Origin of the sequence: Faecalibacterium sp. An58, from assembly GCF_002161515.1 — a bacterium.
Taxonomy (GTDB): domain Bacteria; phylum Bacillota; class Clostridia; order Oscillospirales; family Ruminococcaceae; genus Faecalibacterium; species Faecalibacterium avium.
The window spans coordinates 283,112-449,555 of the sequence record NZ_NFHX01000001.1; the positions used below are offsets into that span (position 1 = coordinate 283,112).

204 protein-coding genes, 1 tRNA gene, 2 other RNA genes and 1 pseudogene (1 of these 208 only partly in view) are annotated in these 166,444 nt (G+C 57.7%); 105 read left to right on the forward strand and 103 right to left on the reverse strand.

The window, feature by feature from the left end:
- On the reverse strand, positions 1 to 312 hold the 5' end (the start) of the coding sequence (locus B5G12_RS01375) for an alanine/glycine:cation symporter family protein (RefSeq protein ID WP_087230544.1). The gene continues 1,086 nt to the left of window position 1, outside the view; the window shows 312 of its 1,398 coding nt (coding positions 1–312); it begins with the start codon at positions 310 to 312; its stop codon lies off the left edge, out of view.
- A 171-nt stretch (positions 313 to 483) separates the two neighbouring features.
- The gene (locus tag B5G12_RS01380; RefSeq protein WP_242955889.1) at positions 484 to 1,011 is read right to left on the reverse strand and encodes a PrpR N-terminal domain-containing protein; all 528 of its coding nucleotides are present in this window, start codon (positions 1,009 to 1,011) and stop codon (positions 484 to 486) included.
- A gap of 39 nt (positions 1,012 to 1,050) precedes the next feature.
- Between B5G12_RS01380 and B5G12_RS15195 the strand changes: the two genes are divergently transcribed.
- From B5G12_RS15195 to B5G12_RS01400, 4 genes are all read left to right on the forward strand, one after another.
- Positions 1,051 to 2,178, forward strand: a complete 1,128-nt coding sequence (locus B5G12_RS15195) for a four-carbon acid sugar kinase family protein (RefSeq protein ID WP_522731421.1) — start codon at positions 1,051 to 1,053, stop codon at positions 2,176 to 2,178.
- On the forward strand, positions 2,175 to 3,338 hold the full coding sequence (locus B5G12_RS01390) for a sialidase family protein (RefSeq protein ID WP_087323102.1): 1,164 nt from the start codon (positions 2,175 to 2,177) through the stop codon (positions 3,336 to 3,338). The genes B5G12_RS15195 and B5G12_RS01390 overlap by 4 nt, the downstream gene beginning before the upstream one ends.
- A gap of 84 nt (positions 3,339 to 3,422) precedes the next feature.
- Complete coding sequence (gene pdxA, locus B5G12_RS01395) at positions 3,423 to 4,493, forward strand: 4-hydroxythreonine-4-phosphate dehydrogenase PdxA (protein WP_087323104.1); 1,071 nt, start codon at positions 3,423 to 3,425, stop codon at positions 4,491 to 4,493.
- 437 nt (positions 4,494 to 4,930) lie between these two features.
- Positions 4,931 to 5,239: a hypothetical protein gene (locus B5G12_RS01400; protein WP_242955890.1), complete on the forward strand. Its 309-nt coding sequence runs from the start codon at positions 4,931 to 4,933 to the stop codon at positions 5,237 to 5,239.
- Between the two features lie 607 nt (positions 5,240 to 5,846).
- On the opposite strand, the gene B5G12_RS01405 is transcribed toward B5G12_RS01400, so the two are convergent.
- The 9 genes from B5G12_RS01405 to B5G12_RS01450 all read right to left on the reverse strand — a co-directional run bounded on the left by B5G12_RS01405 (position 5,847) and on the right by B5G12_RS01450 (position 12,943).
- Positions 5,847 to 6,914 (reverse strand): site-specific integrase, encoded by a 1,068-nt coding sequence (locus B5G12_RS01405; protein ID WP_158099663.1) that lies wholly within the window; start codon positions 6,912 to 6,914, stop codon positions 5,847 to 5,849.
- Between the two features lie 234 nt (positions 6,915 to 7,148).
- Complete coding sequence (locus B5G12_RS01410) at positions 7,149 to 8,735, reverse strand: FRG domain-containing protein (RefSeq protein WP_087323110.1); 1,587 nt, start codon at positions 8,733 to 8,735, stop codon at positions 7,149 to 7,151.
- Positions 8,736 to 8,777: 42 nt separating this feature from the next.
- Positions 8,778 to 9,530: a hypothetical protein gene (locus tag B5G12_RS01415; protein WP_087323113.1), complete on the reverse strand. Its 753-nt coding sequence runs from the start codon at positions 9,528 to 9,530 to the stop codon at positions 8,778 to 8,780.
- A gap of 434 nt (positions 9,531 to 9,964) precedes the next feature.
- The gene (locus B5G12_RS01425; protein WP_087323119.1) at positions 9,965 to 10,252 is read right to left on the reverse strand and encodes a hypothetical protein; all 288 of its coding nucleotides are present in this window, start codon (positions 10,250 to 10,252) and stop codon (positions 9,965 to 9,967) included.
- A 17-nt stretch (positions 10,253 to 10,269) separates the two neighbouring features.
- Complete coding sequence (locus B5G12_RS01430) at positions 10,270 to 10,578, reverse strand: DUF898 family protein (RefSeq protein ID WP_087323122.1); 309 nt, start codon at positions 10,576 to 10,578, stop codon at positions 10,270 to 10,272.
- A gap of 18 nt (positions 10,579 to 10,596) precedes the next feature.
- Positions 10,597 to 11,355, reverse strand: a complete 759-nt coding sequence (locus B5G12_RS01435) for an SHOCT domain-containing protein (protein WP_087323536.1) — start codon at positions 11,353 to 11,355, stop codon at positions 10,597 to 10,599.
- Positions 11,356 to 11,397: 42 nt separating this feature from the next.
- Complete coding sequence (locus B5G12_RS01440; RefSeq protein ID WP_087323125.1) at positions 11,398 to 11,820, reverse strand: hypothetical protein; 423 nt, start codon at positions 11,818 to 11,820, stop codon at positions 11,398 to 11,400.
- Position 11,821: 1 nt separating this feature from the next.
- Positions 11,822 to 12,268, reverse strand: a complete 447-nt coding sequence (locus B5G12_RS01445) for a hypothetical protein (protein WP_087323128.1) — start codon at positions 12,266 to 12,268, stop codon at positions 11,822 to 11,824.
- Positions 12,269 to 12,292: 24 nt separating this feature from the next.
- Positions 12,293 to 12,943, reverse strand: a complete 651-nt coding sequence (locus tag B5G12_RS01450) for a LexA family protein (RefSeq protein WP_087323131.1) — start codon at positions 12,941 to 12,943, stop codon at positions 12,293 to 12,295.
- Between the two features lie 150 nt (positions 12,944 to 13,093).
- Between B5G12_RS01450 and B5G12_RS01455 the strand changes: the two genes are divergently transcribed.
- Both B5G12_RS01455 and B5G12_RS14260 read left to right on the forward strand, forming a co-directional pair.
- Positions 13,094 to 13,291, forward strand: a complete 198-nt coding sequence (locus tag B5G12_RS01455; RefSeq protein ID WP_087323134.1) for a helix-turn-helix transcriptional regulator — start codon at positions 13,094 to 13,096, stop codon at positions 13,289 to 13,291.
- A gap of 73 nt (positions 13,292 to 13,364) precedes the next feature.
- On the forward strand, positions 13,365 to 13,556 hold the full coding sequence (locus tag B5G12_RS14260) for a hypothetical protein (protein WP_144064075.1): 192 nt from the start codon (positions 13,365 to 13,367) through the stop codon (positions 13,554 to 13,556).
- Here the strand turns inward: B5G12_RS14260 and B5G12_RS01460 are convergent.
- Positions 13,542 to 13,979, reverse strand: coding sequence for a DUF2513 domain-containing protein (locus B5G12_RS01460; protein ID WP_087323137.1), 438 nt, complete (start codon positions 13,977 to 13,979; stop codon positions 13,542 to 13,544). The genes B5G12_RS14260 and B5G12_RS01460 overlap by 15 nt on opposite strands.
- A 114-nt stretch (positions 13,980 to 14,093) precedes the next feature.
- On the opposite strand from B5G12_RS01460, the gene B5G12_RS01465 reads away from it, so the two are divergent.
- The 50 genes from B5G12_RS01465 to B5G12_RS01695 all read left to right on the forward strand — a co-directional run bounded on the left by B5G12_RS01465 (position 14,094) and on the right by B5G12_RS01695 (position 45,435).
- Positions 14,094 to 14,399: a hypothetical protein gene (locus tag B5G12_RS01465; RefSeq protein ID WP_087323140.1), complete on the forward strand. Its 306-nt coding sequence runs from the start codon at positions 14,094 to 14,096 to the stop codon at positions 14,397 to 14,399.
- Entirely contained in the window at positions 14,396 to 14,542 is a 147-nt protein-coding gene (locus B5G12_RS14570) for a hypothetical protein (protein WP_158099664.1), read from the forward strand. Before B5G12_RS01465 ends, B5G12_RS14570 begins: the two co-directional genes overlap by 4 nt.
- A 522-nt stretch (positions 14,543 to 15,064) precedes the next feature.
- Positions 15,065 to 15,769 carry a hypothetical protein gene (locus B5G12_RS01470; RefSeq protein ID WP_087323144.1) on the forward strand — a complete coding sequence of 235 codons (705 nt, stop codon included), beginning with the start codon at positions 15,065 to 15,067 and terminating at the stop codon, positions 15,767 to 15,769.
- 104 nt (positions 15,770 to 15,873) lie between these two features.
- Positions 15,874 to 16,167, forward strand: a complete 294-nt coding sequence (locus tag B5G12_RS01475) for a hypothetical protein (RefSeq protein WP_087323147.1) — start codon at positions 15,874 to 15,876, stop codon at positions 16,165 to 16,167.
- The gene (locus B5G12_RS01480; RefSeq protein ID WP_087323150.1) at positions 16,130 to 16,450 is read left to right on the forward strand and encodes a helix-turn-helix domain-containing protein; all 321 of its coding nucleotides are present in this window, start codon (positions 16,130 to 16,132) and stop codon (positions 16,448 to 16,450) included. The genes B5G12_RS01475 and B5G12_RS01480 overlap by 38 nt, the downstream gene beginning before the upstream one ends.
- Before the next feature lie 100 nt (positions 16,451 to 16,550).
- Entirely contained in the window at positions 16,551 to 16,820 is a 270-nt protein-coding gene (locus B5G12_RS01485) for a hypothetical protein (protein WP_087323153.1), read from the forward strand.
- A gap of 2 nt (positions 16,821 to 16,822) precedes the next feature.
- The gene (locus tag B5G12_RS01490) at positions 16,823 to 17,212 is read left to right on the forward strand and encodes a DUF551 domain-containing protein (RefSeq protein WP_087323156.1); all 390 of its coding nucleotides are present in this window, start codon (positions 16,823 to 16,825) and stop codon (positions 17,210 to 17,212) included.
- On the forward strand, positions 17,199 to 17,609 hold the full coding sequence (locus B5G12_RS01495) for a hypothetical protein (RefSeq protein WP_087323159.1): 411 nt from the start codon (positions 17,199 to 17,201) through the stop codon (positions 17,607 to 17,609). Before B5G12_RS01490 ends, B5G12_RS01495 begins: the two co-directional genes overlap by 14 nt.
- A complete protein-coding gene (locus B5G12_RS01500) occupies positions 17,590 to 17,925 on the forward strand; it encodes a DUF3846 domain-containing protein (RefSeq protein WP_087323162.1) in 336 nt (111 codons plus the stop codon). The genes B5G12_RS01495 and B5G12_RS01500 overlap by 20 nt, the downstream gene beginning before the upstream one ends.
- A 1-nt stretch (position 17,926) precedes the next feature.
- The gene (locus B5G12_RS01505) at positions 17,927 to 18,208 is read left to right on the forward strand and encodes a hypothetical protein (RefSeq protein ID WP_087323165.1); all 282 of its coding nucleotides are present in this window, start codon (positions 17,927 to 17,929) and stop codon (positions 18,206 to 18,208) included.
- On the forward strand, positions 18,205 to 18,576 hold the full coding sequence (locus B5G12_RS01510) for a hypothetical protein (protein WP_087323168.1): 372 nt from the start codon (positions 18,205 to 18,207) through the stop codon (positions 18,574 to 18,576). The genes B5G12_RS01505 and B5G12_RS01510 overlap by 4 nt, the downstream gene beginning before the upstream one ends.
- Before the next feature lie 86 nt (positions 18,577 to 18,662).
- The gene (locus B5G12_RS01515) at positions 18,663 to 19,394 is read left to right on the forward strand and encodes a DUF6291 domain-containing protein (protein ID WP_087323171.1); all 732 of its coding nucleotides are present in this window, start codon (positions 18,663 to 18,665) and stop codon (positions 19,392 to 19,394) included.
- On the forward strand, positions 19,391 to 20,578 hold the full coding sequence (locus B5G12_RS01520; protein ID WP_087323174.1) for a DnaB-like helicase C-terminal domain-containing protein: 1,188 nt from the start codon (positions 19,391 to 19,393) through the stop codon (positions 20,576 to 20,578). The genes B5G12_RS01515 and B5G12_RS01520 overlap by 4 nt, the downstream gene beginning before the upstream one ends.
- Before the next feature lie 20 nt (positions 20,579 to 20,598).
- The gene (locus tag B5G12_RS01525; RefSeq protein ID WP_087323177.1) at positions 20,599 to 20,799 is read left to right on the forward strand and encodes a hypothetical protein; all 201 of its coding nucleotides are present in this window, start codon (positions 20,599 to 20,601) and stop codon (positions 20,797 to 20,799) included.
- Between the two features lie 18 nt (positions 20,800 to 20,817).
- The gene (locus B5G12_RS14575) at positions 20,818 to 20,973 is read left to right on the forward strand and encodes a hypothetical protein (RefSeq protein ID WP_158099665.1); all 156 of its coding nucleotides are present in this window, start codon (positions 20,818 to 20,820) and stop codon (positions 20,971 to 20,973) included.
- 22 nt (positions 20,974 to 20,995) lie between these two features.
- Positions 20,996 to 21,232 (forward strand): DUF6440 family protein, encoded by a 237-nt coding sequence (locus tag B5G12_RS01530; RefSeq protein ID WP_087323180.1) that lies wholly within the window; start codon positions 20,996 to 20,998, stop codon positions 21,230 to 21,232.
- Positions 21,233 to 21,471: 239 nt separating this feature from the next.
- Positions 21,472 to 21,666 carry a hypothetical protein gene (locus B5G12_RS01535; protein ID WP_087323183.1) on the forward strand — a complete coding sequence of 65 codons (195 nt, stop codon included), beginning with the start codon at positions 21,472 to 21,474 and terminating at the stop codon, positions 21,664 to 21,666.
- A 2-nt stretch (positions 21,667 to 21,668) separates the two neighbouring features.
- Positions 21,669 to 21,968 carry a hypothetical protein gene (locus B5G12_RS01540; protein WP_087323187.1) on the forward strand — a complete coding sequence of 100 codons (300 nt, stop codon included), beginning with the start codon at positions 21,669 to 21,671 and terminating at the stop codon, positions 21,966 to 21,968.
- Positions 21,926 to 22,099, forward strand: a complete 174-nt coding sequence (locus B5G12_RS14580) for a hypothetical protein (protein WP_158099666.1) — start codon at positions 21,926 to 21,928, stop codon at positions 22,097 to 22,099. Before B5G12_RS01540 ends, B5G12_RS14580 begins: the two co-directional genes overlap by 43 nt.
- Complete coding sequence (locus B5G12_RS01545) at positions 22,096 to 22,416, forward strand: hypothetical protein (protein ID WP_087323190.1); 321 nt, start codon at positions 22,096 to 22,098, stop codon at positions 22,414 to 22,416. Before B5G12_RS14580 ends, B5G12_RS01545 begins: the two co-directional genes overlap by 4 nt.
- Before the next feature lie 10 nt (positions 22,417 to 22,426).
- Entirely contained in the window at positions 22,427 to 22,834 is a 408-nt protein-coding gene (locus B5G12_RS01550; protein ID WP_144064076.1) for a hypothetical protein, read from the forward strand.
- Between the two features lie 968 nt (positions 22,835 to 23,802).
- Complete coding sequence (locus B5G12_RS01555; protein WP_087323196.1) at positions 23,803 to 24,390, forward strand: hypothetical protein; 588 nt, start codon at positions 23,803 to 23,805, stop codon at positions 24,388 to 24,390.
- Positions 24,387 to 26,219, forward strand: a complete 1,833-nt coding sequence (locus B5G12_RS01560; RefSeq protein WP_242955891.1) for a phage terminase large subunit family protein — start codon at positions 24,387 to 24,389, stop codon at positions 26,217 to 26,219. The genes B5G12_RS01555 and B5G12_RS01560 overlap by 4 nt, the downstream gene beginning before the upstream one ends.
- Before the next feature lie 15 nt (positions 26,220 to 26,234).
- On the forward strand, positions 26,235 to 26,456 hold the full coding sequence (locus B5G12_RS01565; RefSeq protein WP_164488784.1) for a DUF6148 family protein: 222 nt from the start codon (positions 26,235 to 26,237) through the stop codon (positions 26,454 to 26,456).
- Between the two features lie 6 nt (positions 26,457 to 26,462).
- A complete protein-coding gene (locus B5G12_RS01570) occupies positions 26,463 to 27,962 on the forward strand; it encodes a phage portal protein (RefSeq protein ID WP_087323198.1) in 1,500 nt (499 codons plus the stop codon).
- Positions 27,901 to 28,521, forward strand: a complete 621-nt coding sequence (locus B5G12_RS01575; RefSeq protein ID WP_343286616.1) for an HK97 family phage prohead protease — start codon at positions 27,901 to 27,903, stop codon at positions 28,519 to 28,521. Before B5G12_RS01570 ends, B5G12_RS01575 begins: the two co-directional genes overlap by 62 nt.
- Positions 28,522 to 28,528: 7 nt before the next feature.
- Positions 28,529 to 30,037, forward strand: coding sequence for a phage major capsid protein (locus B5G12_RS01580; protein ID WP_087323205.1), 1,509 nt, complete (start codon positions 28,529 to 28,531; stop codon positions 30,035 to 30,037).
- A 12-nt stretch (positions 30,038 to 30,049) separates the two neighbouring features.
- Positions 30,050 to 30,370 carry a DUF2190 family protein gene (locus B5G12_RS01585; RefSeq protein WP_087323208.1) on the forward strand — a complete coding sequence of 107 codons (321 nt, stop codon included), beginning with the start codon at positions 30,050 to 30,052 and terminating at the stop codon, positions 30,368 to 30,370.
- A gap of 13 nt (positions 30,371 to 30,383) precedes the next feature.
- The gene (locus B5G12_RS01590; protein ID WP_087323210.1) at positions 30,384 to 30,758 is read left to right on the forward strand and encodes a hypothetical protein; all 375 of its coding nucleotides are present in this window, start codon (positions 30,384 to 30,386) and stop codon (positions 30,756 to 30,758) included.
- Positions 30,758 to 31,093: a hypothetical protein gene (locus tag B5G12_RS01595; RefSeq protein ID WP_087323213.1), complete on the forward strand. Its 336-nt coding sequence runs from the start codon at positions 30,758 to 30,760 to the stop codon at positions 31,091 to 31,093. The genes B5G12_RS01590 and B5G12_RS01595 overlap by 1 nt, the downstream gene beginning before the upstream one ends.
- On the forward strand, positions 31,090 to 31,746 hold the full coding sequence (locus tag B5G12_RS01600) for a phage tail protein (protein WP_087323216.1): 657 nt from the start codon (positions 31,090 to 31,092) through the stop codon (positions 31,744 to 31,746). Before B5G12_RS01595 ends, B5G12_RS01600 begins: the two co-directional genes overlap by 4 nt.
- A gap of 4 nt (positions 31,747 to 31,750) precedes the next feature.
- A complete protein-coding gene (locus tag B5G12_RS01605) occupies positions 31,751 to 32,278 on the forward strand; it encodes a hypothetical protein (RefSeq protein WP_087323219.1) in 528 nt (175 codons plus the stop codon).
- Entirely contained in the window at positions 32,275 to 32,526 is a 252-nt protein-coding gene (locus tag B5G12_RS01610; RefSeq protein ID WP_087323222.1) for a hypothetical protein, read from the forward strand. Before B5G12_RS01605 ends, B5G12_RS01610 begins: the two co-directional genes overlap by 4 nt.
- A 9-nt stretch (positions 32,527 to 32,535) precedes the next feature.
- The gene (locus B5G12_RS01615) at positions 32,536 to 34,005 is read left to right on the forward strand and encodes a phage tail sheath family protein (protein ID WP_087323225.1); all 1,470 of its coding nucleotides are present in this window, start codon (positions 32,536 to 32,538) and stop codon (positions 34,003 to 34,005) included.
- A complete protein-coding gene (locus B5G12_RS01620; protein WP_087323228.1) occupies positions 34,002 to 34,523 on the forward strand; it encodes a phage major tail tube protein in 522 nt (173 codons plus the stop codon). The genes B5G12_RS01615 and B5G12_RS01620 overlap by 4 nt, the downstream gene beginning before the upstream one ends.
- A 1-nt stretch (position 34,524) precedes the next feature.
- On the forward strand, positions 34,525 to 34,911 hold the full coding sequence (locus B5G12_RS01625) for a phage tail assembly protein (protein WP_087323231.1): 387 nt from the start codon (positions 34,525 to 34,527) through the stop codon (positions 34,909 to 34,911).
- Between the two features lie 120 nt (positions 34,912 to 35,031).
- Positions 35,032 to 37,266 (forward strand): phage tail tape measure protein, encoded by a 2,235-nt coding sequence (locus B5G12_RS01630; protein ID WP_087323232.1) that lies wholly within the window; start codon positions 35,032 to 35,034, stop codon positions 37,264 to 37,266.
- Complete coding sequence (locus B5G12_RS01635) at positions 37,266 to 37,475, forward strand: tail protein X (RefSeq protein WP_087323235.1); 210 nt, start codon at positions 37,266 to 37,268, stop codon at positions 37,473 to 37,475. Before B5G12_RS01630 ends, B5G12_RS01635 begins: the two co-directional genes overlap by 1 nt.
- Positions 37,472 to 38,476 (forward strand): phage late control D family protein, encoded by a 1,005-nt coding sequence (locus B5G12_RS01640; protein ID WP_087323238.1) that lies wholly within the window; start codon positions 37,472 to 37,474, stop codon positions 38,474 to 38,476. Before B5G12_RS01635 ends, B5G12_RS01640 begins: the two co-directional genes overlap by 4 nt.
- Entirely contained in the window at positions 38,473 to 39,222 is a 750-nt protein-coding gene (locus tag B5G12_RS01645) for a bacteriophage T4 gp5 trimerization domain-containing protein (protein WP_087323241.1), read from the forward strand. Before B5G12_RS01640 ends, B5G12_RS01645 begins: the two co-directional genes overlap by 4 nt.
- 15 nt (positions 39,223 to 39,237) lie before the next feature.
- Positions 39,238 to 39,630: a phage tail protein gene (locus B5G12_RS01650; protein WP_087323244.1), complete on the forward strand. Its 393-nt coding sequence runs from the start codon at positions 39,238 to 39,240 to the stop codon at positions 39,628 to 39,630.
- Positions 39,630 to 39,920: a hypothetical protein gene (locus tag B5G12_RS01655; protein ID WP_087323247.1), complete on the forward strand. Its 291-nt coding sequence runs from the start codon at positions 39,630 to 39,632 to the stop codon at positions 39,918 to 39,920. The genes B5G12_RS01650 and B5G12_RS01655 overlap by 1 nt, the downstream gene beginning before the upstream one ends.
- A complete protein-coding gene (locus B5G12_RS01660) occupies positions 39,913 to 41,070 on the forward strand; it encodes a baseplate J/gp47 family protein (protein ID WP_087323250.1) in 1,158 nt (385 codons plus the stop codon). Before B5G12_RS01655 ends, B5G12_RS01660 begins: the two co-directional genes overlap by 8 nt.
- The gene (locus B5G12_RS01665; RefSeq protein ID WP_087323253.1) at positions 41,063 to 41,653 is read left to right on the forward strand and encodes a phage tail protein I; all 591 of its coding nucleotides are present in this window, start codon (positions 41,063 to 41,065) and stop codon (positions 41,651 to 41,653) included. Before B5G12_RS01660 ends, B5G12_RS01665 begins: the two co-directional genes overlap by 8 nt.
- Positions 41,646 to 43,139 (forward strand): hypothetical protein, encoded by a 1,494-nt coding sequence (locus tag B5G12_RS01670; RefSeq protein ID WP_087323256.1) that lies wholly within the window; start codon positions 41,646 to 41,648, stop codon positions 43,137 to 43,139. The genes B5G12_RS01665 and B5G12_RS01670 overlap by 8 nt, the downstream gene beginning before the upstream one ends.
- Before the next feature lies 1 nt (position 43,140).
- Positions 43,141 to 43,758, forward strand: a complete 618-nt coding sequence (locus B5G12_RS01675) for a DUF4376 domain-containing protein (RefSeq protein WP_087323259.1) — start codon at positions 43,141 to 43,143, stop codon at positions 43,756 to 43,758.
- Positions 43,755 to 44,198, forward strand: coding sequence for a putative ABC transporter permease (locus tag B5G12_RS01680; RefSeq protein WP_522731422.1), 444 nt, complete (start codon positions 43,755 to 43,757; stop codon positions 44,196 to 44,198). Before B5G12_RS01675 ends, B5G12_RS01680 begins: the two co-directional genes overlap by 4 nt.
- Positions 44,195 to 44,818, forward strand: a complete 624-nt coding sequence (locus B5G12_RS01685; protein ID WP_158099667.1) for a GH25 family lysozyme — start codon at positions 44,195 to 44,197, stop codon at positions 44,816 to 44,818. Before B5G12_RS01680 ends, B5G12_RS01685 begins: the two co-directional genes overlap by 4 nt.
- Before the next feature lie 5 nt (positions 44,819 to 44,823).
- The gene (locus B5G12_RS01690; protein WP_144064077.1) at positions 44,824 to 45,168 is read left to right on the forward strand and encodes a hypothetical protein; all 345 of its coding nucleotides are present in this window, start codon (positions 44,824 to 44,826) and stop codon (positions 45,166 to 45,168) included.
- Positions 45,169 to 45,192: 24 nt separating this feature from the next.
- Positions 45,193 to 45,435: a phage holin gene (locus B5G12_RS01695; protein WP_087323268.1), complete on the forward strand. Its 243-nt coding sequence runs from the start codon at positions 45,193 to 45,195 to the stop codon at positions 45,433 to 45,435.
- A gap of 215 nt (positions 45,436 to 45,650) precedes the next feature.
- Here B5G12_RS01695 and B5G12_RS01700 read toward each other — a convergent pair whose 3' ends face one another.
- From B5G12_RS01700 to B5G12_RS01705, 3 genes are all read right to left on the reverse strand, one after another.
- Positions 45,651 to 45,914, reverse strand: coding sequence for a hypothetical protein (locus B5G12_RS01700; protein WP_087323271.1), 264 nt, complete (start codon positions 45,912 to 45,914; stop codon positions 45,651 to 45,653).
- A complete protein-coding gene (locus tag B5G12_RS14745) occupies positions 45,915 to 46,085 on the reverse strand; it encodes a hypothetical protein (protein WP_191425733.1) in 171 nt (56 codons plus the stop codon).
- 225 nt (positions 46,086 to 46,310) lie between these two features.
- Positions 46,311 to 47,393 (reverse strand): Fic family protein, encoded by a 1,083-nt coding sequence (locus tag B5G12_RS01705; protein WP_158099668.1) that lies wholly within the window; start codon positions 47,391 to 47,393, stop codon positions 46,311 to 46,313.
- Positions 47,394 to 48,150: 757 nt separating this feature from the next.
- On the opposite strand from B5G12_RS01705, the gene B5G12_RS01710 reads away from it, so the two are divergent.
- The 26 genes and pseudogenes from B5G12_RS01710 to B5G12_RS01835 all read left to right on the forward strand — a co-directional run bounded on the left by B5G12_RS01710 (position 48,151) and on the right by B5G12_RS01835 (position 80,747).
- Complete coding sequence (locus tag B5G12_RS01710; RefSeq protein WP_087323277.1) at positions 48,151 to 49,029, forward strand: replication initiator protein A; 879 nt, start codon at positions 48,151 to 48,153, stop codon at positions 49,027 to 49,029.
- A 36-nt stretch (positions 49,030 to 49,065) separates the two neighbouring features.
- Positions 49,066 to 49,893, forward strand: coding sequence for a ParA family protein (locus B5G12_RS01715; protein WP_087323281.1), 828 nt, complete (start codon positions 49,066 to 49,068; stop codon positions 49,891 to 49,893).
- Positions 49,850 to 50,767, forward strand: a complete 918-nt coding sequence (locus B5G12_RS01720) for a ParB/RepB/Spo0J family partition protein (protein WP_204245641.1) — start codon at positions 49,850 to 49,852, stop codon at positions 50,765 to 50,767. Before B5G12_RS01715 ends, B5G12_RS01720 begins: the two co-directional genes overlap by 44 nt.
- A gap of 50 nt (positions 50,768 to 50,817) precedes the next feature.
- The gene (locus B5G12_RS01725) at positions 50,818 to 51,276 is read left to right on the forward strand and encodes a hypothetical protein (RefSeq protein WP_087323285.1); all 459 of its coding nucleotides are present in this window, start codon (positions 50,818 to 50,820) and stop codon (positions 51,274 to 51,276) included.
- A gap of 93 nt (positions 51,277 to 51,369) precedes the next feature.
- Positions 51,370 to 51,828, forward strand: a complete 459-nt coding sequence (locus B5G12_RS01730) for a PcfB family protein (protein ID WP_087249228.1) — start codon at positions 51,370 to 51,372, stop codon at positions 51,826 to 51,828.
- A complete protein-coding gene (locus tag B5G12_RS01735; protein ID WP_087323287.1) occupies positions 51,825 to 53,579 on the forward strand; it encodes a VirD4-like conjugal transfer protein, CD1115 family in 1,755 nt (584 codons plus the stop codon). The genes B5G12_RS01730 and B5G12_RS01735 overlap by 4 nt, the downstream gene beginning before the upstream one ends.
- Positions 53,580 to 53,789: 210 nt before the next feature.
- Positions 53,790 to 54,005 (forward strand): Maff2 family mobile element protein, encoded by a 216-nt coding sequence (locus B5G12_RS01740; RefSeq protein WP_087323290.1) that lies wholly within the window; start codon positions 53,790 to 53,792, stop codon positions 54,003 to 54,005.
- Positions 54,006 to 54,291: 286 nt separating this feature from the next.
- Positions 54,292 to 55,158, forward strand: a complete 867-nt coding sequence (locus tag B5G12_RS01745; protein WP_087323293.1) for a VirB6/TrbL-like conjugal transfer protein, CD1112 family — start codon at positions 54,292 to 54,294, stop codon at positions 55,156 to 55,158.
- A gap of 27 nt (positions 55,159 to 55,185) precedes the next feature.
- The gene (locus B5G12_RS01750; protein ID WP_087323296.1) at positions 55,186 to 55,572 is read left to right on the forward strand and encodes a PrgI family protein; all 387 of its coding nucleotides are present in this window, start codon (positions 55,186 to 55,188) and stop codon (positions 55,570 to 55,572) included.
- Positions 55,541 to 57,025: pseudogene (locus B5G12_RS01755) on the forward strand (VirB4-like conjugal transfer ATPase, CD1110 family); the annotation flags it as partial. The gene B5G12_RS01750 and the pseudogene B5G12_RS01755, both read left to right, overlap by 32 nt.
- A 550-nt stretch (positions 57,026 to 57,575) precedes the next feature.
- On the forward strand, positions 57,576 to 59,258 hold the full coding sequence (gene ltrA, locus B5G12_RS01760; protein ID WP_087323544.1) for a group II intron reverse transcriptase/maturase: 1,683 nt from the start codon (positions 57,576 to 57,578) through the stop codon (positions 59,256 to 59,258).
- On the forward strand, positions 59,258 to 60,265 hold the full coding sequence (locus B5G12_RS01765) for a VirB4-like conjugal transfer ATPase, CD1110 family (RefSeq protein WP_522731423.1): 1,008 nt from the start codon (positions 59,258 to 59,260) through the stop codon (positions 60,263 to 60,265). The genes ltrA and B5G12_RS01765 overlap by 1 nt, the downstream gene beginning before the upstream one ends.
- Entirely contained in the window at positions 60,258 to 62,003 is a 1,746-nt protein-coding gene (locus tag B5G12_RS01770; protein WP_087323299.1) for a C40 family peptidase, read from the forward strand. The genes B5G12_RS01765 and B5G12_RS01770 overlap by 8 nt, the downstream gene beginning before the upstream one ends.
- Before the next feature lie 16 nt (positions 62,004 to 62,019).
- Complete coding sequence (locus B5G12_RS01775; RefSeq protein WP_087323304.1) at positions 62,020 to 62,292, forward strand: DUF4315 family protein; 273 nt, start codon at positions 62,020 to 62,022, stop codon at positions 62,290 to 62,292.
- Positions 62,276 to 63,064 (forward strand): DUF4366 domain-containing protein, encoded by a 789-nt coding sequence (locus B5G12_RS01780; RefSeq protein ID WP_087323308.1) that lies wholly within the window; start codon positions 62,276 to 62,278, stop codon positions 63,062 to 63,064. The genes B5G12_RS01775 and B5G12_RS01780 overlap by 17 nt, the downstream gene beginning before the upstream one ends.
- 146 nt (positions 63,065 to 63,210) lie before the next feature.
- A complete protein-coding gene (locus B5G12_RS01785; RefSeq protein WP_087323311.1) occupies positions 63,211 to 63,711 on the forward strand; it encodes an RNA polymerase sigma factor in 501 nt (166 codons plus the stop codon).
- A 10-nt stretch (positions 63,712 to 63,721) separates the two neighbouring features.
- Entirely contained in the window at positions 63,722 to 64,417 is a 696-nt protein-coding gene (locus B5G12_RS01790; RefSeq protein WP_158099669.1) for a zf-HC2 domain-containing protein, read from the forward strand.
- Between the two features lie 69 nt (positions 64,418 to 64,486).
- Entirely contained in the window at positions 64,487 to 66,577 is a 2,091-nt protein-coding gene (locus tag B5G12_RS01795; protein WP_087323317.1) for a DNA topoisomerase 3, read from the forward strand.
- Entirely contained in the window at positions 66,574 to 66,783 is a 210-nt protein-coding gene (locus B5G12_RS01800; RefSeq protein ID WP_087323320.1) for a transposon-transfer assisting family protein, read from the forward strand. The genes B5G12_RS01795 and B5G12_RS01800 overlap by 4 nt, the downstream gene beginning before the upstream one ends.
- Before the next feature lie 9 nt (positions 66,784 to 66,792).
- Positions 66,793 to 67,341: a hypothetical protein gene (locus tag B5G12_RS01805; RefSeq protein WP_087323323.1), complete on the forward strand. Its 549-nt coding sequence runs from the start codon at positions 66,793 to 66,795 to the stop codon at positions 67,339 to 67,341.
- A gap of 78 nt (positions 67,342 to 67,419) precedes the next feature.
- The gene (locus tag B5G12_RS01810; RefSeq protein ID WP_087323546.1) at positions 67,420 to 70,539 is read left to right on the forward strand and encodes a YodL domain-containing protein; all 3,120 of its coding nucleotides are present in this window, start codon (positions 67,420 to 67,422) and stop codon (positions 70,537 to 70,539) included.
- 1 nt (position 70,540) lies between these two features.
- Positions 70,541 to 70,756: a transposon-transfer assisting family protein gene (locus B5G12_RS01815; RefSeq protein ID WP_087323326.1), complete on the forward strand. Its 216-nt coding sequence runs from the start codon at positions 70,541 to 70,543 to the stop codon at positions 70,754 to 70,756.
- A 71-nt stretch (positions 70,757 to 70,827) separates the two neighbouring features.
- The gene (locus tag B5G12_RS01820) at positions 70,828 to 79,161 is read left to right on the forward strand and encodes a helicase-like domain-containing protein (protein WP_087323328.1); all 8,334 of its coding nucleotides are present in this window, start codon (positions 70,828 to 70,830) and stop codon (positions 79,159 to 79,161) included.
- A complete protein-coding gene (locus tag B5G12_RS01825) occupies positions 79,158 to 79,970 on the forward strand; it encodes a DUF3849 domain-containing protein (RefSeq protein ID WP_087323330.1) in 813 nt (270 codons plus the stop codon). The genes B5G12_RS01820 and B5G12_RS01825 overlap by 4 nt, the downstream gene beginning before the upstream one ends.
- Positions 79,967 to 80,311: a plasmid mobilization protein gene (locus tag B5G12_RS01830; RefSeq protein ID WP_087323332.1), complete on the forward strand. Its 345-nt coding sequence runs from the start codon at positions 79,967 to 79,969 to the stop codon at positions 80,309 to 80,311. Before B5G12_RS01825 ends, B5G12_RS01830 begins: the two co-directional genes overlap by 4 nt.
- Positions 80,312 to 80,435: 124 nt before the next feature.
- Positions 80,436 to 80,747 carry a CD1845 family protein gene (locus B5G12_RS01835; RefSeq protein WP_087323336.1) on the forward strand — a complete coding sequence of 104 codons (312 nt, stop codon included), beginning with the start codon at positions 80,436 to 80,438 and terminating at the stop codon, positions 80,745 to 80,747.
- Between the two features lie 32 nt (positions 80,748 to 80,779).
- On the opposite strand, the gene B5G12_RS01840 is transcribed toward B5G12_RS01835, so the two are convergent.
- On the reverse strand, positions 80,780 to 80,944 hold the full coding sequence (locus B5G12_RS01840) for a helix-turn-helix domain-containing protein (RefSeq protein ID WP_242955894.1): 165 nt from the start codon (positions 80,942 to 80,944) through the stop codon (positions 80,780 to 80,782).
- 208 nt (positions 80,945 to 81,152) lie between these two features.
- On the opposite strand from B5G12_RS01840, the gene B5G12_RS01845 reads away from it, so the two are divergent.
- Complete coding sequence (locus B5G12_RS01845; RefSeq protein ID WP_087323341.1) at positions 81,153 to 81,632, forward strand: SLOG family protein; 480 nt, start codon at positions 81,153 to 81,155, stop codon at positions 81,630 to 81,632.
- 120 nt (positions 81,633 to 81,752) lie between these two features.
- Here B5G12_RS01845 and B5G12_RS01850 read toward each other — a convergent pair whose 3' ends face one another.
- Complete coding sequence (locus B5G12_RS01850; RefSeq protein WP_087323343.1) at positions 81,753 to 82,079, reverse strand: helix-turn-helix domain-containing protein; 327 nt, start codon at positions 82,077 to 82,079, stop codon at positions 81,753 to 81,755.
- Positions 82,080 to 82,232: 153 nt separating this feature from the next.
- Between B5G12_RS01850 and B5G12_RS01855 the strand changes: the two genes are divergently transcribed.
- Together B5G12_RS01855 and B5G12_RS01860 are read left to right on the forward strand one after the other, a co-directional pair.
- A complete protein-coding gene (locus B5G12_RS01855; RefSeq protein ID WP_087323345.1) occupies positions 82,233 to 82,679 on the forward strand; it encodes a hypothetical protein in 447 nt (148 codons plus the stop codon).
- Positions 82,680 to 82,706: 27 nt separating this feature from the next.
- On the forward strand, positions 82,707 to 84,122 hold the full coding sequence (locus tag B5G12_RS01860; RefSeq protein ID WP_087323347.1) for a relaxase/mobilization nuclease domain-containing protein: 1,416 nt from the start codon (positions 82,707 to 82,709) through the stop codon (positions 84,120 to 84,122).
- Between the two features lie 239 nt (positions 84,123 to 84,361).
- Here the strand turns inward: B5G12_RS01860 and B5G12_RS01865 are convergent, their stop codons facing one another.
- From B5G12_RS01865 to B5G12_RS01940, 16 genes are all read right to left on the reverse strand, one after another.
- On the reverse strand, positions 84,362 to 84,637 hold the full coding sequence (locus B5G12_RS01865) for a hypothetical protein (protein ID WP_087323349.1): 276 nt from the start codon (positions 84,635 to 84,637) through the stop codon (positions 84,362 to 84,364).
- 90 nt (positions 84,638 to 84,727) lie between these two features.
- The gene (locus B5G12_RS01870; RefSeq protein WP_087323351.1) at positions 84,728 to 84,952 is read right to left on the reverse strand and encodes a hypothetical protein; all 225 of its coding nucleotides are present in this window, start codon (positions 84,950 to 84,952) and stop codon (positions 84,728 to 84,730) included.
- A 53-nt stretch (positions 84,953 to 85,005) separates the two neighbouring features.
- Positions 85,006 to 85,467, reverse strand: a complete 462-nt coding sequence (locus tag B5G12_RS01875) for a hypothetical protein (RefSeq protein ID WP_087323353.1) — start codon at positions 85,465 to 85,467, stop codon at positions 85,006 to 85,008.
- Positions 85,468 to 85,497: 30 nt separating this feature from the next.
- Complete coding sequence (locus B5G12_RS01880) at positions 85,498 to 86,169, reverse strand: DUF4367 domain-containing protein (RefSeq protein ID WP_087323355.1); 672 nt, start codon at positions 86,167 to 86,169, stop codon at positions 85,498 to 85,500.
- Positions 86,163 to 86,684 (reverse strand): RNA polymerase sigma factor, encoded by a 522-nt coding sequence (locus B5G12_RS01885; RefSeq protein ID WP_087323357.1) that lies wholly within the window; start codon positions 86,682 to 86,684, stop codon positions 86,163 to 86,165. Before B5G12_RS01885 ends, B5G12_RS01880 begins: the two co-directional genes overlap by 7 nt.
- Positions 86,685 to 86,729: 45 nt before the next feature.
- Entirely contained in the window at positions 86,730 to 87,245 is a 516-nt protein-coding gene (locus B5G12_RS01890) for a hypothetical protein (protein WP_087323359.1), read from the reverse strand.
- Positions 87,242 to 87,505, reverse strand: coding sequence for a hypothetical protein (locus B5G12_RS01895; RefSeq protein ID WP_087323361.1), 264 nt, complete (start codon positions 87,503 to 87,505; stop codon positions 87,242 to 87,244). The genes B5G12_RS01890 and B5G12_RS01895 overlap by 4 nt, the downstream gene beginning before the upstream one ends.
- A 19-nt stretch (positions 87,506 to 87,524) precedes the next feature.
- Positions 87,525 to 87,842, reverse strand: coding sequence for a hypothetical protein (locus B5G12_RS01900; RefSeq protein ID WP_087323363.1), 318 nt, complete (start codon positions 87,840 to 87,842; stop codon positions 87,525 to 87,527).
- A gap of 68 nt (positions 87,843 to 87,910) precedes the next feature.
- Positions 87,911 to 88,204, reverse strand: coding sequence for a hypothetical protein (locus B5G12_RS01905; protein ID WP_144064079.1), 294 nt, complete (start codon positions 88,202 to 88,204; stop codon positions 87,911 to 87,913).
- A gap of 182 nt (positions 88,205 to 88,386) precedes the next feature.
- Positions 88,387 to 88,644, reverse strand: a complete 258-nt coding sequence (locus B5G12_RS01910; protein ID WP_087323368.1) for a hypothetical protein — start codon at positions 88,642 to 88,644, stop codon at positions 88,387 to 88,389.
- Positions 88,645 to 88,662: 18 nt separating this feature from the next.
- On the reverse strand, positions 88,663 to 88,923 hold the full coding sequence (locus B5G12_RS01915) for a hypothetical protein (RefSeq protein WP_087323370.1): 261 nt from the start codon (positions 88,921 to 88,923) through the stop codon (positions 88,663 to 88,665).
- Between the two features lie 43 nt (positions 88,924 to 88,966).
- The gene (locus tag B5G12_RS01920; RefSeq protein WP_087323372.1) at positions 88,967 to 89,293 is read right to left on the reverse strand and encodes a hypothetical protein; all 327 of its coding nucleotides are present in this window, start codon (positions 89,291 to 89,293) and stop codon (positions 88,967 to 88,969) included.
- 69 nt (positions 89,294 to 89,362) lie between these two features.
- A complete protein-coding gene (locus B5G12_RS01925) occupies positions 89,363 to 89,590 on the reverse strand; it encodes a hypothetical protein (protein ID WP_144064080.1) in 228 nt (75 codons plus the stop codon).
- Positions 89,568 to 89,999: a hypothetical protein gene (locus tag B5G12_RS01930; RefSeq protein ID WP_087323376.1), complete on the reverse strand. Its 432-nt coding sequence runs from the start codon at positions 89,997 to 89,999 to the stop codon at positions 89,568 to 89,570. The genes B5G12_RS01925 and B5G12_RS01930 overlap by 23 nt, the downstream gene beginning before the upstream one ends.
- Positions 90,000 to 90,043: 44 nt before the next feature.
- A complete protein-coding gene (locus tag B5G12_RS01935; RefSeq protein ID WP_087323378.1) occupies positions 90,044 to 90,694 on the reverse strand; it encodes a YcxB family protein in 651 nt (216 codons plus the stop codon).
- Between the two features lie 211 nt (positions 90,695 to 90,905).
- On the reverse strand, positions 90,906 to 91,304 hold the full coding sequence (locus B5G12_RS01940) for a DUF1273 domain-containing protein (protein ID WP_204245642.1): 399 nt from the start codon (positions 91,302 to 91,304) through the stop codon (positions 90,906 to 90,908).
- 224 nt (positions 91,305 to 91,528) lie between these two features.
- On the opposite strand from B5G12_RS01940, the gene B5G12_RS01945 reads away from it, so the two are divergent.
- On the forward strand, positions 91,529 to 91,885 hold the full coding sequence (locus tag B5G12_RS01945) for a helix-turn-helix domain-containing protein (protein ID WP_087323380.1): 357 nt from the start codon (positions 91,529 to 91,531) through the stop codon (positions 91,883 to 91,885).
- A gap of 296 nt (positions 91,886 to 92,181) precedes the next feature.
- Here B5G12_RS01945 and B5G12_RS01950 read toward each other — a convergent pair whose 3' ends face one another.
- Positions 92,182 to 92,364: a hypothetical protein gene (locus tag B5G12_RS01950; RefSeq protein ID WP_242955895.1), complete on the reverse strand. Its 183-nt coding sequence runs from the start codon at positions 92,362 to 92,364 to the stop codon at positions 92,182 to 92,184.
- A 34-nt stretch (positions 92,365 to 92,398) separates the two neighbouring features.
- A complete protein-coding gene (locus tag B5G12_RS01955) occupies positions 92,399 to 92,731 on the reverse strand; it encodes a hypothetical protein (RefSeq protein ID WP_087323382.1) in 333 nt (110 codons plus the stop codon).
- A gap of 245 nt (positions 92,732 to 92,976) precedes the next feature.
- Here B5G12_RS01955 and B5G12_RS01960 point away from each other — a divergent pair, with 245 nt between their 5' ends.
- Positions 92,977 to 93,312, forward strand: a complete 336-nt coding sequence (locus B5G12_RS01960) for a helix-turn-helix domain-containing protein (protein ID WP_087323384.1) — start codon at positions 92,977 to 92,979, stop codon at positions 93,310 to 93,312.
- Positions 93,313 to 93,429: 117 nt separating this feature from the next.
- Entirely contained in the window at positions 93,430 to 93,951 is a 522-nt protein-coding gene (locus tag B5G12_RS01965) for a hypothetical protein (RefSeq protein ID WP_087323386.1), read from the forward strand.
- A gap of 2 nt (positions 93,952 to 93,953) precedes the next feature.
- On the opposite strand, the gene B5G12_RS01970 is transcribed toward B5G12_RS01965, so the two are convergent.
- The 52 genes from B5G12_RS01970 to B5G12_RS02220 all read right to left on the reverse strand — a co-directional run bounded on the left by B5G12_RS01970 (position 93,954) and on the right by B5G12_RS02220 (position 134,123).
- The gene (locus B5G12_RS01970; protein WP_087323388.1) at positions 93,954 to 94,832 is read right to left on the reverse strand and encodes a DUF4261 domain-containing protein; all 879 of its coding nucleotides are present in this window, start codon (positions 94,830 to 94,832) and stop codon (positions 93,954 to 93,956) included.
- 192 nt (positions 94,833 to 95,024) lie between these two features.
- Positions 95,025 to 95,900 (reverse strand): spondin, encoded by an 876-nt coding sequence (locus B5G12_RS01975; RefSeq protein WP_087323548.1) that lies wholly within the window; start codon positions 95,898 to 95,900, stop codon positions 95,025 to 95,027.
- A 47-nt stretch (positions 95,901 to 95,947) separates the two neighbouring features.
- On the reverse strand, positions 95,948 to 96,661 hold the full coding sequence (locus tag B5G12_RS01980; RefSeq protein WP_087323390.1) for a hypothetical protein: 714 nt from the start codon (positions 96,659 to 96,661) through the stop codon (positions 95,948 to 95,950).
- An 11-nt stretch (positions 96,662 to 96,672) separates the two neighbouring features.
- On the reverse strand, positions 96,673 to 97,452 hold the full coding sequence (locus tag B5G12_RS01985) for a hypothetical protein (RefSeq protein ID WP_087323392.1): 780 nt from the start codon (positions 97,450 to 97,452) through the stop codon (positions 96,673 to 96,675).
- A 36-nt stretch (positions 97,453 to 97,488) separates the two neighbouring features.
- Positions 97,489 to 97,662: a protein CrcB-like protein gene (locus B5G12_RS14270; RefSeq protein WP_144064082.1), complete on the reverse strand. Its 174-nt coding sequence runs from the start codon at positions 97,660 to 97,662 to the stop codon at positions 97,489 to 97,491.
- A gap of 29 nt (positions 97,663 to 97,691) precedes the next feature.
- Positions 97,692 to 98,051, reverse strand: a complete 360-nt coding sequence (locus tag B5G12_RS01990) for a hypothetical protein (protein WP_087323395.1) — start codon at positions 98,049 to 98,051, stop codon at positions 97,692 to 97,694.
- An 11-nt stretch (positions 98,052 to 98,062) separates the two neighbouring features.
- Complete coding sequence (locus B5G12_RS01995) at positions 98,063 to 98,584, reverse strand: SF0329 family protein (RefSeq protein ID WP_087323397.1); 522 nt, start codon at positions 98,582 to 98,584, stop codon at positions 98,063 to 98,065.
- Between the two features lie 74 nt (positions 98,585 to 98,658).
- Positions 98,659 to 99,144, reverse strand: a complete 486-nt coding sequence (locus tag B5G12_RS02000; protein ID WP_204245644.1) for a DUF2262 domain-containing protein — start codon at positions 99,142 to 99,144, stop codon at positions 98,659 to 98,661.
- Positions 99,145 to 99,174: 30 nt separating this feature from the next.
- Entirely contained in the window at positions 99,175 to 99,747 is a 573-nt protein-coding gene (locus B5G12_RS02005) for a DUF4304 domain-containing protein (protein WP_087323399.1), read from the reverse strand.
- Between the two features lie 39 nt (positions 99,748 to 99,786).
- Positions 99,787 to 100,536: an SMI1/KNR4 family protein gene (locus B5G12_RS02010; RefSeq protein WP_087323401.1), complete on the reverse strand. Its 750-nt coding sequence runs from the start codon at positions 100,534 to 100,536 to the stop codon at positions 99,787 to 99,789.
- Positions 100,537 to 100,565: 29 nt separating this feature from the next.
- Positions 100,566 to 100,895 carry a DUF4274 domain-containing protein gene (locus tag B5G12_RS02015; RefSeq protein WP_071432732.1) on the reverse strand — a complete coding sequence of 110 codons (330 nt, stop codon included), beginning with the start codon at positions 100,893 to 100,895 and terminating at the stop codon, positions 100,566 to 100,568.
- A gap of 16 nt (positions 100,896 to 100,911) precedes the next feature.
- Complete coding sequence (locus B5G12_RS02020) at positions 100,912 to 102,024, reverse strand: hypothetical protein (protein WP_087323403.1); 1,113 nt, start codon at positions 102,022 to 102,024, stop codon at positions 100,912 to 100,914.
- The gene (locus B5G12_RS02025; protein WP_087323404.1) at positions 102,021 to 102,299 is read right to left on the reverse strand and encodes an Imm32 family immunity protein; all 279 of its coding nucleotides are present in this window, start codon (positions 102,297 to 102,299) and stop codon (positions 102,021 to 102,023) included. Before B5G12_RS02025 ends, B5G12_RS02020 begins: the two co-directional genes overlap by 4 nt.
- A 27-nt stretch (positions 102,300 to 102,326) precedes the next feature.
- A complete protein-coding gene (locus B5G12_RS02030) occupies positions 102,327 to 103,190 on the reverse strand; it encodes a CbrC family protein (RefSeq protein WP_087323406.1) in 864 nt (287 codons plus the stop codon).
- A gap of 15 nt (positions 103,191 to 103,205) precedes the next feature.
- A complete protein-coding gene (locus B5G12_RS02035; protein ID WP_087323408.1) occupies positions 103,206 to 108,833 on the reverse strand; it encodes an immunity protein Imm33 domain-containing protein in 5,628 nt (1,875 codons plus the stop codon).
- A 15-nt stretch (positions 108,834 to 108,848) separates the two neighbouring features.
- On the reverse strand, positions 108,849 to 109,199 hold the full coding sequence (locus B5G12_RS02040; protein ID WP_087323410.1) for a DUF6547 family protein: 351 nt from the start codon (positions 109,197 to 109,199) through the stop codon (positions 108,849 to 108,851).
- 24 nt (positions 109,200 to 109,223) lie between these two features.
- Positions 109,224 to 110,072, reverse strand: a complete 849-nt coding sequence (locus B5G12_RS02045; RefSeq protein ID WP_087323412.1) for a hypothetical protein — start codon at positions 110,070 to 110,072, stop codon at positions 109,224 to 109,226.
- A gap of 13 nt (positions 110,073 to 110,085) precedes the next feature.
- Positions 110,086 to 110,454: a hypothetical protein gene (locus tag B5G12_RS02050; RefSeq protein ID WP_144064083.1), complete on the reverse strand. Its 369-nt coding sequence runs from the start codon at positions 110,452 to 110,454 to the stop codon at positions 110,086 to 110,088.
- A 14-nt stretch (positions 110,455 to 110,468) separates the two neighbouring features.
- On the reverse strand, positions 110,469 to 110,939 hold the full coding sequence (locus B5G12_RS02055) for a hypothetical protein (protein ID WP_087323416.1): 471 nt from the start codon (positions 110,937 to 110,939) through the stop codon (positions 110,469 to 110,471).
- 18 nt (positions 110,940 to 110,957) lie between these two features.
- A complete protein-coding gene (locus tag B5G12_RS02060; protein WP_087323418.1) occupies positions 110,958 to 111,926 on the reverse strand; it encodes a hypothetical protein in 969 nt (322 codons plus the stop codon).
- On the reverse strand, positions 111,923 to 112,588 hold the full coding sequence (locus B5G12_RS02065) for a hypothetical protein (RefSeq protein ID WP_087323420.1): 666 nt from the start codon (positions 112,586 to 112,588) through the stop codon (positions 111,923 to 111,925). Before B5G12_RS02065 ends, B5G12_RS02060 begins: the two co-directional genes overlap by 4 nt.
- 9 nt (positions 112,589 to 112,597) lie before the next feature.
- Positions 112,598 to 113,287: a hypothetical protein gene (locus B5G12_RS02070; protein ID WP_242955896.1), complete on the reverse strand. Its 690-nt coding sequence runs from the start codon at positions 113,285 to 113,287 to the stop codon at positions 112,598 to 112,600.
- A 2-nt stretch (positions 113,288 to 113,289) separates the two neighbouring features.
- Positions 113,290 to 113,601 (reverse strand): DUF6881 domain-containing protein, encoded by a 312-nt coding sequence (locus B5G12_RS02075; RefSeq protein ID WP_087323424.1) that lies wholly within the window; start codon positions 113,599 to 113,601, stop codon positions 113,290 to 113,292.
- 10 nt (positions 113,602 to 113,611) lie between these two features.
- A complete protein-coding gene (locus B5G12_RS02080) occupies positions 113,612 to 113,875 on the reverse strand; it encodes a hypothetical protein (protein ID WP_006059604.1) in 264 nt (87 codons plus the stop codon).
- Complete coding sequence (locus tag B5G12_RS02085; protein ID WP_087323426.1) at positions 113,872 to 114,312, reverse strand: immunity 51 family protein; 441 nt, start codon at positions 114,310 to 114,312, stop codon at positions 113,872 to 113,874. Before B5G12_RS02085 ends, B5G12_RS02080 begins: the two co-directional genes overlap by 4 nt.
- 23 nt (positions 114,313 to 114,335) lie before the next feature.
- Positions 114,336 to 114,794, reverse strand: a complete 459-nt coding sequence (locus B5G12_RS02090) for a C-GCAxxG-C-C family protein (protein ID WP_242955897.1) — start codon at positions 114,792 to 114,794, stop codon at positions 114,336 to 114,338.
- Positions 114,782 to 115,651: a riboflavin biosynthesis intermediates N-glycosidase gene (gene ybiA, locus B5G12_RS02095; RefSeq protein WP_087323430.1), complete on the reverse strand. Its 870-nt coding sequence runs from the start codon at positions 115,649 to 115,651 to the stop codon at positions 114,782 to 114,784. Before ybiA ends, B5G12_RS02090 begins: the two co-directional genes overlap by 13 nt.
- A gap of 25 nt (positions 115,652 to 115,676) precedes the next feature.
- Positions 115,677 to 115,913 carry a hypothetical protein gene (locus tag B5G12_RS02100; protein ID WP_204228822.1) on the reverse strand — a complete coding sequence of 79 codons (237 nt, stop codon included), beginning with the start codon at positions 115,911 to 115,913 and terminating at the stop codon, positions 115,677 to 115,679.
- Between the two features lie 86 nt (positions 115,914 to 115,999).
- Complete coding sequence (locus tag B5G12_RS02105) at positions 116,000 to 116,650, reverse strand: hypothetical protein (protein ID WP_144064084.1); 651 nt, start codon at positions 116,648 to 116,650, stop codon at positions 116,000 to 116,002.
- A 39-nt stretch (positions 116,651 to 116,689) separates the two neighbouring features.
- The gene (locus tag B5G12_RS02110; protein WP_087323434.1) at positions 116,690 to 118,171 is read right to left on the reverse strand and encodes a hypothetical protein; all 1,482 of its coding nucleotides are present in this window, start codon (positions 118,169 to 118,171) and stop codon (positions 116,690 to 116,692) included.
- A 15-nt stretch (positions 118,172 to 118,186) separates the two neighbouring features.
- The gene (locus B5G12_RS02115; protein WP_087323553.1) at positions 118,187 to 118,423 is read right to left on the reverse strand and encodes a hypothetical protein; all 237 of its coding nucleotides are present in this window, start codon (positions 118,421 to 118,423) and stop codon (positions 118,187 to 118,189) included.
- An 8-nt stretch (positions 118,424 to 118,431) separates the two neighbouring features.
- Positions 118,432 to 119,391 carry an NTF2 fold immunity protein gene (locus B5G12_RS02120; protein ID WP_087323437.1) on the reverse strand — a complete coding sequence of 320 codons (960 nt, stop codon included), beginning with the start codon at positions 119,389 to 119,391 and terminating at the stop codon, positions 118,432 to 118,434.
- Positions 119,392 to 119,405: 14 nt separating this feature from the next.
- Positions 119,406 to 120,143, reverse strand: a complete 738-nt coding sequence (locus tag B5G12_RS02125) for a DUF4241 domain-containing protein (protein WP_242955898.1) — start codon at positions 120,141 to 120,143, stop codon at positions 119,406 to 119,408.
- A gap of 216 nt (positions 120,144 to 120,359) precedes the next feature.
- On the reverse strand, positions 120,360 to 120,686 hold the full coding sequence (locus B5G12_RS02130) for a DUF5713 family protein (protein ID WP_087323439.1): 327 nt from the start codon (positions 120,684 to 120,686) through the stop codon (positions 120,360 to 120,362).
- 16 nt (positions 120,687 to 120,702) lie between these two features.
- Positions 120,703 to 121,248 carry a hypothetical protein gene (locus tag B5G12_RS02135; protein WP_087323441.1) on the reverse strand — a complete coding sequence of 182 codons (546 nt, stop codon included), beginning with the start codon at positions 121,246 to 121,248 and terminating at the stop codon, positions 120,703 to 120,705.
- A 17-nt stretch (positions 121,249 to 121,265) separates the two neighbouring features.
- Positions 121,266 to 122,309, reverse strand: a complete 1,044-nt coding sequence (locus B5G12_RS02140; protein ID WP_242955899.1) for a DKNYY domain-containing protein — start codon at positions 122,307 to 122,309, stop codon at positions 121,266 to 121,268.
- Positions 122,275 to 123,123: a YwqG family protein gene (locus tag B5G12_RS02145; RefSeq protein WP_087323443.1), complete on the reverse strand. Its 849-nt coding sequence runs from the start codon at positions 123,121 to 123,123 to the stop codon at positions 122,275 to 122,277. Before B5G12_RS02145 ends, B5G12_RS02140 begins: the two co-directional genes overlap by 35 nt.
- On the reverse strand, positions 123,120 to 123,701 hold the full coding sequence (locus tag B5G12_RS02150; protein ID WP_087323445.1) for an SUKH-3 domain-containing protein: 582 nt from the start codon (positions 123,699 to 123,701) through the stop codon (positions 123,120 to 123,122). Before B5G12_RS02150 ends, B5G12_RS02145 begins: the two co-directional genes overlap by 4 nt.
- 32 nt (positions 123,702 to 123,733) lie before the next feature.
- Complete coding sequence (locus tag B5G12_RS02155) at positions 123,734 to 124,144, reverse strand: hypothetical protein (protein ID WP_242955900.1); 411 nt, start codon at positions 124,142 to 124,144, stop codon at positions 123,734 to 123,736.
- A 16-nt stretch (positions 124,145 to 124,160) separates the two neighbouring features.
- Entirely contained in the window at positions 124,161 to 124,664 is a 504-nt protein-coding gene (locus B5G12_RS02160; protein ID WP_087323449.1) for a DUF2004 domain-containing protein, read from the reverse strand.
- Between the two features lie 13 nt (positions 124,665 to 124,677).
- The gene (locus tag B5G12_RS02165; RefSeq protein WP_087323451.1) at positions 124,678 to 125,517 is read right to left on the reverse strand and encodes a DUF2262 domain-containing protein; all 840 of its coding nucleotides are present in this window, start codon (positions 125,515 to 125,517) and stop codon (positions 124,678 to 124,680) included.
- Between the two features lie 14 nt (positions 125,518 to 125,531).
- On the reverse strand, positions 125,532 to 126,122 hold the full coding sequence (locus B5G12_RS02170; RefSeq protein ID WP_087323453.1) for a hypothetical protein: 591 nt from the start codon (positions 126,120 to 126,122) through the stop codon (positions 125,532 to 125,534).
- 13 nt (positions 126,123 to 126,135) lie between these two features.
- Entirely contained in the window at positions 126,136 to 126,756 is a 621-nt protein-coding gene (locus B5G12_RS02175) for a hypothetical protein (protein ID WP_087323455.1), read from the reverse strand.
- A gap of 48 nt (positions 126,757 to 126,804) precedes the next feature.
- On the reverse strand, positions 126,805 to 126,972 hold the full coding sequence (locus tag B5G12_RS14750) for a hypothetical protein (protein WP_204245645.1): 168 nt from the start codon (positions 126,970 to 126,972) through the stop codon (positions 126,805 to 126,807).
- 12 nt (positions 126,973 to 126,984) lie between these two features.
- Positions 126,985 to 127,572, reverse strand: a complete 588-nt coding sequence (locus tag B5G12_RS02180) for a hypothetical protein (protein ID WP_087323457.1) — start codon at positions 127,570 to 127,572, stop codon at positions 126,985 to 126,987.
- The gene (locus tag B5G12_RS02185; RefSeq protein WP_087323459.1) at positions 127,563 to 127,958 is read right to left on the reverse strand and encodes a hypothetical protein; all 396 of its coding nucleotides are present in this window, start codon (positions 127,956 to 127,958) and stop codon (positions 127,563 to 127,565) included. Before B5G12_RS02185 ends, B5G12_RS02180 begins: the two co-directional genes overlap by 10 nt.
- The gene (locus B5G12_RS02190; protein ID WP_087323461.1) at positions 127,955 to 128,167 is read right to left on the reverse strand and encodes a hypothetical protein; all 213 of its coding nucleotides are present in this window, start codon (positions 128,165 to 128,167) and stop codon (positions 127,955 to 127,957) included. The genes B5G12_RS02185 and B5G12_RS02190 overlap by 4 nt, the downstream gene beginning before the upstream one ends.
- 13 nt (positions 128,168 to 128,180) lie before the next feature.
- Positions 128,181 to 128,414, reverse strand: a complete 234-nt coding sequence (locus tag B5G12_RS02195) for an Imm17 family immunity protein (protein WP_087323463.1) — start codon at positions 128,412 to 128,414, stop codon at positions 128,181 to 128,183.
- Positions 128,415 to 130,430 (reverse strand): immunity protein Imm33 domain-containing protein, encoded by a 2,016-nt coding sequence (locus tag B5G12_RS02200; protein WP_087323465.1) that lies wholly within the window; start codon positions 130,428 to 130,430, stop codon positions 128,415 to 128,417. It lies immediately after the preceding gene.
- A 324-nt stretch (positions 130,431 to 130,754) separates the two neighbouring features.
- Positions 130,755 to 131,597, reverse strand: coding sequence for a DUF2262 domain-containing protein (locus B5G12_RS02210; protein WP_087323467.1), 843 nt, complete (start codon positions 131,595 to 131,597; stop codon positions 130,755 to 130,757).
- Positions 131,598 to 131,607: 10 nt separating this feature from the next.
- Positions 131,608 to 132,990: a DUF6138 family protein gene (locus B5G12_RS02215; protein WP_087323469.1), complete on the reverse strand. Its 1,383-nt coding sequence runs from the start codon at positions 132,988 to 132,990 to the stop codon at positions 131,608 to 131,610.
- Positions 132,991 to 133,004: 14 nt separating this feature from the next.
- The gene (locus B5G12_RS02220; protein ID WP_087323471.1) at positions 133,005 to 134,123 is read right to left on the reverse strand and encodes a hypothetical protein; all 1,119 of its coding nucleotides are present in this window, start codon (positions 134,121 to 134,123) and stop codon (positions 133,005 to 133,007) included.
- 413 nt (positions 134,124 to 134,536) lie between these two features.
- On the opposite strand from B5G12_RS02220, the gene B5G12_RS02225 reads away from it, so the two are divergent.
- The 8 genes from B5G12_RS02225 (at position 134,537) to B5G12_RS02260 (ending at position 140,218) form a co-directional block, all read left to right on the forward strand.
- A complete protein-coding gene (locus tag B5G12_RS02225) occupies positions 134,537 to 134,842 on the forward strand; it encodes a hypothetical protein (RefSeq protein WP_242955901.1) in 306 nt (101 codons plus the stop codon).
- A gap of 693 nt (positions 134,843 to 135,535) precedes the next feature.
- A complete protein-coding gene (locus tag B5G12_RS02230) occupies positions 135,536 to 135,823 on the forward strand; it encodes a helix-turn-helix domain-containing protein (RefSeq protein WP_087323473.1) in 288 nt (95 codons plus the stop codon).
- A gap of 400 nt (positions 135,824 to 136,223) precedes the next feature.
- Complete coding sequence (locus tag B5G12_RS02235) at positions 136,224 to 136,472, forward strand: hypothetical protein (protein WP_204245646.1); 249 nt, start codon at positions 136,224 to 136,226, stop codon at positions 136,470 to 136,472.
- Complete coding sequence (locus tag B5G12_RS02240) at positions 136,450 to 137,355, forward strand: ParB N-terminal domain-containing protein (RefSeq protein WP_144064085.1); 906 nt, start codon at positions 136,450 to 136,452, stop codon at positions 137,353 to 137,355. The genes B5G12_RS02235 and B5G12_RS02240 overlap by 23 nt, the downstream gene beginning before the upstream one ends.
- Entirely contained in the window at positions 137,352 to 138,137 is a 786-nt protein-coding gene (locus B5G12_RS02245) for a DUF6551 family protein (protein WP_087323478.1), read from the forward strand. Before B5G12_RS02240 ends, B5G12_RS02245 begins: the two co-directional genes overlap by 4 nt.
- 90 nt (positions 138,138 to 138,227) lie before the next feature.
- Positions 138,228 to 138,587, forward strand: coding sequence for a type II toxin-antitoxin system PemK/MazF family toxin (locus B5G12_RS02250; RefSeq protein ID WP_087323480.1), 360 nt, complete (start codon positions 138,228 to 138,230; stop codon positions 138,585 to 138,587).
- Positions 138,588 to 138,746: 159 nt separating this feature from the next.
- A complete protein-coding gene (locus B5G12_RS02255; protein ID WP_158099670.1) occupies positions 138,747 to 139,004 on the forward strand; it encodes a helix-turn-helix transcriptional regulator in 258 nt (85 codons plus the stop codon).
- Between the two features lie 125 nt (positions 139,005 to 139,129).
- Positions 139,130 to 140,218, forward strand: coding sequence for a site-specific integrase (locus B5G12_RS02260; protein ID WP_087323483.1), 1,089 nt, complete (start codon positions 139,130 to 139,132; stop codon positions 140,216 to 140,218).
- Positions 140,219 to 140,294: 76 nt separating this feature from the next.
- Here B5G12_RS02260 and ssrA read toward each other — a convergent pair.
- The 6 genes from ssrA to ffs all read right to left on the reverse strand — a co-directional run bounded on the left by ssrA (position 140,295) and on the right by ffs (position 144,304).
- Positions 140,295 to 140,643: a transfer-messenger RNA gene (gene ssrA, locus B5G12_RS02265) on the reverse strand.
- Positions 140,644 to 140,706: 63 nt separating this feature from the next.
- A complete protein-coding gene (gene smpB, locus B5G12_RS02270; RefSeq protein ID WP_087230532.1) occupies positions 140,707 to 141,186 on the reverse strand; it encodes an SsrA-binding protein SmpB in 480 nt (159 codons plus the stop codon).
- Between the two features lie 97 nt (positions 141,187 to 141,283).
- Positions 141,284 to 141,883, reverse strand: a complete 600-nt coding sequence (recR, locus tag B5G12_RS02275) for a recombination mediator RecR (RefSeq protein WP_087230529.1) — start codon at positions 141,881 to 141,883, stop codon at positions 141,284 to 141,286.
- 13 nt (positions 141,884 to 141,896) lie between these two features.
- Positions 141,897 to 142,241, reverse strand: a complete 345-nt coding sequence (locus tag B5G12_RS02280; RefSeq protein ID WP_087230526.1) for a YbaB/EbfC family nucleoid-associated protein — start codon at positions 142,239 to 142,241, stop codon at positions 141,897 to 141,899.
- Between the two features lie 20 nt (positions 142,242 to 142,261).
- Entirely contained in the window at positions 142,262 to 144,127 is a 1,866-nt protein-coding gene (gene dnaX / locus B5G12_RS02285; protein WP_087323486.1) for a DNA polymerase III subunit gamma/tau, read from the reverse strand.
- A 77-nt stretch (positions 144,128 to 144,204) separates the two neighbouring features.
- Positions 144,205 to 144,304: signal recognition particle sRNA small type (gene ffs / locus B5G12_RS02290), an RNA gene on the reverse strand.
- A 135-nt stretch (positions 144,305 to 144,439) separates the two neighbouring features.
- Here ffs and B5G12_RS14275 point away from each other — a divergent pair.
- A complete protein-coding gene (locus B5G12_RS14275) occupies positions 144,440 to 144,691 on the forward strand; it encodes a hypothetical protein (RefSeq protein ID WP_144064086.1) in 252 nt (83 codons plus the stop codon).
- Positions 144,688 to 146,250: a sodium/proline symporter PutP gene (putP, locus tag B5G12_RS02295; protein ID WP_087323488.1), complete on the forward strand. Its 1,563-nt coding sequence runs from the start codon at positions 144,688 to 144,690 to the stop codon at positions 146,248 to 146,250. Before B5G12_RS14275 ends, putP begins: the two co-directional genes overlap by 4 nt.
- A gap of 91 nt (positions 146,251 to 146,341) precedes the next feature.
- Here the strand turns inward: putP and B5G12_RS02300 are convergent, their stop codons facing one another.
- The 9 genes from B5G12_RS02300 to B5G12_RS02340 all read right to left on the reverse strand — a co-directional run bounded on the left by B5G12_RS02300 (position 146,342) and on the right by B5G12_RS02340 (position 154,866).
- Entirely contained in the window at positions 146,342 to 147,178 is an 837-nt protein-coding gene (locus B5G12_RS02300) for a zinc dependent phospholipase C family protein (protein ID WP_087323490.1), read from the reverse strand.
- Between the two features lie 17 nt (positions 147,179 to 147,195).
- Positions 147,196 to 148,470, reverse strand: coding sequence for an MFS transporter (locus B5G12_RS02305; RefSeq protein ID WP_087323492.1), 1,275 nt, complete (start codon positions 148,468 to 148,470; stop codon positions 147,196 to 147,198).
- Between the two features lie 228 nt (positions 148,471 to 148,698).
- On the reverse strand, positions 148,699 to 149,820 hold the full coding sequence (gene prfB, locus B5G12_RS02310; protein WP_087323494.1) for a peptide chain release factor 2: 1,122 nt from the start codon (positions 149,818 to 149,820) through the stop codon (positions 148,699 to 148,701).
- A 58-nt stretch (positions 149,821 to 149,878) separates the two neighbouring features.
- On the reverse strand, positions 149,879 to 150,493 hold the full coding sequence (locus B5G12_RS02315; RefSeq protein WP_087230508.1) for a sugar transferase: 615 nt from the start codon (positions 150,491 to 150,493) through the stop codon (positions 149,879 to 149,881).
- Between the two features lie 100 nt (positions 150,494 to 150,593).
- On the reverse strand, positions 150,594 to 151,574 hold the full coding sequence (locus B5G12_RS02320) for an ATP-binding protein (RefSeq protein WP_087323496.1): 981 nt from the start codon (positions 151,572 to 151,574) through the stop codon (positions 150,594 to 150,596).
- A 5-nt stretch (positions 151,575 to 151,579) separates the two neighbouring features.
- Positions 151,580 to 152,494 (reverse strand): DnaD domain-containing protein, encoded by a 915-nt coding sequence (locus B5G12_RS02325; RefSeq protein WP_087323498.1) that lies wholly within the window; start codon positions 152,492 to 152,494, stop codon positions 151,580 to 151,582.
- Positions 152,491 to 152,838, reverse strand: a complete 348-nt coding sequence (locus B5G12_RS02330) for a hypothetical protein (RefSeq protein WP_087230499.1) — start codon at positions 152,836 to 152,838, stop codon at positions 152,491 to 152,493. Before B5G12_RS02330 ends, B5G12_RS02325 begins: the two co-directional genes overlap by 4 nt.
- A gap of 82 nt (positions 152,839 to 152,920) precedes the next feature.
- Positions 152,921 to 152,996, reverse strand: a tRNA-Gly gene (locus tag B5G12_RS02335).
- A 139-nt stretch (positions 152,997 to 153,135) separates the two neighbouring features.
- Complete coding sequence (locus B5G12_RS02340) at positions 153,136 to 154,866, reverse strand: ammonium transporter (protein WP_087323500.1); 1,731 nt, start codon at positions 154,864 to 154,866, stop codon at positions 153,136 to 153,138.
- Positions 154,867 to 155,290: 424 nt separating this feature from the next.
- On the opposite strand from B5G12_RS02340, the gene B5G12_RS02345 reads away from it, so the two are divergent.
- From B5G12_RS02345 to B5G12_RS02360, 4 genes are all read left to right on the forward strand, one after another.
- Complete coding sequence (locus B5G12_RS02345) at positions 155,291 to 157,552, forward strand: hydratase (protein WP_087323502.1); 2,262 nt, start codon at positions 155,291 to 155,293, stop codon at positions 157,550 to 157,552.
- A gap of 32 nt (positions 157,553 to 157,584) precedes the next feature.
- Positions 157,585 to 158,430: a PHP domain-containing protein gene (locus B5G12_RS02350; RefSeq protein ID WP_087323504.1), complete on the forward strand. Its 846-nt coding sequence runs from the start codon at positions 157,585 to 157,587 to the stop codon at positions 158,428 to 158,430.
- A 35-nt stretch (positions 158,431 to 158,465) separates the two neighbouring features.
- Positions 158,466 to 158,732, forward strand: coding sequence for a TIGR03905 family TSCPD domain-containing protein (locus B5G12_RS02355; protein WP_087230489.1), 267 nt, complete (start codon positions 158,466 to 158,468; stop codon positions 158,730 to 158,732).
- A 223-nt stretch (positions 158,733 to 158,955) separates the two neighbouring features.
- Positions 158,956 to 161,253: an ATP-dependent Clp protease ATP-binding subunit gene (locus B5G12_RS02360; protein ID WP_087323506.1), complete on the forward strand. Its 2,298-nt coding sequence runs from the start codon at positions 158,956 to 158,958 to the stop codon at positions 161,251 to 161,253.
- An 11-nt stretch (positions 161,254 to 161,264) separates the two neighbouring features.
- Here B5G12_RS02360 and abc-f read toward each other — a convergent pair whose 3' ends face one another.
- Positions 161,265 to 162,725 (reverse strand): ribosomal protection-like ABC-F family protein, encoded by a 1,461-nt coding sequence (gene abc-f, locus B5G12_RS02365; RefSeq protein ID WP_087323508.1) that lies wholly within the window; start codon positions 162,723 to 162,725, stop codon positions 161,265 to 161,267.
- 309 nt (positions 162,726 to 163,034) lie between these two features.
- On the opposite strand from abc-f, the gene B5G12_RS02370 reads away from it, so the two are divergent.
- The 3 genes from B5G12_RS02370 (at position 163,035) to groL (ending at position 166,225) form a co-directional block, all read left to right on the forward strand.
- Positions 163,035 to 164,006, forward strand: coding sequence for a diacylglycerol/lipid kinase family protein (locus tag B5G12_RS02370; protein WP_087323510.1), 972 nt, complete (start codon positions 163,035 to 163,037; stop codon positions 164,004 to 164,006).
- 225 nt (positions 164,007 to 164,231) lie between these two features.
- Positions 164,232 to 164,519, forward strand: coding sequence for a co-chaperone GroES (locus B5G12_RS02375; RefSeq protein ID WP_087230478.1), 288 nt, complete (start codon positions 164,232 to 164,234; stop codon positions 164,517 to 164,519).
- Between the two features lie 77 nt (positions 164,520 to 164,596).
- Positions 164,597 to 166,225 (forward strand): chaperonin GroEL, encoded by a 1,629-nt coding sequence (groL, locus tag B5G12_RS02380; protein WP_087323512.1) that lies wholly within the window; start codon positions 164,597 to 164,599, stop codon positions 166,223 to 166,225.
- The last annotated feature ends 219 nt before the right edge of the window (positions 166,226 to 166,444 follow it).

The window sequence follows — 166,444 nt, forward strand, 5'->3', positions numbered from 1 at the left end:
CCCGGCGCCCCCGGCCGAGATGGCCGCGACCACGCCCACCAGATTGCCCATGCCCACCCGGCAGGCGGTGGAGACGATCAGGGCCTGGACGCCCGAGATGCCGTCGTCTCCCTTTTTGTTGTTTTCCAGGGTGACGCGCAGCATCTCGGGGAACAGGCGGAAGGGCAGAAACCGTGTGCGCACCGTAAAATACAGCCCTGCAGGCACCAGGATCAGCACCAGCAAAGACAGTCCCAGGGTGCTGCCTCCCGGCAGGGGGATGCGCACGATGTCCCCCCACAAAAAGTTGTAGATGGTTTGGATGGCGGCCATGATGTTTCCTCACACTTTCTTCCGCGCAGAACCGGCGCGGTCTATTTCGACACTTCACTGTCGTGATTTACAGTGTAGCACAGGGACCATGCTTTTGTAAAGTGAATCGAATGAGGAAAATCGATCGATTTTATCGATGGATGATATAGACAAAAAAGCGGGCAGCCCGGTTCAGTCCTGCGGCGTTTTTTTGGCGGGCTTTGGGTTCAGATAGCGCCACAGGGTGGTGCGGCTGATGCCCAGCTGTCTGGCTGCGGCGGTCTGGTTGCCGCCCACCGCGTCCAGGATGATGGTGTTGCCGCTGCGGCTGCGGGCCACCCCCTCCAGCAGCTGGTTCTGGCGCCGCAGCTGGCGGAAGCGGTCGCTGATCTGGATGGCCTGGGTGAAGGCGTCGTGGAGGCTCTCCACCCCCGAGGTGATGAGAAAGGCGTCGAAGCCCTTCTGCCGGGCCAGGGTGTGGGTGACCATGTCGCTGACCACCATTTTGTAGCCGCCCTCCCGCAGCCGGTCCAAAGCGCGGTTGGTCTCCTCCAGGTTGTGGATGGTGATGATGTCCATGTCCAGCCGCAGCAGGTCGCACAGGGTGTGGGCAGGCTGGGTGATGCTGGGGAAGCCCACGATGGCGTAGAGGTTCGAGTAGTTTTCGGCCATCTTGATGGCGCGCAGCACATCGTAGACCGACAGCTGGATGGATACCACCGGCAGGGCGGGCCTAGGATCCGTTCTGGAGGTGGAACAATGATCACGCTACTGATCGTTGCAGACGACTTTACGGGCGCGCTGGACACCGGCGTCCAGCTGGCCAGCTGCGGCGCACACACCCGGGTGGTGACCGACCCCGCCTTCTCGTTTGGGGGCGCGTCCGAAGCCGAGGTTCTGGTCATCGATGCCGAGACCCGGCATCTGCCCCCGGCCCAGGCTGCCGCCGTCGTGGAAAAAATCGTGCGACAGGCTGTGGCGCAGAAGGTGCCTTACATCTATAAAGAGACCGATTCGGCCCTGCGGGGCAATATAGGGGCCGAGCTGGGAGCCTTGCTGCGGGCCAGCGGGGAACAGGCCCTGCCGTTCCTGCCGGCCTATCCGCAAATCGGCCGGTGCACCAGGGAAGGGGTACACTACATCGACGGACAGCCGGTGGCCCAAAGCGTTTTTGGCATCGACCCCTTTGAGCCGGTGCGCCATTCCCGGGTCGCGGACCTCATCGGCGCCCAGTGCGGCGTCCCGGTCCACTGCGTGGGGGCAGACGCACCGGCCCCGGCGGGGCAGGGGATCTACGTCTATGACGCCGCCTGCCTGGAGGACCTGGAGCGGGCGGGCCGCACCCTGGCCGCGGCGGGCAGGCTCCATATCTCGGCGGGCTGCGCCGGGTTTGGGGCGGTGCTCCCCGGGCTGCTGGGACTGTGCCGGCCCGACGCCCGGCCCCGCCCCAAGCTTGACCCCCGTCTGCTGGTGGTATGCGGCAGCGTCAACCCCATTACGGTGGCCCAGCTGGATGCTGCAGAGCGGGCGGGTTTTGCCCGGCTTCGCCTGACCCCGCGCCAAAAGCTGCAGCCCGGCCCTGGGCACTTTGCTGCTGACCGGCGGGGATACCCTGCTGCAAAGTATGCGCTGCGCCGGCGTCCAGGAGCTGGAGCCGGTGTGCGAGCTGGAAAAAGGGGTGGTGCTGGCGCGGTTCACCTACAACGGCTGTACCCGGCATATCATCACCAAGTCCGGCGGGTTTGGGCAGCAGAGCCTGCTCACCGACCTGGCCGGGCGGCTGGCCGGACAGGCCGGCTGACCACCACAAGGCCCACAGCGGCCGGCGGCTTTGGCGCCGCTCAATGGCTGCACGATCGATTGGATGAAAGGACGATGGAACGATGACCTATCCCAAACTGCCCGGCCTGACCTGGGACGGCACCCTGTATCAAAACGACGAGATGGGCACGGTGGAAGCCCTGCTGCCCACCGGCGGCTACCCCACAGCCCATGCTCCCGCCATGGTGGAGCTGCCCGACGGCAGCCTGCTGTGCTGCTGGTTTGCGGGCAGCTATGAGGGCAGCGCTGATATCCACATCATCTGCTCTCTGCTGCCCAAAGATGCCTCCGCCTGGCTGCCCCCGGTGGACATTTCGGGGGACCCCACCCGCAGCGAACAGAACCCCTCGCTGTTCTACGGCCCCGACGGGGCGGTGTGGGCCATGTATACCGCCCAGCTGGACCGCCAGGAAGGGAAGGACAACATGCAGTACACCGCTGTGGTCCGCTGCCAGAAAAGCTACGACGGCGGCCGCACCTGGGGGCCCTATCAGACGGTGTTCCCCGAGGAGGGCACCTTCTGCCGCCAGCCCATCCAGGTGCTGAGCAATGGACGGTGGATCTTTGCCAACTGGCTGTGCACCAACTCAGCGGACGGGCTGTCGGGGGACCCCACCGCCTTCCGCATCTCGGACGACCAGGGCAAGAGCTGGCGGATGGTGATGATGCCCGGCTCCAACGGCCATGTGCACGCCAACGTGGTGGAGCTGGAACCGGGGCACCTGGTGGCCTTTATGCGCAACCGGGAGGCCTACCGCATCCACCGCAGCGAGTCCTTTGACTGGGGCGAAAGCTGGGGCGAGCCCAAGCCCACCCCGCTGCCCAACAACAATTCCAGCATCAGCGCCATCAAGCTCCGGAGCGGACGGGTCGCCATCGCGTACAATCCCACCTGCACCCCCGATCCCCACCCCGGCAAGGCGGCCTGGCCCGGCCTGCGCTGCCCGGTGGCGGTGGCCCTGAGCGAGGACGGCGGCCTGACCTTCCCCATCATCCGCTGGATGGAGCGGGGCGAGGGCTACATGGGGGATGAGAACCGCACCAACAACAAGCAATATGAATACCCCTACCTCATGCAGGGCAGGGACGGCGCGCTCCATCTGGCCTACGCCGCCCGTACCCGCCAGGGAATCAAATACCTGCGCTTCCGGGAGGAAGACGTGCTGGGCGCCCGGCGGGAGCGGGTGGGGCTGTACAACCCCACCGCCGCTCAGGGCACCAAATGAACCAAAGGAGAACGCGGAAAAGGGCATGTGCTGAGCGCAGAGGCCGGCCCGGCAGTTTCGCAGAAAAAGAGGGAGAGGTAAGATATGACAAGACCCATCATCGGCATCACCATGGGCGACCCTGCGGGCAACGGCCCCGAGATCACCGTCAAGGCCCTGGCCCGGGCCGACCTGTACGACCGGTGCCGCCCCATCGTGGTGGGGGACGCCAAAATGCTGGAGCAGGCCCGGGGCTTTGTGGGCCGGCCCGACATCCGGATCCACCGCTGTGAGAAGGTGAGCGACGCTCTGTTCACCCCCGGCACCATCGACGTGTTCCACCTGGAGCTGATCGCAGATGTGGACAAGTTTGAGCTGGGCAAGGTGAGCCTGGAAGGGGGCAATGCGGCTTTCCAGTGCGTGCGCAAGGTGATCCAGCTGGCCATGGACGGGGAGGTGGACGCCACCTGCACCAACGCCCTGAACAAAGAGGCCATGAACAAGGCTCTGGAGGCCGCCGGGGGCGCAAACTCGGACGGTTACACCCATTTTGACGGCCACACCGAGATCTATGCGACCTACACCCACACCAAAAAATACACCATGATGCTGGCCCACCACGACCTGCGGGTGGTGCATGTGTCCACCCACTGCTCCCTGCGGGAGGCCTGCGACCGGGTCAAAAAGGACCGGGTGCTGGAGGTGATCGAGATTGCCCACCAGGCCTGCAAGGATATGGGGATCGAAACCCCGCGGGTGGCGGTGGCCGGCCTGAATCCCCACTGCGGCGAAAACGGTCTGTTCGGCACCGAGGAGATCCAGGAGATCACCCCCGCCATCCAGGCCGCCAAAGCCGAAGGGATCAACGCCATCGGCCCCATCCCGCCCGACAGCGTTTTCAGCGAGGCGCTGGGCGGCTGGTATGACATTGTGGTCTGTATGTACCACGACCAGGGACACATCCCCCTCAAGACGGTGGGGTTTGTCTACGACCGCGAAAAACAGGCATGGAAGGCTGTGGAAGGGGTCAATGTCACCCTGGGGCTGCCCATCATCCGCACCAGTGTGGACCATGGCACCGGCTTTGCCCTGGCGGGCAAGGGCACCAGCAACGAGCTGAGCCTGGTCAACGCCATCGACTATGGCATCCGTATGGCCAACGGCCGCAAAAACTGATCTGGAACCGCTTTGCTTCGGCCCATCGCGCCGTTGCCTGCAAAGGTCCCGCCTGGACGTCTGCCGCCCGGGCGGGACCTTTTTGCCGCCTATTCCAGAACGGAACGCCAGTGCGGCGCCGGGCCGGAATAGGGGAGAGAAGGTTTGCTTTTTCAAACTGAACTGTTCTGCAATGGAACGGCGGAACGCACCGATCCGACATATGTTGCAGGATGAAACACGGAACGATGTGAAAATTTCGCTCGGTTTTGATTCTGTTCGCCTTTGCAACGGGTTTGGCAGTCCCTCGGGTTGAAGGGAAAGCGCTTTTTTCGATATAATTTAGACACAAGATCGAACCGAACTGTGCAGCTTGCCCAGCGCCTACCGGAACCATTGCGGATAGGCCCTGGGTCGCACAGGCGGTGAAGGTTTGAAAAAAGGAGGCACAATTCCAAATGACAACACCCATGATCATCCCCATTGCCGCGGCCCAGGAGACCGCAGCCGACACCCATGAGGTGACCCTCACCAAACAGAAAGAGATGGTGGCTTACATCTGCTTTGTGGTGGCAGTGGTCGGTATGATCCTGCAGAGCGTCATTGGCGACGCAGGCTATGCCATCACCGGCCTGGCCGTGGCGGGTCTGCTGGTCTTTGGTGTGATGGACTTCAATGAGATCCGCAACGCCATCAGCGCTCCCAAGCCATCGTCATCTCGGGCTGGTGCGGACACTTCCTGCCCATCGACGGTATGCCCGCCATGATCATGGGCGCCGGCAACTACAAGATCGGTGAGTTCTGGAAGTTCACCATTCCCCAGTATTTCATCCGCCTGCTGGCTTTGACCATCGGCGCAGTCCTGATCTTCCCCATGCGCTGAACACCCTGCATCTTCGGCGCCGGACCGAACGGTTCCCGCAGGCCCGCACCCCATACGATTCGCTGGATCGATCCCCCCTTGCCGGGAGCGCCGCCTGATTGGCTGCGCCCCGGCATTTTTGTGCCTGGATGGACCAATTACGAACCATCCTTTATCAGTACAAAGCTAACGATAAGAACAGCGAATACTGATAGAAAACTATCTAGTATATAATTTGTAAGGATTTGTTAGGAAGGATAATGCAAACGCACGATGGAGGAAAAGTCGACGGCATTACAGGTGTGGTCAAAAGTGTGGTCAAAGCAAAAAAACAGCCCAGAAACTTGCGTTTCTAGGCTGTTTTCCTGTGGTGGAGGCGATGGGAGTCGAACCCAGAAAAGGGTGTGGAACACGATAAAAATTGCAGTGTTTTCAAGCAAATTCTGATTTTCATGCCTACTCCGATCCGCAGTTTTTTGCGCCGCTGCAGAAAAAGTGTGTTATAAAGTGTGTTACTCATAGAGGGAGAAAAGCTGGTCCAGGGCGGTGGAGATCTGCCGGGTCTGGCCCTGGATTTCGTGGGCATAGACGCCGTAGGTATCCATGCTGCGGCTGTGGCCCACCAGGGCTTTCAGCTGGCCCTCGGGCAGGTTCTGGGCGATGCTGACAAAGGTGTGCCGCAGCTCATACAGGCTGCAGTAGGGGATGCCGTTGTGGTCGCAGTAGGCCCGCCATCGGTGGCGGATGGTGCTTTCCGAGGCGTCTGCAAAGACCCGCCGGGAGCTGCCGGTGAGGGCCCGCTGGGCTTCCAGCTCCTGGATGGAGACAGACGAGAGGGCAATGGTCCGCAGGGCGTTCTGGTTTTTTCCCCTGGTGATCTGGCCGTGGACGTTCCGGGCGCGGCACAGCCGCAGGACGGTGCCGTGGAGGTCGCCCCACTCCAGGCCCAGCAGCTCGCCGGGGCGCATCCCGGTGAGGACCGCCAGGCGATAGTAGTGGATGAACGGATCCTGGACCGGCTTGCCCCGCAGGACCGTTTCATCGCTGCGCATCAGAATGGACAGGCCGTCGGGCTGCAGGATCCGCCGCTCTTTGTAGCGGGCGCTGCCCGGGATGGACAGATCCTCGGGGTGGTAGGCGGTGTAGCCGCTCTTGCGGGCGAATTTCAGCAGCCCGGTCAGATCGGCATAGAGGTTTTGCAGGGTCTTTTTGCTCAGGCCGGCGGCGCAGGCCAGATCCAGCACGTGCTGCAGGTCCTGATCCGTCAGGGCCTCCAGCTTTTTCCGGCCCAGGTTGGGGCCAATCCAGATACGCCAGCGGCTTTCCATGGGCTTCCAGTTGCTCTCGGAGGTGGTGAGCTGCCGCTGGGCCAGGTATTCCGGCCAGACATCCGCCACCGTTTTGCGCCGGGTCTTGACCCCCTTGTCTAGCCAGTCGTCCGCCTTGGCGTTGGCCTCCCGCTGGCCGGTGCGGCCGGGCCTGAAGCTATAGAAGCTGCGCCGCTTGCCGTCCTTCTGGACATTGATCTGCCAGCGGCCATATTTGTCCGACCAGACCGCCGTGTTGGTGCGTCTGCCCATATACAAAAACCTCCTTTGGGTATGGTTTGACAGGCCCTGCCCAAAAGAGGTATAATCGCAGTGTGACAGCTGTGCGATGATCCTCTTTTGAGGGGAGCCGGTTGCTTTCCCGTCCGCCTGTTCCAGCAGGTGGGCGGGATTTTTTTGTAAAATCTTTTGCCACAGGCCGCTCGGTGTCGTAAAAACGACCGGCAGCAAAAGGTCGGATCTGCAAATCATCGGCGGTGCCGAATATTAAGGAGCGCAAACCACCATCCCATTTTCGTCCACAAAGAGATCAGAAGAAAGGTACTGGAGTGGAGATGAGACAGGTCTGATCCGACAAGCATTCTGACTGTCATCTTGGAATTCATCAAGCGAGATATACAGTTTTTCGCAAGCGATTTTCCAGCTATATTGTTTATTGAGTTTACGAAGTTGCTTTTTCTTAATGTATTCTTCCGGATGATTTACTACTTCATATCCGGCCTGATGGAGAAGCTGTTTTACAATATAGGACCGGTCAGCAGGCAGATTCAGCCCAGCAAAAGTTTCGGGAGAAATGACATGAGCAGAACAAATCTTTTCCATCTGTTTTTCAATTTGTGGGATATCGTTCACAGGATAGACTTTGGCTCCCTGCTCCATCTCTTCAAAAATCCAGCGGCAGAACCCTTCATCGTGTTTAAAACGGACTTTCTCAAACAGAGGATCCTGCAGCATATCGTAGTCCTGTTTTTTTGTCAAAAGCATGTGGCCATACTGGGCGCTGCAGCGCATAAACGGCTGATAACCAATGGGCATGATGATTTCTTCTGCGGAATCAGGTTCAGATAAAGCCCATTTCATGGATGTAATTTCGGTGGGAGAACGATAGAGAATACCATATTGAGGATCTTTTGAGCCGGAGCCGGCAGCAAAATCCTTCTGGGTCAATGGGCGCCACCGGTGATGTTCATATTTGCAGCAAGCAAAGAAAAGCGCCGTCTTCAGATCACTCGTGAGGTCCATCATGGGCGTTGGTACTCCGTAGTGCTGAGCCAAGGCAAGATAATTTACATTACAGACGGGCCAGTGCTTTACTGCATCAAATTGATTTAGAAAATAACAAGCTTCCGAGATTGTAACCCAACGGGCCATCAGTTTGATTCGATCTATGCCGTTATTAAATCGGTAAATGCTCGGCCTGGAAGATCCATAATAAGCGCTTTCCCCACGGTAAAAATAACGGCTTTTAGGCTGTGTCATAGCGGTCCCGATGAGAGGAAATGTTAACAGTTCTCCGGGAATTAAAATGGAGGAAAAAAGGCTTATGACAGAAGCCAGTCGTCCGGGGTCAGAGCGGATAGCTGCCTCGATGGATTGCTGTTCTTCTGCTGTCATGCCGTCCCGCAGGATCAGCCAGTGATAAAGGCTGTCGCTGTTCTGGGATGGAAGAATCCCCAGGAGAGAAGCTGCATGAAGCAGCTCTTGGGGATCTTTATGGGGCATGGACTTCCGGATCTTTTCGCTCAGAGCCAGAAATTCATCTCTGCGGGTATGAAATTGTTCATCTTCAGCAATCATTTGCCGGAGATCGTCGGTCGTAATAAGGGGAATCTCCTCACAGCTTTTGGGCAGGTGGCACTGTCCCTGGTATTCACTGCTGTGATAATATTGCTGGATGCATTGGTTCCAGTCTGCCCGAGCCCCATAAAATGTCTGCAGGATCATTTGAATAGACTGAACATAGTCTCTATAGCGAAACGAGAGATGCGTTTTATCAGCAATGTCAGGAGACAGCAGCTTATGGTGGGCTTGTTCTTGAAATGTTTCCTTTAGAATAAAGAGTCCCCCTTTCATCTGGGATCACGGTAAAATGGTAATGGGTCCATGGTCAGTAAATCAGTGGCACCGCTTGCAGGCATCGAAGCCACGGGCCTCAGCATAGCCCAGATCCACCTTCTGGGGGTCGATCATGCCGCTGCAGCCGGAATAAGAGTGGTACTTGGTGCCGCCATGGGTGGGAATCCAGACCATGATGCCGGTGGGGGTGTAGTTTACATAGGGCAGGCCCCGGCTGGTGAACTCGGCCTCTTTGGCAGCCTGCTGGGCTGCAGCGGCCTCGGCGGCAGCCTGGGCGGCCTTGGCCGCGTCGATCTGCTGCTGATACTGGGGCAGCTCGGATGCCAGGGGGTGGACGGCGTCACCGCCGGCCTGGGCGCTGTACACCAGAGCCTGGCCCTGGGCCAGATCCACCACCGGCAGGCCGTTGGCAGCCAGCAATCCTACATAGACGCCGCAGGCAGTGAACTCAGTGATGGAGCCATCGTCCGGGACGATCTTCTTCAAGGCGTCCACGCTGGAACTGCCCAGCCGGATGTACCAGGTGCCCTTGTCGGTGTTGAAGCCCACATAGTTGTACTGGCCGTCGTTGTAGGCGGCGTTGTAGTCGGGCATGCCGGTGAGGATGATGGCAGCGCCGATGGGCAGCTGGGCAATATCCTGGTACGGCTGGTCCACATAGGTGATCTGGTTGCCGGCAGCATCCGGGAAGGTCAGGGTGTCATATTTGGCAGCGGACGCCGGCAGACACAGCGCCGACACCGCCAGGATGGTGGCCAGGGCCGCCGAGAGAATACGGGATGAAAGGTGCATGAGTGGGACTCCTTTTACTGTGTGATATCCTGGTATTGCCGGTACCAGTCCTGGTATTTTGCATCGTTGGCTGTAAAATGCTTTTCAAAGGCTGCAAAGGTTTTCGGAACGCCTTTGATACCAGCCTGCAGCATCTTTTGATGGAGGAGATTGGTTTGAAGCCACTTCCTGTGGGCGTCTATGATGCTCTGCGGTGTATGGGGAGCAAATCCCAAATTGTATTGGCCTTTTGGGAAAAATTGCAGCATCCCAGGTGCCCGGATTCCATGGGAGGATGGACCGGATTGATAGATGGCATATGCGATGTTTGCTTTTTTGGTGGCAGAATAAATAAACAGCTTGTTCTCTTCCGGCCAGTCGTTCTTTTGGAAGAACGCGTCCAGGAGAGGGCAGCAGATGGGCTCGGAGCCGTCAGGGAAAAGATACGTTTCGGCTCACATGTCCCGGAAATCAAAGAGCATATCCACATACAAAGCAGCCCGCAGGGATGCAATGAATTCCGGCGAATTGTGAAGATCTGAAAAGTCCTCCTGGTTCATGGCGTCCAGAAAACGGGCGTCCTGGTTCCAGACCGCTGCGAAGTCTTTCCAGTCCAGTCCGATGGAACCCGGAGGTTCTTGTGCATAGGCCTGCTGCCGGATTCGGGAGGCAGTTTGGAAGTCTCCTTTAACCGCATAGGGGATGCATTGTTCTGCGAGGGATCTTTTTTCTTTTGCATTCATGGCTTTGGCTTTTGATTTCAGTTTGCAAAATGGGTGTGGGCGGTTTTCCATTTCCGCAAGGCGATCCCCACCCAGAAGCTGTAGATCCCCAGAGTGATGATGCACAGCAGCAGCCAGAGGATCCAGTGGCCGAACAGCTGCAGGGCGGTGCCGTCAAAGGCGAGGCGGTGGCCGTTGACCACCGTGTGGCGGGTCTCCCAGCCGTAGATCATGCAGACGGCCCAGGGATAGCAGATCCCCAGGGTGCAGACGGTCACCACAAAGCCCAGAATCCGCCAGCAGATCAGCTGCAGCAGGCCGCCGTCAAAGTAAGAATTGTTTTCCATCCGTGATTCCTCCAAAACTCACAGCGCCAGCAGCTGCTTTTTCTTGGCGTCAAATTCCTCCTGGGTGATGGCGCCCATGTCCAGCAGCTGTTTCAGCTTGAGGATCTCATCCAGGGAAGAGGGGGCCGGCGCTGCCGGCTGGGCTGCCGGGGCGGCGGTGTTCTGGCTGTCGGCGATCATGGTCAGGACCGTGATGATTTTAGCGGCGCTGTCCTTTGCGTTCCGGTAGATGAAGCCGGACTTTTTGGTTTCGGCCGTCACCAGCGGGATCTCAAAGCCGGGGGTGAAGCTGTTCCGCAGGTGGATGGAGATAGTCATTTTCTGGCAGACATCCTGCTGCTTTTTGCCCAGGCCGCCGCCCACAATGGCACCAACCCCGCCGAACAGCGCCCCGCCCACCACGGCGGACCCCAGGCCGCCTTTGGTGACCGACACCCCGTCCTCCAGCAGCTCGAAGTCGATCAGATCTGCAAAGCGGAACAGATCCGGGTTTTTGGGGCAGGTTACCGGGCAGCACCAGGTCTGGCTTTCGGTGTCCGCAAAGATCCACCCGCTGACGGTGTTGGTCCAGCGCATCGCCTGGTAGCGCCGGGCGTTTTCCTCCCGGGCGTGGATGTGGTCGGTGATCTCCTGAAAGCTCTTGCCGGCCCGGCTGTACAGCGGGCTGCATTTGCCCAGGCATTTGTGGCAGATTACCCCGTCGGGCAGCTTCAGGGCCGTGATGCCTGCTTTTTCACCGCAAAGAGAGCAGACGGTATTTCCTCCGAATAGTCCCATAGTTCAACCTCCTATGATTGGATCAACTTCGATGGATTATCTTCACCCTTCCGCATCGGGTGAAGTATTCAGCTTTTCAATATCCCCCATAAAATGGTAAACGCCAGCGGGCAGAGCTTCATCTATTTCAATGGCTCGATCGATGGATTTGCCTAGGTCCGGGACAGAGGGATCCATAGCATACCCTTGGGTCAGATCAATAATCGGTTCACCAAAGTGCTTTTGAATGTGGACGCCTTCGGCGATCTTACCGGAGGTGTAGCGGATGAACAGAACCAGGCCATTTTTATGGGAAAAGAAATAGGAACGGTTCTTGTCCATTTCGGGGTGCTTCTGAATGAAGTTCTGGACAAAGAGATTGTTTTGGAAGGGATAGTGCTGGGGAAAACGTTCCCAGGTAATAAGATCTTTCTGCGTCATATCGGCCAGTTCCAAAACGAAACTTTCTACCTGCTCTGCAAACATATCAGTCGGCCTCCTTTTTCAAGAGAGCAATAAGTTTACCCAAAATGTTGGAGTAGTCCAGGAAACTATGCACAGGATTTTCCGCTCTCGCTTGTGCGTTGTAATCCTCATGCAGCATATCAAGAAGCTCGAATACCGGTTCCTGTGTGGATTGTACAGAGAATTTTAGCTCGGACAAAAGACCGGAAGCGGCGAACAGCTCCTGCTGAAGCTGTTTGGAATCGTCAGGATGTTTGGCGATTGTTTGGGAGAGCTTCTGTACCTTGGGCAGAAGGTCTCGAGCAAATTGCTTTCTGCTGAATGCATCGGCCTGCTCTTTCAGGGCATCCTGAATGCTGCCAGTTCTCTGCATGGAAACATAGCTGAAATAAAGAGAAAATACACCAATAACAAGAGAAACTCCACCGATGATAAACGATGAAATGGTGACAATGTCCTGCCAGCTCATTGAAAGTCCTTTCCCAAGAGATTTTTACAACAGCCCCCGGCAGAACCCGACGGCCAGGCCCTCGATTTTGATGTCCGCCAGCTGTGTGCCGGAAAAGATCATGGGCGGGCAGACCGCCGAGTTCTCGGCGATCAGCTGGACCATGTCCCCGGATTTGTAGAAGTGTTTGAGGGTGGCCTCCTCGCCGATCCGCACCGCCGCAATCTGGCCGGTCTCCACCTCACACTGTTTGCGGATGCAGACGATGTCCCCGTCACAGATCCGGGGGGCCATGCTGTCCCCGTGGCATTCCAGGGCAAAGTCTGCCCGCCAGGCCGCCGGAACCCCGATATATTGTTTGATGTTCTCCTCGGCGGTGATAGGGGTGCCGCAGGCAATGTTGCCGATCAGGGGCACCTGGGTCATCTCCGGCAGGGGACGGAAGCCCGGCGGGACCTGAACCCCGGACGGGGTGATGGGATGCTTCCGCTCCACGTCGGAACGCCCCATCAGGTAATCCATATCTACGTTGAAGATATCCGCGATGGCTTCACTCGTTTCAAAATCAGGCTCCCTGCTCCCGGTCTCATACATTCCTATGGTGCTGCGGGAGACTTTCAGCATAGCTGCCAGCTGCTCCTGGGTGATGCCGCGTTCAATCCGCAGGCGTTTCATAACAGATGCAAAATTAGACATGGCCCAAACCTCCGTTTGTTCTATTCATAGGATATCACGTTTCGTGATAAAGTCAACATAGAATTGTCACGAAATGTGTTGACACAAATAGGCAGCAGTGCTATACTTTAGGAAAGTCACGAAATGTGACAAAAGAAAGAAGGTGATTTCTTGGATTCAGAGAAGATTGCCCGCATCCTGGTGGACCTGCGGGGCGATAAAAGCCGGGCAGAAGTGGCAGCAGCCCTTAATCTCAGTGTATCAGCCGTGGCTATGTATGAAAATGGGGACAGAATTCCCCGTGATGAAACCAAACTGAAGATCGCGGAGTATTACGGGAAGAGTGTGGAGGAAATTTTTTATACCTAAAAATGTCACGAAAAGTGACAACAAAGCGAGCGCAAAAGGCGAAAGAAAGTGAGCACAGGAGAAAGGAGGAACCGTGAGAATTCTTTTTGAAGTTGCATTGGCGGCAACGGCGATTTTCTGTGGCGTGATGTGGCGGGCAACAGCTTTCGCGCTGAGAGGGCTGCTGCTTCACTACAAAGAAAAAGGATACACGACACCGACCAAACAGGAGATCGATGCGTGTATCGAAAAAGCTGCAAGGATGAAAAACTCAGGACATCTTTAAGAAGGAGTTAAACCCGGCAAGTAGAACACTTTTTGAAACTTCAAGAATGATGTCCATACTTACAGCTCCGATTTTGGAGCAGGCCTGTTTGATCTTCTTCCAGTTCCCTTCATCCCGGATTTCGGCCAAAAATTCATGACCCTTGGGGGTTAGGTCGGCAATCCAGTTTTGATAGGCCGGAAAATGGCCGGGAGCGACAACAAGTTCAGATTCCACGCAATATTTGAGGTTGTAGATGATGTCGTCGCGGTCATACCGGCTTTCAAGTTCCACCTGATAGGATTTGGGCGGAATGGTATCTTCTCCCAAAGCTGCCTGAATGCCTGCATCCGCATAACTGATGAAGAAACACATCTGATGCAGTCCGGTGTTTTCCTCAATACACAACAGGATATCCCGGATGCAATCCATATTGATTCTCATACGCTATACCTCCTTTCCTGAAAGTCTCAGCTGCTGCAACAGCTGGCAATTTCAGTATAAGGACAAATAGATGAGAACGCAAGGCACATACAAATAAACAGAGGAGGCGATTCCATGGGTCCCAAACATACCATCTGGCTTTCTTACAAGACGGCACAAAAGCTGATGCGGAGGGCGTGCCCCCACCTGAAAGCCCAAAAGTCCGAAGGTCTGCTGCCTGGGGTGGACATCTACATCGGCAGGACCGGCCCGGAAGGCCTGATCCTGATCTGCGAGAATGACTGGGCGGACGGCTGCGGCCGGATCAAGCTAACCATCAAGGACGGCACCGGCAGCGGCACCATCACCCAGTATTTCTGCCCCGACACCCTGGCGCGGGATTTTGAGCTGGAGGCCCGGCGGCGGGGTGGGGAGCCATGAACCCCCGTCAGTGCCGGCGGACCTTCCACCTGGACAGGCCCGACTGCCGGGCCTGCGCGGGGTATGACACCAGCTGCCCGGACTACAAGCCGGCACGGCCCGAGAAAGAAATCCCGGAACAAGAGGAGCACTGCGGCCCCTGAGGCCGCTCTAAGGGGTGCCGCAGCAGGCTGCCGGCCGGTTCGAGCCCGGCGCACCCAGCTCAGGTTTGCATGAGATGGCGGAACCTGTGGCGGCCGCGCAAAACGGCAGCGCTCAAACTCCGGCGCCGGCAAGGGCGTGAAAGCCGTCCTCGCCATAGGTTCAAAAGGGGGCTGGTTCCATAATCCAGACCCCGCCCGGCGGCATCCGGGCAGGCCCACCGCGGCCAACGCGGCAGGCGGGGAGATGCACCCCGCCCCCTCTGCCTGGCGCGCCCTGGCAGAGGGCTTGACGTGGGCCGAAAGGCCCGGTGTGCTGCCGGGATTCCCTGTCCGACATCCCGGCAACATGGGTACCAATACCACCCGGATCTGCTCACCGGGTAAGTTTGAGCAGAGGCGGCCCGGCCCAAGGGGCCCCCATCCATCCAGTGCGCGGGGGATGGGGGTTGGATGTGCGGCGGATGGTCCTTTGCGCCGGTTCGATCCCGGCGGGCCGCAAATACGCGAAAGGAGTAGATACAGATGGGATTTTCCCAGGAAATGTCTGAGACCCGCACCTCGGTGGCCCAGCTGGCCTCCTGGTGCCTGACGGTGGCCCTCCACCAGGAGTTCGGCATCGGCGCCGGCCGGCTGGAACGTCTGGCCAAGGCGCTGCGGCGGATCCAGGAGGAAAACGTGGCCGCCGTCCTCAGCCAGGGCACAGAGGCAGCCGCCCGCCAGCGGGAAGGCTGGATCCAGGGCAAGGTAGAGATGGATTTCCCGGTGCCGCTGCTGCGGGCACCCCGCACCCGCCGGGAAAAGCAGCTGCGGATGGCGGGGGACGAGGCCGCGGCCACTGCCTGGCAGATCTACGCCGCCGGGGTCATCCAGGAGCTGCGGTTCGGACCCGATCGCCTGGAACGGCTGCGGCAGGCCGGCCGGGACAACTACCGGCAGTTCAACCAGTGGTCCTCGGAGGACGGCCTGGAGGTGGCCATGGAGCGGCTGCGGCGGTGCGTCCATGCCGCCCTCCAGGAGGAGGTGCGGATCGTGGACGAGCGGTCCTCCCATTACCGGGAGGATGCGGCAGCCATGGAACAGGATCTGCGGGCCGCCCAGGCGATGGCCCACCGGATCCAGGCCTCCAGGGTGCTGGCGGTGCCCGGCATCTCCCACACCGACGCCGAGAAGGGGGAGATCTTCGCCCGCTGCGCCGCCGAGACCGCCAACCTCTGGCGGCACAGATAGGAGGGGCCCATGGACTACCATTCCACCCGGCTGGACTGGCTGCTGGTGCTGGCCGCAGCGTCGGCCATGATTCTCTGTTTTTTCCGGTGAGAGGAGGCATTTCAATGCGAAACAACAAAACAACAGCCCGGCGGGGTCTTTGGCCGGCCCGGGCGGGGCTGCTGGCTCTGCAGACCGGGTACCTGGCCCTGGAGGTGACAGCCTTCTGGATGCTGCTGGGGATCCCCCAATATCCGGCGTTCTGGCTGCTGTATGCAGTGGCAGCCATCGCGGCCAGCGGGCTGGGCCTGGCCCTGCTGCCGGTGATCCGGCGGTATGAGGACTGGCTGGAGAGAGTTGAAGGAAAGGAGGAACCCTGTTATGAAGATGACCATCACGCTGAACGGTGCGCCGGATGACTTCGCGCCGGTGCTGGCGGGTCTGGGCTGCGTGGAGACCACGCCTCCGCCGCCCCCGCTGCCGGATGATCCGGTGACCTGGTTCCGCTCCAAGCTGAAGGCCGCCGGCCTCCACAGTGAGGACGTGGCCGCCGCGGTGGGTCTGGCCCCCTCGGGGCTGTCGGCCCGGGTGCGGGGCCGTACCCCCTGGAGTCTGCCCGAGGCCGCCGGGGCCTGCAGCCTGCTGGGGGCGGACCTGTCGGAGTTCGTCCACTTTTTCGGCAGCCGGAAGGCCGCCCCATGAACCAAAACAAAAAGGCCCCGCCCGATGAACAGGATCGGGCAGAGCCAAAGGTGAGCTAATGCAAGTGCTCACCTCAAAGTATACAGGAGGGAGTCACAAAATGCAAGACGAAAAAAACCGCGCTTCCATCAACGCCAGCTTCGACTTTTCATCCGGCACCTTGTCGGCTGCTATGCTGGGCAGTCATGTTGCTGTTTGCTTTATTCTCGGTCAGCTGGCCCGAAACGTGGCGCTGTCCAAGGCCAAAGTGAAGGGCATCCCCGAGGAGCAGGCGTTGGAAGAAGTCCTCCACATTGTAGCGGAGGAGGCTCACTACTCAAGTGGTTCCGGGATTCGGCTTGACCTTTCCCACGAATACAAGGGGGACTGACCATGACTGAGAACGAGCGCATGACCCACAAGCGGGCCAGCGTCATCAAGACCGGCTACTGGAGCCCGAACAAAAAGGAAGAACTGGTGCAGCGGCTGGCCGCCTATGAGGACACCGGCCTGGAGCCCCAGGAAATCCAGGCACTGGTCGCGGCTTCCCGCCGCTCCGATGACGCGGCGGCCGGCTGGATCAGTGTGGAGGACAAGCTGCCGCCCCTGGGGCAGATGGTCATTGTCTGCCGTGAGTATGACTGGGGTGGAGTCAGGGTGGAGCAGGGCTGCCTGGATCTCAACGGCTTGTGGCGCGTGTATGGCACCCGCACCAAGAAGGTCACCCACTGGATGCCCCTGCCCCAGCCGCCCAGGGAGGTGAGCAGCCGTGACCAAGGTTGAAATCATCGCCCTGGCTGAAAAGTGGGAGGCAGCCGCCCAGCGGGCCGAGGCCCGCTACCAGGACAGCGGGGCAGCCCGCCATCTGCGGGAGAAGGAGCAGGCCGAGGATCTGTCCTCTGCTTTGTGGATGGCCGCTGACGCTGCCGATGACCACGACGCTCTGATCGGGCTGCGGTCGGCCCTGAACGGCCTGGCCGCCAAGGCCCACGCTGCCCTGGATGCCTTGCCGGCGGCGGATCGGGCCGACGACCGGATCATCCTCACCGACCTGGCCCGCAGCATCATCTCGGACGCCCGGGTGTATGGGGTGGACAGTGCGCTGGCGCCGTCAGGAGGCAGGAAACAGGAAAGACAGGGAAGCAAGGAGGACAAGAAAGATGCAGGTCATCAGGATTGACGTGGGCTGTGAGCCCCGGATGACGGAAATAGAAAACACCCTGAAAGCCTTCCAGAAGGCGGTGGGCGGCTACATCGAGACGGTCACGCTGGAGCGGACCGGCCTGGTGGTAATCGTCAACGAGGAGGGCAAGCTGATGGGCCTGCCCATCAACGGGATGCTGCACATTGGCCGCCTGCTCGGTGAGCCCCTGGCGGGGCCGGTCCTGGTGGTGCGGGCCGACCCCGACGGGGAGGACTTCACCGGCGTCCGGGACTGCGACCTGGGCCTGATCCGGGCCTGCTGGGTGCCCTGTGAGGCTCCCGGGAGGTCCTGAGATGAACCCCCGGCGGCTTGTGCGCTGCGAGATCTGCGGCAGCCGCCTGGCAGAGGACCGGGTGGGGAACTGCTGCGGCCCCTGCCACCGGATGATCCGCTGCATGCAGTGCCGGGACAGCCGCGCCAAGCATCCCAGGAGCGATGTGGACCCCTTCGACGCCTACAACGGCCTGGAGCCCGCCGCCAGGCCGCGGGACATCCGATACCGGGCCGCCGCCCTGGGGATGCAGTACGGGGAGTACATGATTTACCTGAAAACACAAGGAGAGAAACAGCCATGAGTAAAAAGAACTACGACAGCATCCTGCGGATGGCCCGGGGAGCCATCGAGGAGCGGGTGGACTACGAGATGGACCGGGTGATGACCAACATCCTGGACCCCAACACCAAAGCCGCCCAGAAGCGGAAAATCACCCTGTCCATCGAGCTAATGCTGGACGAGGAGCGCCAGCAGATCCAGGTATCGGTGACGGCCAAGAGTACCCTGGCACCCACCAACCCGGTGACCACCTCCCTCTACGTGACGGGGGACAAGAACGGGGAACTGACGGTGGTGGAGGCCATCCCCCAGATCCCGGGCCAGCTGCAGATGGACGGGGAGGAACAGGAGCCGCCCAAGCTGCTGAAATTGTCCGGCGCCGTGAGCTGACCGGCCGGAACCTATAATCCCATGCGCTCTGCCCGGTGGGCGGGGCGCTTTGTCAAACCGGCCGCGAGGCCGTGAAAGGAGTTGTCATGCAAAACGAGAGCCGGGAGTCCTTTGTGTTTTACCGGTCGTTTTGGGATGCCATCCGGGAGATGGAGGAGCCGGACCAGCTGGCCATGTTCCGGGCCATCTGCGCCTATGCCCTGGACGGAAAGGCGCCGGCCCTGACCTCTGCCATTCATCGGGCGGTGTTTGCGGCCATCCGGCCCAACATTGATACCAACAACGCCAAACGGGAGGGCGGAAAGCGGGGCGGACGTCCAAAAACCAAAACCGGGAAAACCACCGTTTCCAATCCTGAAACCATAGGTTTTGAAGATAGAAACCTCGCAGAACAAGGTTTTTCACCGAAAAACCAGGAAGAACAGAGGTTTTCAAAAATCGAAAGCAATGAAACTGAAAATGAAAATGAAACTGAAAATGAAGAAGAGTTCAAAGAAAGCAGCAGCCGCACCGACGAGGCCCTGGCAAAGCTGATCCAGGACTACGAGCAGGAGATCGGCGTTTTCCCCCGCAGCGCCCTGGACAAGCTCCAGGCCTACCGGGCCGAGACGGGGGATGAGATGATCCATCTGGCCATTCATGAGGCGGCCCAGCACAACGGCCGCAGCTGGAGCTATCTGGACAGCGTCCTGTCCACCTGGCGGAAAGAATGGGTCAAGACCCCCGGGGACCTGGCGGCCCGCCGGGAGAAGATGCGCAGCCGGCGGCAGCAGCCCCAGCAGCCGGCGCCGGAACCCCGGTATGAGGTGCTGACATGATTGATCTTCCCCGCATGCTGCTGGCGGCCCTGCTGGGCTTCCCTGAGTACATCCCCGAGGCGGCAGGCCGCCTGACCCCGGATGACTTCCCGGAGGGGCTGGGGGATTTATACGCCGCCATAGACGGCACATGGAGCGCCAAGGGCGAGATGGACGTGGTGGACGTCCTCCACCGTTACCCCGACCTGAAAGAGACTGTGGCGGCCTGCATGGACGCCCTGGACGTAGCCCCGGTGAAGGTGACCCGCAGCCGGGTGCGGGAGTGGGTGACGGCCCTGCTGGAGCGCCGGGCCCTGGAGCGGTTCCAGGCCCTGGCGGTGCAGGCGGCGTCCCCCTCCACCAGCTACGAGGACCTGGCGGCCCTCTATGGCCGGATGGGACAGGCCCTGGACACCGACCACCCGGGGGAGGATTTTACCCCCCTGGGCGACCTGATCGACGATTACATCCGCAACCTGGACCAGCAGCCCAACTACATCCCCATCGGCATCGGGCCCATAGACCGGAACCTCCACATCCTGCCGGGGAATTTCATCCTGATCGGCGGCCGGCCCTCGATGGGCAAAACCGCCCTAACACTCCAGATCGCAGTGGAGATGGCCAAGCGAGGACAGCGGGTCTGCTATTTCAGCCTGGAGACCAGTCCCGAGATTTTAGGGCAGCGGATCATTGCAAACCAGCTCTATGCGCCCCTGGAACAGGTCAAAAACAAGGAAGTTCCAGCGGCCGAGCTAGATGGCCTGTCCAGGCTGCGGAAGCTGCCCCTCTACATCCGGTCGGCATCGGGGCGGAACGTGGCCTGGATCCGGGCCCAGGCCCTGCGAATCAAGGCCCAGGTTGTGGTGATCGACTATGTCCAGATTGTTCGTCCCGACCGGCCGGGGAGCCGGTATGAGACGATCACACAAATCTCCATGGATCTCCATGAGCTGGCCCAGACCACTGGAATAGTGGTGATTGGTGTATCCCAGCTGAAGCGAAATGAAGCCCACGCCATGCCCAGCAATGCCGACCTGAGGGATTCAGGCCAGCTGGAACAGGATGCCGACGCCGTCCTGCTGCTGGGCAGCGACGAGAACGGCCGCGACGTCTGCATCCTGTCCAAAAACAAGGAGGGCCGGGTGGGGGAGATCCCCCTGGCCTTCGACAAGGAGCGCCAGCGGTTCCTGGAAGTGGTGCCGTGAGGCGGAAAGGAGGAAAAGCCATGCCGGATGATCGTTATGGCCGCAACCCCAGCGGGCTGCCGGACCCCACCCGGACCCGGGCCGAGGAAAGCCTGGGCCGGGATGAAAAGCGGGTCAGCGACCTGGTCCATGTGCTGCGGTATGTGGCGGACGGGGCCGGGTTTGAGATCCTGGGCCGGGTGGTGCTGCTGGACAAGCGCACCGGCCGGGTGTTCAAGTAGGAGGGGGTGAATAACAGGATGACTTGGCCCTTGTGCATGGTTCTGGCCACAGCTGATACCATGGCAACTTCAGTCCTGGCCTTTTGGCTCGGGTGCAAGATTTTTGAAGTAAGATTCGAGTGGAAAAAGGCGGCAGCCCTGGCCATGCTGATGGTGCTGCTGAAGAGCGCTTGACCGTTGAGGAGGGTGCAAAAACATGAAGATGAAACTCATTGTGGCCGCTGCGGCGCTGGCGATTGCTCTATGCGGATGCAGGCTGGCCGAGGCGGCTGAATCTGAAAACAAAGCTGGCTTCAGGATGATGCTTGTGGATGCGTATGGTGAGATGTGCATCTATCAGGACGCGAATACCGGTGTGCAGTATTTTTACAGCAGACAAGGCGGAATTTGCCCGCTTTTCAACGCCGACGGCTCGCTGTATGTGGGAGGCTGAACGTGGAGCAGAGAAACGTAAAGTTTGCCACGATTGGGGGAAATTGTGCCTTTCTTCTCAGCGAATACGAGCTGTTGGCCTGTAATACTCCGGGCGGCGAGGGAAATGGCAGCTGTTGGTGGAGATCCCCCTGTGATCCGCCGGCCGTGGCGGGTAGATCCGTCCCTCGGACTGCCATCATGGAAGGCAGCAGCTGGCATAAAACAGCAGTGGAAAGAGGCGCAGTTCTGCGGCCGAAAATGAGGCCCGGCAAGGTTTACCTGTACCAGATGTACACCACCTGTTTTGCAGAGTTTGAGACGGTGGAGCAGGCCAAAATGTTCTGTCAGTATGCGGATCAGAGCATCCATGGATGGAACGTGGATCCGGTCATGATCATTGATACCACAGACCCGGAGGCTGTAAAGGGCTGGGAAAACCTTATGGAGGGCTGACCATGATTGAACCTTTTGTGCCAAAATCCCCCATCGCACTGTACTGTAGTTGCAGTGATCTGAGCGCCGCTCAAAAAGAAGAACTCAAAAGCCTTAGGATGGGCGGCAAAATCCTTTTCAAGGGCGTGGAACTGACTGTAATCTTGGTGGATGAATACGATGGCAAAATTTTTGTGCTGTGCGAGCCGATACCCGCAGAAGAGGCCAAAAAGCTGGGCAATTTCCCAAAACCGAAAAGCTGGAAGGAGCAGCTTGAAGAATGGCAGCAGATGAAATCGGGCAGGCTGTGGAAATGGTGGTGACAGCCCTGTTGTGCGCCGCCCTGGCGTGGGCGCTGATCCTGGTCTGCCTGGCCCGTCTGCGGTTAGAGCAGCGGCGGAGGGGCAGGAAAGCCGGCGCCGCCGGCCATGCCCGGAAGGAGAAAACACAGTGACCCAAAAAGAAGTCTATCTGCAGCGAAACCCCGGCGCGGCCACCTACCCCGACGGCACCCCGAAGGGTTCCTGCTGCTGCATCGAGGGGCTGGCCGTCCATTGTCCCATCAAGGGCAAGAGAAGAACGACCCAAAGCCGCCGGGAACAGTGCGCGGAATGCTGGGCCATGCCGGCCATCCCGACGGGCGGGAAGCGCTGCCCCATGGACCGGCTGTTCCGGCCCTGCATCCGGGAGGGCTGCGCCTGGTGGTGCGAAGCCGCCGGGGTCTGCGCCGTCCAGCTGCTGGACAGGCGCCCCGCGAGACAAGAGAAATGAGGTGAACCCCATGGAATACACAGAAAAGGTGGCCTGGCTGCGGCGGTACCGGGAGAGCCTGCGGCAAGAGCAGCTGCTGGGGGAGGAGATCGGCCAGCTGGAATCCCAGGCCCGGCGGGTCACCCGGGCCATCTCGGGGATGCCCGGCGGGGGAGGGGACGGCCAGGCCATTCCCAGGGCGCTGGAGCGGCTGGAAGAAACCCGTCAGAAGCTGGCCGGGCTGTTGGAACAGGACCAGGCCCAGCGGGCCGAGATCGAGGCCGCCATCCAAAAGGAGATTATCCCTCTGCGCCGGGACATCCTCACCCGGCGGTACATCCTGGGCCAGCGGTGGGAGAAGATCGCTGCCGCCCATCACCTGGTGCTGCGGCAGGTGTTCCGGCTGCATCACCAGGCGGTGGACGGGCTGGACCTGTAAAGATGTCATTGAATGTCACATTCCGGGCATGGTATAGTGTACCTGTGAAAGCCGCAGGCGGGGGAGACAATCCCTGCCGGCGGCTTTTTCTTTGGCTGCCATGGGCCGCCAGAGAACACCCCGCGGCCGGAGGCGGGCAAGTTCCCCGGCAGCGGCCCGGCTGAAGGGCAGGGCCCCCACGACTGATCGGGGGCTTTTTTCATGCGGCGCAAGAGCAGATGCCAGTGCAACTCTGGCGCGCCGCACCACAAAACAAAAAAGGCTGCCGCCAGACGGCAGCAGTCGTTCATTTATTTTTTTGATCGGACCCCCAGAGCTCCAAAAGGTAATCACGATTTTGTGACACCCAGTTGTAGATGAGTTTCCGCTCTTTTTTCATCGGTACACACTTCCTTCCTTTCGAGGGCATGAACTACATTTTGATCAAATCAAAGCGATATTCAGCGCCCTTTTTCTTGATATGGATGTGAGGGGGACCATGGTCGAGGCGACTGCCCCAACTGTTCCACACGTTTCCATACATATAAATGGCCAACTAACCAATTTCATAAATTTTCATCTTTTATCCTTTTCTCCCGCCGTCATCGTAAGATTCATCAAGGGGGATTCATCCAGCAGGCGGCGGGTGTGGATGCTCCCTTGAAGTGTCTTTATTATACCGTATATATAGACCTATAAATGGGACTTTAAATGAAAATTGTGACGTAAAAAAGTGAAAACTCGATTGATCTTTCGGGCCGGATTTGTGCACTCTGAAACCGCTGTTGGGGGCGCCCTTTTGGATGGGTCCTTCCCGGCGGACAGGCCGGCGCGGGGCACGGAAGGCCCGATGTGTTTTTGCAAAAAATCCGAAAAAATTCCGGCGTTTCGTTACGGATCCGCGGCCCCGGCCAGAGATTCACCCCCATACATGGGGGTGAAAGGCCCGGAAAAATGCGAAATCGGCCCCGCGAAAGGAGGTGGTGCAGATGGCGGGCAAGGCGAAATCCACGGCGGCCCCGCCCCCTAGGGTGTTGACCCAGGTGCCCGAGTGGGCCAGCACCACCGCCATCGCCCAGCTGATCGGCCGCAGCACCCGCCGGGTGCAGCAGCTGACCCAGGACGGGGTCCTCTCCACCGAGATTCCACCCGGCGGCGGGGCCAGGCGGTACCGCACCGCCCGGACCATCCAGGACTACATGGCATACCAGGAGCAAAAGGCCCGGGAAGATCTGTCCGGCAGCACCCTGGAGGAACTGACGATTAAAAAATTGCAGGCCGAGGTGGAGCTGAAGGAGAGCCAGGGCGCCCTCCACAAGCTGAAAACCGCCATCGCCGAGGGAAAGTATCTGCCGGCGGAGCAGGTCCAGGGGGATCTGGCCGACTTTTTGCGGCGGCTGAAACAGTTTGCCGACCGGATCCCCGCCCGGGCGGCGGGCACCATGTCCGGCTACCTGGACGGGGCAGCGGCCCGGGCCATGAAAAAGGATCTGCAGCAGGAGCTGGACGGCCTGTTCGAGGCCTTTGTGGCGGCGGCTCACATCCAGGACAGCCGGGAGGACGATGACCCGCCGTGAAGCGCCGGCCCAAGGTGGAACCCTACGCCGTCCCCCGGTGGATGGCCCCGGCCCTCCAGGTGCTGCGGCCCAAAAAGCGGCTGCCCGTGTCGGCCTGGGCCGAGGCCAACCGGATTTTGCCCGACACCAACGCGGTGGCGGGCCCCTGGCGGAACGCTTTGACCCCTTACCTGATCGAGATCATGGACGCCTTCTCGGACGACACCACCGAGCAGATCGTCTTTGTCAAGCCCACCCAGGTGGGCGGCACCTCGGCCATGGAAAACGCCCTGGGCAGCGCCATCGACCAGGACCCGGGCCCCGCCATGATGGTGTACCCGTCGGATCAGCTGGCCAAGCGGACGGTGGAGTCCAAGCTGGAGCCCATGTTCAAGAGCTGCCCGGCGCTGGCGGCCAAGTACCGGGCCCACGAGAGCGAGGACCTGGCCCAGCGGTTTGACGGGATGACCGTCTACCTCACCGGTGCCAACAGCCCGGCGGACCTGTCCTCCACCCCCATCCGGTATTTGTTCCTCGACGAGGTGGACAAGTACCCCGGCTCCACGAAAAAGGAATCCGACCCCGTGTCCCTGGCGGTGGAGCGCACCAAGAGCTACCGGCTGAACCGGAAGATCTTCATGGCCAGCACTCCCACCCTGAAAACGGGGCTGATCTGGCGGGCCAAGGAGGCCGCCGAGGCCGAGAAGCACTATTTCGTGCCCTGCCCCCACTGCGGGGCGTACATCGAGCTGAAATTTGCCCAGCTGAAATGGCCCAGCAAGGAAGAAGAGCCGGACATGATCCAGCGGGCCCGGCGGGCTCGGTATGTCTGCCAGGAATGCGGCTGCATCCTCACCGACCGGGACAAGCCCGCCATGCTGCGGGCGGGCCGGTGGCAGTTTGTCCGCAGGGACAGCCAGACCCCTCGCAGCGTGGCCTTCTGGATGAATACCCTGTATTCGCCCTTTACCACCTTCGAGGAGGTGGTCCGGGAGTTTCTGAAGGTCAAGGACGACCCCGAGATGCTCCACAACTTTGTGAACAGCTGGCTGGCCGAGCCCTGGGAGGACACCAAGCTCAAAACCAGCGCCGACCTGGTGCTGGAACGCCAGACCGAGACCCCGGCCTGGCAGCTGCCCCCCTGGACGAAACTTTTGACCGGCGGCATTGACGTCCAGGAAAACTCCATCTACTGGACCATCCGGGCCTGGGGGGACCACATGACCAGCCAGTGCGTGGCCCACGGCCAGGCCCTGTCGGGGGCAGAGCTGGAACAGGTGATGGGCACCGTCTTTCCGCTGCCGTCGGGGGGCTCTCTGATGGTGGATCTGGCCCTGATGGATTCGGGCGACCAGACCGACGCCATCTATGAGTTCTGCCTGCTCCATGCCGACTGGGTGATTCCCAGCAAGGGCTCCTCCAAGGCCCTGCCCGGTTTTTACCGGGTGTCCACCATCGACAAGGCGGGCAGCCGGGCCAACGGGCTGCAGCTGGTCCTGGTGGACACCGGCAAGTACAAGGACATGATCGCCGCCCGGATGCGGCGGCCCAACGGCAGCGGCTCCTGGATGGTGTACAAGGGCTGCGACCTGGAGTATGCCCAGCAGGTGACCTCGGAACACAAGGTCACCGAGCGGTCGAACGGCCGGCAGGTGGAGCGGTGGGTGGTGAAGTCCACCCACGCCGACAACCACTACCTGGACTGCGAGGTCTACGCCGCCTGCGCGGCCGACCTGAAAAACGTCCGCAGCCTGGCATTGCAGGCCCCGGCGGCAGCGCCCAAACCCCGGCCCGCGCCCCAGCCCACCCCCGAGGAGGACTGGATCGGGCAGCATGAAAACTGGATTTGACAGGAGGTGAACGCCGTGGCCGACAACGACAAGCGCCAGCGGCTGGAACAGATCAACAAGGCCATCGAGACCATCCTGGTGGGGGGTCAGTCCTACAAGATCGGCAGCCGGTCTTTAACCCGGGCGGATCTCGGGATGCTGAAATCCATGCGGGAGGACCTGGAAGCCCAGCTGGACACCGACCAGAGCGGCCCCCTGCTGAGCCGCACCTGTGTGGCCTTTTTTGACGGGAGGTGATGCTTTGTGGGCATTTTGGAGGGCCTGATCGCGGCGGTGTCCCCCCGGTGGGCCTATGAGCGGGAGGCCTGGCGCCAGAGTTACCAGGTGCTGCGGCACTACGACGCCGCCGGCCAGGGCCGGATCAGCGGCCACTGGGCGGCCATCAACGAGAGCGCCGAGACCACCGACCGCTACAGCCGGGACATCATCCGGGCCAGAGCCCGGGACCTGGAGCGGAACAGCGATATTTTGCAGTCGGTGATCCTGGCCTACGACCGCAACGTGGTGGGCAAGGGCTACACCCTCCGGGCGGGCACCGGGGACAGCACCCTGGACCGGCGGCTGGAAGATCTCTGGCGGCAGTGGTGCGAGGCGAAAAACTGCGACGTCACCGGGGAGCAGTCCTTCACGGAACTTTTGCGGATGGCCGAGGAGCGGAAAAAGGTGGACGGCGGGATTTTGTTTTTGTTCCGCCATACCGCCGGGGGCCTGGTGCCTTTTAAATTGCAGGCCATCGACGTGGACGAACTGGACTCGGGCCGCACCCAGCCCCGCCGCAAGGGCAACCGGGTGGTGGGGGGCGTGGAGTACAACAGCTGGCGGCGGCCCCAGGGCTACTGGATCCAGCAGTACGACATCGAGGGGTGGCGGCAGCTGGAATCGGTCTACATCGACGCCAAGGACGCCTTTTTCCTGAAGTCCAAGCACCGCCCCAGCCAGCTGCGGGAGATGTCCGACCTGACCCACACCCTGACGAGAATCCGGGACGTCAACGAGTACATCAACGCCGTCTCGGTGAAGGAGCGGATCGCCGCCTGCATGGCGGTGTTCATCCGCAAGGCGCTGCCCTCGGGAGGCTTTGGCCGGTCGGCGGTGCAGACAGGCGACAGCGGCCGCATCGACTACGCCGGCAAAAAGCTGACCCCCGGCATGATCATGGAGCTGAACCCCGGGGACAGCGTGGACGCCGTCAACCCCGGCAGCGCCGCCACCGACGCCGCCTCCTTCCTGCGGACCCAGCAGGCCCTGGTGGGGGCGGGGCAGGGCCTCAGCTATGAGGCCGTCTCCCGGGACATGAAGGGCTCCACCTATTCCAGCGCCCGGCAGAACGCGGTGGAGGATGAATACACCTACGCCGCCGACATCGAGCTGCTCCAGCGGATGATGTCGGAGATTTACGAGCAGTTTGTGATCTCCTGTGTCCTGGCGGGGCTGATTGCCCCGGCGGGGTTCTGGGAGGACAAAAAGAAATACATGGCCCACAGCTGGGCGAAAGCCCCGAAAAAGTGGATCGACCCCGCCAAAGAGGCGGGGGCCGGCCAGACCGCCCTGCAGTCGGGCCAGAAAACCTATCAGGACGTCTGCGCCGAGCGGGGCAAAGACTGGCGGCAGGCCATTGAAGAGACAGCCGAGGTCCTGGCCTATGGCAGGGAACACGGCGTAGACATGGGAGGTGTACTGTTTGGCAGCAAAGCAGCAGCCCTGGCCCCTGACGCGGACCAGGAACAGCCCCAGGAAGAATGACGGCACCCGTTCCATGGGCCAGATCCTGGCCCGGGAAGGGGAGGAGGACAACAGCCGCCGGCGGATCCTCAGCTTTTCCAGCGAGGAGCCGGTGGACCGGTATTTCGGCCCCGAGATCCTGGACCACAGCGGGGACGCGGTGAACCTGCAGCGCCTGAACGAGATCGGCGTCCTGCTCTTCAACCACGACACCGACAAGGTGGTGGGCCGGATTCTCCGGGCCTGGGTGGAAAACGGCCGGGGCATGGCCGAGGTGGAGTTTGACACCGACGCCGCAGCCGAGACGGTGTTCCAGAAGGTCCGGTCCGGCACCCTGAAAACCACCTCGGTCCGCTACCGGGTGGACCGGTGGGAGGTGGTGGAGGCCGGTAAGACCTCCGGCGACGGCCGGTTCACCGGGCCCTGTTCCATTGCCCGCAAGTGGACGCCGGTGGAGGTGTCCATTGTGTCGGTCCCGGCGGACCCCACCGTCGGGGTGGGCCGCTCGGATGGGGAGGAGGCCCTGCCTCTCGACCTGTGGGAGCGGCAGATCCAGATCAACCAGAACAAAATGAGGTGACAACAGCATGAACAAAACCGAAGCACTTGCCCGTCAGCAGGCCCTGGTGAACCAGGCCCGCGCCGAGAGCCGCAGCCTCACCCCCGAGGAACAGGCCGAGTTTGACCGCTGCCAGCAGATCATCGACGCTGCCCCCGCTGACAGCACCACCCCCGGCGCCGCAGAGGGCCAGCGGGGCGCAGACCCCGCCGCCCCTGACCCCATCCAGCAGGCCCTGGCCAACGAGCGCCAGCGGACGGCCGATATCACCAGCCTGTGCCGCCAGGTGGGGATGGACGCCGACCCCTTTATCCGGGACGGCTCGGACATGAACGCCGTCCGGGAAGCCGCCGTGAACTTTATGATCCAGCACCACGGCCCGGTGGGGGCCCGTTTCACTGACCACGACCAGCAGCAGGACTTCCGCCAGGCAGCGTCGGACGCCCTGCTGATGCGCAGCGGCTTTGCGGTCAGCAGCCCCACTGAGGAGGCCTGCCAGATGCAGCGGCTGTCCCTGCGGGACCTGGCCATCGAGTGCCTGGCCCGGGAGGGCGCCGGCACCACCACCGAGCTGCTGCGGATGAGCCGGGACGACCTGTGGGAGCAGCTGCAGCGCCAGTTCCTGAGCCCCACCGCCGCCTTCCCCGCCATCCTGGACAACACCATCCGCAAGAGCATCGTCCAGCGGTACCAGTCCGCCCCCACCACCTTCCAGGTCTGGACCACCGAGGGCACCCTCACCGACTTCAAGCCCTCCAGGGATCACGAGTACCTGCTGGGCGGCGCCGGGGAATTTTTGGAGGTGGCCGAGGGCGGCGAGCTGAAGCACGACACCCTGAAGACCGAGCTGCTGCCCCAGCGCAAGCTGTCCACCTACGGCCGCCAGTTTTCCATGACCCGGGAAGCTTTTGTGAACGACGACATCGGCCTCATCACCGAGATGCCCGGCCAGTACGCCGCGGCGGCCAAGCGCACCATCAACAAGCAGGTCTACCAGATCCTGATGACCAACCCCGCCATCTTTGACGGCGCGGCCCTGTTTGACGCCGCCCACGGCAACCTGATGGAGACCGGCGGCGCCCCTGGCATCGACACCATGCAGGCCATCATGCTGAAGCTGCTGCGCCAGACCGACCCCTTCGGGGAGAGCATCATGGTCCAGCCCCGGTTCGTGATTGTGCCGGTGGGCTATGGCTTCAAGATGTCCCAGATCCTGGAGAGCCCCCAGATCGACGTGGAGGGCATCGGCAGCCACACCGCCAACGCCCTTTACCAGTACCGCAACACCCTGCAGGTGGTGGAGGAGGGCACCATCAACGTCCTGGCCAAGGGCGCAGCCCTGCCCTGGTTCATGGCAGGGGACCCCGCCACCGGCCGCTCCATCCAGGTGGACTACCTCAACGGCATGAAGACCCCCTCCATCCGCCGCAGCCAGCCCGCAGGCCGGCTGGGCTATGTGTGGGACATCTGGATGGACTGGGGCGTCAGCGCAGTGGACTGGCGGGGCATCGCCAAGAACCCCGGGGTCAGCCAGTAAGGAGGTACAGCTATGGCAGCGATTTTTTACCAGATCGGCGATGTGATCGACTACACCGCCGCAGAAGCCCTGTCCTTTGGGGACGTGGTAGACCTGTCCACCCGCATCGGCGTGGCCGGTGCCGACATCGCCAGGGACGCCGCCGGCCCGGTGCAGGTGACCGGCGTCTACCGGATCCCCAAGGCCTCCGGCGCCGTGACGGTGGGCCAGGCCCTCTACTGGGACAAGTCCGCCAAAAACATCACCACCACCGCTGACAGCAACACCCCGGCGGGCTGGGCCGTGGCCCCCGCCGCCAGCGGGGACCCCGACGTCCTGGTCAAGATCGGGTGAGGGGGCAGGCGCCATGAAACAGCTGATTGCCAAGCGCTCCATCCTCTACCAGAACCGGATCTACGGCCCCGGCGAGGCCCTGCCTGCCGCCGATGGCCGGATGGCTGCCGCCTGGCTGCGTGCCGGCAGTGCCGCCTGGCAGGAGGACACGCCCCCCGCCGCTGAGGGTAAGATGCTCACCGGCCACCTGGACCCGGCCCAGCTGGCCGAGATGACCAAGGCGGAACTGACCGACCTGGCAGGGGAGCTGGGCCTGGACCTGTCGGCCGCCAAAACCAAGGCCGACCTGGTGGCCCTGATCGGGGCCGCAGAAGTCCAGGCCCCCGCCGAGGCAGCCCGGGACACCGGCGACGAAACCCAGCAGAACGATGACGAGGGCACCCAGTGATGGGCGCCCTTTCTTTTAAGGACTGCATCGCCGCAGACATCCAGAATGTCTTTTTGAACCAGGAGGAATTTGCCGATATCCACACCGTGGACGGCAGGCCCATGCGGGTGATCCTGGACGATGACGGCCTGCAGCAGCGGGATGCCGCCCGGGGCGGCGTCCACACCGACGGCCTCTACAAGAGCCGGCGGCTGATCTATCTCTCCAAGGCCGACTACGGGGGCCGGCCGGTCCCCGGCAAGGCCCTCAACCTGGACGGCCGCATCTGGTATGTGGTCAGTGCGGATGAGGACGCCGGGATGCTGACCATCGAACTGGAGGCGAACCGCACATGATCCAGATCCAAGTGGACACCCAGGGCCAGATGGTGGCCATCGGCCAGCGGCTGGAACGGCTGGCCTTTGAGGCACCCAATGTGCTGCGCCTCTCTCTGAATGCGGCGGCCCGGCAGGTCCGCAGGCAGCTGACCCGGGATGTGGCCGACACCTACACGGTGGACGCCAGCGTCCTGAAGGACAGCAGCAAGGGGGCACCCCGGCTCCAGACCGCCAAGCCCGGGAAGATGGAGGCGGTGATCCGCTCCAAGGGCCCCATGCTGGACCTGCTGGAGTTCATGGTCCGATCTTCCGACCGGGGCGTCCAGGCCAAGGTCCTGGAATCCGGCGGCCTGAAATTCCTGGAGCGGGGCGGTGCCCCGGCCTTCATCGGGCAGTTCTCCAATGGCCACCGGGCGGTGCTCCAGCGGCAGGTGGGCCAGACCTACACCATGGCCGGGGCCCAAATCCGCATCCAGCGGTACGGCATGCCCACCGACGGAAAGTGGCCCGACCTGACAAGGATCAAAAAGCTGCTGGGCCCGGCGGTGCCCAGCATGATGGCCAATGAAGAGGTCCAGGAACGGGGCAGGGCCCTGCTCTACCAGGTGCTGAACCAGGAGATCGACAAGCGGATCAGCAGGATGCTGAAACAGCAGCAGAAGAAGGGGTGAAGCCATGAACGAACTTTACGGCATGACCGCCGAATTTGCCGCCGACGCCCTGGCCGCTGACCTGGAGGACCTGTTTGCCGGGCAGCTGTTCCAAAGCTCCACCGGCGAAAAGCGGGCCATCCGGGTCCACGTGAACGACCTGCCGGTCCCCACCGGCAACGATGAGGACCGGAGCCAGGACGCCCCCGAACCCTACATGATTGTGCAGATCGGGGAGGGGACCATCCCGGAGGGAGACGCCGCCCAGGAGGTCCAGATCGTCCTGGTGATCGCCCTGTATGACGACCGGCCCGACCGCCAGGGCTACCGGGACCTCCTCCACATCATCCAGGAAATCACCGCCCGGTACTGCAAAAACCCGGTGATCCGCCTTCGGCCCGGCAGCGCCGGCGCCCGGGGCGGCCCCTATACCGTGAAAAAACCCATCCAGTGGGCCATCTGGAACGACTCCAAAGCCCATCCCTATTACCTGGGGGCGGTGGAGTTTAAGCTGGAAATCCCCACCATTTGCCCGGAGGTGCCTTTTACATGACGAAGAAAACCAAAACCGTCGGCTCCCTGGTCTACTGCGGCCCCAACATCAAGGGGCTGGCCATGACCTGGACCGTCTATACCAACGGCCTGCCCGAGAAATTGCAGGCAGCGGCCGAGGCCGACAAGGCCCTGGCCGGCCTGATTGTGCCGCTGGACCAGATGCCGGAGGCCATGAAGCAGATCCGGCTGAAATACGGCAAGATCTACACCTGTTACAAGCGCGTTCTGGACGCGCAGAAAGGGTAAGGTGATCCCATGTACGACCATGGCGTCGGCGTAACCGAACAATCCACCAGTCTCACCACGCCGGTGGAAAGCGCGGCGGGCCTGCAGGTGATTTTCGGCACCGCCCCCATCCATCTGCTGAAGGACCCGGCGGCTGCCGTCAACAAGCCCTTCCTCTGCTACTCCTTCGCAGAGTGCCAGCTGGGGCTGGGCTATTCCGATGATTTCAAGGACTTCACCCTCTGCCAGAGCATGGACGCCAGCTTCCGGGTGTTCAGCGTGGCCCCGGTGATCCTGGTGAACGTCCTGGACCCGGGCAAAGAGAGTCACACCACCGCCAACGAGGAGGCAGACTACCCCGTGGCCGAGGGGGTGGTCCGGTACGACAAGCCTTTTGTGCTGCTGAACACCCTGTCGGTGAAAAACGGCGACACCCCCCTCGCCGAGGGGGAGGACTACCTGGCCGAACACGCCGAGGACGGCTCGGTGACCATCACCCTGCTGGATGAGGCCGCCGAGGCCGAGACGGTGAAGATCGCCAGCACCAGCCTCAACCCCGCCGGGGTGACCAATGCCGACATCGTGGGCGGCGTGGACGCCGAGACCGGCGCCGAGACCGGCATCGAGATGGTCCGCCGGATCTATCCCAAGTTCGGGATGACCGCCGGCATCCTGCTGGCCCCCGGCTGGAGCCAGGACCCGGTGGTGACCGCAGCCCTCCAGGCCAAGACCGAGGGGATCTGCGGGGTGTTCCGGGCCCAGACCTACATCGACATCGGCACAGACAAGAAAAAGGGCGGCGCTGCCGTCTACACCGAGGTCAAGACCGCCAAGGAAAAGCAGGGGGTCACCTCGGCCTTTGCGGCAGCCCTCTGGCCCATGGTGGCGGTGGGCAGCAAGATCTATGCCTTCTCGGCCATGCTGGCCCCCCTGACCGCCACGGTGGACGCCGGCAACGACGATGTGCCCTACGAGAGCCCCTCCAACAAGGATCTGCGGATCACCGGCACCGTCCTCCACGACGGCACCGAGGTGCTGCTGGACCAGCAGCAGGCCAACGACCTGCTGAACGCCAACGGCATCATCACCGCCATCAACGCCAACGGCTGGAAGGCCTGGGGCAACAACACCGCCGCCTATCCCTCCACCACCGATCCCAAGGATCGGTTTTTGGCGGTGCGGCGGTTCTTCAACTGGGACGCCAACAACTTCATCCTGACCTATTTCCAGAAGGTGGACAACCCCGCCAACACCCGGCTGATCCAGTCCATCGTGGACAGCCAGAACATCAAGGGCAACGGCTATGTGGCCCGGGACTATGTGGCGGGGTACCGGTGCGAGTTCCGGGAGGAAGAAAACCCGGTCACCGATCTGCTGAACGGCCACCTGACCACCCACACCTTCCTGGCACCCTACGTCCCGGCGGAGTACATCGAGAACATCAACGAATACGACACCGCCGCCCTGGAGGCGGCCCTCACCGGAGGTGATGCAGCGTGAACAACATCCCCAGCAAAATCCACAGCTATCACCTGTATAACGATGATCTGGGGGGCCGGTTCTTCGGCATGGGCGATGAATGCACCCTGCCCGACTTCGAGGCCCTGACCGAAACCCTCAGCGGCGCCGGCATCCTGGGCGAGCTGGACGACCCGGCCCCCGGCCACTATTCCAACCAGCAGATGGAGATCCCCTTCCGGGTGCTGGACGAGGAGCCGGTAAGCCTGATGGACACCACCAGGGCGGTCAAGCTGACCATGCGGGGGGCTTTGCAGTCCCTGACGTCGGAGGGGGACACCGCCTTCCGGCCCCTGAAGGTGGTGGTACGGGGCAAGTGCGCCACCCTGAAGCTGGGCACCCTCAAGGCCGCCACCGCCATGAGCTCCAGCGTCACCCTGAATATTTCCTACATCAAGATTTCGCTCAACGGCAAGGAGCTGGTGGAGCTGGACAAGCTCAACGGCATTTTCAAGATCGACGGTAAGGACGTCCTGCAGAAAGTGAGGGAGATGACCTGATATGAACGCACACATTGCAGACCCCAATGTCCTGGACGCCCGGAAGCCCGAGGACGCCCCCGCAGCCGACCCCAACACCGAGGACCAGGAGGACCTGATCCTCCGCTTCAAGAAGCCCTATTCCTTCGAGGGGGAGACCTATACCGAGGTGGACCTCAGCGGCCTGGAGGACCTCTCGGCCGCCGACCTGTGCAAGGTGGGCAAGATGGTGAAAAAGATCGACGGGGTGGACCCCATCGCCGAGATGTCCCTGCCCTATGCCATCTTCATGGCGGCCCGGGTCACCGGCAAGCCCCTGGAATTTTTCCAGCAGCTGCCCGCCCGGGAGGCCATCAAGCTGAAAAACCTTGTGGCGGGTTTTCTCTACGGCGGGGATGGGGAGGAATAACCCCGCCGGAAATCCGCAAAGCCTGCGTGGCCCTGTCCCTGCAGCTCCACAGCGGGATTGATTACTTTCTGGAAATGTCCCTGGAGGACCTGAACGATCTGGCAAAGGTGGTGATGGAGTATGTCCAAGAGCAAAGTCATGGAACTGGCCATCAAAATCGCCGGTAAGGTGGACAAATCCCTGGGCACCAGCGTGAAAACCTCCTCCAAGCAGCTGAACACCATCATCCAGACCGCCAACCGGCTGTCCAACGTCACCGCCGCCGGCCTGGCTGCCATGGGCACCGGCGCCGCAGCCGCCACCAAGTACCTGGCGGACCTGGGCGGGGCATGGCAAAAGGCCGAAAACCAGGTGGCTACCTCCACCGGCGCGGCGGGCGCAGAGCTGGAAAAGCTCCGCAGTGTCATGGAGACGGTCTACGCCAACAATTTCGGCGCCGACGTCAACGACGTGGCCGAGGCGGTGGCCCTGGTGGACAAGAACATGGCCGGCCTGAGCAAAAACGGCATGGTCCAGGCCACCCAGGGGGCCATTGCCCTGCGGGACGCCTTCGGCTACGACGTGGCCGAATCCACCCGGGCCGCCGAGGCCATCCGCAAAAACTTTGGCGTCTCGGCAGAAAAGGCCTTTGACCTGATCGCCGCCGGCGCCCAGAAGGGCCTGGACTTTTCCGGCGAACTGATCGACACCATCAACGAGTATTCGGTCCAGTTCTCCAAACTGGGCCTGTCCGCCGACGATATGTTCCAGATCCTCCAGTCGGGTGCCAGCGGCACCGCCTGGAACCTGGACAAGGTGGGCGACGCGGTGAAGGAGTTTTCCATCCGGGCCATCGACGGCAGCGACACCACCATCAGCGCCTTCCAGGCCCTGGGCTACAATGCCGACGAAATGATGGCCACCTTCGCCGCCGGCGGAGAGGGCGCAAACCAGGCCTTTTTCGAGGTGCTGAACAGGCTGCTGGCCATGGACGACCAGGTCCAGCGGGACGCCGTGGGCGTCAAGCTCTTCGGCACCATGTGGGAGGACCTGGGGGCCGGGGCTTTGCAGGCCATGGCCGACGCCTCCTCGGCGGCCTACAGCACCGGCGAGGCCCTGGAACAGATCAACCAGGTCCAGTACAATGACCTGGACAGCGCCCTGGAAGGGGTGCGCCGCCACCTGGAAGTGGCCATGCTGCCCGCTGCCGACGCGGTGTATCAGGCTCTGATGGAACACATGCCCGAGGTAACCGGCGCCTTGGATGAGATGTCCCCCGTGATCCAGGAGATCGCGGGGGATTTCGGCGAGATGGCCACCGGTGCTTTTGCCCAGGCTTTGCCCCAGCTGGCGGCGGGCCTGCGGGACTTTGTGGCCTGGCTGCCAGAGGCCTACGACACCGCCCAGCCCTTCCTGTCCTTTTTGTGGCAGCACAAGGGGACGGTGGCCGCCTTTGCGGTGGGCCTGCGGACTGTGGGCCCGGCGGCGAATACCGTCTCCAAGGGGATGGCAGCTTTCAGCCAGGCAAAGACCTTCTTCGCCCTGCTCCAGGCTTCCGGCAAGCTGGGCCAGTTTGTCACCATCCTGAAAGCTGCCGGCACCGCCCTGGCGGGGCCTTTGGGGGTCATTCTGGCCATCGGCGCCGCTTTGGTGCTGCTGTACCAGCACTGGGGCCAGGTGGACGCTTTGGTCCAGTCCTTCATCGCCATGGTGGGCGAACGCTTCCCGGCGGCGGGGGCTTTCCTCCAGGCTTTCTGGCAGTCCATCCAGGCCGGGGCGGCCAACGCCCAGGCCATTATCCAGAACCTCTTGGATTTTGTGGGCAACGTCTTTGCCGGCAACTGGGGAGCCGCCTGGCAGAATGTGGTCAACATCTTCGGCAACATTTTCGGGATGCTGGGCAACATCGCCAAAGCCCCCGTCAACGGGGTCATCGCTATCATCAACCGGGCCATCGAGGGGATCAACGGCCTGTCGGTGGATATCCCCGACTGGGTGCCGGTGGTGGGGGGCAAAACCCTGGGCTTTTCCATCCCCACCATCCCCCAGCTGGCGGCGGGCGGCATCGCCACCCGGCCCACCCTGGCCCAGATCGGCGAGGGCGGCGAGCCGGAAGCGGTGATGCCTCTGTCCAAGCTGGCCCAGCTGCTGGATCAGTGGCCGAAACCCGGCCCCAATGGCCGGGGCGGCGCCGCCGGGGGCGAGAATATCACCTTTGCCCCGGTGTTCCAGTTCTACGGCGGCACCCCCACCCGGGAGGAAGCCCAGGAGGCCGGCCGGATCAGCTTTGCCGAGTTCAAGCGGCTCTATAAGCAGATGAAAGCCGAGGAGCGCCGGAAGAACTTCCGCACCGACCCGGATAAGGAGGGGATTTGATGGAAGCAACCTACACCACCCGGGCAGGGGACGCCTGGGATCTCATCGCCCACCGGGTCTACGGGGACGTGAAGTACACCGGCTGGCTGATGGAGCACAATTTCCCCCTGCTGGATGTGTTTGTCTTTGACGCCGGGACGGTGCTGAACACCCCGCCCCTGCCGGCAGAGCAGACGGCCTCCAGCCTGCCCGCCTGGAGGACCCGATGAGGCCCCGGCGGGCAGAGGCCGCCCTGACCTGGAACGGGGCGGCGGTGACCACCGACATGATCGGCTCCAAGGGGGTAGTGACCTACACCGACCCCGCCGACGGCGAGTCGGACACCATCGACATCGAGATCAACGACCGGGACGCCCAGTGGGCGGGGGACTGGCTGCCCCAGAAGGGGGACACCCTCACCGCCCAGATCCTGATTTATGACTGGGATGCCGAGGGGGACGACCGCAGCTTCGACTGCGGCTCCTTCACCCTGGACGATTACAGTTTTTCGGGCTGGCCCAGGACCGGCACCATCTCGGGGGTGTCGGTGCCGGCAGACACCTCCTTCAAGGCCACCAGCCGCACCAAGACCTGGGAGAAAGCCACCCTCCAGGCCATCGGCCAGGAAATCGCGTCCCGGGCGGGGATCTCCCTGGTGTGGGACGTGGAGGGGGGCGACGTGCCGATTGAGACGGTGGAGCAGACCGAGCAGAACGATTGCGATTTTTACACCCAGCTCTGCGGGACCTACGGCCTCTGTCTGAAACTCTACGCCTGGAAGCTGGTGGTGTACGACCGGGAGGCCTGCAAGGCCAAAGAGCCGGTGGACACCATCCGCAGGGAGGACATCCAGGACTGGAACTGGCACACCAAGCTGGAGGGCACCTACACCGGCGGCGAGTACACCTACACCGAGCCCAACTCGGAGGAGGAGATCAAGGCCACGGTGGGGGAAGGCCCCCGCATCCTGAAGGAATCGGGCAAGGCGGACAACGCCGCCGACGCCCAGCGGAAAATCACCGCCCTGGTGAACAAGGCCAACCACGGCGCCACCACCCTGACGGTGACCATTCAGGGCCGGCCGGGGCTGGTGGCCACCCAGTGCGTGACGGTGGAGGGGATGGGCGGCGCCATCAACGGCAAGTACTACATCGACAGCGCCGCCAGCCATATCGGCAGCGGCTACACCATGGAGCTGGAGCTGTCCAAAGTGGAAGGAGGCAGCCTGTGAGCGCAGAAATCCGTGTGGGCAAGGTGTCCAGCATCGACTACCCCAGCGGGATGGTCCGGGTGACCTATCCCGACATGGACGACGACGTCACTCGGCTGATCCCGCTGTTTTCATCGGAATACGCCATGCCCCCGGTGGGGGCGCTGGTGGCGGTGGTGCATCTGTCCAACGGCGCCGAGGCCGGGGTGGTGCTTGGCCGGCCCTGGTCGGCCAAGCTGACGCCCCCGGAAGGCTTCGAGGGCCTCTACCGCAAGGACTTCGACCTGACCCCGGGCCAGTGCTATTTCCGCTACGATGCCGCGGGCCCGGAAAGTCTCTTTCACAATGAGGGGGACAGCGCAGTGGAAATCCAGGGCAGCCAGGACACCCGGATCAAGGGAGACCGCACCGAAACCATCGAGGGCAGCACAGACACCACCGTCAAGGGAAACTGCTCCGAGACAGTCCAGGGCAGCCAGACCACCGCCATCCAGGGGGATGCCCAGATCACCGTCTCAGGGAAGCTGACCCTCCAGGTGGGAGGCTGTACCGTCCAGATCGACGGCAGCAGCGTGTCTGTGACCGCCGCCAGCGCGGTGCGCCTGAACGCCCCCACCCTCAGCCTGGAGGGCACCACGGTGCAGATCAATGGCGCCACGGTGAACATCATCGGCGGGGCGGGGGACTGCGCCATCATGGGCAAGAGCCTGGTGACCCACACCCACACCTCCACCGCACCGGGCAGCCCCACCACGCCGCCGCTTTGATGGGAGGGATGCAGCATGATCGGGACACTGGGTCCCGCTTTGATTTTTACGGTGAGCGATGACTATGTTTTGACCTTTGCCGGGATGACCCGGGACGTATCGGGCCGGTGGGCCACCCATGAGACCCCCGGTGTCAAGCCCCGGGCCGAGTTTTTGGGCCCTGGGCTGCAATCCGTCAGCCTGCCCATCACCCTGTCCGCGAGCCTGGGGGTGAAACCCCGGCTGATGCTGGAACGGGTGGAACAGATGGTGGAGACCGGCGACAGCGAGTATTTAATCCTGGGCTACCGGCCGGTGGGGAAGAACCGCTTCCGGGTCACCGCTTCCAGCGAGACCTGGGATGTGATCTACAACCAGGGGGAGCTGGCCCGGGCCAAACTCACCCTCACACTGGAGGAGTACGCCTGATGTACGATTTCAAGCTGGAATACACCTTTTCCGACGACAGCCTGGCCGACATCGACCGGCAGCTGAATCTGCTGCTGACCACCCGGGCGGGCACCATGCCCCTGGACCGGGATTTCGGCCTTACCATGGACTACCTGGACCGGCCCGCCGCAGTGGCCAAAAGCCTGTATGTGGCCGAGCTGGTGGAAAAGGTGGGCACCTTCCTCCCGGCCATCCGGGTGCGGGAGGTCAAATGGCAGGCCGGCGCCGACGGCCGCGTCCTGGCAAAGGTGGTGATTGATCGTGCCTGACTGGAAAACAGCCCTGGCCAGCACGCCGGACATCTCCTTCATCGACGGCCGGACCATCGAGGACGTCCGGTCCGAGATGGTGGCCGACTATGAGGCCTTTATGACCCAGGCCGAGGGCAAACCCTACACCCTGGGCCGGGCGGCGCCCCACCGGATGGAGCTGTATGCCGCCGCGGCCCAGATCTACCAGGCCATGCAGTACATCGACCGGGGCGGCAAGGTGAACCTTTTGAAATACAGCTACGGCGGCTTTCTGGATAACCTGGCCCTCATCAAGGGCCCCACCCGGAACCCTGCCGCCGCAGCCTCCACCACCGTGCGGTTTACGTTGTCGGCTTTGCGGGTGTCGGCGGTGTCCATCCCGGCGGGGACGCGGGTGTCCATGGACGGCAGCGTCTACTTCGCCACCGACGTCTACACCGAGATCCCCGCCGGCAGCCTGACGGCGGACGTCACCGCCACCTGTACCACCCCCGGCGCCGCCGGCAACGGCTACCAGCCGGGGGAGCTGGCCACCCTGGTGGACCCGGTGCCCTATGTGGCCAGCGTCCAGAACGTCACCCCCACCGCCGGGGGCACCGACGCCGAGAGCGACGACGACTACAAGGAGCGGATCTACCTGGCCCCCGGGGCCTACTCCACCGCCGGCCCCGAGGACGCCTACCGCTACCACGCCATGAGCTATTCGGCAGCGGTGGGGGACGTGGAGACCGAGAGTTACCAGGCCGCCGGCACGGTGGATCTGGTGTTTGTTTTGACCGACGGCTCCGACCCGGGCCCCGAGATGATCCAGGGGATGCTGGATCATCTGTCCGCCCGGCTGCGCCGCCCCATGACCGACCTGGTGCGGGTGTCGGCGCCCCAGAAGGTGGCCTACACCATTGAGGTCACCTACTGGATCAACCGCAGCCAGGCCGCCCAGGCGGTGGCCATCCAACAGGCGGTGAGCCAGGCGGTGGAGGAGTACAAGACCTGGCAGCGGACCATCGGCCGGGACATCAACCCCTCCAAGCTCCACGAGATGATGATGGCCGCCGGGGCCAAGCGGCTGGAGATCGCCGCCCCGGTCTACACGGCGGTGAGCAAGATCAAGATCGCGGCGCTGACGGGTGACGCCGTGGTCCGGTACGGAGGGCTGGAAGATGATTGAGCTGAAAGGCAGCCGGTTCACCCGGATCCTGCCCAATAACCTGGCCGGCCAGACCCGGACCCAGGCCCTGGCCTACGCCGTGGGCCGCCAGGTGGACAAGCTCCTGGCCATGGCCGACCGGATGGTGATCTGGGCCGACCTGGACCGGGTGCCGGAGCAGCTGCTGGATTATCTGGCCGCCGAGCTGCGGACCCCGGCCTACAGCGCAGACTACCCGGTGGAGACAAAGCGCACCCTGGTGCGCCAGTCCCTGCTGTTCTATGCCGCCATGGGCACCCCCGGGGCAGTGGATCAGCTGATCCAGGCCATCTTCTCCACCGGTCAGATGGAGGAATGGTGTGAGTACGGGGGCGAGCCCCACCACTTCCGGGCCACCATCGGGGCGGGCGGCATCACCATCGGCCCCGAATCCCTGGAGGAGCTGCGCCGGGTGCTGGCCTCGGTGAAACGGCTGTCCTCCTGGCTGGACAGCATCGCCACCATCACCCCTGTGGAGAGCCGCCCGGTCCGGGCGGCATCTGCCCTCTGCGGCACCATCTCGAGAACCACACTTCCACCCATTGAGGAGGGACAACATGCCTGATCTTTATGGTTTTACCCCCACCACCGCCGGCCTGGAGCTGATGGCCAGCCTGCTGGCCGGCCAGACCCTCACCATCACCCGGGCCATGGTGGGCAGCGGCAAGCCCGACAGCCTGGAAGCCATGGCCGGCCTCACCGACCTGGTGGCCCCGGTAGCACGGGCCACCTCCACCGAACCCATCCGCACCGATGACGCCGTCACTTTGACGGTGGAATACCGGTCGGACCTGAACGGCGGGCTCCAGGAGGGCTTTTACATCAACGAATACGGCATCTTTGCCAAGACGGCCGACAGCGCCGAAACCCTGATTTTCTACGGCTGCCTGGGGGATCACCCCCAGTGGGTTTCTCCCTACAGCCCCGGCGTGGCCCCGGATGTCCGGGACTTTCCCGCCACCATCCGGATCAGCAGCGAGGTGCAGGTCCGGATCGACTACCACGCCGACGCCTTCATCACCGCCGAGGAGGCCGCCGACCTGCTGCGCAGCATGGTGGAGAAGTCCGGCGGCGGCTTTTTCCTGATGACCGAGGAAATCCCGGTGGCCCAGCGCAGGCCTAATAGTATGTACAGCTTCGAGCGCAGCGTAGACGGCGGCGGCTGGACTGTTTTTGCCACGACCAGCGCCCTGACCCGGACCGATCCCATCGACGACAGCTGGACCACCGTGGCCTATCGGGCAAAGGCAACCGACAATCTGGGGCTTTCCGGCCCCTATGCCACCAGCCAGACCTACACCGTAGTGCACAATTTGCCTCCCACCGCCCCCGGCTCCATTGCGGTCACCGGCGTGGTGCGCGGCGAAAATGCCGCCATCACCCTGACGGCGGCCACTGACCCGGACGGCACGGTGGCCAGCTACATTTTTGAGCGCCAGGTGGACGGCGGCGCATGGCAGCAGGTGGCCCAGGTCAACAGCCTGACCCAGACCGACACAGTGGGTGAGGACTGGGGCACCGTGGCCTACCGGGCCTGCGCCGTGGATGATCTGGGCCTGGCCGGCCCCTGCATCACCGGTGAGACCTATACCGTAAACAGCGGCTGGGTGACCATCGGCGGCCCTGCCGAGGACATGGGCAGCCAGCCCCGGCGCTTTGATTTTGCCTTCTCGGTGTCGGTGTCCGGGGTGGCCAGCGTGGACGCCATCACCGTGTCTGTGGCCCGGGATGGGACCCGGATCTACAGCGGCACCCCCAGCGCCGGGGCCAAGATCAGCGTCCCGGTGGACGCCCGCCTGCTGGGGGCCGGGGAACACGTCATCGAGGTGCAGGCCAGCAAGGACGACTACCTGCCGGCCTCCAGGCGCTACACCTTCACGGTGCCGGCGGTGACCATCCCGGACGGCGGATATGGTGCGATTTCCCAGGCCAGTGACGGCAAAACCATGTTCTACACCACCCTGGCCCAGCGGTGCATCGGCACCGACGGGGTGGACATCCAGGCCCAGGTGGACGCCCTGACCGCCCGGGTCAAGACTTTGGAGGGCTGATATGTACATTCTGAACAAGACCAAAAGTGAGGCCGGCCAGTACCCGGCTTTGGAAACCTGGCCCGGCCTCACTGCCCCGGCGGGGTATTACTGGTGGCCGGACAGCCTGGACCGCACCACCTTTGACCAGTACCAGGGCTTTGTGGAGCTGGAAGTGGCCCGGGGCACCGTTGTCAGCTGTACCCCCAACCAGCCGGCCTTCGAGGCCTGGCAGGCGGCCCGGCTGGCCGCCCGGAAGGTGGAGCGGATCGCCGAGAGCAACAGTCTGCTGGATGCCTATCTGCTGGCCCACCCTTTGCAGTGGACCGACGGCAACTACTACACCATCACCAAAACCAAACAGCAGCAGCTGACCAGCAAGCTGTTCAGTGCAACAATGGCCGCCCAGCTGGGCCAGCCTTACGACCTGACCTGGAACACCACCACCAAAAAGTGCATCCCCTGGACCCTGGAGAACCTGACAGCCCTGGCCTTTGCCATCGACAAGCGGGTCACCGGCCTTGTGTCCTACCAACAGGACCAGGAGACGGCCATGCGGGAAGCGACCACCCTGGAAGAGCTGGAGGCCATCCCGGTGGACTATGATTCGGTCCCGCTGCCGGGAGGTGAGACGGCGTGAAGGGGATCGCAAAAGAAACAGCCCTCGCAGTGTGCGGGGGCTGTCTGTATGTGATGCTGGAGCTGCTGTGGCGGGGCCGCAGCCACTGGACCATGTTCCTCCTGGGCGGGCTGTGCTTTGTCCTGATCGGGGCAATCAATGAGGTGATCCCCTGGGAGATGCCCCTAGTGCTCCAGGGGGTGATGGGCTCGGGGTGCATCGTCACGCCCCTGGAATTTTTGACGGGGTGCATCGTCAACCTGTGGCTGGGCTGGGGCGTCTGGGATTATTCCGGCCTGCCCTGCAATCTGCTGGGACAAATCTGCCTGCCGTTTTCGTTGCTCTGGGTGGTGGTGGCCATGGCGGCCGCCGTCCTGGATGACTGGCTGCGGTGGCGCTGGTTTGGTGAAGAGCAGCCGCATTATACATTGTTTAGATGGGGGAAAGGGGAAAGACCATGAAAGACGTCATCGACGTAAGCCGCTACCAGGGGAACATTGACTGGGACAAGCTGGCGGGGAAGATCGGCGGCGCCATGCTGAAAACGGTGAGCACCAACAAGAGTTTCGGCGGCATCTACATTGACCCCATGTTTGAGACCAATTATGCCGCCTGCCGGCGGCTGGGCATCCCGGTGGGCGTCTACTATTACACCTACGCCCAGGACGCCGCCATCGTCCAGGCCGAGCTGGCCAAGCTCCATGAAGCCCTGGCCGGGAAAATCCTGACCCTGCCGGCGGCGGTGGACGTGGAGGACAACAAGCTGAAAGCCCTCTCTGCCGATGCCCTCACCGATCTGGTGATCGCCGCAGCGGACGCCATCGAGAGCTGGGGCCTGTATGCCATGGTGTACACCTACACCTATTACAGCCAGACCGAACTGAACATGGACCGCCTGGCGGCCTATGATCTCTGGATCGCTGATTACCGCAGCAAGGGCCCCACCCGGAAGCACGGGATGTGGCAGTACACCAGCACGGGGCATCTGGACGGCATCGCCGGCAACGTGGACATCTCCCATGCCTATAAGGACTACCCGACCATCATCGCCCGTGCCGGCCTGACCCAGCTGCGGGGGTGATGCCGGTGGAACAGATCATCCTGTCCGCGCTGCCCGGCATCCTGTCCGGCATGGTGGTGGCCGTGGTGAGCGCCGTGTTCGGTGCCGCGGTGGGCTACGCCATCGGCCACTTCCGCCGGGAGGGGAAAAAGAGCAAAGCCCTGGAAAACGGCGTCAAGGGTCTGCTGCGGGCCAAGATCCTGGATCTGGGCCTCCACTACATCGACGAGGGCACCATCCCGCCCTACGGCCTGGAGACCCTGCGCAGCTGCTATGACCCCTACATGGCCCTGGGGGACGGGGACCCGTCCGTCACCCACGTTGTCCACAAATGCGAAAGCCTGCCGGTGCGCACCGGCAGCGAAGAATGAGCCTTTGAGTGAAAGGAGCACACCATGAACATTTCCGTCGGTACTATCGCCCGCACCGCCTGCCTGGCCCTGGCCCTTACCAACCAGATCCTGTCGGCAGCCGGCAAGCCGGTCCTTCCCATCGAGGACAGCCAGCTGGAGAGCCTGGTCACCACCGGCCTGACGGTGGCCGCCTCCCTGGCCGCCTGGTGGAAGAACAACAGCTTCACCCCGGCGGCCATTAAGGCGGATGCTAATCTGAAGGTATACCGCAGCGTCAGCAAGTAACCATCCGCGCCCGGCGGTGCCAGCCTCCCGCCGACCGATGATTTTCCCCGTCTCGAATCATTTTCGTGGTGTCACGAATTTGATCGAGGCGGGGATTTTTGTTTTGCAGCGATGAAAAAGCCCCCGCCGGGCCAGGGGGATACCTGGGGGCGGGGGCTGGTTTTATGCAGCCAAAAGGAAACGCATTCCGTTCTAGCTTTTATCATTGAGGTCGGTTAAGCTGCAACACTGTACTCTTTCCAAGGGATTCTGTAGGGGGCAATGTTTGAAAGAAATCTCACAATATCGCTGCGGCCCCAGTATTTCATTCTTCCTTTTGAGAGTTGTGCAGCTAAGATAATAGGAACAGGCCCAAAAACTTGATGACCAAACTGTTCCATGTTGTCACGGTCTGTGACGGATTCCAGTGTGGAGAGCTTCACAACAATGATTGCAAAAGTCACGCCCTGTTCTTTGATTAAAGCACCTTGAAATTTCATTTACTTTCCTCCTTTGTGCTTGGTCTTGTCCACCAAAATGAACTGAGTTGCCCCGGAAGCGGTAGGAGGAACTCTGTTTCCTTCGACAAATGTGTACTCATGTTGACTGCCTTTTGGACGATACTGCCCGGAAACAGGAACAGTCTCGCCGGTTTTTACAATTTTACTCATAGGATTTTTCCTTTCTAATATTATATTTCAAAGAAAAAATGCCCGTTCTAAACCTTTCCGTCAACAAAATGGGTATTGCATATGTCTCGCAAAACTGATACAATGAAAATGCTACTTAACAGAGTATGTTCTGCACATGCTTTTGTTGACACGGGGCACCACCTTTCACATGAGACTTGTGTCAGGTGGTGTCTTTTCATTTTTCTCTGATAGCGAAGTTAAGTGTTATCCGCGGATAACGTTGAGCAGGTCGTAATAGAAAAAGGTTCGATTACGCATTTTGCCATCTGTATAGAGAATCCTCTCCTGTGTTAAGATGTTCAGGTATCTTGTTGCCGTGGCAGAGGGGATGCCGGTATGGTTGGTCACAATAGCGGTTGTGATGACAGGGTACTGGTACAGCAGATTGATCAAGTCAACAACTTTGTTAGTCCGAATTAACTCTTTCGCTCTTGCCAGATCAGTTTCATACAACTGGTTGATTTGATCGACCATCTGGATGTATTTGCTGCACTGCTGTTCCACCGTACGCAGAAAGAAGTCGATCCAGGATCCCCAGTCATTTTTTGCGCGGATCCCATTCAGCAGATCATAATACTTGAATTTATCACGTTCAAGCGCTTCACTGATAAAAAAGCAGGGAAGAGAAATCTGGTTTTGCTTATAGAGGTACAGAGGGATCAAAATCCGCCCCACGCGGCCATTGCCGTCCATAAAAGGGTGGATGGTTTCAAACTGGGCGTGGATGATCGCAGTCCGCACCAGCGGCCGGAGATTATCCTGGGGAGAATTCAAGTACGCGACGAAGTTATCCATCAGCGGCAAAACTTTGTCCGGTATGGGGGGAACATAGGAAATGGTCCTCCCATGGCCGATGTAGTTTTGCTCCGTTCGGAAACTGCCTGGAATTGTAGCTTTGTTTCTGCGGACATTGCCTTTCAGTAAATCCTTGTGCAAAGACTGAATGAATTCGATGGAGAACTCATTTCCCTTTAGATACCGGTAGCCATTTCTTGCAGCCAGCAAGTAATTCCGGACTTCCAGAAGGTTCTTATCACTGTCGCTAGGATTCACTTGATCCACCAAGACGCCATCGAGCGTGGCCTGTGTTCCCTCCAAAAGGGAAGATGCCAGAGCCTCCTTTTGCTGCAGGGTCGGCAGGAACCAGCTCCGATCGAGTTTGCTGCTGTCCAGTTTGGCTTTATAAACTTCCAAACGAGCAGTTGCATCGATCAGAGATTCCGTAAAAATTGCAGGGTTTAGTTCTTCAGCACCGATGGGAAGAGTCCTGGCCTCAAAAGCGTTCATTAAATCACCCTCCTGTACCATAATATAGCACCGTTAGAATCAAAAGTCAATAGATTTGATTCTTAAATCGGTAAAAATTTGTGGTTTGAATCAATTTTGGACGTTTCATGCTTGATTCTAGACGGGACAGCCGAGGATTCAAGTATCAAATCTGTCTTTGCAAATGCAAAAGCTTCTCATTAAGACGGTTTAAGATTGGCTTTTATCTGGATTTAGGTGAAGTATAGGAAAGGACTTGACAATAAAGAACAACAAAACGTCCCCGCTCTGCCTTCTCCGCAGTGCAGGGGGCTAATTTGAAACTGTGTTATAAAGTGTGTTACCAAACAGGAAAACCGCCCGGGAAACCAAGTTCCCGAGCGGTTTTTTCATGGTGGAGGCGATGGGAGTCGAAGGATTTTCTCGGAAAGAAATAGCGAAAAACTGATTTGATATCGCTAAATTTAACACTTGAAATGTGAGCCCAAGCCGGTGGAAACCCACAAAATGCACCCAGAAAAAGAGGAAGTGTGGTCAAAAGTGTGGTCTTCCTTCACCGGCTTTTTGTTTCGGCAAATTTAAGACTGCCCCCAGCTTGTAAATACCAAATTCAGGAAATTAGACCGTTTTGGAGTGGGAAATGCGGTAAAACCAAGCGCCGCCGTTCCTGTAAGTCAAGAAAAGTTGTTGTGATATTTCACAAAACAGTGAGTGCCTATTCATCAAATTGCACTATGTACAGTTGTCGTTTTTTTAGCTGATGGAAGGGGAGGCCTCTATGACTGACTATTTTTACGGCGGACAAGCCGATCTTTTTTCCTTCTACCGATTGCCCAAAGCCCTCTTTGTGGACCCCAGATTCCGTGGGATCTCGGCGGAGGCCAAGATTCTGTACGGCCTGCTGCTGGACCGGATGGGGCTTTCGACCAAGAATGGCTGGCTGGATGATGCTGGCCGAGTGTACATCATCTTCACAATGGAGGAAATCATGAGCTCCCTTTACTGTGCCGATAATAAGGCTACCAAACTGATGAAAGAATTGGAAGGCTGCGGACTGATCGAACGGAAGCGCCGCGGTCTTGGAAAACCGAATCTGATCTATGTGAAAAACTTTGCTTCTGATCCGTCAGAACCACGAGACCAGAATCGTGAAAACAACGATTCAAGAGCCGTGAAAACCGCGACTCCAGAGCCGTTAAAATCACGAGGAATTAAGAATAATCAGAATAATACTGACTTGAGTGATACTGATCCCTTCTTTTCCGGCGAAACCGCCGGAACGGAAGCAGAAGGGAAAGACGACCGCGCTCTGTATCAGGATTATTTTTCAGATCAGATCAACCTGGATTCTGTGATTGCATCCAATCCTGACGATGAAGATATGCTACGAGAGATGCAGGAGCTGCTGGTGGATACAGCGTGCAGCCATCGGAAGATGATCCGTATCGCAGGAGATGATAAACCGACAGAAGTGGTTCGAGGCCAGCTGATGAAATTGAACAGCGACCATATCCGGTTTGTTCTCTCGTGCATGAAAGAGAACACCACGCAGGTGCGGAATATGCGGCAGTATCTGCTTGCATCGCTGTATAACGCACCCATGACCATGCACAGTTCCTATGCGGCACGAGTGCAGCATGATTTGAATGCAAAGTAACCGGCACCCGCCGGAGCGGAAGGGGGGAACAATCGTATGACCCAAAAAGCAACCGTGATTGCCGTGGTCAATCAGAAGGGAGGAACAGGTAAGACCACGACCTGCGAAAATCTGGGGATCGGCCTTGCCATGGAGGGCAAAAAGGTGCTGGTGGTGGACGTAGACCCACAAAGTTCGCTTACCATCAGCATGGGCTGGCCCAGGCCCGATGAACTGGACACAACTCTTGCTACCCTCATGGGCAAAGTGTTGGAGGATAAGCCCATTCTGCCGGGAGAGGGCGTATTGCACCATGCAGAAGGTGTGGACCTGATCCCGTCCAGCATCGAGCTGGCCGGGATGGAAGTGGGGCTTGTGAATGCCATGAGCAGGGAGAAGATCTTGAAACAGGTGCTGGATGTCAACAAGCGATCCTATGACTTCATCCTTTTGGACTGTACGCCCAGTCTGGGAATGCTGACGATCAATTCTCTGGCCGCAGCAGATAGTGCCCTAATCCCAGTGCAGGCACAATATCTGCCCGCCAAGGGTCTGGAGCAGCTGCTGCAAACGATCAACAAGGTGCGGCGACAGATCAACCCGCGATTGCGGATTGAGGGTATCCTGATGACCATGACCGACAGCCGGACCAATTACGGAAAGGAGATCGACGCACTGATTCGGCAGGCTTATGGCAGCAAAATCAAGGTTTTTGAACAGGGAATACCCCGGTCGGTGCGGGCAGCGGAAACCAGTGCCGAGGGCAAAAGCATCTTTGCCCATGACCCCAAAGGAAAGGTGGCGGAAGCCTACCGGACATTGACGAGGGAGGTGGTGCATAGTGCCGAAAAACGGCGCAAACATCAGCTTGAGCAGTTACGATGACATTTTCACGACCGAAGAAAGCCGCCAGACCGAGCAGATTCAGCAAATCCCCATCTCGGAGCTGCATCCCTTCAAAGACCACCCCTTCAAGGTGCTGGACGATGAGGCTATGCAGCGGACCGTGGAAAGTGTGGCTCAGTTTGGCGTGTTGGCCCCGCTGGTTGTCCGACCGCGGGAGGAAGGAGGTTATGAGATTATTTCGGGCCACCGGCGGCAGCACGCCGCCGAGCTGGCAGGGCTGAAAACCTTGCCGGTGATTGTCCGCAACATGGACGATGACCAGGCGGTGATTCACATGGTGGACAGCAATTTGCAGCGCGAGAGCATCCTGCCCAGTGAGCGGGCATTCGCCTACAAAATGAAGCTGGAAGCTATGAAAAGAACGGCAGGACGTCCTTCTAAAAATGTGTCCCAAATTGGGACACAAAAACGGTCAGACCAGATTATGGCCGAAGAAATGGGTGAAAGCCGTAACCAAATCCAGCGTTTCATCCGCCTTACCAACCTGATCCCGGAACTTCTGGAACTGGTAGACCAAAAGAAAATATCCTTCAATCCCGCTGTGGAGCTGTCGTATCTGACAACCTCCGAACAGCGGGATTTTTTTGAGGCCATGCAGGACACCCAGTCCGCTCCCTCTCTGTCCCAGGCTCAGCGAATCAAGAAACTGAGCCAGGCAGGCAAGTGCAGCTATGATGCCATCTTCGACATCATGGGAGAGGAGAAAAAGGCGGAAATGGACCGCGTGACCATCAAGAACGACGTGCTGCGCAAGTATTTCCCTAAGTCCTACACCCCGCGTCAGATGGAGGAAACCATCCTGAAGCTCCTGGAACAGTGGCAAAAGAAGCGTCAGCGCAGTCAGGAACGCTGACCGGCTGGCAAAACACACAAAACACAACACAAATATTTGGAGGTGCGCCTATGGCAACTAAGAAAACTACGTCCACCATCACCACCCGGCAGATTTATGATAAAGTCTGCGCCATGGAGAAAATGCTGAAGGAGTGTCTGGAAGTCCCGCCCCCGGCTGGCCCGGACCCCAAAAATCAGCCTTATTTGGCAGCAGCCGGTCCTGATCTGCCCCTGTCTGTCATCCGGCTGGATGATGCGCCGGCCTTCCTGCCCTGCTTTGACGAAACGGACCTGTTCTACGGGATGCAGGATATCCCCGTCATCATGAGCTACTGCCCGGAACAGGTTTTGCGGATCGGCGAGGAACACTACCTGACCGGCCCCATGATCTTTTTCCGCATGGATGATGAGGGCAGCATCGTATCCCTCACGGTGGATGACCTGTACAAGCTGGCCGAGTTCCTGGAGGAACACACTGTTATCCTGATGACTGGCCCGGAAAGCTTTGTAGGCGTCCGGCTGGACTGACCATGTGGATGGGATTGGCTCTTTTTGCGGCAGGAACCTGGTTTGGGTTCCTGATCGCGGCTCTGCTGCAGGCCGGAAAGGTTGGTGATGATTATGCAGGAAGAAATCGAAAACAAAACAGTCAACCTGGCCATCAGCACAACCAAGCTGACGGCGCGGACCTTCGTCAATGTAGGTAAAGCTTTGCTGCGGGCCCGCCAAAATCCCCGTGGGAAGCAGAGTGTCAAGAAACTGGTAGGTCAGAACAGGGGTGTAACAAACGTCGAGATCGAAAAGACCGCGATTCGGGGATTTGAGCGCTATGCCCGAAAATACGGCATCGACTTTGCCATCACCAAGGATAAGTCGGCCATTCCCCCCAGGTATATGATCTTCTTCAAAGCTCAGGACAAAGATGCTCTGACTGCTGCCTTCCAGGAGTATTCCGCATCCGCCATCAAGAAAAGGAGCCAAAAGCCCTCTGTGCTGAATCAGCTCCATGACTTGATTCAGCAGGTGGCAGAACTTCCCGGCAAGGTACGAGAGAAAAGACAGGAGCATGGTGACCGATGAACCAGAACACAAAATGTTTAATCCTGCTCAATCTGCCCTATATTCTGACTGGCCTCTACACCACCAACCTGGGCTGGGCATGGCGGATGGCGGCGGGTGCCGACATGACCGAAAAGATGCAGTCCCTAATGGCAGTTTTGCCGGATGCCCTGGGCCGTATTATCCCCAGCTTCCACCCGCTGGATTTGCTGGTGGGGCTGTGTCTCGGTGCAGGGCTGCGGCTGGCGGTCTACCTGAAAGGCAAAAACGCCAAGAAGTACCGCCATGGCAGCGAGTATGGTTCGGCCCGCTGGGGCAATGCCAAGGACATTGAGCCTTTTATGGACCCCAAGTTCGAGGAGAACATCATCCTGACCAAAACGGAACGTCTGATGCTTTCCAGCCGGCCCCCTGACCCCAAGAATGCCCGGAACAAGAACGTGCTGATTGTGGGAGGCTCCGGCAGCGGCAAGACACGCTTCTGGATTAAACCCAACCTTCTCCAAATGCACAGTTCCTACGTTTTGACCGATCCGAAAGGAACTACGGTTCTTGAAGTCGGAAACGCTTTTGTCCAGAAAGGCTACCGCATCAAGATCTTCAACACCATCAATTTTGGCAAGTCGATGCACTACAACCCCTTCCACTATATCCACAGTGAAAAGGACATCTTGAAGCTGGTGACAACCCTCATGACCAACACCAGAGGGGAGGGAAAGGGAGGCGACCCCTTCTGGGACAAGGCGGAGAAGCTGCTGCTGACTTCGCTTATTGCCTATATCCACTATGATGCCCCGGAAGAAGAACAAAACTTTGCAACGCTGCTGGAATTTTTGAACGTGATGGAAGTCCGGGAGGATGACGAGGAGTACCAGAACCCGGTGGACATCATGTTTGAGAAGCTGGGGGAGCAGCAGCCGAACCATTTTGCTGTACGGCAGTACCGTCTGTACAAGCTGGCCGCCGGCAAGACTGCAAAGTCAATCCTCATTTCCTGCGGTGCCCGGCTGGCACCATTTGATATCGCGGAGCTGCGGGAGATTACCGCCTATGACGAGCTGGAACTGGACACCTTGGGTGACCGCAAAACGGCACTGTTCCTGATTATGTCCGACACAGACAGCACCTTCAACTTCCTGATCTCTATGGTTTACACCCAGCTTTTCAATCTGTTGTGCGAAAAGGCAGATGACGTATATGGCGGTCGGCTGCCCGTCCATGTGCGCTGCCTGATTGACGAGTGTGCTAACATCGGGCAAATCCCGAACCTGGAGAAGCTGGTGGCCACCATCCGCAGCCGTGAAATCTCGGCCTGCCTGGTGCTACAGGCACAGTCACAGCTCAAAGCGCTGTATAAGGACAACGCTGATACCATCATCGGCAACATGGACAGCCAGGTCTTTCTGGGCGGTTCGGAGAACACAACTCTCAAGGAACTGTCTGCTGCACTTGGCAAGGAAACCATTGATACGTTCAACACATCAGACACCCGCGGCAACAGCCCCAGTTATGGCACCTCGTTTCAAAAAACTGGCCATGAACTTATGAGCCGGGATGAACTGGCCGTCATGGACGGCGGCAAGTGCATCCTCCAGCTGCGCGGTGTCCGGCCCTTTTTGTCCGACAAATATGACCTGACACAGCACCCCAACTATAAGTTGACAGGGGACTACGACAAGAAAAATATGTTCGACATCGAGAAATATCTCGATCACCGCCTGAAACTGAAACCTTCGGATACCTATGAAGTAATCGAGGAAACCGAAGAATAAAAAAACTCCCCCTGCTCACGGGGGAGTGTACATAATCATTTCCTTTATGAGAGCAATACATTGACCCTCCCAAATCCGGGGGGATTTTTCTTTTCCAGGCCCCAGGTACACCAGCAAATCAACCATGCTGCGGTTGGCAGCGAAAAAGAACTGTGATTTCAGGTGTGTATTGACCGGCCGCAAGCTCTTTTTTCTCAGGAGGAAATGACTATGGATTTCTTTAACTCTGCTGTCGAAGTGCTTCAGACCCTCGTTGTCGCTCTGGGTGCCGGTCTCGGTGTTTGGGGTGTCATCAACCTGCTGGAAGGCTATGGCAACGACAACCCCGGCGCAAAGAGCCAGGGCATGAAGCAGCTGATGGCCGGCGGCGGTGTTGCCCTGATCGGCACCACCCTGATCCCGCTGCTGAGTGGTCTGTTCGGCTGAGTCCGAACAACTGTTTCCGGGCAGTCTAAATCCGGCTTGGGCGGGCTTCCGCCCATTTACATCGCTCCTATCTGGAGCAGGCCGTGCTACCTTTCGACCCGGCATCAGCCACGCCGCGGCAAGCGGCATTCAAAAACAGGTGCCCGGGTGATTGCGAAACGGCTCCCATCTTACCTTATTATAAAAGAAAGGACGAACGCTATGGAAATTCTCACCAACATTATCTTCCTGCTGAATATGCTCAAGACCCTTATCAACCATTTCTTCTAAGGGGAGGTGACACCCTTTGGAAACCGTACTCAACGCGATTGCGGACTGGATCAAAGGTATTTTGGCCGGCGCAATCATGTCCAACCTCTCCGGCCTGTTCGATTCGGTGAACGAGCAGGTGGGAGAGATTGCCACGCAAGTGGGCACAAGTCCTGCGGACTTTGAACCCCGTGTATTTGAGATGATCCGCGGGGTATCCAATTCTGCAATTCTTCCCATTGCAGGTGTTTTCCTGACCCTGGTGGCCTGCTATGAGCTGGTTCAGATGGTCACCGAGCACAACAACCTGGCCAGCTTTGAGCCTGCCCTGATTACCAAATGGATCATCAAGACCGGCTGCGCCGTCTACCTGATCTCCAACACCTTTGATATCGTCATGGGTGTTTTTGATCTGGCGCAGGGAGTCATCGCTGAATCCAGCGGCATCGTCGCAGGAAACACGGCAGTCAATGAGGCTGGACTGGCGAACCTGGAAGCCAGCCTGATGGAGATGGATGTGGGACCGTTGTTTGGACTGTTTTTGCAGTCCTTCTTCATTGGCATCACCCTGCGTATCCTGTCCATCGTGATTTTCGTCATTGTCTATGGCCGGATGATTGAGATATATATGGCGGTCAGTTTGGCCCCCATTCCGTTCTCAACCTTCGGCAGCCATGAACAGAGCCAGATGGGCCAGAACTACCTGCGCAGCCTCTTTGCCCTGGGCTTCCAGGGCTTCCTCATCCTGATCTGTGTGGGCATTTATGCTGTGCTCATCCAGTCGGTGGCAGTCTCTGACGATGCCATTGCCTCTATTTGGGGCATTGTCGGCTACACGGTTTTGCTCTGCTTCACCCTGTTCAAGACCAGCTCCATCGCCCGGAGTGTTCTCAACGCTCATTAAACCCAATTATCAAAGGAGGTCTATTTTATGGCAGCTTATATTTCGGTTCCCCGTGACCTCACACGGGTCAAATCCAAGGTTTTCATGAATCTCACCAAGCGGCAGGTTATCTGCTTTGGAACGGCGGTGCTCATCGGAGTACCGTCTTTCTTTTTGCTCCGGGAATACGGCGGCAATACCCTCGCCACCCTCGGCATGATGATCCTGATGCTGCCGCTGTTCTTTTTGGCCATGTATGAAAAAAATGGCCAGCCCCTGGAGAAGTTCCTGAACCACTATATCCAGGCACGTTTTATCCGTCCCAAGGTGCGGCCTTACCGCACCGCAAACTACTTCGCCCTGCTCCAGCAGCAGGCGGAGCTGGAACAGGAGGTCGATGCGATTGTTTCCCTTTCCTCGAAAGAAAAAGGCTAATACTCTGACGCCCCAGCAGAACAAGCAGATTCAGGCGGCAATCCACAAGCGCAAGCCGACGGGACCGCCCAGGACGGCCCAGCAGTCCATCCCGTTCCAGCGGATGTTTGAAGATGGCACCTGTCGGGTTCACTCAAACTACTACACCCGCACCATCCAGTTTCAGGACATCAACTACCAGCTGGCTCAGCAGGAGGACAAGACTGCTATTTTCGAGGAGTGGTGCAGCTTTTTGAATTTTTTCGACAGCTCCATCCACTTTGAATTGTCCTTTGTGAACGTCGCCACCGACGCCGCTGACTTTGAGCGCAGCATCCGCATTCCGTTCCAGCAGGATGGCTTTGATGATGTGCGGGCCGAGTACAGCCAGATGCTGCGTCAGCAGCTGGCCAAAGGCAACAACGGCTTGACCAAGACCAAGTTCATTACCTTCGGCATCGAGGCTGACAGCATGAAGCTGGCCAAGCCCAGGCTGGAACATGTCCAGAATGACCTGCTCAACAACTTCCACCGGCTGGGCGTGACTGCAAAGCCCCTCAACGGCAAGGAACGGCTCAAGCTGATGCACCACATCTTCCACATGGACGGCGGGGAAAAGTTTGAGTTTGACTGGAACACCTTCACCCGGAGCGGCCTCTCGGTGAAAGATGCCATCGCTCCCACCGTGTTCGCTTTCAAGAACAGCCGCTGCTTCCAGATGGGCGGGCTGTATGGGGCCATGAGTTTTCTCTCCATCACGGCCTCTGACCTCAGCGACCAGCTCCTGAAGGACTTTCTGGAGATGGATTCCAGCCAGATTGTGACCATGCACATCCAGTCCGTGGACCAGAACAAGGCCATCAAGACGGTCAAGCGCACCATCACTGAACTGGATCGCAGCAAAATCGAGGAGCAGAAAAAAGCAGTCCGCGCTGGCTATGATATGGACATTATTCCGTCGGATTTGGCCACTTATGGCCGGGACGCAAAAGCCCTGCTGAAGGAGCTGCAGAGCCAGAACGAGCGTATGTTCCTGGTCACGTTCCTGGTCCTGAACACGGGCCGCACCGAGCAGGAACTGGAAACCAACATCTTCCAGGCGTCGAGCATCGCCCAGAAGCACAACTGCAATCTCTGCCGGCTGGACTATCAGCAGGAGCAGGGCCTCATGTCCAGCCTGCCCCTGGCCGAAAATCAGATCGAGATTCAGCGGGGCCTGACCACCAGTTCCACCGCCATCTTCATTCCGTTTACCACCCAGGAGCTGTTCCAGTCCGGGAAAGAATCCCTCTATTATGGTCTGAACGCCCTGTCCCAGAACCTCATTATGGTGGACCGGAAGAAGCTCAAGAACCCCAATGGCCTGATTCTGGGCACCCCCGGTTCCGGCAAATCCTTCAGCGCCAAGCGTGAGATTGCCAACTCCTTCCTGGTTACGGATGATGACATCATCATCTGCGATCCCGAGGCAGAGGTGCGACACGAAGTCGCGTAATGTATTGCGTGTAAACGCTGCTCTATCCATTTGGAGTAACCCTACTGTGACCTGCACTGGTCAAAAGCCAGCGTTGGGAAGCTCACAGGACAATATAGGAAATCTGCCAGCCTAAAAGCGGACGTACTGTTAGGGTAAAGAATGCTATGTCGAATGTAATGTAAATCATCGTAAGGATCGTTACAGGGAACAGGTGAAATAAGGCTGACACACCTGCACCAAAAGGTGAAGGAGGTGGCTGCGGGGCCTTTCAGTACCCCAAGGCAAATGGACGCAAATCCTCCCGGTTCAAAGATGGCGGCTAAGGCATTCATGAATTATGCATTACGTGGAACGTGGAAACCCCTATGCACTCCTTTTTCATAAAGGTATCGACTTCGCAAGAGGAAGAAATGGTGCAGAGGGCATAAGAGGGAATAAAAAGCGAATGGCTCACTGTAATGGTGAGCATAGGGGTTCAAAATTTGCCCTGGCCCGAAAGGGCGCTGACTTATTCCAGGTATTTCATGGCAAGATTGGAGGTATACCTGTGAACGATTTGTATTCAACGACGGAAGGTAAAACTTCTGAGAAGCAATCGGACGAAGCAAAGCTCGGCGCACAATGGAAATCCATTGACTGGCGCAGAGCCGAACGGGAAGTTAACAGGCTACAAGTCAGGATTGTCAAGGCAACTCAGCAGAATGACTATAACGCAGTAAAACGACTTCAGTATCTTTTGACACATTCCTTTTATGCCAAAGCGCTGGCCGTTAAGCGCGTCGTCACCAACGACGGGCGCAGGACGCCTGGCGTGGACGGTGTTCTCTGGAACACGCCGGCGAAGAAAATGAAAGCGGTCCTGTCGCTGACAGATAAAGGATATCGTGCGCGTCCTCTCCGCAGAGTTTATATTGAGAAGAAGGACAAGAAGAAAAAACGTCCATTGGGCATCCCCACCATGTACGACCGTGCTATGCAGGCTCTCTACGCTCTGGCGTTGGAGCCTGTTGCGGAAACAACGGCAGATGGGAAATCCTTTGGTTTCCGAAAAGGAAGGTGTGCGCAGGATGCCTGTGAATATCTCTTCACGGCGCTCTCACGCAAACACATCTCTCCGAAATGGATTCTGGAAGGTGACATCAAGGGCTGTTTTGACCACATCAGCCATGATTGGCTGTTGGCAAATATCCCAATGGATAAGAGCATCCTGAAACAGTTCCTGAAAGCAGGGTTCATCTACCAGCGCGAACTCTTTCCCACAGAGGAAGGCACCCCGCAGGGCGGCATTATTTCTCCCATCCTGGCGAATATGACGCTGGATGGAATGGAAAAGCGGCTGGTTGAGCGATTCCACACAAATGCGCTCGGCAAAGTGGATATTCGATTCAAGAATGCCCACAAGGTGAACTTTGTGCGCTATGCAGATGATTTCGTCGTCACAGCAGCAACCCCGGAGCTGGCCCTTGAAGCCAAAGAAGTCATCCGGGAGTTTCTCGCGCAAAGAGGTTTGGAACTATCCGAAGAAAAGACTGTCGTCACCAACATCGACGACGGCTTTGACTTCCTTGGATGGAACTTTAGAAAATACAGCGAAAAGCTGATTATCAAGCCATCCAAAAAGGCTGTGAAAGCCATTGTTTCCACCCTCTCGGACACGATTCTCCGCAGAGGAAAAGCATGGGAGCAGGATGTTCTGATTATGAAGTTGAACGAACAGATTCGAGGTTGGACCAACTACCACCAGTCCGTATGTGCGAGCTATGCGTTCGCGCATCTGGATTACGTCCTGTACGAACTGCTGTGGCGGTGGGCCAAAAGACGGCACCCAAAGAAGAATAAATGGTGGATCTCGGCCAGGTACTGGCATCGGGTTCAAAACCAAAATTGGGTGTTCTCTACGGATAAAAAGAAGTTGATACGGGTGGACAGTACGGCAATCGTGCGGCACACCAAAGTAAAAACAACTGCAAATCCGTTCCTCGATACGGAGTATTTCCGAAAAAGAAAGTTCGATAAGGGAATGCGCAGGCTCACTGGCAAATTCAAGACCATTTGGAAAAACCAGAAAGGTCTGTGCTACCACTGCGGTATGCCGATGGACGTGACTGAGGAGAGAGAAATCTTCTGTCTCAGGCCAAAGTCCAAAGCGGGCACAGAAGATATTCGCAATATGCGGTACGTCCACTGTGCCTGCCAGCAAATCTACGCTGAGTGCCGCTTGAAAAAGTGATGAAATGCTTGAGCCGTATGACGGGAAATCTGTCACGTACGGTTCTTAGGCGGGAAAGCGGTGGTAACACCGCCGACCCAGCCGATTACGCGGCTCTGGTTCGCCGGTTCCACGGTCAGGTGATCCAGATCAGCCCGTCCAGCACCCAGTATATCAACCCCATGGATATCAACGCCAACTATTCGGAGGAGGATAACCCCATCGCCCTGAAGGCCGACTTCATCCTCTCCCTGTGCGAGCTGGTGGTGGGCGGCAAGGAAGGGCTGCAGCCGGTGGAGAAAACGGTCATCGACCGCTGCGTCCACCAGATCTACAACCGCTATTTCAATGACCCCCGCCCCGAGAATATGCCGCTGCTGGAGGACCTCTACAACGCCCTGCTCCAGCAGGAGGAAAAGGAAGCCCACCATGTGGCGACCGCCCTTGAAATCTACGTCAAGGGCAGCCTGAGCCTGTTCAATCACCGGACCAATGTGGACATCGAAAACCGGCTTGTCTGCTACGATATCAAGGAGCTGGGCAAGCAGATGAAGAAGATCGGTATGCTGGTGGTTCAGGACCAGGTGTGGGGCCGTGTGACCACCAACCGTGCCGCTGGCAAGTCCACCCGGTATTATATGGACGAGTTCCATTTGCTTCTGAAAGAAGAACAGACGGCGGCTTACTCGGTGGAAATCTGGAAGCGCTTCCGGAAGTGGGGCGGCATCCCCACCGGCATCACCCAGAACGTCAAAGACCTGTTGTCCTCTTACGAGGTCCAGAACATCTTTGAGAACTCGGACTTTGTTTATATGCTCAACCAGGCCGCCGGTGACCGGCAGATTCTCGCCAAGCAGCTCAACATTTCGCCCCACCAGTTGTCCTATGTGACCCACTCGGGCGAAGGTGAAGGGCTGCTTTTCTTTGGCAATGTGATTCTGCCCTTCGTGGACCGCTTCCCGCAGGATCTGGAACTCTACCGGATTATGACTACCAAGCTGGGGGAGGTTGCACCGCAGAATGGGTAAAGTGCAGCAGCGGCAGGACAAGTCCAAGCCGTCCCGACTGAACTCCGTGGATGAGGGCAGCCAAACCAAAGGCCGCGACCCTCCCGGGGGCCGGGGCGGAGAGAAAAAGCGTAAGCCCCAGAAGCTGAAAAGCGATGCACAGAAAGCCAAAGAGCGGGCAGAACAACTGCGGTTTGGCAAGGCGGAGATCACGGTGGACGAAGCCTCCCGGATGACCAAGGAGCAGAAGCGGGAGATGTACGCTTCGGCGGCCCTCCTGACGGCGGTCCATCGCAAGATCGAGGAGTATGAGGACGACAATGTGGGCATCAAGAGCGCCCACGAAGTCGAAAAGGGCGCAGAGCTGGCCGGACGGGTATCCGATTCCCGGTATGCCAAAAAGCTGAAGAAGCGGAAGAAAAAGCTGGAGAGCAAAGCCGCAAAGCAGAAGGCTGCCGCCGGAAAGCAGCCGGCAGAAAAAGCCGGTGAAACCGGCTCCAACCCCATTTCCAAGGCCAAACAGCGCCAGGCATACCAGCAGCAGGCGCGAACCGCAGCGCAGGCTGCCCAGACCGGCAAAGCTGCCGGAAGCCAGAAAGCAGCCGCATCTGGTACGACAAAAGTGAAATCAGGTGTGAACGGTGTAGTCACGAAGGGTAAAGAGGTAGTAGGCGGCGTAGCCAAAGGCGCGGTCGCCTTTGCAAAGAGCCATGCACATTTGCTGGTGATCGGAGGTGTGCTGGCGATGCTGCTGCTCCTTATGTTGTCGGCGTTCTCGTCGTGCTCTATTCTGTTCGGCGGTACCACCCATGTGATGGGTCAAACCACCTATACCGCCGAAGATGAGGACATCCGGGGGGCAGAGGAGGACTACAAGCAGCTGGAACGGCAGCTGCAGCTGGAAATCGACATGATGGAGATCACCCATCCCGGCATGGACGAGTACCAGTATGACCTTGACCCGATTGAACACGACCCCTGGGAGCTGACTTCCTACCTGACCACTCTGCACGATGACTACACCCGGAGCGAAGTGCAGGGAACCTTGAAGGATACCTTTGAAAAGCAGTACAAGCTGAAAACCTGGGTGGAACCGCAAATCCGGTATCGGGTGGTTGTCATCCCAAGTCCGGTGCCGCCCTATTTTACGACCACGCTGGAACCTTATGTGTACCTGATTCTCCATGTGGAGCTGGAAAACCGGGGGCTGGAAACGGTCATCCGGGAAGAGCTGGACAATGACCAGTGGAAGCGGTACGAGATTCTCCAGGACACCAAGGGCGGCCGGCCCTATCTATTCAACGGGAGCCTGTCCTGGGGTAGCTCAGATGGTTCCGGGGAGGCTGGCATCGACTACCAGGTGCCCGCTGAGGCCCTGACGGACCCGGAATTTGCTGCCATGCTGCAAGAAGCCGAGAAGTATCTGGGCACTCCCTATGTCTGGGGCGGGTCTACTCCTGAAACCGGCTTTGACTGTTCCGGCTATGTCTGCTGGGTGCTCAATGAGTCCGGCTGGGATGTGGGCCGCACCACAGCCAACGGCCTGTGGCAGCAGGCCACAAAAATCTCTGAGGCAGAGGCAAAACCCGGTGACCTGGTATTTTTCGAGGGCACCTATGACACCCCCGGCGCAAGCCATGTGGGCATTTATGTGGGTGATGGCATGATGATCTCTGCCGGCGACCCTATCAAGTATTCCAACATCCATTCCAGTTACTGGGATGGTCACCTGCTGGGATTCGGTAGAATCCCGAAATAACAAACAAGGAGGCAATATGAGCGAAAAACTTGAAAAGATGCGGGCCGACCTGGCAAAAGCCAAGGAGCGCCGCATTCAGCTGAATAACCGCATTGAGCTGCTGGAACGCCGGATTGCAGAGGCTGAGAAAGTGGAGGTGGCCGAGATGGTGCGCACCGCCAACGTCACGCCGGAGCAGCTGGCCATGCTCTTGAAGCAGGCAGCCAGTGCAGCACCGAACTCTGCGGCCCTGGCTGCCGCTGGGGTAACTTTTGACAACAAGGAGGACATGGATGAAAGCATGGAATAAGTTCTGCTGCGTTCTGGCATCGCTGGTACTGCTGATGGGCAGTCTGGCCGCCCCGGCCTTTGCCTATGGGGCAGAAACGGAACCCGCCCCCGACCCGGCCCCGACTCCCGTCACGGTTCCTGCTGCGGAGCCTGCGGAAGAAGCCCCGGTGACGGTGCAGGAAGAAGTATCCGGCCCCCTGACGCCGGAGGGCAACCTGACCCTGGTGGATGATTACCACACCACCTATTCGGATGGCTCCGGGCAGCAGTTCATTACGATGGTGAGCAAGTCGGGGGCCTATTTTTACCTGGTGATCGACCGGGCCTCTGACGGGGACCAGACCGTCCACTTCATGAATCTGGTGGACGAGGCGGACCTGCTGGCACTGATGGAAGAAGAACAGGCAGATGCCTATAATGCCGAAAAGGAGGCGGCAATTCAGGCGGAGCTGGAAAAGCAGCAGGCTGAGGAAGAAGCCAAAAAGGCAGCCGAAGAAGCTGAAGCGGAGGCCGAAGCCGAGGAAAAAGACTTTGATATCACCGGCATTGCAAGCAAGTTTCTGGGCGTGATCGCCCTGGTTGGTCTGGCTGCCGGCGGCGGGTTCTACTTCTTCATCCAGAAAAAGAAGAAGGAACAGGCGGCCAAAGAAAGCGTTGACCCGGACGCCGACTACCGGGAGGATGAAGAAGAAATCATTCTTCCCGATGGCGAACCCGAACCGGATGCGGCGCAGGACGAGGATGCCGAACGGAAGGCATATCAGACCAGCGACGGCTACGAGGACGTGTAACACAAAAAAGGGCGGCATTGCCGCCCATACATAATCACACAGTTACTTTCAGCTGGATTCATGTTATACTGGGTCCAGAAAAAATTTTAATTTGCCTGTAAGATTTCGGGGCTGATGGAGTCTTATAGACAAAAGGAGGTGATTTTGTGACGGAGTTTGAGGAAGTGTATCAGACTTATTTCCAGGATGTGTACCGGTATATCCGGCAGCTTTCCGGGGATGAGCAGACAGCAGAAGAAGTCACAAGCGAAACCTTCTTTAAGGCCATGCGCTCGATTGGAACCTTCCGCGGGGAATGCGATCTGCGGGTTTGGCTGTGTCAGATCGCAAAAAACACCTATTATTCCTATTGCAGGAAGAACGCCCGGACCGTCAGCCTGGATGAGGAAGCTGCCGCAGAGCAGCCAGGCACTCAAAATGTAGAGGATGAAATCTCCCGCCGCGAAACGGTGCGTCAAACGCAGGAAGCCTTACACGGGCTGCCGGAACCTTATAAAGAGGTATTTATGTGGCGGGCCTTTGCCGATTTGTCTTTTAAGCAGATTGGGCAGATGTTTCATAAGTCAGATAACTGGGCCTGCGTCACATACCACCGGGCCAGAGCCATGATTAAGAGCAAAATGGAGGGAAAAGGGCATGAAAAATGAATGCAGTGTTGTGCAGGATCTGCTGCCCCTGTATCTGGAAAAGATGGTGCAGGAGGATACGGCATCCTTTGTGAAGGAGCATCTGGATCGGTGCCCCCGCTGCCGTGCAAAGTTTCAGGAGCTGCGGGCGGATGAGCCGGCACAGGAACCGCTGGCAGCAGGACAGGAAAGGGAAGCGGCGCAGGCTTTTTTGAAAATCCGAAATGGTATCCGCCGCCGGATTCTCACAGCTGCTGCCGCAGCAGCAGTGGGGTTGGCCATCCTTTTGGGACTTCTCTATTACTTCCCGGTGTATCATATTCTTCAGGTGCAGGGAACCTCCTATTACAGTGCCGATGAAGTAGCGATGCTGGCGTATATTGGGAGCAGGGAAGACCGGGCTGATGCCCAGACTGTCCTCCGGCAGGCCGATGCAGCCTTTGCAGATTGCAGCCATACCTGGGAAGAAAACCAGGAACTGTATGGCCCCCTCGCCCGCTATGCAACTTCGTCTGATCGGGACGCAGCGTCTGCCATTCATAGCCTGGATTTGTGGTCTGCGCACCTGGATGACGCAGACGGTTATCTCTGGGTGTATTATTCCAGCAAGGCCCTGGATGAGCAGGGCGGAACGATTTCTGAAAGCAAAAACATCCCGTCTCTTTGGTATGTGGAAAAAGATGAAACCGGCCAGTGGCGGGTGGTCAGCATTAAAGAGCATCCATAAAAGTATTTTGACAGCCTTGTGCAAGCCACAGGGCTGTTTTTATTTTCAAGATAGAAAGGAGATCGAACTTTGCCCAATCTGATCGTAACCGAAAAGCCATCGACCTCCCAGGCCATAGCCAAGGTCCTGGGCATCACCAAACGCCACGACGGATATCTGGAAGGAGAGGAGTACCTCGTCAGCTGGTGTGTTGGCCATCTGGTGGAGCTGGCCCCACCCGGCAGTTATGACCCGAAGCTGGTCAAATGGTCCAAGGCGGACCTGCCCATTCTGCCCAAAGCATGGCAGTACCTGGTGTCGCCTGGAACCCAAAAGCAGTTTGATGTGTTGCGCAGCCTCATGGCCCGGCCCGACGTGGATCAGCTCATCTGCGCCACCGATGCCGGACGGGAGGGCGAGCTGATTTTCCGGCTCGTCTATCACCAGTGCAAATGCAAGAAGCCCTTTACCCGGCTCTGGATCAGCAGCATGGAGGATGCCGCCATCCGGGATGGATTCGCTCACCTCAAACCCTCAACCGAATACGATGCTTTGTACAAAGCAGCCCTTTGCCGGGAGCGTGCCGACTGGTTGGTCGGCATCAACGCCACCCGGCTTTTTTCGTGCCTGTATGGCCAGCCGTTGAACGTGGGCCGGGTGATGACCCCGACGCTTGCCATGACGGTGAGCCGAGAAGCCGCCATTGATGCGTTCCGGCCCGAACTGTTCTATCTGATTCAAATTCAGACAGGAGGTTATATGGCATCCAGCGAACGATTCAAGGATAAGTCCCAGGCCGAGGCGCTGCTGGAAGAGTGCCGGAAAGCCAGCGAGGCAGTCCTGCAAAAAAACGAACGAAAGGAGAAAACAGAACGTCCGCCCGCCCTCTATGACCTGACAACTCTCCAGCGGGATGCCAACCGGCTGCTGGGCTATTCGGCGCAGCAGACCCTCGATTACACCCAAGCCCTTTATGAAAAGAAGCTGGTGACTTACCCCCGCACCGACAGCCGTTATTTGACCGAGGATATGGAGCCGGGCCTGCCGGATCTGATCCGTCAGACCGCCACTCACTTTGGTGTAACCGGCGAAATCCCCATCCATGCAAAACAGGTCATCAACAGCAAAAAGATCGGCGACCACCACGCAATCCTGCCCACCAGGAGCATGGCGAAAGCTGACCTTTCTTCTTTGCCTGCAGGAGAGGCTAACGTCCTTCGGCTGATTGCGGCCCGGCTTCTGGCCGCCGTGGGAGAGCCGTACCGCTATGCTGAAACCACGGTACAGATGGAGTGTGCCGGGCAGGTTTTCACTGCCAAAGGCAAGACTGTTCTGGCCGAGGGCTGGAAAGCGGTGGAGCGGGCTGTCCTTGGTGATACCGCCCAAAAGAACGAGGAAAAACTGGAACTTCTGCCCGAGGTGCAGGAGCAGGAGACCTTGCCTGTCCTGGATGCCCAACTGAAAGAGGGCAAAACGTCCCCTCCCAAGCATTTTACCGAGGACACTCTTTTGTCGGCCATGGAAACGGCCGGGAAAGAGCGTATGCCGGAAGAAGCCGAACGCCGGGGCATTGGAACCCCTGCCACCAGAGCTGCAATCATTGAAAAGCTGGTCAAGAAAGGTTTTCTGACCCGCGAGGGGACCGGCAAAACCAAGAACCTGATCCCTACCCAGAAGGGGCGGGAGCTGATTGCAGTCATGCCCGAAGAAATCCAGTCACCCGCCATGACCGCCGACTGGGAGCAGCAGCTCCTGCAGATCGAGCGGGGGAACTTGGAACCCGAAACCTTTATGAATGAGATCGAACAGATGGTGACCTCACTGATCGAAACCAGTGAGGCAGTGAAAGGAGCAAAAATGCTTATGAAGAACAATGGTAAGATCGTTGGTGTCTGCCCCCACTGTGGTGCCGATGTGGCTGAACGGGATAAGGGCTGGTTCTGTTCCAACCGGGAGTGCCGGTTTGTGCTCTGGAAGGACAACGCTTTCTTCAAGCGGCTGGGAAAGCACCTCACTGGCCAGCTGGTGGATAAGCTGCTGCGGGATGGCCGTGCCCGGCTCAAGGACTGCAAGAGCCAGCGCACCAGTAGAACTTATAACGCCTCTGTCCTGATGACCACCGAGGCTGATGGGCGGGCACAGTTCAGCCTGGAGTTTGAGAACGGGGGTGGAAAAGGATGAACTTTTCGTATGAGGAGATTAACCTGATGGCCCTCTACAACACTGGCAGCCGGGAACGGCTGATCGAAGTGCTGACTGAGATGAAGACCTATCTCACTCTTTCCGAAACGGAGCTGCGGGACCTGACCGACGGCACCCTCGATAAGCTGGCCGGCATGACCGATGCCGAGTTCGATGCACTGGAACTGTACCCCGATTTTATCTAAGGAGGGCTTATGGCAGAGGAAAAAGACAGCAAGTGGCAGTGCTATATCATCCCGGACCTTGCCACCTGGACGGGAGCAGCAGGGAGCAAACCCCATACACCCATCGAGTTCTATGACACCTACGAGCAGGCGGCAGCCCGGTTTCAGGAGCTGCGCTCTGAACCCTATAACAGCGAGGACCTGTCGGCGGCCCGTCTGACCTTTGGCGTCCAGCGGGAGGACCCGCCCAGCGCTGCCGACCTGCTCCAGGTCCGACAGGGCAAAAACTACCTGGTGGACGATTACACTCGGATGGATGCCGTGAACCAGAGTCCCGAAGTTATGGGCATCCTGAAGCAGATGCGGAAGGACCTGGGTTTTGACCGGGTCCGCAGCTATGAACGAGATGCCTACGGGGGCTTTTGTGGTCCTAAAGATATGGCTTTTGCCCGGTGGAAACACCCGCTCAAACCGATGCTGAGGAAATCAGTCTTGAGAGATCTGAAAGAAACCGGCAGCAAGACAGAACCCACCCCGAAAGCACCGCATCGGGGGAAAACAAAGGAGCATGAAATGTGACTTTTTATCACGTCCGAAAGGCAGGGAAGCATCGCTCCCTGCCTTCTTTTTTGCTCAAAGGACCGCCGGTGAGTGAACATGGCTGAAAACATCTTTGCAACCGTCCGGCAATCCATCCTGGTCCGGGAGGCGGCAGAACTCTACGGAATTGAGGTTAACCGAAGCGGCATGGCTTGTTGTCCGTTTCACGATGACCATACCCCCAGCATGAAAGTAAATGAGGATTACTTCTACTGCTTTGGCTGTGGGGCTACCGGCGATGTGATTGACTTCACGGCCCGCCTCTATGACCTGTCCCCCAGGGAAGCTGCAGAAAAGCTGGCCCAGGACTTTGGGCTGAACCATGACAGACAGACTTCCTCTGGAAAAAAGTATGTCCGGCAAAAAACGGAGGGGCAGAAATTCAGGGAGGCCCGGGACCACAGTGTTCGTGTCCTGACCGACTACTACCAGCTGCTTCAAAGGTGGGAAAGAGACTATCCACCCAAAACACCGGAGGAGCGGCTGCATCCCCGCTTCACAGAAGCCATTCAGAAGAAAAGCTATGTAGGGTATCTGCTGGACACCTTTCAGGCGTACAGCAAAGAAGAACAAAAGCTGTGGATTGCTGAACACCAGTCAGAAATCACAGCTATGGAAAGGAGCGTGGAAATCATGGCCGACAAACCCACCAGCCGGGAGAGGCTGCAGGAAATCACGGCAGGCATCGAGCAGGGCATCAAGAACCTGTTCGAGAGTGAGAAATATGCGCACTATCTGTCTGTCATGTCCAAGTTTCACCGCTATTCCGTCAACAACACCATGCTGATTTATATGCAGCGTCCTGACGCCACTCTGGTGGCAGGGTACAACAAATGGAAAAACCAGTTTGGCCGCCATGTGAAAAAGGGAGAGCATGGCATTACCATCATCGCTCCCACGCCGTATAAAAAGCGGATCGAGGAGATGAAGCGGGACCCGGACACCCAGGCTCCGATCCTGGATGCAGACGGCAAGGCAGTCATGGAGGAAAGGGAAATCGAAATCCCCATGTTCCGCCCGGTCAAAGTGTTCGATGTAAGCCAGACAGACGGTAAGCCCCTGCCGGAACTGGCATCCAAACTTTCCGGCACAGTGCCGCACTATGAGGCATTTCTGGAAGCCCTGCGGCGCTCCGCTCCGGTCCCCATCGAGTTTGAGACGCTGAATGCCAATCTGGACGGCTATTTCTCCTCCGATCAGCAGCGAATCGCCATCCGGGAAGGGATGAGCGAGGTGCAGACCATCTCTGCCGCCGTCCATGAGGTGGCACACAGCAAGCTCCATGACCCCAAAAAGTATGAGGCAGAACCTGCCTGGAAGATTGTCATGGTGAGCGAGGGCGGCACCAAAAAGGACTATCGTTTGGACTTTGCCACCGAAGCAGAGGCAGAACAGGCCGCCGCCGAAGATGGATGGCGCTATGTGGACGAAAATCAGTTCGAGTGGCGGTTGGAAGTGGAGGAAGATCGGACGGCAGTGAAGCAGGCCGCCAAGAATCGCAACACCGAGGAAGTGGAGGCAGAAAGCATCTCCTATGCGGTCTGTCAGTATTTCGGCATCCAGACCGGCGAAAACAGCTTTGGCTATATTGCATCCTGGTCCGAGGGCAAGGAGCTGAAAGAGCTGCGGGCCAGCCTGGAGACCATCAACAAGACTTCCGGCGAGCTGATTGACAACATCGAGCGCAACTACAAGGAGATCTGCAAGGAGCGCGGCATTGACTTGGCTGCCGCGCCGAAGCAGGAACGTGACCCCATCGAAGTGCTGGCTGAGGACATCGACGAGTTTGCCTTTGACTACGATCCGTATGAGTACCACGATACCGTGGACGACCGTGAGGATGCGCTGAAAGAACTGACAATCACACTGCGCAGCGGCGAAGCCGGCGGGACGCGGAACTGGCTCCAGAACATCGTCGATGAGGACGATCCCGGGGAAATGACCGAGAAGGCCGCCCTGCTGCTGGACCGTTTGAATCAGCTGGTGCCGGAAACAAAAGCAGAACGGATTTCCCACAGCATCCAAAACGCTCCGCCCGGGGCCGAACAGCGTGAGGCTCTGCTGATCCTGGATGATGTTGCGTATCTCCATGTTCAGCCCCATGGTGCCGGATGGGACTACACGCTCTACGATGCGGCGACCATGGAGCCGATGAACAGCGGCCAGCTGGATAGCCCCAGTATGGGCCGGGCCGAAGCCATCGGTCATATCTGCGATGACCTCGGGATGGGCGACAAGTCCATCCGGTATGCACCGCTGTCCATGATCGAAACGCTGCAGGAGACTGCCAGCCAGCAGAGTGCGGCCCAGTTCCCCGGTGCCAAAGAACAGGCACTGGACGAATATCCCATGCCGGACCCGGCGCTGTCCGAGGAAGAACTGGCAAAGTGCAGCTGCCTGGACAGCGACCTTCTGCCCCTGTCAAAAGAGCGGGCCAACGAGCTGATGGAGCGGGACCTGACCGTGTATATCATCCAGGATGGAGAAAAACCGGAGATGGCCTTTGATGTTGCCGAACTTGACGCCCATGACGGCATCTTTGCACTGTCCCGCGATGAATGGGAGAAAACCTCGGAATTTCATGGCCGGGTTCAAGACCGAATGAACCATCAGGAAGAACGGGAGCGGGCCTTCCTCGACTTTGGGGGCGACTGTTTTGCCATCTATCAACTCAAACAAACGGACGGTCTAAGGGACATCCGCTATGAAGGGCTGGAACGGCTCAAGGCCAGCGGGCAGGAAGTGGAGCACAGCAACTATGACCTGGTTTACACGGCTCCGCTGACCAGTCCCGGCAGTACGTCGGAGCAGTTGGGCAGGCTGTACGAGCAGTTCAATTTGCAAAAGCCGGCAGACTTTCACAGCCCGTCCATGAGTGTCAGCGACATCGTTGCAATCAGGCAGGGCGGCAGGTTATCATGTTATTACTGTGACAGCATTGGCTTTGAGCAGATCCCCGGATTCCTTCCGGGCAATCCGCTGAAAAATGCGGAAATGTCGGTGGAAGATGATTACGGCATGATTGACGGCATCATCAACAACGGCCCCAAAGAGCCGCAAGACAAAGATCCGCAGGAACAGGAAAAGAAGAAGTCCGTAAGGGAACAGCTGCAGGCCAAACCCAGAACCAAACACAAAAAGACAGCGCCTAAAAGGAGCGCAGAAAGGGAGATGTGATATGCAGGATTTCACCTTTGACGAGACCAATCTCATGTGCATTTACAACGGAGGCAACAGGGAACTGCTGATCCAAGTTCTGACCGAGATGCGCGGCCATCTTACACCGGAGGAAAAGGAGCTGCGGGAACTGACAGACCACACCCTCGAAAAACTCCGTGCCATGAGCGATGAGGAGTTTGCAAAACTGGAACTGTACCCGGATTTCGACGAGTAGGCACACAACGAGATGGAGCGGCTTTATGGCCGCTCCATTTTTTATGAAACAGGAAAGGAGGACCGAAAACCATGCCAACCAAGGCGGAAATGTATGCGCAGATGGCCGAACAGGTAGCAGCCAAACTCACCGATAGCTGGCAGGAGTGGACGGGTTTTCTTACCACGGCTGCCCGCCTCTACAAGTACACGTTCCAGGATCAAATGATGATCTATGCCCAGAGGCCGGACGCCACCGCCTGTGCCGAGTACGACCTTTGGAATGACAAGATGGGGCGGTATGTGCGGCGCGGGTCCAAGGGCATTGCTCTGGTGGACGATACCGGCGACCGTCCCCGGCTGCGCTATGTGTTCGACATTTCGGACACCGGAACCCGTGAGCATTCCCGCACCCCCTGGCTGTGGCAGCTGGAGGAACAGCACAAAGGACCGGTATCCGCCATGCTGGAGCGCAGCTATGGAGCATCTGGAGACGATCTTCCCCAGCAGATCATCGACGTGGCTGGAAAATTAGCCGGGGCATATTGGGAGGATCATCGGCGGGACTTCTTCCACATCGTTGACGATTCGTTCCTGGAGGAGTACGATGATTATAACATCGAGATGCAATTCAAGGCAGCCACCACCGTCAGCATCTCCTACGCCCTGATGTCCCGCTGTGGCCTGGAACCGGAACGCTACTTTGACCGCGAAGATTTCATCACAATCTCCGACTTCAATAGTCCGGCCACCATTGGTGCCCTGGGAGAGGCGGTCAGCCAGTCCAGCGAGCAGGTACTGCGGCAGATTGGCGTCACCATCCGAAACTATGAGCGAGAGCATACCGCAGAAAGGAGCATGAACCATGGAGAACAATCTGACTTACACCCGCAACGGCGACTACCTGATTCCGAACCTGACCTTGAGCGAACAGCCGTCGGAGCCCCTGGGCAAGTACGGACGGATGCGGAAAGCGTACCTGAAGGAGCACCGGCCCCTGATTTACAATCAGCTGCTGATGAGCGAGAAGCTGTACCCGCACCTGCTGGAGATCGACAAGACAGCGAACAGCCGTCTGGAACAGATGATGCCTCAGCTGGCGAAGGAAGCGGGAGCGACGGAGGAGCTGAAAGCCCGCGATCCGATGCAGTGGGTGGGCCTGATGAACACCTGCAAGGCACAGGCCGAGGAAATCCTGATGGCGGAACTCATCAACAGCTGAGTTTTTTCCCCAGTGAAGCGGAGCAAATCGAACAGATCGACCGACGAGCGGAGACCGAAAAAGTCTCCGCTTTTTCTTTTTCTGGGGAGGATATTGCGCTGGCCCTGGCCAGCGGCAGCGGCTTTGCCCAGGGCAAAGAACGGATTGCGGCTTATTTTGCGGAAAACCACACCCCCAAAGAACGGGCCGAGTTTTTGAAAAACGAGTACGGCATCGGAGGGCAGACCTGGACTTTCCTGGATGGCAGCCACGGTTTTCTGGAATACAATGCCCGCGGCATCCAGCTGCGCTCCTATCCCGAGGGACAGGAACAGCGGTTTTCCTGGTCTGATGCGGCAAAGAGAATCGGCGTGCTGATTGCTGCCGGCAAGTATCTGGACGAAGCGGAACGGCCTGACCTAGGTGTGTGGGACTACAACGGCGTCAAGGAACGCCACCCGGATGATCTGGTCCTTTACCAGATGGGAGACTTCTTCGAGTTGTACGGCGAAGATGCCCGCACTGCCGCTGCAGAGCTGAACCTGAACCTTTTCAGCCGCTCCATTCCGGGCGGAGGCCGGGTGGAGATGTGCGGATTTCCAGCGACCCAGTTGGAACAAACTGTGGAACGGTTGCGCGACAAGCACGATGTGACGGTTTCCGCCCAGCAGAAGGGCAGCGCCCAGCGCCGGGAATATACCATCCTCTCCATCGACCACGAAGCAGAGCAGGCCATTGATGCCCACGAGGCTGAGTTTGGCGCAGATGGATTCCGGGCGTTCCCGGATGAGGAAGCAATTCAAAATGCAACCATCCGGGAATTACACGAGCGATACAAGCCCATTGTGCTGGAGGCGGTCGCCCGGGATGCCAGATACGGGAATGTTTGCAGCGACGGCGACCGAGAACGCGCGGTAATTGAAGGCCGGGCGGCCATCCAGCGGGCTGTTTTGTCATCTGGCAACCAGGAATTGCTCCACCTCTATGCCTATATCCCAGAATTTCGGAAGCGCATAACGCAGGAAATTATCGACGAGACCTATCCCAAGCTCTATGAGCTGCTGCACCCCCTCTCGGATGCAGACATTGACAAGGCCATCCAGAACTGGAATGGCAAAATCGAGAGTAAGCACGCTGTTGTCCGCTATATGAAAAACCATGCACGCGAAAAAGACACCGCTGCATGGCTGGCCCATGAGTATGACGGCAGTGATGGTAAAACCCCGTTTACAGTCCGTCCCGGAAGTCCGGTCAGGACAGAGCTGCCCTGGCCCAAAGTTCAGCGGCGGATTGCCCAGCTCATCAAAGAGGACCGTTTTTACACCCAAGTCGAGCGGGATAACCTGGATGATGTGGACCCTGTTTCGATCCGGGAAACCCTGGCTGATCGAGGTATCGTAAAAGGCCAGGTGGTGGAACCTGAAAAGCTGGACAACGATCCCTTTATTCGGCAGGTGGTCGAGGACGCCGAGCAGGCAGCCGCAGGACCTGTCGTTGATGCACCGGAGGAGCCGGAACCGGAAGCCCTGTCCGATGCAGAGTATGCCCGTCAGAATCTGATTCCGGGCGAAACCGCTTTTGACCTGGATGACCGCCGGTTCATGGTGGATCAGGTGGACTTGGATTTAGAGCGCGTCAGCCTGCGGGATGTGACCTTTGCCGAGGCCACCGGTTTCCCCATCTTCCGCTCGGAGTCGATTGCCGCAATCCGTCAGTACCTGGAACAGGAAGCGGCCCCGGCCAAACCTGAGAAGCCCTTGACGGCGGAGGACGTGACCGACATCCAGGTGGAAAGCAGCAGCTATTCCGCGATCTCTCGGGAAAAGGAGTATCATCTATCCTGCAAGATCAACGGGGTGCCGGACACGCTGGTCTACACCGTCTCCCAGCACGATGATGGCGAAGGCTTTACCATCCAGAGCCAGAAGGACGATATCTGGAAGAAGATGTCCCGCCCGGAGCTGGAAAAGTTGGAGGATGTACTGGCCAGAGCGGTGGAGTTTGACTACTGGAGCAAATCCATCGAACACGCGGCGGATGCAGACGCCCTTGAAGTAGTGACACTGGATTACCGGTGGGCCGAAAACCTGAATCTGAGCGATGCGCAGCAGGATGCACTTTGGAGCCAGATCGAGACCCGCAGGGCGCAGCTGACCGCCCAGCCCACCTTTGTGACGGAACCGGTGGCAGCCTACCCGGCAGAGGAAACAAATCTGCCCTATGATGTAGTGGTCGAAAAACTCCACATCGAGCCGCCCATTGAGTCTCACGAACAAGAAACGCCTGCGCCTCCCGCCCGGAACTTCCGCATCTCCGACAGCCACCTGGGGGAGGGCGGTCCCAAACAGAAGTTTGCCCGCAATGTGGAGGCCATCCGCACCCTGCAAACGCTGGAGTCTGAAAACCGGAACGCCACCCCGGAAGAACAGGAAACCCTGTCCCAGTACGTCGGGTGGGGCGGCCTGGCAGATGCCTTTGACCCGGACAAGGACGGCTGGGCCAAGGAGTACGTCCGGTTGAAGGAACTGCTCTCTCCCGAGGAATATGCCGCTGCCCGGGCCAGCACCCTGAACGCCCACTACACCAGCCCCACCGTCATTCACGCCATCTATGACGCAGTGGAGAAGATGGGCTTCCAGACTGGCAACATCCTGGAACCTTCCTGCGGCGTGGGCAACTTCTTCGGGATGCTCCCCGAGAGTATGGCGGGAAGCAAGCTGTATGGCGTGGAGCTGGACAGCATTTCGGGCCGTATTGCTCAAAAGCTCTACCCGGAGGCCAACATCACGGTGGCGGGCTTTGAGACCACCATGCAGCAGGACTTCTACGATCTTGCCATCGGCAATGTGCCATTTGGCAACTACAAGGTCAACGACAAAGCCTACAACAACCTCGGTTTCTCCATCCACAACTATTTCTTTGCCAAAGCTCTTGACCAGGTGAGGCCGGGCGGCGTGGTGGCCTTTGTCACCAGCCGATACACGATGGATTCCAAGGATTCCGCCGCCCGCAAGTATTTGGCCGAGAGGGCCGACCTGCTGGGGGCCATCCGGCTGCCCAACAATGCGTTCCGTGCCAATGCCGGCACCGATGTGGTGTCCGATATCATCTTCCTGCAAAAACGTGATCGGCCCATCGACCGGGAACCTGACTGGGTACAGCTGGGTCAAACCGAGAGCGGCATCTCCATCAACCAGTATTTTGTGGACCATCCTGAGATGGTTCTGGGAGAACTGACCACCGAGAGCACCCAGTATGGCCGGGAGGAAAGTACCGTGCTGCCCCTGGAAGGTGCAGACCTGGGAGAACAGCTGAAGGAGGCCGTGAATCAGATTCACGGCACCTACCAGGAGGCAGAGCTGCCGGACCTGGGGGAGGGAGAGGCCATTGAAACCTCTATCCCGGCTGATCCCAATGTGAAAAACTACTCCTACGCGGTATTGGATGGAACGGTCTATTTCCGGGAGAACAGCCGGATGGTGCGCCCGGAGCTGAACGCCACCGCCGAAGCCCGTGTGAAGGGAATGGTCGGCCTGCGGGGTTGTGTCCAGGAGTTGATCGAACTGCAGATGGATGCCGCTGTGCCGGACAGCGACATTCAGGAAAAGCAAGCAGAGCTGAACCGGCTCTACGATGACTTCTCTGCCAAGTACGGTCTAATCAATGACCGGGCAAATCGGCTGGCCTTTGCCGATGATTCCAGCTACTACCTGCTCTGCGCACTGGAAGTGATCGACGAGAACGGCAAACTGAAAAGCAAGGCCGATATGTTCTCCAAGCGGACCATCAAGCCCCACAAGGCTGTGACATCTGTGGACACGGCCAGCGAGGCGCTGGCCGTATCCATTTCCGAAAAAGCCTGTGTGGATATGGAGTATATGGAGCAGCTCACCGGCAAGCCCCGTGACGAGCTGGCTGAGGAGCTGAAAGGCGTGATCTTCCGTCTGCCCGAGCCGGTGCCGGAGGGAGAACAGCCCCGCTATGTGACCGCTGACGAGTATCTGTCCGGCAATGTGCGCAAGAAACTGCGGCAGGCGCAGCTGGCAGCACAGCAGGACCCGTCCATTGCCATCAACGTGGAAGCCCTGGCCGCTGCCCAGCCCAAGGACCTGGATGCCTCGGAGATCGAGGTGCGCCTGGGCGCCACCTGGATCGACAAAAAGTATATCCAGCAGTTCATGTACGAGACGTTTGACACACCGTTTTATATGCGGCACGGTAGTATTCAGGTAAACTATTCTTCGTACACCGCGGAGTGGCAGATCACAGGGAAAAACTACCCGTCCCGGAATGATGTGGCAGCCTACACCACCTACGGCACCGACCGGGCCAATGCTTATCGGCTGCTGGAGGATGCGCTGAATCTGCGGGACATCCGCATCTACGACACCATTGAAGATGTGGACGGCAGAGAAAAACGTGTGCTGAATGCCAAGGAAACCACCCTGGCCGCGCAAAAGCAGCAGGCCATCCGGGATGCCTTCAAGGACTGGATTTGGCAGGACCCGACCCGCCGCCAGGCCCTGGTGCGGCAGTACAACGAGGAGATGAACGCCACCCGTCCCCGTGAATATGACGGCTCCCATATCACTTTCGGCGGCATGAACCCTGCCATCACCCTGCGGGAACACCAGCTGGGGGCGATTGCCCATGTGCTGTACGGCGGGAATACCCTGCTGGCCCACGAAGTGGGTGCGGGCAAGACCTTCGAGATGGTGGCCGCCGCCATGGAGAGTAAGCGCCTGGGCTTGTGTCAGAAATCCCTCTTTGTGGTGCCCAACCACCTGACGGAACAGTGGGCTTCCGAGTTCCTGCGGCTCTATCCCTCTGCAAAGATTCTGGTGACAACCAAGAAGGATTTTGAATCCCACAACCGGAAAAAGTTTTGCAGCCGGATTGCCACCGGCGACTACGATGCCGTTATCATCGGCCACAGCCAGTTTGAGCGTATCCCCATCAGCCAGGAGCGGCAGGAGCGGCTGCTTCAGGAGCAGATTGATGAGATCACCGAGGGCATCGCAGAGGTGAAGTCCAACGGCGGCGAGCGTTTCACCATCAAGCAGCTGGAACGTACCAGAAAATCTCTGGAAGCCCGGCTGGAAAAACTCCAGGCCGAGGGCCGCAAGGATGATGTGGTGACCTTTGAACAGCTGGGCGTGGACCGCTTATTTGTCGATGAAGCGCATAATTATAAGAACCTCTTTTTATACACGAAAATGCGGAATGTAGCCGGCCTTTCCACCAGTGACGCCCAGAAATCCAGCGATATGTTTGCCAAATGCCGTTATATGGATGAAATCACTGGGAGCCGAGGCGTGGTTTTTGCCACTGGCACCCCTGTGTCCAACAGCATGACCGAGCTCTACACCATGCAGCGGTATCTTCAGTATGACCGCCTGCAGGAGCTGAACATGACCCACTTCGACTGCTGGGCCAGCCGATTTGGGGAGACAGTCACAGCTTTGGAGCTTGCCCCTGAAGGAACTGGATATCGAGCGAGAACGAGGTTCAGCAAGTTCTTCAATCTTCCCGAGCTGATGAACCTGTTCCGGGAAGTTGCCGATATCAAAACCGCCGACCAGCTCCATCTGCCCACGCCGGAAGTGGAGTACCACAACGTGGTGGCCCAGCCCACCGAGCAGCAGCAGGAAATGGTGAAGGCACTCTCTGAACGTGCCTCTCTGGTTCACAGCGGCACGGTGGACCCCTCTCAGGACAATATGCTCAAGATCACCAGCGATGGCCGGAAGCTGGGGTTGGACCAGCGGATCATCAACCAGCTGCTGCCGGACGAATCCGGCACCAAGGTCAACCAGTGCGTGGACAACATCATGCAGATCTGGCAGGATGGCCAGGCCGACAAGCTGACCCAGCTGGTGTTCTGCGATATCTCGACGCCCCAGGCAGCCCCGTCCAAAAAGGCAGCCAAGGCGGTGGACAATCCTGTCCTTCACTCGCTGGAGCAGGCAGTGCCGCTGACTGATGCAAAGCCGGCATTTACGGTCTATGAGGATATCCGGCAAAAGCTGATCGCCCGCGGGATGCCCGCTGAACAGATTGCCTTTATTCACGATGCCAACACCGAGGTGCGGAAAAAGGAACTGTTCGCCAAGGTGCGCACCGGTCAGGTGCGTGTCCTGCTGGGCAGTACCGCCAAAATGGGAGCAGGAACCAACGTGCAGGACCGGCTGGTGGCTCTGCATGACCTGGATTGCCCGTGGCGTCCGGGAGACCTTGCCCAGCGCAAGGGCCGTATCGAACGTCAGGGCAACAAGAATCCGCTTGTCCATGTGTACCGCTATGTGACAGAGGGAACCTTTGACGCTTACCTCTGGCAGACGGTGGAGAACAAGCAGAAGTTCATCAGCCAGATCATGAGCAGTAAAAGCCCGGTGCGCTCCTGCGATGATGTGGATGAAACGGCACTCTCCTTTGCGGAGATCAAGGCCCTGTGTGCCGGTGATCCCCGAATCAAAGAACGGATGGACCTGGATGTGGAGGTCTCCAAGCTCAAGCTGATGAAGGCCGATCACAAGAGCAAGCAGTATCGGCTGGAAGATCAGCTGCTGAAATTCTATCCCCAGGAGATTGAAAAGCACAAGGGATTCATTCAGGGATTTGAGGCAGATATGGAAACGCTGGCGGCTCACCCTCACCCGAAGGATGGGTTTGCCGGGATGGAAATTCGGGGCACTGTGCTGGATGACAAGGAGAAGGCGGGCGCTGCTCTGCTGGATTTCTGCAAGGAGCTGAAGGGCACTGACCCGGTGCAGCTCGGCAGCTACCGGGGCTTTGCCATGTCGGCAGCGTTTGATGCGTGGAAGCAGGAAGTTACCCTGATGCTGAAAGGCCAAATGACCCATCGGGTAAGTCTTGGCACCGATCCCCGCGGCAATCTTACCCGTATCGAGAACGCACTTGCCCAGATGCCCTATCGTCTGGAAGCGACCAAAGCGAAACTGGACAATTTGTATCAGCAGCAGGCCGCAGCCAAGGAGGAAGCGGGAAAGATTTTCCCCTATGAGGATGACCTGCGGGTCAAATCGGCCCGTCTCGTGGAACTGGATACCGCCCTGAATCTGGACGGCAAGGGGCAGCCCCAGCCTGAACAGGTAATGGCCAAGAGTGCCCGGCCTTCGGTGCTGGCCGAACTGAAAGCCACTGCTGCCAGCAAGCCCTCTGTCACCAAACCCAAAACCCATGAAAAGGAGGTGGATGCCCGATGACCAACGCGGAACTGAACACAGCCCTTTATGAGAAAATGTTTGCAGAGCAGGAGCAGTACAAGGACTGGCTGCTGACACAGCCGCCTGCGAAAATCCTGGATTGCAGCTACGAGTATACGGTACGAGAGAACTTCCTGATGTCTTTGGAGTACAACAGCCTGACCAACGACCAGGCCGCCGCCCTGCTGGCCTGTCCTGACGTGCTGAAAGACCTTTTTCATCAATATGAGAAGATGGGGAACAGCCAAATGGAGGAAGTCTGGGCCTGCTTTGAGAACCGGGCAGAGCAGGTCCAGGCCGTGCAGGGACAGGCAAAAGAGTCACTCTACTGGCACAGTTCCGCCCGTAGGCAGGAACATGGTGAACCGGCACCATATCGTAATTCCGATCGGATCAACGCCCAGTGTAAAGAAGCCATTGAAGCGGCGATTGGCGCTCATTATAAGGAAAACCGGCTGGACGCCAAAGCAGCGGCACAGGAAGTTCTGGACAAGTTTGGACCCGAGCGGGTTCAGACTGTCCTTGCTGCAACAGTGCAGGACAAGGACTGGGATGCCCGCATTTCCGGTGAGAATAAAGCGTGGGCACAGACGGTGCCCATGCCGGAGGGCAGCGAGGATGGAAACCGGCGCTCCCATTGGGTGGTGGACAGCCATCCCGGACTCGTCAATCTGTTTGTGGATCAGGTCCGGGACCTGGTTCGGGAACGGGAGAAGGAAAAGCCGTCGGTGATCCAGCAGCTCAAACAGGAGCCGACCGCCGGTAAGACCAGGGCAGCGCCTCCAAAGAAGCGGGAGCCGGAAAGATGACTGTCCCCAAGCGGAAACGGAACATCCAGCTCAACTTCCGGGTGACAGCCGAGGAGCTGAAACAGATCGAGGAAAAGATGGGGCAGCTGGGTGTTTTCAACCGGGAAGCCTATCTGCGGAAGATGGCTTTGGACGGCTATGCCGTCAAACTCGATCTGCCGGAGCTGAAAGAACTGCTGTCTCTCCTGCGGCGCAGCAGCAACAACCTCAATCAGCTTGTCCGAAGGGTCAATTCCACCGGCCGCGTCTATCAGGAAGATTTAGCTGACCTCTCCAGGCGTCAGGAGGAGATTTGGGAAGGAGTGCATACGATCTTGACACAGCTGGCAAATATCTCATAAGAAAAAGGGGAGAGGCGGTGCGGTTGGCATCGTCTCTCCCTGTTTTTTTATTGGTTGACATCCTTGCCTTTTGGGCAGGGATTTGAGACAATCAATACAGAAAACAACGAAGGAGGCCCTGAAAATGACTGCTCTGTTCTCGATCTTTAAGCTTTTGCTGAAAATTGCAGCAGCCCCTGTCGTAGCCATTCTGGCCCTGTTTGTCTGGTTTTGCACCTGGCTGGTGTGTGTATCTGGTGCGGTTCTGGGACTGGTCAGCCTGCTCCTTTGCGTTTGTTCGGTGCTCCTGTTTCTCAGTTCGTCTGTGACGGGCGGCATCATTTACCTGGTTCTGGCCTTTTTGGCAAGTCCTTTTGGGCTGCCTACCGCTGCGTTATGGTTGTTGGACAGGATTCAAGGACTTCGGTATCTGATCCAGGAAAATGTCTATGGATGAAAAAAGGCTGTCGGGATTCTCTCTCGGCAGCCTTACTTTTTGAAAGATACGATATCGTTGGGGGTACATCCGATGATGTCACAAAGTTTTTCCAGTGTAAGCAGGGTAATGTTCTTGTTCTTTTTGAGGGCATCGAGCGTTTTGTTGTCGATGCCGTTCTTCAAGAGCTGGTATTGCGTGACATTGCGTTTTCGCATTGTCTCCCACAATGGGCTGAAATCAATCATGCGGCCTACCATCTTCCCCAAATGTTATCAACTCAATTATAGGGTGGCTGCGGGAAGCTGCATATTGTGGATATAATCACAATATAGTATAATGAATATAGGAGCGAGGAAGTGATTTTATTCTATATCAGGATGCGCTTTCCTCGATGCACTGTACAAGCTGAAAAAGGTGGCTGTGATGAGCAAATTGGGAATGAGAAAACACACCTGTTGTTTTACTGGACACCGCCCGGAAAAGCTGAGAATCTCGGAGCAGGCTGTCATCTCACAACTTGAAGCAGCAATTCAGAATGCAATCCAGGAAGGCTATACAACCTTTATCTCTGGAATGGCCAAGGGTGTGGACATCTGGGGAGCTGAACTGGTTTTGCAGCATCCCCAGGTCCGGCTAGTCTGTGCGGTTCCATTCAGAGGATTTGGAATGCGGTGGGAAAGTGATTGGACAGAACGGTTTTGCCGGATTATCCAAAAGGCGGACGAAGTAGTCTATATCTGTCCCGGTTATTCAACGGACGTGTTCCAGACGCGCAATATCTGGATGGTCGATCACTCATCACTGGTGATTGCGGCGTATAATGGAACTCCGGGAGGAACAAGGAACACCATTATGTATGCCCAGTCCCAGGCGGACTGTGAGATTCGCTATCTTCCGCTGTAGTCGGGAGAACAGTACGGAATGAATTTAATACGGAATAGGGCGGCCTGAAATTACAGGCCGCCTTTTAAGAGTTTTGGATAAAATAAAAAGAAGCCAGCCGGTTTTCGCCAGCTGGCTATTTTACTGCTCTGTGTGTTCCAGGACTGCCTTTATCATGGTTAGGACAAGTTCCTGCTTTTGCGGGGGAGCGTCCTTCCAGAGCTTTTCCACTTCACGAATGGTACTGATCTCGTTCTCTGTCAGTTCATCCTGCAGCAGATAGTCTGGTGAAATACGAAGTGCCTTGCAGATGTCGATGAAGACCGGCAGACTTGGCATTTTAGTTCCGCCTTCGATCTGTCGGAGATAGGTTGCATTGATGTTGCAGAGTTCTGAAAGCTTGTCTGAAGTAAGCCCCCGATCTTTTCTGACTGTATTGATGCGCTTTCCCAACTGGTTCTGTCCCATGCTGTATACCTGCCTGTAAGCTATTAGAAGTCATTCTATGTACTTTTAGACTACATTATGATTGAGACTTTTGATAGTGTCTGTTAGACTATATGGTATAAGCTAATAGCTTTGAGCCGGGAACATGATGCAGACAGAAAGGGAGGGTTTAGGATGATCGTAACATTTTGCGGCCACAGGGAAATTGCGCAGACCACAGAAGTTGAGGAATGGCTGCAAACCGTGATCCATAGTCTGATTGAACAGGGAGCGACAACTTTTTACCTTGGCGGATACGGCGCTTTCGATGGATTGGCTGCATCTGTTCTGCGCAAGGAAAAGAAAAATCATCCCTCGATTGAACTGATTCTTGTCCTGGCATACCTGAACGGCAGACAGGATGCTGTGGGTTATGATGGTTCTGTATATCCAGAACTTGAAAAGATACCGCGCCGCTTTGCGATTCTGCATAGGAATCGCTGGATGGTACAGTCAGCAGATGTAGTCGTAGCCTATGTTCTTCATGATTGGGGTGGGGCGGCGACAACATTGCGATATGCCAAACAAAAAAGAAAAAGGATTATCTCATATTCTGAAGGAACAAGAGGACAGCATCTCTAGCTGCTCCTTTGAAAGGAGGGGAGAAAAGTGGCCACCACCCGCATCATGCCGCTGCACACCGGGAAGGGCCGAACCGTAAAACGCGCCATCCGGGATATCATCGGGTATGTAAAGAACCCGGAAAAGACGGATGACGGCAGGCTTGTCACCAGCTATGCCTGTGACAGCCGGACTGCGGACGCCGAGTTCCTGTTGGCCAAGCGGCAGTATACAGCAGCCACGGGCAGGGTACGGGGCAAGGATGATGTGATTGCCTATCACCTGCGGCAATCCTTTGTGCCGGGAGAGATCACAGCGGAGGAGGCAAACCGCCTCGGCGTGGAGATGGCGCGGCGGTTCACCAAAGGCAATCACGCTTTCATTGTCTGCACCCATATCGACAAGGCCCATGTTCATAATCACATCATTTGGAGTGCAGTTAACCTGGACTGCGACCGGAAATTCCGCAATTTCTGGGGCAGCACCCGGGCGGTGCGGCGGCTCAGCGACACCATCTGCATTGAGAACGGATACTCCATCGTGGAGAATCCAAAGCCCCATGGAAAGAGCTACAACAAATGGCTGGGCGATCAGGCCAAGCCGTCTCACCGGGAGCTGCTGCGCACTGCAATCGACGAAGCATTGGCCAGAAAACCGGCAGATATGCCGGCCTTTCTGAAGGAGCTGGAACAGTCGGGCTGCACGGTTGGCCAGAGAGGGAAGAACATCACCCTCTGTGCCCCTGGCTGGAAAAAGCCGGCCCGCATGAGCAGCTTGGGCAAAGGCTACACCCAGGAGGATGTGGCTGCAGTTCTGTCCGGGGAGAAAGAGCACACGCCGCGCAAAAAGTCTGTTGCCGCTGTACCGGCACCCCCCAAGATCAACCTACTGGTAGATATTCAGGCAAAACTCCAGGCAGGGAAGGGCATGGGGTACGCCAACTGGGCCAAGATGTTCAACTTGAAGCAGATGGCCCAGACCATGATGTATCTGTCGGAGCATAACCTGATGGACTATGCGGTCCTGAAAGAAAAGGCATCCTCTGCCACGGCCCGCTATGATGCGTTGGCCGCCCGGATCAAGGCGGCGGAAAACCGGATGACCGAGATTGCAGAGCTGCGAACGCAGATCATCAACTATGCCAAGACCCGAGAGGTATATGAGGCTTACCGGAAAGCCGGGTACAGCAAAAAGTTCCTGGCCGAGCATGAGGGAGACATCCTGCTCCACAAGGCTGCCAAAGCAGCCTTTGACAAACGGAAACTGAAGAAGTTGCCCAAGGTCAAGGAGCTGAGCACAGAGTATCAGGAACTGTTGGCCGAAAAGAGAAAGCTCTACTCGGAGTACCGCCGCGCCCGCGATGAGATGCGGGAACTGCTGACGGTGAAGGCCAACGTGGACCGGATTATGAACCAGGACAAGGAAAAAGACAAGGAGAAAGATCGTCAGACTGACCGCGACTGAGATCAGAAACAGAAACCGCCGGACGTGGGGGCTGTATGCCCCTGCGTCCGGCTTTTATTTTTGTCACAGGTGACCATGAATCTTATTAAAAAATGCACATAAAAACAGCGGCTTTGTCTTAAAAAGCCGCTGCCTGCTTGTACTGTTTGTCGGTGCTCCTTACTCTAACTGATGTGACAAACAGTTCTATTGTTTTTTGATGCGCTCTAAATCAATTACCTGTCCATTTCCATCGAATGTTAAAATGATCTTGTACGAAATATCATCGAATTCATAGACATCCGTGTCTGCGTTACTTTCAATCTTATTTGATTTGCCCCATTTCTCGTCAATATTAATACGGTACTGGCCAACATTTTATCCTGAAGTTCTTTCTCCGTGTACTTTTCTATTTCTCCAACTTCGACTATATCTATATAGCCCTCCGGGCTGCTGGGAAAGAAGTGCATCCCAATATAGACGATAGCTGCCAGGAGAACCACACAGGCAACCATTATAAGGCCGCGTTTTTGCATATTATTCAGCCTCCTGTGTTCAGAACACCTTGAAGTTAATTTCCTGTTTACGTTTTTGCATATAAACCTGCCATAAGCAAACGTGTTGGTTCATTTTTCAGGGTCAAACAAGCCCCATACAGCAATCACCAGTCCTAGAAGGGTCAGTCCCAGGAAGGTGTACAGGGCAGGCAGAAGGCCGTACCGGGAGATATTCCACAGAGCAGAGGACTGGCCGTTCAGCGTCCAATCATTTGCCATGGAGCCGGCCAGCAGCATGGCAGCTGAAAGGGAACCAGAACAAAACAGCATCATGCCAAAAAGCAGTTTCTTCATCGTGTTTCCTCCTTGCAGGGAAAGGACAGCCTGTTTTTACGGCACCAAGCAGCTCAGTAGAGCGCTGGCAGCTCGCTCTCAGCTACGTCTGTGACCGGATAGTCGTAGTTGTTCCAGCAGGCTCCCAGGTCGGCGGAGGTGAAATAGTCCGTTTCCCAGTCGGTCATTTTAATCCGCCCGGATTTCACAGCGATGGCAGAATAAACAACTTCATAGGTCTTGCCGTCGGTGCAATGGAACCGGAAGCTGGTCACAGAGCCACCGGCAACAGGTTCGGTTTTCTTGTCCTTCAGGGAAATGCTTTCCAGCAGGTCGCATAGGCTTTTCATGTCTACAGGATCAGTGATGATTTTTTTCTGGGCTTGTGCTGGATTCTGAAAGCGGAACATCTCAACCTTGTCCAGATCTGCCGGCTCAAAGGGCAGTTCGATGTACACCGTCCGGGCGCAGGCAGCCAGAAAAATGCTTAGAAGTAGTCCTAGGGTGACGGCCAGTGCCAATAGCAGTTTTCTCATAGTGATTACCTCCTTTGTGTTTCAATGAGATCAAGCGGGGATGCTTTCCGCAATCTGAATTAGTGTGGATGCCGGCAGGGGAGCGGTGAGGCAGTAGATGGTGTCGCCGGAGGCGGAGAGCCAGACCAGAGCGTTGGCGGATTCCGGGTCGCTTTCCAGGTAGAAATCGGCGTCCTGTCCGTTCACCGAAACCGTTTGCATCACAGCATCCTGGGGGAGCAGGAACAGGCTGGTGGCGTCTGCCCCGCGGGAATAGATGAAGGAGATCATCCGGCCATCGCTGTCGGTGTAAACCATCATGGAGGTGGTGTCAGTGATGGTTTGCTTTTGCTTTTCAAAACCCTCGGGAACCCATGCAGGTTCGGGAATGGAGAGGTCAAGGGAATCCGGCGCAGATGCCACAAAGCGATATTCGGTAAAGGATTCGTATTGCTGCCGGACCCAGGCAAAGAAGGCAGCCCGTGCCTGGACATCCACGGTGAGCCATGTGGTGCCGGCCAGGATGACCAGCAGCAGGAAGCAGGCGGCCCGCTGCAGCAGCGGGTATAAGACCGGGTGCCGCGCCCTGTGAAGCAGCCGGTTCATCCGGCGCTCAAACCGGGCGGAAAAGACGTGCTCCTGTCCCATGGTGGCCAGGAGAGAATTGCAAAGGGCGCTGTCGGCTTCGGCAGCAGCTGTGCAGAGCATTTCGTCGGTCAGCATAGGGCGTTCTCCTTTTCATAGAGTTCTTTCAGCTTGCGCTTGGCCCGATAATCCAGGCTGGAAGCTGCGGAAAAGGACAAGCCCATCAGGGCTGCCGCCTCTTTGACGCTGTAGCCCTGATGATACCGCAGCAAGATCATTTCCCGGTACCGGGCGGGGAGCTTCAGGATACAGGCCGCCAGAAGATTTTCTCCATCGTAAGAAACCGGGACCCCAGCAAGTTCCTCCTGCAGTTCCACGGTGGGATGCTTTTGCCGGCGGCGGTACTGGTCAATGGCCTTGTTCTCGGTGATGGTGACAACATAGCACCGGGTTTTGGGAGAAATGGGCTGGTCAATGTTCTGGATATGCTGGGCAATGCTCAGGAACGCCTGATGTACCGCGTCCTCGGCGTCCTGTTCATTGTGGAGGATCTGGTTGGCCGCATGAAACATCAGCCCCCTGTATTCCAGGTACAGCTGCTCAAATTTGGACCGATCCTCCGGGGTGTCGATCATTTGCAGATAGACAATCATTCCAAAACCTCCCCGCAGGGCAGCAGCGGCCAGTTTTCAGGCCCATCAGGTGTCCAGCTCGCAGCAGTAAAGGGTGTCTGTGTCGGTGTCATAGAGGCCAAAGGTAAAATTGAAGGAGCCGCGGTCCAGGATGTCAGACCCAGGGGCTTTGCCGCCTTCAGCCTGCCGATCCAGGAGAACATAGTATCCGTTTTGAACCGCCGGCACCAGCGGATTGCCGCTGTCATCCGTCAGAAAAGGGCCGATCTGCCAGGAGGCATCACCGGTTTCCTCCGATAAGCCGTAGACAAGAACCTGGGTGGTCTGGTCCACCGGGAGAGGATGCCAGGCATCGCTGGCCTGAACCTGTTCCAAAACGGTATCATCCTGGAAGGAAAGAACAATACAGGATGTTCCGTCGCCGTTGCCGCTGTGGGTATCATAAGAGGAAACCTCGCTGCCGGCTGAAAGGTCCAGGCTCAGGGCTTCCGATGCAAGATCCTGGGGCGTTTTGGCTTTGCAGGCCGTCAGGCCGGCCAGAAGAAAGAATGCCGTCAGCGCGGCAAAGATATTCTTTTTCACAGTATCCTCCCGTAAATATAGGATAGAGAAGGCAAAGGAGAAGGGGGATTTGCTGGCTGATTTCTTCCAGCAGCAATCGTGATCCAAATAATAAATGAAAAATAGATGATAAGGACGATCATCAAAACGGTGATGCTATGTTTGGCGATTTTGGACAGTGACTTTCTTTTTGCAAGCAGCACAATAAGGAGTATCACGAACACACAGCCCGCCGCCGTCAATACAATGTAATTCAGAGAAAAATTTAACACGAATTCCATGCGATTGTCCTTCCTGGTTCTACTGATTGGACAGGCCACAGATGACGGCTTTGTCATCATTGTTGTGGTAATTGACGGTAAGTGTAATGTTGTCCTTGATCGTCCAAATATCTTCCATGGGGCTGCTTTCATCAGGGCTGCCCCAAACTTCGGCTAACTGCCCCCTGCGGTAGCCGCATACAATCCGATTCACCTCAGCTTCTTCCATTTGGGCGATGGCAGCAAGGCTTGGTAAGTTGTCGGTGCTTTTTCGGTTGTGGTATCCGAAAAACCATGCAGCTGCCGCCAAAATGAGGATGGTGATGATTGCAATAAGGACGGTTGTTTTCTTTTTCATATTACACGACCCCTTCCTGTCGCATTCTGCTCGGTTACATGGATGGGACTGGCTGCATAGGTAGGCGCTCATTCCTTTTTGCACAGCTTTCCCGCCCCTGTACCGATCAGCATACCAATGGTTGAAAGGAGAATGGCGGCAATAAAATCGACGATATCGGGAAACGATGCGACACCTGCGAGGACAAATTGTGCAAGTGAGAGTGTCAATAAGCTGTAGAGCAAGTATGTAATGGAAAAGAGGACTGGTGTGATCCAGGCGAGCCGTAAGGGTAAACGCTGTATACCTATAATGATGGAGAAAACAAAAATGATGATGGGCAAAGAGACATACTGTACCACAATCACATGGAGCATTGCCATTTGAGAATTGTTATAAAAAACCAGAAGGAAATCGCAAGGGCCGCCCATATAAATCCATATATGGCTGCTATTTTACAAAGGTGACGATTCCATTTGTTGTTATGGTGGCGTTCCATATCCAGAACCTCTCTGTCCGTCTTTAGAGAAAAGAATTCGGAATTCATCTTTTCCGCAGCAGGAGATTATATTCCGAACTGGGTAATCAGTCCAATGGCGATGCAGATAAGGCCGGCCATGCGGGCAATCTTTTGGGCACCTTCTTCACCGTAGCGGAACTTTGCCTGTTCCGGGTAGACGGGATGGATCACAAACAGCAGGCCGTAGAGAATCCAGGCCAGATTGAGAAAAATGCTATTGTGCAGCACAGCGGCCAGGATGCCGCAGACACACAGCAGAATCATTCCCAGGCCAATCTGTTTTCCAAAAGTCCATTGCTTCATAAAAAGCTCCAATCTGTTTTAACGGTGCTTGTCAAACCAGGAGTTCCAGGTGGGGCGGGAGGATTTGGTATTCTTGCGGAGGCCGTACACAAACAGAACAGTCATCAGCAGGGTAAACACCACCATAAAGGTTCCCTTTACTGGTGAGCCGACGAAAACGGCAATTCCTGCGAACAGGGCCAAGATACAGCCCATTACCACAGCATAAAGAACCGGATGTTTTTCATGCAGAGAGAATAAAAGGTTACTGAGAATCATGTCAGACAGAAAATCAATCATGTAGGACACTCCTTTCGTATTGAAACCTGGATTCCATTTGAAGTTAAACTGATCGGTTGCTTTTTCTATTTTGAGCGGATGCGATGGCTCCGGCAGCCAGAAGGAGGACGGGCCATAGAAGCAAGCCATAGACAGCAGCAATACCGTAATTGATGTAGCCGGGATTGCCATAATAGACAACAGCCCAGATCAAATCGGTGAGGGCCTCTGAAATCAGAAACCAAACGACAACATGGACCGCGCCGGTTCTGGTCCGATTCACTTCCTGGATCAGCAAGAACACAAAGTATAGGGCGGCGCACAGAAGCCATCCGGCCAGCCAATATTCAGCGTCATACACTTGGCCAATGGAGACGATTGCGGTAATCATTTGAGCGTTCTCTCCTGTTTTGAATCGGTGATATCTGTTTCCATGAGGGAACAAGGGAAAAGATCCTTGTCAAGATTTCCAGCCATATCGTCCGGTCAGTACGGCTGCTACGTCGAAGACAACAGCAAAGCCAATGAGAAAATACCGGACAATATTGCTCAGGTCCAGGACGCCGCTGCCGGTTATCGTTACAGCGCCCAACACGGAGGCAATGGCAAGCAGCGTCAGGATAACGGTTATAGTTTTGCAAAGAGTCTTGTTCATGAAAGCTTCCTCAATCGGCTTGATAGAAGTCATATACACCTTCTGCCCAATCCAGAATTGCATCGTAAGCAACACCGTCTCCAGGGGTGAAGGTGGTTCCCTCAATCTCCATGGAAGTTGAGCCGAGAAGCACGACGATTTCCTGCCCGCCGCGTACCTTTTCGCGGGGATTGTAGGTGAAGCGATAGAGCCATTCTTCACTGAACCCATTCTGAGAGCTCTGAATGTCCATATCTGCGATGGAAGCTGTTGAATCTGCGTTATCAACAAAGACCTGCTGATGATCCGCTTGGTCCGCATATTCCAGTTTCACAACAGGAGCCGAACGGATTGTTTCCATCAGGCTGTTTTCCATGGGTACGTTCTGACGGTTATGCGGCGCAAGTACAAGACAGGCGGAACTCAATGCGATCAAAACAAGTACGAACAGCTTTTTTTCCATGGCGATATCCTCCTATTTGATTTCTTTTCCGCAGTAAGGGCACCTCAGCCGTGCGCAATCAACTTATATGTCGGGACTTTTTCAGCGAGCAGTCGGGACAGGCCAGGCAAAGTGCCTTTCATCAAATCCTGTTTCTGTAAAAGGGTGACACGCTGCCCGAACACAAGAAGCAGGGTGTCTTCTGTTTCCCATACAGATTCAAAGTCACTGTACGGTACAAACTCCGTTTTATCTTTTTCTGAGAAGGTCATACCCTGGTCCGAGAAAGAAACAACCGGAGCATGACCTTCCGAGGTTTGATCTTTCCCTTCCAGCAGCAGCCGGGCCGAGCGGTCAAATGGTTTTTCCCGATTCTTTCTGGTGCGCAATAACCCAGAGGCCCCCAGGACCACAGCGGCTGCACCAGCGACTAGAGGAACCAGCAGCTCCTTTGGTTCCATCAGACCGGGCACAACCAAAACAATTCCCGCTGCCAGGCAAAGGATGCTGAACAGCCTAGTGCGCAGCCGGCTCCGCTTGGCTCCCTGGGAGGGAGAGGGGAGGCGGTCAATGTATCGCCACATTTTGGGGTAGCGTTCCCGGGAGAGATGCTCCGATCTCGTTTCCAGTGCTTTGCTCACCTGGGGCAAAAGGCGGCTGATGTCATAGGAGCTGATTTGAAACAGGTAGGGGGCGGTGGTATAGCTCGATTCCATTTTCATCACCTTCCGTATGGCTATGGCGTATGGCAGGGCGGTCTGAATGTAAACTGATTCTGTTTCTATTGTGCCATATACAGCTGCATTTTGCCAGAGATTTCTTCTTGTCATGTAAACGAATTAGAGCGGCATTTTTCGGCACTAACTGAAAAATTTTTTTCTCACTTGACTTGTCTGACGCAAGAGCTGCAGCCTCCGGGTGCAGCTCTTATGCTTTGGGCTCCATACGAAAAATTCTCTTGGAGCATTTTTCTGCGTATTTCAATGTCTGATATGCACCTCCATAGTTTCGCCACACCATAGAGACAAGGCAGTCTGATTGATCGACCATCCAGCGATTCCGGGCCGTAATGGCCTTCTTATAATGGATTCCTGCAAGCTCAGTGGGGATAATGATGTCATCGTATCGTTCTTGATAGTATTCTCTGTGGGTGTTTATGGACTGTTTCATATAGGGGAGAACAAGGATCAGCAAAATGTTTTTTTCAGGATGGCGATGCTTGAGAACCCTGACCGCATTGGCACAGAGTGAATCAAATTCTCCCATCCCGCCTACATAACAGGTTAGTTCCTGCTCTGATTCCAGGATGCTTTCCAGTATCTCCATGAGGTGGGATTAGTCAAAGCCAAAAATCTCCCGGTGCCCTGCAAATGTACAGATCATAGTGTCCCTCTCATCGGCAAAAGCTGTTATAAGGATAACTCGACCCACAAATTTGAGAAAAATTAAACTGTATAAATGAACTATTTACACAGACTATTATATAACGATGCAGGGTCCTTTACAATAAGAGAAACCAGATCAGCAAACCATACTATGAGGGCTTATAGATGGAGTTGGATTACAAAGCGATTGGAAAGCGGGTCAAGATTGCAAGGATTCGGGCAGATCTGACGCAGGAGGCGCTGGCGGAGAAGGCCGGGCTGTCAGTGACGCACATGAGCAACATCGAAACGGGCAATTCCAAATTGAGCCTGCCGATGGCAGTGTCGTTGGCAAACGCCCTGGATGTTTCAGTGGACGAGTTCCTTTGTGATAGCGTGATTCGTTCCAAGGACGTGTTCTCGCATGAAGTCCAGGAGCTTCTGGACGATTGTGATGACTATGAAATTCGGATACTCACGGATTTGTTAAAGGCGGCCAAGACCACAATCCGCAGGGATATGAAGCTCAAACAGCAGGAGTAGTGCAGGAAAAAGAGTTGGATGTTCTGCGTTATGCTCCTATACAAACGATGAAGAGCCGGGTTCAGAGGAAGTGAAACCTCTAAACCCGGCTCTTTTCTTTTTGTCTTTCGTACAAGTCCGGCCCTGGACCATACATAAGATAGACGGCGAGGGCCGGAAAAAGCGTTTGCAAAACGCGTAGCCGCAGAAGGAACTTCTGCGATCAACAGGGGATTGGGGAGTGCCCCAACAAGCCGCTTCTGGCAAAGTGGATAGCCAGAAGCATCGCTTGCCAATTCTATTCCATCGTTATTCCGTTATTCAGTATCACCAGAACCATCTTCATTCCGGCGAATCGCAGGCCGTTGTTTAGGTTTGCCGTTTACATAACGGCGTTCCAGGCAGAACACCATATCATTCGTGCGCTCAAAAAAACCAATATCACGTTTCCAGCTCATGCCGCATCTGCAATGCTGAAGCCCAATAAATTGCTGCTTCATCTTTCGGCCACAACGAGGACATACCTTGTTTGATTTACCCATTTAACTTACGGATGATGTCATCCATGCTCACACCTGCATCGAGAAGATTTTGAATGGCCGACTCTAGTTTAGCCTTCTGAGCTTCCCGAGCAGCTTGCGCATCTGCCTCAGCCTTTTGGGTTTCCAGTTTGGCGATCGCTTTTTCAACTGAATTAAGGGAACTACGGTTCGCCTTGAGTTGTGCTTTCAATCGTTCGATCTCAGCAAGGGTTTCGGATATATTTTGCTCCAACTGTGCCTTTTCGGCCATTTTAGATTCCATTGCAGATGCAAAGTCCATCTTGTTCGTTTTGGATTTCTTTTGATTTCCTTTGGGCCGTGGCATAACAGCATCCTCCTTCATCCGGTTGATAATTCCTACACAAAGTATAACATGAAAGCGTTTGCTGCGCAACAGATGTGGCGGTTGAGTGCGAAAGTTAAATACGACATTCTGAAGTCCGGCAGCAAAAAAATTACAGACAAAACAACTCAAATAGAGTTTGACCAACACGATTGATTGTGTATAAGATGCTGCCTGGCAGCTATTCTATTAGTGTTACATCAACACACATGGAATGAGAGATCATCATGGAATCACTTTTCGGTCAACGCTTAAGACAGCAGCGCAAGGCTAACGGGTGGACACTGGAACAGTTTGCAGAAAGGGCAGGGCTATCCACAAACTATGTAGGTGATCTTGAAAGAGGTAAAAAATCTCCCAGCTTGGAAACTTTCATCCGGCTTGTAGAAGTTTTAGGTGTATCGGCAGATGCGTTAATCCGGGATTCTGTTGCATCGGCATCCCATGTTGCTGATGACGAACTGAGCAACAAGTTGAGTCAGCTCACGCCAAAGCAGAAGAAAGCGGCAGTTGACATACTGAATGCCTATATTGAAAATCTTCCCTATATCACCAATGAATGATTAAAGGTGACAGTAGCTTGGTCTGCTGTCATCCTTTTATTTTGCGCTAATCCTGTATATAATCAACTCTACAAGCGTTTAACAAACTCTAACGAGTTGCAAAGCCGGAGGCGTAAAATGAAATTCAATGAATGCAATTATGTATTGCCTGACCTATACGATGACTTGGATTGTGCGAAGAAAGGCCGTTTCAATCCCTACCTGCAGGGAATGATGCAGCGAGAGTGCTCAGGTGTGGAGCTGTCCAGAGAAGAACAGGCGCAGGTGCGAAGAATCCAGGTTGTACTCCAAAATGTTCCGCAGTGGAGCGATGAAGAAGCGGTTCAGGTGGAAATGGCCGAACAGGGCGGCCAGGTGCTGTTCTGCAAATTCTTCAAGGAGCACAGCTCGTTTGCCATGCTGACGAAGGACTGCAATGGACTATATTCCATTGCATTTGTATTGGATTGTGAAATCTCCCGTAAAGAGAGAAAAGCCGCCGCACGTCTTGTGCAGCGGCTTTTGAAAGAAAGCAGCAAAAGCTGGGATATTGATTTGCTCACATTTCCTGTGCCTGAAATGATAAAGTATGCGTCACTGTCTTTGGCTGCGTCCGCTTTGATGCAGGCTTTTGACACACCAGAGAAGATCAAGGGGTGAAGTCAACGCTGGCCTGAAGCAAAGGGTCCCATGTGGATATCGAGAACACCCCTGGGCGGCTGAATTAGAGCGTCCTCGTACCGGCACTTCCATTGCAGATTCCGGCTCATCTGCCCATCCTCGACGCCATCCACCGTTTCGCCGTCCTGAATGGGATTGTCGTTGGCCAGGATGTAAGAGGCCAAGTTGTAAGCGTGATTGACCACCCAGTTGGGGTCCATGTCGTGGAAGTGATATTGCAGGTCCGGCAGATAGAGTGTGCTCATGCCCAGGGTGTCGATCAGCATATCCTCGGTGCCCTGGATGTTAAAGAAACGCACATTCACCCCGAATCGTATGAACCGGTCCGGCCCTTCGATCTGGTGGGAGCGTACATCCTCTGCCAGAAATAGTTTGCCACAGTTCTGGAAATAGAACGCCTCACAGGTAGGGTACAGTTCCGCCAGAGCGTCCAAGAAGTCAGCGTCCAGATTGGCCCGTTCCAAAGCTGGAAGGGCAGCCGCCAGCATATCGGTAGCGATCACCTGATATCGGCACTCCCGGAAGATCCGGTCCCGGTCCTCCTGGCAGTCCCACATCTGGCTCATCAGAAAAGCGTCAAAGCCTTTTCCCTTGAACTTGTCGCATTTCATTACCATCAGCTGCACCGGGCATTTGCCATCCTGAAATTCCGCGATATGGTCCAGGGCGGCAAAGCCCGCCATTTTCTTATCGTAACTGAAACACTCCACTCCGCCGATGTGCTTTTCCATTACAGCAGTCATGCTTTCCTTGTCCAGCATGGGCACTGGCTCTTTGAACAGCATTTGAATGAGGTAAGGTCCCCCGGGCTGGGGGCCTTTTTTGTCATCCAGGTTTTGTTGGAACACTTTATTGCTCATTCGATTTCCTCCTTATAGCAGTAGATCATGCGGCAATGGACAATCACTACTTTGTGTGTGGAGTTACTCCAAAAACTAAAAAAAGAGCCACGCAAAACAGGATCAGTCCAATGAAATTGCGTTCTATCAGCAGTTTTATGGCCATGAGAAGCAGAAAACCGCAAATCAGAACAATTATACCGTTCATTTCGTTCATTTTCCTTCTTTCGGTCTGTTAGCGAACAGCTTCCACCGGAACTCCAGCTCTCTCTGGACAAACTCTTTCGGCAGGCCTTGGGGATTGGCGATGAGATACCAGGCCCGAAAGGTGCGCTTCTCTGGGTCTGTCTCCTGCCGGTAGAGATGATAGCCCGCCTCATCCTCCTGCGTCCACTGTCCTGCCTGCCGCTTGGCCTGCACAAAGGGTTCCAACACCTGATCCAGTTCCTCTCTGGTGCGGCTTGAGGCCCAGGCATGATCCACATCCTTGGCATGGGACTGGTAGAACAGCAGCTTTCCGGTATGGGTCTTCGCCTTGCACTCCGGCGTTCCGCGCAATTCTGCCTGACGGCGGTACTCCTCCATCTGCTCCGCCGTTCCGTACCGTTCCACCATCTGCTCCCGCACATAGATGAACCAGCTGTAGTCCTCCGCCTCGGTGAAGGGGGCGCAGACCGGCTGTAATGCCTCCACGGGGTCTGCCTCGAAGCGGTCGATGAAGTCGAGGTAGTTGGCTTTGACCAGAGGCAGAAAGGTGTCCAGCAGCCCGGTGTTCAGCCGCAGGTCCTCTGTCAGCATCCGAAAGAATGAACCGCCTGTTGTGGGTACAATTCTGAAAGAGTAGAGGTAGTCATCTCCCTGCTTTATGATACAGCTGAAGCCCACCTCCACATTTCCATGGCCGATTTCGTAGTCTATGTAGTTGTAGTGGCTCCGGTCAAACCAGATCTGATAGGTCAGCCCGTTTTTTGTTTTCTTTTTGAAGTCGCCTTTTTTCAGCCGCTTCCAGCCCTTTTCCTCCAGCCCCAGGCCGTTCCACAGGTGGTCCAGAAGCTCCTGAAATATATCTGCCGGGCGTTTTTGTTCCATAGTCTCCACCTCCTGGCAAAACTTTTTCTGGAATTCAACTTCTGCCTTCACGGGTCGTCCTTGTTTTGCGCCATTGCTTGGGCGATCTGTTTCATGGCCATGTCGATATAGAGATACACCCCATCACGGTCGCAGTGGAACAGGTTGGAGTAACTTGTACTTTCATTCGGTCGGAGGGGGTTGGGCTCCACAACCTCGGTGGCTTCCAGCAGGCCGGCGCCCAGTTCTGCCGCAGCAGCAAGCGCTTTTTTCAGGACAGCAAACTGCCCGTCGCTCCAATGTTTCTCCAGATCTTCCAGCACCTTTGGTTCCTGCTCCAGATCTCGGAGAAGCTGTAAAACCTGATTGGGAGACAGATACACGCCGGAGCAGTAGTTTTCAAGGATCTGATTTTTTGCCGGGTTGGGCAGGACAGCCGGCACCACCTGCGCCCACGGGGTGAAGTACCGGGCATATTCCGGCTTCTCCTCCATCAGAAAGGAAAAGCTGCTCCCTCTGGTGTAATAGTAGTCCCGGAAAAAGCCCTGGACCACCGCAATATAAAAGCCGTGGCTCTTGTCAAACAGCTCGTCCGGTTCTGTCTCGGCACCAACCCGCAGGGTATCCAGATATTTCTCCGCATAGAAATCCTCGATTCCATGCTGCGCGGCAAGGGTCAGAACCTTTTCCTCCTGTCCCTGCCGTATCCAGGTTAGGGGAGTAAGATACCATTCCCGTATTTCCTCTGGCGAGATCGGGTGAAAAGTTACATCATATCCCATAAAAGTCCTCCTTAGTAATCAAGCAGGATGGGCACCTGCTGATCTTCGGCAAACCGCATGGCCCGCCAGAACATGGAGAAGGCAAACTTGGCCAAGGATTGGGTGTCATACTGTGTGTGTTCCGGGATCTCCGCCTTGCTGTAGTGTCCATCTGCTTCTATGGCTCCGTCTATCGGGTATCCCTCCGTGTCTGCCCAAGCCAGGATGGTATCCTCGTCGGCCTGCCACGCCAGCTGGTTCAGCTTCTCCAGCTCCTTCCGCAGTCCGCCCACTGTGGCGATGGCGGCGGTGTTATCGGTGGGCAGAGGTGCCTGGAAGAAGAATGCGTCCGCCAGAGGCAGCCACCAGGTAACCCCGCGGAACAGGGACCATACCTGTTCGTTATCTCCCGCAAGACGGGCGATCATAGGGTTTTCCATGAAGTCCCAGTCTTTCTCCACGGTGGGGGGCACCGGTTCCTTGTATGTATGGCAGGCGGCCACCAGCAGCATTGCGCCGAAGGCATCCCAGTCCGGCTTGTCGGTGTAATAGGGCTTCTCGTTATCCTCCGGCCAGGGAGCATAGGGGGGCTTGTCTGGCTGAGAAATGGCGCTCAAGATCTGATCCCGCCAGTTCTCTACCGCCGCCTGGATTTCAGCAGGGGACAGTTCTTCCTCGTTATCAGCAGATTCTCCATCCGGCGTAATCCGGTTAAAGGCGTATCCGTTTTCCTCCGCCCACTGCTGAACGATGGTCTTCCAGTTGTGAGAATAGTACCGGGTCAAGGTTCCAGCATAGATGTCAAGTCCCATTGTAATGCCTCCTTCTTTGGTAGCAGTAGCATATCCCTATTTCGCAAACAGGGAAGCAATGATTGTGATGCTGCACACGAACACCACACCTGCAGAAAAAACCAAAATTACTTTTTTCAGTTTTCCATCGGTTTTTACAGCCGCGGCAATGGGGCCGGAAAAGGCTGCCAGGAAAATAACAGGAATCAAAACCCACCAATAACGGTTCATACAAAGTACCTCGTCTGCGGCTTTGCTGTTCAGGTCATTTCATACAGCAGGGAAGTATTGCCTTGCACCAGCTCCAGATGGGAGCGCAGTGTTTCCAGCCCGCTTTGTATTGCCTCTGCGGGCTGGTCCCAGTCCGGGGCAATTTCAGCGGCCAGTTCCGGGAGGTTTCGTTCCCGGAGTGCCGACAGCAAATCGGCTGCCAGCTCTCCCTCCAGCAGAGCGCAGTCCAATGTGTCCTCTGTCTGTGGGGCAGGGAAGCGGACATCCAGGTCCAGTTCGTACTCGCACCAGTCCCAGATGGCTGTATAGACCGCGCCGGAGCAGTCGCTGTTGGACAGTTCCTGCCGCTGGCCGTCTTTGAGAAGATAAAAGGATGCGATCTGTGACATGGCAATTCCTCCTATATGTTATTCGCTTCCATCAGCCCTTCTGCCTGCATCCGGATCACATAGAAGGCCCGCACCCAGGGCAGCTCCTGCTCCATGGATTCCTCCAAAGCCAGCAGGCGGCGCTTTCCAAGCCTGCGGTCCAGGAGGGCAAGGATTCGGACAAGAGGATTCTCGCTGACCAGGCTTTTCTCGATGCTCTGGTTATCAAAGATCCCAAATGCCTCATAGAACACCTTTTGGTCAAAGGTGCCCTGCTCCAGCGCATAGGCATGAGCCCGATCAATGGCCCCTTTTGCGGAGTCGTGATCCTTCAGCGTTGTGGACCGCAGGTGATGAAATTTCGTCCACACATTCTCAAAATAGGTGTAGTGGTTGCTCCGCAGCACTTCCACGCCGTCCATGCGAATGGCTGCCCGGCCCTCATGGTCGGCGCTTTTGCTGTAACGGGTGACAAAATACTGGATGTGCCCCCGGAGCGCCGGGCACAGGTAATCATTTTCCAGCTTGTTCCGGATTCCGCTCCAGGTTGACAAAGGTACTTGTCTCCTTTCTGATGCCGTTGCGGGCGTTGCCCTTTCCGCAGAATTTGCCTTTTGTGTTTGAAGCGTTATCCGTTGAATCCGCCGACTTCAATTTTATATTTGCAGTCGACCTCGATACAAACTAAATGTCCCATGAAATAGTCGGGTTCCGCATCCAAATCGATGTAAAAGCCAGTTTCGCTTCCATTTACAAATACCGTTACATTGTTTACAAACAGTGCTTTTACAAACTCATCTTCTGAAATCTTCCCATCCGCTTCCAGCGTTCCATCTTCGATCATTTCATTCACGACGTCTATGCAGTCATCGTTCTCATCCAAAAATGCTCGGATAATGGTATCTTTATGGTCATTGACCCAATTTACCTTTTCCAAAACGATATCGCCTATATTTCCCTCTGTGTTCTGAAACTCAAGGAGAATTTTAGTCTTTCTATCCCATACAGTCCATTCTCCAACATGAAAGCCGAGTTTGCGGTCAAATACAAATTCCGTATTCCCCAAAATGATTTTATCCGGCATTTCGACCCTTTTCTTCAAAAACAGTCCCATAATACGCCTCCAAAACTTTCGATTGATTACTCAGTAGGATAACCCATTCGCTTGCTGCTTTTGGAGATACTCCCGGAAGCATTCGATGAACTCTCGATTCCGCTTTGGGACATCAAACCCTTTCCGATGGGGAAAGAACCCCTCCCGTTCCACATCGTCCAGCAGCTTGGGCAGATCGGAAAACCGGGCAAAGAAGGGCAGGGCATAGTCCTGAATCTGTCCCGAAATCTCCTGGATGGAGCGTTCCCTCTCCAGCAGAGTAGATACCTCATAGCGGGGGAAGTCATCATGCCGGCGTGTCAGCCGGGCGATGGAGGTGCCTACGATGCCGTCATAAGCCTCCTCCGGCCCTTCCTGCTCACTGCGCCACTGGGCAATCACCGGGGAACTCACATCGAAGAAGGCAGTAAAGGTGGTGGAGCCAAAGCGGATGGAGGGCGAAAAGTAAAAGGAGAACACAAAGATGCCATCCTTTTTGTAGATGTCGTTTTTGCTCTTGCGGTATTTGTAGCCCAGTGGGATCAGCGGCTCCGCGATCCGCTGGCAGGTGTAGACAAAGATCTCACGGGGCTTGGTTCCCTTGGGGAAATCCTTCTTCTCCATGCTGCCACCTTCTTTCACTTATTTACAGTGCGGCCTAAATCAGTGCGCATTGAGATACCCCGCCAGTTTTTTCTCCAGCAGTTCTGTCATGTCATTGCACAGGCGCTTTACTTTATCCTGCTCGTGGGCGTAATACCAGATGGTTTCCTCTCCGGGGTGGAGCAGGAGCTGGTCGCCGTCCGCTTCTTTCCAGAACTCGCCCAGCACACAATACCGCTCCCCATGGATGGTCAGATCAAACATCCCGGAAAGGGTAAGGATCACGCCTGTGGATACATTGATGCCTGCGGTCAGCAGGAAGAACTCCCGCACCTGGGACGGGAGCGTGAAGCCCAGCACGCTTTCTTGATTCCCGATTTGCTCCTCCGTGGCGGCGGGCTTGATCTCATCCGTGGGGTCCAGCACCTTTGCCAACGCCTTGGAGAACTTGGGATAGCGTCGAAACAGCTCCGGGTTGTCGGCCTTGAATTTCGCTTGCTTTTCCCGCTGCACCCGCTCCTGCTCCTTGCAGAAAGCGTCCAGCTCGGCCAAATACCGCTCCTGGTAGAGATTGCTGGCCTCAAATGCTGTGCCGCTCTTTTCCAGAATGGCGATGGCTCCCTTTTGGCTGCCAAACACCGGGACCCACTGAAAACCGTGTCGGCAGGGCTTCAGTTTCAGGAATTCACCCCGACTCAGCAGGGCTTCCAACTCCGTCTCATGTTCGTCCCACCAGTTCCGCCAGGTTTCAGGTGTTTCCCGTCCCTCAACCAAGTCCAGGAGTTTTTCAGTCAATGATTCTTTGTCCATAGGTGCGATTCTCCCTGATAAATGAAAAACTATAAATCCGTAAGAAAGATTTCCGCAGCTCCCTTTTTCCGCAGTTTATACTTCTGCACCTTGCTCAATGGAATTTCAAACGATGCATCTGTCTTAGGAAATCTGTTGTCTAAGATGTCTTCATATAGGACGGTAATAAATGGATTCCACTTTTGCAGCTTAGTTCTTTTCGCTGATTTTTCCAAGTATTCGTACCCGCCGGCCAAATAGAAAATCTCCAACGCCAATGCCAAATCGCAGTCCGGGTCAGCGAGGATTGTTCTTGGGACTTCGAACCCGTCATCCCAGTTATACTCATCAAGTTTATTCTTCAAATCAGCATACGCCATTTCCTCCGCCTCCGTTTCAGAGGTTGCAGGAATAGATGCTCATAGCCCCGTAATCGGTGTGCAGGACAAGCCCGCTTTGGGTAAAGGCAAAATTCACCTGCCGCACCACAAAGGGGTCATCAATGGTGGCCAGCAGTTGGCCGTTGCCGATATCCCATACTTCTATGGGGGAGCTGCCACGATCCTGCTGAACGGCCATCAGGCTGCCCCTTGTCCTCACCGAGCAGGTATCCGAAAAACTCAGCCCCTGTCGGACGAAAAACGGGAAAGGATTGTCCATCCCCTCTCCGGTCTGGGTCAGATAGAACTTGCCGCCCACCGAGAAGCACTGATCATCCGGAGAGAAGAAGGGATGCCAGCCCGCATTGGGGATCACTACTTTTTTGGCGGACTTCAGATCGACCAGCACATACTCACCCTCGGTGACGCGGTAGGCCGCTTTGCTCTGCCGGGGAGAGAGCATCCCAAAGCAGTAGTAGGCAAAATTCGGGTCTTTTGACTTCTTGCATTTTACCGTTTCCCGCCATACCTCCGTGTTGCTGCCAAAGTCAAAGACCACGATTTCCTGGCCCGTGTACCACAGGGCCAGATCGCCGCTGGCATCCAGCATGGTTTTCATGCTGTTTTTCTTGTTGGCAAAGGGTGTGATCGCATGGGTGCAAAGAGAAAACTGTTCCAAAAGATAGCTGTTGTTCAGCAGCAAGATATCATTGGGACAGAGGACCTGCTCATAGGTCATCCGTTTGCCACCCAGGGAAACTGTCTCCAGAATTTCTCCATTGCCGTCGAAGTGGTAGAGGTTTTCATCCTCAAAATCTCCGACTACCCTCGTCAGGAAAAAGTCATCCCGTGAGATAGCAGCAGCCAGGGGCATAAAGCCGTTGCTGTCCTTGCCGACAAACCGATGGCACCGCGCCTGCCCAACAGCGGCATCCGGATTCTGATAGACAAATCCTTTCCGCATTTGGCTCATCATGGCGCTGGCCGACTTGCTCTTAACCTGGAAGGCGGAATCGCACAGAATCTCTTTGACCTTCCCGCCGTTCAGGCAGGTTCGGATGGTTAGACCGTCTATTTCAATCTGCCACTGCTTGTTTGTGGCGGGGTTGAGGAAGGCTTTTTCAATCATGGGTTTGACCATTCCTCCTTTCGGATCAGGATGCTTTTTCCCTCGGAGTTGATGCTATACAGGTCATCCAGATGGATGTGGAATCCATCCCCGCGAAGCGTTTCTGCCATACCCAAAGCGGCTTTCGCCAATAGATGCAGCCCCGCCCGGTTCCCCGTTAGCTCCAATTCATTTCCATCAGCATGAGTGGTAAAGGAGAGGTGGGCTTCCGGTTCCACTGGAAGGATGGGCAGTTGTTCATCATTCAGTTGAAGGGTCAGTGTTTTGGTTTGCATTGTTTGTATCCACCTTTTGAAAACGCCTCAATCAAAATCCATCCAGACCAGGTGTTTTCCGCAGTGGAGGCACTGGAACAGATAGCACTGCAGATGCCCACCATTGACGGATTCCTGAATCATTTCCTTATGTTCGTCATCCCACATGGGATCGTCCAGCACATCCTCCAGCACACCCAGCGCCCGCAGCTCTCTGGCACCCACACGACCAAGATAGGCGCAATAGTCGCCGCAGTGGGCACGCCAGTATTCCTGCTGCCAACCGGAGTAGCCGGGAGTTCGGTGGAGCAGCTCGTCCAGTCGGGCCGGGTCCTCCACGCCATCGTCCACGGAGCAATCGTCCTGGAAGCTGCCGTCATATTTCCGGGCTGCCTCGCCGCTGAAGATACACTCCGGGCACAGACACTCAATATCCTCCACAGCGTAAAAGGGCCCTGTATAGAAAATGTGGGTCGTCTTGCCGCAGCAGTCGCAGACAACGCCATCCGCGGACTCCTCAAAAGCGCCGGTTTCCAGAGGGTTGGGGTGATACCGGAAGGCGGGCAGACCCAGCTTGGCCTGCCGCTCCTTCTCTTTCTGCTTTTCCTCCGGCGTTTTGGGCTTGGGGAGGGCGTAGTGGTTGCCCCAGTTTTCTGCATATCCCTTCAAGGTGCCCAGCCTTTTAAGGATTTTTTGATCGGAACGATTTCCGATTTGGCAGAGCAGTTCATAGGCATCCTTCTTGAAGTCCAGCAGATCATACACATCCACCAGCACTTCTTTGGCTTGTTTGTCTTCCGACTGCTCCAGTTTCTCTTTGAACGTATAGAGCGCACGGACACTGTCTGGGTCCCCCTTTGCTGCACGAAACTGTTTTTGAAGTTCGATATATTGTTTTCGGTATTCGTTCATGGTCAAACTCTCCCATCAATCCCACCAGAGATACCAGACAGTGGACTGCCGCAGCACATCGGCCAGAGCGCCCAGGGTGGCATCCTCCGGCCCCTGGTCGATGACATCGGGGCAGAAGCCATACAGTTCCACCGCGGTATTCATGGCCTTCTTCTCAGGAACGGGGGCCGGGAGCAGGAATTCCAGCTCGTCGTGGCTCATGGCCCCAGGCACCGCGCCGTACCGCTCGAACCAGTATTTGGCCGCAGCCATCAGCTGGGGCGTATCGGGGCAGTCGTTCCAGTTGCCGAAGGGCAGATACGCGAAGATCTCCCAGGGGTTCTTCACCGGAATTTTCGCCAGAATGAGAGGGTGGGTCATATCGGTGTCGGAATCCCAGTAGCAGGAGATACGGTTATTCTCATAGCCGCCTTCCATCTCGCCCAGGATTTCCTCATCCCAGTCCATATCGTCATCCTCGGCTTCTTCCTTGCGCTGGCCGGTCAATTCCTCCAAAACCGCCTTTCCGTCCTTGACGGGGGCAGAGAGTATCTTTTTCCGGTACTCCATTACAGTTTTGAGGTCAAATTCGTAGAAGTCCGCATCATGTTCCGGGTCGGCGTTCATCACCAGACACTCCAGCAGCGTTTCATCATCCGCCTTGATGAGCACCGGCACAAAGCCTTCATGTACGCTGTCCCGCTTGGCGTAACCGTAAGCTGCCATGATGGGGTCATCATCCTTCATGGAAGGGAAATAGGTGCATTCGCAGTCCAGGTACTCCATAATGGCCCGGGCTGTATCAGAAGGTTCCAGGGTATCCTCGTCGAAGTCCTGCCCCTTCCAGTTTTTGAACCGCCGGTCGATGACTTTGGCCATAGCCTGGTAGTAGCTCTCATCAAAGGGGATGAACAGATAGGCTTCATCCTGAATCTCGTCGGAGTAATTGCGCTCCTGGCCGATGACCCCAATGGCGTAATCGTCGATGTCGCTGGGGAAATAGGGGCTGTCCGGCTCCCCATAGTAGTAGGAGGCAAAGGCCAGGCCCAGCTTGTTAAACAGTGCCCCAAAAAGCTTTCCGTTCAATTTATCCCGGATAAAGCCGCGCAGGTCAGCACGCTTCAAATCTTTCATGAACAACTCATATTCATCGTTGTAACGAACGATGAATTCATCACTCATCAGGTCGTGCTCCATGCACCAGCGCAGGTAAATCGCCATGTGGTTGTAGGCGTTGATTTCCTCCACCGGCAGATTCTTTTCCTGAATGGTTTCCAGGTGCCGGGCTGCATCGTCCATTTCCTCAACGCCGCCGTCCTCGTCCACATTGCCCATGGTGCCCCGGGTGATGGCATCCTGGCGGTTGGGCTTCACTACAAAGCTGATGCCCTCCATCTTGTCCAGCAGAGCATCTGCGTCGTGGGCCAGTTTGTACTCCATCTCATCCCGATAGAGGGGGATTACCTGGTAGAAGTTGACCTCCTCGCCACTCGGCAGGATGCAGACCTCGCTGCCATCCTCGGTACCCTGGGGCCCCGTCAGAATGGCGGCGCAGAGCTTGGTGTTTTCTGCAAAGTCCTCCTGCTGGTCCAGGGTGTGGCCAAAACCCAGCCAGGTGTCGCTGGCAATAGGCAGACGGGCCAGGTCTTTCAGCAGGCGGATGGGCCAGTACCACCGCTCGTTTTTCATGTCCTCGTACTTCAGCTTCCAATCCTTGGGCAGCGCGATGGCCAGCTCCGCCCGCTCCAGCTTGTACTCTGCCAGTTCCTCCGGCACATTCATCCGATGAGCACCCATGCCCATGGTGACCAGGGTGTAATAGTCATGCTCCTCAGAGGGCGGCACCACGCAGATGTCCACATGGATGTCCGGGGAACTCAACTCGTGAAACACGGTCTCGAAATTGCCGAAATACTGCTGGATGTGCCCTTCGATGGCTTCCATTTCCTCCCCGGAGTAGACCTCGGGAGCGCCGGTTTCCTGATCCTGGGGCGCTTCATCCTCCGGCTCATCGGGCGTTTCAGGGTCCGGGTCATCTTCTCCTTCGTCCTCCGGGCCGCCCTCCGACGGTTCCCAGGAGATTTTCAGGGTCATCTGATCCTCGGGCAGAGAGACCCCCGGGCTGCGGGTGATGGCGTGTTTATCGTCTGCCGCAAAGCCGATGGTTTCCCCGTCATGGAGCTCCACGTCGTTTTCCAGAACATAGGAGACAAGGCTGGCCAGGAAGTCCCGCAGCTGGTTGGGGTTGGCATCGGTGCCCAGCACTTCCATCTCGTCCTTGCCGAACACATCCATGCCGTAAGTATAGCCATTCATGCCGTTTTCGTTCCGGTACAGGCCGAACCAGATCCAGTTGAAGATGGGCAGCTCGTCCTCCTTCAGCATATCGGCAAAGCCCTCATAGAACCGGGGCTCAAACACCACGCCGCTGGTGTAAACGCCGGTGGCGTATTTCTGACGGCAGCAGGCGGCCAGCATCTTGGTGAACAGCTTGCCTTTTTCCAGCAGGTCTTTCTCTTTGCCCAGAACCGCCACCATGATGTGGGCGCGGTGCTCCCTGGCGATCTTGACCGCATCCTCCCACATATAGTTGTTTTCTGCGTTGGCCTCAGCCTCGCCACCGGGGATAGGAGAGGTGGACAGGCTGACGGCGGCCAGCATATCGCCCACTTCAAACACCAGGGCGTCATCGTCTTTTCCCTCGCTGGTGTCGTATTCATCCACGGGAATGTCCCACTTTTCCTTCATGTCCTGGATGAACTGAGCCTTGTCCCATTCTCCCTTGGACAGCAGCACAAAGCCGGTGAAGACACCTTTGTGGTCGCTCTCGCCCTCAGCCTCGGCCCGCCTGTCGATTTCCTCCTGGCACTGCCGGATGACAGCCGGGGCATCCTTGTCCTCGGGGTCCAGCTCCGCCCACCGCTGGGCGTAGGGGATGGCCTTTTCCTCCTGATGGTAGAGATACTGGTATCCATAAGCCATCCGCATATTCCACTGGGCCTTGTCCTGGCCTTCCTCCCGAACCGATTCCAGCAATGCAATGGCTCGGAGCAAGGCTTTTTCTGCTTTGTAGTAGGGCGGTTCTTCTTGATGGTCGCCCAAAACTGCGTAGTTTTCCAGCGCCCGGGCCATGGCATAGACGATGCGGTAGTTCCGCCAGTCCTCCGGGATGGCGTTCAGCGCCTGGATGCAGCGGGTGTACTCGTCCTCGTCGTTCCACTGCTCCAGCTGCTGGAAGAATTCTTCTTCGTTCTGCGGGGTGTAAGGGATATAGTCCATGCCCGTCAGCGTCTCGTCCAGTTCGGAGACCTGATCCTCATCGTCCGGCTCCTCCTCGGGCGGTGTTTTCAGATTCACTGTGCCCGCTTCACGGCGGAAGGTGTGGAAGCTGGCCCAGGGGATGTCCGTGCCCTCAAAGAATTCCTTGGCCTTCTGCAGAACAGCCCGGATGTCCCAGGCGATGAAGTCCACATAGCCGCAGAAAAGGCCGGTGGCTCCGCCGGTGAGGGTGAGGATCTCAGGGCCATCGCCAGTGGTGAACACTTCTTCCAACTTGTCCCGGAAGTCGAAGATCTTCTCCGAGCCTTCCTCCTCCCGCAGGGTGTCCAGGGGATAGCAGAAGAAGCCCGCCGCCGCACCATCGGCCTGCAACTCGTCCATGAAGTCGTTGTCGGCATTCAGATAGCCGTTGATGAGCGGCACACAGCAAGTGGAGCCGACCATCACATCCAGCCGCCAATCGGCGTTGGGGTCTTCATTGGGTTTCATTTCGTAGCCAAGATAGCTCTCCAGATAGGCTTCCGGGTCGGTGGAGAGTTCCAGACCTCGCTCCTTCAGAGCGTCGGGCAGCTGGGACATAAGCATGGACGGTTCTGCCTTGGGTTCCTCCAACACATCAAAGCTGCCTATGTATCTCATGTGGGGAATCTCGCCCAACACCTGGTCGGTGAGGGTGGTGAGCATCCACCAGACACGGCCTTCCGCCTCCCGGAGCATGGGCAGCAGCTTTTCGCAGTAGGCGGAGAGGGCGAAGCTGTTTTCACCCTGCTCCTCCAGCCAGATCTGCACATCTTCACCGGAGATGTCCCATCCATCCTCGGTACGCAGACCGATGTTTTGGAGGGGTTGACGGCCCACAAGGATGTTCCAGTGCTCCAGCACCTCCTTGGGGGCGTGCTTCTGGAAGTAGACCAGCTCAAACAGCTTGACCTTGTCACCCTCCGGGGTGAGGATCAGCTCGTACTTCTCGCCGCCCACGCCCATCTCGAAAGAGATTTCGTCAAACGCCTGGTTCAAAGCCCCTTCCATTTGGACCACGAGTTCGGCACCGCGGGTGTGGTCTTTGTCCTCATCCATCATCTGGCGCAATTCTGCTTCCATCTCGGCAAAGGTTTCCCACCAGTTCTCTGTCCGCTCCCGGAAGCACATCGAAAACCATGGCCGAGAAATGTCCGCTTCGCACCATTCGATGAATCGCTTGGTGTCCTCATCGTCAGGGCGGGCCTCCAGCGCCTTGCGGAAATAAGGCAAGGCTCGGCCCCCCTGATCCAGGTAGTAATAAGAATAGCCCATGCGGAAGTTCCAGTAGTGATCGCCCTGAAAGTATTCCTCATGAGGTTTCAAGAGAGCGATGGCCTTTTTGAGCAGCGCACGGTTGGAAGGTGCTCCCAGATTATTGTAGGCTCGCGCCAGCTCCATATCAATTTCCGGGGTACGCTCCTGGGCGGGGATGGCCTCCAGCGCGTCAATAATTTTCTGGAATTTGTCCTCCTCATGCCACTTCTGGCACTGCTGCAAAATATCCATATCCGGGTTCTCCTCGTCCTCATCCGGTTTCCAGTCTTTGATCTGCTGGAACGCGCCATTCTCATCCCGCTCGAAGGCACATGGGGCGGGGGTGTTCAGCAGAGGGATGATGTCGGGATCGTCGTTGCAGATGGTGTTGAGGCCGTAAATACCGGCATTGTTGGGGTCATCCATGTAAGCGTCGCTCTCGTCACCGGCGGTGAAGCGCCAGCCGCTGTCCCAGTCGCCGTCCGGCTTCTCCCGGTAGCAGTAGCCAACCTTGCAGCCCTCCACCGTGATGCGATTGGTGGCAATGCAGCCACTGGCTCCTGACCAGTCGGGGAGCAGATTCTTCATGTCCTCTGCCTTCACATGGTAGTCCCGGTTGCGTCCAGCGGCCTCGTACAATTCCTTCCGCAGCGCCTCCACATCCCGAGCCATCTCCTGGATTTCCTCGCCGCTCATCATCTCACTGAGGTCATATTCCTGCGGGCTCTGGGCAAAGTCCGCCAGGGCCTTTTTCATGGCGTCGTGTTCCTCTGGCGTGGCGGTGATGCGGATGCAGCGGGCGGGGGTGTTGTACTCGTCCAGGTCCTGGAGGTTTACACTGCCGCTGACGCTGCACTCCAGCAGGATGGCAGCCAGGTCGGTGACCACATCAATGGCGAAGTGGAAGTCCATCTCCACGCCATCCGAGTGGGTGAACTCCAGATACTCCACAGTCTGGCGGAAGTCCCAGTTCTGCTTGTCAAGCCCGATCTTGGCAAAAATCTCGCTGAGGGAGATTTCCTCTTTGTTTTGATCAGCCAAAAAGGCCACAAGGTTCAGGCTGTCATCCGAGCCTCCGATGTAGTTGCCCCAGTATTTTTTGATATACACTCGTTCCACCTCCTTTTACTCCGGCCACTCATCTCCGTCACAACGGCTGACGAAGTCATAGTGCAGGCTCTCAAAACAATCGTTGGGATAGGATTCACCGTCCTGATGAAGCTCCAGCCCCTCCAGATCCATCATCTCATTGATATATGCAAGGGTATCGTGGATGCCCGCAATATGTTCGTCCTGAAGCATCTCAGCCAACACACCTTTCTGCTCCTGGCTCAGTGCGGCGAGAAGATCATTCTTTGCCTTGTTATCCTCCGTCTTGGGAAAGCCATCACTCTGGACCCAATGGGCCGTCATGCTGTCTTTCCGCTCCACAAGGCCGTCAATGAATGCTTTGTACAGTTCCAGCTCCTTGCTCATGCTGATCCTCCATTCCCAGGCATTTTACTTGCGGATCAGACTCCCGTTATCTACGAAAGCGGCTTCCCGGATGCGCTGGAGAGATTCCGGCTCCAGCAAAAAATCCCGCAGGTTCGGGTCCTCAAAGAAGGACATGGGACGCACCTGTGTTGGCCCGGCAACCGCCCACAGCCGCGATGTTGCCAACCGCTCCGCTGTCTGTAGTGCCTTCTCCCGTTCGCCCAGATAGAGATAGCGGGCGATGGCATCCCGATAGGAGGAATCCGCCATAGGTACACCTTGAAGGTCCTCAAAGAGAGCTACGGCATCTCTGGCAGTTCCGAACATACAGCAGTGATTGTACAGCTTCCGTTTGGCGTCTGGCTCATCCGGCGAGAGCTTTTTATTCTGTTCCACCAGCTTTGCCCAGAGCTGCTCCTTCGTTTGAGGTTCCTCCGGTTCATGGTAGGGGTAGTTCTTGTCGTTGTCCGCAAAGGGCATAACGCCCCGCTTGAGGTAGTCCATCAGGATGTCACAGAACCGATCCCGCTGGGGGAGGCCATTCTCAGCCCGGATGCGCGCCTGTTCCTTCGTCAGCGCCTCGATTATCTCCTGCTCCCGGTGGAGCTGGATGGCTGCCACCGTCATGGCAATCATGTGCTCATCGCTCACATTGCTGTAGTACCACTCCTCCAGCCAGGGAAGGACGGTCAGATCCAAAGCCAGCGCCTTTTCATAGTCCAGGTTGAAATAGGCGACCTCGGCCTTGACAGCTGCTACCTGATGGGGGTATTTATCGGCAAAGGACTCCAGAGTATCCAGGGCCTCCTCCCTGCCATCCATGATCTCATAGCAGACCATGCGGACTTTCTTGGGGAGTTTCACGACATCCATGTTGACGCCTCCTTCAGTCTTTTTTCTGTAAATAGTAGGTTCCACACCGGCCCCACAGCCGGGTGTCCAGATTTTCCTTTTTGATATCTGCCACCTGCCGAAAAACCGGCGCACCCCGGACGCAGGCTCCCACAAAATAGAGGGCTCCACAGCTGCGGCACTGCATATAGTGGCAGATGGTATAGTGCTGTTCAGCGTCCAGCACTGCGCCGGTAGACTCCAGTGGGCAGTCACCGGCGTACAGTTCCATGTCACCCTGCCGCTCCAGTTCCATGAGTTTCTGGAGAAGCTGGTTATATTGGCGGTAGGAGATGCTGCTGTTTTCCTTCATTTGTGCCGCCATCTGACCACAGGAGGGGCAATTCAACTTCTTGCTGTCCATCTTCATCTCTCCGGCTACAAATTACTTTCTACAACCATGACGGTGGTATAGGTCAATGCTGTTTCAATCCATTCCAAGACTGAGAAAAGAAAGGCTGATTCCTTTTCTGATAAACTTGGCAAACAATCCCGGACAAGGAGTATCCAGCGTTCCCAGTCCTCTTTCCCAATCCAGTTATCAAAGCAAAGGTCAAATTCCTCCTGTACTTCTCCATTGGTGGGGTCCTTAACCGGAAAGATTTGTTTCAGCGTGGGGATCAGCAGTTGTTCACAGTCCGGCCAGCCAATGGCGAGGATGGAGCGGTAGCAGTTCCAGTCCTCCCACTGCGGGTCATTCCCACAGTCAGGACGAAGGGGCAGGAAGGCCATGTGGATCTTCTCGCCACTCTGGGTGTATAGGCGGGGAGTGAGGTCGATCTGCCTTTCCCGGCTCTTGGGCGGCAAGAAGCCATGGTAGATTGGGGCGGCCAGAGTTTCATCCTTCATTTGTTGTTCTCCATTCTATCAGTTCACATCCACCCGGATAATAGGCCGGTAGAAGTCATAGTCGCCGTTCAGCTCCTTGTCCTCCTGCACTTCCGGCTTGTAGTGGGGCGAACAGGGCAAGAAACCGAGGAAAATTCCAAGTCCGCCGCAGATGCTGCGCCCGCCATCACCGCCGCAAGTAGTAAGCTGCTCGGCCTTCACGACCTCCCGCATATAGGGGTCATAGGCGATGGACACTCCGAAGAAGTTAGGCTCCTCCATATCGAAGGGCTTGTCCTCATCCTCCGGGCTTTCGAAGTGGTGCAGGTGCATGGAGTAGTCCATTCCATCCCCCCAGGGGAACAGAGTGCGGCACCCGCCGCCGCACAGATAGGCCCACTCGTCCGCCGTGGGCAGGGAGAACCCCTGCTTTTCCAGACTGGCAAGAAGGGTTTCATAGGCTGTAGGGTTATAAATGCAGATCTGAAAGCCCTTTTTCGTCCGCTCAATGCGGGCAGATTTGTACAGGGTAAGGCCGTCAAGGTCGCTCCATGCAAAATCCCGGAACTCTTTCAGCCAGTCAGGGTGGGCAGCCAGCCTGGGATCATCCATTGTGACCGGCTCCCAGCACAATTCCTCCAGCTCCCGGCCCACCAGCATAGGGCCAGTGGCTGCCTGTCGAATGGGAGCCATACTTTCCCGGATCATCTCCTCCGGGTCCTGTTCCATCTCCCATTCCTGGGACAGGCAGTTCAGTTCCTTCCGGCTTTCCTGATTCAGCCCTACGGCGAATTGCTCCCAGCCCAGGGTGACGGTATCGCCGGGGACAAAGACGAACGCCCGGTTCTCTTTCCTGAATAGGCCGGTGGTGCAGCTCTGGCCCCAGCGGTCAAAGGTGTGCAGGCCGAGAAAGACCATATCGTAACGAGCAGCCAGGCTTTCCATGAGCGCCTGTTTCCCGGTGGTTTCCAGTTGATCGAATTGGGGGCGGGATAAGTTTTCGTTCACAGTAGTCCTCCTTCGATCCTTTCTGCGTGTTCCAGCAGATAGCGCCGGCCATCCTGCTTGGCCTGCTCCAAGTATTGTGGAAGCAGGCCGGAATGGATGGCGTCCAGCGAGACCAGAACAGCGATCCGCTGGTATTCCTGTAATTCGAGGGAATAACAATTCCGCTCCCAGAACAGCGGAGCGAACTGCTCCACACAGTCAGGACGCAGAGTGGGCATCGCCAAAAGCGCCCGCCGGCTCACATATTCATTGGGGTCCTTTGCGAAGTCCAGGATCATGTCTTTGACTTCTTGGTTGCACGGACATTCTGGCAGATACGCGGCAAACTGCCACTTGGCCTCACTCTCATTGGAGGCTGCGGCCCTGCGGCAGAGGCGCTCGAACCATTGGGGATGGGAAGTGGTCTCCTGTATAAACCCCTCCGCTTCGTTGTCCCTGGCAATCAGATAGACCATCTCATCCAGCAGGACGCTGTCTGCCGTTTCTGCATCCATTTGGGTCAACACCTGGCAAAAGGCACTGTAAGTGTCATTCCAGTATGGATAATCAACTTCCCACTCACCGCCGATCTCCTCGGCGGTTTTGCCGGGATAAGTTGCTTCCTGCCATTGATGGAACTTTATTGCCTGCTTCAGCAGGCATTCACGGATGCCCTTTGCCATGTGCTCACCTCACGATTCTCTGAAATGCTCCAGATACAAATCCCGCACAGAATAGGGGCCTACAAGGTTCGTTTCCTGCCGGCCATCCCAGGAATACACATGAATTTTGCCCTCGTCCCCAATGTACTGCTGCTCCTCAAAGGGTGCGGGGAAGGGGAAATTTTCTACCATGCTCCAGTCGATCTTGGGTTTCAGCCCATCAAACTCCTCGCGCTTGAGCCGTTTGAAGTTGAACATCAACGCTGCGCCGATTCCATCGAACAGCAGATTTGCGTATTCTCTGGGGGTAATGCTCTCGCTTACATTGGCGGCATCAATGTTGACATCCAAAACCTTGTTGCCGCAGTTTGTCCAGATCTTGTCGGGCGAGAACCAGGTGGTGCGCCTCTCATTGTCTACAAAGTCCTCACGGGGATACCATCCGTTTGCGCTGTCTGGCTTGACGCCTTCCCGAAGCGGCCCGTTGTACGGGGAAAGCGGATAATATCGGTGCCGCACCGGATCAAATCGGTCAAACGAAATTTTCAGCAGATATCTATGCTTTTCACTGCGCATGAGCTTATGGGGCTTCACGATATGTTCTTCGATCAAGCTCCAAATGTACTCATCTACACGGATGGATACACGAGGACGGCTGAATAGTGTGATTTTGTTGGTGTCTGTATCTACATTGAGCCAGACACGATTGATTTCAACCATTGTCATGCCTCGCTTTTCAAAAAAGCTCCGCTAGAAGATCGGCTCTCCCAGATAGACTCAAATTCCGCCTGCTCTATGATACAGGCGTGGAATTCCTCGCCCCAGACATGGGCGTTCAATTCCTCCACAGTGGGAATCGGCGTGATCTCGATGACACCGTCGTAAAGGTCAGGGATGTTGCGGGTGCTGCCATCCGCAAAGATGTCAATGGAGCGTAGGGCCAGCCGCTCATTTTCGGTATCCACTTCATAGAGAATGACCGATGGTTCACCCTCCGGTGCGCCCTCCCAAAAGAGTTTGATGTACTCCAGCATTCCATTTCCCTCATTTGAACCAATGCCACCCCGTCATGGTGCCGGTTACCTCATCTATCTGTATTGCAATATCATAATTGCCGCGACAGCCCAGCAAGGCCGCAAGATGATCATTTTCCATAATCAAATCATAAAACTCAACCGCTATACCTTGGAATTCCTCTGGGATCTCCAGCACAGAAAAGAAATCCACTGACTGAGCATTTTGGAAAAATTCAATGGCCGTTTTACTGCATTTTACTACTATCCCTGTTTGAGTAGTTAACTCTCTCATGCTTCCGCTGCCTCGCTCATGTTCAGATACATCCCCATCGTTTTTTCATTGGTACAGGCCGCCCGGATCATTTTGGCCAGCATCATTAAATCGTCGATGTATTGGGAGTATACGCAGAACACATCCTCGTCGGAATCGAAGTGAAACAGATCCTCACCACTATTGTTTTCCTCAAACTCCCGGATCACGCCCCGAACTAGCCGCTCCCAGTCTTCGCTGCTGCCGGTCAGTCCCAGTCGGCGGAATTCCTCCATCCTGAATCCGTCGCTGATTTTTAGAAGAAGGGAGATCGCATAGGGGTGGTGGGGAATGAGAAAGAACGGTGCGATCTGCTCCGGCTTCACCCAGATTTTGAAGGGCGGGCGCGGATCAGGTATCCAGGGCAGAATCTCCCATTGGTCATCCCGTCTATTTCCGTATTGGCAAAAGTCTTTCATGCAATCCCTCTCTTTCCGGCATATCAGGAGCCCAGTTGGCCTCCGTTTGCCGGGCGGAAGAGCCTGCGGCCCGCCAGCAGTTCTTCCAGCTTTTTGGCCAGCGCCTCCACAATGGCGTGGCAGGGGCGTTTGTAGCCTGGAATTTCCAGGCGTTGCAGCCCGGCACACTGGAGGGTTTCGTATTGGTTCAACATGAACAGGGTCAGCTCTGAGATAAGCTGGTATCCCTCCATATTGTCCACGTCGGTATGGCCTTCCTTGGCGGTCATCAGACCGATGATTCCCACGGCCACCGTAAAAGCCCCGCAGCAGGACACTTCCGTCTGCATCCCGATGCCCATTACCGAGAACATCTTGCGGGTTTCCTCGGATAAATGGAGGCCGTAGTATTCGTTGCAGGCCCGGAACATAGCTTCGGCACAGGTCAAGTCGGTGTCGATGTGGTAAAAGTTGACCAGTTCATAGAGTTTCATTGTTGCCATACTGTACTCCAATCGCAAAGCATTTCGTTTTGTGTCACCCGGCACAGCTCGTCCCGCACCTCCATCAGGGCAAAGCCCAGCAGGTTCTGTCCCCGCCACTTCATCGGGTCCTGGGCCTCGGGGGAGTTGGCTGAAAGCCGAATGCCCCAGATGTTATCATAGGGGCTGGCCTCCACCAACACGCTGTCCCCGGTGGAAAGGAGAAACTCCCGCAGCTCCCGGTTCTGGCTGAATTTGTGCCAGTTGCCAAGCAGCACAATGGGGTATTTGAACTTGTCCCATACCTTCTGGTCAAAACCCCGCACCTTACGGCCCAGAGCCTTGATCTGCTTTGGGTCGCTGCATTTTAAAATCTGATCCCGAATTTCTTTGTCGCCGAACAGCTCGGCCTTGGCAGCCATCATATACTGCTCCATGCAGAGGTAGGAGTCAGACGTCGTATAGAAGTCCTCCATCCACCACTGGCTGAGGCAGCTTTTTGTCAGCTGGCCGTCCTCGGCAGGCTGATGCCCCCAGAACAGGCACAGCTCTCGCGTTCTCCCATCGGCAAACTCCTGCTGAAGCCACTGGCGGGTGTACTTGGGCCGGCCCTCCGGCTGCCACGCATCCACCAAGAAGTCACCATGCTCCAGCACCTCGCTGCTGTCCTCGTCATCCCACCAGCCCCTCCAGGTCACCGGCTCGGGAAAGAGGGTGTGATATTCCGTCCGCTCCTCCGGGGAGAGGGTGTCCAGCCAATCGCCAAATCGGTCTATGTAATCTTCCCCATAGCCCATGCGCCAGCCAATGGAGTATCGCTCGATCTCCCGGTGGGCCAGCCAGGGGGGAGGCATGATTTTCTTATCTTGTAGTGCCATAGGGTTTGTCCTTTCCTGTTGACTATTATTGCAGTTCTTCTTTCACATTCAGTGGAACACCGTCCAGAGATGTGATTTGTGCCAACTCTGCTTTGGTCAGGTTTTTCAGGAAAATGCAGTATTCGTCCGGGTGGCCTCCCACAAACTCCATCTTGGCCATCTCAGTTTGCTGTGGATCAGTGATCCACAGGCAAGGGTCTCCTGTTGCCCAAAATCGGGTCAATGTAAGGACTTGACCATTGTAGAGAACTTTCTGTTCCATACCCATACCTCTTACCGCAATTGTCTCTTTTTCTGAGAACATTGTATCATTTTTAAAGTCCTATAAAGTTCCAGACAATGTGCATTTTAGTCTGGAATGGTGATTTCGCAGACCTGTGCCCCAAAGTCTTCCAAGAACAGTTGGACGTTTTCGGGGGAGTCAGGGGAGAAGCTATCAGAGAGAATCGGGACGCCGGTGGCCAATACGGCACTGTCCTGTCCGACCACAAAGGAAACCATGACTGGGGCGGCATTTTCATAGGTGTAGAGGTAGAGGGTGTTTTCAGTCAGGCCGTCGCAGACAAAGGTGTCCGAAACGGTGCAGATGCTGGCAGCGGCTAAGGTTTCCGCACCGTCCATGGCATTGATCTGGTTGGCTGCGGCGCTCTGGATGGCGGCATAGATGCGCTTCTGCAAAGATTCAGGAAAGCCGGTCAGATCGGCCTGGCCGGTAAGGCTGGTAACGGCCTGGTCGGAAAATTGGATTTCATAGACAGCTTTGGGCTGGGAGAAGTCCCCCTGGCCAGCGTTTGACAAAATTTCTCTCACAGCGGGGTCGCCTGTAAAGAGGGAAACCCAGGCTTCGTTTTGGACTGCTTCATTCATTTCAGATACCAGTGCAAGGCCCTGATGGTACAGCTCCGAAGCGGGGGAGGATGTGGTTTTGTTGTTACAGGCCCCAAAAAAGAGGAGAGCTGCCAGAGATATCACAGGAACAATAATTTTAAGGCGTTTCATAATAGTATCTCCCATCCATAGCATCATACCGAAGCCCTCTCAAAAATCACGAAGTTCATCAAACTTCGACAGCAGGGCGTCTTCCTGGAGCGTGTCGCCCGGCAGGGCATCCAGGATACCCCGCAGGGCCATATAGATTTCATCCCGTTCCTCGGTTTCGATAAAGCCCATCTTGTTGAAGGTCTGGGTATAGGCTGCCACCGCATCCAGAGCCTGGGCCTGGGCGTCCTCGCCCGGCTGGCTGGCCAGCTTCATCAGGTGGGAACGGGTCTTGCGGTATTGATTGGCTGCCTTTTTCGCAGCAGAAGCAGGGATATGCTCCGCACCGTCCCAGCCCCGGAAGGGATTGTCCAGGTTTTGCGCCAGCCACTCCGGTTTCCGGGGTTTGGTGATCCGCAGGTCCATTCCCGGCTTGCTTTTCCAGAGCTGCTTTGCCGCTTTTGCCGCCGTCTCCGGCAGGCTGGTCATCCAGAACCAGCGAAGCTCCGGCATCTGCTCCGGGGTGGGGATGTCAGCTGCGCCGAAGCCGAACAGGTCGAAGGTGGAGAGGTTCGTCAGTTCCCGGAACCCTCCCACGGCAGAGAAGTTCCCCAGGTTTCCCGGCGCGCCCCAGAGCCGCAGTTCCTTCAGGTGGGGATGGACCGCAGCCAGCCCGGTGAGATCAAAGTCCTTCAGCTCGATTCCATGCAGCCCCCGTAGGTTCAGCAGTTCCGTGTGCGGGCGGTATTCCCCGATAAATTGGAGGGTCAAACCGCTGCCATCTTCGGGGGCATGGATTGCACAGGCGTCCGGCCCCTTGTTCTGGAACAGGAGCTGCTCCGTTCCCTCACACAGCCACAGCTCCTCCAGCCCGGTCATGTCCAGCATCAGCTTTCTGATGCTGGTGTCCCGCAGATCAAGTGTCCTCTGACCGTGGTTCAGCAAAGTCACTTCATCAACAAAGGGGGTTTCCCGCAAAAACTCCAGCAGATCCGGGTGCCACCGCTCGCAGATAAGGGTGGAGAGGCAGGGCAGCGCCTTTAGTTCCAGCGCCGAATCGAATGGTGCGTACTGGTCCATCACCCGATGGCTGCTAACCTTCAGCTGGATACCGCCGATCTCCGTTTGCTCGTCGCTCTCCGTGGCCTCCTTGAAGGCCCGCCGCCGTTCCTCTGGGATGGCCTTCCACCGGAACTGGAGGTACACATCATAGCCGTCGCTCCAGCCGCCGAAGGAGCGGCAGGGCTGGTCGGTGAAGGGCGGGAGTGTGCCCACCAGTTTATACTGGGGCGGGACCTCCATCGGCACCCGCAGCAAGTGAAGGTCGCGGGACCAGTACATGAAGTCCTTGTAGAGCGGGCGGAGGTGGGGCAGTTCCTCCGCAGTCAGAGGGGCGTCGCCCACCCAATCCAGAGAGAGGATCACCGCCCAAGACTCTTTGCTCACCGTGTCTGGCGGCGCAATATAGGCCACCTGACAGGCGGTGTAGCGTTTCAGGTATTGGTTGTAGACGGTATAGACCTCTCCGGCGCTGGCTTTCATGGCGTCATGCTCCTCTCATCCGTTCTTTTCCAGATAGAATCCCCATACACAGTTGGAGAACTCCCCGGCGGCAAAGCGGTGGATCTGCCCGTTAATCTCTACCTGCCAGACCTCGAAGGTATGGTCTTGGTGATAGATCGGGTCTTGGACTTTTACACGCTTTCCGGTGGTTTGCCAGTCGTAGTCAAAGACATTCACACCGAACAATTTGCATTGACCGTCTGGGCCAAAGGTTTCATATTCCCAAGCCATGAGATGCCTCACAATCCTGTCCGCTGCCAGCCGTCCAGACGCTCCTGCACTGCGTCGATCTTCCAGCCATCGCCCACCCGCTTCATCAGGAAGCGGCGGCCAAAGCCGGTATTTTTCTCTTTGGTGTAGATGTGGAGCTTGTTCCTGGTGATCTGCTCCGCATCGAGAAATTCTTCCCCGTTGTAGGTGCCCTGGGCGCTGTAGGAGAGGCCCAGAGGCCGGTAGCCTGGGCGGGGCTTTTCACTCACATACTTCTCCCAGATGGCCAGCAGGCGGGGCATCGCCTCGGCATCTTCAAACCCGGCCTGTTCCATGTACTGCTCCCACTCGGTCATCTCGGCAAAGAAGGCGGACAACACCTTGCGGCATTCCTCTGCTGCCTGCTGGTCCAGCTGGACCGGCTTTTTGGCTTTCTCCCGCTGGAGTTGGGAGAAGCGTTCCATTTGCTCCTTGGTAAATTGTACATGGGCCACCGGGGTGATAGAGTGGTTGCCTGCGATGGCCAGCAGGCCCTCGTATGTGACGGCGGTATGGTCGATCTGGATGTGGGAGAGTTTGGGAATAGCGGCTGCCTGGAGCAGCCCGGCATCATCCAGCCCGGTGCGGTTGAGGGTGAGAAGGTCCAGCTTGCAGCTTTGCAGGGCGGCTAGTCCGCTGCCGTGGATGGTGGCGTTGCCGTCCAGCAGCAGATAGCGCAGCTTGGGCATGGCGGAAAAGACAGGAAAACAGCCGTCGGTGAGAGAGCCGTCCTCCACGCCGAAGTTGGCCATGTTTTTGTGCCCGGCAAAAGGAGAGAGCAGGTCATCCGTCACCGGATACCCTTTCACATGGAAGCCCACCAGGGTGTAACCGGCAAGCTGCTCCATGATCTCTGCGGTCAGCTCCGGGACTTCAAACTGCTTTTCTCCGTCTAAGGTCAGGACACCGCTCTCCCAGCTCACTGTCCGCGTCCGTTTTGGCCATTCCATCGCTGTTTCCCTCCTTACACCTGCTTCTTATAGTTGGCTTCAATGTCGATGAAGCGCACATACACGGCGCAGATTTCACCTTTTGCGTCATAGCCGAAGTAGACGGGATAGTAACCGTAACCGTCACCAGAGCCGGAGGCGAAGATGGGCAGATTGGAGTCTGTGTCCGGCACCGTCCAGTTGAGCCAGTCGCCGTAGTTCCCCTGATATTTGGGGTGGGCTTTGGCGTTTTCCTTGAGAAGATCGCAGAACAGGTCGTTGTAGGGGTCGATGTCCGGGTCTTCTTCCAGACGCTTGGCCCAGTAGGTCTTGAAGGCTGCCTGGGTCTGGATGTCCGCAACGCAGCCCATCCCAGTGTCTACGCCAAAGCCAAAATACTCGTCCTCGCTCGGTTCCTCAACCAGATCCTCTTGGCCGGTCATGCCCAGCTCATAGCGGACAGGCTTTTCCCGGCTGACCTCCACCTTGACGCAGGCGTAGCAGTCGCCGTATTTCTCACTGGGCACCACGCAGATCTTCACCGGATAAGTCCCGGCGGGGATCGTCTGGATAAAGGGCGGCGTGTCCTCCAGCTCCACCAGAGGATCGCAGGCGAAAATCGTTCCTGTTGGGAAATTGACGGCTCCAATGTCCAGCACATCCACACCCATATTCCCAATCACTTTTTCTGTAAAATAGTCATCCAGGTCCGTTTTGCAGGCCAGTTTGTCCTTTATGGATTCGTATTTGTTCAGCCATTCGGTAGTCGGCATAATGGCTTTCTCCTGTTTGTCGTGTTTCTTAATATACTCGCTCTTAGAGCCGTCCCAGTAGCAGTTCACACCGGCCATTCTGAAAATGGTGGGGACAATTTGGGTAGCCATAGAGGACATGAGCGCATTCCGGGCACAGTCCCATCATCTGTGAGGAGCCTTTGAAAACAGGCTGCCACACTCATCACAGACGGCCAGTTTTTTCTGCCATGAGGTTCACCAGTCCCTTTCCCGGATGGCCTCCTCAATATCAATCGGAATGCCAAACCACTTCAGAATGTAGTCTACGGTGACGCCAATGCAATCCCGGGCCACCGTTTCAATCTCGCTGTCGTTCTCGTAAAATTCATCCTGAAGGTCATTGATGCCGCAGACCGCCTCGTCCAGCTTTTCCTGCACCACTTCGGTGTCGGTTTCGCCGCTCTCCAGCAGGTCGATGACTTTTTGGAGCTGGGCCTTTACCTTATCCACCAGAAAAGTAGGATAGTAATCGTCCTGATACATCTCGTCCAGCAGTTTGTAATTGGGATCAAATGCTTTCATGGGGATTGCTCCTTTCTTATTCAAACATCAGGCCATAGGATTCGGTCTGGCTGCCATCATCTTCATGGAATATGCACTGATACAGAGGCTGTCGCTGTGTTGCTTTACGGAACCGCTCCAGAACCGGAGCCAGCGGCTCATCAGTAGGGATACCGAGTGCATCAGCAACCCGCCGCCAGCTGTCCATGTCCATATCTTCCAAGTTGATGTTGCGTTGCCTCTGTCCGTATTCCTCCAGTGTTTTGGAGTCCGCATACTCCTTTGCGTCACAGCAGTCGTGCCAGCAGATGCAGCTCACAATCAGTGAAAAAAGGTCATCCATGCTCTCAGCCAGACGGCCTGCCTCACCTTCGCTGCTGTAATAGCCGATGGAGCCATCTTCCAACAGGTGGTATTCTCCGCCGGAGCCATCTCTGGCAAAAGCCATACCGGGCAGTGTGAAGGTTGCTCGACCATCCGCCTCATCCCTCGGAGACAACTCATCCAGCAGGAAGAAGTCAAAAAGGGAATCAAACTCCTTTGCCAAATCAGGGTTTTCATGCAGTGCCTTCAAATAATCCATCGCCGTTTTCCCCCCGTTTACTGTTCTGGTTTTAACTCATGCAGCCTTTCCCGCAACAGCGGTTCTTCAATCATCTCATCGTTTTGGTAAAAATGTTCCTTGTCACGGGCCAGATGATCGGCAAGCGGAGGTGCGTCCAGCGGGGTGCATACCGTAAAACTGTCCCGATCCGCCCCCTTAATCTCCCGGTTGAGGTAGTACACCCGCCTGGTATCGCGGGAATACCAGTGACTGAGCAATTCCCATGAGGGGAGATCTGCCTTGGGGAGCTGCTTACCGTAAGCATAGATCCGTTTCTCATCCCTGGCAAAATAGGTGTCACCCAACGAGCGGAAAGAGGAAACTTCCGCGCCTTTGATGATCTTCACCCTGCCGTCTCCGTTGTGGAAATAGACTTGCCGGCTGTCCTTTGCATATCCCTGGGGCGCACCCAAATCGTTCTGGCCATTGTCCAACACCTGGAAGGTTGTCAGCTCTACATCTGGGATTCTCCCGCTGGTAGTGTAGACGGCTGTTTTGTCCATCGCGTAGGCATAGTTTAGCACCCGAAACGATGCCGGGTCTGCTCCACGCAGGCGAATCCCGCCGAGAAAGCAGGCCGTAGAGGATTTGCCCCAGTAATGCCAGCAGCAGAAGTCTTTGGGCGAAACACCCTTCAACAAGCCGTTTTCATACAGGCCAGAGAAATAAACGGCTCCATCTTGAAGGAAAAACTCGTTGTCCACCGGCTCTATGTTTGTGATCGGCTGCAGCAGTTCTTTGTGATGATCTGTTATGCTCAGCTCGATTTCATCGTCACTATAAACCAAATGGAGCCCATGAGGGGCCTTTCTATCGAAATGCAGTTCAATGTCATGATATTTGAGGATGAGTGGTTTCCCGTCGCTTCTCATGGTGGAAACAGCATCGGGCTTGCCGAAAATCTCTATCACCTCATCCTGTGACATTCCAAATTTCAGCGGTGAAATGTTCTGGGGATTCTGCAATATTTGATTGCGCCAAGCAGTAAAGTCCTGTTTCATGATTTTAATAGCACTGGAGGACCAGCCATATCCGATCAAAGCGGCGGGCTGCCAGGTCCTCTTTGGTGATATAGAAATAGATGTGCCCGCAGTCTCCGAACATCAGCTCAAAGTCGCCAAGCTCTACGGTATCCAGCTGGAACAGCAGCATCCAGCGGTCACGGGCGGAATCTTCCGCCCGCTGACGGACCTCCTTGGGGATATTGAGCCAGCCGTTGCCCAGATAGTAACCCTGGGTCACCAGGTCGCACTCGTCAAACATGCTGTTCTGGATCACATCGGGCCAGCCCAGCAGCTGGGAACGATCATCCGGGTCCTCGGGGTCCTCGCCAGTCAGCTCCTCCCATGCTTTGTTGAAAGCGTCGTCATCTTCCTCGTCCGGGAACATCTCGCTGAAGTCCTGCCAGGAAGGATAGGAGGTCTTGGCATCCAGCTTGATCTTGACCATGGGAAACTTGAAATCCTCTCCCATCTCCGCAGGAAAGTTCGCAGCGGACAGAGCCGAAAGATCTTCAAACCAATAAACGCAGGCGCAGCCCTTGTCCTTTGGGTCGAATCCCCAGCACTGGGTGTCCGTTTCATAGAAGAAGGAAAGCAGGCCGTGATCGGGCAGAAGATGCTCTTTGTCAAACTGGGCCAGTTCCGCACAGTTGAACTGAGCCAGGAAGGTGAGAGGACGGTTCTCCACCACATGGTCATAACTCTCGCCCTCATAGGTGGGCCAAACGAAGTCCGGCGGCACATCCGGCTTCCCGCCGAAGCGGGTAGCGCCCAGCTTGTATGTTTCTTTTCTGGCAATTTTCAGCTGAATGCTGTTTTTGCCCAATGACTCCAGTTTTTCTTTGATGCTCATGTCAGTTCCTCCTTGATGCGTTCTCGCAGCTTTCCATCCAGTGCCTCCACGGTTTTCATGGCAGCGGAATCAAATCTGCACTGCCGCAGATCCCGTTCAATCAGGGCAAACACATCTGGAAAGCACTCAATCTCATCCTGGTACTCATATTTCGCATACAGTTTCCCGTACTCGGAGATCCAAACCTCTGCCGGGTAGTAGTAGCCGATATGACCGATGGGCTGGCATTTTTCACCGGCAGCCTGTTCGATCTCTGCCAGTTCACAGCCGGACATATCCCGAAAATAGGCTTCTTCCAAATGGTTTTTGATTCCGTTGACCAGGTAAGGAAACAGAGCGAATTGGAAGTCAGCCGCCCAGTTCAGTTTTTTCTGCTCCAGGTACCACTCACAGCACAGGCCGAAATACTTGCGGTAAAACCGCTGGGTGGTCTTCATCATTGGAACGCCATGAGCGGCGTAATACTTCTCTGCAATGGAGATGTCCACTTTTCGCCCTTCCTGCCATCCGGCGTACTCCATCAACTGCTTGACCTTGCTTTTGAAATCGCCGGAAATGGGGATGCGTTCTTTGATCATGGTGGTTACCTCCATTACCAGATTTCAGACATTTACAACTCTGCCACAAACTCATAGGAAACCGCAATAATGTTGTAAACATCATCGTATGTAAACAGCCGGTAGTGCCGATAGATGCCTTTGTCAAAGTCCTCCCGCACCGGCAGAGACTTCAGCCAGGTGCTGTCCTCAATTAAATCGAAGGAACTGCCATCCAGATACTCCGTCCCAGCCATATTTTCATAGGTGTCCAATTCACAAGTAAAATAGGCCAGCACCTGCCGGAAGGTGAGTGTATAGGGAAACCAGTCTTTTTCGTCCCTGCGCTGGGAGATTAGATGGCCATTGATGTCCCCCGTAAAGGTCAGATTGTTCAGAGCATCCTGTTTCACCTGATCCAGATAGATGCAGTCCCGTCCCTTCAAAACACCTAAGCAGGTATTAACAGCAGTCGCTTTTTCCATAGGCAATTCTCTCGCATCAGCTTTCATGGGTAATACAGAAAATCTCCTGGTTTAAGTCAAAGTAGATTACCATCAACTCGTCGGTGATCTCCGGGTTGAAGGACAGATCCATAATGAAAACTTGTTGATCCATCTCGTCATCCACCAGACTGCCGAACCGCTTGAGCTTCAAAAAGTCCACCATCTCGGCAAAGGTCAGCTTGGATGGGTCGGTTCCCGGAAAAAGTTCCGCCGCAATATCCGGGCCTACATCGTCCCGGTGGAACTCCATGAAAAATGTCACAACGCTATGGTAGCGGCTGTCCTCGTCCGCCAGCGCCGCTTTGATGGCGGCTTTGGCCTTCTCCGCCAATTTCTCCGCCTCATCCAGCATTTCTCCCACCGCATCCATGGCAGCAGGATCGCCGGTCAGTTCTTCCTCTACATCGAAGATAAAGGGTAGTCCCGATTCCTCGGGAAAGTTGAAGATTTCCTCGCCGGGTGTATATGTAAAATCAATGCGTTTACAGTTCAGTTTCATAATGTTATCCTCCTTACCCCTCAATGTTGGCGGTTTTGAGGCCCTTTTTCAAGGAGCCGTAGACCGTCACAGCATGGTCGGTGAACATCTCGTCGCAGTCAAACCAGGCGGTGAAGCTGCCGCCGGAGGTGACGGACAGGCTCGTCAGGTTGATCCGCCGGGCAAATTCCTCCTCGGTGATGGGGTCTGTTTCCGGGTTGCGGGGATTTTCTTCATCTTGGGAGAGCCAGTTGTTGGCCAGCTCGGTCAGGTTCTTTGCCGCAAGCTCCCGCATGGCCTTGTCCCAGGTGTCACAGTCGGCCAGCAGCTTCTTGGCGGCACTGCGGGCGCGGGTCCAGGAGGGCTTGCTCTCGGCATTGACCTCCAAAGAAAGGCTCACATCCTTTCCGCACCACTGGATCTCGCCCTCGAAGGTATCATAGTCCTTGTCCAGTGTCAGTTCTCCCAGCACCTGGTCCTGGATCACCACCGGCTTGTGGTACTCCTCCAGAATAGCCTGAAGTTCCGAGCAGTCCTCATGGGCAATGACTATCTCGGAGATACACCAGGGGCGCACCACCAGATCCTTTGCCTGTTCTTCCTTCATCCGGCGGATTTTGAGGCGGCAGATCTGCTCTTTTTGAAAGCGGCCCCAGCCCTTTTCGCCATTGCGTTCCTCATCGGTGACCGGCCAGTCCAGCCGCTCCTCTTTGGTGCTGACCTTGCCGGTGTCACAGAATACCATGCCCAGGGTCACGACGGTCATTTCCCAAAAGCCGCCGTTCCAGTTGTATCCGCCGCCAATGCAGCGGTTGATCAGAGCGACCACTTCCTGTTCCTGGGGTTCGTACATCTCATAGAATGCTTCAAACATGGGTGCAGCCTCCTTTACAGCAGTTTCAGCACCGCGGCAGCGGGCCCTGCAAACTCTGCCGGGACTTGCTCCAACGCATCCTGGTAGGATTTTACCGCCGCCCAGGAGTAGTAATAGAAGCTGTAGAACAGGTCATCGGGGAAGACCTCATCCTCCTCGTAGCGCATCTCATCTTCTTCCTCGTCGTACTCCTCCGACCACAGGTATTCTTCCTTTAGCAGGTCGGAAAAGCAGGGGAGAGGGGCTGCGTGTTCCATCTCATCTCCATCGTGGAAGCACTGGAGGATGCAGGCAAAGAAGTCCAGCAGCTCCCCGGCCAGGAAATGGGCCGTGGGGTTCCGGCTGCTCTCTGCGAGAGCCTTCGCCAGAATCCGGCCTAGAAACACCATGGCAAAGGGGGTGGCGTGCCACAGGGTACCCTGGTGCTCCATGTTGGTGGTAAGTTCGTAGAGGGAATCTTTGACCGGTTCCAGATCACCCATCTGCTCCAGCACCGCGAAATGCTCCGGGAAGTCCGTCCCCCGGCCATAGGCGGTGGTGAGCCGGTGCCACGGCACATCCGTGACCTTGAGATGGGTGATGTAGGCTCTGTTTTCCTCTGTCATGGCGTTGCCCTCCTTATCCCTCTGTCTGGCTGCGGTACTCCTTCTCCAGCGCGGTGTACCACCGATTCAGCATGGTTTCCAGACTGGTTTTTCCTTTGCGATCAAAAAAGGCAAGGAACTTTTGCATCAGTCTGGGAAACAGGTATTTGCCCGCTTTTGTCAGGTCTTGATTGATATAGACCATCCGCAGAATACGGCCCTGCCGGTCCAGAGGGTTCTTTTTCAGCAGCCCCTTTTCAAAGCAGAAGCGCAGGAACACCACATTCTCGTCGTAAAAGTCCTCCACCACTGCTGCGCCAATGCTGGTGTAGGTGATGTCGTACACCAAACGGCTCCAGTCAAATTTTTCAGCATAAAGCAGCTTCAGCGCCTTCGCCCAGTGTTCCTCCGGGATCACCAGCATCCTGTGCTGGGCGGTACTGGAGTAGCCGCGATAAACGGGCTCCGGCTGCCCCAGCAGCTCGCTCACACTATCGGCGTAGACGAAGCACAGCTCCTCATCGAACAGGCCGCCGATAAAGTTGCCGTTGCAGTATAGCATATAATTCTTGGACTTCGCCGGAGAATAGGAGAGGTTGTATTCCTGCGAGTCCAGGCTTTTATGTACCTTGTTCAGAAAGTCTATGGATGTCATGGCTGCGCTCCTTGGGGCAAATTCTTCTGAGATGATTCTTGGGAGAGATTACTTGTTTTTGTATGCTCTGTAGCCGCCAATACACACAACATCAAACAGCATCGGTATGGCTGCATAACCGGCATTTGCTGTCCCGTTTGATAGGAATACATAGAACGCACCCGCAAAGGTCAGGATTGTTAAGAGGATAGAAAGGATCAGCAATAACTTTTTCATGGCAATCATCTCCTATCCCACAATGGTGGTTTCCTTGACGGCCAGATTGTCGTAATCCATGCCGATCAGCTTCCCGGCAGCCTCTGGGGTACACATGAACCAGCTGCTCACGCCCCAGGCGTCCATCCTGGTAACGGTGAAAAAGTCGGTTTCAGGGGGAGAGGGATTTCTGGCGTCAAGATAGCAGTCGGAATAGAGGTAGACCAGATCTACCTCCCGGTCCGGCAGCCACTTGGCCCGGCGCACACGAGGCTTTCCATTTTTCAGCGTCTTTTCTCTGGGATTCTCAAACCACGCCAGTTCCTTGAGCTTCAGACCGGTGAAGGTATCCATGAGCTGCTGGGCAATCTCCCGGTGGGTAAATACTCCGCAGTCCCAGGAGCCCATCAGCCATGTCTGTATAAAGTCGCCCACCTTGCTGCCAGGAGCAGGCGGCCCGTAGACGCTCTCATCCGCCCACATGACCTCTATCTTTTCGCATTGATCTGGACGGGGACAAGACTGCTTGTTGCCATAGCGGTACATGATATTCACATAGCCGAAGTCCCTGCCGGTACGGTCATGACCGACGGCTTCTACTTTATAGGCAGTTATGGACATTGCAGTTCCACCTCCTGAGCCAGTACAAATCCGCACAGCCCAAGGGATGAGTCAATGACAAATACCCGGATGTGCTCCTGCTCCATGCGCCGCCGCAGCTCCTCGATGCCGCAGCAGGCAGGGAAACCGTAAGGGATGGTTCTGCCCAGCAGGTCTTTGTACTGTTCCAAAAAGCCGTTCACGGTGATCTCATCCATGCCAAAGAGGATGTTGTCCTGAATCACATTCTCAAACCAGTGGGCCATCAGACCGGTAAAGTGAACGGATACGTTCTCTCCGGCCTCAGTCCGGGTATCCATGTGCAGGGTGTGGGCTTCAAAGTCGGCGCAGCAGCGCAGAACTTTGTTGTCGTGCAGGTTTTCAAAGGATTGAATCAGGGTACTCACAGGGATTCCTCCTCATCCATGAGCTGCTCCTGGACCTCTTTGGGCAGGTCGTTCCATAAAATGTTGTATGTAAAATCCCGAATCTCCGGGTAACACTCCCGGGCGGTCTTTTCTGCCGTCTCCCGGTCCAGGTAGTGCATCTCCTGGTGAAAAAACCAGTTGAGCTTTTCCATCAGCCGATAGAGGCGGATCTGTTCTTCTTGGGTCATGGGATACAGCCTCCTAATGCGGCACCATGACAAGGCTCCAAATGCTGGTCACAATCAGCACGATTCCCAGCAGGAAGAAAATCACCCGGCGGGAGCCGCGGCCATAGAGGTGGGAATCCGGCTTGCCGGTAGGGTCGCAGAGCCAGTTCCAATTCAGAATTGAGCCAGCCACGGACACAACGCCCATGATCAAAGTCACCCACTCCCAGTGTGCCTGTAAAAAAGCTGTGATCTGTTCGCTGTTCATTTAGGGCTCCTCCTCGTCTTGGTCTTCGTCGATCACTTCATACCATGCCCCATCTTCACCAAGCATCTGTGAGGTGCCATAGGGCAGATTCAGAAACCGGATGATGTCCGGGTCGATGCGGCAGATATCCCGGATATCATAGTAGCCGCAGTGGGATTCGTAGTAATTATCGCCTTCGCCGTATATGCTTTCTTCATCTCCAGAGTAAAAGGCCCAACCGCTCTCCCAGCCCATATCTTCACGTTCCGGGAACACACGATACATAAGCTGTATCTTGCACCCATCCTGGGCGATGCGGTCAGAGGCATAGCAGGTGAGAGGGCCATCCCAATCAGGAATAACAGCGGGTTTTCCTTCCGCGGCACGGGCGACACGTTCCTCTGGATCATCTTCAAATACTGTTTCCAGATAGGTATGAAACCGTTCGTCCAACAGCTGTTCCACGCATTGAAGGTTCTTTTCAGTATAGGACAGGAGCAGATAGGCCGCTTCTTTTTCCGCAACACTCCGCCAGGCTCGGTCTTTCAGCTCGGTCAGGGCAATGTTCCGGCAATCCCGGCGGTAGACATAGGGGTTGGAGCGATCATTTTGGGCGTACCACTGGGCAAAGCCGGAGCCGCGACGATCAAAAGCCTGAGTGGACAGCTTTCCATTCAGTCGATTCCGGATGAATGCCCGCAGGTCCGGCCCATTTCCGGTCCGGACCGCTTCCACCACCTCCCGATACTGGGAGAGGAAGGGATTGCTCATCTGGCCTCGTTTGATGGCCCAGCCTAGATAGAAGGCCATCAGATTGCAGGCGTCTAATTCATCCACTGGCAGGTGGAGTGTCCGGATCTTTTTGATTTGCTCGGCGGCGTTGTCCATCTCCGCCGGATCATAGCCGATCTGCTCCCGGTCGGTGACCACATTCAGTCGGTGGGGATCTATGACCTCCAGGCTTTCATCTGAACACAGGTCCAGCAGGGCGTCCGCGCCGTGCTCCAGTTTATACTGGAGTTCCTCTCGATAGAGGGGGATCACCTGGTAGAAGTTGACCTCCTCTCCACCTGGCAGGCGGCAGGCAAAAGCGTCCTGACCAAACGGGCCGGGCCAGAACAGAATCTCACCCCGCAAGTCAGTACCCTCTGCAAAAGGAACGCCATTCTCTCCCTCCATGAGTGTGGCTCTGGATTCCAGGCACACATTCGGGTCTTCGATGGAAAAATAGGCAGTGGCCAGCATCATCCGTATGGGCCAGTACCATGTTTCATCTTTGAGTGCATCTTTTGTTAGCTTCCAGTCCGGGGGCAGATTGATGAGCAACTCTGCCCGCTCCAGGTTTTCCTCCCGTCGCTCCTCCGAAAAGTGCATCCGATGCCGGCTCAGACCTACAGTGACCAGAGTGTAGTAGTCATGTTCCAGCCGGGGTGGGATGATCGTGATTTCTATAGGATACTCCGGGTTGCTGTGATCGGTAAGAATCTGGGCATAGACGCCGAAATACTGGTCAATATGTACCTTCACATGGCCGAGGATGTCATCATCAGTGGGTAGGGGAGTTTCCTCCCGGATGATTTTTTCCCGTTCTTTCAGATCTATCTGCATAACTTTCTCTTCCTCCAGATATTCCTCGCAGTCACGGAATAGCTTTTGGGCATCCGGGTCCCCCGGGGCCAGAGCCAGCCAGCGTTTTGCGTATTCATAGGCCGTGTTGGCGGAATTATATGCCATCAGGCAGGAATAGCCCATTCGGGCGTTCCAGTATGGGTCATCCTCCCCTTGGGGACGGACTGTCTCCAGCAGCTGAATGGCGTGTTGGATGAGCTTTCTATCCACTTCACTATCGGTTCCACGCTCTCCATGATCGCCCAAAACCGCCAGATTGCTGTAAGCCCGGCTCAGTTTAACGGTAAGCAGATAGTCCCGCTCTGTTTCCGGGATGGCTTCGATAGCCTCAATACATCGGGAGAACTCGTCCGCGTCATTCCACTGCTCAATCTGATCCAGCAGCTCTACTTTTTCTGCCCGGTTCATGTGTCCACCGCCTTTCAGCTTTTTCCTTTTTTGAAGTGTCCGCTGCCTCGCCAGGTGTTGACTACACAGGTAAAGAGCTGGCCACAGTGCTTGCACCGAATCGTGTGAACCATAATTTCATCTGCCCATCCATTCTTGGTCTTTACCTTCTCCAGGGGACAGGTGGATTCCTCTGCCATCAGTTCAAAGTTGCCTTGGGTTACCAGTTGCTGAATATAAGCAATACAGGCTAGGTAGTCCTTGGGGGCATCAAATTTTCTCTAAGTTTGAATGTTTCGGCAGTGCTCGCACATAATGGATGCCTCCTCATGTAAACGGTTGTTGTCAGCCCTGTATATCCGCATCAACGGCCCCTTTTTTCAGGGTGCCATCTACTGTGATGACATGGCCCCAGAACATATCGTCGTCCTCAAACCAGGCGGTAAAACGCCCACCAGGAGATACTGTAAATTCAGTGAGCCGGATGCGCCGGGCGAACTCATCCTCCGTGATGGGGTCTTTCTCCGGGTCCCGGTCGGTCTGGTCATTGTCCGCCAGCCACTCGTTGGCTCGCACCGTGAGTTTCTGGGCTGCCATGGCCCGCAGGGCCTTGTCCCAGGTCTCCTGATCGGCCAGCAGCTTCCTCATCACGTTGACGGCGCGGGTCCAGGAGGCTTTCTTTTCCATATCTACGTCCAGCGAAATGCGGACTTCGCTCCCCATCCATTGGCAGGCCCCGTCGAACATACTCAGTTCACGGTCCAGAGTGAGGGTCCCCAGCACTTCATCTTTGAGAAGAATAGGCTTTGTATACTCCTCCCAGATCGCTTCCAGAGCAGGGCAGGGGACGTTTTCCTCCAGCACGCCTGTGACATACCACTGGGGTTCGGTGAGAGCATCGCCTTTCCAGCCGCGGGCCTTGATCCGGTAGACCTGACCCTTGGCAAAACGATTGGTGTATGCGCCTGACTCCCGTTCCTGGTCAGTGAGGGGCCAGCTCAGGTAACAACGGTCGGAAACCACCTGCCCAGTCTGGGCATCCGCCATGGCCAGGGCATGGGTGTGCGCCGTCCAGAAGGTATCCAGAAAGGTTTTGTCAGCACTGGTGCCGCTTTGGATCAGCACCAGCTTTTCTTCATCTTCCGGGGCATACAGGGCAACAAAGTCCTTGATGGTCCTTTTTTTCATGGTCTTGTCCTCAGCTGAAAATTTCCAGATAGCGTTCACGCAGCTCCGGGGGAGCTGCCTTGATGGCCCTGGCCCCGCCGTTCTCGGAATCCTTGCCCCAGATGGCCCGAAGCAGGATCTGCCAGGCGATGGCCCGGAATTTCGGGTCTTCATTTTCTTCCGGCAGGAGGTAAGCAGAAAAGCAGTGCTTGACTGCCAGCAGTGCATCCAGGCTTTCCGCGTTGGCGATCAGGGTGCGGGATTCCTTGGCAGGCTCCAGCCACTGCATGGACAATGCGCCGCGAACCAATACCTTCAGCGTCCATGGCTGAAAGCCAAACTTCCGAATCAAGGTATGAAGGAATTTCCCTTGCAGAGAGGAGTGTTCATCGTCGCAGCGATCCAGGTAATCGCACACCAGCGGTGCCCACTGTTCTCCTTCCAGCCCCAGAGCGAACACGGCGAAAGAGCCAGGCATAGCACAGGATTCATCAAAGAGATTGTTGTACCACTCGTCCTCCCGCATGGCCAGCCGGGCATAATGTTCCATTCGGACATGAAGGCGGGGGTACCGCACCGCACAGGCAAAGAGTTGATTGTCGCCTTTCCTGGGCAGGCCGGGAATGGGCAGGTAGATCTTTTCGGGCCCCCTGAACTCGATGGAATAGCTGCGGGGAAACTCCGGCTGCTCCAAAATCTCAATCAGATAGGTGAGAGCTTCCTCACAAGCCCCCTCGCCGCAGTCCCTTGCGGTGATACGGATGGTGGCAAAGGCGTCATTGGCTGATGCGGTCAGGTGCTTGGTCTTTCTCTTTTGGATGTCAGGCGGCAGCTTGCCGCTGCCATGGGTTTTCAGCTCCTTTACCATGGCGGGGCGGAGCTGGGAAACCAGGCCGAGGATGTGCTCGGTGGTGAGGGAGTCGTAGCTGGCCCCATACACCGTATGGCAGACAGCCACATAGCAGGCAAAGTGCAGCAAGCCGTCATCCACATCTTCCGGTGGCAGCTCCGGGCGAACCGTACAGGGCGGAAAGACGGTGAAACCATCGTCCCGCTCTCCCACAAGGAAGAACCGATCCTGCACCTGGCTTTCGATGTACTTCTCCAGCTTATAGCGGATCTCCTGCCAGCCCGCCAGCCGTCGGAGAGCATCGCAGAAGGCGACTGCTTCTTCATAAGGAAAGCCCTTCAGCGGCAGTCTGAACAGATATCGTTCCAGCAGCTGATCGGGGAGAAACGGCGTTCCGTTGTGGTTCCGCACCACGGTGGGGAAGGCAGCGTGATTTTCTCGGGCGGTGCCGTTCAGGATATCCTGGATGCAAAGATCGGCCTCTGCCAGCACCTCCGGGGAAGTGTCCGGCTTGTGGATCAGATAGTAGCGGTCATGCACGCCGTCACGCTTGGGCAAACTCATGGCGCGATCTCCTTTCAAGTCTGCTGATGCTGCATGGAGACGATCTGGCAGTCCGGGCAGAACTCCACATAGAGGGTTCCCTCTGCACAGTCAAACACCGTATCCCACTGGATTTGGGCCAGATACTTCATGGGCTTCCCGCAGTGGGGGCAGGTGGTATATTCTGCATCCTGCACCCAGTTGGCAAATCCGCCGATGGTGTTCACATCCTGGCAGGCTGCACCGTAAAACAGAGGCACCGGCGTTTTGCCAAGCACAAAGGGATTTTCAGTAAGGGCTTTGTAGTCCTCGGGACTGACATAGCAATCCGCCTTTTCCGCCCCGTCAAAGAGCTCGGAGGGAAAGACCTCCACGCCGCCATCCGGGGTAAAGCTGTTGAAGGCGGGGCCTTTCAAAAATCCCACACAGCTGGGGCAGCAGGTGGCCGTCAGGATTCCATCCAGCCCCAGGAACTGGAGCCGCTCATCCCGGCCATCCAGTACCAGCATATCCACCATACGCCCGCCGCAGTGGGGACAGGTGTCCTTTCGTGCCCGGCCAATGCGGACGGGGGATGCTTCGCCGGACACTCCCTTAACCATGGGATAGCAGATGTCGAAATTGAGCTGGGTTCGACGGCCTTCCTTGTCAAAGGTCCAGCCGCCGATCTGGGCGTAGCTGGATGGGTCCACATAGAGATTTTTGCGCCAGGGGCGGGGATTTCGTTCCAGTTCCAACAGAGTTTCCATCGCCTTGTCATCTCCCTGCATAGCAAGGCAGCTCATCAGCTGGGAGGCCCCGTTGGAATCTTCCGTGGACAACAGCGCGTGAATCAAACCATCCCGTACATCCTTGGGAGCATGATAATAGATCTCACAGGGCCAGAGCACCCCTGCGGCCAGTGCCGCCCGCTGGATCTCCGGGGCGATGGCATTATGGTAGCTAAGCAGCTGCCAGAAGTCGGTGAACTCCGGTTCTTCCATCTCCGCCAGCCGCTGGATGTTCTGAATCAGGTTTCTCTGCTTCTCTGTGATTTGTTCAGGTGTCCAGGCAAGAGCAGCGTTCCGCTCCTGTTCGCTCTTGCATTTCCAGCATAACCCCTCATAGCCCAGGGGCGTGCCGCAGCCGGGGCAGGTGTATTGCAGACGTGTCATGGTTGGCTCCTTTCCAAAAGAAAAGCGCCCTGCATCATCCTGTCACCTGGACAGGCTGGCGCAAGGCGCGAAAAGGCCGCAAAAAACTAGGCCCTGCCTGAAAGGCAGGCCCGGGCCTCTGACAGGCCGGCAAGTTGTAGAAAAAAGAGAGGGCAGCTCTGGGCCGCCGGAATAAAGGTTCCATAAGAGAGCCTCATCATTGGGTGAGTTGCCTTGATTTAGAGAAAAACGAAGACATTTTTTATCATTATACCACAAATCCTTGGAAAAGGGGAGAGGGAAGCAATGTAGAACTTAGAGAAAGCCAATCAAATGATAAAACAAAATGTTGTTTTTGAATAAGATGTTAACAACATAAAGGCGACGTGATATCATGGTGCCAAGATGCAGACCGTGACATGGGAGGTGCTTGGATGTCGGATCATCACATAGGGACGATGCGTCCTCATACGGAACGTGTCTATGTAGAAGTGACTGCTAGATTTGATTCCACTGGCTATATGCAGCCAGTGGCTGTTACCTGGTCAGATGGCCGGACCTTCCCAATCACCAAGGTGCGAGATTTTCGCCCGGCAGGGATGATGGGAAATGATCTGTCGGTGGATTGTTTTACTGTTTTGATTCAGGGGAAGGAGAAGCTGTTGTTTTTCGAGCACATAGATTCCCGTTTTACCGGACGGCTGGGCCGGTGGTTTGTGGAGAAGATGCAAAGTCTTTAATTTTTTTAGCAAAATAAAAAATGTTTTAAAAAATTTTTTTGAATCGTGCTTTTTCGACAAATTATCTCTTGATGATAATTTGGATTTTAGGTATAATGGTCACTAATTTACGATAGAAAGAACAATCATCAAGAAAAGGGGGCCCTTATGACTTCAGACCAACGAATGGATTTGAATATTTCCAACTGTCCAAAGTGTGGCACACGGCTTATGTGTGGAATAATCATTGTCACAGGGTACCATCAATGCCCTAAATGCAGGCGGCACTGGGTGATTGAAATGGAACGGAACAAGGTGACAGTAACCCGGGCAGATTTCTATTTTGAAGATCTGGGCTAAAAATGGCCCTTCATCATACATAAAACTGAATATAGAAACGAGACATACTGTAGAGGTGTTGAACTGGGTATAAGCCCTTAAGAACACAAGTCAGGAGTCCGCGTTTGTTAGATAGGACTGAACCGGCTATAGGCCGGACGAGCCGGCAGACGGAAGCAATTCCCTCGTGGAATTGTGGCTGTCTGTCGGCTTTTTTTATTTTTTCCTATCTCAACAGCCACCACAGGGAGGTGCATCCGTCTCGCCACACAGGAGTGACGGATGCGCCAGAACTGGGAGACGTACATCGCCAAATATCCCTGACCTTCAGATTTTGCACGTCAACACACGCTTCAAAATCTGGAGGATATCCTTATGCGCTTTGATCCTGTTGAATGTGGAAAGAGAATTCGGACACTTCGTGAAGAACAAGGGCTTACCCAAGTTCAGCTTTCAGAAAAATTTCAAATTAGCATTGACCACCTAAAAGCAATCGAACGAGGCCGAAGGGCCTGTTCTATTGAGCTGTTTGTTGAAGCCGCAGCTATATTCAATGTGTCTTTGGATTACCTCATCATAGGGAAGTCTATAACCTTAGACACAATTAGAGCAAGTATATGCGAAGCCATTGATGTTTTGGAGCGTACAAAACGAGAACTTTGAAAAGGTGGTCTACGAGACCACCAAAGGTGTACTACGAGTCACTCCCGCAGCGAAGATTTCTAATGTATCATAGAGTCACAGCAAGGGCCTCCCCCCAAAGGGGAGGACAAGCCCGAAGCCTGTGGACCTTGAAAGGTGAATAAGCAGCCTCCTGGTACTTCCAGACAATGATACTTCCGTAACTCGCGGCCCGGCCACAAAGAAGGCGGGGCGGCCGAAAGGCCGATGGAGCGGTGCAAATCCGCCGCCAGAAGGTTCCCAACCCTCCCCGGGGCGTCGAGGACAAATGGGGGAGGAAGCCCAAAAACAGTTTCAGCCCACCGCCCGGGATCACAGAACTCCAGACGGTGGGCTTTTTACATACCCGATCTTTTTTAACAATCAAAAGGAGGAAAAGCTTATGAGCCGTAGTTATGCACGCAATGCCAACACTGCATCTCTTATCACCCTGTGCCCGGTTTGCCTGCACTCGTTCCAGGACGCCAAGAAAGCATTTCTGCGTCGGGCGGACGTTCACCAGCAGATCAAAGATGTCTGTACTTACTGCCAGACCCGCTATGGTTTCGACTACTACGTCCAGCCTGCTGCGGCTCACCGGGATACCACCCGCCGAAAGGTAAGAACCTATGTCCCTGCATCTAACCATTGACCCGGAGTTTGCGAGCATAATCCCTCCCCTTCGGGAAGAGGAGCAGAAGCAGCTGGAGGAAAACATCCTGGCTGATGGTGTGGTTATCAATCCGTTGATCGTCTGGAACGGCGTCATCGTGGATGGACACAACCGCTACCGTATCCTTCAGCAGCACCCGGAACTCCAGTTCACCACCTATGAGAAGGCGTTTTCTGACCGGTACGAAGCCATCGCATGGATCTGCAAAAATCAGCTGGGACGGCGAAACCTGACGCTCCAGCAGTTCAAGTATCTGATGGGTCACCAGTACAAGGCGGAAAAGACGGCATACGGTGGAGATCGAAAAAACAATGCACCAAGATCAAGTTACCAAAATGGTAACTTGATCTTGAAAGAAAAAACCTGTGAACGCATTGCAGCCGAGAATGGCGTAGCCAGAAATACTGTTATCCGTGCAGAGCAATTCGCCAACGGCGTAGATGCCGCTGAGGAGGCCGTTCCCGGCATCAAACAGGAAATCCTTTCCGGTAGCATCAAGCCCACAGAGAAGGCCGTGGCGGCCATCGCCAAAGCCCCGCCGGAGGAAAGGCCCGCGCTGGTCCAGCAGCTCCGGCAGACCAAAGAACCCGAAAAGCCTGAAGAAAAGCCGAAACCCAAACGCAGCGCTGCAGAAACCCTGCAAGCTATCCGGGATATCTCAGACAACATGCTGCAGTCCAACGGGGAAATCGACGCAGACGATATCTGCGCAGAACTGGAAGACGCCCTGGACACCATGATTTTTCGCTGGGATACCTGCCTGGAAAACAATAGGGAACAACGCAGTGCCTGCCGGGACGGAATCAGAAGCCTTACAGAGAAGGGTATTCAGTACCTGCAAAAGATGAGGAGGACTACATGAGAACCAGTCACACCAGTGCCTACCAGGAAATGATGATCAACAGCAAGCTGCTGGAGGTTCCCCGCGGCAGCTACCAGCGGGAGCTGAACGCCAAGCGGGTTCGCAAGATTGCAGCGAAGTTTGACCCCCGTCTGGTCAACCCCCCGAAGGTCAGCTACCGCAACGGCCACTATTATGTGTTCGATGGACAGCACACCATCGCAGTCCTCAAGCTGCTCAATGGCGGCAGGGACCTGATGATCCGCTGTATCGTGTATACGGGCATGACCGAGAGCGAAGAAGCCCTGCTCTTTGCCCAGCAGGCTGGCGAGGCTGCCAAGCTGACACCCGGCGATAAGATGCGTGCCATGATCTACGGCGGCGACCCCGAGTGCATGGCCTTCCTGAAGGCCACTGAATCGGTTGGCCTGCGTCTGGATTACGCACAGCGCCGCGGGAAGCACCGAATCGGCTGCATCGGCACCGCTTTTGAAGAATTCAAGCGGGTGGGAGCCGACCTTTACAAAGAGGCTCTGTCCCTGATCGTGGCCGCCTGGCATGGGGACCCCGAGTCCCTGCGGGCCGAAACCATCCAGAGCGTGACCCGCTTCATCGAGCTGTACCGCCAGGAATATGATCCCCGGCGTTTGGTGAGTCGCCTGCACAAGACCGACCCCCTGACCATCTACCGGGAAGGCCGGGCCATGGGCGTCAACATGGCCGGGTATAAGAAGTATCTCTACCAGGTCTTCTGTATCTACAACGGAAGCAGCAAGAAGAAGGTCCTGCCCATGAAGTTCTAACCTGTCATCCGCCCCCCTTTTTTGCACAGACACCGCTCGCGGTTTGCGGGCGGTGTCTTACATAATAAAGCACGAGGGGGTGCATAGCCTATGATTTCTAAAAACTGGCAATACAGCCGGGGAGACATCTACTACGCCAATATGGAACCCCATGTTGGCTCGGAGCAAGGCGGGGAACGGCCGGTGGTGGTTCTGCAGAATGATACGGGCAACAAATATTCGCCCACGCTCATCATTGCCACCCTTACATCCAGGGTGGATAAGAAACGCCATCTGCCTACCCACGTCCTGCTTGACCACAACCCGGGACTAAAAGTCCCATCTATCGTACAACTAGAACAGATTTTCACCCTCGACAAACATCGTGTACAGCGGTTTGTTGGCCGCACCAGTGAGAAAGAAATGAACCAGATTGAAATGGCAATCAAGATCAGTCTGGGAATCAACTGAACGTCAGACAAACGATGCCGCATCCTTGCAGAACAAGCAAATGGTACAGTAGAATGGAGTCGATGAGTAGACACTTCCTTATGAAAGGGGAGGATACCAATCGAGAAAACGATCCTGCGATGTACCATGCAGCACTGTATATCAGAAGGAGGAAAAACGATGGCAAGAGCATTTAGAAAACTGCGCTGCAAACTGGTGGAGATGGATATTCAGCAGAAAGAACTGGCTGACCAGCTGGGCGTATCGCCGTCCACGATTTCGACGCGCTTGTCCGGGCAGCTGCCGTGGTCTGTTCCCGAGGCGGTCCGGGTTGCAGAAATCCTGGGCATTCCTCTGGATCAGCTGAGTGTATTTTTCTACGATGACAGCCCCGAGAGCCTGGCCGCACGAAAGAAAGCGCTCTGCCGTGCCACCTGATCGGGGCAGGATGGAGGTCTTTGTATGCGTACATTTTGGAAGAAAGTGGCTGTGGAACGGGCCGGTGCCGCGTTGGCGGCATCCGGCCTGGGCAGCCACTGGGCAGATTGGAAGGAGGTGTGAATATGGGTGTCCGCGTTAATACAGCAGTATGGATTGAATCATCCCAGCGCTGGCGGATCAATGTGCAAAAGAACGGGGTCCGGCGCAGTTTTTACAGCTCCAAACCCGGCCGGAACGGCCAGCGGGAAGCAAACCGAAAGGCGGACGCCTGGCTGGATGATGGAATAGAGGACCAGCGCGTGAAAGTTGGTGCCGCGTATCTCAAATTTTTGGAGGGAAAGCGGCAGACTACGAGCCGGTCCAACTGGGCACCGATGATGAGCCGATGGACCAACCATATTTCATCGGTGATTGCCCGCAAACAAATCAGTGCGTTGACCGAACAGGATCTGCAGGATGTACTGGATCGAGCCTATGCGCGGTCCAAACTGTCCAGAAAGACACTGATGTCTCTGCGGGCTGACCTGTGCAGTTTTATGAAATACTGCCGCAAGGCCAAGCTGACGACGATGTTCCCGGAAGACCTGACCATTCCAACGGCGGCGCCCCGGGGGGAAAGGACGGTACTGCAGCCGCGGGACTTTGTGGTACTGTTCAACAGTGATCGTACCATGTACTATAGGAAGGTGGTACAGGATGACATGATCCACGCCTACAGACTCGCGGTTTTGACTGGTCTGCGGCCGGGAGAACTGCGGGGCCTGCGCTGGCGGGATGTGAAAAAAGACCGCCTGGAACTACACCAGTCCACCAACAGCTACAACGAAATCACCGATGGCAAGAACCAGAATGCCCGCCGGTGTGTGGAGCTGTCTGACCTGGCCCGCATGGAACTGGAAGCACAGCGCCGCGAGTCGGGGAAGGTGACCCGGGATATGCTGGTCTTTGATATTCCGACGGCGAAACAATTTGAGCAGCATCTGGCACGGTACTGTGAGTACAACAACATCCCGGTCTGTACGCCCTATGAGCTGCGGCATACATTCGTCAGTATTGCAAAGGTACTGCCCGCAGGACTTGTCAAATCGCTGGTGGGACATTCCGAAGATATGGATACGTTCGGCGTTTACGGTCATGAGCTGAATGGGGATGCACAGCAGCAGGTGAACGCGCTAAATTCCGTTTTTTCAAGGCTGCTTGCGCTTGGATAAAATGGGGGTGTGGTCAAAAGTGTGGTCAAAGCCAAAAAAATAGCCCAGAAACTTGCGTTCCTAGGCTATTTTTCCGTGGTGGAGGCGATGGGAGTCGAACCCATGTCCGAAAGGCGTTCAGCGTGGGTATCTCCGGGTGCAGGCGATCTACAACATTCCCTCCGCGTCACGCCGGTCGCCAGGCTAACGCTTCAGTAGCTTCATGAGTTCATGACGGTCCGCAAAGCTTAAGTCCGTTCACGTGCTGTGTCTAAAGGACGCCCCGGCCCCACACGACACAAATGTGGGCGGAACGCGCAGCACTCAGGCTGCGAGCAACTGAGTTCTATTGTTGTCAGTTCGTTTTTTGGAGGATTTTAGAGCAGGTCCCCCGCTGCTACCCGCTGCCCAGGCCTCGCACCCCCCGTCGAAACCTTTACGCCCCCATGATACGCGCCCAAAGGCGCGGGGAAGGTGACTGCGAAAGGGGCATAGCTGCCCGGTGTTGTTCATTCAAAACGTCCGTTGGTTTTCAAAGCGCGGTCAATGGTGCGTTTGGCATCCCGCCTGGCGGCGTCGGCCCGCTTGTCGTAGAGCTTTTTGCCTTTGCACAGGCCCAGCTCCACCTTGACGCGCCCGTGCTTGAAATAGAGGGACAGGGGCACAAGGGTGTAGCCCTGCAGTTTGCACTGCTGCCCCAGCCGGCGGATCTCGCTTTTGTGGGCCAGAAGCCGCCGCTGGCGCATGGGATCGGCATTAAAGATGTTGCCGTGGTCGTAGGGGGTGATATGCATCCCTTTGACCAGAAGCTCGCCTTCTTCGATGTCCACCCAGCTGTCCTTCAAATTGACGCCGCCGGCCCGCAGGCTTTTTACCTCGGTGCCTTTCAGTTCGATGCCGGTCTCCAGCGCCTCGATCACGAAATATTCGTGGCGCGCTTCCCGGTTGGTTGCGATGGTCTTGGTGGCCGGCCGCTCCTTGACAGGCATACAACGCGCCTCCTTTCATGACGAGCCTTCGGTGTAAGATATTGTACCACAACTTTGCAAAAGTGCAAGGGCGTTTTTGTGGACGGAGTGTAAACGTTTACAGATCGTGGCGGCCCTCCAGGGCGCGGAAAATGGTCTGACGGTCGGCCTGCTCCAGACGGGAACCCACTGCCAGGCCCGAGGCCAGGCGGGTGGTGCGTACGCCCAAAGGTTTGATGGTGCGGGCCAGGTAGACCGAGGTGGCGTCTCCCTCCACGCTGGGAGGCAGCCCCATGATGACCTCCTTGACCTGGTCGTCTGTCAGGCGGGCCAGCAGCTGGCGGATGGTCAGGTTTTCGGGCCCGATGCCCTTGACCGGGTTGATGAGGCCGTACAGCACATGGTACAGGCCCCTGTACTCCCGGGTGCGCTCGATGGACTGGACATCCCGGGGGGTCTCCACCACGCAGATGGTGGTGTGATCCCGGCTGGGATCGGCGCAGATGGGGCAGGTATCCCCCTCGGTATAGTTCTGGCACTGGCAGCAGCGGTTCAGTTTGACGTGCACCCCGCGAATGGCCTGTACCAGGTTTTCGGTCTGCTGCTCCGACAGATTCATCAGCTGGTAGGCCAGGCGGGTGGCGCTCTTGTCCCCGATGCCCGGCAGCCGCTTCAGCTCATCGATCAGCGTCTCCAGAGGCGCGGCGGAATTGTTCATGTCCGGGCCCCCGTTACAGGCCCAGGCCGGGGATGTTCAGCCCGCCGGTCAGCTGGCCCATGGCGTCTGCGGCCGCCTTGTCCACCGTCTGCACGGCGGCATTGACGGCGGCAGCCACCAGGTCCTGGAGCATCTCCACGTCATCGGGGTCCACAGCTTCGGGCTTGATGGTCACTTCCAGCACCTCGTGCTTGCCATTCATCCGCACTGTGACCATCTCGCCGGGGGCGCTGGCGGTGTACTCGGTCTGCTCCAGCTCGGCCTGCTTGGCCTGCATATCGCTCTGCATCTTCTGGGCCTGACGCATCAGGCTGCTCATATCGGGGCGGCCATAGCCGCCGGGCATTCTTGCTTTCATAACAGATGTTCCTCCTCAAATCAGGTCGTGTGCCGGCGTGCGGTGTCCTGGATGGTGACATCCAGGCCCAGGGCCTCCAGCTTGTGCAGGGATTCCTCGGCGCTGGCCCGGGGATGGTCGGGAGCCTTCTCAGGCTCATAGGGGCCGATGGGTACCCGGATGCCCGACACGTCGGCGATGAGCTTTTTGATCAGCCGCTGGCTGTTTTTGTTGGCCCGGATGAAATCCCGGAAGGTCTTGCCCCCGTCGATCAGCACCCGCACCCCGTCGAAATAGGCCTTGGATTTTTTCAGATAGCCGTACAGCATGGGGTCGGTGGACTGGATGCGCGCCACCACATCGGCCCAGTAGGGATAGGGCTGGATGCCCTCTCCGGCCACCTTGCGGGGCTTGTCCAGCTGGGGATCTGCGGGGTAGGCGCCGGGCGCCGCCGGTTCATAGGGCGGGGGAGGCGGGGCCTCCTGCGGCTCCGGGGGCGGAAGTTCTTCCGGAACGGCCTCCTCCGCAGGGACAGCCGGGGCCACCGGTTCGGGCTGCGGCGATTCGGATACAGGCCCGGTCTCCCAGGGCGGGTAGTCCGTCTCGGAAGGCGCCGCAGGGGCCGGAACAGCCGCGGGTGAGGGCGCTTCGGGCGCCTGGGCTGCCGCAGGCTGGGATGGTTCGGATGTCTGCGCCGCCGTGGGCTGGGGCGTCTCGGGGGCCGCAGCCTGGGTCACCGGCGCACGGACAAAGGGCCGTGGAGCCTCTTTCTGGGGCTGCGCCGCCGGCTGCTGCGCCAGGGGCAGGGAAGAGGCGGCCGGCTGGGCGGCCGGTTCGGTCAGGGAAAACAGGGCCAGTTCCAGTTCGATGCGTTGGTCGCTGCCCCGGGACATATGCTCCAGGGCGGCGCCCAGGGCCCGGATGGCCCGCACCGCCTCACGGCGGCCCAGGGCGGGGCCTTTTTCCAGATAGAGGGCTTCCTCGTCGGGGTTGACGCCGCTCAGCAGTTCCCGGCCGCCGGGCAGCGCCGCCAGCATCAGGCTGCGGTAATGGGCGATCAGCTCCTCAGTCAGGCGTTTGACGTCCACCGACTGCTGCCGCAGGGCGGCCAGCTGGGCCAGGGCCGAAGCCGGGTCCCGGGCGGCGATAGCGTCGGACATCCGGAACAGATACCCCCGGTCGGTGACCCCGGCCATCTGCCGGACCACCCCTTCATCGATCTGCCCGGTGACCCCCGCGCAGGTGTCCAGGATGGACAAAGCGTCCCGCAGGGCGCCGTCGGCCAGTCTGGCGATCAGGCTGGCAGCGCCGTCGGTGAGGTGGAGATCCTCGGCCCGGGCCACCTGGGCCACGCGGCCGGCGATATCCTCGGGGCGTATGCGGGTGAAGTCGTACCGCTGGCAGCGGGAACGGATGGTGGCCGGAACCTTTTGGATCTCGGTGGTGGCCAGGATGAAAATGACGTGGGCAGGTGGCTCCTCCAGGGTCTTGAGCAGGGCGTTGAAAGCCGCCGTGGAGAGCATATGCACCTCGTCGATGATATACACTTTATAGGTGCAGACACTGGGGGTGTAAGCCGTCTCGTCCCGCAGGTCCCGGATGTCGTCTACGCCGTTGTTGGAGGCGGCGTCCATCTCCACCACATCCAGGATGCTGCCGTCGTCAATGCCGCGGCAGACCGGGCACTGGCCGCAGGGGTCGCCCTCCCGTGGGGACAGACAGTTGACCGCCTTGGCAAAGATCTTGGCACAGGTGGTCTTGCCGGTGCCCCGCACCCCGGTGAACAGATAGGCATGGCCCACCCGCCCGGCGGCCACCTGATTTTTGAGGGCCGTGACGGTGGCCTGCTGGCCCACCACGTCCTCAAAGCGCTGGGGCCGCCACTTGCGGTAAAGCGCACGATACATACCCGCACCTCCTTTGCAGGGATAAAAAAATCGGACGGCGCTGCGGGGTTGACCCCCGCCTTGCGAAGCATGGCATACGGATGCAGGCTGGCTGAAACGCACCGTGCACACCGCTTAAGGCTGCTTGGTTCCCCACCTGACCTGGTTCACAGCGGCCCAGTCGTACAGGGCCCGCATCCGTATGCCAAACCGCGCAGCAAGGCGCTGTCCGACATGGCTTGCACCGCCGGTGACCGGGGTGCTTTAGATATTTTATCATATTCTGCGGCAGAATGCAAGGGCCTTTGCGGGACGCTGCTTTGACACTCTGCTGTGATGAATTATTTTCGCGCAAAAGGGGGAAAAGGTGAGGGCGCAGGGGGGACGGTGCAGCCCGGCTCGGCCGGAAAGAAGCTGCATTTTTGTGCAAAGCGCGCATGGACAAAAGAAAAACGGGACGGTATTTCTACAAAACAAGATCTGCGATCCGGTGCAGAGAAAATCGGTTTTGCCGCGCCGGGCTTTACTTTTGTATGTGAATCTGTTACCATAATTCATATTCCATTGAGGGAGGGGAATCTATGACTGCTGATACTTTAAAAATCTTATTCGCCATGGTGGCCTATATGCTGATCGTGGTGGGCATCGGGCTGTTTTTTGCAAAACGCGCCCAGGCAAACTCGGAGAACTACTTCCTGGGCGGCCGGTCGCTGGGACCCTGGGTGGCCGCCATGAGCGCCGAGGCCTCGGACATGAGCGGCTGGCTGCTGATGGGCCTGCCCGGGGTGGCCTACTGGTGCGGCATTTCCGACGCCGCCTGGACCGCCATCGGCCTGGGAGTGGGCACCTACGTCAACTGGCTGATCGTGGCCCGGCGGCTGCGGCGCTACTCGGCGGTGTCGGGGGACGCCATTACGGTGCCCGATTTCCTCAGCAACCGCTACCATGAGAAAAACCCGGTGATCCTGGCCATTTCGGCGGTGTTCATCCTGGTGTTCTTCACGGTGTACGCCGCCAGCTGCTTTGTCACCTGCGGCAAACTGTTTTCCACCCTGTTCGGTGCATCCTACCATTCCATGATGATCGCCGGGGCGGTGTTTGTGGTGCTGTACACCTTTTTGGGCGGCTTTCTGGCCGAGAGCGCCTCGGACTTCATGCAGGCCATGGTGATGGTGGTGGCCCTGCTGGTGGTGCTGACCCTGGGCACCGCTGCGGCAGGGGGCATCGACGCCGTCATCCAGAACGCCAGGCAGATCCCGGGCTACCTGTCCATGGTGCAGCAGGCGGCCCCGGTCACCGACGCCGGCGGGGTGCAGCAGGTGGTGGACGGTGCGGCCCAGTTCGGCCCGGCCACCAGCTATGGCCCGCTGACCATCGTGTCCACTCTGTCCTGGGGCCTGGGCTACTTTGGCGTGCCCCAGGTGCTGCTGCGGTTCATGGCCATCCGCTCCGAAGGGGAGATCAAACAGTCCCGGCGGATCGCCACGGTATGGGTGATCCTTTCCTTGAGCTCTGCGGTGCTCATCGGCGTGATCGGCCGGGCCATGCTGGGGGCCGAACCCTCCCTGCTGAGCTCCGGCGATGCCGAGAACGTCTTTATCGTGATGGCCCAGACCCTGATGCCTCCGGTGCTGGCCGGCGTGGTGATGGCGGGCATCCTGGCGGCCACCATCAGTTCTTCCGACTCTTACCTGCTCATCGCCGCCTCGGCCTTTGCCAAGAACCTCTATGAGGGCATTTTCAAGAAGGACCAGGCCGACGACCGCCAGGTGATGCGGGTGTCCCGTGTGGTGCTGCTGGCCATTGCGGCCATCGGCATGGCCATTGCCTGGGACGAGGAGAGCGTCATCTTCACCATCGTCTCCTTTGCATGGGCCGGCTTTGGGGCTACCTTTGGCCCGGTGATGCTGTTCTCCCTGTTCTGGAAGCGCACCACCCGCCAGGGCGCCATTGCGGGGATGCTGTCCGGCGGTATCATGGTCTTTGTGTGGAACCTGCTGCTCAAGCCGCTGGGCGGCGTGTTCGGCATTTATGAGCTGTTCCCGGCCTTTGTCATTTCCTGCCTGTTCATTGTGGGGGTGTCCCTGGCGACCCCCGCCCCCTCGGCTGAGATCCAGGAGGAATTCGATCGGGCCAGAGGGTGAGCCAGCGCGCAAAAAAGAGATACCAAAAGGCCCCTGCCTTCTCGCTGTGAGAGGGCGGGGGCCTGTTCGTACCTGCATTTCCCGGGAAAACTCAGTCGGCCGGTTTTGCGGCAAAGAGGGCCATGGCCTCGGGATCGGGGCCGTAGGTCTTGTCAAAACGGGGGTCCAGGGGCGCGCCGCTCTGGACATGGGCGCAGCAGCTGTCCATCAGGGCGGCGGCCTTGGGCACCGCCTGGAAGAAAAGATCGGTCAGTACGCTGCTGCTCTGGGCGTATTCCTCGGGGTCCAGGGCGGAGAACAGCAGCCCGCCGATCTCCTCCCATTTGCCCGACCGGCGCAGCGCCTGTTCCGCCAGCCCGTTGATCAGGGGGCGGCCCGGCATCAGCAGGCCGTTGAACAGCTTCATGTTGACCAGGCAGCGGCGCAGCTGGGCGGGGGAAGCGGGAAGCACGCGGGCCATGGTGCGGCAGGCCGTCTCATGGACGGCAAGATAGCCGGCCGGGTTGACGGTGCGCCAGTCCACCCCATCCTGGGCCATCAGACGGCCTTCCAGAGCGGTCTCGATGGACACATGGCTCTGGCCGGTGCACTGGATGCGGTGCTCGATGTAGCTGTGGCAGGCGCTGTCCAGAGCAAAATGGCAGGTCATCCCCAGCAGATAGCTCAGCAGGGCCCGGCCCAGAGGAGAGCCGTCCACCTTGCTCAGCCCGCGGACAAAGAAGGGGGCCGCCGGCGCGTCATGGAGGGCGTTGCCCGCCGCCTTACAGGGGTTGGGACGCAAAGGATCGTAATAGAACAGGACGTCAGGGCCCTGCAGGCCGATGGCGTATAAGTCGGGGAAGGCCGTCACGGCTTCCCGGGCCAGGGGGCTGGGACAGGCTTGCAGGGCCTTGTCCCCAAAGCGGTGGTGTGCGTAGACAGCGGGCATAAGCGATACCTCCGATCTTACGGCTGGCCGGCGGCGCGGCCCTGGGCCACCGCCCGGCGGAATGCGAAAAATCCGAGCAGGATCAGGGGAGCGATCACCGTCACGCCCACCGAGGTGCTGCCCGACAGCTGGGTCATCAGGCTGACCAGGAAGGTGCCCACAAAAGAAGCGCCTTTGCCGCAGATGTCCAGCAGGCCGTAGTATTCGCCCGAGCGCTCGGGCGGGATGATCTTGCCGAAATAGGAGCGGGAGAGGGACTGGATGCCCCCCTGGAACATCCCCACGCAGACGGCCAGGACCCAGAACTGGGCCTGGGTGCGCAGGAAGATGGCGTAGGCCGCAATGCCCACATAAGCCAGGATGCAGACCGACACCAGAAGGGAGGACTCCACCCGGCGGGCCAGCTGCCCGAACAGCAGCGCAAAGGGGAAGGCCACGATCTGGGTCACCAGCAAAGCCAGCAGAAGGCCGGTGCTGTCCAAGCCCAGGGCCTGGCCATAGGCGGTGGCCATGTCGATGATGGTGTACACCCCGTCGATATACAAAAAGAAGGCGATCAGGAACCACAGGACCTGTTTGTTGCCCCGGATCTCCCGCAGGGTCTCGGCCAGCCGCTGGAAAGCGCCGTGCACCAGCTGGCCGTGGGCAGGAACGCTGTACCGCTGGCGGTAGCGCCGCAGCAGAGGCAGCGTGCAGCACAGCCACCAGACCGCATTGAGCAGGAAGGCCAGCAGCATGGCGGTATTCAGGGTCAGGCCCAGGGCCTCATACCCCAGCACGATGCCCAGACTGAGAACAAAGGGGATGCAGCTGCCCCCATAGCCCAGGGCGTACCCCACCGAGGATACCTTGTCCATCCGGGCCGGGGTGGTGATGTCGGTGAGCATGGAGTCGTAGAACACCAGGCTGGCGCTGTATCCGATCTTGGCAAGGATGAAAAAGCCCAGGAACCACATCCAGGACTGGACCAGTCCCATCAGGGAGCAGCCGGCAATGCCCACCGCCACACAGAGGATGAACAGCCGCTTTTTCATGCCGGGCAGGTCGGCCACAGCCCCCAGCGTGGGGCCCAGCAGGGCCACCACCACCGTGACAAAGGAGGCGGCGTAGCCCCAGAAGGCCAGATACTGGGCGCTGGTCAGCCCGGCCGCCCCGGCCAGGCCGTTGAAGTAGATGGGCAGGATGGTGGAGATCAGCAGGGTGAATGCCGAATTGCCCACGTCGTACAGGACCCAGACCCGCTCGCTGCGGCTCAGGGGCTGCTTTTGCGCTTGTTGGTCGTTTTGTTCCATGGGATTTCCCTCCGGTTCTGTCCCGGCCGCCGGGGCCGGGGCTCTTGATGGTCGGATGTGCCGCAGACGCCGCACAGGGCCCTCTTTGGACCGGGCCCGCAGGCGCATACAAGGCCAAAACTATCATACCACACACCGGCCCGCCGCGCAAGCAGGCCGCCCCGGGAGACAGAAAACCCCCGCCTCCTCGAAAGGAGAGCGGGGGATACGGGAAGCGGGGGATACGGATCAGGTCTCGGCCAGTTCGCCGCGGCTGGCGGCTTTCAGATAGGCAAAGATGAAACCATCCAGGTCGCCGTCCATGACAGCGTTGACGTTGCTGGTCTCATAGCCGGTGCGGTGATCCTTGACCATGGTGTAGGGCATAAAGACATAGCTGCGGATCTGATGGCCCCAGGCGATCTCGTTCTGGACGCCCTTGATGTCCTCGATCTTGTCCATATGCTGCTGCTGTGCGATCTGGTACAGCTTGGCCTTCAGCATCTGCATGGCGTAGTCCCGGTTCTGGAACTGGCTGCGCTGGGTCTGGCAGCTGACCACGATGCCGGTGGGCTTGTGGATCAGGCGGACGGCGCTGGAAGTCTTGTTGATGTGCTGACCGCCGGCGCCGGAGGAGCGGTAGACCTGCATTTCGATGTCCTCGGGGCGGATGTTCACCTCGATGGTGTTGTCCAGCTCGGGCATCACTTCCAGGGAGGCAAAGCTGGTCTGGCGGCGGGCATTGGAATCGAAGGGGCTGACCCGCACCAGACGGTGGACGCCGTTCTCGCTTTTCAGCAGGCCGTAGGCGTTGGTCCCCTTGACCATGACGGAGGCGCTCTTGATGCCCGCCTCGTCGCCGTCCTGGTAATCCAGCACTTCCACCGACATACTGTGGTTCTGGGCCCAGCGGGTATACATACGGTAGAGCATCTCGGCCCAGTCCTGAGCCTCGGTGCCGCCGGTGCCGGCGTGGAAGGTAAGGATGGCGTTGCTGTGGTCGTATTCGCCGTTCAGCATGGTCATCAGCTGCAGCTCATCCACGGCCTTGCCCACGGCCTCCACGGCCTGTTCCCCTTCAGGAACCAGGGCGGGGTCGTTCTCCTCCTCCAGCATCAGCAGCATGGTCTGGGCGTCCTCGTACAGGCCCTGGAGCTTTTCAAAGCGGCCCAGCTTGCCCTTCAGGTCGCCCACCTCATCAAAGACCTTCTTGCTTGCTTCGGCGTCATCGTAAAAGCCGGGGCGGGTCATGGCGTGCTCCAGCTCCTGCACACGCTTTTTGCTGGCGTCGATGGCCAGTGCGTCCTCCAGGTCCTGGACGGCCTTGCCATACTCGGCCAGCTGCACCTTCAGTTCGTCGATCGTTATCATAGCTAACCTCTCACATCCAAGTTGTGTGTATCCGTTCGCCTGCGCAAAGGGCGCAGGATCAGTCCTTGTGCTGCCGGTGCAGGGTGCCGGTGCCCCCTTCCACCACGCCGTCATGGCGCAGCACTACGCCGATGGTATCCATAAAGCACTTCACATCCCCCCAAAAGGTGATGTGGGCCACATAGTCCCCGTCCAGTTTGGCCTTGACAGGGATCTCCAGTTCGTCCCGGCCATGGATCTGGGCCAGGCCGGTGAGGCCGGGGCGCACATCGTTGGCGCCGTACTTGTCCCGCTCGGCCAGCAGGTCGTACTGGTTCCACAGGGCCGGACGGGGGCCGATCACCGCCATGTCCCCCCGCAGGATGTTCCACAGCTGGGGCAGCTCGTCCAGGCTGGTCCTGCGCAGGAATTTCCCCACTCGCGTGATGTAGCGGTCGGGGTCGGCCAGCAGGTGGGTGGGCATATCGTGGGGGGTGTCCGCCCGCATGGTGCGGAACTTGTAGATCGCAAAGTGGGTCTTGTGGATGCCCACCCGCTTCTGCTTGAAAAACACCGGCCCGGGGGAGTCCAGTTTGATGGCCACCGCAAGCCCGGCCAGCAGCCAGGACAGGCAGAGGATGCCACCCAGCGCCAGCACGAAATCGATGGCCCGTTTGAAGTATTTCTGATACATGGCCAGCCCCTCCCGTCCGCTCTGTGCCCAGTATGGGCAAACACTAAAAGTATAACACAGAACGTCCGATTTAACAAGTACCACAAGCGGCCGGGACCGGTCAGTCTTCCAGGGCCTTTTTCAGCCGGATGTCCTCGCCCAGAAACCGGTAGGGGACAAAGGCGGAGATGCGGCTGGAGACTTTCTCGGTGTAGAGCTTTTCCAGCAGGGCGCCGTCAACGATGTTGGTGGTGAGGATGGTGGGCCGGCGGCGGCCCAGCCGGTCGTTCAGCAGGCTGTACAGGGTGCTGATGACAAAGCTGGAATTGAACTCGGTGCCCAGGTCGTCCAGGATGAGCAGGTCGGCCCCGGTGACGGTGTCCAGCAAAGTCTCCTTTTCCCCGGCGGGGTCGGAGCCGAAGTGCAGCGTTTCCACCCGGCTGAAAAAGTCGGGGCTGGAGATATAGATGACGTCATAGCCCTTGTTCAGAGCGGCCCCCGCCACCGCCAGGGCGGCATGGGTCTTGCCCAGGCCGGCGTTGCCGGTCAGCATCAGATTCTCACTGTCCAGATCGAACTCCGCCGCATAGTCCCGCAGGTCGGCCAGCAGCTCGGCCATGTACTGGCGGACGCTTTGGCCGGTCTGGGGGTCCCGGCTGTCGGGGTAGTAGTCCAGCCGCATGGTATCAAAGCTGGTCACCGACAGACTGGACATGGCCTCGATCTCCTCCCGGCGCAGCCGCTGCATCTCCCGGCGGACGCACAGACAGGTCTTGCCGTCGGCCACTCCGGTGTCCTGGCACACAGGGCAGGTATAATGGGGCTCCAGGGCCAGGGGGCTGCGGCCGCTGGCGGCCAGCAGGGCGTCCCGCTTTTGACGGGCCTGGGCCAGAGCGGCTGCGGCCTGCTCCCGGCCTGTCCCCTGAGCCCCTGCCAGGGCATAGCGCACGCCGCAGCTGCGCAGGGCGTCCTCGGCGGCCCGAAGCTCCGGGACGGCGGCCTCTGCCTGGGCGCGGGCGTCCTGGGCCTGGGCCTTGGCCATCTGCCGCCGCGCCGATAGGATCCGCATGGCGGCCTGATACAGCTCGTTTCGTGTCCGCATGGAGGTCACTCCTTTCTCTTATGCCGCCGGGGGCGGTTGACGGCGTCCTTGAGGAAATCGGAGCCGCTGGGTTCCGGCCGGTCCACCCGCAGGCTGCGGCTGGCCCCGCTGAGGGCCACCGGCCCGCGCACATCCTGCACCGTCCGCAGGCCCTTGGCGTTCCAGGTCTTGAGGATGCCGTTCCAGTACCACAGGTCCCGTTTGGGCCCCGCCTGGACAGCGGCCTCCTGGATCATCGAATCGTCGTAGCCATACACCTCGTACCAGCGTGCAATGGCCTTTTTGCCGCCCAGGGTCAGCTGGTCGGGCTGGATCTGCAGCAGGCTGGCCACATAGGCCTCCCGCTTTGCCCGCAGATCCAGCAGCCGCAGATGGGCGTCGGCTTCCTCCCCCGTGACCACCCCTTCGGCCCGCCAGACCTTCAGCTCATGGCGCAGGGCCCCGATGGTCCGCTTGTCCCTGCCGGCCAGGTAGGCCAGGCAGAGCATCACCACCTCGGGCTGGTATCCCTCCTGCAAATACAGGGCCACCAGCTTTTCCATCTCGCTGCGGCTGAGGGCATGGGCAAAGGCGCTTTGTCCGCACTCGATCAGGCTGGCGATCATGGGGTCGGTGCGGGACGCCGCGGTGATCTCGGCCCAGGTCATGGGAGTGGGGGCAGGCTCGCCGCCGGCAGGGGCGGCGTTCTCGTCGTAGCGCTCCAAGAGGCCGGCCCCGGCCCAGTAGGCCAGGGCGCTCTCGGCGGTCATCCGACTGCGCAGCCGCAGGTCGGTGCACAGTTTATCCGGGTCGGTGACGCCGGTAGCCAGCACATACAGGGCCACCCGGACGCTGGCCTCCTCGGCGGCGCCCAGCCGCGCAAAGACCAGCTGGGGCACGGCTATGGAATCGCCCTTCTGGGGCTTGAGGCGGTAGATCATAGGTTTTCCTCCTCCGGCCGAGCAGGGGGCGTCCAGGGCTCGCAGTCCAGGATGGACGGCGCGGCCTGCCATCGGTCCGGGTCCTGCTCATAAGTGGTTTTCAGCCAGGCGCGGGCCTGGCCCAGCCCTTCCTCTGTAAGGGCAAAGACCTGCTGGAGCCGCAGCGCGGGGTCGGTGTACTCGATGGTCCAGGGCCCCGGCCAGATATCCACCGTCAATACGGCCTCCTCGGTCCCGTCCTCTCCCTTGCGCTTGCCGGGGACGGCACGGTAACGCATCTCGGCCTGGCAGGCGGAATAGAGATTCTTGTTTTTAAAGTAAAGCAGCTGCGGCAGATCCAGCATGGGCCGCCCTCCTTTCAGATAAACAAAATAGAAAAGCCCGCATGGGCACTCGGCTTCCGAGCATCCATGCGGGCTTGTGCGTTGGAGCAGGATACGGGACTCGAACCCGCCGCCTACTGCTTGGGAAGCAGTCGCTCTACCGGATGAGCTAACCCTGCGTAAGGTGCTTCATTATTGTAGCAGGCCCGGGGCGGTTTGTCAACTGGTTTGAGAAAAGTTTTTCCCGCAAGCTCCAAAAAAGTCCCGTCCAGCCGACATGTGCGGATGGACGGGACACATATGGTTGGATGGAGGGATTCACTCGGCGTCCTGCAAGGCGTCGTAGCCCTCCTCGCCGGTGCGGATCTTGACCACGTTCTCTACATCGTAAATGAAGATCTTGCCGTCGCCGATCCGGCCGGTGTACAGGGCCTTGCGCACCGCCTGGACCACGTCCTCCACGGGCACCTTGGAGACCACCACTTCCACTTTCAGCTTGGGCAGCAGCCTGGCTTCCATGGGCACCCCGCGGAAGTAAGCCTCATGGCCCTTCTGCTGGCCGTAGCCAAAGACGTTGGTGACGGTCAGGCCGGTCACGCCCAGAGCCTCCAGAGCGTTCTGCAGGGGGATGAAGCGGTCCTGCCGGGTGACGATGGATACCTTGGTCATGACGGCGCCGCTGCGGGGACGGTGCTCCACAGGGACGGCTGCCTCGGCCGCGGCAGGCGCTGCGGGTGCTTCAGGGGCAGGGGAGGCATCCGGAGCCGGGAAATCCCCGGTGGGGATGGCGGGCGCAAAATCGGGGTAGGCGATGTTGCCGTGTTCGCCGATGTCCAGGCCGGCCAGCTCCTCATTGGTGCTGACACGGATGCCCACTGTGTGCTTGAGGATCAGCCACACCAGGCCCGAGGTGACAAAGGTGAATGCGCCCACCGCCGCAACGCCCAGCAGCTGGACGCCCAGCAGGCCAAAGCCGCCGCCGAACAGCAGGCCGCTGCGGGTGGCCAGGGTGGTGACGCCCTCCTGGGAGAAAATGCCCACACACAGGGTGCCAAAGACGCCGCAGCACAGGTGCACCGCAGTGGCGCCCACCGGGTCGTCGATGTGCAGCTTGTCAAAGAAGCCCACCGCGAACACCACCAGCACGCCCGCCAGGGCGCCGATGATGAGGGAACTCTCGATGCTTACATAGGCGCAGCTGCCGGTGACGGCCACCAGGCCGGCCAGACAGCCGTTGATGGTCATGCCGAGGTCGGGCTTGCCGATGACGATCCAGGAGGTGATGGTGGAGGTCAGCACGGCTGCAATGGCTGCGCTGTTGGTGGTGACCAGAATGTGCATCACATCGGCGGGGTGCTGGAAGCTCATGGTGGAGCCGGGATTGAAGCCGAACCAGCCCAGCCACAGCACGAACAGGCCGATGACGGCCAGGGACATATTGTGTCCCGGGATGGCTTGGGGCTTGCCCTCTTTGTCATACTTGCCGATGCGGGGGCCCAGCAGCATGGCGCCGGCCAGGGCGGCCCAGCCGCCCACCGAGTGGACGGCGGCGTCTCCGGCAAAGTCCATGAAGCCAAGGTCGGCCAGCCAGCCGCCGCCCCAGATCCAGTGGCCCACCACCGGATAGATCAGCAGGGTGAGCACAAAGGAAAAGATAATAAAGGAGATGTACTTGATCCGTTCGGCCACGGCGCCCGACACGATGGTGGCGGCGGTGCCGCAGAAGACCAGCTGGAAGAAGAACTTGCCCCAGAAGGGCACGCTGGACGTCAGAGTGTCGTCGTAAAACGACAGGTCCTGGCCGCCCAGAACCAGCAGATGCTGGGTGCCCACAAAGGGGTTGTCCCCGCCGAACATCAGTCCCCAGCCCAGAAGCATGAAGCCCAGGGACGACACGGCGAACACGATGAAGTTTTTGGATAGGATGTTGACGGTGTTTTTGGCCCGGGCAAAGCCGGCCTCCACCGATGCAAATCCCAGGTTCATGAAGAACACCAGGATGGCCGCCAGCAGCACCCACAAGGTGTCGATGATCATGGCAGTGTCCATAAATTCCTCCCTCTGTCGGGGCGGCGCAGCGCGCTGCACCGCCGGTGGTTCCCTTCTGCAAAAGGGAAAGGGACGGTCCCCGGCAGCCTTGCAGCCGCCCGGAAAACCGCCCCATTGCGTACAAAACAGAAAAGGCGCCGGGGATCATCCCGGCGCCTTTGCCTTGCAGACAGGATAGCGCATCCCGGCCCTTTTGTCAAGTGAATTATGAACGGTTTGTGAATTGTGCCAACTTCCGGCGGCAAAACACCCCCAAAACTGTGCGCTGCGGCAGGGGAGGGGCGGGACTTTCGTCTGGGGACGGAAGGGAACCTCTTTCCCTCGGGCGCATTTCATGCTATACTATAAAAACAAAGCGAATGCCGGCGCTGCGGCGGCGGGCGGCTTTGCGAAAGAAAGAAAAATCGAGAGAGAGGCGAATGAAATGATCGAGTGCACCAGCACCGGCGCATATCTGGCGCATGGCCAGTGGATCCCGGCGGATGCCGGCGCCCCGGCGGCCCTGACCGCGCTGGGCTTTGACGCTGCGGCTATGGACCAGGCCAAAAAAGGCACCATTGCATGGGGCATCCTGCAGGCCCACAACACCAGCGGCAGCGAGGATGACCTGAAGATCAAGTTTGACGCCATGGCCAGCCATGACATCACCTTTGTGGGAATCATCCAGACGGCCCGGGCGTCGGGCATGACCCGGTTCCCGCTGCCCTATGTGCTGACCAACTGCCACAACAGCCTGTGCGCGGTGGGCGGCACCATCAACGAGGACGACCACCGGTTCGGCCTGTCTGCGGCCAAAAAGTATGGCGGCATCTTTGTGCCGCCCCACCTGGCGGTGATCCATCAGTATATGCGGGAGGAATTTGCGGGCTGCGGCAAGATGATCCTGGGATCCGACTCCCACACCCGGTACGGCGCTTTGGGCACCATGGCCATTGGCGAGGGCGGCGGCGAGCTGGCCAAGCAGCTGCTGGGCCGCACCTACGATGTGGCCCGGCCCGGAGTGGTGGCGGTCTACCTCACCGGGCAGCTGCCGGTGGGCTGCGGCGCCCATGACGTGGCCATTGCCCTGGTGGGCGCCCTGTTCAAGAGCGGCTATGTCAAGAACAAGGTGATGGAGTTCATTGGCCCCGGCGTGGCGACCCTGCGCCAGGATACCCGCAACGCCATCGACGCCATGACCACCGAGACCACCTGCCTGTCCTCCATCTGGCAGACAGACGCCACCACCCAGGCTTACCTGGCAGCCCACGGCCGGCCCGGGGATTACCGCCCCCTGGCCCCTGCCAACCTGGCCTATTACGACGGCGTGGTCAAGGTGGATCTGTCGGCCATCCGGCCCATGATCGCCCTGCCCATGCACCCTTCCAACGCTTACACCATCCAGGAGCTGAACGAGAATCTGGAGGACATCCTCTACGCCTGCGAGCAGGACGTCCAGAAGCTCACCGGCCGCAGCCTGGACCTGCGCTCCAAGATCGAGAACGGCCGCCTGCGGGTGGACCAGGGCGTGATCGCGGGCTGCGCCGGCGGCTTGTACGACAGCATCTGCGAGGCAGCCTCCATCCTCAAAGGGCATACCGGCGGCTGCGATGAGTACGCCCTCAGCGTCTATCCCGCCAGCCAGCCGGTCATGATGGCCCTGGACAAGGCGGGGGTGCTGGCCAGCCTGATGGCCTCGGGCGCCACCATCCGCACCGCCTTCTGCGGACCCTGCTTCGGCGCAGGGGACGTGCCCTTCAACGGGGCTCTGTCCATCCGCCACACCACCCGCAACTTCCCCAGCCGTGAGGGTTCCAAGCCGGGCGCCGGCCAGCTGGCCGGGGTGGCGCTGATGGATGCGCGCAGCATTGCGGCCACCACCGCCAACGGCGGCATCCTGACGGCGGCCACCGACATCGACTACGATCCCAACGTGCCCGACTATGTTTTTGACGACACCAGTTACAGGGCCCGGGTCTACCAGGGCTTTGGCCGGGGGGACTACGATGCTTTGCTTAAGCTGGGGCCCAACATCAAGGACTGGCCCGAGATCGACCCCCTGGGGGACAACCTGCTGCTCAAGGTGGCCTCCTACATCACCGACCCGGTCACCACCACCGACGAGCTGATCCCCTCGGGAGAGACCAGTTCCTACCGCTCCAATCCCCTGGGCCTGGCAGAGTTCACCCTCAGCCGCAAAGACCCCGCCTATGTGGGCCGGGCCAAGGCGGTGCAGGCCGAGGAGGCCGCCCGCAGGGACGGCCGGGGCGACCAGGCCCTGCTGGCCCGGGTCCAGGCGGTGCCGGGCTGTGAGCGGCTGACCTGGCAGGATGTCCAGATCGCCTCCACCATCTTTGCGGTCAAGCCGGGGGACGGCTCCGCCCGGGAACAGGCCGCCAGCTGCCAGCGTGTGCTGGGTGCGGGGGCCAACATCGCGGTGGAGTATGCCACCAAGCGCTACCGCTCCAACCTGATCAACTGGGGGATGCTGCCCTTCCAGATCGCAGGGCCCGCCCCCTTTGGGCTGGGAGACTACATCCTGGTGCCCAACGTCCGCAAGGCTCTGGCAGGGGACCTGTCTGACATCCCCGCCTATGTGCTGGGCGAGGACGGGCCCAGGGCGTTCAGCCTGTCCATTGCCCCCCTCACGGAGGACGAGCGCCAGATCCTGGCGGACGGCTGCCTGATCAATTACTACAAGCGCTGACCGATTTGCCGTAAAGGAGGCGATGCTTCGCCATGCCTGGCGATCTGCACAATCATTCCACCTGTTCCGACGGTTCGGTGCCCATCCACCGCCTGCCCCTGATGGCGGCCCGGGCAGGGCTGGACACCATGGCCATTTCGGACCACGATACATTGCACAGCGTCCGGTATTGCTACGAGCACCCGGTCCAGGACGGGGTGCGGCTGATCCCGGCCACCGAGCTGACCGGCTACGACTATGAACGGCAGCACCGGGTGCATCTGCTGTGCTATTGGCCCCAGGACTGTCCCCAGCTGCGGGCCCACTGCGATATCATGCGCCAGCGGCGCAACCAGTGCTGCCTGCAAAGCGCCCGGGAACTGGAGACCATCTACCCGCAGTTCACCACCGAGCAGGCTCTGGAGTATGCCCGGGACAGCGGGGTGCTGTACAAGAGCGGCATCATGCAGGCGCTGCACGAGCTGGGCCTTGCCGACAGCATCTATGGGGAAGTGTACCACCGCCTGTTTGGCTGGCAGCCCCGGGGCACGGTGCTGCACAGCCCCGAATACTTCCCGGTGGAGCAGGTCATTGCCACGGCCCGGGCGGCCCGGGCGGTGCTGGTGTTTGCCCACCCCACAGTATATAAAAGTATGCCTCTGGTACGCCGGCTGGCGGCCGAGGGCCAGCTGGACGGCATCGAGATCGACCATCCCCGCAACAGCGAGGAGGACAAGGAAGAATGCCGGCAGCTGTGCCGGAAGTACGGCCTGATCGTGACGGGGGGCACCGACTTCCACGGTTCGAACTCGGCCCATCCCCGCCCGGTGGGCACCTGCGTCACCCAGGACGATCAGATCGAACGGATCTGCGCCCTGGCAAAGCGCTACCAGAGCTGAAGCCGAAGGACTTATAAAGAGAGAAGGAAAAGAACATGACTTTCGCATTTCCCAACCAGGGCACTTGCTCCCGTATGACCAAGATCGAGCTGGCCCCCGACCACACCATCCAGTCGGTGGAAGTGGTGGGCGGCTGCAACGGCAACCTAAAGGGCATCTCCAGCCTGCTCAAGGGCATGAAGGCGGAGGACGCCATTGCCCGCATGGAGGGCGTCACCTGTGGGCCCAAGCCCACCAGCTGCCCCGACCAGATCGCCAAGAACCTCAAAAAGGCCCTGGCCGCCATGGAACAGCAGCAGTAAACGGGTCCTTATAAACAAAAACGGCCTCTGTCCGCATGGGCAGGGGCCGTTTTGTGTTTTATGGCGTTTGGCTGCAAATTCGTCCCGCCGCCTGGGCTGCCGCATCAAAACCAACGGAACGATGTGACAAAAACAGATGATTTTTTTCTGCACAGTGGGACTATACTGTATTTGTTATCCGCCACAAAGGCGATGCGGCATACAGCCGGGATTGGAGCAGCACATGGGGATCTTTGAACATTTCAACACAGGATGGGGCGGTTTTTCCCGGGAAGGCAGCCGGGTTCTGGAGGGCGCGGTGGAGCTGGCAGGCAATTTTGGCTGTGACAAGGCGGACACCGGCCATCTGCTGCTGGCCATCCTGCAGCAGGACCACGGTCCGGCGGGGCGTTTCCTGGCCGGCAAGAACATCCAGGAGCAGCAGGTGCGCCGCCAGGTGGCAGAAAACCGCAAAGGCCCGCCCCGGCGCCTCCACCGCAGAGACCTGGCGCCCGAGCTGCGCCGGGCCATCGACTATGCCCTCATTGACGCCCAGAACGCCCGTCAGAGCAGGGCCGAGCCCGAACACCTGCTGTGCGCCATCCTGGAGGATGGGGGCTGTACCGCCGGGGAACTGCTGGCATCCATGGGGGTGCAGCTGGGCGAGGCGGTGCGGGAGTGCCGCCAGCTGTCGGGTCAGCTGACCCTGCCCGTCCAGCCCCGGGCCGCCGCAGCCGCCCCCCGGGGCGGCCGTGCCAGCGACAAATACTGCCGTGACCTGACTCGTCGGGCCGACGAAGGAGAGCTGGACCCGGTGTTCTGCCGGGAGCGGGAACTGGACCGGATGATCGAGATCCTGTGCCGCCGCCAGAAAAACAATCCCTGTCTGGTGGGAGAGCCGGGGGTGGGCAAGACCGCCCTGGCCGAAGGGCTGGCCCAGCGGATCTCGGCCGGGCAGGTGCCCCGCAGCCTCAAGGGCAGGCGGCTGCTGGCCCTGGATATGGCCAGCCTGGTGGCGGGCACCAAGTACCGGGGCGATTTTGAGGAGCGGCTGAAAAACCTGCTGGAAGAATTGGTGCGGGACGGCAACGTCATTCTGTTTGTGGACGAGTTCCATACCATCGTGGGGGCGGGGGCGGCGGAAGGGGCCATCGATGCGGCCAACATCCTCAAGCCGGTGCTGGCCCGGGGGGAGCTGCAGATGATCGGCGCCACCACCAACCAGGAATACCGGACCCACATCCAGAAAGACCCCGCCCTCGAGCGGCGGTTCGGCCGGGTGCAGATCGAGGAGCCCACCCCGCAGCAGGCCCGGGACATCCTGGAGGGGCTGGCCCCCCGGTACGAGCGGTACCACAGCGTGCTGATCCCCTCGGATGCGCTGGATGACGCGGTGGAACTGTCGGTGCGGTATCTGCCGGGACGGTGCCTGCCCGACAAGGCCATCGATCTGATGGACGAGGCCTGCGCCGCCGCCCGCATCCGGGCCGAGCGCGAGAACCGCCCCGCTCCCTGTCTGACGAGGGAGGACATGGCCCAGGTGGTGGCCCGGGCCAGCGGGGTGCCCGTCCAGCGGGTGGGGGAGGCCGAGCGGGAGCGTCTGGCGCTGCTGGAAAGCCGGCTGTCCCAGGAAGTGGTGGGGCAGGAGAAGGCGGTGGCCGCCGTGGCCGCCGCCATCCGCCGCAGCCGCACCGGACTGGGGGAGCCGGGCCGGCCCATTGGGGCGCTGCTGTTTCTGGGCCCCACCGGCGTGGGCAAGACCGCCCTGTCCAAAGCGCTGGCCCGCAGCTGGTTTGGCAGTGAAAAAGCCCTGCTCAAGTTCGATATGTCCGAGTACCAGGAAGCTCACACGGTGGCCCGCCTTCTGGGTGCGCCTCCGGGCTATCTGGGCCATGACGAAGGGGGCCAGCTGACCGAGGCGGTGCGCCGGCGGCCTTACAGCGTGGTGCTGTTTGACGAGATCGAAAAGGCCCACCCCGATATCCAGAACATCCTGCTGCAAATTTTGGAGGACGGCTGCCTCACCGATTCGATGGGGCGGAAAGCCGATTTCACCAACACGGTGGTCCTGCTCACCTCCAACCTGGGGGCACGGTTCCTGGCGGGGCAGGCGGCCCCGCTGGGCTTTGCGGCGGGCCAGGAGGCGGCGCTGGAAAAGCAGTCCGCACAGGCTGTGGCCGAGGCCAAAAAGTTCTTCCGCCCCGAGCTGGTGGGCCGTCTGGATGACATGATCGTGTTCCGGCCTCTGGGGCCCGACAGCCTGTCCGCCATTGCCGACCGGCTTTTGTCGCAGTTGGAAAAGCGGGCCGCCCGCAGCGGCTACACCCTCACTCATACCCCCGGGGCCTGCCGGGCTCTGGCCGCGAGGGCCGCCTCCCCCTATGGGGCCCGGGAACTGCGCCGCCAGGTGGACCGGTCGGTGGAGCAGCCTCTGGCCGACCGCATTGCCATGGGGGCGGTGCAGCCGGGGGCCTGTCTTACGGCGGACTGCGCCGCCGACGGCAGCGTCCGGCTCATTTCAGGGGACGCGGCCACGGTATGAGACGCGTCCGCTCACAGCCGGATCAGCCGGGTGGCCACTCCGTCCCGGAAGGCGGTGTCGTGCTCCACGAACAGCAGGGTGGGGCAGCACTGGCCCAGCAACTGCTCCAGCTGCAGGCGGGTGTAGAGATCGATGAAGTTGAGCGGCTCGTCCCAGACGTACAGATGGGCCTGCTGGCACAGGCTGCGGGCCAGAAGCACCTTCTTTTTCTGTCCGCTGGAATAGCCCGCCATATCCTTTTCGAATTGCAGGCGGGAAAAATCCATCTTGCGCAGGATGGCCTTGAACAGGGTCTGGTCGATCCCGGCATCCTGCGCAAACTGGTCCAGACTGCCCGACAGTCCTGCGGCGTCCTGGGGCACCTGTGAGATCACCAGGCCGGGGGCGGTGGTCACAGTGCCGGTGTGGGGGATGTCCGCGCCGCACAGCAGCTTGAGCAGGCTGGATTTGCCGCAGCCGTTGCTCCCGCACAGGGCGATCCGCTCCCCCTGCCGGATCTCAAAACGGACCGGTCCGCAGACCGTCCGCCCGTCGTAGCAGACGGACACATCCTGAAAGGCGGCCAGCACCGGGGCATGGTGCGCCAGCGGGGTGATGCGGAGGGGTTCTGTCTCCTCCAGGTCTTTCAGCAGGCCGGATTTCTCTTGGATGGCTTTGGTCTGGCGGGCCTCGACGGATTTGGCCCGCTTCATCATCTTGGCCGCCTTGTGGCCCACATACCCTTTGTCCGCGGCCCCGCGTTTGCTGGCTTCCACCCGGTCGGCCCAGACGGAGGTGCGCCGGGCGGAGGCCTCCAGCCGCTGGATGTCCTTTTGCAGCTTCTGGTTCTGGGCCAGCTCCCGGGCCTGCTGCTGGTCGAAGTTGGCCTGCCAGGAGGAATAGTTGCCGCTCTGCAGCTGGATGGTGGCCCGGTTGAGGGAGAGGATGTGGTCCACGCACCCGTCCAGGAACTGCCGGTCGTGGGAGACGAGGATGAACCCGGATTTCCGCTTGAGGTAGGCTGATACTTTGGCCCGGGCGGCGGCGTCCAGGTGATTGGTAGGCTCGTCGATCAGCAGAAAGTGCCCCTCCTGCAAAAACAGGGCGGCCAGCAGGGCCTTGGTCTGCTCCCCGTTGGACAGGGTGCAGAAAGGCCGTTCCAGGGCGCCGGAGTCCACCCCCAGCAGCGACAGCTCACGCTCCAGCTGCCAGCCGGCGGCCTCGGGGCAGATCTGCTCCAGCACGGCGGCGGTGGGACGGCCGGGCTCTTTGACCGGGAAGGGAAAATAATCGAAGGCCACCGGCGACCGGATCAGCCCGCTGTATTCGTACTCTCCCCGCAGCAGCCTGAGGAAGGTGGTCTTGCCCCTTCCATTGCGGCCGATGAAGCCCAGTTTCCAGCTGGTGTCCAGGGTCAAGGTGACGTCCTGGAAAATGGGGTCAAAGCAGGACGGGTAGGAAAAAGAAAGATGTTCGATGGATATCTGTGCCATGGGGCAGCCCTCCTTTGCACAAAAAACAGGCCGCAGGAAAGCCCCTGCGGCCGTGCACGGCAAAACTGCCCCTTGTATCGACACAAAAGGGCGGCGGGACGGGTCAACTTTCCTGCAAATGGGCGCAGCGATCCCATACGGACGCCACGCGCGATTCCATTGTTCAGCAGGAAAAATGACGCATCCTTCCACCCCTTTCGCTTGATTTCGCAGATAAGATAGCACGGCGGCCCGGCTTTGTCAAGAGTGCATTTACAAACAGGGGACAAATCGGTATACTTATACTATTATGTCTCATGGGAGGAACCGATGCACTACCTGTTTTTGCTCAACCCTGCCGCCGGCCGGCAGGACACCACCGCCCAGACCCGGCGCCGGCTGGAGGGTGCGCTGCTGCAGTGCGGCATCCCACGGCAGGACTGCTCCTTTGTCCGCACCATGTATAAGGGCCACGCCAAAACCCTCGCCCGGCAGGCTGCCCGGACCGGACAGCCGGTGCGGATCTGGGCCGCCGGCGGGGACGGCACGTTCCGGGAGGCTCTGGAGGGAGCCAGCCCCTATCCCAACGCTGCCGTGGGCTGCATCCCGGCGGGCAGCGGCAACGATTTTTTGCGCACCTTCGGCACCAAGGCTGAGTTCCTGGACCTGGCAGGCCAGCTGCGGGGCGGGGTGGTCCCCATCGACCTGATGGACACCAGCCTGGGCCTGTCGGCCGCGGTGTGCGCCGCCGGACTGGATGCCCAGGTGGCCATGGGCGCGGTGGATTTCCGGCGCAATCCTTTGTTCCACGGGGAGGCGGCCTACCTGCTGTCGGCGCTCCGGCAGATCTGCGGGCCCATCGGGCGGCGGCTGCGGTTTGTGGTGGACGGGGAGTCCTTTGCCGCCGACGTGCTGATGTGCGCCGCCTGCAACACCCGGGACTACGGCGGCGGGTTCCGTGCAGCTCCCAACGCCTGTCCCTGGGATGGCTGGATCGATCTGGTCATCGTGCGCCGGGTCAGCCGGGCCAAAATCCTGTGCCTGCTGGGCCGGTACAAAAAGGGCGGCCATTTCAGCGGGGCGGAGCTGGATGACCGCACCAGCGGCTTTTTCATCTACCGCAGGGCCCGCAGCATCTCCATTGAGACGGCGGATGGGGCCGGACCTCTGGTCGCAACGGCGGACGGCGAGTGCGCGCCGGTGGAAAAGCTGGACATTTCCCTGCGGCCTCTGGCGGGCCGAGTGATCCTGCCCCGGCCTGCTTTTGAGCGCGCCAAAGCTCCGGCTCTGTGCGGAATATAAAAAAGAAAACGGCCCTGCGCTTCTTTTTGCCGGCGCGGGGCATTTTTGGCATTTTGTCATAAAAACTTAACAAAAAAATGGGCAAAAGCTCTTGATTTTTCCTGCCAAGATGAGTACAATACTCTTAGCACTCAGGGAAACGGAGTGCTAAGGGAAGGCCCGCAGGGCGGGCGGCTCCCATCAGAGATGTTATAAAAAGCATTTTTAAATAGGAGGGCAAGAATTATGAAGATTATTCCTCTTGCAGACCGCGTCGTCATCAAAACGGTTGAGGCCGAGGAGACCACCAAGAGCGGCATCATCCTGACCGGCAGCGCAAAGGAGAAGCCCCAGGTGGCACAGGTCATCGCTGTGGGCCCCGGCGGCATGGTGGACGGCAAGGAAGTCGTCATGACCGTGAAGGTGGGGGATAAGGTCCTCACCAGCAAGTACTCCGGCAACGACGTCAAGGTGGACGGCGAGGAGTGCACCATCGTGCGCCAGAGCGATATCCTGGCCATTGTGGAGGAGTAACCCCCTCTTTCAACGCCCCATCACACGACAGCTGCGCGGCGCGGGCCGCGCTTTGACAGAAAAAGGAGAGATACCTTATGGCAAAACAGATCAAGCAGGGCGAGGACGCCCGCAAGGCACTTTGCGCCGGCATTGATATGCTGGCCGACACCGTCAAGATCACCCTGGGCCCCAAGGGCCGCAACGTGGTGCTGGACAAAAAGTACGGCGCCCCTGTGATCACCAACGACGGCGTCACCATCGCCAAGGAGATCGAGCTGAAGGACCCGTTTGAGAACATGGGCGCCCAACTGGTGAAGGAAGTTGCCACCAAGACCAACGACGCCGCAGGCGACGGCACCACCACTGCCACCGTGCTGGCCCAGGCCATGGTGACCGAGGGCATGAAGAACGTGGCCGCAGGCGCCAACCCCATGGACATCCGCCGCGGCATGAGCAAGGCAGTCAACGCCGCTGTGGAGGCCATCAAGGCACACAGCCAGAAGGTGAAGGACTCCAACGACATCGCCCGCGTCGGCACCATTTCTGCCGGTGACCCTGAGATCGGCCGTCTGATCGCCGAGGCCATGGAGAAGGTCACCTCCGACGGCGTCATCACCATCGAGGAGAACAAGGCCACCGCTGAGACTTACAGCGAGATCGTGGAAGGTATGCAGTTCGACCGCGGCTACCTGAGCCCCTATATGGTCACCGACACTGACAAGATGGAAGCTGTGCTGGATGACGCCGTGGTGCTGATCACCGACAAGAAGATCAGCATCATCCAGGATCTGCTGCCCCTGCTGGAGCAGGTGGTCCAGAACGGCATGAAGCTGCTGATCATTGCCGAGGACATCGAGGGCGAGGCTCTGTCCACCCTGATCGTCAACCGTCTGCGCGGCACCTTCACGGTGGCTGCCGTCAAGGCGCCCGGCTTTGGCGACCGCCGCAAGGAGATGCTGCAGGATATCGCCATCCTGACCGGCGGCACCGTCATCTCCTCCGACCTGGGCTATGAGCTGAAGGACGCTACCCTGCAGATGCTGGGCCGTGCCCGCCAGGTCAAGGTGACCAAGGAGAACACCACCATCGTGGGTGGTTACGGCGACAAGGACGCCATCAAGAGCCGTGTGGCACAGATCCGCAACCAGATCGAGACCGCTACCAGCGACTTTGACCGTGAGAAGCTGCAGGAGCGCCTGGCCAAGCTGGCCGGCGGCGTGGCTGTCATCAAGGTCGGCGCTGCCACCGAGGTCGAGATGAAGGACAAGAAGCTGCGCATCGAGGATGCCCTGAACGCCACCAAGGCGGCTGTGGAAGAGGGCGTCGTGGCCGGCGGCGGCACCGCCCCCATCAACGCCATCCCCGCTGTGCGTGAGCTGTGCGGCACCCTGGAGGGCGACGAGCGCACCGGCGCCAGCATCGTGCTGAAGGCTCTGGAGGCTCCTCTGCGCCAGATCGCCAAGAATGCCGGCCTGGAGGGCAGCGTCATCATCGAGAAGATCGTCTCGGCTGCCAAGCCCAACTTCGGCTTCGACGCTCAGAAGGAAGTCTATGTGGACGACATGATCGCCGCAGGCATCGTGGATCCCACCAAGGTGACCCGTTCCGCTCTGGAGAACGCTGCTTCTGTGGCTGAGATGGTGCTGACCACCGAGAGCCTGGTGGCTGATCTGCCCGAGCCTCCCGCAGCTCCCGCTGCACCCGCAGGCGGCGATATGTATTGATAAACGCCGGCCGACAGGCTGAATAAAAGATAGCGCCCCGGCGCTCTGCTCCCAAAAGCAGGGCGCCGGGGGTTTTTTGTAAGCCTGGGGAAGAATAACCGTAACCGCCCTATAATCCCCCGACTGTAAAAAAGTACCAACCTGTGAGAAAATAAGAGAAAGTATCAAAAGTCTAAGAAGTCTTAGAAATCTGAGAAGTCTCACAGGGGGTAAAAAATG

What these genes read in the sequence shown, in the direction of transcription:
- B5G12_RS15195 (WP_522731421.1), top strand. Translation starts at nt 1,051, where the DNA reads ATGATCACGCTACTGATCGTTGCAGACGACTTTACGGGCGCGCTGGAC.
- B5G12_RS01390 (WP_087323102.1), top strand. Translation starts at nt 2,175, where the DNA reads ATGACCTATCCCAAACTGCCCGGCCTGACCTGGGACGGCACCCTGTAT.
- pdxA (WP_087323104.1), top strand. Translation starts at nt 3,423, where the DNA reads ATGACAAGACCCATCATCGGCATCACCATGGGCGACCCTGCGGGCAAC.
- B5G12_RS01400 (WP_242955890.1), top strand. Translation starts at nt 4,931, where the DNA reads ATGACAACACCCATGATCATCCCCATTGCCGCGGCCCAGGAGACCGCA.
- B5G12_RS01405 (WP_158099663.1), bottom strand. Translation starts at nt 6,914, where the DNA reads ATGGGCAGACGCACCAACACGGCGGTCTGGTCGGACAAATATGGCCGC.
- B5G12_RS01410 (WP_087323110.1), bottom strand. Translation starts at nt 8,735, where the DNA reads ATGAAAGGGGGACTCTTTATTCTAAAGGAAACATTTCAAGAACAAGCC.
- B5G12_RS01415 (WP_087323113.1), bottom strand. Translation starts at nt 9,530, where the DNA reads ATGCACCTTTCATCCCGTATTCTCTCGGCGGCCCTGGCCACCATCCTG.
- B5G12_RS01425 (WP_087323119.1), bottom strand. Translation starts at nt 10,252, where the DNA reads ATGAATGCAAAAGAAAAAAGATCCCTCGCAGAACAATGCATCCCCTAT.
- B5G12_RS01430 (WP_087323122.1), bottom strand. Translation starts at nt 10,578, where the DNA reads ATGGAAAACAATTCTTACTTTGACGGCGGCCTGCTGCAGCTGATCTGC.
- B5G12_RS01435 (WP_087323536.1), bottom strand. Translation starts at nt 11,355, where the DNA reads ATGGGACTATTCGGAGGAAATACCGTCTGCTCTCTTTGCGGTGAAAAA.
- B5G12_RS01440 (WP_087323125.1), bottom strand. Translation starts at nt 11,820, where the DNA reads ATGTTTGCAGAGCAGGTAGAAAGTTTCGTTTTGGAACTGGCCGATATG.
- B5G12_RS01445 (WP_087323128.1), bottom strand. Translation starts at nt 12,268, where the DNA reads ATGAGCTGGCAGGACATTGTCACCATTTCATCGTTTATCATCGGTGGA.
- B5G12_RS01450 (WP_087323131.1), bottom strand. Translation starts at nt 12,943, where the DNA reads ATGTCTAATTTTGCATCTGTTATGAAACGCCTGCGGATTGAACGCGGC.
- B5G12_RS01460 (WP_087323137.1), bottom strand. Translation starts at nt 13,979, where the DNA reads ATGAGAATCAATATGGATTGCATCCGGGATATCCTGTTGTGTATTGAG.
- B5G12_RS01465 (WP_087323140.1), top strand. Translation starts at nt 14,094, where the DNA reads ATGGGTCCCAAACATACCATCTGGCTTTCTTACAAGACGGCACAAAAG.
- B5G12_RS14570 (WP_158099664.1), top strand. Translation starts at nt 14,396, where the DNA reads ATGAACCCCCGTCAGTGCCGGCGGACCTTCCACCTGGACAGGCCCGAC.
- B5G12_RS01470 (WP_087323144.1), top strand. Translation starts at nt 15,065, where the DNA reads ATGGGATTTTCCCAGGAAATGTCTGAGACCCGCACCTCGGTGGCCCAG.
- B5G12_RS01475 (WP_087323147.1), top strand. Translation starts at nt 15,874, where the DNA reads ATGCGAAACAACAAAACAACAGCCCGGCGGGGTCTTTGGCCGGCCCGG.
- B5G12_RS01480 (WP_087323150.1), top strand. Translation starts at nt 16,130, where the DNA reads ATGAAGATGACCATCACGCTGAACGGTGCGCCGGATGACTTCGCGCCG.
- B5G12_RS01485 (WP_087323153.1), top strand. Translation starts at nt 16,551, where the DNA reads ATGCAAGACGAAAAAAACCGCGCTTCCATCAACGCCAGCTTCGACTTT.
- B5G12_RS01490 (WP_087323156.1), top strand. Translation starts at nt 16,823, where the DNA reads ATGACTGAGAACGAGCGCATGACCCACAAGCGGGCCAGCGTCATCAAG.
- B5G12_RS01500 (WP_087323162.1), top strand. Translation starts at nt 17,590, where the DNA reads ATGCAGGTCATCAGGATTGACGTGGGCTGTGAGCCCCGGATGACGGAA.
- B5G12_RS01505 (WP_087323165.1), top strand. Translation starts at nt 17,927, where the DNA reads ATGAACCCCCGGCGGCTTGTGCGCTGCGAGATCTGCGGCAGCCGCCTG.
- B5G12_RS01510 (WP_087323168.1), top strand. Translation starts at nt 18,205, where the DNA reads ATGAGTAAAAAGAACTACGACAGCATCCTGCGGATGGCCCGGGGAGCC.
- B5G12_RS01515 (WP_087323171.1), top strand. Translation starts at nt 18,663, where the DNA reads ATGCAAAACGAGAGCCGGGAGTCCTTTGTGTTTTACCGGTCGTTTTGG.
- B5G12_RS01520 (WP_087323174.1), top strand. Translation starts at nt 19,391, where the DNA reads ATGATTGATCTTCCCCGCATGCTGCTGGCGGCCCTGCTGGGCTTCCCT.
- B5G12_RS01525 (WP_087323177.1), top strand. Translation starts at nt 20,599, where the DNA reads ATGCCGGATGATCGTTATGGCCGCAACCCCAGCGGGCTGCCGGACCCC.
- B5G12_RS14575 (WP_158099665.1), top strand. Translation starts at nt 20,818, where the DNA reads ATGACTTGGCCCTTGTGCATGGTTCTGGCCACAGCTGATACCATGGCA.
- B5G12_RS01530 (WP_087323180.1), top strand. Translation starts at nt 20,996, where the DNA reads ATGAAGATGAAACTCATTGTGGCCGCTGCGGCGCTGGCGATTGCTCTA.
- B5G12_RS01535 (WP_087323183.1), top strand. Translation starts at nt 21,472, where the DNA reads ATGAGGCCCGGCAAGGTTTACCTGTACCAGATGTACACCACCTGTTTT.
- B5G12_RS01540 (WP_087323187.1), top strand. Translation starts at nt 21,669, where the DNA reads ATGATTGAACCTTTTGTGCCAAAATCCCCCATCGCACTGTACTGTAGT.
- B5G12_RS14580 (WP_158099666.1), top strand. Translation starts at nt 21,926, where the DNA reads ATGGCAGCAGATGAAATCGGGCAGGCTGTGGAAATGGTGGTGACAGCC.
- B5G12_RS01550 (WP_144064076.1), top strand. Translation starts at nt 22,427, where the DNA reads ATGGAATACACAGAAAAGGTGGCCTGGCTGCGGCGGTACCGGGAGAGC.
- B5G12_RS01555 (WP_087323196.1), top strand. Translation starts at nt 23,803, where the DNA reads ATGGCGGGCAAGGCGAAATCCACGGCGGCCCCGCCCCCTAGGGTGTTG.
- B5G12_RS01580 (WP_087323205.1), top strand. Translation starts at nt 28,529, where the DNA reads ATGAACAAAACCGAAGCACTTGCCCGTCAGCAGGCCCTGGTGAACCAG.
- B5G12_RS01585 (WP_087323208.1), top strand. Translation starts at nt 30,050, where the DNA reads ATGGCAGCGATTTTTTACCAGATCGGCGATGTGATCGACTACACCGCC.
- B5G12_RS01590 (WP_087323210.1), top strand. Translation starts at nt 30,384, where the DNA reads ATGAAACAGCTGATTGCCAAGCGCTCCATCCTCTACCAGAACCGGATC.
- B5G12_RS01595 (WP_087323213.1), top strand. Translation starts at nt 30,758, where the DNA reads ATGGGCGCCCTTTCTTTTAAGGACTGCATCGCCGCAGACATCCAGAAT.
- B5G12_RS01600 (WP_087323216.1), top strand. Translation starts at nt 31,090, where the DNA reads ATGATCCAGATCCAAGTGGACACCCAGGGCCAGATGGTGGCCATCGGC.
- B5G12_RS01605 (WP_087323219.1), top strand. Translation starts at nt 31,751, where the DNA reads ATGAACGAACTTTACGGCATGACCGCCGAATTTGCCGCCGACGCCCTG.
- B5G12_RS01610 (WP_087323222.1), top strand. Translation starts at nt 32,275, where the DNA reads ATGACGAAGAAAACCAAAACCGTCGGCTCCCTGGTCTACTGCGGCCCC.
- B5G12_RS01615 (WP_087323225.1), top strand. Translation starts at nt 32,536, where the DNA reads ATGTACGACCATGGCGTCGGCGTAACCGAACAATCCACCAGTCTCACC.
- B5G12_RS01625 (WP_087323231.1), top strand. Translation starts at nt 34,525, where the DNA reads ATGAACGCACACATTGCAGACCCCAATGTCCTGGACGCCCGGAAGCCC.
- B5G12_RS01630 (WP_087323232.1), top strand. Translation starts at nt 35,032, where the DNA reads ATGTCCAAGAGCAAAGTCATGGAACTGGCCATCAAAATCGCCGGTAAG.
- B5G12_RS01635 (WP_087323235.1), top strand. Translation starts at nt 37,266, where the DNA reads ATGGAAGCAACCTACACCACCCGGGCAGGGGACGCCTGGGATCTCATC.
- B5G12_RS01640 (WP_087323238.1), top strand. Translation starts at nt 37,472, where the DNA reads ATGAGGCCCCGGCGGGCAGAGGCCGCCCTGACCTGGAACGGGGCGGCG.
- B5G12_RS01650 (WP_087323244.1), top strand. Translation starts at nt 39,238, where the DNA reads ATGATCGGGACACTGGGTCCCGCTTTGATTTTTACGGTGAGCGATGAC.
- B5G12_RS01655 (WP_087323247.1), top strand. Translation starts at nt 39,630, where the DNA reads ATGTACGATTTCAAGCTGGAATACACCTTTTCCGACGACAGCCTGGCC.
- B5G12_RS01665 (WP_087323253.1), top strand. Translation starts at nt 41,063, where the DNA reads ATGATTGAGCTGAAAGGCAGCCGGTTCACCCGGATCCTGCCCAATAAC.
- B5G12_RS01670 (WP_087323256.1), top strand. Translation starts at nt 41,646, where the DNA reads ATGCCTGATCTTTATGGTTTTACCCCCACCACCGCCGGCCTGGAGCTG.
- B5G12_RS01675 (WP_087323259.1), top strand. Translation starts at nt 43,141, where the DNA reads ATGTACATTCTGAACAAGACCAAAAGTGAGGCCGGCCAGTACCCGGCT.
- B5G12_RS01685 (WP_158099667.1), top strand. Translation starts at nt 44,195, where the DNA reads ATGAAAGACGTCATCGACGTAAGCCGCTACCAGGGGAACATTGACTGG.
- B5G12_RS01695 (WP_087323268.1), top strand. Translation starts at nt 45,193, where the DNA reads ATGAACATTTCCGTCGGTACTATCGCCCGCACCGCCTGCCTGGCCCTG.
- B5G12_RS01700 (WP_087323271.1), bottom strand. Translation starts at nt 45,914, where the DNA reads ATGAAATTTCAAGGTGCTTTAATCAAAGAACAGGGCGTGACTTTTGCA.
- B5G12_RS14745 (WP_191425733.1), bottom strand. Translation starts at nt 46,085, where the DNA reads ATGAGTAAAATTGTAAAAACCGGCGAGACTGTTCCTGTTTCCGGGCAG.
- B5G12_RS01705 (WP_158099668.1), bottom strand. Translation starts at nt 47,393, where the DNA reads ATGAACGCTTTTGAGGCCAGGACTCTTCCCATCGGTGCTGAAGAACTA.
- B5G12_RS01710 (WP_087323277.1), top strand. Translation starts at nt 48,151, where the DNA reads ATGACTGACTATTTTTACGGCGGACAAGCCGATCTTTTTTCCTTCTAC.
- B5G12_RS01715 (WP_087323281.1), top strand. Translation starts at nt 49,066, where the DNA reads ATGACCCAAAAAGCAACCGTGATTGCCGTGGTCAATCAGAAGGGAGGA.
- B5G12_RS01725 (WP_087323285.1), top strand. Translation starts at nt 50,818, where the DNA reads ATGGCAACTAAGAAAACTACGTCCACCATCACCACCCGGCAGATTTAT.
- B5G12_RS01730 (WP_087249228.1), top strand. Translation starts at nt 51,370, where the DNA reads ATGCAGGAAGAAATCGAAAACAAAACAGTCAACCTGGCCATCAGCACA.
- B5G12_RS01735 (WP_087323287.1), top strand. Translation starts at nt 51,825, where the DNA reads ATGAACCAGAACACAAAATGTTTAATCCTGCTCAATCTGCCCTATATT.
- B5G12_RS01740 (WP_087323290.1), top strand. Translation starts at nt 53,790, where the DNA reads ATGGATTTCTTTAACTCTGCTGTCGAAGTGCTTCAGACCCTCGTTGTC.
- B5G12_RS01750 (WP_087323296.1), top strand. Translation starts at nt 55,186, where the DNA reads ATGGCAGCTTATATTTCGGTTCCCCGTGACCTCACACGGGTCAAATCC.
- B5G12_RS01765 (WP_522731423.1), top strand. Translation starts at nt 59,258, where the DNA reads ATGAAATGCTTGAGCCGTATGACGGGAAATCTGTCACGTACGGTTCTT.
- B5G12_RS01770 (WP_087323299.1), top strand. Translation starts at nt 60,258, where the DNA reads ATGGGTAAAGTGCAGCAGCGGCAGGACAAGTCCAAGCCGTCCCGACTG.
- B5G12_RS01775 (WP_087323304.1), top strand. Translation starts at nt 62,020, where the DNA reads ATGAGCGAAAAACTTGAAAAGATGCGGGCCGACCTGGCAAAAGCCAAG.
- B5G12_RS01780 (WP_087323308.1), top strand. Translation starts at nt 62,276, where the DNA reads ATGAAAGCATGGAATAAGTTCTGCTGCGTTCTGGCATCGCTGGTACTG.
- B5G12_RS01800 (WP_087323320.1), top strand. Translation starts at nt 66,574, where the DNA reads ATGAACTTTTCGTATGAGGAGATTAACCTGATGGCCCTCTACAACACT.
- B5G12_RS01805 (WP_087323323.1), top strand. Translation starts at nt 66,793, where the DNA reads ATGGCAGAGGAAAAAGACAGCAAGTGGCAGTGCTATATCATCCCGGAC.
- B5G12_RS01810 (WP_087323546.1), top strand. Translation starts at nt 67,420, where the DNA reads ATGGCTGAAAACATCTTTGCAACCGTCCGGCAATCCATCCTGGTCCGG.
- B5G12_RS01815 (WP_087323326.1), top strand. Translation starts at nt 70,541, where the DNA reads ATGCAGGATTTCACCTTTGACGAGACCAATCTCATGTGCATTTACAAC.
- B5G12_RS01820 (WP_087323328.1), top strand. Translation starts at nt 70,828, where the DNA reads ATGCCAACCAAGGCGGAAATGTATGCGCAGATGGCCGAACAGGTAGCA.
- B5G12_RS01825 (WP_087323330.1), top strand. Translation starts at nt 79,158, where the DNA reads ATGACCAACGCGGAACTGAACACAGCCCTTTATGAGAAAATGTTTGCA.
- B5G12_RS01830 (WP_087323332.1), top strand. Translation starts at nt 79,967, where the DNA reads ATGACTGTCCCCAAGCGGAAACGGAACATCCAGCTCAACTTCCGGGTG.
- B5G12_RS01835 (WP_087323336.1), top strand. Translation starts at nt 80,436, where the DNA reads ATGACTGCTCTGTTCTCGATCTTTAAGCTTTTGCTGAAAATTGCAGCA.
- B5G12_RS01840 (WP_242955894.1), bottom strand. Translation starts at nt 80,944, where the DNA reads ATGCGAAAACGCAATGTCACGCAATACCAGCTCTTGAAGAACGGCATC.
- B5G12_RS01845 (WP_087323341.1), top strand. Translation starts at nt 81,153, where the DNA reads ATGAGCAAATTGGGAATGAGAAAACACACCTGTTGTTTTACTGGACAC.
- B5G12_RS01850 (WP_087323343.1), bottom strand. Translation starts at nt 82,079, where the DNA reads ATGGGACAGAACCAGTTGGGAAAGCGCATCAATACAGTCAGAAAAGAT.
- B5G12_RS01855 (WP_087323345.1), top strand. Translation starts at nt 82,233, where the DNA reads ATGATCGTAACATTTTGCGGCCACAGGGAAATTGCGCAGACCACAGAA.
- B5G12_RS01865 (WP_087323349.1), bottom strand. Translation starts at nt 84,637, where the DNA reads ATGCAAAAACGCGGCCTTATAATGGTTGCCTGTGTGGTTCTCCTGGCA.
- B5G12_RS01870 (WP_087323351.1), bottom strand. Translation starts at nt 84,952, where the DNA reads ATGAAGAAACTGCTTTTTGGCATGATGCTGTTTTGTTCTGGTTCCCTT.
- B5G12_RS01875 (WP_087323353.1), bottom strand. Translation starts at nt 85,467, where the DNA reads ATGAGAAAACTGCTATTGGCACTGGCCGTCACCCTAGGACTACTTCTA.
- B5G12_RS01880 (WP_087323355.1), bottom strand. Translation starts at nt 86,169, where the DNA reads ATGCTGACCGACGAAATGCTCTGCACAGCTGCTGCCGAAGCCGACAGC.
- B5G12_RS01885 (WP_087323357.1), bottom strand. Translation starts at nt 86,684, where the DNA reads ATGATTGTCTATCTGCAAATGATCGACACCCCGGAGGATCGGTCCAAA.
- B5G12_RS01895 (WP_087323361.1), bottom strand. Translation starts at nt 87,505, where the DNA reads ATGGAATTCGTGTTAAATTTTTCTCTGAATTACATTGTATTGACGGCG.
- B5G12_RS01900 (WP_087323363.1), bottom strand. Translation starts at nt 87,842, where the DNA reads ATGAAAAAGAAAACAACCGTCCTTATTGCAATCATCACCATCCTCATT.
- B5G12_RS01905 (WP_144064079.1), bottom strand. Translation starts at nt 88,204, where the DNA reads ATGGCAATGCTCCATGTGATTGTGGTACAGTATGTCTCTTTGCCCATC.
- B5G12_RS01910 (WP_087323368.1), bottom strand. Translation starts at nt 88,644, where the DNA reads ATGAAGCAATGGACTTTTGGAAAACAGATTGGCCTGGGAATGATTCTG.
- B5G12_RS01915 (WP_087323370.1), bottom strand. Translation starts at nt 88,923, where the DNA reads ATGATTGATTTTCTGTCTGACATGATTCTCAGTAACCTTTTATTCTCT.
- B5G12_RS01920 (WP_087323372.1), bottom strand. Translation starts at nt 89,293, where the DNA reads ATGATTACCGCAATCGTCTCCATTGGCCAAGTGTATGACGCTGAATAT.
- B5G12_RS01925 (WP_144064080.1), bottom strand. Translation starts at nt 89,590, where the DNA reads ATGACTTCTATCAAGCCGATTGAGGAAGCTTTCATGAACAAGACTCTT.
- B5G12_RS01930 (WP_087323376.1), bottom strand. Translation starts at nt 89,999, where the DNA reads ATGGAAAAAAAGCTGTTCGTACTTGTTTTGATCGCATTGAGTTCCGCC.
- B5G12_RS01935 (WP_087323378.1), bottom strand. Translation starts at nt 90,694, where the DNA reads ATGGAATCGAGCTATACCACCGCCCCCTACCTGTTTCAAATCAGCTCC.
- B5G12_RS01940 (WP_204245642.1), bottom strand. Translation starts at nt 91,304, where the DNA reads ATGGAGATACTGGAAAGCATCCTGGAATCAGAGCAGGAACTAACCTGT.
- B5G12_RS01945 (WP_087323380.1), top strand. Translation starts at nt 91,529, where the DNA reads ATGGAGTTGGATTACAAAGCGATTGGAAAGCGGGTCAAGATTGCAAGG.
- B5G12_RS01950 (WP_242955895.1), bottom strand. Translation starts at nt 92,364, where the DNA reads ATGAAGCAGCAATTTATTGGGCTTCAGCATTGCAGATGCGGCATGAGC.
- B5G12_RS01955 (WP_087323382.1), bottom strand. Translation starts at nt 92,731, where the DNA reads ATGCCACGGCCCAAAGGAAATCAAAAGAAATCCAAAACGAACAAGATG.
- B5G12_RS01960 (WP_087323384.1), top strand. Translation starts at nt 92,977, where the DNA reads ATGGAATCACTTTTCGGTCAACGCTTAAGACAGCAGCGCAAGGCTAAC.
- B5G12_RS01965 (WP_087323386.1), top strand. Translation starts at nt 93,430, where the DNA reads ATGAAATTCAATGAATGCAATTATGTATTGCCTGACCTATACGATGAC.
- B5G12_RS01970 (WP_087323388.1), bottom strand. Translation starts at nt 94,832, where the DNA reads ATGAGCAATAAAGTGTTCCAACAAAACCTGGATGACAAAAAAGGCCCC.
- B5G12_RS01975 (WP_087323548.1), bottom strand. Translation starts at nt 95,900, where the DNA reads ATGGAACAAAAACGCCCGGCAGATATATTTCAGGAGCTTCTGGACCAC.
- B5G12_RS01980 (WP_087323390.1), bottom strand. Translation starts at nt 96,661, where the DNA reads ATGGGATATGATGTAACTTTTCACCCGATCTCGCCAGAGGAAATACGG.
- B5G12_RS01985 (WP_087323392.1), bottom strand. Translation starts at nt 97,452, where the DNA reads ATGGGACTTGACATCTATGCTGGAACCTTGACCCGGTACTATTCTCAC.
- B5G12_RS14270 (WP_144064082.1), bottom strand. Translation starts at nt 97,662, where the DNA reads ATGAACCGTTATTGGTGGGTTTTGATTCCTGTTATTTTCCTGGCAGCC.
- B5G12_RS01990 (WP_087323395.1), bottom strand. Translation starts at nt 98,051, where the DNA reads ATGTCACAGATCGCATCCTTTTATCTTCTCAAAGACGGCCAGCGGCAG.
- B5G12_RS02000 (WP_204245644.1), bottom strand. Translation starts at nt 99,144, where the DNA reads ATGGGACTGTTTTTGAAGAAAAGGGTCGAAATGCCGGATAAAATCATT.
- B5G12_RS02005 (WP_087323399.1), bottom strand. Translation starts at nt 99,747, where the DNA reads ATGGAGAAGAAGGATTTCCCCAAGGGAACCAAGCCCCGTGAGATCTTT.
- B5G12_RS02010 (WP_087323401.1), bottom strand. Translation starts at nt 100,536, where the DNA reads ATGGACAAAGAATCATTGACTGAAAAACTCCTGGACTTGGTTGAGGGA.
- B5G12_RS02015 (WP_071432732.1), bottom strand. Translation starts at nt 100,895, where the DNA reads ATGGCGTATGCTGATTTGAAGAATAAACTTGATGAGTATAACTGGGAT.
- B5G12_RS02020 (WP_087323403.1), bottom strand. Translation starts at nt 102,024, where the DNA reads ATGATTGAAAAAGCCTTCCTCAACCCCGCCACAAACAAGCAGTGGCAG.
- B5G12_RS02025 (WP_087323404.1), bottom strand. Translation starts at nt 102,299, where the DNA reads ATGCAAACCAAAACACTGACCCTTCAACTGAATGATGAACAACTGCCC.
- B5G12_RS02030 (WP_087323406.1), bottom strand. Translation starts at nt 103,190, where the DNA reads ATGAACGAATACCGAAAACAATATATCGAACTTCAAAAACAGTTTCGT.
- B5G12_RS02040 (WP_087323410.1), bottom strand. Translation starts at nt 109,199, where the DNA reads ATGAGCAAGGAGCTGGAACTGTACAAAGCATTCATTGACGGCCTTGTG.
- B5G12_RS02045 (WP_087323412.1), bottom strand. Translation starts at nt 110,072, where the DNA reads ATGGATGTCGTGAAACTCCCCAAGAAAGTCCGCATGGTCTGCTATGAG.
- B5G12_RS02050 (WP_144064083.1), bottom strand. Translation starts at nt 110,454, where the DNA reads ATGGACAGCAAGAAGTTGAATTGCCCCTCCTGTGGTCAGATGGCGGCA.
- B5G12_RS02055 (WP_087323416.1), bottom strand. Translation starts at nt 110,939, where the DNA reads ATGAAGGATGAAACTCTGGCCGCCCCAATCTACCATGGCTTCTTGCCG.
- B5G12_RS02065 (WP_087323420.1), bottom strand. Translation starts at nt 112,588, where the DNA reads ATGGCAAAGGGCATCCGTGAATGCCTGCTGAAGCAGGCAATAAAGTTC.
- B5G12_RS02070 (WP_242955896.1), bottom strand. Translation starts at nt 113,287, where the DNA reads ATGGTTGAAATCAATCGTGTCTGGCTCAATGTAGATACAGACACCAAC.
- B5G12_RS02075 (WP_087323424.1), bottom strand. Translation starts at nt 113,601, where the DNA reads ATGCTGGAGTACATCAAACTCTTTTGGGAGGGCGCACCGGAGGGTGAA.
- B5G12_RS02080 (WP_006059604.1), bottom strand. Translation starts at nt 113,875, where the DNA reads ATGAGAGAGTTAACTACTCAAACAGGGATAGTAGTAAAATGCAGTAAA.
- B5G12_RS02085 (WP_087323426.1), bottom strand. Translation starts at nt 114,312, where the DNA reads ATGAAAGACTTTTGCCAATACGGAAATAGACGGGATGACCAATGGGAG.
- B5G12_RS02090 (WP_242955897.1), bottom strand. Translation starts at nt 114,794, where the DNA reads ATGGCAACAATGAAACTCTATGAACTGGTCAACTTTTACCACATCGAC.
- ybiA (WP_087323430.1), bottom strand. Translation starts at nt 115,651, where the DNA reads ATGGCACTACAAGATAAGAAAATCATGCCTCCCCCCTGGCTGGCCCAC.
- B5G12_RS02100 (WP_204228822.1), bottom strand. Translation starts at nt 115,913, where the DNA reads ATGGAACAGAAAGTTCTCTACAATGGTCAAGTCCTTACATTGACCCGA.
- B5G12_RS02105 (WP_144064084.1), bottom strand. Translation starts at nt 116,650, where the DNA reads ATGAAACGCCTTAAAATTATTGTTCCTGTGATATCTCTGGCAGCTCTC.
- B5G12_RS02110 (WP_087323434.1), bottom strand. Translation starts at nt 118,171, where the DNA reads ATGAAAGCCAGCGCCGGAGAGGTCTATACCGTCTACAACCAATACCTG.
- B5G12_RS02115 (WP_087323553.1), bottom strand. Translation starts at nt 118,423, where the DNA reads ATGGCTTGGGAATATGAAACCTTTGGCCCAGACGGTCAATGCAAATTG.
- B5G12_RS02120 (WP_087323437.1), bottom strand. Translation starts at nt 119,391, where the DNA reads ATGGAATGGCCAAAACGGACGCGGACAGTGAGCTGGGAGAGCGGTGTC.
- B5G12_RS02125 (WP_242955898.1), bottom strand. Translation starts at nt 120,143, where the DNA reads ATGCCGACTACCGAATGGCTGAACAAATACGAATCCATAAAGGACAAA.
- B5G12_RS02130 (WP_087323439.1), bottom strand. Translation starts at nt 120,686, where the DNA reads ATGAAAGCATTTGATCCCAATTACAAACTGCTGGACGAGATGTATCAG.
- B5G12_RS02135 (WP_087323441.1), bottom strand. Translation starts at nt 121,248, where the DNA reads ATGGATTATTTGAAGGCACTGCATGAAAACCCTGATTTGGCAAAGGAG.
- B5G12_RS02145 (WP_087323443.1), bottom strand. Translation starts at nt 123,123, where the DNA reads ATGAGCATCAAAGAAAAACTGGAGTCATTGGGCAAAAACAGCATTCAG.
- B5G12_RS02150 (WP_087323445.1), bottom strand. Translation starts at nt 123,701, where the DNA reads ATGATCAAAGAACGCATCCCCATTTCCGGCGATTTCAAAAGCAAGGTC.
- B5G12_RS02155 (WP_242955900.1), bottom strand. Translation starts at nt 124,144, where the DNA reads ATGGAAAAAGCGACTGCTGTTAATACCTGCTTAGGTGTTTTGAAGGGA.
- B5G12_RS02160 (WP_087323449.1), bottom strand. Translation starts at nt 124,664, where the DNA reads ATGAAACTGAACTGTAAACGCATTGATTTTACATATACACCCGGCGAG.
- B5G12_RS02165 (WP_087323451.1), bottom strand. Translation starts at nt 125,517, where the DNA reads ATGTTTGAAGCATTCTATGAGATGTACGAACCCCAGGAACAGGAAGTG.
- B5G12_RS02170 (WP_087323453.1), bottom strand. Translation starts at nt 126,122, where the DNA reads ATGACAGAGGAAAACAGAGCCTACATCACCCATCTCAAGGTCACGGAT.
- B5G12_RS02175 (WP_087323455.1), bottom strand. Translation starts at nt 126,756, where the DNA reads ATGACATCCATAGACTTTCTGAACAAGGTACATAAAAGCCTGGACTCG.
- B5G12_RS14750 (WP_204245645.1), bottom strand. Translation starts at nt 126,972, where the DNA reads ATGAAAAAGTTATTGCTGATCCTTTCTATCCTCTTAACAATCCTGACC.
- B5G12_RS02180 (WP_087323457.1), bottom strand. Translation starts at nt 127,572, where the DNA reads ATGTCCATAACTGCCTATAAAGTAGAAGCCGTCGGTCATGACCGTACC.
- B5G12_RS02190 (WP_087323461.1), bottom strand. Translation starts at nt 128,167, where the DNA reads ATGACCCAAGAAGAACAGATCCGCCTCTATCGGCTGATGGAAAAGCTC.
- B5G12_RS02195 (WP_087323463.1), bottom strand. Translation starts at nt 128,414, where the DNA reads ATGAACAGCGAACAGATCACAGCTTTTTTACAGGCACACTGGGAGTGG.
- B5G12_RS02200 (WP_087323465.1), bottom strand. Translation starts at nt 130,430, where the DNA reads ATGAACCGGGCAGAAAAAGTAGAGCTGCTGGATCAGATTGAGCAGTGG.
- B5G12_RS02210 (WP_087323467.1), bottom strand. Translation starts at nt 131,597, where the DNA reads ATGAAAAAAAGGACCATCAAGGACTTTGTTGCCCTGTATGCCCCGGAA.
- B5G12_RS02215 (WP_087323469.1), bottom strand. Translation starts at nt 132,990, where the DNA reads ATGAGTTTGCCCAAGCGTGACGGCGTGCATGACCGCTACTATCTGATC.
- B5G12_RS02220 (WP_087323471.1), bottom strand. Translation starts at nt 134,123, where the DNA reads ATGACACGTCTGCAATACACCTGCCCCGGCTGCGGCACGCCCCTGGGC.
- B5G12_RS02225 (WP_242955901.1), top strand. Translation starts at nt 134,537, where the DNA reads ATGTCGGATCATCACATAGGGACGATGCGTCCTCATACGGAACGTGTC.
- B5G12_RS02230 (WP_087323473.1), top strand. Translation starts at nt 135,536, where the DNA reads ATGCGCTTTGATCCTGTTGAATGTGGAAAGAGAATTCGGACACTTCGT.
- B5G12_RS02235 (WP_204245646.1), top strand. Translation starts at nt 136,224, where the DNA reads ATGAGCCGTAGTTATGCACGCAATGCCAACACTGCATCTCTTATCACC.
- B5G12_RS02240 (WP_144064085.1), top strand. Translation starts at nt 136,450, where the DNA reads ATGTCCCTGCATCTAACCATTGACCCGGAGTTTGCGAGCATAATCCCT.
- B5G12_RS02245 (WP_087323478.1), top strand. Translation starts at nt 137,352, where the DNA reads ATGAGAACCAGTCACACCAGTGCCTACCAGGAAATGATGATCAACAGC.
- B5G12_RS02250 (WP_087323480.1), top strand. Translation starts at nt 138,228, where the DNA reads ATGATTTCTAAAAACTGGCAATACAGCCGGGGAGACATCTACTACGCC.
- B5G12_RS02255 (WP_158099670.1), top strand. Translation starts at nt 138,747, where the DNA reads ATGGCAAGAGCATTTAGAAAACTGCGCTGCAAACTGGTGGAGATGGAT.
- B5G12_RS02260 (WP_087323483.1), top strand. Translation starts at nt 139,130, where the DNA reads ATGGGTGTCCGCGTTAATACAGCAGTATGGATTGAATCATCCCAGCGC.
- smpB (WP_087230532.1), bottom strand. Translation starts at nt 141,186, where the DNA reads ATGCCTGTCAAGGAGCGGCCGGCCACCAAGACCATCGCAACCAACCGG.
- recR (WP_087230529.1), bottom strand. Translation starts at nt 141,883, where the DNA reads ATGAACAATTCCGCCGCGCCTCTGGAGACGCTGATCGATGAGCTGAAG.
- B5G12_RS02280 (WP_087230526.1), bottom strand. Translation starts at nt 142,241, where the DNA reads ATGAAAGCAAGAATGCCCGGCGGCTATGGCCGCCCCGATATGAGCAGC.
- dnaX (WP_087323486.1), bottom strand. Translation starts at nt 144,127, where the DNA reads ATGTATCGTGCGCTTTACCGCAAGTGGCGGCCCCAGCGCTTTGAGGAC.
- putP (WP_087323488.1), top strand. Translation starts at nt 144,688, where the DNA reads ATGACTGCTGATACTTTAAAAATCTTATTCGCCATGGTGGCCTATATG.
- B5G12_RS02300 (WP_087323490.1), bottom strand. Translation starts at nt 147,178, where the DNA reads ATGCCCGCTGTCTACGCACACCACCGCTTTGGGGACAAGGCCCTGCAA.
- B5G12_RS02305 (WP_087323492.1), bottom strand. Translation starts at nt 148,470, where the DNA reads ATGGAACAAAACGACCAACAAGCGCAAAAGCAGCCCCTGAGCCGCAGC.
- prfB (WP_087323494.1), bottom strand. Translation starts at nt 149,820, where the DNA reads ATGATAACGATCGACGAACTGAAGGTGCAGCTGGCCGAGTATGGCAAG.
- B5G12_RS02315 (WP_087230508.1), bottom strand. Translation starts at nt 150,493, where the DNA reads ATGTATCAGAAATACTTCAAACGGGCCATCGATTTCGTGCTGGCGCTG.
- B5G12_RS02320 (WP_087323496.1), bottom strand. Translation starts at nt 151,574, where the DNA reads ATGCGGACACGAAACGAGCTGTATCAGGCCGCCATGCGGATCCTATCG.
- B5G12_RS02325 (WP_087323498.1), bottom strand. Translation starts at nt 152,494, where the DNA reads ATGATCTACCGCCTCAAGCCCCAGAAGGGCGATTCCATAGCCGTGCCC.
- B5G12_RS02330 (WP_087230499.1), bottom strand. Translation starts at nt 152,838, where the DNA reads ATGCTGGATCTGCCGCAGCTGCTTTACTTTAAAAACAAGAATCTCTAT.
- B5G12_RS02340 (WP_087323500.1), bottom strand. Translation starts at nt 154,866, where the DNA reads ATGGACACTGCCATGATCATCGACACCTTGTGGGTGCTGCTGGCGGCC.
- B5G12_RS02345 (WP_087323502.1), top strand. Translation starts at nt 155,291, where the DNA reads ATGATCGAGTGCACCAGCACCGGCGCATATCTGGCGCATGGCCAGTGG.
- B5G12_RS02350 (WP_087323504.1), top strand. Translation starts at nt 157,585, where the DNA reads ATGCCTGGCGATCTGCACAATCATTCCACCTGTTCCGACGGTTCGGTG.
- B5G12_RS02355 (WP_087230489.1), top strand. Translation starts at nt 158,466, where the DNA reads ATGACTTTCGCATTTCCCAACCAGGGCACTTGCTCCCGTATGACCAAG.
- B5G12_RS02360 (WP_087323506.1), top strand. Translation starts at nt 158,956, where the DNA reads ATGGGGATCTTTGAACATTTCAACACAGGATGGGGCGGTTTTTCCCGG.
- abc-f (WP_087323508.1), bottom strand. Translation starts at nt 162,725, where the DNA reads ATGGCACAGATATCCATCGAACATCTTTCTTTTTCCTACCCGTCCTGC.
- B5G12_RS02370 (WP_087323510.1), top strand. Translation starts at nt 163,035, where the DNA reads ATGCACTACCTGTTTTTGCTCAACCCTGCCGCCGGCCGGCAGGACACC.
- B5G12_RS02375 (WP_087230478.1), top strand. Translation starts at nt 164,232, where the DNA reads ATGAAGATTATTCCTCTTGCAGACCGCGTCGTCATCAAAACGGTTGAG.
- groL (WP_087323512.1), top strand. Translation starts at nt 164,597, where the DNA reads ATGGCAAAACAGATCAAGCAGGGCGAGGACGCCCGCAAGGCACTTTGC.